This window comes from Vogesella alkaliphila (assembly GCF_014652475.1).
Classification (GTDB): domain Bacteria; phylum Pseudomonadota; class Gammaproteobacteria; order Burkholderiales; family Chromobacteriaceae; genus Vogesella; species Vogesella alkaliphila.
This window is the reverse complement of record NZ_BMYW01000001.1, coordinates 411,986-637,147: the sequence shown is the minus strand read 5'-3', so window position 1 is coordinate 637,147 and position 225,162 is coordinate 411,986. Positions and strand designations below refer to the sequence as shown.

The window sequence follows — 225,162 nt, the reverse complement described above, 5'->3', positions numbered from 1 at the left end:
CTCTTTGGCGACTGCAATGCAGGAGTGTATGTCGCGTGCGGGTGCCAGCACAGAAAAATTCACTGTGGTAGCGAACGTTTCACAAGACGGCCGATTCATGGATATAGCCCACGAACCAAGCACGAATACTGCTGCTTGTTTGGCCACCGCAATGGCATCGTTTCGCGCACCGCCGCCGCCCACTTGCGACTATGGAGTATTGCCCATCGTCATCAATATGTCAGTCAAACCATAACCAGCCGGTTCCCAAGGGGTCTTCACTTTGTTGAACGTACATCTTCCAATCAGGTGACTTCCGTTTTGGGTCGGCTGTCGCCGCAGGGTGCGCTGGCAGCAGCCGGCCAGTTACAGTCGTTCGATAACCACTTTTTTCGAAACAATGCATGTGTAGAACCCTAATAATGACGCTCTGCGGACGGCGCCAGCCTAGCGGAATAACACTCCTCAGAAGCTGAAATTAGGTTTTTGCATTTTTTGATTTTCTCCATGCTTCCCATCGTGCATTGATCTCAACCACCAAACACCATTGGAGCCAGCCAATAAGCCCGGCAACGAAAGTGGCAAAAACAGAACCATTTGGAATAACATGAAAAGAAAAAAGGGCTAAAGGCATACCACTAATAGCCAAGAGGAAATGACCTGCTATTCCATCCCCAAAACCAACTGCACTAAGCACCAGGCAAAACATCACCCAAATGCCATAAGAAAATGCAAATTTTTGGGTCATAGGGTTCATACAATCTTTATTATCCTAATTGTATTTATACGGACAGTGGTGCCAAAATAACATTTGATGTTGATGATAAAAATCATAGCCCTCAACTAGTTAACACACAAAGATATTGTCATGGCAAAGCGGCCCGCCGCAGCAGCAAGTAGCCCGGATAAGCCTAAGCGCATCCGGGGACTTGCCCGCCTCACAAGACCCCATCTCGCGGCGCATTGAGGTCATCGCCTCCGCCCACGTTTTGCCTTGCGGCCAACATTGGTGAATCCCCGGATGCGGCTTCGCCTTATCCGGGCTACGCATGCTCCCCCGTCGGTTTCAAGCGCATAGAACAACCCCAGAAAACAAAGCGCCAACCTTGTCCAGGGTTGGCCGCTTGTTTGGCTGAGTTTTCCGGGGATTGCGCCCTACTCCCCCATCACCACGCCTTCGCGGCGCGGGTCGGCGCCGCCGAAGTAGCCCTCCGCCGTGCGGCCGATGGCCTGCAGGCCGCTGGTCATGTCGGTTTCGCGTACTTCATGCCCGTGCGCCTGCAGCCACTGCACGGTGTCCGCCGGGAAGCGTTTTTCTTCCAGCAGCGTCGGTGCGCCGGTGGCGCCGAAGTTGGGCAGGTTGATCGCCTGCTGCGCGTTCAGCCCCCAGTTGAGCATGCCGTACAGCGTCTTGGCGGTGTAGTGGATGATCAGCGCGCCGCCGGGGCTGCCGCCGCTGATCAGCAGCTGGCCACTGGCCTTGTCGAACACCAGCGTCGGGCTCATCGAGCTGCGCGGACGCTTGCCCGGCTGCACGCGGTTGGCGGTGGGCAGGCCGGCGGCGTCGTTGGGGGCGAAGTTGAAATCGGTCAGCTCGTTGTTGAGCAGGAAGCCGCCAACGCCCTTGCCGGACGGATTCACCATCTGCCGCGCGCCGAACTGCGCCTCGATGGTGGTGGTCATGCTCAGCGCGTGGCCGTCGGCATCGACGATGCTGATGTGGCTGGTGCCGTACTCCGGTTGCGGCGCGGCGATGCCCAGCGCCAAGGCCATGGCACCGGGCTGGCCCGGCTGCGCCGTCTTCATGCTGTTGTCGCCGATCAGCTTCGCGCGCGCCGCCAGGTAGTCGAGCGCCAGCATGGTGTGCCAGCTGCCGCCGGGGGCGGCCACGAAGTCCGGATCGCCGACGTACTTGGCGCGGTCGGCAAACGCCAGCCGCGACGCCTCGGTATACAGGTGCAGCCACTGCGGCGACGGCAGCGGCTTGCCGTCCGCGCCGGCGGACAGCGGCAGGCCGGCGGCGGCGGTGTTGTTCAATATGCCGAGGATCTGGCCGATGGCGATGGCGCCACTGCTCGGTGGCGGGAAGCCGCACAGGCGGTAGTCGCGGCTGGCGGCGCGGTAGTCGCTGCACAGCGCCTCACGCTTCTTCGGCCGGTAGGCGGCGAGATCAGCCAGCGTCAGCTTGCCGGGGTTGGCCGCATGGCCCTGCACCTTGGCGACGATGGCCTGCGCCACCGCGCCCTGCAGCAGCGCCTTGCTGCCGCGTGCGGCGATCTGGCGCAGCACGTCGGCGTAGGGCTGGTTGCGCAGCTGGTGGCCGACCGGATACGGCTCGCCGCTGGCCTGATAGAAGTAGGCGGCGGCCACCGGATCCTGCTTCAGGAAGGCGTCGGACTTGAGCAGCGTATGCAGCCGCGGGCTGATGGCAAAACCCTGCTCGGCGAGGCGGATGGCCGGCTGGAACAGGTCCGCCCACGGCAGCTTGCCCTGCTCGCGGTGCGCCTGTTCCAGCATCGCCACCACGCCGGGCACGCCCACCGAGCGGCCACCGACCACGGCGTCGTTGAACGGCAGCGGTTTGCCGTCGGCGCCGAGGAACAGCGTCTCGTCGGCGGCAGCCGGTGCGGTCTCGCGGCCGTCCCAAGCGCCGACCTGCTTGCCGTCCCAGTACAGCAGGAAGGCGCCGCCGCCGATGCCGCTGCTTTGCGGCTCCACCAGCCCCAGCACCATCTGCACCGCGATGGCGGCATCCAGCGCGCTGCCGCCGGCGGCCAGCACCTGACGGCCAGCGTCGGTGGCCAGCGGGTTGGCGGCGGCCACCGCGTAGTGGCGGGTGGCCCAGCCCGGCTTGTCCTGGTAGCCGGAGGCGGCTTCCGGCTGCGGCGGCAGCGGGCTGTAGGTGAACGATGGCGGCGTGGCGGCACAGGCGGCCAGCAGCAGCGACAGGGCAACGGTGGACAGGCGGGCGCTCATGGTGGGGTCCTTGTCAGGCGGCGGGAACTATAGCCATAGCACATGCCATGCCAAATGGAAAACCGGCGTGCCCGGCGTGGCGGCCAATCGGCGCGGCGTGGCCGCGGCGGCGCTGTTAGAATGCGCGCTTTTGCCGCCGGCCCCGCCCATGCTCACCATCCTCTATCGTGACCCGCACCTGATCGCCATCGACAAGCCGTCCGGCCTGCTGGTGCACCGCAGCGAGATCGACCGCCGCGAAACCCGCTTCGCGGTGCAATTGCTGCGCGACCAGATCGGGCAGCAGGTGTTTCCGGTGCACAGACTGGATCGCGGCACCAGCGGCGTGCTGCTGTTCGCGCTGGACAGCGACACCGCGCGACTGCTGAACCAGGATTTCGCCGCCAAACAACCGGCCAAGACCTACCTCGCGGTGGTGCGCGGCCATCCGGCCGACAGCGGCGACATCGATCACGCCATCACCCGCCAGCCGGACGAGCGCGAGTACGTGCACGGCAACGCGCAGCTGAACGCGCAGCCGGCGTTCACCCGCTACCGCACGCTGGCGCGCTGCTCCCTGCCCTACGCCGTGGACCGCTACCCGCAAAGCCGCTACGCACTGGTCGAACTGCATCCGGAAACCGGCCGCCGCCACCAGCTGCGCCGCCACCTGAAGCACATCGCGCACCCGATCATCGGCGACGCCACCCACGGCAAGGGCGTGCACAACCGCTTCTTCCAGCAGCAATTCAACGTTGGCCGCATGCTGCTGCACGCGGTGGAGCTGAGCATCCGCCATCCGCACAGCGGCGAGGCGCTGACCATCACCGCGCCGCTGGACGGCGACTTTGCGCGGCTGGTGCACGAGCTGGGCTGGGCCGAGGCGCTGCCAGCGGCATGGCTGAAAAAGACGTAAAACAGGACGAATGACAAAGGTTGGCCGCAAGCTTGTAACAGCTTGCGGCCAACCTTTATTTGAGACGGAACAGATTGCGCAGCGCAAGGCCGGCAAGGAAGAGGCTGGCTAGCGAAATGATTTTGTGCAATGCCAGCACAAGCACGGGCACATTATTGTTTTTTAACGTAGCTATCGAATGCAGCTTGTCAAAGCCTGTCAGCGGCAAAGACTGCGCTAAGCTGAACTCCAGCCATGACCATTGCACCTTACAACTAGCATCCAGTGACCCGCAGATGGTCAAATCATGGGTTGATATGCCGTAGTAACCATATGTGAAAGCGAAGGCAACCCAGGCCACGGCGAACAACGCTAAAGGACGCCATAGGTTGAAACCAAAATCGCTGCTCTTTTCGTACAACAAGTACATGAATTTGGCAGAACCAGCCCGCTTTGCCTCCTCCTTCATTTCCAGTCTAAAGAAGCGTTGCTCCTCGCGCAGCGCCTGCTGTTTACTGAAGGCTTGTTTCAGGGTGCGATAGGCACGGGCCGCCGCGTCACTGCCGCTGGCAGACGGGAATTCTGCACCATCAAAAGTGGTGTCCTGATGTAATTCGCAGCCGTGGAATTTCGGGGCTTTGCCAAACAACACATGGCGGCGAGGCTCTGGATCATCTTCCAAAATCAACTCACCATTCTTGCCGAATTTTGCCTGCCCCGATGCATCACGCTGCACCCTTTTTCTTTGATAGTCCGCAGGCAGACAACCAAAGTCGGTTTTGCCGGTAAATTTACGGTTGGAGAAATCGACTTCACCCGCAAAATGCGCACCTGCAAAACTGATCTCCAAGAATGTATCAGGTGCCAGCCCTCTAGCCTCCGCCCATGCTTTTGCTGACTGATAGTGTTCATCATCTTGGTATATGGTGCGGCTCGTCACCCAATTTGCACCTTGGAAATTTGCACCCTTACCCCACTCGGCGCCATAGAAACGGGCTCCGGCACCCCACTGTGCCGCAACAAAACCGGCAGACGCCCCCCACCTTGCATAGCTGAAATTACTCGCGTCGCCCCACTGCGCACCATGTAGATTGGCGAAATCTCCCCACTGTGTCCCGCTGAAGTTGGCAAACCGACCGCACGATGCTCCTTTGAAATCAGCACTATGCCCCCACTGTGCTCCTCTAAAGTCGGCACCATCCCCAAACACGAAGCCCGAAAAATCAACCGGATCACCTCGAAAATCCAGACCCGAAAGATCGGCGTGGTTAACAAAATGGGGAAACGTCCCCGTCACCGGAAACATCTCCCGCCAAGCATTCCACGCATCCTTGCCTAATTTGGCCAGTGCCAGGCAACCGGGTTTGCTGATGTCGGAAGGCATACCATTTTCAGTGTTGTCAAACAGTGCCTGCACTTCGGGCGGAAGCGTAGCAAAACGTTCAACTATGGAAGGCAGTTCAGGCTTGACGGTATCGTTCATGGTGGGCGTTCTGAATTAGGGGCTTGTTAATTCACCCTGCATTGTACAGGCAAGTATTTACCTGCCGGCAGCGCTGCCGGCGGCGTGGCTGGGCGACGCCAGCGCTGGCAGTGACTGACAAGACCAGCGCGCCTTGCGGCCAACCTTGGCCGCAAGGCCGCGGGATCGGCGGCGATTTGCGCTACAATGTGCGGCTATTTTGTCCGAACGACCGCCATGCTTAGCTATCGCCACGCCTTTCACGCCGGCAACCACGCCGACGTGCTGAAACACCTGATCCAGGTGCAGATCATCGACTACCTCGGCCAGAAGGATAAGCCGTTCTGGTACATCGACACCCACGCCGGTGCCGGTGCCTACAGCCTGACCGAGGGCTACGCCACCAAGACCGCCGAATACGTCGATGGCGTGGCGCGGCTGTGGCAGCGCGACGATCTGCCACCGGCGGTGGCGCGCTATCTGGAGGTGGTGCGCAGCATCAACCCGGACGGCGAGCTGCGCCACTATCCCGGCTCGCCGTGGTTCGCCGCCGAGACCATGAACCGCAGCGAGAAGCTGCGCCTGTTCGAGCTGCACCCCAGCGATTTCCAACTGCTGGGCGAGTGCTTCGCCGACGCCGGCCGCCGCATCAAGGTGGAGAAAAGCAACGGCTTCGAGGCGCTGAAGTCCATCCTGCCACCACCGCCGCGTCGCGCGCTGGTACTGATCGACCCGCCATACGAGGACAAGGGCGACTACCAGCGGGTGGTGAACGCGATGCAGGAATCGCTGAAGCGCTTCGCCACCGGCACCTACGCCATCTGGTACCCGCTGCTGCAGCGCCCGGAGATCAAGGACATGGTGGCGCAGCTGAAGGCGCTGCTGTGCCACAGCTGGCTGGACACGACGCTGACGGTGCGCACGCCGTCGAAGGAAGGCTTCGGCATGCACGGCAGCGGCATGTTCATCGTCAACCCGCCGTGGACGCTGCCAGCGACACTGAACGACACCCTGCCGTGGCTGACCGAGGTGCTGGCGGTGGACAAGGGAGCGTGGCACAGCGTGGAATACCGCGAGAACAAATAAGTCCGCGCGATATAAAAAATGGCCCTGCACGCGCAGGGCCATTTGCTTGCGGCCAACCTTTGACGGCCAAGGTTGGCCACAGGGCAAGTCGGCGCGAAGTCAGTCCGGCGCCAGCAACAGCCGGCGTTCGCTGTGGAACTGGCGCGCCTCGCCGCTGACCGGATCGGTGAAGGCGATGCTGCGCGCCAGCAATTGCAGCGGCTGGCTGAAGTCGTCCACCGCCTTGTCCGGCAGCAGCGCCGGATACCACGGATCGTTGACGATGGGGATGCCCAGCGCGGTCAGGTGCGCGCGCAGCTGGTGCTTGCGCCCGGTCAGCGGCGACAGCCGGTAGTGCGCCAGCGCGCCGGCGCGGGCGATCAGCTCGACGCGCGTCTCGCTGTTGGCTTCGCCGGCCACCTCGTGCATGCGGAAGCAGTCGTCGCGCTCCAGCAGGCGGCTGCGGTGTACCAGCGGCAGCGCGAGATCGTCGCGCCACGGCGCGATCGCCTCGTAGGTCTTGCTCACCTCGCGCGTCTGGAACAGGCCCTGGTAGGCGGCGCGGTGCGCGGGGTCGATGCAGAACAGCATCACGCCGGCGGTTTCGCGGTCGAGACGGTGGATAGGCGTCAGCTGCGGCAGATCCAGCTCGCGGCGCAGGCGGCCCAGCAGCGTCTCGCGCAGATGGCGGCCGCCGGGGATGCAGGCGAGAAAATGCGGCTTGTCGGCCACCAGCAAGCGTTCGTCGCGGTACAGCACCGTGGCCGCAAACGGCACCGGCACCTCGTCCGGCACGTCGCGGTAGTACCAGATGCGGCGGTTGGCCGGGTACGGGCTGTCGGGGCGGTGCGGGCGGCCCTGGTGGTCGAACACCTCGCCGCTCTGCAGCCGCGCGCGCCACACCGCGGCGGGGATGTGCGCAAAGCGCTCGATCAGGAAGCTGCACAGGTCCGGCCAGTCGCCGGCCGGCAGCTGCAGGAAGCTCGGCGCCACGCCGGCGCGCTCGGGAATGGGGGAAACGCGTTGATTCATCGCGCGATTGTAAGGCGATGCGCGCCAGTTGGCAGCAGGCGCGTTAAAATGCCGGCTTCACCGCATCGCGAAAGCGCAGAAACATGGCTGTAAAAAAGAAACCGGCCGCCGCCAAGCCGAACAAGGAAGCCAACGCGCAACTGGCCAAGCGCCTGGCGCGGGCCGACGCCACCGTCAACGCGGTGTGGTCGCTGCTGGACAGCCTGCTGGCCGATGACGGCCTCGCCGCGCAGCCGCTGGCCGAGAAATACGCACAGATGGGCGGCGTCTATTTCCGCAAGATCCGCAACGGCCGCGTGCTGAGCCTCACCGATTACGCCATCGCCATCGACCTGTGCACCGCCGCCCGCCGTGCGCTGCGCAGCATGGACGACAGCCTGCAGTTCGCCGGCCACCCGCGCGGCGAAACGCTGCGCAGCGTCGCCGAACAGGCGCACCAGCTGCTGATGGAGCACTACCACCTGTCCACCAAGCCGGGCCGGCCACTGCCGCCCTGACCGCAGCCCTGCGGCCAACGTTGGCCGCACGCCGCCCCCTACCGCTTACCGCCAAGGCCAGACCATGAAATTCAAACCGATGACCGAACAAGACTACCAGCGCCTGGGCGAAACCCTGAGCCGGCTGGCACCACAGGGCGCGATGTCGCTGGAGAAGCTGGACGGCTTTTTCGCGGCGCTGCACGCCGGGCCGGAGGCGATCAAGCCGGTCGACTGCCTGCCGACCATCCTCGGCGCCGCCTTCGACGACGAGGCCGCCTTCCCCTCGCCCAAGGCCTTCGAGAAGTTCGCGACACAGGTGATGGGCCACTGGCTGGAAATCGCGCGCACGCTGGAAAAAGGCGAAGACTTCCACCCATGGCTGGATGCCGACGAGCACGGCGTGGTGCACGGCAACGACTGGGCCGAGGGCTTCAGTGAAGGCATGCAGATCCTGTACGACGACTGGGCGCTGCTGTTCGACGACGCCGAGGCCGCCGGCGCGCTGGCGCCGATCATGGCGCTGGCGTTCGAGCACCATCCCGACCCGGAAATGCGCCCGTTCCTCGACGGCGCCAGCGCCGAGCAGAAGGCGGAATGGCTGGGCGAGATCTCGGCCTCGGTAGCGCAGATCTACCGTTTCTTCGCCACGCTGCGCCAGGAAATGGAAGACGCGGAAAGCGAAGCCAACGACGACTGACCGCGTCCGCCGCAACCCTCCAGGCCGCCGCCGGCATCCGCCGCGGTGGCCTTTTCCGTTTCCGCCGCTGCCGCCGTTGCAGCGCATCATCGCCCCGCCCCGGCCGGCGCGGCCCAGCCAGCCGTCGCCGCCGTGACGGCCGCCGTCCCGCCTTGCGGCCAACCCTGGTCCGACGCCACCCTTTTCGCCCCGCAGCCGGCGCGTTGCCGTCACGTTCGCCACCGCGACGCACCATCCCCCGCAAAAACAACAGCCCGTCAGCCCCCGCCACGCACTATTTTCACGCCTCGCCGCCAGTGGGGAAATAGCAAAAACTCTAACGCAAACTACTGATAAATATCGTTTTTTGCAGTGCAACATCGTTCGGGGTGATTTTTGCTATCAGAATTTGCGATTGGTCAGCCGCCGCCCGCTTTCGTACAGTCTGAAGCCATGACAAGCCCACACTGTTTTCAGGGCCATAACAAGTACGCCACAACAAGTACGACTGATCCGACGCGTCGAACAAACAGCCTCAACCGCTCGACCTCACTCTGCAAAGCAAAAGGAAACCAACGATGTCAGCTATCGAATCCGTGCTCAAAGAAACCCGCAGCTTCCCTCCTTCCGACGCTTTCCGCGCCAAGGCCACCCTGTCCGGCATGGAAGCCTACAACGCCCAAGCCGCACTTGCCGAAGCGGACTACGCCGGCTTCTGGGGCAATCTGGCACGCGAGCTGCTGACCTGGAGCAAGCCGTTCACCACCGTACTGGACGACAGCAATGCGCCGTTCTTCAAGTGGTTTGCCGATGGCGAGCTGAACGTTTCCTACAACTGCATCGACCGTCACCTGGCCACCAAGGCCAACAAGACCGCGATCATCTTCGAAGCCGATGACGGCAAGGTCGAAAACATCAGCTACCAGCAGCTGCACGAGCGCGTGTCGCGCTTCGCCAACGGCCTGAAATCCCTGGGCGTCACCAAGGGCGACCGCGTGGTGGTGTACATGCCGATGGTGGCGGACGCCGTGGTGGCGATGCAGGCCTGCGCCCGTATCGGCGCCATCCACTCGGTGGTGTTCGGCGGCTTCTCCGCCGGCGCCGTGCGCGATCGCATCCAGGATGCCGGTGCCAAGATTGTGATCACCGCCAACGAGAGCGTGCGCGGCGGCAAGCAGATCCCGCTGAAGGCCACCGTCGACGAGGCGCTGACGCTGGGCGGCTGCGAATCGGTAGAGAAAGTGGTGGTCCTGCAGCGCACCAACGGCCAGGTAGCCTGGGGCGAGCGCGATATCTGGTGGCACGAGCTGACCGCCAGCCAGTCCGCCGACTGCCCGCCGGTGACCATGAACGCGGAAGACCCGCTGTTCATCCTCTACACCTCCGGCTCCACCGGCAAACCGAAGGGCATCCAGCACAGCAGCGCCGGCTACCTGCTGGGCGCGCTGAACAGCTACCGCTGGACCTTCGACGCCCGGGACGACGACGTGTTCTGGTGCACCGCCGACGTGGGCTGGATCACCGGCCACAGCTATGTCGCCTACGGCCCGCTGGCCTTCGGCGCCACCCAGATCATCTTTGAAGGCGTGCCGACCTACCCGGATGCCTCGCGCTTCTGGCGCATGATCGAAACCCACAAGGTCAGCATTTTCTACACCGCACCGACCGCGATCCGCTCGCTGATCAAGCTGGGTGCCGACCTGCCGAAACAGTACGACCTGTCCAGCCTGCGCCTCTTGGGCACCGTGGGCGAGCCGATCAACCCCGAGGCATGGATGTGGTACCACGAAGTGGTCGGCGGCGGCCGTTGCCCTATCGTCGACACCTGGTGGCAGACCGAAACCGGCAGCCACATGATCGCGCCGATGCCGGGCGCGGTGGCCACCAAGCCGGGTTCGTGCACCCTGCCGCTGCCGGGCATCATCGCCGACATCGTCGATGAAGCCGGCGGCCCGGTGGAGGCCGGCAAGGGCGGTTTCCTGGTGATCAAGAAGCCGTTCCCGTCGCTGGTACGCACCATCTGGAACGACGCCGACCGCTTCAAGAAGACCTACTTCCCGGAAGAGTTCAACGGCCAGTACTACCTCGCCGGCGACTCCGCCAACCGCGACCAGGACGGCTACTTCTGGATCATGGGCCGCGTGGACGACGTGCTGAACGTGTCCGGCCATCGCTTGGGCACCATGGAGATCGAATCGGCACTGGTGGCCAACCCGCTGGTGGCGGAAGCCGCGGTGGTCGGCAAGCCGCACGAGGTGAAGGGCGAGGCGGTGGTGGCCTTCGTGGTGCTGAAGGGCGAGCGCCCGACCGGCGAGGACGCGAAGAAAGTCGCCGCCGAGCTGAAGGCCTGGGTCGCGCACGAGATCGGCAAGATCGCGCAGCCTGACGACATCCGCTTCGGCGAGAACCTGCCGAAGACCCGCTCCGGCAAGATCATGCGCCGCCTGCTGCGCTCGATCGCCAAGGGCGAGGAAATCACCCAGGACGTGTCGACGCTGGAAAACCCGCAGATTCTGCAACAGCTGCAAGAACCGCAGTAAGCCTCGCACGCTGTGCAGCCTCAGTCGCCCCGGCCCCGCCGGGGCGTTTTTTCGCCAGACGGGAACCGTCCCATGAGCCGTACCGCCAACGCGACACTGGTCAGCGCCACCGTTGAATTCCTGCGCAAGCACTCGCCGTTCGACCGCATGGAAGACGCGGCGCTGGCCTTCCTCGGCCAGCACGCCAAGCTCGCCTACTACCCGAAAGACAGCCTGATCCTGACCCCGGACATGGGGCCGCCGCCGCACTTCTTCGTGGTGCAGCGTGGCAAGGTGCTGTCGCGCGAGGACGGCGAGAGCGCCTCCGGCAACGTGATCATCAGCAGCGGCGAGTGTTTCCCTATCGGCGCCGCCAGCGGCCAGCGTGCCACCATCTGCACCTACAGCGCGGTGGACGACGTGTTCTGCTACCAGCTGGACAACCAGGACTTCCAGCAGCTGCTGCTGATCAGCCCGGTGTTCAACCGCTTCTGTGCCAGCCACATCTCCACCCTGCTCAGCCAGTCGCGCAAGCAGATGCAGGCGCAGTTTTCGCAACGCGCGCTGGAACAGCAGTCGATGGCGACCAAGCTGCACGAGCTGTGCAAGCGGCCGCCGGTCACCGCCCGTGCCGACGACCCGCTGGAGGCGGTGCTGACGCGGATGGGCGAGACCGGCGTCGGCTCCATCGTCATCGTCAACGAGGCCGGCATCGCGCAGGGCATCTTCACCCAGTCCGACGTGCTGAAACGGGTGGTGCTGCCGAAGCTGGCGCTGGACTGCCCGATCTCGCAGGTGATGTCGCGCAAGCCGCACACCTTGCCGCAGGACGCCACCGCCTACGACGCGGCACTGGCAATGGCGATGCACGGCATCCGCCACGTGCTGGCGGTCGACGACGACAATCTGGTACTGGGCGTGATCTCGGAGCGCGACCTGTTCGCCATGCAGCGCGTCGGCCTGCGCCAGCTGCGCTACGCGGTGGAAACCGCCGCCGACATCGACACCCTGCAACAGGTTGGCCGCGACCTGCGCCAGTTCACCATGAACATGCTGGGCCAGGGCGTCGGCGCCGAGCAGCTGACGCAATTCATCTCCGCGCTCAACGACGGCATCACCCGCCGCGTGATCGAGCTGAACCTGCAACGGCACGACCTGTACGGCGTCGACTGGGCGTGGCTGTCGTTCGGCTCCGAGGGGCGCGAGGAGCAGACCTTCAGCACCGATCAGGATAACGGCATCATCTACCTGTGCCCGGAGGCGATGGACAAGGACCAGCTGACCATGCGGCTGCTGGATTTTGCCCGCGACGTGAACGCCGATCTCGACCGCTGCGGCTTCCCGCTGTGCAAGGGCAACATCATGGCCGGCAACCCGGAGTGGTGCCTGACACTGGAAGAGTGGCAGGAGAAGTTCGCGCGCTGGATCCGCACCCCGGACCCGGTGGCGCTGCTCAACGCGTCGATCTTCTTCGATTTCCGCCCGCTGTACGGCAAGCGCTATCTCGCCAACCAGCTGCACAAGCGCCTGCTCGCGCTGAGCCAGGACAACAGCGTGTTCCAGCGCATGCTGGCCGCCAACGCGCTGGCGGTGGCGCCGCCGCTGGGCCTGCTGCGCGACTTCAGCACCGAGGAATACCACGGCCAGGGCGGCTACATCGACCTGAAGAAATCGGCGGCGCGACTGTTCGTCGACGCCGCGCGGGTGCTGGCGCTGGCCAAGGGCATCGCCGCCAGCAGCACCATCAAGCGGCTGGAGCGCGCGGCGAAACAGACCGGCTCGGCGCCGGAGGAAACCGCCGCCATCATCGACGCCTTCAACTTCATCCAGATGCTGCGCCTGCGCCACCAGCACCTGGAAGACGAGCACGGCCGCCCCGGCGACAACCTGATCCAGCCGGACAAGCTGAACCCGCTCGACCGCCGCATCCTGAAGGAGTCGTTCCGCCAGGCGCGCAAGCTGCAGCAGAAACTGAAGGTGATGTACCAACTATGAACTGGCTGAGCGGCTGGCTGGACCGTTTCCGCCCTGACGGCAAACCGCAGCTCAGCGACGAGCAGCTTGAGCGGCTGCGGCGCTGGCAGGCGCTGCCGGCGTACGACTGGCTGCAGGACAGCCGCAGCACGCGCTATCTGGTGGTCGATGTCGAGGCCAGCGGCCTGCGCATACGCCACGACCACCTGATCTCCATCGGCGCGGTGGCGCTGGATCGCGGCGTGATCAACCCCGCCGACGCCTTCGAGACCGTGCTGCGCCAGGACACGGTGTCCTCCACCGAGAACATCCTGATCCACGGCATCAGCGGCTCGGAGCAGCGCGAGGGGCTGGAGCCGGCGGAGGCGCTGCTGCGTTTTCTGGAGTACAGCGGCCACACGCCGCTGGTGGCCTACCACGCCTACTTCGACCAGGCGATGATCGCGCAGGCGATGCGCCGCTTTCTGGGCATCCGCTACCAGCCGAAGTGGCTGGACCTGGCGTGGCTGATGCCGGCGCTGTTTCCGGACCGCTACTGCAACACGGTGGCGCTGGACGAGTGGCTGGACACCTTCGGCATCGAGAACTTCCAGCGCCACAACGCGATCTCGGACTGCCTGGCGACGGCGCAACTGCTGCAGGTGGCGCTGCAACGGGCGGCGGAGCGCGGCATCGACACGCCGCAGGCGCTGGCCGCCAGCGAGAGCCGGCGCCGCCGCGACAGCTGGTAGCGATTCAGTATCCGCTTAGCCAGCGGCTTTCCAGCTGCCGCAGCCGGCCGCTCTTGCGCAGCTGTGCCATGCCCGTGTCGAAGCGGCTGACCAGGCGCTCGACATCCGGGTGCGCCCTGGAGAACGACACGTATACCGGCCCCGGCGCCAGCTTGCCCACCGGTTTCACCCAGCCGTGCAGATCCGGATTCTGCCGCAGCATGTGGTTGACGGTGCCCTCCCACGCCACCACGTAGGGGATGCGCCCCGCCTTCAGCTTGCGGAAGGCGTTGACCTCGCGGGTGGAGTACTCCTTGCGGATCGCGGTATTGGCGTCGAACTCCTTGCCGTAGCCGTAGCTGAGCACCACGCCGACTTCCTGCCCTTCCAGTGCTTTCATGTCCAGATCGCGCTCCGGGCGGTTGCTGCGGCTGTAGATGCTGATCTGGCCTTCCAGCAGCGGCAGCTGCGGGTAGCGGTAGTAAGGCTCGTAGAAGTCGTTGCGCGAGGTGGTGAAGCAGCCGGCGTAGCGGGCGGTGCGCGCCACTTCCATGCAGCGGCTGTAGGACAGCGGCTGGAAGCGCACCACCACACCCGGCTGCTGGTAGATGGCGCGCATGATGTCGACGGTCAGGCCGGCGGCCTGGCCGTCGCGGACGCCGGAATAGGGGTACCAGTCGTCCTCGCTGGCGAACAGCAGTTCGACCGGTGGCGAACCCTTGGCCACGGCCAGGGCGGGCATCCCGGCCAACAAGATGCACAGCGCCACTCGCAATCGAATCATGGCAATGACCTTCTTATTTTTAAGTTTCTATTCAAAGACACTATACAACACATCCCCACCACGGTGACGCCAATCGGCGTGCTCAGCCCTCCACCAGCTCGCTTTCCTGCTGTAGCCGCCACATCTCCGCGTAACGGCCGCCCGCCGCCAGCAGCTGGCGGTGATGACCGCGCTCGATGATGCGACCACCCTCCATCACGATGATGGTGTCGGCATCGGCGATGGTGGACAGCCGGTGCGCGATGATCAGCGTGGTGCGGTTGGCCGCAATGTCGAACAGCTCGGTCTGGATCGCCTTCTCGGTGCGCGAATCCAGCGCGCTGGTGGCCTCGTCGAAGATCAGCACCGGCGGGTTTTTCAGGATGGTGCGCGCGATCGCCACCCGCTGCTTCTCGCCGCCGGACAGCTTCAGGCCGCGCTCGCCGACGGTGGTGTCGTAGCCGTCCGGCAGGCTCATCACGAAGTCGTGGATGTGCGCCGATTTCGCCGCCTCGATCACCTCCTCACGGCTGGCGCCGGGGCGGCCATAGGCGATGTTGTAGTAGATGCTGTCGTTGAACAGCACCGTGTCCTGCGGCACGATGCCGATGTGCGCGCGCAGGCTGTCCTGCGTCAGCTCGCGGATGTCGGTGCCGTTGAAGCGGATCGTGCCGCTGCCGACATCGTAGAAGCGGAACAGCAGCCGCGACAGCGTCGACTTGCCGGCGCCGCTGGCGCCGACCACCGCCACGGTGTGGCCGGCGGGGATGTCGAAGCTGACGTCGTGCAGGATCTGGCGCTTGGCGTCGTAGCCGAAGCCGATGTTGTCGAAGCGGATCGCCACCTGCTTTGCGGCCAACGTTTGCGCCGTGGGATGGTCGTCGACCTCGGCGTCGACGTTCAGCAGCGTGAACATGCGCTCCATGTCGGCCAGCGAGTGCTTGATCTCGCGGTAGACGAAGCCGAGGAAGTGCAGCGGCGCCCACAGCTGGGTGATGAAGGTGGCCACCAGCACCACGTCGCCGACGGTCATCTCGCGGCTGACCACGCCGCGCGCCGCCAGCCACATGATCAGCGTCACGCCGGTGGCGATGATCACGCCCTGCCCGGCGTTGAGCATGGACAGCGACACCTGGTTCTTGATCGCGGAGCGCTCCCACGACGCCAGGTTGCCGTCGTAGCGCTCGGTCTCGTAGCGCTCGTTGCCGAAGTACTTCACCGTCTCGTAGTTGATCAGCGCGTCCACCGCCTTGCTGTTGGCGCGCGAGTCGAGATCGTTCATGGTGCGGCGGAACACGGTGCGCCACTCGGTGATGACCAGCGTGAAGGCGATGTAGATGGCGATGGTGGACAGCGTCACCACCGCGAACCACACGTCGTAACGGTACAGCAGGATGCCCAGCACCAGCGCGATCTCCACCAGCGTCGGCAGGATGTTGAACACGGTGAAGTTCAGCAGGAAGCCGATGCCCTTGGTGCCGCGCTCGATGTCGCGGCTCATGCCGCCGGTCTGGCGCTCCAGGTGGAAGCGCAGCGACAGCCGGAACAGGTGCGCGAACACCGAGCGCGCCACCGAGCGCACCGCGCCCTGGATCACCCGCGCAAAGATCGCGTCGCGCAATTCGCCCAGCACGCTGGACACCAGCCGCGCGAAGCCGTAGCCGACCAGGGCCAGCACCGGCACCGCCAGCACCGTGGCCGGGATCGACAGCTGGTCGACGATGTCCTTCAGGAACAGCGGCGTGATCACGCCGGCGACCTTGGCCAGGACCAGGCAGGACAGCGCGAACAGCACCCGCCACTTGAAGCTCCACAGATAGGGCAGCAGGGTTTTCAGTGTTTTCAGGTCATCCCGGTCGGTCGGGGGCGGGGTCTGGCTATGGGCGGCTGGTCGCATTCGGCTGCTCTTGATCGGGTACAGGGAGTCGGGTACGGGGATGAGGGGGGCTCAGTGCAGGGTGCGCGGCGCGATCAGGTGGAACTCCGCAATCGGCGCCTCGAAGCGCGTGCCGTCGTCGGCCTGCATCTGGTAACTGCCCTGCATGCTGCCGTACGGGGTGCGCAGCGTGGCGCCGCTGGTGTAGCTGTAGCTCTCGCCCGGCTGCAGGTGCGGATGCTCGCCGACCACGCCCATGCCGCGCACTTCCTGCACGTCGTTGTTGGCGTCGGTGATGATCCAGTGCCGCGACAGCAGCTTGGCCGGGTGGCGCCCGGTATTGCGCAGCGTGATGCGGTAGGCAAACACGTACTGGCCGGCGTCGGCGTTCGAGTATTGCTGCTGGTAGAAGGCTTCGGCCTCGACCGTGATCTGGTAGTCGTCGTTCATGGGTGGCGGTTCCGGCATGGTGCAGGGCAACATGCCCGGCAGCAGAGGCCGATTGTAGCGCCGATCCGGCGCACGCGTCGCCGTCCGGCGGGGCAATGTCGTACAATGGCGGGCATTTCCAGCCCCGCCCCGTATAAAGCCATGAGCCAATTCCGTATTGCCCCGTCCCTGCTGTCCGCCGATTTCGCCCGCCTGGGCGAGGAAGTCCGCAACGTGATCGCCGCCGGCGCCGACATCATCCACTTCGACGTGATGGACAACCACTACGTGCCGAACCTGACCATCGGCCCGCTGGTGTGCGAGGCGATCCGTCCGCACACCACCGCCCCGATCGACGTGCACCTGATGGTGACCCCGGTCGACGCGCTGGCCGCCAGCTTCGCCAAGGCCGGCGCCGACATCATCACCTTCCATCCGGAAGCCTCGCACCACATCGACCGCACCCTGGGCCTGATCAAGGACGCCGGCTGCAAGGCCGGTCTGGTGCTGAACCCGGCTACCTCGCTGTCCCACCTCGACCACGTGATGGACAAGCTGGACATGATCCTGCTGATGTCGGTCAACCCGGGCTTCGGCGGCCAGAAGTTCATTCCGCAGACGCTGGACAAGGTGCGCGCGGTGCGCCAGCGCATCGACGAGTACACCGCCAAGCATGGCGGCGAGATCTGGCTGGAGGTGGACGGCGGCGTGAAGGTCGACAACATCGCCGAGATCGCCGCCGCCGGCGCCGACACCTTTGTCGCCGGCAGCGCCATCTACGGCCAGCCGGACTACAAGGCGGTGATCGACGCGATGCGCGCCGAACTGGCCAAGGTTGGCCGCAAGTGAACGGCTACGTCGTCACCGGCGCCTCGCGCGGGCTGGGCGCGGCGCTCACCGCGCAGCTGTTGCGTGACGGGGGCCGCGTGGTCGCCGTCGCGCGCGACTGCGGCGCGCTGCCGGCACACCCGCAGCTGATCACGCTGGACGCCGACCTGACCGACAGCAGCCTGCCGCCGCTAGTCATGGAACGCGCGCTGGCGGCGCTGGGCGACTGCGACAGCCTGACGCTGATCAACAACGCCGGCACGGTGCAGCCGATCGCGCAGGTCGGCGCCTATCCGCCCGGTGCGGCGGAGACGGCCATCGCGCTGAACCTGACCGCGCCGCTACTGCTGTGCGACGCCTTTGTCGCGCACAGCGCCGGCCACGGCGGCGTCCGTCGCGTGCTGAACATATCCTCCGGCGCCGCGGCCAACCCCTACCGCGGCTGGAGCGTGTACTGCGCCACCAAGGCCGGCGTCGACCACTTCACCCGCACCCTGGCCGCCGAGCAGCAAGGCGCCGCCCGGCCGCTGCTGGCGGTGTCGCTGTATCCCGGCGTGATCGATACCGGCATGCAGGGCGAGATCCGCGCCGCCGATCCGGCACAGTTTCCCGGCAAGCCGCGCTTCGACGCGCTGAAGGCCGACGGCCAGCTGACTTCGCCCGCCGACGCCGCGGCGGCGATTGTCGCCTACCTGCACGGCGCGGCGTTTGGCAGCGTGCCGGTGCTGGACATCCGCCAGCTGTAAGCGCTGCCTGGCCGTCATGGCCGCCCAAGGTTGGCCGCAATGCAAAACAGCCCGTCACGATGTGACGGGCTGTTTTGCTGTTGCCGCCTTCTTACTGGGCGCGGGCGACCGGTTTCGGCTTACGCTTCGCCACCGGCTTGGCTTGCTTGGCCTGTTTGGCCTGTTTGGCGGCCTTCGCCGGCTTCTTGGCCACCGGTGCCTCGGCGGCTTCCTCTGCCGCTTGAGCCGCCCACTCGGCCTCGTCCACCGGCTCCGCGGCAAGCGCGTCCTCTACCTCTTCTTCCTCGGCTTCATCGGCCGGGCGCTTGCCGCCCAGCCACGACGGCGGCTGCAACTCGGTGAAGCTGACCACATTGTTTGCCGTCGGCTGCATGCTGAACACCGGCTGCTCATGGTTGCTCAGGCGCACCGTGGACGCCACCGTTACCGCCAGCTCCTTCTCCTTCGGCACCGAGAACTCGCGCAGCTCGCTGACGCCCAGCAGCTTGCCGCTGCGGCTGACCAGCAGGTCGGTCTGCGAGCTGGTCTGCAGCTCTTCCTGCGACGCGTCCAGCAGCGGGCCGACGGCGGTGGCGAACTCCTCCACCTCCTTCTGGTGCTCGCCAGCGTGACGACGCGCCAGCTGCAGCAGTTCCTGCACCGCCTGCTTGCTCATCTTCGCCTCGGCCAGCGGGTCCAGCGTCAGGCGGATGCGATAGCTGGCGCCGGCCTTGCGCGCCGCCTCGTCCAGCGGCTGGAAGGTGTAGGCCTTGCTGTCGACGGCGGCGTAGATGTTCTTCGCCACCTGCGGCAATTCCGCCAGCACCGCGTCTAGCGGCAGCTTCTTCACCTTGTCCTGCGGCGCCTGGAACATCACGTACTTGCCCTTGTGCTCGCCGCGCAGCGCCGGGATCGCCAGATCCAGCACCGAGGCGTCCACCCACAGCGTCAGCGTGTTCAGCTCGGCCAGCATCGGCAGGCGCAGCCAGGTCTCGGCGTTCGGCCGGCTGAAGCGGAAGGTCGGCGTCATCTCGACACGGCTCTTGTCCATGTCCACCGCACCGCGCAGCTCCAGGCTGAACGATTTCGCCACCTCGCCGATCACGTCGCCCTCCACCACGCTTTCCACCTTGCCCGGCAGGCGGATGGCCTTGACGCGCACCTCGCCGTCGAAGTTGTAGCGCGCCAGCCGCGCGTTCTGCTCGATGGTGTGGATCGCCGCCGCGTCGGCGGTCTTGTTGGCCAGTGGCGACGCGCAGCCGCCCAGCAGCAGGCCGGATAGCGTCACGGCAACAGCCAGTGCACGAGGTTTCATGATGTCCTTTCGATGGAAGCCGCCGGCCACGCCGGCACGACAAAACCGCCCATGCTACTGATTTGTCATTTCCACGGCAAGCAAGCCATGGCGGTGGCAGGCGCGGCTTCCGGTATAATCGGCCTCCATCTTCAACCCGTGGCGCCCGCCGTCACGACACCGTCCGCCCACGCCGAATCATGAATCTGACACATATCAAGGCCATCGCCTTCGACCTCGACGGCACCCTGGTCGACTCCATCGCCGACCTCGCCGCCAGCGCCAACGCCATGCGCGCCGAACTGGGCCTTGCCCCGCTGGCCGCCGAACGCATCCAGTCCCACGTCGGCGACGGCGTCGCCAGCCTGGTGCACCGCGCGCTGACCGACGACCGCGACGGCCAAGCCGACGCGGCGCTGTGGGAAAAAGGCTTTACCTTCTTCATCCAGCACTACCACCGCCACCTGACCGTGCACACCCGCATGTACCCCGGCGTCGCCGAGGGCCTCAAGCTGCTGCACGGCTTCGGCCTGCCGCTGGTGGTGGTCACCAACAAGTCCGAACGGCTGGCGGTGCCGCTGCTGGCGCAGCTGGGCATCGACAGCGCCTTCAGCCTGATCCTCGGCGGCGACAGCCTGCCCGAGAAAAAACCGTCGCCGCTGCCGCTGCAGCATGTCGCCGAGGTGCTGGGCATCACGCCGCAGGAGATCGTGATGGTCGGCGATTCCGAGAACGACGTGCTGTGCGCCCGTGCCGCCGGCAGCGCCGCCGTGGCCGTCAGCTACGGTTACCGCGATGCGGCCAACCTGCACGCCGACCTGGTGATCGACAGCCTGGTCGAGCTGTACGCGCTGGTGAAAAAATCCGCCGAAGTGCCGCAAAACCTGCGCGTATAAGCGCGGCCAAGCCTGCTGCCTCTGTACGGCGCAGGCGTTTTTGCGCAAGAATAGCCGTTCCGTTTACCCATCCACACTTGATAAAGCCTGCATCATGAGATTCCAGCCCGATCGTGCCAGTTGGCGATGGCGACGCTAGACGCCGCCCCGCCCCGCTCCTTTTGACCTGACACCCTGGAACGACCATGACACCGCAACAATTCGCCGAACTGGCCAGCGCAGGCTACAACCGCATCCCCGTCACCCTCGAACTGTTCGCCGACCTCGACACCCCGCTGTCGGTGTACCTGAAGCTGGCCAACCAGCCCTACTCCTACCTGCTGGAATCGGTGGTCGGCGGCGAACGCTCCGGCCGCTACTCCTTCATCGGCCTGCCGGCCACCACCCGGTTGCGGGTGCAGGGCATGAGCGTGCAGGTGGAGTACGGCGACAAGGTGATCGAGCGCCACGAAGGCGACCCGCTCGCCTTCATCGAGGCCTTCAGCCAGCGCTTCCACACCCCGCCGATCGCCGGACTGCCGCGCTTCACCGGCGGCCTGGTCGGCTACTTCGGCTACGACACCGTACGCTACGTCGAGAAAAGGTTGGCCGCCACGCAAAAGCCGGACCCGGTCGGCACCCCCGACATCCTGCTGATGCTGTCGGAAGAGCTGGCGGTGGTCGACAACCTGTCCGGCAAGCTGTACCTGGTGGTGTACGCCGATCCGGCGGTGCCGAACGCGCTGCAGAAGGCCAACGCCCGCCTCGGCCAGTTGCGCGCCAAGCTGCGCGAGCCGGTAGCCATCCCGCTGTCGCTGCCGTCGGTCGCCACCGAGGCGGTGTCGGAATACGGCGAGGAAGCGTTCAAGCAGGCGGTCAGCGACGCCAAGAACTACATCCTCGACGGCGACATCATGCAGGTGGTGCTGGCGCAGCGGCTGAGCATGCCGTTCGCCGAATCGCCGCTGGCGCTATACCGCGCGCTGCGCAGCCTGAACCCGTCGCCGTACATGTTCTTCTACCACTTCGACGATTTCCACGTCGTCGGCGCCTCGCCGGAAATCCTGGTGCGCCGCGAGAACGACACCGTCACCGTGCGTCCGATCGCCGGCACCCGCCCGCGCGGCAAGACGCGCGAGGAGGACCTGGCGCTGGCGGAAGACCTGCTGGCCGACCCGAAGGAAATCGCCGAGCACGTGATGCTGATGGACCTCGGCCGCAACGACGTCGGCCGCGTCGCCGACACCGGCAGCGTGGCGATCACCGAGAACATGATCATCGAGCGCTACTCGCACGTGATGCACATCGTGTCCAGCGTCGAGGGCAAGGTGCAGCCCGATGTCTCCAACATCGACATCCTGAAGGCCACCTTCCCCGCCGGCACCCTGTCCGGCGCACCGAAGGTGCGGGCGATGGAGATCATCGACGAGTTCGAGCCGACCAAGCGCGGCGTGTACGGCGGCGCCGTCGGCTACCTCGGCTTTACCGGCGACATGGACCTGGCGATCGCGATCCGCACCGCGGTGATCAAGAACGAGGTGCTGTACGTGCAGTCCGGCGCCGGCGTGGTCGCCGACTCGGTGCCGGAATCGGAATGGCTGGAAACGCAGAACAAGGCGCGCGCGGTGATCCGGGCCGCGGAGCTGGTGCAGCACGGCCTCGACGCCTGAGCCTTACCCGCTAAAAACATTGCGGCCAACCTTGTCACAAGGTTGGCCGCAATGCATTTCAGGGCTGGTGTTGCGGCATGTCCGGCCAGCGGGCGTAGCGTTGCTCGATGCCGCGCCAGTTGCCGTCGCGCTGCAGCTGGTGCATCGCCTGCCGCAGCTGCTTCACCACGCCGGCATCCAGCTTGCGGTTGCAGGCGAGGTACAGCTCGACGCGATTGAAGGCCAGCACCGGCGCGATGCGCGTGTCCAGCTGCCGCTGCAGCAGCAAGCCGTTGGCGGTGAAGCGGTCGCTGGCCCACAGGTCGATGCGCCGCTGCAGCAGCTTGTCGATGTTGTCGCGGTCCTGCGGCGCGGCATCGACCTTCATATTGCGCTGGCGCAGGTAGCTGTCGCGCACGTCGCTGTAATAGGTGCCGATGCGCAGGTGGCGCACGTCGTCGAGGCTGCGAAACGGGATGAAGCGGCCACGCAGCGCGTACAGCGTCCACTCGCTGTGCGTCAGCGGCCCGATCCACTGGAACGACGCCTCGCGCTCCGGCGTGCGCGTGACCGAGAACAGGCAGGACTCCGGCGTCGCCAGCACCGTGTTGTAGGCGCGCTGCCACGGATAGGCGCGCAGCCGGTACGGCAGATTGGCCTGGCGCAGCATCGCGATCACCTTGTCGGCGACAAAACCGCTGACGTGCTGCTCGCGCTCGATCTGGTACGGCGGGAAGTGTTCGGTGGCAATCAGCAGGCTGTCGGCGCTGGCAAGGTTGGCCGCGGCCAGCAGCAGCATCAGGATCAGGCGCATGGCAACCGTCCGGGAAAATGGAATCGGCGGCAAAGATAGCAGAAAGTCTGTCGCAAAAAATTCTTTTTAGAGCAAATACGCTGACATATTCCGGCGCTGTGGCGCCGCCGCCACCGCGCTCAGCTCATCAGCCACTCGCGCAGGTACTCGCGCGCCTGGCGCAGTTGCGGCCCGGCCAGCAGCGTGATGCGCTGCGATTCGGCGCGACCGACCTCGCTCTCGGTCGGCACGTACAGGCTGGCCAGCATCGCCTTGGCGTGCAGGCCACCGAGGCCGGCGACGCTGTTGAGCTTGAACAGGTTCTCCAGGCCCACGCCGCGCTGCTGGAAGCTGGTGGGCGCGGCGGTCTTGCACTCGATCAGGTACAGGTGGTTGTTGCACAGGATCGCCACGTCGTACTCGTTCTCGACATTGTGATGGCTGATCTTGACGCCGACGGCGGCGTCGCTGACCGGCAGGATCTGCGCCAGCTCGGCCACCTGCGACAGCAGCCACACCTCCAGCCAGCCGCCGGCAAGAAAGAAGCGCGCCCGCGCATCGAGACAGCGCATGTGGCCGCTGTCGCGGAACTCCACCATGCCGCTGGCCAGCAGCCAGTCGTACAGCACGTGCTCGCCGCTGGACAGCGGGTGCTGGCTGAACTGCTCTTCGTCCAGGTCGTTGCACAGCCTGTTGAGCAGCGACAACGACTTCGGCCGCAGCGCCGCGTGTTCGGCCAGATCGCGCGCCAGCTGCTCGTGGCGCGGGCTGCGCCGCTCCAGCCGGTAGTGGATGGTAAGGATGCGGCTGCCATAGAGCGCGAAGTACGCCTCCAGCGACAGCCCTTCGGCGATCTCGGTGCCGCTGTGCAGGCGGCTGCTCTCGCCGCCGAGCAGCCAGATCAGGCGGTCGTTGTCGTGCTCGATCGCCATCAGCGGCAGCCGGTATTCGCGCGCCAGATCGTAGGCCAGCGCCGCCTGCACCGGCGACGCGGCGCTGATGTTGAAGCAGACCCCGCCCTGCACCAGCTCCTGCAGCCGCTGCCGCAGCGCCAGCGGCTGGCTGTCCGCCGGCAGCGTCTCCACCGCCGCGTTCAGGTGCAGCTTGTGGCAGACGCCGAGGATGTCGAAGGCAAGATCAAGGTGGCTGCGGTGACACAGCAGCGTCACCCGGTCGATGTCGAAACGCGGGTCCAGCGCCGGGGTAATGATGTCGCTGACGACATGGTCAACAAAGGCGAGCAGGTGCATGACGCGCTCCAGCGGGACAGGGCATGTCTGAATTCTATGCCCAAGCCCGCCGCAAATGCCACGCCGATTGCCGCGCCGCGCGCCTCAGTACAAGTGCTTGCCCGGCAAGGTTGGCCGCCGGCTCAGGCGCAGCGCGACGCCTGCCGCTGCTGGCGGATATCGGCCACCAGCGCGACCAGCTGGGCGAAGCCGTCCTGCCAGCGGGTGTGGCCGGAGGCGACATTGACATGACCGGCGCCGCGCAGCCAGTGCAGCGGGCTTTGCCACAGCGCCGCCATCCGCGCCGAGCGCAGCGGCAGGCTGAACGGGTCGCTGTCGCTGGCCACCACCCGCGCCGGGAACGGCAGCGCCCGCTCCGGCAGCGGTGCGAACGGCTGCAACGCGACCGGGGCGCCGGCGCGCTCGACGTCGGCCGGCGCCACCAGCAGCGCACCGGCCAGCCGGTTGCCGTAGCGCGCCGCGTAGTGCGCCACCGTGGCGCAGCCGAGGCTGTGCGCGATCACGATCACCGGCTGCGTGGCGGCGGCCACCGCCGCGTCCAGCGCCGCCAGCCAGTCGTCCAGCTGCGGCGTCTGCCAGTCGTGGTTGGCCACCCGCGTGGCGGCCAACGTTTGCTGCCAGTGGCTCTGCCAGTGCTCGGGGCCGGAGTTGTTCCAGCCCGGCTGGATGATGTAGTCGAAGCCGGAAAAATCGTGCGCCATGCTGCTGCCCCCAAGGTGTGGAAAGATTCTGCCGTCACCTTAACCGCGCCTTTATATTTCCAAAAATAATCAATTATTGTTTTGTTATTCTTTTTGAAAATATAAAAGCCGGCGGCGTACGGATGCCGATCTGCTAAAATCGCCGACTGCCTTGGTGCTTCGCCGGCGCACGCCGGCAAGTTAAACGGGAAACAGGTGAGACCTGTGCTGCCCCCGCAACGGTGCGTTTCTATGGTCCAGCGGTCCCGCCGCCACGACCGCCCTGCCCATCGCCACTGTGAGTCATCACGGGAAGGCGGGCAGACGGCGAAACCAGCCCGGATACCGGCCACGGCGAACGCGCGCACCGCCCGGCGGTGCGTCCCGACACATGCTGCGGAGGGCGGCATCCGGTCAGATGGCTGATCCGTGCGCCTGACGCCTGCCCCTTCCGCGATACCGATATCGCGCCCATGTCCCACAGCCTGACGCTGGACCGCCCGCTGCGCGGTGCCCTGCGCTTACCCACCCTGCCCCTGTTGACGCTGCTGACCCTGCTCAGCGGCGGCAGCCTGCTGCTGGCCTGCAGCAGCGGCTCCATCGCGCTGGGCGCCGGCGAGCTGTGGCTGGCCGCCAGCGGCCACGGCAGCACGCTTGCCGACACCCTGCTTAGCCTGCGCCTGGAGAGGGCGCTGACCGCCTGGGTCACCGGCGGCTCGCTGGCACTGGCCGGCGTGCTGATGCAGTCACTGCTGCGCAATCCGCTGGCCGATCCTTACGTGATGGGCGTGTCCGGCGGCGCTTCGGTCGGCGCGCTGCTGGCGCTGTGGCTGGGGCTGGCGCTGTGGCAGGTGGACAGCGCCGCGGTCGCCGGCGCGCTGACGCTGTCGGCGCTGCTGTTCCTGCTGGCGCGCCGCGATTTCGCACGCAGCAGCGGCACGGTGCTGCTGCTGCTCACCGGCGTGCTGCTGTCCGCCGCCTGCGGCGCACTGATCTCGCTGCTGCTCACCATCGCGCCGGACGCGCAATTGCGCGGCATGGTGTTCTGGCTGGTCGGCGACATCGCCGGCACGCCGCTGCGGCCGTGGCCGTGGCTGGTGCTGCTGCCGGCCGCGCTCTTGGCGTGGTGGCAGGCGCCGGCGATCAACCTGCTGGCGCTGCACGGCGACCACGCGCTGACGCTGGGCGTGCCGGTGGCCATGCTGCGCCGCCTGCTGCTGGTGCTGGCCGCGCTGCTCACCGCCAGCGCCGTCAGCCAGGGCGGCAGCATCGGCTTCGTCGGCCTGATGGTGCCGCACGCCTGCCGCCTGCTGTGCGGCCCGGACCTGCGCCGGCTGATCCCCGCCGCCGTGCTCAGCGGCGCCGCGTTGCTGGTGCTGGCCGACACCCTAGCGCGCACCATCGTCGCGCCGATGCAGCTGCCGGTCGGCGTGCTGACTGCGCTCCTGGGCGTGCCGGTGCTGTTCTGGCAGCTGCAACGCACCCGCCGGAGGCTAGCCTGATGCTGCACTGTGACCAGCTCACCCTACGCCAGGGCCGCCGCACGCTGCTGCAGCCACTGGATTGGAAAGTTCGCGCCGGCGAATGCTGGTGGATCGCCGGCCGCAACGGCTGCGGCAAGAGCACGCTGCTGGCCACGCTGGCGGCGCTGCGCCACGCCGATGGCGGCCATATCCGCCTGTGCGGCCAACCCTTGCCGCAGCTGACGCCGCGCCAGCGCGCGCAACGCCTCGCACTGCTGCCGCAGGCCAGCCACGACGCCTTCGACTACGCGGTGCAAGATGCCGTCGCCGCCGCGCGTTTCGCCTGGTCGGACAGCGGCGACACCCCGCAGCGCGTCGCCGCCGCGCTGGACGCCTTCGACCTTGGCCGTCTGGCGACGCGGCCGCTGCAGGCCTTGTCCGGCGGCGAGCGCCAGCGCGTGGCGCTGGCCAGCGTGATGGCGCAGGACGCGCCGCTGATCCTGCTCGACGAGCCGTCCAATTCGCTCGACCTCGCCCATCAGGCCGCGCTGCAGCAGCAGATCGGCCGCTGGCGTGCCCAGGGCAAGGCGGTGCTGCTGGTCAGCCACGACCTGCAGCTGGCCCCGGCCTGCGCCAGCCACGCGCTGCTGCTCGACGAGCACGGCGCGCACCGCCAGTACCCGCTGGCCGAACTCGGCGCCGAACACCTTGCCGCCGTGCTCGGCTACCCGCTAACCCGTCTCCACCACGCAGGCCACCCCTGCTTCTTACCCGGACACCCATCATGAGCCACACCGAAGACAACGGCCGCACCGAGCGCCACAACGCGCGCATGGCGCGCAAGAAAGAAATCATGGATGCCAAGATCGCCGCCGCCAGCCAAAACCGCGGCGTGTTCATCGTCAACTGCGGCAATGGCAAGGGCAAAAGCTCCAGCGGCTTCGGCATGGTGATGCGCGGCCTCGGCCACGAGATGCAGGTCGGCGTGGTGCAGTTCATCAAGGGCGCGATGTCCACCGGCGAAGAGCGCTTCCTGCGCCGCTTCCCCGACGAGGTGCAGTTCCACGCCATGGGCGAGGGCTACACCTGGAACACGCAGAACCGCGAGCGCGACGTCGCCCGCGCCGGCGAAGCGTGGGAAAAAGCGCGCCAGATGCTGCAGGATCCGGCCATCGGCCTCGTGCTGCTGGACGAGCTGAACATCGCGCTGAAGTACAAGTACCTCGACGTGGATCAGGTACTGGCCGACATCGCCGCCCGCCCGCCACAGCAGCACGTGATCGTCACCGGCCGCGGCGCACCGCAAGCCGTCATCGACGCCGCCGACACCGTCACCGAGATGACGCTGGTGAAGCACGCCTTCGCCGCCGGCATCGCCGCGCAGCCGGGCGTGGAGTGGTAAACCCGATTTTTTAGCCACAGAATCCACGGAAAACACGGAAATAAAGACGGACCACCACAAGCAAGTCCGTCCCGAAGCGCAGTGTGGATTGCATCGGTTCTGTCTGTGTCTTTCCGTGGGTTCTGTGGCAAAAAGGTTTTCGCGGCACAAAAAAACAACCCCATCCAGAAAGCAACCATGAGCTGCAAAGCCCTTCTCCTCTCCGCCATCGCCTCCGGCCAGGGCAAGACCACCGTCACCGCCGCCCTCGCCCGCAAGCTCGCGCGCGATGGCCAGCGGGTGCGGGTATTCAAGACCGGCCCCGACTTCATCGACCCGCTGCTGCTGGCCGCCGCCAGCGGCAGCAATGTGGACGTGCTGGACCTGTGGATGTGCACCGAGGCGCAGTGCCACGCGCTGCTGGCCGAGGCGGCGCGGGAGTGCGACTACCTGCTGATCGAGGGCGTGATGGGGCTGTACGACGGCATGCCGTCCAGCGCCGACCTGGCCCGCCACTTCGGGGTGCCGGTGCTGGCGGTGCTGGACTGCTCGGCGATGGTCGGCACCGCGCTGGCCATCGCCCGCGGCCTGCGCGACCACGGCCGGCTGCCGTGGGCGGGGATGCTGGCCAACCGCGTCGCCAGCCCCGGCCACGCCGACATGATCCGCGCCTGCGGCACGCCGGAACTGCCGGTGGTCGGCCACCTGCCGCGGCAGGCCGAGTCGCTGCCGGAGCGCCACCTCGGCCTGCACCTGCCGTCCGAGCTGCCGGATCTAGCCGCGCGGCTGGACGCGCTGGCCGACGCGCTGCAACTGGACGACGCGGTGCTGGCCGCGCTGCCCGTGTTTACGCCGCCGGCGATGCCCTTGCCGCCACTCGCCCCGCTACTGGCCGGCAAAACCATCGCCATCGCCCGCGACGCGGCGTTTGCCTTCCTCTATGCGGCCAACCTGCGCACGCTGACCGGCATGGGTGCGACGCTCGCCTTCTTCTCGCCGCTGGCCGACGAGGCCATTCCGGCCGATGCCGATGCGCTGTGGCTGCCCGGCGGCTATCCGGAACTGCACGCGGCGACGCTGGCGGGCAACCGCCGCTGGCAACACAGCGTGCAGGCCTTCGCGGCCAGCGGCAAACCGCTGTGGGCGGAGTGCGGCGGCATGATGGCGCTGACGGAAAGCCTCACCGACACCGACGGCCAAAGCCACGCGATGGCCGGCGTGCTGCCCGGCAGCGTGCGCATGGGCAAGAAACTGGCGGCGCTGGGCAGCCAGGGGTGGCCCACTGCCGCCGGCGAACTGCGCGGCCACACCTTCCACTACTCCAGCTTCGACACGCCGTTGGCACCGCTGGCCCACTGCCAGCGCAAGGACGGCCGGGCCGGCGGCGAGGCGGTGTACCGCCACGGCAGCGTGCAGGCGTCGTACTTCCACGCCTACTTCGCCAGCAATCCGGCCGCCGCCGCTGCGCTGTTCCTGCCGCCATGCTGAGCGTTGCCGCGCTGATGGCAGCCGCGCTGCTGCTCGATCGCCTGCTGGGCGAGCCGCGCCGCTACCACCCGCTGGTCGGCTTCGGTAATGCGGCCAAGCTGCTGGAAAAAACACTCAACGTTGGCCGCAAGCGCCTGCTGCGCGGCGCGCTGGCCTGGGCGCTGCTGGTGCTGCCGCTGCCGCTGGCCCTGTGCTGGCTGCTGGCGCAACTGCCGGTGCCGGCGGCCGCCGCCCTCAGCGTGGCGGTGCTGTACTTCACCCTCGGCCGGCAAAGCCTGCTGGAACATACCCGCCCCATCGGCGCGGCGCTGCTGGCCGGCGACCTGCCGCAGGCGCGCGCGCTGGCCAGCCGCATCGTCAGCCGTGACCTGCGCCACGCCGACGAGGCCGCCGTCACCCGCGCCGCCGCCGAATCGCTGCTGGAAAACGGCCACGACGCGGTGTTCGGCGCGCTGTTCTGGTTTGCCATCGGCGGCGCCCCGGCCACACTGGCATTCCGCCTCGCCAACACCCTGGACGCGATGTGGGGCTACCGCAACCCGCGTTTCGAACGCTTCGGCAAGGTCGCCGCCCGCGCCGACGACGTGCTCGGTTTCGTGCCGGCACGGCTGACCGCGCTGGCCTACGCGCTGGCCGGCCACACCCGCCTCGCACTGCGCTGCTGGCGCACGCAGGCACCGCAGTGGGACAGCCCCAACGCCGGCCCGGTGATGGCCGCCGGTGCCGGCGCGCTGGCGATCCGGCTGGGCGGCGCCGCCAGCTACCACGGCCGGCTGGAAGAGCGACCAACACTGGGCGATGGCGCCACGCCCGCCGCCGCCGACATCGCCCGCGCCGCGCGCCTGCTGGACCGGGCGCTGCTGCTGTGGCTGCTACTGGCCATTCCCCTATGAACACGCTCAAACCCGTGCACGGCGGCAACCTGCACGCCGCCATCGCCACCTACGGCGGCGAGCCGGCCGGCTGGATCGACCTGTCCGCCGCGCTCAACCCGCGGCCCTACCCGGTGCCAGCCGTGCCGAGCGCGCTGTGGCACACGCTGCCGCAGCCGGACGCTGCCTTCCTCGCCGCCGCCTGCACCTATTACGGCGCGGCCAACCTTTTACCCGTCGCCGGCAGCCAGGCGGCGATCCAGGCGCTGCCGCGGCTGCGGCCGCCCGGCAGCGTCGCCGTCGCCCACCCCAGTTACGGTGAACACGGCTGGCGCTGGGCGCGGCACGGCCACGCCGTCAGCCGCCATGCTCACGCCGACCTCGGCGCGCAGGCCGGCCACGTCGACGTGCTGATCCTGTGCAATCCGGACAACCCGTCCGGCCACGCCTACCCGGCGGCCAGCGTGCTGCGGTGGGCGCAGCAACAGGCCGCGCGCGGCGGCTGGCTGCTGGTGGACGAGGCGTTTGCCGATGTCTGCCCCGAGCTGTCGGTCACCGCCCACGCCGGCCAGCTGCCCGGCCTGATCGTGCTGCGCTCGCCGGGCAAGTTCTTCGGTCTCGCCGGCCTGCGCCTGGGCTTTGTCGCCGCCGAGGCCGCCATCCTGCAGCGGCTGGATGAGGAGCTGGGGCCGTGGACCATTCCCGGCGCGGTGCAGCATCTCGCCACCGCCGCGCTGCGCGACTCGCCCTGGCAGCAGCAGGCACGCGCCAATCTCGCCGCGCGCCGCGCCAGGTTGGCCGCACTGCTGGCAGCCAACGCGCTGCCGCACGCCGGCTGCGACCTGTTCGCCGGCGGCGAGTACGCGCCCGCCGCCGCGTTGCAGCGGCATCTGGCGACGCAACACATCTGGTGCCGGCTGTTTACCGAGCCGCAGCCGCGCTTCCGCCTCGGCCTGCCGGCCGAAGAACCCCACTGGCAACGGCTGGCCGCCGCGCTGGCCGGTTTCCGCGACAAGGACACTACTGCATGAAACGACTCCTCCCGCTGCTGGCCTGTCTGCCGGCACTGGCCGCACCGGTCAGCGTCATCGACGATCAGGGCAGCCGCGTCACTCTGCCGGCACCGGCGCAGCGCGTGATCAGTCTGGCGCCACACGTCACCGAGCTGGCCTTTGCCGCCGGCGGCGGCGCGAGCCTGATCGCCGTCGATGAAAACAGCGACTACCCGGCGGCGGCCAAGGCGCTGCCCAAGGCCGGCAGCTTCCGCGCCATCGACCTGGAGCGCATCGTCGCCGCCAAGCCGGACCTGCTCTTGGTCTGGCTGCACGGCCCGTCGGCGCGGCAGCTGGAGCCGCTGCGCCAGCTCGGCATCCCGCTGTTCTACAGCCAGCCGAAGCGCTTTGCCGACATCCCGTCCAACCTGCGCCGCATCGGCCAGCTGCTGGGCAGCAGCGCGCAGGCGGAACAGGCGGCGCGCCGCTTCGAGCAGGATCTGGCCGCGCTGCGCCGGCAGCAGCAGGGCAAGCCCAAACTCAGCGTGTTCTACCAGGTGTGGGACAAGCCGCTATACACCCTCAACGGCCAGCACATCGTCAGCGACGCCATCGCGCTGTGCGGCGGCAACAACGTCTTCGCCAGCCTGCCGGTCACCGCGCCGGTGGTCACCGACGAGGCGGTGATCGCCGCCAACCCGCAGGTGATCCTGTCCGCCGCCATGCGCCAGAACGACGACCTGCTCAGGCGCTGGCAACGCATGCCCGGCATCGCCGCGGTGCAAAACCGCCAGCTGCACCAGGTCAACGGCGACCTGCTCAACCGTCCGACCCCGCGCATGATCGAGGGCACGCGCCAGCTGTGCGCCAAGCTCGACCTCGCCCGCCGCCACCCCTAACCGCCCCGAGTCCGCCATGAGCCACTACCAACGCATTGCCTGCCTGTGCACCGAAGCCGTCGAAACGCTGTACCTGCTCGGCGCCGAACACCTGATCGCCGGCATCTCCGGCTTTACCGTCTACCCGCCCGAGGCGCGCCAGCACAAGCCCAAGATCAGTGGCTTTTCCAGCGGCAAGCTGGAGAAGATCCTCGCCGTCGAGCCCGACCTGGTGGTGGCCTACTCCAGCCTGCAGAGCGACATCGTCAAGGACGTCGCCGACGCCGGCGTCGACGTGCAGCACTTCAACCACCGCGACCTCGCCGGCGTGCTGCGCATGGTGCGGGTGCTGGGCAGCCTGACCGGCAAGGAGCGCGAGGCCGCAACGTTGGCCGCGAGCCTGCAGGCCGCCATCGACACCGCCGCCGCCGAGAGCGCGGCCAACGACGCCGCCGGCCTGCCGCGGCCGCTGGTGTACTTCGAGGAGTGGCCGGACCCGATCATCACCGGCATCGGCTGGGTCGGCGAGCTGATCGAGCTGGCCGGCGGCCGCGACGCCTACGCCGAGCACGCGCCGTTCGTGCGCGCCAAGGAGCGCATCGTCGCCGACCCGCTGACCGTCGCCGCTCGCGCGCCGGACCTGATCGTCGGCAGCTGGTGCGGCAAACGCTTCCGCCCGGAAACGCTGCTGGAGCGTGACGGCTGGCAGCAGGTGCCGGCGGTGCGCAACTTCGCACGCGGCCACGTCATCGAGATCAAGTCCGCCGACATCCTCGCCCCCGGCCCGACCCTGCTCACCCGCGGCCTGCCGCAACTGCAGGCGCTGATCCGGCAGTGGCACGCCGACCGCGCCGCCGGAGCGCTGGCATGAGCGACCCGCACTGGCCCTACCCCACGCTGATGGTGCAGGGCTGCACCTCCGACGCCGGCAAGAGCACCGTCGTTGCCGCGCTGTGCCGGCTGCTGGCCGACCGCGGCCTGCGCGTCGCCCCGTTCAAGCCGCAGAACATGGCGCTCAACAGCGCCGTCACCGTCGACGGCGGCGAGATCGGCCGCGCCCAGGCGCTGCAGGCCGTCGCCGCGCGCGTGGCGCCGCACAGCGACATGAACCCGGTGCTGCTCAAGCCCAGCTCCGACACCGGCGCGCAGGTCATCATCCACGGCCAGGTGCGCGCCGACATGAACGCGCGCGACTACCACCACTACAAGACCACCGCGATGCAGGCGGTGCTGAAGTCCTACGGCCGTCTGTGCCAGCAGTACGACGCGGTGATGGTGGAAGGCGCCGGCAGCCCGGCCGAGATCAACCTGCGCGAGCGCGACATCGCCAACATGGGCTTTGCCGAGGCGGTGGACTGCCCGGTGATCCTCGTCGCCGACATCGACCGCGGCGGCGTGTTCGCCCACCTCACCGGCACGCTGGATTGCCTGAGCCAGTCCGAGCGCGACCGCGTGATCGGCTTCGTCATCAACCGCTTCCGCGGCGACATCAGCCTGCTGCAAGGCGGCCTCGGCTGGCTGGAAGCCAAGACCGGCAAACCGGTGCTGGCGGTGCTGCCCTACCTGCACGGCCTGATGCTGGACGCCGAAGACGCGGTACAGACGCAGCAGCAACAAGGCGACTTCAACATCGTGGTGCCGGTGCTGCCGCGCATCAGCAACCATACCGACTTCGACGCGCTGCGCGCCCACCCCGGCGTCAACCTGCATTTCGTCGGCCCCGACGCGCCGAAGCCGCCGGCCGACCTCGTGATCCTGCCCGGCAGCAAGAACACCCGCGCCGACATGGCCTTTTTGCAGGCGCAAGGTTGGCCGCAATACCTGCAGCGCCACCTGCGCTACGGCGGCAAGCTGCTCGGCATCTGCGGCGGCTACCAGATGCTAGGCCAGGCCATCCACGACCCGCTGGGGGTCGAAGGCCAAGCCGGCAGCAGCACGGGCCTCGGCTATCTCGCCGTCGACACCCTGCTTGCCGCCGCCAAGACCCTCACCCGCCGCGAAGGCCGCTTCGTCAACGCCGACGCGGCGGTGAGCGGCTACGAAATCCACATGGGCGTCAGCCACGGCGCGGATTGTGAGCGGCCGGTGTTCGTGCTCGACGACGGCAGCGTCGACGGCGCCGTCAGCCCCGACGGCCAGATCATGGGCAGCTACCTGCACGGGCTGTTCGACCACCCTGATGCATGTCAAACGCTATTGCATTGGGCTGGCATGGACAATGCCACGGGGGTAGACTTGGCGGCGCTGCGCGAAACCAGCATTGCAAGGCTGGCAGAGGCGAGTGAGGAGCTGGTGCGGAAGTTGACAGAGGTGAATACCCGTCTGAATATGTCTTTGCTAGCAGATGACGCACCAAACTCCTGAAAATAAACGAGAATATCCATGACAATGTGTGGATATACTCATCCACAAATCAGATATACACACCGCTGGTGTGTATATCACACGTTAGATGAGACCAAGCATGGAAAATGATGTGACATTAAGTAAAGAAGCAATTGTCCGCCTTATAAAAGACAGGGTCTCTAACTATCCAGACATAGACAAGCTTTTAAGCGAAGGAAAGCTTAAGTACAAATCTGGCTGGTATGAGGTCAGCGACAAAGCAACTTTTGATGCAGTTTCCCCATATGTGACTTCCTTAAAGAGTTCTAAATCTGGAAAGGCACAAGTGAAACTCTCAAAGCCAACAAAGAAAATGCGTGAATTTGCTGCGCGTCATTGATGCTCTTATCCGTTTCCGCTCCAGCGTAGTTCTAACATTTCATTCGACCGGACGCGCTGACGCGCACCAGTTAATTCACACGTTAGGCTTTTCCCAAACACGCGCCTTTTCTAAGGCGTTCACCTCGCTTCAGAGACCTGTTTGAATGGATGAAATATTTTCTAAGAAACACTACCGAAGAACCTTCTTCTGGATCGTGTCTCTCCTGCTCGTTTTGGCTCTAGTAATTCGATTTTTTGTACTGCCGCACTTTTCTCCCGATCAAGCACTAACGGGATCTGCGCTCTTGGGTTCTTTGCTCGACAACTTTGTCGTGTCTCTTTTTCTTGCAGTCTTTCTTGGAGGCTTTGTTTTCTGGTTAACGCCCGCCATTGTCAAGCGATCAGAAATCGAAGTCATCGCTCCAAAGCAAATCAACCCTCTATTAAAAAGCGTAGCAACTGATACACGTGTTTGGATCTACAAAGGCACATGCGGCCGCTACACCCGCGCGACAACCCTTCCCAAGCTAGCTGACGCCGCTCGAATACAAGGCATTGGGCGGGACATCTCGATTTGTATACTCAACCCCAAAAACGAGGCGCTTTGCGCGGCTTATGCCACCTATCGGAGGAGCCTAAAGTCTGCCAACTCTGGTACGCCATGGAGTCGCCAAGTCGTGCAAGAAGAAATCGTTGCAACGGCGGTAGCGGCGCTAAAGTTTCAGTTTTCTGAACCACTTCTTCGTATTCGAGTCTTCTTTGTCGATCACTTTTCCGCATTTCGCCTAGACATATCGGATCAATGCGTAATCGTCACAAAGGAAGACAAAGAAGCATCTGCGCTGCGCGCAGATGCAGGAACATATTTTTACGATTCCTACAAGGACGATGTGAGACTTACGGAGCGTCAGTCTAAAGAGATGACATGCTGCGGAAAGTTAGAGTTTGGAGAGTCTGTAGATGAAGCTAAGCTGCGAGAAGCAATCAAATGCGCAGAGATATTTGAAGAAAACAAGCTTGAAGACTTGAATGTCACCAGACTTTTATCCCTCATCAATACTCCCAGCGATCCGTACTAACACACATGACCCCATCAATTGAAAAAATCGAAGAGTCTCTTGAGAAAGGCCACATTAGTCTTCATGAATTATTGGTCATTCGTAGCGAACTACATTCCGCATTCAAACTACATCCCCTCGGCTTCATCGCTTGCACGCTTTTAAATGAGGGTGCGCGCAAACTTCGCTTGCATTATTGGCCAACAACTGGCGGCGCTCAGCAGTCACTTGATTGTCAGATTCACGACCATCTTTTCAATTTTAAAAGTTGGGTGCTTGCGGGAGCGGTAGAAAACATTGAGTACGAAGCTTCGACGGCAGGTGCAGAGTACGCCGTCTACCAAGCTAGCTACGAAGCAAATCGGTCTATCCTCAGAAAGACCTGTTCTACGCAAAGACTGATAGAGAATACTAGGTCAATTTTTCCCTCAGGATCCTCGTATTATGTTCAGGCAGGAACCCTTCATGAGACGGTCCGATTCGGCAACTTATCCTCATTTACCGTTTTAATAACAACCGACGTATCTTCCTCGGCACCCTTGGTATTTGGCCCTTTGAATGGAAGTGACCGCTACACCTATGTGAGAGAAGAACTCTCGGAAGAATCTATAGAAAGTAAGCTAATGAGCGACTTCGGGAATTCGTCTGTCAATCCTTAAATACATGGGAAATTCAAGCACGGTAGGTTGGGTTGAGCCTGCGAAACCCAACGTTTACCGCGATTGAATAAGCAAGGTTGGCCGCAAGCCGTCACGGTTTTGCGGCCAACCTTTGTTTTTTCTGCTGATTCCGCTGCGCGGAAGATGATTTACCTTGCCGGTTTCGCCCGGCAGACGAGGAAGGGGGATGCCGCATCCCCCTTTCCAATCCCCGCTCTTCCCGAAGGCGCAAGAATTCCCGTGGAAACCGTCACCATCCCGGCGCCGCCCATACGCTGCGCTCAAAAGAGGGCGGCTTGTTTCCGGGCTGGCGACATTTTCCACGGCTTGTGCCAACGGGAATGGTCACGACGATTCCATGCTGGCTGCCGACTGGCACCTAACTGAGAGCAACCTTGGTTACCAGACCGTAGGTCGGGTTCGCGCAGCGTAACCCGACATGCCTGCGGCCAACGTTGGCCGCAGTGCCATTACCCCCCCTGCCGGCTCTCCCCGGCTCGCCGCGCCATGCCTGCGTAATATCACGTCGCCGCGCGGCAAGCGGTGCGCCACGTCGCACCCCATGTACTAATGTTAAGAATCAGCCGGCCATTCTATGGGGTACAGCCCGCGTGTGGCCGGCAGGCAGGCGATGGCACGGGGAGAGGTCTATGCCGGACGAGCTGAATTTCCAGTACATGATCGACACCTTGCAGGGTGCCTTCATCATGGCGGACAGCGCCGACATGACGGTGATGGCCGCCAACCAGCTGGCGTCGATCCAGCTCGGGCTGCCGCTGCCGGAGCTGCTGGGCCAGCCGCTGGCGCGCTTCGTCAGCAAGCCGCTGCTGGACGACATCCTGCGCGACATCCAGCGCCAGGATCTGGTCTACAACCTCGAAGGTGAGCTGTGTTCGGCGCGCGGCCGCTGCTTCCCGGTGCTGCTGTCGGCGCGGGTGGTGGCGTGGTCGTACCCGACGCTGATCTTCACCTTTTCCGATCACAGCCAGCAGCTGCTGATGAACGAGCTGCTGAAGCGGAAGGACGAGCTGTTCGAGCGGGTGCGGCAGCTGATGCCGGCCAGCGACGAGGGCATGGCGGAAGATCCGGACGACTACATCAGCGGCGTGCTGTCCGCCGGCCAGCTGCTGGAGCGCGCCGGCATCGAGGTCGGCCACGCGCGCCGTTATCACAATCCGCTGGCGGCGCTGCAGGTGCACGCCGAGGTGGTACCGATCCGCAACCGCGAGCCGCTGGGCGCCTACAACCGCGCCCATTTCCGCCGCATGGTGAGCTATCTGTGCGTGCAGAGCAGCCGCGACGGCGACCTGGTCGGCCGCCACGAGAACGGCTCGCTGGTGGTGCTGCTGCGCCAGACCACGCTGCTGGATGCGGTCAAGGTCGCCAAGCGGCTGCAGCAGCGGCTGGGCAGCTTTACCTTCTGGCCGGATGGCGCCAATTGCGAGACCAGCACCTGCATCGGCCTCAGCACCTGGCACGAAAGCGACCAGAACGCCCGCCAGCTGCAGATCCGGCTGGAGGCGGCACTGGCCAAGGCGCGGCTGACCGGGCGCAATACCATCGTCAGCCTGAGCTGAACGCCTGCGGCCAAGCCTGGCCGCGCACTCAGAGCGTGTTCACGGTCTCGCGCGCTAACGCGAGACAAGGCGAAACCGGCTGAGGAAGCGGCGTTTAGCTGGGCATAGACCCGCATGCCGAAGGCGTACTCACCGCGTAACGTTTCACGAAGCGCAGCAGATCGTGAACAGGCTCTCAGCCTTGCCGCGTCACGATCACGTAATACTTTTCCACCGCTTCCAGCACCTCGAACACGCCGCGGAATCCGGCCGGGATCACCGCGGCCTCGCCGGGGCCGAAGGCTTCGGCGTGGCCGTTTTCGTCGATCAGCTGCACCCGCCCGTGGCGGATGCAGAAGAACTCTTCCTTGTTGTCGGCAAAGGCGATGCGCCAGGCGCCGCTCTCGCAGGCCCAGATGCCGACGGCGCACACGCCGTCGCCGCTTTCGTAGGCAGGCCAGGTGCGCCGCTGCGGGTTGCCGCGCACCAGTCGTTGCGGGTTGGGGTAGTCGATCTGGGGGCCGAGGTGCTGCCCGTCCACTCTGACGATCATGTGCTTGCTCCGTGATGGGGTGATGCAAAAGCCGGCGCGGCAATACCGGCCAGGCACAAAGGCGCTATTCAAGCAGAACCGCGGCGCGGACTCCAGCGCCGGCCGATGCCGGTTCGCGCCAAGGTTGGCCGCGGCGCTCACACCTGTACCGACGGCACGCTCTTCATGCAGCGCAGGGTGAAGTGCGAACGGCTGTGGCGGATGCCGGAAATCTTGTACAGCTTCTCGCGCAGGAAGCGTTCGTAACCGGCGGTGCCGTCGACGGCGACCTTGATCAGGTAGTCGTACTCGCCGGACACCAGGTGCGCCTCCAGCACTTCCGGCAGCGCCGCCAGCTCCTCGCCGAAGCGCGCCAGCGTACCCTCCTCGTGCGCGTTGAGGGTGACCTCGATCATCACCGTGTCCGGCAAGCCCATCTTCTGCTGGTTGATCAGCGCGACGTAGCCCTGGATGTAGCCGTCGTTTTCCAGCTGCCGGGTGTGGTTCCAGCACGCAGACGGCGACATGCCGACGCGCTCGGCCAGCTCGGCATTGCTGAGGCGGGCATTCTTCTGCAGCTCGTGCAGAATCTTCCGGTCTTGCGCACTGATGGCACGATTGTTTTCCGACATTTTAATCCTTGAGAAACATTCTTCCGGAAAATGAAAATAGCAAAAATATCCTGCGCAAGATAGCGGTTTGTGATGGTGCTTTCGGAAGCCTGTTCCGCCGGGCGCGGGTTACAGTTTGGTCATGGTTCAAACCAGTGCAGCCTGGCCGCCACAAGCCGCCAGAGACGCCGGTAACACCCGCTGCCGGCACTGCAGACAGGCCGCCCACCCGGCGGCAAGCGCCCTAGGACGGACAAGACCCGTCGCACGGCGACAACTGGCATCAGCGACCAAGGGCCATGCCCAGGGACATAACACGCCGCCGGCGCGGAATCCGGCGGCAGGCTGCGGCCAACCTTTTACATGAAAGGTTGGCCGCACGTCTTTTGGCGCCCTGTCACAAAGCGTCACATAGTCGATACAAAACCGCCGACCACGGTTTTCTGCCGCTGCTTACACTGCAATCACGTAATGCAACAAGGAGAACCACCATGCGCAAATCACTCATCATGACCGGTCTGGCCATTGTGCTGGCAACTGGTGCCGCCACCGCTCATGCCGGTGATCTTGACCATGTTATCGGTGGTGCCGTCGGTGGCGCAGCCGGTGCCGCCATCGGCCAGTCGGTCGGCGGGCGCGACGGCGCCATAGTCGGCGGGGCCATCGGCGCCGCTACCGGCGTGATCCTGACCCAACCGACCCGAGAGCGCGTCGTCGTGCGCCCGGTCGCCCAGCCGGTCTACGTGTACGAGCGCGACTACCGCCCTGCCCGCTACTACAAGTTCAAGCATCACAAGTTCAAGCATCATCGCCACTACCATGACCGCGGCCATGACCACGACCACCGCCGCGACTGGCGCGATTGATCGCCGCACCCTACCCGCGTGTTGGCACACCCTGCCCGGACTCCCCCATCGTCCCGGCAGGGTTTTTCTTGCCTGCCGCACGGCCCGCGCCCGCCCCTGATCTCCCCGGCCTGCGGCCAACGTTGGCCGCGCATTGACAAGCGCCGGCGGCAAGAGGACGATCACCTCCCCCTCAACAAAGGATAGTCCGATGACCGACTCCATCGACTGGGACACCCTGGCCCGCGAAGCCCGTGCCGCCGCGCGCCACGCCTATGTGCCGTACAGCCGCTTTGCCGTGGGCGCGGCGATCCTGACCTCCGACGGCAGGGTCGTGCGTGGCTGCAATGTGGAGAATGCCTCCTTCGGCCTGACCAACTGCGCCGAGCGCACCGCCATCTTCAGCGCCCGCGCCGCTGGCATGGAAGAGGTGCTGGCAGTGTGCATCTACACCCCCACCGACGTGCCGACCCCGCCCTGCGGCGCCTGCCGCCAGGTGCTGAACGAGTTCGGCCCCGACATGGCGGTACGCGCTATCTGCAACGGCCCGGACGTCATCGACACCACGCTGTCGCAGCTGCTGCCGGGCGCCTTCGGCCCGAAAAACCTGCGCGACGCCGGCTGACAAAACAACAGCGCCAGCATCGCTGCTGGCGCTGTGTCATGTGGCGGAAGTGTTCAGTCGCCCGCCGGCCGGCTGACGATCGCCAGCGGCTGCCACTGCGGCCACCAGCCCTCGCCGGCCGCCGCGTGCAGCACCGACACCCCCAGTGACGGCACCGCCAGCAGCTCGCCGGCGTCGTCTTCCAGCAACGGCCAGTCCAGCCGCAGCTGCGGCGGCACGCCGGCCTCCTGGAACACCGTCTTCACCGGCTTGCGGCCAACCTTGAGCGGCAGCTTCTCGCCGCCGGAACGCGGCAGCACGTCCAGCAAGCGGCCCTGCCAGTCGTCCGGCAGGCCGCCCGGCGCGCGGCGCCAGGACAATTCGCCGTGCGGCAAGCGCAGCGTCTCGCCGACGACGCAGCACGGCGGCCACGGCTGCGGCGCCACCCGCGGCAAGGCCAGCAGCCGCTGCCGGTAGCGCAGCAGCACCAGCGACTGGTACTCCAGCAGGGGCTGCGTGGCGGCCGCGGCGCTGCGCACCTGCGCCAGCCAGCTGTACAGCGACTCCGGACTCGGCAACGACAGGCCCAGCTGCGTCAGCCACGCCAGCACCACGTGGCGCTGGCGCGCGTCCGGCAGCGCCAGCAGCGCCGGTACCTCCAGCTCACGGCCACGCTGCACCTGCGCCAGGTCCATCGCCGCCAGGGCGTCGACCATCTCGGCGGCGTCGGCCATGCGCTGTGCCAGTCGCGCCAGCTGCTTGTCCAGCGCCGGCGCGCGCTGGCGCAGCCGGCCCATTACCTCGTGGCGCAGGAAATTGCGCAGGAAGTGATCGGTATCGGCATTGCTGTCGTCCTCCACCCACTGCAACTGGCGCGCCGCGGCATAGGTCGCCAGCGCGCTGCGGCCAACCTTGAGCAGGGGGCGCCACAATTGCTGGCCCTGGTGCTCGCGCAACAGCGGCATCGCCGCCAGCGCCCGCGGCCCGCCGCCGCGCAGCACCTGCAGCAGCACCGTTTCGCTCTGGTCATCGGCGTGATGCGCGAGCGCGATCACCTCGGCGCCCCCTTCGGCAAAGGCCTGATAGCGCACCTTGCGCGCCTCGGCCTCCAGGCTGTCGCCGCCACCGGCCTGCACCGCCACCCGCACCACCCGCAGCGGCACCCGGCGCGCACGGCACCAGTCCTCGCAGGCGCGCACCCAGTCGTCGGCCTGCGCACTGAGGCCGTGATGCACGTGCAGCGCCGAAAACGCCGGCCCGCCGCGCTCGTCACGCCAGCGACACAGCAAATCCAGCAGTACCACCGAATCCATGCCGCCCGACAACGCCAGCTCCAAACGACACTGGCCGGACAAAGCGTCCGGCCAGTGTTGGATCAGCGTGTCGAGCAGGTCAGGCGGCGTCTTCCTTGAAGCGGCCATAGCTCATCAGTCTGTCAAAGCGGGTTTTCAGCAATTCGTCCAGGCCACGGGTGCCGGCTTCCTTCAGCTGCTCCTGCAGCACGCGCTTCAGCGACGACATCATCGCGGCGTGATCGCGGTGGGCGCCGCCCAATGGCTCGTTCACCACGCGGTCGATCAGGCCCAGCGTCTTCAGGCGCGGCGCGGTAATGCCCAGCGCTTCGGCGGCATCGCCGGCGCGCTCTGCGGTCTTCCACAGGATGGAGGCGCAGCCTTCCGGCGAGATCACCGAATAGGTGGAGTACTGCAGCATGTTGACGTAGTCGCCGACCGCAATCGCCAGCGCACCGCCGGAGCCGCCCTCACCGATCACGGTGACGATGACCGGCACCTTCAGGCGCGCCATCTCGTACAGGTTGCGGCCGATAGCCTCGGACTGGCCGCGCTCTTCGGCGCCGATGCCGGGATAGGCACCCGGGGTGTCGACAAAGGTCATCACCGGCAGGCCGAACTTCTCGGCGGTACGCATCAGGCGCAGTGCCTTGCGATAGCCTTCCGGACGCGGCATGCCGAAGTTGCGGGCGATCTTTTCCTTGGTGTCGCGGCCCTTCTGGTGACCGATCACCATCACCGGCTGGCCGTTGAAGCGGGCCAGGCCGCCAACGATGGCCGGATCATCAGCAAACGCGCGGTCGCCGCGCATTTCCTGGAAGTCGGTAAACAGACCGTCGACGTAGTCCAGCGTATAAGGACGCTGTGGATGACGCGCAACAATGGCGATCTGGGAAGGTGTCAACTTGCTATAGAGCGTCTTGGTGAGCTCTTGGCTTTTCTTCTGCAGGCGGGAGATCTCTTCCGAGATATCCAGCACGGAGTCATCCTGAACAAAACGGAGTTCTTCTATCTTGTTCTCGAGCTCGGCAATCGGCTGCTCAAAATCGAGAAAGGTCGGCTTCATTGATACATTTCCGATTCGGGGTAATCCGGCAATGATAGCATGAGGCCGAAGCGATGAGCACACCCTGTCCGACAAAATGCGGGTGTCCTTAGATATGTAAAAACGGCTATTCATTCAAATTTTGCAGACACCCTCTTGCAGCCCCGCCCAAGCTGTGTTTTAATTCGCCTCCTCGCTGAACGACGCAGCAAACACAGCGTCGCAGCAGACAAGATTTCGGGCGTTTAGCTCAGTTGGTAGAGCGTCTGCCTTACAAGCAGAATGTCGGCGGTTCGACTCCGTCAACGCCCACCAAGGTTGGAGCGGTAGTTCAGTTGGTTAGAATACCGGCCTGTCACGCCGGGGGTCGCGGGTTCGAGTCCCGTCCGCTCCGCCAACATACAATTTAGGTTTACCGAACAAGTTTCGGGCGTTTAGCTCAGTTGGTAGAGCGTCTGCCTTACAAGCAGAATGTCGGCGGTTCGACTCCGTCAACGCCCACCAAGGTTGGAGCGGTAGTTCAGTTGGTTAGAATACCGGCCTGTCACGCCGGGGGTCGCGGGTTCGAGTCCCGTCCGCTCCGCCAACATACAATTTAGTGTTACCGAACAAGTTTCGGGCGTTTAGCTCAGTTGGTAGAGCGTCTGCCTTACAAGCAGAATGTCGGCGGTTCGACTCCGTCAACGCCCACCAAGGTTGGAGCGGTAGTTCAGTTGGTTAGAATACCGGCCTGTCACGCCGGGGGTCGCGGGTTCGAGTCCCGTCCGCTCCGCCAACCAGACAAAACCCATTCATGCACGCATGAATGGGTTTTTGTTTTTCCTGCCGACAACAGCACGCATCCGTAAAAACGCCCTGCACCACCGAGGCGCAGGGCAGCCCATCTTACTCGGTAAACGGCAACGGCTTGTTCGCCGCCTGCCGGTCCGACACGCCCATCACCGCCAGCAACTCATCCAGCCCGCCAGCCAGCTGCTGCAGCTGCTCGCCACTGAGGCGCGCCAGCGCTTCCGGCAACCAGCCACGCGGCGCCACCGCCACCTTGCCTATCAGCGCCGCCCCCTGCTCGCTCAATGCCACCTGCACCACGCGCAAATCCTGTTCGCTACGCACCCGCGTCACCAGCCCGGCGCTGACCAGCCGGCTCAGCATATTGCTGAGCGTGGCCGGCTTGATCGCCAGCCGCGCGGCCAACTCCCCGGCCCGCAACGGCCCCGCCTCGTGCAATTCGGCCAGCACCCAGGCCTGGGCGCCGGACACCCCCAGCTGTGCCTCGATATTGGCGGAGTGCTGCTGCGCGGAGCGGAAAACGACGCGAAAGCGCTGCAGGACATCCAACGCCATCACGGGAACTTTGTCGGCCGCTGGCGGCTCACTGGAACAGGACATTTGTTTTTGTGCAAAATAAAATTAAGTGAAGGAGAACCGCATGCTGAGCACAGAATACCAACCCAGCACTGCCGCCACACTGGGCATGGAGCTGGAAATCCAGCTGGTCGACAAACAAACGCTCGACCTTGCGCCACGCGCCGACGAAATATTGCATACGCTACACCAAAGTACAACGGCCAGGCACTTCAAACAGGAAGTCACCTGTTCGATGCTGGAACTCAATAGCGGCATCCACGACAGCAGCGCCACGCTGGAAGCCGAGATGCTGCAACTGGGCGCGCAATTGTGCGCCGCGGCAGCCCCGCTAGGAGTACGCCCCTGCGGTGGCGGCACCCACCCGTTCCAGGACTGGCGCGAACGCCAGATTTCCGACTTTCCGCGCTACCGGCACTTCGCCGAACACTACGGCTATCTGGCGCGGCAATTCACCGTTTTCGGCCAGCACGTGCATGTCGGCTGCCCGGATGGCGATGCCGCGATCTGGCTGACGCATGCGCTGAGCTACTACATTCCGCATTTCCTGGCACTGTCCGCCTCCTCTCCCTACATCCAGAACGAAGACAGCGGCTTTGCCTCGGCACGCAGCAATGTGGTCAGCGCCTTTCCCAACAGTGGCCACCTGCCGCAATTCGTGCGCAACTGGCAGGAATTCCAGGGGCACGCGGCAGAACTGGAACACGCCGGCATCATCGGCAGCCTGAAAGACCTGTACTGGGACATCCGCCCCAAGCCGGAGTACGGCACCGTCGAGGTCCGCATTTTCGACACCCCGCTGGACATCCCGCACAGTGTGGCACTGGCGGCACTGGTGCAGACACTGGCGTGCTACCTGCTGAACGAACGGCCACCGCAACCCGGCCGCGCCGCGCTGTACTGCGTCTACGATTTCAATCGCTTCCAGGCCGCCCGCTTCGGCCTGTCCGCCGACATCCACGACGTGCGCAGCGGCAAGCGCATCGCGCTTAGCGAGGCCATCCTCGAGCTGCTGCAGCAACTACAGCCCTACGCCGCCGACCCGCATGCGCGGGAGTGCCTGGAGCGACTGGCGCTGCGCGCCCACCACCGCCACGGCGACTACAGCCTGCTGCGCGAACACGCCAACAACGGCCTCAGCTGCGCCCAGATCACGCACGAGGCGGCCAACCTGTGGCAAGCACCGGCCGGCTGAACACTACTGACCACGCTGCCGGCGCCGGAAATCCCACGGCGGCACCGGTTCGGCATCGTGCCACAAGCCCTGTCGCTGCTGCTGCGCGGCCTGTTGCGCCTGCTCATAGCGGCTGAACTCCTGCGCCGACTGCCCCTTGCGCGCGTACTGCTGGTAGTGCCAGGCATAGCCGGCACGCAACTGGCCGAGATTGACATCCTCGTCGCCAAGCCAGATGCGGCCAACGTTGCGGCCGTAACGGTCCTGTTCCAGCACCTCGACCCGCACCTGCTGGCGGTACAGCTTGTCGGACAGCACCTGCTTGGCCTTGGTCCCGAACGGCTGCGCCTTTTCAGGAGCGTCGATGAAGGCAAAGCGCACCTTGTGCTGCTGCCGGCTGTCGTCCAGCACGGTGATGGTATCGCCATCGGCGACGCCCACCACCACGCCCTCGATCTGCCCGGCGTCAGCGCGCGAAGCGCTACCCGGCCAGATCGCGCCCGCCAGCGCCCCCAGCAACAGCACGCCGGCCGCAATCTTGCGTGCCGGCGTGGCACCGGAAAACAGGGTCGTCAATGCCCGCAGATGTTGCGCCTGTACTTTCATTCCTTCTCCATCAAATAAAAAAGCGGCCGTCACGGCCGCCCGCTGGCAACAGCCGGTTTCAGTCCTTGCGGCGCGGCTGCCACAACACATCGGCCACCTGCGCCTGCTGGTTCAGGTAGCGCGCCAGGATGAACAGCACGTCCGACAAGCGGTTGAGATACTGCCGCGGCAAACCGCGCAGCGTATCGGCCAGCAGCACCAGCCCACGCTCGGCGCGGCGGCACACCGCCCGCCCCTGATGCGCCACCGCCGCGGCACGGCAGCCGCCCGGCAGGATGAACTCCTTCAGCATCGGCAGCTGCGCATTCCATCGCTCGGCCTGCTGTTCCAGCATCGCCAGCTGCGACTCGTGCAGCGCCTCGTAGCCCGGCACCGCCAGTTCCGAACCGAGATCGAACAGGTCGTGCTGCACCTCGGCAAGAAAGGCGTCCACCTCCGCCGGCAAGGCTTCGCAGCGCAGCAGGCCAACGATGCAGTTCAGCTCGTCGACCTCGCCCAGCGCCATCACCCGCGGCGCGCTCTTGGACAAACGGCTGCCATCGCCCAGCCCGGTCGTACCATCGTCCCCGGTACGCGTCACAATCCGCGACAAGCGGTGCCCCATTACTGCTCTCCCTGTCCGGCTTTCGCCTCGCGTATGGCCTCGCGCAGCGACTCGCGCAGCGCCTCGGCCAGCATCATGTCAAAATCTTCCTTCAGATGCTGCATGACGCCGGACATCAGCTGCCTGGCCTGCATCTCCAGCGCATCCTGCATCCACAGCGTCAGCTCCACCTTCATGCGCGGCAGCACGCGCGCGTACAAGGCATCGATCAGCGCCTCCGAGTCCAGCGGCGGTGCCTCCTCGGCGGCGGCGGTTTCCACCACCGCCGGCGGCTGGCTCACCTCCTTCACCCCCGACAGCTGCATCGCCGTCGCGGCCAACCCTGACTCCTCAGGCACCGCTGCAGCCGGAGACGGCGCGGTCAGCACCTGATGCACCGGCAGGGTCGCATCCTGCGGCGTCAGATCGAAAGGCGGCTCCGCCCCCAGATCGCGCGCCCAGGCCAGCTCCACTTCGCGATCCGGAATCATGTCACCGGCGTTACCGGCATCCAGCTCGGCAACCAGACTGGCCGCCAGACCCAGCCCGCCACCCAGCACCCCGGTCGGCAGACTGTCCAGCGAGATGCTCTCGCCCAGCGGATAGCCGTGCGCCGCCGCGTCGCTTTCGGCCGCGACTGGCGCCGCATCCAGTGCCGCGACGTAGGCGGCCGCCACGCCGGCCGGCGCCTCGCCTTCTGCGGTGGCAAGATCAAAGGCAAATTCGTCGCCGGCTGCGGCGTCTTCATCCGCCGCCGCCACCTCGCCCGACGCCGGCTCCATGACCCCGGCGGCGAGAGGCGCAGCCGCCTCGTCGGACAGCAGCGGCGGCTCAACCGTGACCGCCGCCACCTCCGCGGTGGCATCCCCAGCCGAAGGCACGGCATCGGCCTCCGCCTCGGCCAGCGGCCACTCGACAACGCTGGCCGTCACCTCGTTGCTGGCCGTGACGTCAGCCGCCACGGTAGCAACCGTCTCCTCAGGCGCCGACAGCAACACCTCGACCACGGCAGTGTCCGCTTCGGCTGCCCCCGTCACGAGACCCGGCGACACCTCGCCAAGCACCGGCGGCGCTTCGGATTCCGCCGTCAACTCCGGCACCGACTCCGCCGCCTCGGACCCCAGGTCCACTTCGGTCGCGGCCAACTCCGCAGCCGGCAGCGGCACTTCCCATGGCGCAGTCGTCACCTCGGGCGGCACGTCAACTTGCGGTGCCGCGTCGGGCGGCGCCACCTGGGCTGCCTGATCCAGCCACGCCGCCAGTCCCGCCGCCGCAGCAGCGGCAGTCAGCTCGGTTTCCACCGTGTCCAGCAGCGGCGCATCATCCACGTCCGCCAGACCTGGCTCCGGCACACCGGCGTCGGCCATCCCGTCATCACCGGGCATCACGACCACCTGCGGCGGCACCCCCTCAGCAGGCAAGGACGCTGCGGCCAACGTTTCGGCCTCAAGCGGCCTCTCCTCCAGCGACGGTACGGCCTCAGGCTCTATTTCAGCCAGTGCAGCAGCGGCCATGTCCGTCGGCCACGGAGCATCATCCACCGCTACCGGCGGGACATCGGCAGCCACCTCCGGCATGGCAAAACCGGGCAACACCTCGCCCAGATCCAGGTCGTCCGGCAAAGGCACATCCAGGTCCAGCGACGGCAGGCGTCCGATCAGGGCCTCGGCGTCCAGTGCACCATCGCCGTCGACTACCGTATCCGGCGACTGCTCGCCCGCGGACAGCACCTCGTCCAGCGTCAGGTCCGGCGGAAAGCTCAGCTCGGTGTCCGGCAGCGCGTCGGCCAGCTGCGCCATTTCGGCGCTGAAATCAAAATCGGGAATGTCAAAATCGACCAGCACCGGCACCTCGGCCTGCGGCGGCAGCGCCGCCTCCGGCACCGGGGTGTCGACGACTTCGGTCAGCACCGGCAGGGAATCCCAGTCCGGCACCGGGACTTGTGGCTCAGTCATGGCGGGCATCACTCATATTGTGGTGATGGATTTCGAAACCGCTATCCAGATAACGGCGATAGCGCTGTCTGGCGGTCGCCTTGGAGGCGTCGTCGCTGCCGACCACCTCCAGAATGCGCGGAAAGCGCTGCGGCGAGTCGGGGAAGGCCGGCGACAGGTTGAGCAGCACCAGCCCCTCGGCGGCTGCGGCAAAATCCGTCGCCAGCAGCACCGGCGTTTCCGCCGCCAGCGCATCGCTCGCCGCACAGTGCGGGATGAACTCGGTGTCGCCGTAGGCCCACAGTTGCGCGCTGAAACTGCGCAACGCCGCCTCGTCCGGCAGCACGATCAGCATCCGCTCACCCTTGCGGTAAACGGTGCGCGCCGCCCGGCACGCAAACGGGTACAGGGCGGCGACGTCGGTGTAAAAATCAATCCGCGTCATCTTCAACCACTTCGGACAATTCGCGACGTGGGCGACCACGGCGCACGACATTGCCCAAGGCGATATCCGCACGATCTTGCAGGAACTGTACCAGCAACGGCACCGGGCGGCCGGTGGCGCCCTTGTCCTTGCCGCCGCGCCACGCGGTGCCGGCGATGTCCAGGTGAGCCCAGTCGTAAGCCTTGGCGAAGCGCGACAGGAAGCAGGCGGCGGTGATGCTGCCACCGGCGCGGCCCCCGATATTGGCCATGTCGGCAAACGGGCTCTTCAGCAGCTCCTGGTAGTCATCCCACAGCGGCATGTGCCAGGCGCGGTCGCCGACTTCCTCGCCGGCGGCGATCAGCTCCTTGGCCAGACCGTCCTGGTTGCTGAACAGGCCGGTGGCGATATTGCCCAGCGCCACCACGCAGGCGCCGGTCAGCGTCGCCACGTCCACCACCGTCGCCGGGTTCAGGCGCTCGGCATAGGTCAGCGCGTCGCACAGGATTAGGCGGCCTTCGGCGTCGGTGTTGAGCACCTCGATGGTCTGCCCGGACATCGAGCGCACGATGTCGCCCGGTTTCAGCGCTCGACCGGACGGCATGTTCTCGCAGGTCGGGATCAGCGCCACGATGTTGAGCGGCAGCTTCATCTCCACAGCGGCGCGGAAGGTACCCAGCACCGAGGCGGCACCACCCATGTCGTACTTCATCTCGTCCATGCCTTCACCCGGCTTCAGCGAAATGCCGCCAGAATCAAAGGTGATGCCCTTGCCGATCAGCACCACCGGCCGCTCGGCACGGTCGCGGGCGCCGAAGTGCTTCAGCACGATGAAGCGCGCCGGCTCGTCGCTGCCACGCGCCACGGCGAGGAAGGAGTCCATTTTCAGGGCGGCGATTTCGTCCGGGCCGAGCACCTCGACCTCGCAGCCGAAGTCTGCGGCCAACGTTTGCGCCGTTTGCGCCAGATAGCTAGGCGTGCAGTGGTTGCCCGGGGTGTTGGCCAGGTCCTTGGTCAGCTTCATGCCAGCGGCAATGGCCTGGCCGCGCTGCAGGCCGCGCTCGCCATCGGCGAGGTCGCTGCGGCGCGGCACGGCGAAGGTGAACTTGCGCGGCTCGCGCGCCTCGTCCTGCTTGGACTTGAACTGGTCGAAACGGTAGAAGGCGTCGACGGTGGCGACGGTAGCTTGCTCCACCATCCACTCCACATCGTGCTTTTTGACGTGCAATTCGGACAGATAGCTGACGATCTCGTTGGCCTGGGTCGAGGCCAGCGCCTTGACCGAGGCACGGATCGCCTCGCGGTATTCCTTGGCGCGGAAGTCGCGCTCCTTGCCGAGACCGACCAGCATCACGCGGTCGCACAGCGTGTGCGGCACCGAGTGCAGCACCAGGGTGGAGCCAAGCTTGCCGTCCATGTCGCCACGCTTGAGGACATCGGTCAGGAAGCCGTTGGAAATGCGGTCGAGCAGATCGGCGGCAAAGGACAGCTTGCGGGTTTCGTAGACACCGACCACAACGCAGGCGACGCGCTGTTTTTCCGGGCTTCCGCTTTTAATGTTAAACTCCATTGATAGCTCTCCAATGTGTGTTGGGATCATCAAGGCGCATCCCGTCAAGCTTTTGGCTTGGCTTGAATCAACCGGCCCACCTTGATTTTTGACCGAAAGCCTCTTCGGCTAATATTTCTAATTATCACTACCCTTTTGACGCATTGTCAAAAACAGGCCCGCTTTTATGCTTTTTAAGAAAAGCCTCACGCGCGAACTGACTTATACCAGTATCGGCGTTTTTTTCATTTTGTTGGCGATTTTGCTGACCACCCAATCCATCAACCTGCTCGGCCGCGCGGCGCAAGGGCGCATCGCCAACGAGGCGGTGGCGGCGCTGATCGGCTTCTGGACGCTGGGCTTCTTTCCGGTACTGATGATCCTGACCGTGTTCGTCAGCGTAATGGTGGTGTTCACCCGCATGTGGCGCGAGCACGAGATGGCGGTATGGCTGGCCAGCGGCAAGTCGCTGTCCGACTGGGTCGGCCCGGTGATGCGCTACGCGCTGCCGCTGAGCCTGCTGGTGGCCGTCGGCACGCTGGTGGTCGAGCCGTGGGCGCAGCAGCGCAGCCGCGAGTACGCCGAGATACTGAAGCAGCGCGAGGAGATGACCGCGCTGGCGCCGGGCGTGTTCAAGGAGTCGCGCAGCAATGACCGCGTCTACTTCATCGAGAGCTACTCCGTCGCCACCGGCGCCACCCGCAACGTGTTCGTGCAGAACATCGCCGATGGCGAGGTGTCGTCGGTCTTCGCCAAGGAAGGCCAGCTAGGCCGGGACGAATTCGGCAACCGGACGCTGACCCTGCTCAACGGCCGCCGCTATGTCGGCGAGCCGGGCAGCGGCGCCTTCGAGGTGGTGGAGTTCGACAGCTACCGCATCAAGATCAGTGACAATATCCGCACCGCGGCGCCGCAGATGGACAGCAGCACGCGGCCAACCTTGCAGCTGTTCGGCAGCGACGACCCGAAAGACCGCGCCGAGCTGGCCTGGCGCCTGTCGCTGCCGCTGTGCGCGCTGCTGCTGGCGCTGCTGGCGCTGCCGCTGAGCTACTACAACCCGCGCTCCGGCCACGCCTACAATCTGGTGTTCGCGCTGGGCGCCTATCTTGCCTACCAGAACCTGCTCTGGCTGCTGCGCAACTGGATTGCCAGCGACAAGCTGCCGAGCGCGCTGGCAATCCTGCCGGCGCACCTGCTGATCCTGCTGCTGGCACTGGCCTTGCTTCACTACCGCAACCGTCCTGCCGGCTCGCTGCTGCCGGTGCTGCGCGGCTGGCTGCGAAAGACCCCGTAAATGAAGACCGTACGCAACTACATGATGGCGCGCTTTTTCGGCGCGACCCTGTTCACCCTCGCCTGCCTGCTGGGCCTGTACGGCTTTTTCGACATCATCCGCGAAGTGCCTGACCTCGGCAAAGGCAGCTACCAGACCGGCACCATGCTGGCCTACGTCGCGCTGCAGATCCCTGGCCACGCCTACGAGCTGATGCCGCTGGCAGTGCTGATCGGCGCGCTGGTGGCGATGTCGCAGCTGTCCGGCAGTGCCGAGTACACCGCCATCCGCACCTTCGGCGTCTCGCTGGGGCAGATCGCCCGCTTCAAGCTGATCTTCGGCCTGATCATGGCGCTGTCGGCACTGGCGCTGGGCGAGTTCATCTCGCCACAGTCGGAGCAGATGGCCGAACGGCTGAAACTGCAGTCGACGCGTTCGCTGATCGCACAGGAGTTCCGCTCCGGGCTGTGGGTGAAGGACGACAACAACATGATCAACGTGCGCGAGATGCTGCCGGACAACACCCTGCTCGGCATCCGCATCTACAGCTACGACGACGAGTACCGGCTGATCCGCAGCGAGTTCGCCGAGCGCGCCACCTACCGGGGCGAAGGCAACTGGCAGCTGGAAGGCGTGCGCTCGTCCACGCTGCACGCCGACCACGTCAGCACCTCGCGCCAGCCCGGTCGCCAATGGCAGTCGGTACTGCAGCCGGACATCCTGTCGGTGCTGCTGGTGGTGCCGGAACAGATGTCGGCGCTGGACCTGCTGACCTATATCGAGCACCTGCAGAACAACCACCAGAAAACGCAGCGCTACGAGATCGCGCTGTGGAGCAAGCTGTTCTACCCGCTGGCCTGTATCTCGATGGCGCTGGTGGCGCTGGCGTTCACCCCGGCCCAGCGGCGCCAGAACGACCTCGGCGTCAAGCTGTTCACCGGCATCAGCCTCGGCATCGCCTTCCACTTCTGTAACCGGCTGTTCGGCCATCTCGGCCTGCTGTACGACTGGAACCCGCTGCTTTCGGCCACCATCCCCACCACGCTGTTCCTGATCGCGGGAGGCTGGGCCATACTCCGACTGGAAAAACGATGACGGCAACCGCACAACAGCAGCTCTGCCAGCGCTGGCGCAAGACCCTGCAGGACGGCCGCGCCACCTTGGCCGCACGCTATACCGCCGACCGCAACGGCCGCGCCTATCTGCAGGCACACAGCGCGCTGGTCGACGGCGTGATCCGCTCCGCTTGGGACGTACTGGGACTGGGGCAGCGCGCGGCGCTGGTGGCGGTGGGCGGCTACGGCCGCGGCCAGCTGTTTCCGCACTCCGACATCGACCTGCTGCTGCTACTGCCCTCGGCCACCTGCGACAGCCTCAGCAGCTTCGTGGAGGACTTCATCGGCGCGATGTGGGACATCGGCCTCGATGTCGGCCACAGCGTGCGCACCATAGACGAATGCCTGCAGGAAGCGGCCAAGGACATCACCGTCGCCACCACGCTGCTGGAAAACCGCATGCTGGCCGGCAACATCACCCTGTTCCACCAGCTCAACAGCGCGGTCGAGCGCAACCGTGACCCGCTGCCCTTCCTGGAGGGCAAGCTGCTGGAGCAGCAGCAACGTCACAGCAAGCACTACGGCCTTGGCAGCAACCTGGAGCCGAACATCAAGGAAAGCCCGGGCGGCCTGCGCGACCTGCACACCATCCTGTGGATCAGCAAGGCCATCGGCGTCGGCCAGACCTGGGACAGCCTGATCAGCAACGACATCCTCACCGCCTCCGAGGCGCGGCTGATCAAGTACAGCGAACGCCAGCTGGAACGCATCCGCATCGACCTGCACCTGGCCGCCAAACGCCGCGAAGACCGGCTGATCTTCGACCTGCAGAACACCGTCGCCACCATGTCCGGCCTCAGCGACGACGACGCCCGCCGCGCCAGCGAACAGCTGATGCAGACCTTCTACAAGGCGTCGAAGAACGTCAGCCAGCTCAACGGCATCCTGCTACCCAACCTGCGCGCGCGCTACGTCTGCACCGTGCCGCGGCTGACCCAGGACCTCGACGAGCACTTCTACAGCGTCAACTGCATGCTCGGCATCCGCGATCCGGACATCTTCGAGAAGCAGCCGTCGACCATCCTCAGCGCCTTCCTGCACATCCAGCGCCACGGCCTGCGCGGCATGGCGCCGCGCACCCTGCGTGCGCTGTGGCACGCGCGCCGCCAGATCAACGAGCGCTTCCGCCGCGACCCGCACAACCGCGCGCTGTTCATGCAGTTCTTCAAGGAGCCGGTCGGCCTGACCCGCACCCTGCGCCGCATGAACCTGTACGGCGTGCTGGGCAAGTACCTGCCGGCCTTCGGCAAGATCATCGGCCAGATGCAGCACGACCTGTTCCACGTCTACACCGTCGACGAACACATCCTGATGGTGGTGCGCAACCTGCGCCGCTTCGCGGTGCCGGCGTTCAACCACGAATACCCGCTGCTCAGCCGCCTGATCGACGAGTTCGAGCGCCCGGAAGTGCTGTACATCGCCGGCCTGTTCCACGACATCGCCAAGGGCCGCGGCGGCGACCACTCGCAACTGGGCATGGCCGACATCCGCCAGTTCTGTGAGGCGCACGGCATGTCCGCCGCCGACACCGACCTCGCGGAATGGCTGGTGGCGCAGCACCTGACCATGTCCAGCGTGGCGCAGAAGCAGGACATCTACGACCCGCAGGTGGTGCAGGAGTTTGCGGCCAACGTTGGCGACCTGCGCCATCTGGTGGCGCTGTACATCCTGACCGTCGCCGACATCCGCGGCACCAGCCCCAAGGTGTGGAACGCGTGGAAGGCCAAGCTGCTGGAAGACCTGTTCCAGGCCACGCGGCGCAAGCTGCAGCAAGGCGGCGAGGTCGATCTCGATCTGGAGCTGGCCGAGCGCAAGAAGGCGGCGCAGGCCATCCTGCGCCTGAACGCGGTGCCGGACGGCGCCGAGCAGGCGCTGTGGCAGCACGTCGACAGCATCTACTTCCTGCGCCACGAGGCGCGCGAGATCGCCTGGCACGCGCGGGTACTGAACCGCAGCGTGGACACCCCAACCCCGATCGTGCGGGCGCGGCTGTCGGAGGACAAGGAAGGCATCGAGCTGATCGTCTACGCCGCCGACCAGCCCGACCTGTTCGTGCGCATCTGCGCCTTCCTCGGCGCCGCCAGCTACAGCATCGCCGATGCCAAGATCCACACCACCCGCCACGGCTACGCGCTGGACACCTTCCACGTGTTCCTGCCGGAGCACCACGACGGCGACTATCGCGACCTGATCAACTTCATCGAGTTCGAGCTGGCGGCCAACCTGCAGCGTCAGGACCCGATCCGCATGCCGCCGCCCGGCCGCCTCAGCCGTCACCTGAAGCACTTCCCGATCCAGCCGCAGGTGCTGATCCGCGCCGACGACAAGCAGCGCCACTACGTGCTGTCCATCGTCAGCGGCGACCGCCCCGGCCTGCTGGCCAAGATCGCCAAGGTGCTGTCCGACTATCACGTCAACGTCGACGCCGCCAAGATCATGACGCTGGGCGGCCGGGTGGAGGACTCCTTCCTGCTGTCGCTGCCGTCCGACCACGACGACAAGCTGCTGCTGGCGCTGGAAAACGACCTGATCAACGCACTACGGATCTGACACCATGCTGCACTTCGAAGACCTCACCCCCGGCCGACGCTTCCACACCGCCAGCCACACCCTGACGCTGGACGAGATCCGCGACTTCGCCGGCAGCTTCGACCCGCAGTTTTTCCATCTGGACGAGGTCGCGGCCGAGGACAGCGTGTTCAACGGCCTCGCCGCCAGCGGCTGGCATGTCGCCAGCCTGACCATGCGCCTGGTGGTGGCCAGCGAGCTGAGCCGGGTCGCGGGCGGCCTGGTCGGCATGAAGGTGGACAATATGCGCTGGCCGCGGCCAACCCGCGCCGGCGACACGCTGCAAACCGAGATCGAGGTGCTGGCGCAGCGCGCCTCCGCCAAGCAGCCGCAGTTCGGCATCGTCACGCTGCAGTGGACGACGCGCAACCAGAATGAAGAAATCGCCGTCCAGCTGGAAACGGCGATTTGGGTAAAGCGCAGGGACGGCTAAGGGCTTAGCTCGGCGTCTGCCACTTGCGGTAGTGCAGCGTCAGCCGTTCCAGATCGCCGGCCGCCACTTCCAGTGCCTGCGCGCTGTGTAGCACATTGTTGGCGGTGTCGATGTTCTGCTCGCCCAGCACCGCCAGTTGCTCCACCGACGCCGCCACCTGGTGCACGGTCGAGGAGTCGCTAGCCACCTGGCTCGACAGCTTGCCGGCAAAGTCGTGGGCGCGGTCGGCGATGTCCAGCAACACATCCAGCTGCGACGCCGAGGCGCGGATCTCCGCGCTGACGTGATCCACCTCTTCCACCGAACGGTCCATGTTCAGCGTCACCTTGTCGGTGATCTGCACGATCTGCTGCACCACGTCACCGATGGCGTCGGTCGCCGTCGCGGTCCGCTCGGCCAGCTTGCGCACCTCGTCGGCCACCACGGCAAAGCCGCGGCCGGTTTCGCCGGCACGCGCCGCCTCGATCGCCGCGTTCAGCGCCAGCAGATTGGTCTGCTCGGCGATGCCGTGGATCAGGTTGGTCATGTTGCCGATTTCGGTCATCGACTTGTCCAGCGCCGCCAGTTCTTCCTTGGAGCGGTTGACCACCACCACCGCCTGGGTGGCGGCCTCGGCCGCACGCTGCATCACCTGCTGGCCCTCGGTCGCGGCATTGCGCGTTTCCTGCGCGCCCTGCACGCTGTCCTGCGCCATCGAGGCGACATGGCCGATCGAGCTGCTGATCTGCTCCATACTGATGCTGATCTGCTGCAGACCCTTGCCCTGCTCCTCGGCGCGCGCCACCAGCCCGCCCATTTCCTGGCTGAGCGCGTGCGACTGTTCGTAGGTGCGACCGCCGGCGCTGAGCGAATCCGCCACCATCGCGCGCATGTGCAGGCGCAGGCCTTCCAGACTGTCCATCATCGCGCCGAGCTGGCCGCCAAGTTTGGTCTGAAGCGGCGCCTCCAGCTGGCCTTCCGCCAGATTGAGGAAACCCTGGTGCAGGCGCGTCATCACGCGCCATTCGGAGTAGCGCCACCATGCCGAAGCGCCCGCCAGGGCGCCCAGCGACAGCAGGCTCACCAGCAGCCGCGTGCCGTCGCTCCAGCCCGGCACGCAACCGGCGGCGACCAGGCCGGAGCTGAACAGGCCGGTCAGCACGAAGCCGATCTTGCCGCTATCGCGGCGCTTGGACAGCTGTTTCAGCGTGGATGGCAGGGTGGCCTGCTTGTCGCGCACCTTCTGGTACAGCGCTTCGGCGGCGCTGACTTCGGCGCGGTTGGGCGTGCTGCGTACCGAGACGTAGCCGACGATCTTGCCCATTTCGGTGATCGGCGTGACATGCGCCTCCACCCAGTAGAAGTCGCCGTTCTTGGCGCGGTTTTTCACCAGCCCGCCCCACGGCTTGCCCTGCTTTACCGTTTCCCACAGGTCGGCAAAGGCCTCCGGCGGCATGTCCGGATGACGCACGATATTGTGGTTGTTGCCCAGCAGTTCGGCTTCGCTGAAACCGCTGATGTCGATGAACGCGCGGTTGGCGTAGGTGATGGCGCCCTTGAGATCGGTCTTGGTCACAATCGGACGCAGGGGATCGAGAAACAGCTCGTTGGCTGTCACGGGCATATTTATTTTCATAATCGTGTCTTATTGATGTGTGCGCCAATCGTGCAAGATTATCAAACATTTCTAATCAAGCCTACACAAAGATCGGCAGGCGTGATTGAAAATACCTCTTCCGGCCAGCTTTGCAAACGGGGTGGTACGCGGTACAGTTCAAAAAATATAAATACAAATGATTATCAAATGAATCAAGCGCGCAATACCATCCCGACCGAGCTGCTGCTGGAGGTCATCGAACGGCAACGCATCGGCGCCGAATACCAGCCGATCAAGGCGACCCACAGCCTGCAGACGGTAGGCTACGAGGCGCTGGCAAGGTTCTACGACGCCACGCGCCAGCCGCTGCCACCGCAGGCGGTGTTCGACACGCTGCACGATTCGCCGGTGACGCTGGTGCAGGTTGAGCTGATGAGCAAGCGCTGGCAGATCGAACACGCGCCGCGCGACGGCCTGCTGTTCCTCAACCTCGACCCGCACGCCGTCGCCGGCCTGTCGCTGGCGACACCGGAACACCCGCTGCTCGACCTGCTGCGCCAGCCGCAGCGCACCGTGATCGAGCTGATCGAAAACACCAATGTGCAGGAAGCGGACCACAGCATGCTGCTGGCGGAACTGCTGGCGCAGCGCGGCATCCGCACCGCGCTGGACGACATCGGCGGGCCGGCGACGATGGTGTCGATCCCGATCCTGTGCACGGTGGACATCTACAAGTTCGACCGCCAGTGGCTGCGGCAACTGCAGCAGCCGCGGCAGTTGCGCATGCTGCAGATGCTGCTGGCGTTTGCCCGTGCCGAAGGCAAGCAGACGGTGCTGGAAGGCGTCGAAAGCGAGGCCGACCTGCGCCAGGCGCAGGCGCTGGGCGTCGACTTCGTGCAGGGCTATCTGTTCCGCCCCGAGTTCATCAGCCGGAACGCGCTGTAAAGCAATTTGCCCAAGGTTGGCCGCAGCATTGCGGCCAACCTTGGGCAACGGAGACCAGCCGGCAGGCGGCTCAGGCGCGTTTCAGCTTGAGCTTGCCCGCCAGCCAGGTGTGGTCGTAGCTGACGATTTCGTAGGGATTGCCGAACGGGTCGACGAACGACACCGAGCAGAAGAAGCCGTGGTCGTGTACCGAGTCGCGGGCGATGGTCTGCCCGTCGCGGCTCACCACCCGCTCCACCGCCAGCCGGTCCAGCCACTCCAGAAAATCGTGACCGCTGACACCGAACGCCACCGCGCCGGCCGGCACCACCGCCGCCTCGTCCTGGCTCAGCGCCAGACGCACGCTGGCGCTGGGGTTGGTCAGCATCAATACCCCGTGCGGCCCCTCCTGCAGATGCTTGTAGCGCACGTCCGGCCCCATGCCCAGCACGCGCTGGTACCAGTCCAGCGCCTTGGCGGCGTCATTTACCTTGATGTGCAGATGGTCAATCTTGGCCAGCGTCAGCATGCGTACCCCAAAAAAATAAATTCATGATGTCGTTATGATCGGTTACGGTTTTTTCAGCAAGGGCGCCAGATAGTGCCCGGTGTGGCTGGCCGGGTTGGCCGCCACCTGCTCCGGCGTGCCGCAGGCGATGATCTGGCCGCCGCCGGCGCCGCCTTCCGGCCCCAGGTCGATCAGCCAGTCCGCGGTCTTGATCACGTCCAGATTATGCTCGATCACCACCACAGTATTACCGTTCTCGCGCAAGCGGTACAACACGCTCAGCAATAGCTCGATGTCGTGAAAATGCAGGCCGGTGGTCGGTTCATCCAGAATATACAAGGTGCGGCCGGTATCGCGCTTGGACAATTCCAGCCCCAGCTTCACTCGCTGCGCCTCACCGCCGGACAGCGTGGTGGCGCTCTGCCCCAGGCGGATGTAGCCGAGGCCGACATCCATCAGCGTCTTCAGCTTGCGCGCCACCGTCGGCACCGCGCCGAAGAAGTCCAGCGCCTGCTCCACCGTCATCTCCAGCACTTCGTGGATGCTCTTGCCCTTGTACTGCACTTCCAGCGTCTCGCGGTTGTAGCGCTTGCCGTGGCACACGTCGCAGGGCACGTACACGTCCGGCAGGAAGTGCATCTCCACCTTGATCACGCCGTCGCCCTGGCAGGCCTCACAGCGGCCGCCCTTGACGTTGAAGCTGAAGCGCCCCGGACCGTAGCCGCGCTCGCGCGACAGCGGCACGCCGGCAAACAGCTCGCGGATCGGCGTGAACAGGCCAGTGTAGGTGGCCGGGTTGGAACGCGGCGTGCGGCCGATCGGGCTCTGGTCGACGTTGATCACCTTGTCCAGATGCTCCAGACCGCTGATGTCGCGGTACGGCGACGGCTGCTCGCTGGCGCCGTTCAGGTCGCGCGCGGCGATCTTGTACAGCGTGTCGTTGATCAGCGTGGACTTGCCGGAGCCGGACACGCCGGTGACGCACACCAGCATGCCCAGCGGCAGCGCCAGCGTCACGTCCTTCAGGTTATTGCCGCTGACGCCGGCCAGACGCAGCAGGCGCTCGGGATTGACCTCGCGCCGACTGGCCGGCACCGCGATGCCGCGACGGCCGGACAGGTAGGCGCCGGTCACCGACAGCTCGCTGGCGGCGACCTCGGCCGGCGTGCCGGCCACCAGCACCTCGCCGCCGTGCTCGCCGGCGCCCGGCCCCATGTCGACCAGGTAGTCGGCGGCGCGGATGGCGTCCTCGTCGTGCTCGACCACGATCACGCTGTTGCCGAGGTCGCGCAGCCGCCGCAGCGTCGCCAGCAGGCGGTCGTTGTCGCGCTGGTGCAGGCCGATGGACGGCTCGTCCAGCACGTACATCACGCCGGTGAGGCCGGAGCCGATCTGGCTGGCGAGGCGAATGCGCTGCGCCTCGCCGCCGGACAGGGTGTCGGCGGAGCGCGCCAAGCACAGGTAGTCCAAGCCGACGTTATTGAGGAAGGACACGCGGTCGCTGATTTCCTTGACGATCTTCTCGGCCACCGCCTGCTTCTGGCCGCTGAATTCCAGCCCGGCAAAGAAGTTGGCCGCATCCTTCAGCGCCATCTGGTTGATCTGGTGCAGGGTCTTGCGGCCAACGAAGATGTGCCGCGCCTCCTTGCGCAGGCGCGAACCGCCGCAGCTCGGGCAGCACTGGTTGTTCTGGTACTTGGCCAGCTCCTCGCGCACGGTGCTGGAGTCGGTCTCGCGGTAGCGGCGCTCCAGGTTGGGGATGATGCCCTCGAAGGCGTGCGCGCGCTGGAACTTGGTACCGCGCTCGGACACGTAGGTGAAGCCGATCTCCTCGCGACCGGAGCCGTGCAGCACCACCTTCTGCACCTCGTCCGGCAGGTCCTCGAACGCGGTCTCCAGCGAGAAGCCGTAGTGCTCGGCCAGCGCCAGCAGCATCTGGAAGTAGAACTGGTTGCGCTTGTCCCAGCCCTTGATCGCGCCGGCGGCCAGGGTCAGCTCCGGATGCGCCACCACCCGTGTCGGGTCGAAATAGGTGATCTCGCCCAGGCCGTCGCACTTGGGGCAGGCGCCCATCGGGTTGTTGAACGAGAACAGGCGCGGCTCCAGCTCCGGCAGGCTGTAGCTGCACACCGGGCAGGCAAACTTGGCGGAGAACCAGTGCTCCTTGCCGCTATCCATCTCCACCGCGATGGCGCGGCCTTCGGCGTGGCGCAGCGCGGTCTCGAAGCTTTCCGCCAGCCGCTGCTGCATGTCGGCGCGCACCTTGACGCGGTCGATCACCACCTCGATCGAGTGCTTCTTGTTCTTGTCCAGCTTGGGCACCGCGTCCAGCTCGTACACCTCGCCGTCGACGCGCACGCGCACGAAACCCTGCGCGCGCAGATCCTCGAACAGCTCGACGTTCTCGCCCTTGCGGCCAACGATGACCGGCGCCAGGATCATCATCCGCGTCTCCTCCGGCAGCGCCAGCACGTGGTCCACCATCTGGCTGACGGTCTGCGACGCCAGCGGCACGTCGTGATCCGGGCAGTGCGGATCGCCGACGCGGGCGTACAAGAGGCGCAGGTAGTCGTGGATCTCGGTGACGGTGCCCACGGTGGAGCGCGGGTTGTGGCTGGTGGCCTTCTGCTCGATGGAGATCGCCGGGCTCAGGCCCTCGATCAGGTCCACGTCGGGCTTTTCCATCAGCTGCAGGAACTGCCGCGCGTAGGCCGACAGGCTCTCGACGTAACGGCGCTGCCCCTCGGCATACAGCGTGTCGAAGGCCAGCGACGACTTGCCGGAGCCGGACAAGCCGGTAATCACCACCAGCTGGTGGCGTGGCAGGTCGAGATTGATGTTCTTCAGATTGTGCGTACGTGCGCCGCGAATGCGGATGGAATCCATGCCTGTCTCACCGTCGGTCGGGGAACCTGCTACTATACCGGACTTGCGCGCGGCCGCTCCATAGCACGATGGATTTCCTGACCGGGAAACCCGCTGCCGCTGCCCGCCCACTGTGACGACGCCCCTCCAACACCCGTACCGATGACTGCACTTGAGCTACGCGCCAGCCTTGGCCTGGCCGGAATCTACGCCCTGCGCATGCTGGGCATGTTCCTTATCCTCCCCGTCTTTGCGCTCTACGCCGAAACCCTGCGCGGCGCCGACAACCACACCCTGATCGGCATCGCGCTGGGCAGCTACGGCCTGGTGCAGGCGCTGCTGCAGCTGCCGCTGGGCATGCTCTCCGACAAGGTTGGCCGCAAGAAGATCATCTACGGCGGCCTGCTGCTGTTCGCCGCCGGCAGCTTCATCGCCGCCAGCGCCGACGACATCATGATGCTGACCGTGGGCCGCATCATCCAGGGCTCCGGCGCCATCTCGGCGGTAATCACCGCCCTGCTCGCCGACCTCACCCGTGAAGAAGTGCGCACCCGCGCCATGGCCATCATCGGCATGAGCATCGGCACCACCTTTGCCGTCAGCCTGGTACTGGGACCGCTGCTGGCACGCTATATCGGCGTCGACGGCATCTTCGTGCTCACCGGCGTGCTGTCGCTGCTGGCGCTGCTGGGCGTGTGGCGCGTCATCCCCGACCCGGTGCACTCCAGCTTCCACTCCGACACCGGCACCAACACCGCGCGCCTGCCGGCGGTACTGCGCAACCGCGAGCTGCAGCGGCTCAACTTCGGCATCTTCGCGCTGCACGCGGCGCAGATGGCGATGTTCGTCACCATCCCGTTCGCGCTGACCAGCACCGGCGGCCTCGACAAGTCGCAGCACTGGCAGGTGTACCTGCCCGTCGTCGTGGCCGGTTTCTTCCTGATGGTGCCGGCCATCATCTACGGCGAGAAGAAGGCCAAGCTGAAGCAGGTGTTCGTCGCCGCCATCGCGCTGATGGCCACCGCGCAGATCGGCATGGCGCTGGCGCTGTCCAGCTTCTGGCTGATCGTGCTGTGGCTGGGGCTGTACTTCGTCGCCTTCAACATCCTGGAAGCCACGCTGCCGTCGCTGATCTCGAAAATCGCCCCGGCCGATGCCAAGGGAACCGCGATCGGCGTGTATAATACCGCCCAATCTTTCGGCCTGTTTGCCGGTGCCGTTGCCGGCGGCTGGCTGTACAGCCACCACGGCGCGCTGGGCGTGTTTGCCTTCACCAGCGTACTGATGCTGGCCTGGCTGCTGCTGTCGCTGACCATGACGCCACCCAAGGCGGTGAAGAGCCAGATGTTCCACATCGGCGAGCACTGGCAGGGCGATGCCGACGCGCTGTCGCGGCAGCTGGCCAGCCAGCGCGGCGTCAGCGAAGTGGTGGTATTGCTCGGCGAACGGGTGGCCTACCTGAAGGTCTCCCAGCAAGACTGGGACGAAGCCGCGGTCAAGCAGCTGATCCAGGCAACGTATTGAGCCGCCGCACCGCCGTCACCTCAGCCCGTGACGGCGCCGAATCCCTCCTTGAACTGAAATGAAACGGAGCCCCAATGAACAGCATTACTTTTGATGGCCGTCTGGCCGCCGACGCCGAACTGCGTTACACCCCGAGCGGCGAAGCCGTGCTCAGCTTCCGTGTGGCCAGCGACATCGGCTTTGGCGAGCGCAAGACCACCAACTGGTTTACCTGCCAGGTGTGGGGCAAGCGCGGCGAATCGCTGAAGAACTACCTCGGCAAGGGCCAGCAGGTGACCGTCTACGGCCAGCTGACGCTGCGCGAATGGCAGGACAAGGAAGGCCAGAAGCGCGTATCGCCGGACGTGCGCGTCAATGAGATCAGCCTGCAAGGCGGCAAGCGCGACGGTGGCATGGGCGGCGCGGACGAAGACTACAGCTACGGCGGTGGCGCCCAGCGCTACGACGCCCCGGCCGCAGCACCTGCCGCCGCCCCGGCGGCCCCCCGTCGCATGGAGCCGAAACCGGCCCCGAAAATGGACGACATGGACGACGACATCCCGTTCTAATAGACACGTCGGCGAATCAGCAGGCCCGTAACCCCTGTGGTTACGGGCCTTTTTCTTTACCTTCGCGGCTCACGTCAGCGGAACATCGCCCTCGTGCCGCTACGCGGCCTGCAACGGTTGAACACGGCGACGAAGTCCCAGCAACAGCGCCAGCACGATCAGCACCGCGACCACGGCAAACGTCGTGTGCATGCCGCTGCTGGCGGCCTGCGGGCTGCCTGCCGGCAAGGCGGCGCCCCTGCTCGCGATGGCAAACACCGCGCCCATGGCGGCCGTACCGGTAATCAGCCCCAGATTGCGTGACAGGTTGAGCAGGCCGGACACGAGGCCGCGCTGCTCGGCGCTCACCCCGACCATCACCTGCGTATTGTTGGCGGCCTGGAACAAGGCATAACCGGCGGTGGTGGCCGCGAGGGCCGCCACATAGCCCGGCACGCCGGCGACACTGGTCTGCAGCGCCAGTCCGGCGCTGCCGGCCAGCATCAGCAGCAGACCCAGCAGCGTCATCGGGTGTGCGCCGTAGCGGTCGACCAGCCGACCGGCCGGCACGCCGCTGACGGCGGCCACCAGCGGCCCGACCGACATCACCAGCCCCAGCCGGATGGTGGACAGTCCCAGCGCCTGCGTCAGATAGAACGGGCCGACCACCAGGGTGGCCATCACCACGGCCGTCACCAGCGTGCTCATCGCCATGCCGGCCAGCAGCAGCGGCCTGCCCAGCAACGACAGCTTGACCAGGGGGGCGCTGGCCCGCCGCTGGCTGACGACGAACAGCGTGGCCGCCAGCAGCGCCAGTCCCAGCAAGGCGTTGTTGTGCAGTCCCCAGTCACCGCGGCCAACCGTCATGGCCAGCGCATACGCGGCCAGGGCCAGGCTCAGCAGCACGGTGCCGGTATAGTCAAAGCGGCTGCGCCCCGTCTGGCGTGGCGTGGCGCTCGCCGGCAGATGGCGTTGCAGCAAGAAGAAAGTAACGATGCCGAGCGGAACGTTGGCCGCAAAGACCGACTGCCAGCCAAGCGTGCCGATCAGCAAGCCACCCAGCGACGGCCCCATTGCGGTACCGATGGCCGAGGCGGTGCCCAGCAGCCCCATCGCGCTGCCGGTTCGCTCCCTGGGCACGAGATCGGCGACGTAGGCCATGCTCAAGGCCATCATCAGCGCCGCGCCCAGACCCTGCACGGCCCGGGCGGCGATCAGCACCGGCAGCGACGGGTAGGCGCTCAGCAGCGAGGCCAGGGTGAACAGCCCGACCCCGAACAGCAGCAGCGGGCGGCGGCCGAACAGGTCGCCCAGCCGGCCGGCGCTGACGATCAGGGTGGTGATGGCCAGCAGGTAGGACAGCACGACCCACTGCACCTGCTGGAAGGAGGCCGAGAACACCTCGCTCAGGGTGGGGAGCGCCACGTTGGCAATGCTGGTGCCCAGCGCCGACAGCAGCATCGCCAGGGACAGGCTCAGCAGGGCGCGGCGCTCGCCGGCGGTGGCCGCCGGCACGGATTGTTTATCGGTCTTCATGATGAGTCCTTTCGTTCGGGTTGCCGCGGCTTGCGGCCAAGGTTGGCCGCAAGCCGGTCGTGCACGGCCTCAGCCGCGTGTGGCACGCACCAGGCAGTCGATGGCGTAGCGGGTGCCGTCAGCAGTGTGCACCGGACGTTGCAGTCGCTCGGCGCGCTCGATCCGCAGCTCGGGGGCCAGCAGCGTGGCGACCTGCTCCGCGGTGTAGAGCACCTCGGCGTGCCGTGGCCCGCCATGGCCGTGCGTCAGGTTGTGCGTGTGGTGGGCAATCAGCAGCAGGGTGCCGCCCGGCGCCACGGCGCCTGCCGCGCGCAAGAGGATGGGCGCCAGCTCCGGCCACGGCAGCTGCAGGTAAACCAGGGTGACGAGATCGAAAGCCCGTTCGGCGGGGCGGTAGTGATTGAGGTCCGCCGTCACCAGGCGGATGCGCTCCGCCACCTGGCGCGACTGCGCCAGACGCCGCCCCTTCTCCAGCGCCAGCCTGGCAAAATCGACGGCCTCCACCGACCAGCCCTGGCCGGCCAGCCACACCGCGTTGCGGCACTCGCCGGCCGCCAGATCCAGCGCCCGCCCCGCGGACAGTGACCGCACATGCTGTTCCAGAGAACGGTTGGGGTGCTCGCTCCAGATGAAGTCGTCGTTGGCGTAGCGCCGGTTCCAGTCGTCCATCCGCATGCGCCAGGGTTCGCTCGCGGTGTCGAGCGCCTGCGGGCCACGCGGTGTTGCCTTGTCTTGTCGGGTGTTCATGTCATGGGCTCCTGAAATGGTTTCCCCTAGCTTAGGCCCGGGTATAACATGGCGGAAGACGCATGATTTGCACTTGAAACATGCACCAGACGCAATGATTACCACCACAGGCAGGAGGCCCGCATGAGCACGCCGGACTTGAACCTACTGATGACGCTGGACGTGCTGCTCAGCGAGGGTAGCGTCGCCGGCGCAGCGCGCCGTCTCGGCCTGAGCCCGTCGGCCATGAGCCGCGCCCTGCAGCGGCTGCGCGACTGCACCGGCGACCCGCTGCTGGTGCGCTCGGGCCGCAGCCTGGTGCCGACCCCGCGGGCGGTGGCATTGCGCGAACAGGTGGGCGCCCTGGTGCAGCAGGCGCTGCAGGCGCTGAGCCCCGCCACGATGCCGGACCTTGGCACGGTGAGCCGCACCTTCACCCTGCTGTGCAGCGACGGCTTCGTCGAAAACTTCGGGCCATCGCTGCTGACGCGCCTCGATAGCGAGGCCCCCGGCATTCACCTGAACTTCCTGCCCAAGATCAGGCGCGACGGCAGCCATCTGCGGGATGGCAGCGCCGACCTGGAAACCGGCGTGGTCGGCAAGGGCACGGCTCAGGAACTACACGCCCGCGCCCTGTTCCGCGATCATTTCGTGGGCGTGGCGCGCGAGGGACACCCGCTGCTGAGCGGCGACATCACGCTGGAACGCTACGCCGGCTGCGGCCACGTGGCCGACACGCGGCACGGCCCCGGCCATGATCCGGTCGACGTGGCGCTGGCGGCGCTGGGCACACGCCGCCACATCGTGACCTCGGTGGCCGGCTTTGCCACGGCGCTGGCGCTGGCGCGCCATACCGGGCTGATTGCCACCGTGCCGGAGCGGCATACCCGCTATTTGCGCACCGGCATGGCCACCTTCCCCCTGCCACTCGCCCTGACCGGCATCACGCTGTCCATGCTCTGGCACCCCAGGCTCGATGCGGACCCGGTGCACAAGTGGTTGCGCGCCGTGGTGCACGAGGTCTGCACGCAATAAGCGATGATTGCTCATCACAGTTCAAACAGGACACACCATGAATAACAAGTTGAAAGGCGGCCTGGCACTCGCGGCGGTCGCAGTAAGCGGCTGGTTCTACTACACGCCGTATGCGGCGGTGCACGGCATGCAGGCGGCGGCGCAGGAACGCGATGCGACAAAGTTGGCCGGCTATGTCGACTTTCCAGTCGTCAAGGAAAACCTGAAGGCCGAGTTGAACGGCCGCATGCTGCAGAAGCTGCAAGGGCAGCCGTTTGCCGCCGTGGGCGCCGTTTTTGCCAGCGCCCTGGTCAACGGCATGGTCGATGCGATTGTTTCGCCCCAGGGTCTGGCCATGATGATGCGGGGTGAAAAGCCCCTGGCCGCCGCGACGGCAGAAAGCCCGGATTCCGGCACGCCGGAACAGGCCGGGGAGGCGGACAAGGTCGAGACCAGTATGGGCTACGACGGGCTCAGCCAGTTTACGATCAAGGTCTATCGGCGCGACACGCCGGACCAGGTCATCCATCTGGTCCTGCAGCGCCGCCATCTGGTGTCGTGGCAACTGGCCGAGATCCGCCTGCCCCAATAGCTGCCCCGCCGGGCTGACGCGCGCGACGACACCGCCCCGCGCCCAGACCGCCCGCCATCAACCGCGGCGGTGCCGGGTTTGCGCCCGGGCGCCCCGGCGCGGCACCTTCCACCTTGCATGTGAAGTCTTTTCCAGCCCGCACAACGATAAAACAAGGGTTAACAGCCGCCGGAGAAACGGTAACGCACCAGACCTGCCCCCTGTCCGCTGGAAAACATGACAGTCCGGCCGCGGGATTTGGCCTATTCTTAGGTTGGGCCGGGGCGGTTAATCAGGCAGGAGGCCGCTGCATTTGCCAAAATGCAGCCATGACCGTCTCGAAACAAAGTGATGCATAACCGGGATTTTCTCCAAAATTATGAAATCCGAGCCATCTCCCGACCTTCAGGACCTGCCACCCGAAATGCCGACCCTGATCGCTCGCCTGGCCTGGGGAGGCGGCACGCTGGTCACCCTGCTGGTGCCGCTCATTTTTTTCATCGTCGGCCACCAGAGCGAGGCGGCCCGCCTGGAGTCCGCACTACAGGTCGGCGTCTACAGCAACATCAAGCCATCGGACTCGGCCCCTGGCGCAAGCTGGGGCAGCTTTCATTCCCCCCAGGCGGTGCTGGCGGCACTGGACTGGCTACCGGATGAAACCGGCATCCGCATCACCGATGAAAACCAGCAAGTGCTGGCCGAAAAAAACCAGGAACCGCCGCCCCCGCTCCTGACCCGGAGCAGCACCCTTGAGCTGAATGCCGACGACAGCGCCCAGCTGACGCTGAGCCGCTCCCTGCGCCCGCTGCTGCTCTACAGCCTGCTGATGACCCTCCCCGGGCTGATACTCGGCATCATCACCTTCGTCACGCTGCGCGACCTGCCGATGCGCGTCTTCCGCCGCACCCTGCAGGAGATCGCCATCCGCAAGGTGACCGAGGAGAAACTGGCCAAATCGCTGTCCATCTTCTCCGCCACGCTGGAATCCACCGCCGACGGCATTTTCGTCACCGATGTCTACGGGCGGGAGGTCGTGGCCAACAAGCGCTTCCGTGACATGTGGCACCTGCACCAGTCGGCCAGCCTCTACGCCAACAACAACGAAACCCTGGCCGAGCTGAGCAACAAGCTGCGCGACCCGACCGCTTTTGCCGCCACGATCAAGGACCTGAGCAAGCACATCGACGTCAACCAGGGCAGCACGCTCGAACTGCGCGACGGGCGCCACTTCGAGTGGAACTCGCAGCCGCAGTTCGTCAATGGCCGCGTGGTCGGGCGGGTGACCAGCTTCCGCGACATCAGCGACCGCAAGCAGGCCGAGGCGCTGCTGGCCATCGAGAACGAAGTCCTGGAGATGGTGGTCTGCGGCCAACCCTTGAAGGCCGCGCTGGGCGTGCTGGCCGACCACGTGGAAGTGCTGTCCGGCGAGATGTTCTGCACCATCCTGTTCCGCAAGGACAGCGAAGGCGCCGAGCTGGCCTGCGTCTCCGGCCGCAGCCTGCCAAGCAATGTGGTCGAGCGCCTAATCCATCACGAACAGGTGGTGCTGGGCAAGGTGTTCGCCGCGATCACGCAACAGGAGAACGTGCCGAAGCACGGCCTGTCGGACGAGTACAGCGGCGTGATCGAGAATATCGGCAGCCAGCCGATCTGGACCGACTACTGCAAGCTGATGGCCAGCCACGGCGTGCACGCCTGCTTCGCCGTGGCCGTCCGCTCGGCTGACCGTTCCCTGCTGGGGCTGATCGTCGCGCACTACCGCACCCCGTCAAAACAGCAGCCGCACGACCGCGAACTGATGTGGGTCGCCGCCCACCTGGTCCACATCGCCATGGAGCGGCGGCAGGCCGAAGAACGGCTGCAGGACCTGGCCCACTACGACTCCCTGACCCGCCTGCCCAACCGGGCGCTGTTCCACGACCGCCTGCACCAGGCGATGACCCGGCTGGAAAGGAGCAAGGGGCTGGTGGCGCTGATGTTCATCGACCTGGACCGTTTCAAGACCATCAACGACACGCTGGGCCACGACCTGGGCGACCAGCTGCTGTGCGACACCGCGGCCAGGCTGCTGGCCTGCGTGCGCGACGTGGACACCGTGGCGCGTCTCGGTGGCGACGAGTTCACCATCATCCTGGAGCAGATCAGCAAGGCCGAAGACGCCGCCGGCATCGCCAGCAAGATCATCGAGATGTTCGCGGCCCCCTTCCACCTCGGCCATCAGGAAACCTTCGTCACGCCCAGCATCGGCATCACCATTTTCCCGTCGGACAGCGACAACAGCAGCCACCTGATCAAGTACGCGGACACCGCGATGTACCGGGCCAAGGAAGACGGCGGCAACGGCTACCGCTTCTTCACCAGCGAGATGAACACCCTCGCCTCCGACCGGCTGGAGATGGAAAACGGGCTGCGCCGCGCGCTGGCACGCGGCGAGTTCGAGGTCTACTACCAGCCCAAGCTCAATCTGGCCGACGGCCGCATCATCGGCGCCGAGGCGCTGCTACGCTGGCGACACCCGCAGCGTGGCCTGGTTTCTCCCGGCGAATTCATCCCCATCCTGGAGGAAACCGGCCTGATCGAGCAGGTCGGCAGCTGGGTGCTGCAAGCGGTGTGCCAGCAGATCCGTCTCTGGCAAACGACAAGCGCGCTGCCGCCGCTGGTCATCGCCGTCAACCTCTCCGGGCGGCAACTGCAGCGCAGCAACCTGGCCACCACCATCGCCGACATACTCGAAGAAACCGGCGTCGAGCCGCGCTTCCTGGAGCTGGAAGTGACCGAGAGCATGCTGATGCACGATCCGCAATGCGCGGTCGACGTGCTGATGCAGATCCGTAACAAAGGCATCCTGCACATCGACGTCGACGACTTCGGCACCGGCTACTCCTCGCTCAGCTACCTCAAGCAATTCCCCATCGACTGCCTGAAGCTGGACAAGTCCTTCGTCGACGGCCTGCCGCTGGACGAAGACGACATCGCCATTTCCCAGGCCGTCATCGCGATGGCGCACAGCCTGCGGCTGACCGTCATCGCCGAAGGCGTCGAGCGCGAGGAGCAGCTGGCCTTCCTGCGCGACAACGGCTGCGACATCATCCAGGGCTACATCATCAGCCCGCCGGTGCCGGCGCCCGCCTTTGCCCAGCTGGTGCTGGCGCACTCGCAGCAGCACTCGACCACGCTGCCCTGATAGCCGCCCGCCGCCCCTCACTTGCGGCCAACGTAGGCGACGCTGATCTGCCGCTCGCGCGCGATCAGGCGCATCCGTTTCGCCAGGTTGTGATTGACGTAGTCCAGAATGATCACCATGTGCGCCACGCGGGACGGAAACTCCCGCGTCAGGTCGCTGCGCTTGCGTCCGCTCCAGTGCAGCACGTCCGCATAGCCCGACGCCTGCAGCGCCCGCCGCGTGGTCTCCACCTTGTCACCGCCGATGATCATCGCCCGCATCGCTGGCCCTCCGCCACACCGTTTCGCCCACCTTATCCGGCGCCCGGTCACGGCAGAACCAAGAAAATCGCCACAGCTTATCGCCGCGCCGCTGCAGTCCATATTCCGACCGCGGCAAACACCATGAAAAACCCCGGCACTTGGCCGGGGTTCGTCCGTGCGGCAGCGCGCCTACGCCAGCGCCTGCGCCAGGTCGGCGATCAGCGCCTCGGCCGACTCGATGCCCACCGACAGCCGGATCAGGTTGTCGCTGATGCCCAGCACGGCGCGGCGCTCGGCCGGCACCGAGGCGTGCGTCATCGCCACCGGCACGCACACCAGGCTCTCCACCCCGCCCAGGCTCTCCGCCAGCGTGAACAGCCGGCTCCTGCCCAGCACCGCCTTCACCTCCGCCGCGCCGCCGTCGAGATAGAAGGACACGATGCCGCCGAAGTGGCGCATCTGCTGTTTGGCCAGTTCATGCTGCGGATGGCTCGCCAGCCCTGGGTACAGTACCCGCGTCACGCGCGGATGCTGTTCCAGCCACTGCGCGATGGCCTGCGCGTTGCGGCTGTGCTGCTCGACGCGCAGCGCCAGGGTGCGGATGCCGCGCAGCACCAGAAAGCTGGAGAACGGGTCCAGAATGGCGCCGGTGGCGTTGTGCAGGAAGGCCAGCTGCTCGGCCAGCTGCGGGCGGTCCTTGGACACCACCGCCACGCCGGCGATCACGTCGGAGTGGCCGTTCAGGTACTTGGTGGCCGAGTGCAGCACGATGTCGAAACCGTAGGCCAGCGGCTGCTGGATCACCGGCGAGGCGAAGGTGTTGTCGGCCACCGCGATCAGCCGGTGGCGGCGCGCGATGTCGGCCAGTTGCGCCAGGTCGGCCAGCCGGTTCAGCGGGTTGGATGGCGTTTCCACCCACAGCATGCGGGTATCGGGCCGGATGGCCGCCTCCAGCGCCGCCGGGTCGTCGGACGGTACGTAGCTGATGGACAGCCCGGCCGACTGGCTGCGCACGCGGTCGAACAGGCGCACCGAGCCGCCGTACAGGTCGTCGATGGCGACAATGTGGCTGCCGGCCGGCAGCAGGTCGAGCACGGTGGCGATGGCGGCGAGGCCGGAGCCGAAGGCGTAGCCGCGCACGCCGCCTTCCAGCTCGGCGACGGCGCGCTCCAGCGCCTCGCGCGTCGGGTTCTGGCTGCGCGAGTACTCGTAGCCGCTGTGCTCTCCCGGCGCCTGCTGGCGGTAGGTGGAGGTGGCGTAGATCGGAGGGATCACCGCGCCGAACGGGTCATCGTGCAGGCCGGCGGTCACGGACAGGGTGTGGAAATCGGTGCTCATGCTGTGTCCTTGCAAAAGGTTGGCCGCAACGCGCGGCGGCAGCGGCCGCCGCACCTTGCGGATCAATAGGAATGTCTCAGAGTCTGTTCAAAGTCTCGCGCGCTCACGCGAGACAAGGCGAAAACGACTGGGGAAGCGGAGTTGAGCTGGATATAAACCAGCATTCCGAAGGCGTACTCACCGTGTAACGTTTCACGAAGCGCAGCAGACATTGAACAGGTTCAGGCGGCGCCGACGCGCTGGCGCCAGTAGGTCAGCAGGTCGCTCTGCGTGATCAGGCCCAGGTAGCGCTCGCGCTCGATCACCACCGCGATATGGCCGTTGTTGAACACCAGCAGCAGGTCCTGCAGCGAGGCGCGCGGCGAGATGGTCTCGACATTGCTGCTCATCGCGGTGAACACCGGCTGGTGGAAGTTCTCCGGCTCGCCGTGTACCGACATCAGCAGGTCCCACTCGTCGATCAGGCCGATCACGCGCTCGCCGTCGATCACCGGCAGCTGCGACACGTCGTGCAGGCGCATGCGCTGGTAGACCACGGTCAGCGGCTCGTCCGGGTGGCACACCACGCTGTGGCCGTGGTCGTGGCGGCGCGCGATCAGGTCGGTGATGTTGCCCACCTGCGGCGGCTGGTGCAGGCCCTGGTCGAACAGCCAGAAGTCGTTGTACATCTTGGACAGGTACTTGTTGCCGCTGTCGCAGACGAAGGTCACCACCCGCTTGGGCGTGGTCTGCGCGCGGCAGTACTGCAACGCGGCGGCCAGCAGCGTGCCGGTGGACGAGCCGCCGAGGATGCCCTCGTGGCGCAGCAGCTCGCGCGCGCTGTCGAAGCTTTGCCGGTCGCTGATGCGGTAGCTGCGGCCAACCTTGCCGAAGTCGGCCAGCGGCGGGATGAAGTCCTCGCCGATGCCCTCCACCAGCCAGCTGCCGGCGGCGCCGTGATGGCCGTGCTCGATGTGGTCGGCCAGGATGGAGCCTTGCGGATCGGCCAGCACGAACTCGGTGTGCGGCGACACCCGCCCGAAAAAGCGGCTCAGGCCGGTGAGCGTGCCGCTGGAGCCGACGCCGACCACCACCGCGTCCACCTCCTGCTGCATCTGCGCCCAGATTTCCGGCCCGGTGCCGGTCTCGTGCGCCAGCGGGTTGGCCGCGTTGTTGAACTGGTCGATGTAGAAGGCACCGGGGATGGTGGCGGCCAGCCGTGCGGCGCGGTCCTGGTAGTAGTCCGGATCGCCCTTGCCGACATCGGAGCGGGTCAGGATCACCTGCGCGCCCAGCGCCTGCAGGTGCAGCACCTTTTCGCGGCTCATCTTGTCCGGCACCACCAGGATCAGGCGGTAGCCCTTCTGCGAGGCGACCAGCGCGAGGCCAAGGCCGGTATTGCCGGCGGTGGCCTCGATGATGGTGCCGCCGGGCGCCAGCCGGCCGTCGCGCTCGGCGGCCTCGATCATCGACAGCGCGACGCGGTCCTTGATCGAGCCGGCCGGGTTCTGGTTTTCCAGCTTCAGGTACAGCTCGCAGGGGCCGGTATCGAGATGGCGCACCCGCAGCAGCGGGGTGTTGCCGATCATTTCCAGCACACTACGACTGCGCGGCGGCAGCGACGCGGCCGGCGCCAGCGTCGGGGATGGGACAGTCATGGTCTTTCCTTGGGTTACGTTCCGGCATTCAGTGGTGCCGCCGCGCCTCATGGGCGGGCGCGGTCGGCATGGGACATGCGTTGGGTGACGGCTCAGAACGCCGGCACCACCGCGCCCTGGTACTTGCTTTCAATGAAGCGCTTCGCTTCCGGGCTGTTCAGCGCGGCCGCCAGCTTCTTCACCGCGGCGCTGTCCTTGTTGTCCGGACGCGCCACCAGCAGGTTGGCGTACGGCGAGGTGGTCTCGGTGAACAGGCCGTCCTTCTTCGGGTTCAGCTTGGCTTCCAGCGCATAGTTGGCGTTGATCAGCGCAAGATCCACCTGATTCAGCACCCGCGGCAGGGTGGCGGCTTCCAGTTCCTTGATCTTCAGGTGCTTGGGGTTGGCCGCAATGTCGCGGGTGGTCGGGTAGATGTTGCTGCGGTCCTTCAGCTTGATCACGCCGCCCTGGTCCAGCAGCAGCAAGGCGCGGCCGGCGTTGGTCGGGTCATTGGGGATGGCCACCGTGGCGCCGTCCTTCAGCTCGGCCACGCGCTTCACCTTCAGCGAGTAGGCGGCAAACGGCTCGATGTGTACCGGCTTGCTGGCCACCACCAGATTGGTGCCGCGGTCCTTGTTGAACTTGTCCAGATACGGGATGTGCTGGAAGAAGTTGGCGTCCAGCTGCTTTTCCTGCACCTGGGTGTTGGGCAGCACGTAGTCGTTGAACACCTTCACGTCCAGATCCACGCCCTGTTTGGCGAGGGTCGGTTTCAGCGCCTCCAGCAGCTCGGCGTGCGGCACCGGCGAGGCGGCCACGGTCAGCTTCACGTTCTGCGCCTGGGCGGCAAAGGTGAAACCGGCAAGGCTGAAAGCAAGGGCAAGTTTGGTCAGGCGGGTCATGATTTTTCCTTTTCGAGAGTAAGTCTTCCCCCTGCCCGGGCCGGACGGGCCAGGGCATGCAGGGGTACAGCATGGGAAAGGGTTGCGGGGTTAAGGCCGCGGAGAGTCAGTCAGTCAAAACGACAGCGGCGCACCAGGCGGTCGCCGGCGGACTGCAGCAGCTGCACCAGTAGCAGCAGCAGCGCCACGGTGACGACCATCACCTCGGTCTGGAAGCGCTGGTAACCGTAGCGCACCGCGAGGTCGCCCAGCCCGCCGCCGCCGATGACGCCGGACATGGCGGTGTAGCCGACCAGCGCCACCGCGGTCACCGTCGCCGCGCCGATCAGGCCGGGCAGCGCCTCCGGCAGCAGCACCTTGAGCACGATCTGCGGCAGGCGCGCGCCCATCGCCTGGCTGGCCTCGATCACGCCGCGATCGACCTCGCGCAGCACGTTTTCCACCAGCCGACCGAAGAACGGCACCGCGCCCACCACCAGCGGCACGATGGCGCCGGCGACGCCGATCGAGGTGCCGACCAGCAGCAGCGTCAGCGGAATCAGCACGATCAGCAGGATCACGAACGGCAGCGAGCGCAGCACGTTCACCAGCAAGGACAGCACCGCGTACAGCCGCGGCCGCGCCCGCAGCTGGCCGGGGGCGGTGACGCACAGCAGCACGCCCAGCGGCAGCCCCAGCGCCACCGTCGCCAGCAGCGACACCCCCAGCATGGTCAGCGTATCCAGCGTGGCCTCGCCGATCTCCGGCCAGTCCACGGCCAGCAACAGGTTCCAGTCAAAATCCGTCATCACAGCACCTCGCAACGCACGCCCTCGCGGGCAAAAATGTCCGGCAATGCCGACACCGCGACATCGCTGGCCACCACGCCGGCCAGCAGCTGGCCGAACGGCGTGGCCTTGATTTCCGACAGCGTGCCGGCCAGCAGGTTGACGCGCAGGCCGGCCTCGCGGCCAACCTTGTCCAGCACCGGCTGCAGCGCCGGCTCGCCGACAAAGGTCAGCTTCAGCACCGGCGTGCCGATGCGCTCGCGCCACTGGCCCTGCAGTGCGCCCTGGACCAGGCCGGTCTCCGCCAGCAGGCTCTGCGTCACCGCGTGCTGCGGCTGCAGCAACACGTCGATCACCCGCCCCTGCTCCACCACGCGGCCGTGATCGAGCACCGCCACCTCGTCGCACAGCTGGCGGATCACGCGCATGTCGTGGGTAATCAGCACGATGGTCAGCCGCAGCTGGCGGTTGATGTCGGCCAAGAGCGCCAGTATCGAATCGGTGGTTTCCGGGTCCAGCGCCGAGGTCGCCTCGTCGCACAGCAGCACGTCGGGGCGGTTGGCCAGCGCGCGGGCGATGCCCACCCGCTGCTTCTGGCCGCCGGACAGCTGCGCCGGACGCTTGTGCTGGTGATCCTGCAGCCCGACCAGCGCCAGCAGCTCGTCCACCCGCGCGTCCATCTGCGCGGCGTCCAGCTCGCCGGCCAGCTCCAGCGGGAAGCGGACGTTGGCCGCCACCGTGCGCGAGCGCAGCAGGTTGAAGTGCTGGAACACCATGCCGATGCGCTGGCGGCGCTGTTGCAGCTGGCGTTCGCTATAGGCGGTCAGCGCGTCGTCGCCGATGCGCACCTCGCCGCTATCGGGGCGCTCCAGCAGGTTGAGGCAGCGGATCAGCGTGCTCTTGCCGGCACCGGAGCGGCCGATGATGCCGAAGATGGTGCCCTCGTCGATGCGCAGGCTGACCCGCTCCAGGGCGGCAACGCGGCGGCCGTGGTGGCTGTAGTGTTTGGTCAGGTCTCGTACTTGGATCATGGTGGCTTTCTCGCGGACCCGGCGTGGGCGTTTCGGTAATCAGCCGCGCCTTTTGCGCTGGCAGGAGGCCAGTGTAGTGCGCCGCCTTAAAAACCAAAAACGATATAAATTGATTTTTTCATTACTTTTTGTGATATCAAAGCCGCGACGGCCAGCCGCATGGCCGCGCTGGCCACATCCCCCAAAAGAAAACAGGCGCTGTCGTGTGACAGCGCCTGTTGTGCCCGCCCGCCTGGAACGTATTCACGATCTCGCGCGCTCACGCGAGACAAGGCGAAAAAGGCTGAGGAAGCGGCGTTGAGCTGGATATAAACAAGCATGCCGAAGCCGTACTCACCGTGTAACGTTTCACGAAGCGCAGCAGGTCGTGAACAGCTTCTTACGGCAGCGCCTGCGCCAGCGCGGCGATGTGTTGCGGCGTAATGCCGCAGCAACCGCCGACCACGCTGGCGCCCTTCTCCACCCACAGCGCCGCCCACTGCGCGTAGTTGCGCGGGGTCAGGTCGGCGCGGATGTCGTCGAGCGTGGCATTGGCCTTCGCGTCTTTCGGCGTCGGCGGGAAGGCATTGGCGTAAACGCCCAGCTGCAGGCTGGCCTGCTCGCGGGCGATCACCACGTTGGCCGCATCCAGCGCCGCCGCCATCACCTCCGGCTGGCTGCAATTGAACAGCACCGCCGCCGCGCCCAGCCGGATCGCTTCGGCCACCGCCGCCGCCACCGTTTCCCCGGAGCGCAGGCGGGCGACGCCATCGCCGTCCTCGTCCTGCAGCGTGAATGACAGCCACAGCGGCTGCGGCTGGCCGGCCAGCGCCTGCTTCACCGCGCGCACTTCGGCCAGCGAGCTTTGCGTCTCGGCCAGCCAGAGATCGACATGCGGCGCCAGCGCGGCAACCAGCACCCGCAGGATGGCCAGCGCCTGCGCCTCGTCGAACAGGTCCGGCCGGTACGAGCCCAGTGCCGGCGGCAGCGAGCCGGCCACCCGCACCGGCTGCGCCGCCTTGGCCGCTGCCTTGCGCGCCAGCTCGCCGGACAGTGCGGCCAACCTTGCGCCGTCGCGGGCAAAGCGCTGTTCGCCGATGTGGAACGGCACCACCGCGTAGCTGTTGCTGGTGATCACCTGCGCCCCGGCCTGCACGAACGCGTCGTGCGCCTGCTCGACGAAGTGCGGCGCCTCCCACAGCGCCAGCGCCGACCATTCCGGCTGGCGGAAAGGCGCGCCGATGCGTTTGAGTTCGCGGCCCATGCCGCCGTCCAGAATCACGGTTTTGCTCATCTTGCTTCCTTTTCCGTTGCCTGCCCGGCCGGGCAGGCGGTGAGTTGATTTTGCAATTTATATAACCAAAATGTATAGTTTTGCAATTGATTAATTTCCAAACGATATATAAGATTTGCCACGTCAGCAAAATAACAAAGGGATATCACCGTGAACAAACAATGACTTATCCGCACCACCGCCGCCCTGCTACCCCTGCTGCTGGCCGTCCCCGGCCATGCCGGCACCACGCTGGACCGCGTCAGCAAGAGCGGCGAACTGCGCGGCGTGCTGCTGGAAAGCTACCCGCCGTTTTCCTTCCTCAACAGCAAGAACCAGCTCGACGGCTTCGACGTGGACGTGGCGAAGGCGGTCGCGAAAAAGCTGAACGTGAAGCTGAAGCTGGATACGCCGTCGTGGGAGGTGATCGCCGCCGGCAAGTGGGGCAAGCGCTGGGATATCTGCATCTGCTCGATGACACCGACCAGGGAAGCCGCCCAGGTGCTGGATTTCCCGGTGATCTACTACAAATCGCCGGCGGTGCTGGTGGTCAACGCCAGCGACCGGCATACCCGCAGCATCAAGACACTGGACGGCAAGAGGATCGGCGTGCAGCAAGGCGCCTCCTATGAGCGCTACCTGCAGAAGACGCTGAAGATCGAGGCGCCGGGCGCGGAGCAGCCCAGCTTCCCGTTCGGCAAGGTCAACATTGCCACCTACGACAACGAAGAAATCATCTTCCAGGACCTGGCGCTGGGTACCGGCAAACGGCTGGACGCGCTGGTTTCCAACCTGAACACCGCCAACGAGCGCATCGCCAGGGGCGGCAAGTTCCGCGTCGCCGCCACCCTGTACGCCGAACCGAACTGGGTCGCGGTCGACAAGGGCGATGCGCAGTGGCAGGCACGGGTGAAGCAGGTGATCACCGAGCTGAAGCAGGACGGCACGCTGGCCGCCATTTCCAGAAAATGGATCGGCAGCGACATCACCCAGTAACCCCCGGGTGCCGACCGCCGCCGCGGCCGGCACCCGCCTGACCCGTCATACCGACTCATGAACATGGAAAACCGCTTCCGGCTGCACGTCAGCCTGGTGATCTTGCTGCTGCTGGGCCTGCTGGCCTGGTTTGCCGCCGCCTTCGGGCTGGACTACCGCTTCGCGCTGGAAAAACTGCCGCTGCTGCTGGGGCTGGAGCTCAATCCGGAGGGGCTGCTGCAGGGCGTGCCGCTCACCGTGCTGCTGTGCCTGGTGTCCACCCTGCTGGCGCTGCTGATCGGCCTGGCATCGGCCCTCGGCCGGCTGTCACGCAAGCCGCTGCTGTACGGGCTGGCGACCTTCTACAACTCGTTTTTCAAGGGCACGCCGCTGCTGGTGCAGATCCTGCTGATCTATCTGGGGCTGCCGCAACTGGGCATCGTGCCGGACGCCATTCCGGCCGGGATCACCGCGCTGACGCTGTGCTACGGCGCCTATCTCAGCGAGGTGCTGCGCGCCGCCATCCTGTCCATTCCGCGCGGCCAGTGGGAAGCGGGCAAGGCGCTGGGCATGTCGTCGCGCGCCATCCTGCGCTTTGTCGTGCTGCCGCAGGCGATGCGGGTGGCGGTACCGCCGGCGTTTTCCCTGTTCATTTCCATGCTGAAGGATTCGTCGCTGGTGTCGGTGATGGGGCTGTGGGAAATCATGTTCCTGTCCCAGAGCTATGGCCGCTCGTCGTACCGCTACATGGAAATGCTGCTCTCGGCGGCACTGATCTACTGGGTGCTGTCGGTAGTGCTCGAAATCTTCCAGCACAGACTGGAGACCAGGATGGCCGCTTCCGGCAGAAGCTGACCACTCACCCATAACAACCATGAATGTCAGGAGTTTCCCGTGAACAAACCTAGCCTTCCACAACTTGACCTGTCCGCCTTCCACGCCGGCGGCGCACAACGCGTCGACTTCCTGCGCGAACTGAAAACCGCCGCGCGCGAGGTCGGCTTCTTCTACCTCAAGGGCCACGGCGTGCCCGACAGCCTGCAACAACAGGTGCTGGACGTCTCGCGCCAGTTCTTCGCGCTGCCGGACGCCGCCAAGCAGCGCGTGGCGATGGTCAACTCGCCGCACTTTCGCGGCTATACCCGCGCCGGCGGCGAGCTGACGCTGGGACAGGCCGACTGGCGCGAACAGTTCGACGTGATGCGCGAGACCCCGCTGCGCCGGCTGCACTACGGCGACCAGCCGTGGCTGCGCCTGCACGGCCCCAACCAGTGGCCGGCAGAGCTGCCGCAGATGCGGGACATCGTGCTGCGCTGGCAGGACAGCCTGACCGAGGTCACCCTCACCCTGCTGCGCGCCTTTGCCATCGCGCTGGAGCAGGCGGAAGACGTGTTCGACCACACCGTGGCCGACGGCCCGTTCCAGCACCTGAAGCTGATCCGCTATCCGGGGCGCGACCATACCGACAGCGAGCAAGGCGTCGGCGCGCACAAGGACGCCGGCTACCTGACGCTGGTGCTGCAGGGCGACCAGCCGGGACTGGAGGTGCTGCTGGGCGACGAGTGGGTGCTGGCGACCCCGGTTGCAGGCACCTTCGTGGTGAATATCGGCGAGCTGCTGGAGCTGGCCTCCAACGGCTACCTCAAGGCGACGCTGCATCGCGTGGTCACGCCGCCGGCCGGTATCGACCGGCTGTCCAGCGCCTTCTTCATGGCGGCGCAGCTGGATGCCAACGTGCCCTTGCTGACCCTGCCGGCACACCTGGCCGCCGAAGCCCGCGGCCCGGCCAGCGACCCGCACAACCCGCTGTTCTACCAGGTTGGCCGCAACGTGCTGAAGGGCCGCCTGCGCTCGCACGTGGACGTGGCCAATGCCCACTACGGCGAGCTGGAGCCGGCCCTGTAACGCTACGCACTCCGCCAGCCGGCGCCGCGCCCGCGCGGATCGGTCTCGCCCCGCCGCCGCCCTGCCGGCGGCGTTTTCCTATCCGGAATTCCTGCAAAGCATTGCACCCGGCTACCGGATATTCAAATCAGATTTCCTTGGTTAGTCCCCGGCGGCGGCCACCGTATAGTGGTTCCACCCCGGCAACACGGCTCACCAGGAAATTGTCATGCCAGAGAACCAAACACCCCCTACCCCCGCCGCCAGCGCGCCGGACGTCGCACACCTGCTGACCGCCGCCCGCCAGCGGGCGCAGGCCGCCGGCCTCGCCTACGCCGGCTGCCTGTACCCGCAGGAAGCGTGGTCGCTGGTCGAGGCCGGCGTCGCGCAACTGGTCGACGTGCGCACCGCGGAAGAGCGCAAGTTCGTCGGCCACGTGCCCGGCTCGCTGCACGTGGCGTGGCAGACCGGCACCGCGCTGCTCAAGAACCCGCGCTTCCTGCGCGAGCTGGAAAGCAAGGCCGGCGGCAAGGATACGGTAATCGTGCTGCTGTGCCGCAGCGGCAAGCGCTCGGCCGCCGCCGCCGAGGCGGCAAGCCGCGCCGGCTTCAGCCGGGTGTTCAACGTGCTGGAAGGCTTCGAAGGCGATCTGGACGAGCAGCACCGCCGTGGCGACGTCGGCGGCTGGCGCCATCACCGCCTGCCGTGGCAACAGGATTAATCCGACTTTTCCCGGAGTGGATCACATGAACGACCGAGCAAAAAGCTGGCTCTCCTTCGGCAACCAGCAGCAGAACTGGGATATCGACCAGGTGGTGCGCGAGCTGCGCGGCGCACGCCAGGCCTGGCGCCAGGCCCACGGCCGCACCCGCGAGCTGGGCGGGCGCGAGTTCCCGTCGCGCGAGGCGCTGCGCGACATCGTCGAGGCGCTGTCCGGCGTGCTGTTTCCGATGCGCCTGGGGCCGCCGGACCTGAACGAAAGCAGCGAAGACTTCTACGTCGGCCACACGCTGGCGCAGGCGCTGGACGCGCTGGTGAAACAGCTGCAGCTGGAGCTGAGCTACAGCGCGCGCCTGCAAGGGCTGAGCGACGCCAAAAGCGAGCAGAACGCGGTGACCATCGCCCGCGGCCTGGCCGCCGAGCTGCCCCGGCTGCGCCGCATTCTGGATGCCGACGTGCACGCCGCCTATATCGGCGACCCGGCCGCCCGCAGCGTAGACGAGGTGCTGCTGTGCTACCCCGGCATCAGCGCCATCCTCTACCACCGCCTGGCGCACTACCTGTACCGCGCCGGCGCCACGCTGGTGGCGCGCATCATCGCCGAGATCGCGCACTCGGACACCGGCATCGACATCCACCCTGGCGCGCAGATCGGCAAGGGCTTCTTCATCGACCACGGCACAGGCGTGGTGATCGGCGAAACCGCCGTCATCGGCGAGCGGGTGCGGCTGTACCAGGCGGTGACGCTGGGCGCCAAGCGCTTTGCCAGCGACGCCGACGGCAAGCTGGAAAAAGGCCAGCCGCGCCACCCGATCGTCGAGGACGACGTGGTGATCTACGCCGGTGCCACCCTGCTGGGCCGCATCACCATCGGCCAGGGCGCCACCATCGGCGGCAACGTGTGGCTCACCCGCGACGTGCTGCCCGGCAGCCACATCACCCAGGCCAACAGCCAGAACCTTACCGGCGCGCCGCATCTGCGCTAGCCGCCACCTTTTTCACCACAACCAACGCCACACAAGGAATCACCATGGCCGAACATCAGGATGCCCAACTGGCACTGGGCGACAACGCCGCCCGCCAGCTGGCGAACGCCACCAAGACCGTCCCGCAACTGTCCACCATCAGCCCGCGCTGGCTGGTGCACCTGCTGCAGTGGACGCCGGTCGAGGCCGGCATCTTCCGCCTCAACCGCGTGAAAAACGCCGGCAATATGCGCGTCGCGTGCTCGCAGCGCGACGAAGCCGAGCTGCCGCAAACCTTCGTCGACTACGAAGAGCAGCCGCGCGAGCTGTTCCTCAATGCCGTCACCACGGTGCTGGACGTGCACACCCGCGTGTCCGACCTGTACTCCAGCCCGCACGACCAGATCAAGGAGCAGCTGCGCCTGACCATCGAGACCATCAAGGAGCGCCAGGAGTCCGAGCTGATCAACAACCCGGAATACGGCCTCTTGGCCAATGTCGACGAGGCCCAGCGCATCAGCACCCTCACCGGCGCGCCGACGCCGGACGACTTCGACGAGCTGCTGACCAAGGTGTGGAAGGAACCCGGCTTCTTCCTCGCCCACCCGCTGGCCATCGCCGCCTTCGGCCGCGAGTGCACCCGCCGCGGCGTGCCGCCGCCGACCGTGAGCCTGTTCGGCTCGCAGTTCATCACCTGGCGCGGCGTGCCCATCATCCCGTCGGACAAGCTGCCGATCGACGAGCACGGCAAGACCAAGATCCTGCTCTTGCGCGTCGGCGACAAGCGCCAGGGCGTGGTCGGCCTGTACCAGCCGGGCGTGGCCGGCGAACAGAGCCCGGGGCTGTCGGTGCGCTTCATGGGCATCAACCGCAACGCCATCGCGTCCTACCTGATTTCGCTGTATTGCTCGCTGGCGGTGCTGACCGAGGACGCCCTGGCGGTACTCGAAGACGTGGAGATTGGCAAGTACCATGACTATCCAGACACTTACAAGTAAGCCCGACGGCCTGCCGGACGCGGGCGAGCTGGCGCGGCTGGCCAACGCCTTCTTCAGCAGCCTGCCCGGCCAGACACCGCAGGACAGCGGCACGCTGACTCCACCATCCAGTGCGGCGCAGCCGGCGCTCCAGCCGCTGCCTGTCACGGTTCCAGCCGCACCGGTGGGTAGCGGCCTGCGCGACCCGGCGGCCTACGCCGTGCCGGAAACCTATGCGGCCAAGGTGCCACAGTTGGCCGCAGCGCAGCCGTCGGCGCCGACGGCTGGTGGCGCACCGGCCTCGTCGCCGTACTACTTCGTCACCGAGGCTGGCCGCTACGGCGAACTGGCCGCTAGCGCCCCGGCCGCGCCACTGCCCGCCGTGGACGACCGCGTCACGGCGCAATCGTTCGGCCTGCCCGGCGAGGACGTGCTGCGCGCGCTGCTGGCCGGCGACAGCCGCCAACAGCTTGCGGCACCAGCACCCGCCGCCGCACCCGCCGGCAGCCAGTTCTACTTCCTGGAACCGGCCGTCAAGCTGGACAAGGCGCCGGACTTCGACCGCCACGTCGCCAGCCGCCAGCATGGTTTCGACGTCAATGCGGTGCGCCGGGATTTTCCCATCCTGGCCGAGCGGGTGAACGGCAAGCCGTTGATCTGGCTGGACAATGCCGCCACCACGCACAAGCCGCAATCGGTGATCGACCGCATCGCGTACTTCTATCAGCACGAGAACTCCAACATCCACCGCGCGGCGCACGAGCTGGCCGCACGCGCCACCGACGCCTACGAGGCCGCCCGCAACAAGGTGGCGCGCTTCATCGGCGCCGGCAGCGCCAACGAGATCATCTTCGTGCGCGGCGCCACCGAGGCGATCAACCTGGTGGCCAACACCTGGGGGCGGCAGAACATCGCGGCCGGCGACGAGATCATCGTCTCCAACCTGGAGCACCACGCCAACATCGTGCCCTGGCAACAGCTGGCGGCCAGCGTGGGGGCAAAGATCCACGTGATCCCGGTGGACGACAGCGGCCAGATCCTGCTCGACGAGTACCGCAAGCTGCTGAACAGCCGAACCAGGCTGGTGGCCATCACCCAGGTGTCCAACGCGCTGGGCACGGTCACCCCGGTGGCCGAGGTCATCGTGCTGGCGCATGCCGCCGGCGCACGGGTGCTGGTGGATGGCGCGCAGTCGGTCTCGCACCTACGCGTCAACGTGCAGGCGCTGGACGCGGACTTCTTCGTGTTCTCCGGCCACAAGGTGTTCGCGCCAACCGGCATCGGCGTGGTGTACGGCAAGGCCGAACTGCTGGAGGCCATGCCGCCGTGGCAGGGGGGCGGCAACATGATTGCCGATGTCACCTTCGAGAAGACGCTGTACCAGCCGGCGCCGAACAAGTTCGAGGCCGGCACCGGCAACATCGCCGACGCCGTCGGCCTGGGCGCCGCCATCGACTACGTCGAGCGCATCGGCCTGGACAACATCGCCCGCTACGAGCACGACCTGCTGCTGTACGCCACCCGCGGCCTGCAGAGCGTGCCGGGGCTGCGGCTGATCGGCACCGCCGAACACAAGGCCAGCGTGCTGTCCTTCGTGCTGCCGGGCTACCGCACCGAGGAGGTGGGCCGCGCGCTGAACCAGGAAGGCATCGCGGTACGCTCCGGCCACCACTGCGCCCAGCCCATCCTGCGCCGCTTCGGCCTTGAAGCCACGGTGCGGCCGTCGCTGGCGTTCTACAACACCTGCGAGGAGATCGACACGCTGGTGGCGGTGGTGCAAGGACTGGCCAAACGCTGACGGTGAAGCGGTAGCGCCCAAGGTTGGCCGCAACAGCGTTGCGGCCAACCTTTCTGTTTGTCCGCGGCAAGCCATCGGCATCGACCCGGCCCGGCCGCTGGTGCCGCTACTGGCGACAAGCCGGCACGACGCACGGCCACCCCGCGGTGGCCGTGGCCGCCTACTTGCCGGCGCTCAGCGTGGTGTAGCTGGTGATCAGGTTGCGGTAGTCCGGGATGTGGTTAGAGAACAGCGTGCCCAGGCCCTCGATGTCGTTGCGCCAGTCGCGGTGCAGCTCGCAGGCCACGCCGAACCAGGTCATCAGCTGGGCGCCCGCCTGCGTCATGCGCGCCCAGGCGGCCTGCCGGGTGATGTCGTTGAAGGTGCCCGAGGCGTCGGTGACCACGAACACCTCGAAGCCCTCTTCGAGCGCGGACAGCGCCGGGAAGGCGACGCACACCTCGGTCACCACGCCGGCAATGATCAGCTGCCGCTTGCCGGTGGCCTTGACCGCCTGCACGAAGTCGGCGTTGTCCCAGGCGTTGATCTGGCCGGGACGGGCGATGTACGGCGCATCCGGAAACTGCGCCTTCAGCTCCGGCACCAGCGGGCCGTTGGGGCCGCTCTCGAAGCTGGTGGTCAGGATGGTCGGCAGCTTGAAGTACTGCGCCAGACTGCCCAGCGCCAGCACGTTGTTCTTGAACTTGTCGGGATCGATATCGCGTACCAGCGACAGCAGCCCGGCCTGGTGGTCCACCAGCAGCACGGCAGCGTTGTTCTTGTCCAGACGTTGGTAGGGGGTGGTCATCGCATTCTCCTTCGGGCATCAAAAAAGCGCCGGCCGCTGCCGGCGCGGTGGGAAACACGCGGCGCAGCAGCCGGCCTCCTGTGGCAAGCGGATGCGGGGAATGTCTGTGTTCAGGATAGCCTGCCCTGCCGCAAGCGCCAGCGGGCGGGGCGGCGTAGATCGCGGGGAAAGCCACGCCGGGATGGATTAGGGATGGCTTGCCGCCGGAATGCGTATTAAGGTAGTGCCGGCCCCTGCCCGGCAGTGACGTTAACCCTTGAAAGCCAGTCCCGATGACCGCACCCCCGCCCTTCCTGATGATGACCCTGAATCTTCACGACGACACCCTCACCCAGCGGCTCAACGAGTTGCACGACCGCCTGCTGGAAACGGTGCCGGTGGTCGATCGCATCGCCTGCGCGCTGTACGACGAGAAAGACGACGTGCTGAAGACCTTCATCAACAGCACCCGCGCGGGCGAGGCCATCACCGCCTACGAGTACAAGCTGTCCGACAGTGCGCTGAGCGCGCTGGCGGCCAGCGGCGAATTCCGCGTGCTCGACGACATCGAGCACGCGCTGCAGTCCGACACCGTGCACAACACCTGGCTGCGCGAACAGGGCTACCGCTCGTCGTTCACGGTGCCCTTCTACGATGGCGGCAGCCTCGCCGGTTTCGTGTTCTTCGACTCGATGCAGGCGGCGGCCTTCAGCCCGCAGGTGCAGCGCGACCTGGTGCTGTACACCAACCTGATCAGCATGGCGATTGCGAACGAGCTGTCCGCCGTGCGCTCGGTGCTGGAGGCGACGCGGGTGGCGCGCGAGCTGGCCGAGGTGCGCGACTTCGAGACCGGCGCCCATCTGGAGCGCATGGCGCGCTATTCGCGCGTGATTGCCCGCGCCGTCGCGCCGCGCTACGGGCGCGATGACGAGTTCGTGGAGTGCGTGTACCTGTTCGCGTCGCTGCACGACATCGGCAAGATCGGCATCCCCGACAAGGTGCTGCTCAAGCCGGGCCGGCTCGATCCGACCGAGCGGGCCATCATGGAAACCCACGTCGACAAGGGGATACAGATCATCGACCGCATCGTGGGCACCGGTGCGCAGCAGCGCCTGCCCGACTCCGCCATCCTGCGCAACATCGTGCACTGCCACCACGAATACCTCGACGGCAGCGGCTATCCGCGGCAGCTGCGGCAGGACGCCATCCCGCTGGAGGCGCGCATCGTGACGGTGGCCGACATCTTCGATGCGCTGACGGCGATCCGGCCGTACAAGCCGGTCTGGTCGCCGACCAATGCGCTGGCCGAGCTGGACCGCATGGTTCAGGCCGGCAAGCTGGACGCCGACTGCGTGCAGGCGCTCCACGACCACCTGGACCAGATCATGGCGATCCACGAGCGCTACGCCGATACCGACGCCGTGTCCTGAGCCGCGGGCGCAAAAAAAAGGCCGGGCTGACAAGCCCGGCCAACAAAAGCCCAAGAGGAGAAAATACAGAGACCACGAGTAAAGCCCACAACAAAAAACGGATCAGACCGGCGGCGGGGTCAGGCGCAGATAGGGGCGCAGCGCGCGATAACCCTTGGGAAACTTCTGCCGGATCAGTTCTTCATCCTGCAGCGAAGGCACGATCACCACCTCGTCGCCCTGCTGCCAGTTGGCCGGCGTCGCCACGCTGTGGTATTCGGTCAGCTGCAGCGAATCGATCACCCGCAGCAGCTCGTTGAAATTGCGGCCGGTACTGGCCGGATAGGTCAGCGTCAGGCGGATCTTCTTCTCCGGGTCGATCACGAACACCGAACGCACGGTATGGGTGCTGCTGGCGTTGGGGTGGATCAGGTCGTACAGCTCGGACACCTTGCGGTCGGCATCGGCGATGATCGGGAAGTTCACCGTGGTGCCCTGCGTGTCGTTGATGTCCTTGATCCACTCCAGGTGCGACGCCACCGGATCGACCGACAGCGCGATCACCTTCACGTTGCGGCGGGCAAATTCGTCCTTGAGCTTGGCGGTCAGCCCCAGCTCGGTGGTGCACACCGGGGTAAAGTCGGCCGGGTGCGAGAACAGCACGCCCCAGCTGTTGCCCAGCCAGTCATGAAAACGGATGTTGCCGTCGCTGGACGCCTGTTCGAAGTCGGGGGCGATGTCGCCGAGACGCAATGTCATAAGAAGCTCCTGTCACCAGAGTGGCTGCGTGTCGTCACGCAATGAGATCACTATAGACAAGCCGCCGGTGCCAGCAAACCAAGCAAAAGTGCATTGCTTATCCGGCGCGCGCTGCAATGCATATCAGGCCGGCGCCAGCCGCTGCGTCAGCAGCTGCCCGCTGTAATAGCGGGCCTGCATCTGCCGTGCCATGGTCAGCATGTTGTCGCACACGATTTCCTCCACCCCCAGCGCGAAGCCCTGCTGCACCAGCTGCGGCATCAGCGCCAGCAGCTGGTCGCGCACCTGCGGATACATCACGGCGCGGCGCATGAAGCGCGGCGACAGGCAGACGAAGTCCGGCTCCAGCCGCCACAGCCGCGACAAGTCGTGCCCGCTGTCGCCAAAGCCGCCCTGCCCCAGCAGATGGCCTTGCTCGCGGTAGCGGCGCACCAGCGCCACCCCCAGCTCGGCGGTGGGCTGGTTGATGAACAGCAGGAACATCACCTGCTGGCTGGCCAGCCCCAGCTGTGCCAGCAGCGCCGTGGTGAAGTCGATGATGCGGTCGCTGAAGGCGTGGCAGATGCGCGGATCGAGATCGATGCGCAGCGGCAGCGCGACATCGTTGCGCCCCAGGTGATTGAGCAGGTGCAGCACGCGGATCAGCTTCAGCAGCGACACGGTCTTGCTTTCGCCGTGGTTCAGCGCGAACAGCCAGTTGGCCGGCAGGTTCTGGCCGAAGCGGCCGTGAATGCGCAGCCGCGCCGCGTAGTGCGCCCGCTGCGGCACCGCGTCGCAGAAGCTGGCCACCGGGAAGAACTCGCTGGTCAGCCACCAGCCGTCAAAGCAGGCAAATACCTCGCGCTCGTTCCAGTGCAATTGCGCGGGACAAGGCAAGTCAGCCAGCAATTGCTGACACCAGCGTAATTGTTGCGGGTTAAATCCCGCCGGAAAACCCTTCGACTGCTTGAAGCGTTTCATGGCCAATATTCATCAGTAATAGCAGCATGCACTTTACCCGCCAATTCACCGCCGCCTTATAAATAAAGCCGATATCGCCATCTGCTTTATTCACAACACCGCTGGCCATTTAATAATTTATCGCCTTATTCATTTAATCGATTAATACCGCAACCGGTGATGAATATAAGGTGCGGCTTTTATTGTTTCCCCGCCTGCCGGTTTCTCTTTTTAATGGCGTCATTGCAAACGACTCACCACTGGAGATTGCCATGACCCGCCCCGCCCTCGTTTCCCTGTTCGTTTCGCTGGCCTTTGTTGCCGGTGCCGCCCACGCCGACGACGGCGTCACCATCGCGTTCCAGACCGGCGTCGACCCGTCCAAGGTGGCGCAGGCCGATGGCGACTACGAAAAAGCCACCGGCAAGAAGATCAACTGGCGCAAGTTCGAGAGCGGCGCCGAGGTGATCGCCGCAGTCGCCTCCGGCGATGTGCCGATCGGCAATATCGGCTCCAGCCCGCTGGCCGCCGCCGCCAGCCGCGGCCTGCCGATCCAGACCTTCCTCGTCACCGGCGTGATCGGCGAGTCCGAGGCGCTGGTGGTGCGCAACGGCAGCGGCATCGCCAAGCCGGCCGACCTGGTCGGCAAGAAGATCGCGGTGCCGTACGTGTCCACCACCCACTACAGCCTGCTGGCGGCGCTGAAGCACTGGCAGGTGGATGCCGGCAAGGTCACCATCCTCAACCTGCGCCCCAGCGAGATCGCCGCCGCCTGGCAGCGTGGCGACATCGACGGCGCCTACGTGTGGGAGCCGGCGCTGGGCAAGGTGCGCGCCAGCGGCAAGGTGCTGACCAGCTCGGCCGAAGTCGCCAAGTGGGGCGCGCCGACCTACGACCTGTGGATCGTGCGCCAGGACTTCGCACAGAAGAATCCGGACTTCCTCAAGCAGTTCGTGAGCGTCACCGGCAAGGTGTTCGAGCGCTACAACAAGGACCCGAAAGGCTTCGCCGGCAATGCGGCCAACGTGGCGAAGATCGCCCGCCTCACCGGCAGCAAGCCGGAGGAAGTGGCCGCCCTGCTGCCGGGCAACCGCTACCCGTCGCTGGCCGAGCAGAGCAAGCTGCTGCAACAGCCGCTGGTGAAGGCGGTCGGCGATACCGCCGCCTTCCTCAAGTCGCAGGGCAAGGTCGACAGCCTGCAGCCGAGCTACACGCCCTACGTGACCAACCGCTTCATCAACGCCGCCCTGCGCTAGACGGAGCCGACCATGAGCCTGCTACAAGTCGACAAGCTTGGCGTCACCTACCCCGGCCAGTCGCAGCCGGCGCTGCACCAGGTGTCGCTGAGCCTGGCGCGTGACGAGCTGCTGGTGGCCCTGGGGCCGTCCGGTTGCGGCAAGAGCACACTGCTGGGGGTGCTGGCCGGTTTCATCGCGCCCAGCCAGGGCCGGGTGCTGTTTGCCGGCCAGCCGGTGACGGCGCCGGGGGTGGAGCGCGCGGTGGTGTTCCAGCACGACGCGCTGCTGCCGTGGCTGAACGTGCACGACAACGTCGCCTTCGGCCTCAAGCTGCAGGGTGCCGATGCGGCGGCGCGCGAGCGCATCGTCGCCGACACCCTGCGCCTGGTCGGGCTGGCCGATGTCGCCACCAAGCGCACCTGGCAGCTGTCCGGCGGCATGCGCCAGCGCGTCGGCATCGCCCGTGCGCTGGCCAGCCGCTCGCAGGTGCTGCTGCTGGACGAACCGTTCGGCGCACTGGACGCCTTCACCCGCGAGCAGATGCAGCAACTGCTGCTGCGCGTGTGGCAGCAGTCGCAGCGCGGTGTGTTCCTGATCACCCACGACATCGAGGAGGCGCTGTTCCTCGCCACCGAGCTGGTGCTGATGTCGCCGGGGCCGGGGCGCATCGTGCAGCGCTTGCGGCCAACCTTTAACCAGCGCTACCGCGCCGGCGAGGACGTGCGCGCGATCAAGTCCGATCCGGCATTCATCGCGCTGCGCGAATCGCTGCTGCACAGCCTGTTCCGCCAAGGTCACGAGGAGGCCGCCTGATGTCCACATCCCCAACCACCCTGATCGCGGTGCCCGACAGCCTCGATACCGGTACTCCGCCCGCCCCGGCCGGCCGCCGCTGGCAGCCGCAAGCGACGCACTGGGCCGCGCTCAGCATCGCCGGCCTGCTGCTGTCGTGGTGGGCGCTCACCGCCAGCGGGCTGATTGCGCCGCTGTTCCTGCCGCCGCCGCAAGCGGTGCTGGCCCGGTTCGGCGAGCTGCTGGCCGGCAGCTACATGGACGCCACCCTGCCGCAGCACCTGCTGGCCAGCCTGCAGCGCATGCTGCTGGCGCTGCTGGCGGCGGTCGTCGTCGGCATCCCGCTGGGCATCGTCATCGGCGTGTTTCCGCTGGCGCGGCACCTGCTCGATCCGGTGATCGAGTTCTACCGCCCGCTGCCGCCGCTGGCCTACCTGCCGCTGATCGTGATCTGGTTCGGCATCGGCGAGGCGTCCAAGGTGCTGCTGATCTTCCTCGCCATCCTGGCGCCGGTGCTGATCGCTACCGCCCACGGCGTCGCCAGCGTCAGCCCGCTGCGGCAACAGGCGGCGCTGTCGCTGGGCGCCAGCCGCTGGCAGCTGCTGCGCCACGTGATCCTGCCCGGCGCGCTGCCGGAGATCATCACCGGCGTGCGCATCGGCCTTGGCGCCGGCTGGTCGACGCTGGTGGCGGCGGAGCTGATCGCCGCCACCCGCGGGCTGGGCTTCATGATCCAGTCCGCCGCGCAGTTCCTGGTCACCGACGTGGTGGTGCTCGGCATCATCGTCATCGCGCTGGTCGCCTTCGCGCTGGAGCTGGGCCTGCGCCGGCTGCAGCAGCGCCTTACCCCGTGGCACGGCCAACCCCATTGAAAGGATTACCGTCATGAGTCTGCACTTCACCCGTCTCAGCCCGGCACTGGGCGCCATCGTCAGCGGCATCGACCTCGCGCAGCCGCTGGACCGCGCACGGCAACAGGCGCTCGGCGCCGCGCTGCTGCAACACCAGGTGCTGTTTTTCCGGAACCAGGACATCAGCCCGCAGCAACAGCGTGATTTCGCCGCCTGGTTCGGCGACCTGCACATCCACCCGCTGTACCCCAAGATCGCGGACACGCCGCAGATCATGGTGCTGGACACCGCGCTGAACGACCTGCGCGACAACGCCATCTGGCACACCGACGTCACCTTCATCGACACCCCGCCGCTGGGTTCGGTGCTGGTGGCACGGCAGCTGCCGGAGTACGGCGGCGACACGCTGTGGGCCAGCGGCACCGCCGCCTACGCCGCGCTGTCGCCACGCCTGCAGCAGCTGCTGGACGGGCTGACCGCGACGCACGACTTCACCAAGTCGTTCCCGCTGGAGCGCTTCGGCCAGACACCGGAGGCGCTGGCCAATTACGAGGCCACCCGCCGCAGCACGCCGCCGGTGAACCACCCGGTGATCCGTACCCACCCGGTCAGCGGCGACAAGGCGCTGTTCGTCAGCGACGGCTTCACCACCCGCATCAACGAGCTGCCGCCGGCGGAGAGCGACGCGCTGCTGGCCTTCCTTTTTGCCCACTATGCCAAGCCGGAATTCAGCGTGCGCTGGCGCTGGCAGCCGGGCGACATCGCGTTCTGGGACAACCGCGTCACCCAGCACTACGCGGTGGACGACTACCGCCCGGCGCACCGCATCATGCACCGCGCCACCATCCTCGGCGACCAGCCGTTCTGAACGGCCACGCCGCACGGCACAGGCCGGCCTGCGGGCGCGGCCTGTGCTGTCGCCGCCGGCTGACGTTGGCCGCAGCGGGACAGCCGGCACCAAGCGCCAGCGCTGATTAGCTTGTGAATTTTGCTTGGTCCACCGCCGCCGGCCGCCCCCGGACAATGACAACCACATTCAACGCAGGGGTACCCCCATGAAACTGAAACCACTTGCCGGCGCGCTGCTGTTTGCCAGCCTGCTGAGCCAACCGGCCATGGCCGATGTCAGCCTGCTCAACGTGTCCTACGACCCGACGCGCGAGCTGTACCAGGAGTTCAACGCCGCCTTCGCCAAGCACTGGCAGGCGCAGACCGGCGAAACCGTCAGCGTCAAGCAGTCGCACGGCGGCTCCGGCAAGCAGGCGCGCTCGGTGATCGACGGGCTGGAGGCGGACGTGGTGACGCTGGCGCTGTCCAACGACATCGACGAGCTGAACAAGAACGGCGCGCTGGTGCCGGCCAACTGGCAGAGCCGCCTGCCGCACAACAGCACGCCGTACACCTCCACCATCGTGCTGCTGGTGCGCAAGGGCAATCCGAAGGCCATCCGCGACTGGAACGACCTGGCCCGCCCCGGGGTGGAGGTGATCGCCCCCAACCCGAAAACCGGCGGCGGCGCGCGCTGGAACTACCTGGCGGCGTGGGGCTACGCGCTGCAACAGCCGGGCGGCAACGACGCCAGTGCCCGCGCGCTGGTGCAGAAGATCTACCAGAACGTGAAGGTGCTGGATTCCGGCGCCCGCGGCTCGCTGGTCACCTTCTCGCAGCGCGGCATCGGCGACGTGCTGATCTCGTGGGAAAACGAGGCCTTCCTCGCCAGCAAGGAGCTGGGGCCGGACAAGTTCGACATCGTGGTGCCGTCGGTGTCCATCCTGGCCGAGCCGCCGGTGAGCGTGGTGGACAAGGTGGTCGACAAGCGCGGCACGCGCAAGGTGGCGGAGGCCTACCTGCGCTACCTGTACAGCCCGGCCGGGCAGGAGCTGGCGGCGCAGAACTACTACCGCCCGCGCGACGCCAGGGTGGCCGCCAAGTACGCCGCCCAGTTCAGCAAGGTGAGGCTGTTCACCATCGACCGGGTATTCGGCGGCTGGGCGCGCGCGCAGAAAACCCACTTCGACGACGGCGCGATCTTCGACCAGATCATCAGCCGTTGAGGCCGGCACGGCCAGGGTTGGCCGCAATGCCAACACCGCCCCGGCCGGTAGGCGGGGGCGGTGTTTTCAGCGCAAATTCGGTACGGCGGCGCGCCTGGCTCAGGCAAAGCCGAAGTCGCGCAGCGCCTCCAGATCCTTCAGCACGATATCGCGGCCGCGCACCTCGATCAGGCCCTCGTCCGCCAGCTGGTGCAGCACGCGGGAGAAGGTCTCCGGCGTCAGGTTCAGTCGCGACGCGATCAGGTTCTTGTTGACCGGCAGGTGCACCACCGAGCCGCTGCTGGCGTCATCTTCCACCTGCAACAGGTAGCCGACCACGCGCTGCACCGCGCTCTCCACCGAGTAGCGTTCCACGTCGCGCACCAGGCTGTGCAGGCGCAGCGACAGCCCGGCCAGCATGCGCTGGGCAAAGGCCGGGTCCTGCGCGATGGCGCCAAAGATCACCTCGGCGCTGACGTGCAGCAGCAGGCCGTCCTCGACGAACTGCGCCATCACCGGGCACGGCCGGCGCAGGAACATCACCGCCTCGGCAAAGCTCTGGCTCGGGTGCAGGATTTCCATCACCTTCTCGGTGCCGTTCTGCGCGGTCAGCGCCAGCTTGACCTTGCCGTACACCACCAGATACATGCCGTCACAGGGGTCGCCCTTCTGGAAGATCACCTGCCCCTTCTGGCCGCGCACCTCGCGGGTGCCCGGCACCAAGGCCTCGCGCTGCGCCTCGGACAGCTGCTGGAACAGTGGCTGATGCTGCAAAAAGGTCCGAATATCAATCTGGTTCATTGCTGTTTTCCTGCGGATGTCGCACCCGCCCGTAAGGGATGGCGCAAGGCTACGCGCTGCCGGTGCGCGCCACCATGCGCCAAAAGGCGGTGGCACCCTAGCCGAAAGAGCTAGTCGTGCCCCGCCGCCTGCGGCCAACCCTGGCCGGCGCTAGTGACTGGTGCCTTCCGAACGCGTCACCTTGTTGTACACGTTGTACTTGCCGATCGGCTTCATCATCGGCAGCGCGGCTACCTCCTTGAACGTCGCCGCATCGACCACCACCAGCTCGCCCGGCGTTTCCATGATGCTGACCAGCGCGTAGCGGCCGTCGCGGGTGAATTCGACGTGGGCATTGGTCTTGCCCGGCCGCAGTGTCAGCTGGCGCACCACCTTGAAACTGCGCTTGTCGATGATGGACAGCGTGTCGCGGCGCGGCGACATCATCGCGTCCACCCAGGCGTAGGGCGTGTTTTCGTGGCTGCGCAGGAAGAAGCCCGGCCCCGGCGTGGCGATGTCGGCCGCCACCTGCCAGCGGTCCATGTCGATCACCGTCACGCGGCCGCCCTTCAGGTTCGGCGTCGCCATGTAGTGGTGACCGTCCTGTTCGAAGGTGATGCCGGAGCCGAGGTGCGGCATGCCGTCCAGCGGCAGCGTCGCCACCTTGCTGCGCGCGTCGAGGTTGATCACCTGCGCCTGGCCGTCGCGCGAGGCGGCCATCACGTGGCGGTAGCCGGCATCGAAGAAGAAGTCGTCCAGCACCATGGACAGCGGCGTCACCCGCGGGTTGAGGAAACCGGGCACGGCTAGGCCCTCGCCCATCTGGTAGTCGTGCACCAGGCCGGGATAAATCTTGTCGGCCTGCGGGTTGTAGGAGATTTCCCACAGCTCGGCGGCGTCCTTCAGCGCCACCACGAAGCTCTGCCGCGGCGCGGCGTCGTACACCGCCGACACCCGCGACGCCTTGCCGGCGCGGTCCCGCACCGCGATGGTCTTCACCGGCTTCAGGCCGTTGGCGTCCAGCAGCACCAGCGTCTGCGGCAGCGTGTTGCCGGCCAGCACCCAGCGCCCGTCGCCGGACACCGCCACGTTGCGGGTGTTCAGCCCGACGCGGATCTCGGCCACAGTCTGCAGCGTGTACAGGTCGTACTGCGTCACCCAGCCGTCGCGGCTGGCGAAGTACACGAAGCGCCCGTCGGGCGAGAACTTCGGCCCGCCGTGCAGCGCGAAGCGGCTCTTGAAGCGGGTGATCGGGGTGAAGCGGTCGCCGTCCAGCACCGTGACATGGTGATCGCCGGCCTCCACCACCACGAACAGGTTGTGCGGATCGACGTTGGCCGCAAAGCCTGGCCGCGGCGGCAGCCTGGCCGGATCGCGGTACTGGATGCGCGAGGCGGCGGTGTCCGCCTCGCGCCACACCGGCGGCGTCGCCGGCGGCGTGGCCAGCCAGGCGGCCAGCTCGCCGATGTCGGCGTCGGACAGGCGGCCGGCGAAACCGGCCATCTGCGTGGCGGCGCGCCCGTCGCGGATCACCGCCAGCACCTCGGACGGCTTGATGCGTTCCAGGCTCTGCGGCAGCAGCGCCGGCGCCATCGCGCCCATGCGCTGCGCGCCGTGGCAGCTCAGGCAGTGCTGCTGGTAGAGGTCGGCGGGATGGGCGGCGGCGGCCGCCAGCGGCAGGCTGGCGATGGCGGCCAGTAACAGGCTGGCGAGTCTCATCGGCGGCCCTCCGCCTGCGGCACGATGCGCTGCCACGGCGTCAGCTGCGGCAACGGATAGGCGCCGTCCGCCACGCCGATCTCGGCGTCGCTGAGGTAGCAGGCCGGATCGGACGCCCAGAAGTCGTCGCTCAGCTGCCACGCCCGCACCCGGGTGTTGCCGTTGCAGATCGCCAGGTGCGCGCAGGCGGCGCAGCGGCCGTGCACCGGGCGCGGCCGCTGCTTGAGGCCGGCCATCAGCGGGTGCGACACGTCCGGCCAGATGGCGGAAAACGGCCGCTCGCGCACATTGCCCAGCGTCACCTGCCACCACATGGTGTCCGGGTGCACGTTGCCGAGGTTGTCGATATTGGCGACGTTGACGCCGCTGGCGTTGCCGCCCCACTGCGTCAGGCGCCGGCGCAGCGCATCCACTTGTTCCGGGTAGTGCCGCGCCGCCCACTGCAGCAGGTAGACGCCGTCGGCGTCGTTGTTGCCGGTGACGAATTCCTTGGCCGTGCCGGCCCGGATGTGGGCAAGACAGGATTCGATCAGCAGGTCCATCGCCCAGCGCGTGCGCGCGTGGCGGGCGTCGCTGTCGCGGTGCTTGTTGCCGCGGCCGGCGTAGTTGAGGTGCGAGAAGTAGAACTTGTCGATGCCCTCGTCGCTCACCAGCTGCAGCAGCGCCGGCAGGTCGTGGGCGTTGTCCTCGGTCATGGTGTAGCGCACGCCGACCTTGATGCCGGCGTCGCGCGCCAGGCGGATGCCGTTCAGCGCCAGCCCGAAGCCGCCGTCCAGGCGGCGGAAACGGTCGTGGGTGGCGCCGATGCCGTCGAGGCTGACGCCGACGTAGTCGAAGCCGACCTCGGCGATGCGGCCAACGTTGGCCGCGTCGATCAGCGTGCCGTTGCTGGACAGGCCGACGTAGAAGCCCATCTGCTTGGCGCGGCGGCCGATGTCGTAGATGTCCGGGCGCAGCAGCGGCTCGCCGCCGGACAGGATCAGCACCGGCACGCCGAAGGCCTTCAGGTCGTCCATCACCGTGAACACCTCGGCGGTGCTCAGCTCACCGGCGAAGTCCTTGTCGGCGGAGATCGAGTAGCAGTGCTGGCAGGTCAGGTTGCAGCGGCGGATCAGGTTCCAGATCAGCACCGGGCCGCGCGGCGGGCGCGGCGGTGCGACGGGGGCGGGGTGCAGCAGGCTTTGCAGATAGGGGGTGAGGCGCAGCATGACAGCCTCCGGCAATGACGATGGCGTCATCGTCGGACTTGTCCCGCCCGCGCTCCTTGACCGCAGTCAAGGCTTGCCGGTCCGGCCGGCTGCGCCGCTCAGAACGTGTTCACGATCTCGCGAGCTAGCGCGAGACAAGGCAAAAACGGCTGAGGAAGCGGAGTTGACATGGGGTCAATGAGCATTCCGAAGCCGTTTTTAACGCCGTATCGCCGACGCGCAGCAGATCGTGAACAGGTTCTCAGTGCCAGTGTAGCGGGTGCTCGTGCAGCCACTGTTTCAGGTAGTGGCCGCCGCGCGCGATGCCGATCACGATGCCGGCGCCGGCCAGCGCCGCCAGCAGCAATAGCGGCAGCCACGGCTGCGACATGAACAGCACCAGCACGAAGATGGCCGTGAACAGGTAGGCGCCGTTGTACCAGCCACGCTGCTTGTGCAAGGAAGTCATGATGCGCTCCTCCTCGGCCCACCCGCCGTCCGATGGCGGCGGCAGGCCGTTACCGTTTCGCGCCCTGCGGCGCTTACTTCATTGTAGTGCCTGCCGCGCCATGCGCTGGCACCCGCCGTTCCCAAGCGGCGTGCCATCGCCTATCATCGCCCCCCGTCCCGACATTGCAGAGCCACACCATGCGTCACCTGATCATCGTTACCGTCCTGTGGGCGTTTTCCTTCAGCCTGATCGGCGAATACCTGGCCGGCAAGGTCGACAGCGACTTCGCCGTGCTGCTGCGCGTGCTGATCGCCGCCGCGGTGTTCCTGCCGTTTACCGTCTGGCGCGGACTGCCATCGCGGCTGGTGGCCGGCTTCTGGCTGGCCGGCGCGCTGCAGTTCGGCGTCACCTACCTGTGCCTGTACCGCAGCTTCAGCGTGCTGACGGTGCCGGAGGTGCTGCTGTTCACGGTGCTGACGCCGATCTACGTCACCCTGCTCGACGACGCGCTGGCGCGCCGTCTCAACCGCTGGGCGCTGCTGGCGGCCGCGGTGGCGGTCGGCGGCGGCGTCATCATCCGCTTCCAGCCGCTGGAGGGTGAATACCTGACCGGCTTCCTGCTGCTGCAGCTGGCCAACCTCACCTTCGCCGCCGGCCAGGTGCTGTGCCGCCGCCTGTTGCAGCAGCATCCGGTATCGCAGCCGCTGCACCGCTTCTTCGGCCATTTCTTCCTCGGCGCGCTGCTGCTGGCGCTGCCGTCCTACCTGGTCTTCGGCAACCCGGCGCGCCTGCCGCACACCGCGATGCAGTGGGGCGTGCTGGTGTACATGGGGCTGTTCGCCACCGCGCTGGGCATGTACTGGTGGGTGAAGGGCAGCACCCGCGTCAGCGCCGGCACGCTGGCGATCATGAACGAGCTGCACGTGCCGGCCGGCCTGCTGGTCAACGTGCTGATCTGGAACCGCGACGCCGACCTGCCGCGCCTGGCGCTGGGCGGCGCGGTGATCCTCGCCTCGCTGTGGATCAACCGCCTGGGCCGGTCGCGGCTGCAGCTACAAGCCGCCGCCTGAGCGGGCCATGACAACGTTGGCCGCAGGCGCCGGGTGCCTGCGGCCAACGTTTTGTCTGGCAGAGAGAGAGCGGCGTCGGGGCGCTTACGCCGGCTGCGGCGCGCAACCGCCGTCACCGGACAGGGAGTGATCCTGCGGCGGCAGGCAGGGCTCGCCGCCCTTCTTCGCCCGGTACATCGCGTCGTCGGCGTGGCGCAGCAGCGCCTGCGCGGTATCGCCGTGCTCCGGGTACAGCGCGACGCCGATGCTGGGCAGGATGCGCAGGCTGTGGCCGTCGATGGTCAGCGGCTGGTCCAGCGCCCCGCGCAGCTTGTCGGCGGCCGGCTGCGCGTGTTCCGGCTGCTGCAGGCTCTCCAGCAGCACCACGAACTCGTCGCCGCCGATGCGCGCCACGGTGTCGGCCTCGCGCACGCACTGCTGCAGCCGCCTGGCGACCGCGCGCAGCAGCTGGTCGCCCACCGCGTGGCCGTGGGTGTCGTTGACCTGCTTGAACTTGTCGAGATCGAGGTACAGCAGCGCCAGCTGCCCCTGCTCGCGCCGCGCCCGCGCCAGCGCGGTGTGCAGACGGTCGAACAGCAGGCCGCGGTTGGGCAGCCCGGTCAGCTCGTCGTACTGCGCCATGTAGCGCAGCCGCGCGTGCAGCTGGTGGCGCTCGATGGCGGTGGCGATCTGGTTGGAGACGAACTGCAGCAGCTCCTTGTCCTTTTCGCCGTAGCGCACGCCGCCGGAGTAGCTTTTCAGCACCAGCGCGCCGATGGTGCCGCGGGAGGAGTTGAGCGGCACCCCCAGCCAGCACAGCGACTTGCGGCCAACGATCTGGCGCAGGTGCGCCGGGAGGTCGGCCAGCGTCCCCGGGGTCAGCAGCAGCGGCTGGCCGCTGCGGATCACCTCGGCGCAGAGCGTGCCGGCGGCCGGCTTGCGCACCACCGGCGACGGCTCCTGCACGTCGACGTGGTAGGGAAAGCTCAACTGGTCGTGCACCGCGTCGTACAGCGCCACCGAGAAATTGTCTGCCGGCAGCAGCTCGCCGATGATGCGGTGTATGCGCCGGAACAGCGCCATCATGTCCTCCGCCGCGTGCGCCGCCTCGGAAATCGCGTACAGCGCCGCCTGCATCGAGGCCGCCTGCTTCAGCTCGGTCACGTCGCGCGCCACCGCCACGCGCACCTGTTCGCGCTCCGACCAGCGCGCCGACCACATGATGTGCACCACCTGCCCGTCCTTGCGCACGTAGCGGTTCTCGAAGTGGGGCTTGGGCTGGCCGGCCATGATCTGCTTGGCCGCCTGCAGCGTGCGCGGCCGGTCTTCCGGCAACACCAGGTCGATCATCGGCTTGCCGATCATCTCCTCCGGCGCGTAGCCGAAAATGCGTTCGCAGGCGGCGCTGACGAACACGAAGCGACCCTCGGCGTCGACAACGCAGATGGCGTCGAGCATCAGGTCGATGAAATTGCCCAGCGGCGCGCAGGTCTTGGTTTCCATATCGGCAAGCATACCGGCAATTGATATTGACGGGCAGTGCCTGCAGACCGTTCGTGTATCTGTACTGGCACTGGCTGAAGTGTTGGCGATAGCCGTGACAATTTCCAGTGCCGCCGCGAAAAAACGGCGCGGTTCAGATGCGCAGCCCGCTCTTTTTCAGCATGCGGGTGGAGAACAGCACCTCGTGGCCGCGGCAGGCGGCGCCCAGCAGCTGGCGGATGGCGGACACCTGCTGCATCACCTCGTCGCGGCTGCTGCCGTGGCACATCGCGAACAGGCTGTACGGCCACTGCGGCAGCCGGCGCAGGCGCCGGTAGCAGTGGCTGACATACGGCAGGCCGCCGATGCGCTCGCCCAGCGCGTCGATCTGCGCGTCGTCGACATCGAACACTGCCATGCCGTTGGCCGCGTAGCCGATGGCGTAGTGATTGGGCACCGCGCCGATGCGGCGGATGACGCCGTTTTGCAGCATGCGTCCCAGCCGCCGGCAGACCTCGTCTTCCGGCATCGCCAGCGCGTCGCCCAGATGCCGGTACGGCTGCGCCAGCAGCGGCAGCCCGCCCTGGGTGGCGCGGATCAGCTGCCGGTCCCGCTCGTCCAGTTCCACCTCGTGATTGCCCTCGCTGCTGTCCGGCAGCGTGCCGACCGGCGCCTGGCCGCCGACGGTAAAACGCATGCCAACGTAGTACTCGCGCAGCTTGGGGAAGTCGTACACGCGCAGGCCGGTGGCGGTCTCGATGTCGATGATGGCGTCGGCGATGCCGCCGGGGGTGGCGGTGGCCAGCACGAACCACATATTGAAGCGGTGCTCGCGGCGGTAGTTGTGCGCCACCGCCGGCAAGGCGTTCACCTGCGCCGCCACCGCGTCGAAACGCGCCTCCGGCACCGCCAGCGCCGCCAGCACGAAGGCGCCGCCCATGCGCTCGATCTGGTACATCGGCCCGAAACGGGTCAGCACCCGGCCGGCCAGCAGCCGTTGCAGCCGCTTCAGCAGCACCGCCTCGGTAAGGCCGATGCTGTCGGCGACGGCGGCGTACGGCCGCGGCAGCAGCGGAAAGCCGCCCTGCAGCGTGTCGATGATCAGGCTGTCCAGCGCGTCCAGCGCCGCATCCGGCACGTCGGCCGCGGGCGGGGTGTCGGCGGCTGGCATGGCGTGGGGCATGGCGTGGGACAGTGGCGCGTTCATGGCAGGACTCCGGTCAGTAACGGGCGCCGCGCTGGGTGTAGCGGCGGGTGGAAATCAGCAGCGCCTGCGGCAGCGCGGCGAGGCCGTGGCTTGCGGCCAACCTTTGTGCCTCAGAGCGGGCGCTGGCGGCATCGCGGGCGTGGATCATGCAGAACAGGTTGTACGGCCAGTGCGCGCCCTGCGCCGGCCGCGCGTAGCACAGCGTCACCGCCGGGTCGCCGGCCAGCGCCGCGCCGATGGCGTCGCGCGCCGCCGGCGGCACCTGCCACACGCACATCGCGTTGGCGCGAAAGCCCAGCTCGTGGTGGCGCAGCACGAAGCCGAAGCGACGGATCACGCCGCTGGCCACCCAGCATTGCAGCCGTTGCAGCACCCCGTCCTCGGCAAGACCGCAGGCGTCGGCCAGCAGCGCGAACGGGAGCGGCTGCAGCGCGATGCCCCCGTTCAGCGCCGCGATCAGGCGACGGTCGCCGTCGTCCAGCCGCGGTGCGGGCGGACTCAGGGTTGGCCGCCGCGACGGGCCGCCGGTGCCCAGCGCGAAGCCGAGGTCGATGTGGTATTCGCGCTCCAGCGGCAGGTCCAGCGGCGCAAGGCCGGTGTCGGCGGCGATCTGCGCCAGCGCGGCGTCGATGCCGGCGCGATCCGGGGCCGTCAGCACGAACCACAGGTTGTAGCGGTGTTCGCGCGCGTAGTTGTGGTTGACCTCGCGCAGGCGGCTGACCCGCGCCGCCACCTCGTCCAGCCGCGGCGGCGGCACCGCCAGCGCCGCCAGCGTGCTCACGCCGACGGTATTGGGCGCGAACACCGCGCCCACGCGGCCGAGCAGGCCGTCGGCACGCGCCTGCGCCAGCGATGCCAGCAAGTCGTGCTCGCTCATGCCCGCCTGCGCCGCCAGCAGGCGGAACGGCTGCGGCTGCAGCGGAAAATCGCGCTGGTAGCGGTCCAGCAGCGCCAGCAGCGGCGAGCCGGGTTCTTGCGGCGCGCCCATCACATGCCCATCCGGCCGGCACGCCAGCTGAAGAAGATGCCGGAAGGGTTGGCCGCCGGCAGTTCGCGCCGCGTCTGGAAGGTGGCGGTGTCGATCACCACCAGCTTGTCGTCGTCGCGGCTGGACAGCCACACCGCGTCGCCACGGGCGGTGAATTCCATGTGCAGGATGGCACGCCCCGGTTTCAGCGTCCGGATCACCTGCATCGTCGGCACGTCGATCACCTGCACCGTGTCGTTGTGCGGAAAGGCGAAGTTCACCCACACCCGCCGTCCGGACGGCTCCGCCATCACGAACACCGGCTGGCCGTACACCGGCACCCGCGCCGCTTCCTGCCAGCTGCGGCGGTCGGCGACCAGTACCTCGTGATGGCCGATCGCCGGCAGGAAGGCGTAGTCGCCGGCCAGGCTCCAGCCGCGCAGGTGCGGCATCTTGTACACCGGCTGCGGCTCGCGGCCGTGACCGTAACCGCCCAGGATGCGGCGCACGCCGGCCTGCGGCTGCCAGGTGTCCAGCAGGGCCAGGCCGTCGTCGCCGTACAGGCCGGCGATGTAGTAGCGGCCGTCGCTGCTGGCGAGGCCGTCGTAGGGGTTGCGGCCAACGTTGCGGTATTTGGTGACTTGCGGCGCGCGCGGCTCGGCGGCATCCAGCACCCAGATCTCGCCGGCCTCGAACAGGCTGAAGGCGAAGCGGTTGCCCGGCAGGTCGGCAAGACCCACCACCTTGGACGGCTGACCGTTGTCGTCCAGCGCCGGGATATCGGCCAGCAACGCCAGCGTGTCGGCGTCGAACAGCTTGACCCCGCCCGGGCTGTAGTTCTGCGCCGCCACGATGCGGCCGTCGCTGGAGATGGCGCCGCCGATGCTGTTGCCGGCCTGCAGCACCCGCGCCACCAGCTTGCCGGCGAGGATGTCGACCTTGCTGATGCCGCCGTCGCGGCCAAACACGTACACGTAGCGCGCGTCGCGGCTGTACACCAGCGAGGCGTGCGACAGGTCGCCCAGGCCGACGACGCGCGCCAGCGTGGTATTGCTGCTGTTGCTGACCACCTGCACGCTGCCGGCGGCGCGCTCGATCACCACGCCGAGATCGCCGCTGCCGCGCAGCGCCGGCGCGGCGCAGCCGGCCAGCAGTACGATCGCCCCCGCCGCCATTGCGGCCAACCTTGTACGCGCGGTCATGGTGTCACTCCCTGCTGCAACTGCCGGATCAGCCACTGCGCCTCGGCCTCGCTCATGAACGGCCGCCACGGCGGCATCGCGCTGCCGGGACGGCCATCGAGCAGGGTGGCGACCAGGCTGTCGCCCGGTTTGCCGGCCAGCGCGGCGGCGGTCAGCGGGCTGCCGAGGCCGCCGTTGAGGGTCAGCCCGTGACAGGCTCCGCAGTCCTCGCGCAGCAGGTGGCGCAGCTCGGCGACGCGTTGCGGCGCGGGCGAGACGATGGCGCTGTCGGCATGGACGGCTTCGGTGATGAACAAGGCGGCGCAACAGGCCAGCAGCAGGCACTTGGCGCTCAGCGTACGGCAACAGGCAGGCAGTTTCATGGCGGGATTCCGGTCAGGCTTTCACGGCAGCAGGCGGTGCCTGCTGCGATCAAAGTCCGTGCCGCGGCCGGCCCAAGGACCTGTTCAAGGTCTCGCGAGCTAGAGCGAGACAAGGCGAAAACGGCTGAGGAAGCGGAATTTACAAGTGGTAAATGAGCATTCCGAAGGCGTTTTCAACGCTGTATCGCCGAAGTGCAGCAGACATTGAACAGGTTATAAGGCGGGCCGGCGCGCGGCAAGAAGCGGGGCTTACTGGGCCAGCACCCACTTCACCAGCAGCTTGATGTCGGCATCCGGCACCTGCGGGTTGGGCGACATCGGGATCGGGCCGAAGCTGCCGGCGCCGCCCTTCTTCACCTTCTCTTCCAGCTTGGCCTGCATGTTCTGGCCCTTGTACTTGCTGCCGATGTCCTTGAACGCCGGGCCGACCACCTTCTTGTCCATGCCGTGACAGACGAAACAGTTGTACTTCTTCGCCAGTTCCGGCGAGGCGTGGGCTGCGGATGCCAGCAGCAGGCCGCCACTGAGCAGCAGCGCGGTAAGCAGGGATGTTTTCATGATGATCTCCGTGGCGGGCCGGGTCGTGGCCCGCGCTGAGGGTTAGTAAACGTCGTGCTGGGTGTTGTAGACGTTGAACTTGCCGGTCGGGGTGATCAGGCGCTTGTCCTTGATCACCGCCTTGCAGCTGCGGGTCTTGTCGTCGACCACCACGATGGCCGATTCCTTGTTCTTGGCGCTCCACACCGAGAACCACACCTCGTCGCCGGCCTTGTTGTACTCCGGCTGCACCACGCGCTTGGCACCGTCGTCAGCCAGCTTGGCGCAGGCGGCCACGTCGATCACCTGCGGCCCCTTGGCCAGGTTGTTGATGTCGTACACCGCCACGCTCTGGCTGACCTTGGCATCCGGGTTCAGCGGGGTGTCCACCCACAGGTTCTTCGATTTCGGATGGGTCTTGATGAACAGCGAACCGCCGCCCTGGCCCTTGAAGGTGGCGACCGCCTTCCACGCGTACTGCGGATGTTTCACCGGATCGGTACCGATCAGCGTCACGTCCTCGCTGCCCAGGTGCGAGGTGCTCCACACCGGACCGTATTTCGGATGCACGAAGTTGGCGCCGCGGCCCGGGTGCGGGATCTTGCCGACATCGACCAGTGCCGCCAGCTTGTCTTCCTTGGTGTCGACCACCGCGATCTTGTTGGAGGCGTTGGCCGCCACCAGGAAGTAGCGCCCGCTGCTGTCGAAGCCGCCGTCGTGCAGGAACTTGGCGGAGTCGATGGTGGTGGTTTTCAGGTTATTCAGGTCGGAATAATCGACCATCATGATCTTGCCGGTTTCCTTGGCGTTGATCACGAATTCCGGCTTGTAGTGGCTGCCGACGATGGAGGCCACGCGTGGCTCCGGGTGGTACTCGTTGTCCACGGTCATGCCGCGGGTGGACACCACCTTGCGCGGCTTCAGCGTGTCGCCGTCCATGATCACGAACTGCGGCGGCCAGTAGGTACCGGCGACGGCGATCTTGTCTTCGAAGCCCTTGAACTTGGAAGTCTCCACCGAGCGCGCCTCGAGGCCAACCTTGACCTCGGCCACGTTGTCCGGCTTCGGCAGCCACAGGTCGATCAGGTTGAGACGGGCGTCACGGCCGATCACGTACAGGTAGCGTCCGGACTTGGACAGCCGCGAGATGTGCACCGCGTAGCCGGTCTTGATGATGTTGATGATCTGCTTGCTGTCGCCGTCGATCAGCGCCACTTCGCCGCTGTCGCGCAGGGTGACGGAGAACAGGTTGTCCAGGTTGTAGCTGTTCATCTTCCTGGTCGGGCGCTTTTCTACCGGCAGGTAGATCTTGCGCGACTTCTCGATGTCGGCCAGCGAGAATTCCGGCGGCGTCGGCGGCTCCTGCTGGATGTAGCGCGCCATCAGGTCCACGTCCTGCTCGCTCATCTCGCCCGAGGTCTGCCAGTTCGGCATCCCGGCCGGGCTGCCGTAGGCGATGAACACCTTCAGGTAGTCGGTGCCCTTGCCCAGCGTGATGTCCGGCGTCAGCGGCTTGCCGGTGGCACCCTTGCGCAGCACGCCGTGACAGCCGGCGCAGCGCTCGAAGTAGATCTGCTTGGCGCGCTCGAATTCGACCTTGGTGATCGGCGGCGCCTTGGGGTCACTGTTCTTGTGCATCTCCTGCTGAGACTGGGCCGCCGGACTGCCGGCGGCGTCCGCCAGCGCCAGAGATGCAGCGAACGGCAAGGTTGCCAGTAATACGCCCTGTGCAAGTGCACTTATCCTGAAGCTTTTCATGATGCTCTCCACCACGCTATGAGGGAATTCATGCGCGCATCATCCGCCGGTGGTGACATTGGCATCATTGATTCGAATCAACGGATCGGAATCCGGTGCAAGACGGCGTGAACTTGCCGCAGCGCACAAAAAATCGCGCCGCCAGCGCCGTCCCGCCTTGTGGCCGCAGGCCGGCAGCGCCTATGATGTCGGGCTGGCCTATCCCTCGCCCCCGCTTGCCATCATGATCATCCACTCCCGTCACAACTGGTTCGAGCTGCTGTTCGTCTGGCGCGGCTCGGTACTGCCGCGCATCCTGCCCCGGCTCTGCCTGGTGTTCCTCATCTCGCTGCTGTCCGCCTTCGCCACCAACTGGTGGATCAGCCAGCACGCGCAGTCGTCGCTGAACATCTACATCTTCACGCTGATGGGGGTGTCGCTGGCGATCTTCCTCAGCTTCCGCAACTCGGTCAGCTACGAGCGCTTCTGGGAGGCGCGCAAGCTGTGGGGCACGCTGCTGATCGTGGCGCGCACGCTGGCCGGCAAGCTGCTGGCGGTCGCCGACGCGCGGCCGGAGTCGCGACAGATGCTGCACGGCATCTGCGCGCTGGCCTATGCGCTGAAAGGCCAGCTGCGCCAGGACGACGTCGCCGCCCACCTGCAGCGACTGCTGCCGGCGGAGCAGTGGCAGGCGATCGCCGACGCGCCCGGCAAGCCGGGGCTGATCCTGCTCTACCTGCACCGCCTCAATGCCGGCCTGCGCGACAGCGGCAGCATCGACCAGTGGCAGTGGCAGAGCGTCGACCGCAACCTGGACGCGCTGTCCGACGTGGTCGGCGGCTGCGAGCGCATCCGCAGCACGCCGATCCCGTTCACCTACCGCGTGCTGCTCAACCGCACCGTCACCATCTACTGCATGCTGCTGCCGATCGGGCTGACCACCAGCATCGGCTGGCTGACGCCGATGATCGCGGTGTTCATCGCCTACACCTATATGGCGCTGGACGTGCTGGGCGAGGAGCTGGAAGAGCCGTTCGGCAAGGAAGGCAACGACCTGCCGCTGACCGCGCTGTGCCACGGCATCGAGTCCGCGGTGTGCGACATGCTGCGCCAGCCGGTGCCGGTGCCGGCGCCGCAGCCGGACGGCGTCTACCTGTACTGAGCCGCACGCCGGCGCATCAACAAAAAAGGTTGGCCGCAACGTTGCGGCCAACCTTTTTTACTGGTGGCGACGGGTCAGGCGGTCAGGCTGGCGTACAGGCCGGTCAGCACCTGCGGCAGGCGCCGCGCGTCGTGCACCACGCTGTAGCCGCGGCGGCCGAACAGGTGCGGCAGGTACTCGCCGGCCTCCTTGTCCACCGTGACGCAGAACGGGATCAGCCCCGCCCGCTTCGCCTCCAGCACCGCCTGGCGGGTGTCCTCCACGCCGTAGCGGCCTTCGTAGTGATCAAGATCGTTGGGCTTGCCGTCGGACACGATCAGCAGCAGGCGGCGCTGCGCCGGCTGCTCCAGCAGGATGCGGGTGGACTGGCGGATCGCCGCGCCCATGCGCGTGTAGTAGCCGGGGCGCAGTGCCAGGATGCGGCCGCGGGTGGTGTCGTCGTAGCGCTCGGCAAAATCCTTCAGCAGCAGGTAGCGCACCTCGTCGCGGCGGATCGAGGAGAAGCCGTACAGGCCGAAGTCGTCGCCGCAGGCGGACAGCGCCTCGGCGAACAGCAGCAGGCTGTCGCGGATCACCCCGATCACCTGCCCGGCTTCGCCGAGCCAGCTTTCGGTGGACAGCGACAGGTCGGCCAGCAGCAGGCAGGCCATGTTGCGCCCGCCCGGCGGCCACGCCTGGTACAGCGGCGGCTCGGCCACCGCCACGCCGCTGCGCTTCTCGGCGAGGAAGCGGATCAGACGGTCGAGGTCGATGTCCGGGCCGCTGGCCTCGCCGCTCTTGCGGGTGCGCTCCGGCGACAGCGCCTGGAACTGGCGGCGCAGGCGCCGCGCCAGCGGCTGCAGCTTGTCCGGCAGCGGCGCCGGGGTGGCGTCGCGCGGCAGCATCGGCTTCAGGCAGCAGTGCTCGGCCACCAGCCGTTGCCGCCGGTAGTCCCACTCCGGCAGCAGGATGCCGCTGCCCAGCGGCGTGTCGTCGTAGGCGGCGGCCGGCAGGTCGAGGTCGAACTTCAGCCGGCTGGCGCGGCGGCGGTTGTCGCGGCTGATGGTCAGCGTGTTCATGTCCTCGGCGGCGGCGCCGGCGTCGTCCATGTCGTCATCGTCGGTGTGACGGTTGACGCGCACGTACTCGTCCCAGGTGAAGATGCTCTCGGCGCGGAACACCAGCAGCATGCCGTTCTTGCGCTCGTCGGCCGTGTCGCGCCGCGCGCGGTAGCGGCGCTTTTTCTTCGTTTCCTTGCTGTCGCTGTCTTCCATCTCCGGCGTCTGCTTGTCGTCGGCGCCGGCGGTCGGCGCGGTCGGTGGCGTCGGGTGCAGCCACAGCAGCACCGGCTGTGGCGGGGTGCGGCACGGCGGCAATGCAATGGCGGCTTCAGGCTGTTGCAGTGCGGCGCGGATCGCCGCCTCCTGCGCCGCAGCGGCGGCGTCGCGCGGCGTGTCACGCAGCGGCAGCAGCGCCGTCACCAGCCGCCGGTACAGCGCGGCGAGGCCGGGCATCGCGGCGAGGCAGGCGGCACTGGCGCGGCGGTTGCGCGTCAGCCAGTCGCCATCGTCGCTATGCTGCGGCTGCGCCGCCAGCGCCATCAGCCAGAAGTACAGCTCGCGGTTGCGCGCCGCGTCGGGGAACAGGTCGATCTTCTCCGGCAGGTACAGCGACTGGCCGTCGCGCCACGCCAGCTCGACCTGCTCGCCGGTGCCGGCGATGCGTTCCAGCAGCCGGCGCCGCGCGCCGTGGGCGGTGCCGACGGCGGTGCGCAGGGTCAGCGCCGGGTCGCCGCCCATGGCGCGGAAGAACAGCGGCGCCTGCTTCTCGATGTCCGCCAGCGCCACCGCCGCCTGCGGATAGCCGCGGTAGGCGGTGCGGCGGATCAGCTTGTCCCACCAGCCGCCAACAAGGTCTTCCATGTCAGGCTCCGAACTGGGTGTCCACCACCGCCATCAGCGCCGCCAGGGTGTCGGCTTCGTCCGACAGCGGCTCCACCAGCGCGGTGCGGCAGGCCAGGCGTACGCCCATGCCGCTGGCGATCAGCTTGGCGCAGTACACCAGCAGGCGGGTGCTGACCGCCTCGTCCAGATCGTAGCCGGTGAGGCGACGGATCTGGCCGGCCAGCGTCACCAGCTGTGCGGCCAACCTTTCGTCCACCCCGCCCTCGTGCTGCACCACCGCGCGTTCCACTTCCGGCAGCGGGAAATCGAAGCTCAGCGCCACGAAGCGCTGGCGGGTGGATGGCTTCAGCGTCTTCAGCACGTGCTGGTAGCCGGGGTTGAACGACACCACCAGCATGAAGCCGGGCGGCGCCTGCAATTCTTCGCCGGTGCGCTCGATCGGCAGGATGCGGCGGTCGTCGGTGAGCGGGTGCAGCACCACGGTGGTGTCCTTGCGCGCCTCCACCACTTCGTCGAGATAGCAGATGCCGCCCTCGCGCACCGCACGGGTCAGCGGGCCGTCGCACCAGCGGGTATCGCCGCCGGCGATCAGGTGGCGGCCGACCAGATCGGCGGCGGACAGGTCGTCGTGGCAGGACACGGTGAACAGCGGCAGGCCCAGCTTCGCCGCCATGTGCGCGACGAAACGGGTCTTGCCGCAGCCGGTGGGGCCCTTGATCAGCACCGGCAGCTGCTGGCGCCAGGCGGTTTCGAACACCGTGCATTCATCGGCGACCGGCTGGTAGAACGGAAGCTGGCTTGCCAGCTTGGCATGGACGGGTGCATTCATGGGGGTGGGTTCCTAGGCAAAGCTGATCAGCAGCCCCCCGCACACCAGCAGCAGCCAGCCGTGGACGATGCCGCGCAGCCACAGCGGCGCATGGCGCAGCGCCATCAGCGACTCGACGATGGCGACGCCCTTGAGCCAGGCACCGCCCAGCGCCAGCGTCGCCAGCAGCGTGCTGCCGTGCCATTCGCTCAGCAGCGCCAGCAGCAGGGTCAGCGCGGTCAGCCACAGCCAGACCGGCCACACAGGCGGGGAGAGACGGGAGGAATTCATGGCTGCATCATGCCGCAACGCCGCTGCGGCCAACCTTGATGACAGATAAGGAAAGCCCGCCGCTGAGAGGGCGGCGGGCGACGGTCTCAGCCGGCGTGGGCGGCGGCCACCGGCTGCGGTCTGACGCGCAGCGCCGACAGCACGCCGGCAACCAGCAGAACGATGCCGAGCAGGGTCAGCGGTGCCGGCCACTCGCCGCGCAGCAGGAAGGCGTAGCCCAGCGCCGCCAGCGTCTCGAACACGATCAGCTGCCCCACCAGCGCGGTCGGCAGCCGCTGGCTGGCCTCGTTCCAGCACAGCGTGCCCAGCCACGAGGCGAACAGGCCGATCACCGCCATCAGGCCGAGGAAGACCAGCGGCCTCGGCCCGAACGGCATCGCGAACGGGCTGTCGGCGACGGCCATGCCCCCCCACAGCAGCGCGTAGCCCAGCAGCGCCAGCGGCAGCGTCGCCACGCCCTGCGCGGTGGCCCAGCTGCGCGGACTGCGATCGGGGTGATGGCGCAGCCAGTCGGCGTTGCGCAGCGGGTACCAGGTCCAGCACGCCACCGCCACCGTCGCCAGCAGCGCGCCGCCGAGGTAGCGGCCGAGGTCGCCGCCCGCCTCGCGCTGCAGCGCCGCCAGCTCGACACTGTTGACGCAGCCGATGCCGACGCCGATCAGCAGCAGCGACGGCCACAGCTGCCGCCACGGCAGGCGGCCGTCGCGGCGATGGTCGCGCAGGTTGGCGCTCACCGCGATCACCACCGGCAGCGTGCCGATGATCATGGTCGGCAACGGCGCGCCGGCGCGCTGGATGGCGCTGGCCAGGCACAGGTAGTACAGCAGGTTGCCGACGGCGGCCAGTTTCAGCGCTTCCAGCCAGTCGCCGCGCGTCAGCTCGCGCAGCCGCACCCGGTCCAGCCACGCCAGCGGCAGCGCGATCAGGCCAAAGGCGAGGTAGCGCCCCACCGACTGCAGCGCCGCCGGATATTCCGGCAGCAGCAAGGGGCCGACGAACACCAGCCCCCACATCAGCCCCGCCGCCAGTGCGTACAACATCCCCGTTCCCATCGCCCTGCCCTCCGCCAAATAGGCACACGGTAGCCGGCGGCGCAGGCGGCGTCTTGTACCAGATTGCGGCCAACCTTGAACCAAGGGACAGTCAGGCGCGCACCTGTTTCTGGTAGCGCGCCGGGGTCACGCCGTAGCGGCGCACGAAGGCGCGCGTCAGGTGCGCCTGGTCGGCCAGCCCGGTGGCGGCCGCCACCTGCGCCGGCGCGACGCCGGCCGTCAGCAGCCGCTTGGCCTCGAACAGGCGCAGCGCCATCAGCATCTGCTGCGGCGTGACGTGGTATTGCGCCTGGAAACGGCGCAGAAAATGGAAGGGGCTGAGGCCAGCCACCGCCGCCAGCTGTGGCAGCGTCAGCTTGTCGGCCAGATGCGCGCGCAGGTAGTCCAGCACCGGCGCGAAGCGGTGCGCCGCCTCGGCCGGTGCCGGCTGCGGCACCCGCGCGTGGCGACGGAACTCGGCCAGTAGCCGGAACAGCAGGCTGTCGAAGGCCAGCGGCTCGTGCGCCTGCCACAGCGCGGCCAGCAGCTGGCTGACACGCTGCGCGCCGGCGACATCGTGGCGCACCGCCTCGTCGAACCACCAGCCGTCCTCGCCGCTGACGCGCGCCAGCACTGCCGGATCGAGATACAGCATGCGGTAGCGCCAGCCGTGCTCCGTCTCGGCGCGGCCGGTGTGCAGCTCGTCCGGGTTCATCAGCACGATGGAACCGGGCGGCGCCAGGTGCTCGCCACCGCCGTAACGGAAACGCTCCACCCCGGCCTCGATCGCGCCCAGCCCGAACGCCTCATGGGTGTGCGGCTCGAAGGCGTGGCGCACGATATGGGCGCGGTACAGCTCCACCCCCGGCGCCGGCAGGCAGAATTCGGCGTGGTCGGTGGTGTGTTCGAACACCTCCGGCACCCCGGCCAGCGGCAGCGGGACGGTGATGGCAGAAACGGCGGCAACAGTCATGGCGGGATAGCGGATCGGCGGTCACGGGCGGCAAGCCTAGAGTATGCACCCCGCGCCGTGATCGCGGAAGGCGGGTACTTGCCACCTCGAAGCAGAGCAGTGAGGGGGGGCGTTACCGGATGATGCAGAACATGAACCGGCATGCTGGCAGCCGGAACAAGGCGCCGATGGCCCGGTAGATCCGCAGCCTGAAGACGGCGTGGGCGCCGAAAAGGATGTGGGGAGCGGCCTGATGGCCGGCGACACCGGGCAGCGACCGCACGACACGAACGATGGCCAGCCGCCTGCGATCAGGAAAGCACGACGTCACTCACTGCCCGGAGTTTGGTGAGCACTACCCCCGCATCAGCACGCGGGGGCGCTGTCGTGGTGACGACTCAGGCCAACGCCGGCTGCAGGCTAGGCGCCGGCTCGCTGGCGGCGATGACGCGGTTGCGGCCCTGTTGCTTGGCGGCGTACATGCGCTGGTCGGCGATCTCGATCAGCTGGCGCCAGTCGTTGCAGCCCTCCTCCAGCATGTCGGCAACGCCGATGCTGGCGGTCAGCGGCGTCTGGTCCGGGCGCAGGCCGAAGCCGTTGCGGCGCAGGCGTTGCAAGGCGCTCATCGCCTGGCGGCAGTCGATGTTCGGCAGCAGCAGCAGGAATTCCTCGCCGCCCCAGCGCACCAGTACGTCGCCCTTGCGCAGGCCGTGGGTCAGCGTCTGCGCAAACTGCTTGAGCATGACATCGCCCTGCTGGTGGCCGAACTGGTCGTTGATCGCCTTGAAGTGGTCGATGTCGATGAAGGCCACCGAGAACGGGCTGCCGCTGCGGCTGGCCAGGATGAACTGCAACTCCAGCACCTCCTCGCCGCTGCGGCGCGAAAAGGCACCGGTCAGCGGATCGCGCACCGCCTGCTGCACCAGCGCGATCATGAACGCCAGCTGACAGACGCCGGCCAGCGCCGCCACGCCGGCGATCAGCCCCTGCAGCCAGAACGCACCCCAGAATGACGGCCAGTCCACCACCGGAAACTGGAAGTAACCGGCCGCCACGTGGGCAATCAGGATCGGGGAGGCGAAAGCGGCGCTCTCCAGCAACGTCAGCGGGAAGATGGCGAAACCGGCCAGCAGGATGAACGGCAGGAAGGCGTAACCGGTACCGACCGCGGCCGAGGCGCCTGTGAGCTGGTAGTGCGTCAGCAGCACATAGGAAATCACGTAGAACAGCGTGGGGATGGCAAACAGCATCGCCATGCCGCGCCAGGCGTTGAACAGCGTCACCTCCGGCCGGTAGCAGTAGACGATGAAGGCAAAACAGCCGGTGGCACCCAGCCGCAGCAGCGCCAGTTGCCACGCCAGCGGATTGGGCAGCACCAGCAGATCGACGAACATCCACAGCGGAGTCAGCACGGCAAACAGGCTGGCAAACAGGCGCACCCGGTTCAGGATCATCTGCGCGCGACGATTGCTCATCAGCGGCATGTGATGCCGCGGGGTCACCAGCCAGCTGGCTTCGTTCGGGTTCAGCTCGCCGGGCAGCAGGCCCAGCAGTTTGACCCAGGTGGTGGAATGGAAAATGGTCATGGGCTCCGCAAGCAGGCAGAAGACGTCGAGAAGCCATTATCATGACACAGGCCGCACCCTCGTTTGCCAAATATCAAGCCGCAGCCAGATTTCAGTTACATTTCTCGACATGGCCAGCCGCAAAAATGCCCGGCACGAGGCCGGGCATTTCAGGGGCAGGCGCCATGGCGGCGCGTTCAGTCCCGATACTGCAGGTGCGCGCGTTTCACGTTGCACAGCAGCTCGTAGCTGATGGTGCCGGCGTGGGCGGCCACGGCGTTGACGCTGACCTGTTCGCCCCACAGCTCCACCTCGCTGCCGATGCCGGCCTGCGGCAGGTCGGTCAGGTCGATGGTGATCATGTCCATCGACACGCGGCCGATGATGCGGCTGAGCTGGCCGTCGACCGCCACCGGGCTGCCGGTGGAGGCGAGGCGCGGATAGCCGTCGGCATAACCGCCGGCGATCAGGCCGACGCGGGTCGGCCGCGTGGTGACGAAACTGGCGCCGTAGCCGACCGGCTCGCCGGCAGGCAACTCGCGCACGCCGAACACGCGGCTGGCGAGCCGCATCACCGGCTTGAGGTCGACGTTGGCCGCATGGCCGTCCGGCAGCGGCGTCGAGCCGTACAGCATGATGCCGGGGCGACCCCAGTCGCGGTGCGCGTGCGGGTGGATCATGATGCCGGCGGAGTTGGCGACGCTGCTGTCGCCGGCCAGGCCGGCGGTGGCGGCATCGAAGGCGGCCAGCTGCAGCGCGGTGGCGTCGCAGCCCGGTTCGTCGGCGCGGGCGAAGTGCGTCATCTTGACGATGGCGTCGGCCTTGCCGCTGGCGGCCAGGCGCTGGTAGGCGGCGGCGTAGTCGGCCGGGAAGAAACCGGCGCGATGCATGCCGGAGTCCATCTTCAGCCACACGCGGTACGGCCGCTCGGCCGGCGTCGCCAGCAGCATGTCCAGCTGCTCGCGGTTCTGCACCACCAGCCACAGGCCGTGCGCCTGCACCTCGGCCAGCTCGGCCGCCTCGAACACGCCTTCCAGCAGCAGGATCGGGGCGGTGATGCCGGCGGCGCGCAGCTGCAGCGCCTCTTCCAGGCAGGCCACGGCGAAACCGTCGGCGACGTCGGCCACCGCCTGCGCGCAGCGCACCGCGCCGTGACCGTAGGCATTGGCCTTCACCACCGCCAGCGCGCGACCGCCGTGCTGCCGACGGGCCAGCAGGTAGTTATGGCGGAAATGATCGAGACGAATAGTTGCAATCAACGGACGCATGATGATCCTTACACGTTGGCCGCAAGCGGGCGCGCCATCGGTACCACCAGCGTCTCGCCGCCCTTGGCGTAACGCTGCATCGACAGGCCGTCGATCAGGATTTCCGGCTGCGTGCCGGTGATCAGGTCGGCCAGCACCTTGCCGGAGCCGGCGCTCATGGTCCAGCCCAGCGTGCCGTGGCCGGTGTTCAGCGACAGGTTGGCAAAGCGGGTGCCGCCGATGATGGGCGTGCCGTCCGGGGTCATCGGGCGCAGGCCGGTCCAGAATTCGGCGCGGGACACGTCGCCGCCGTCCGGGTACAGGTCGGTGACCACCATTTCCAACGTGGCACGGCGTTTCGGGTTCAGGCTCAGGTCGAAACCGGCCAGCTCGGCCATGCCGCCGACGCGGATGCGGTCGTCAAAGCGGGTGATGGCGATCTTGTAGGTCTCGTCCAGCACGGTGGACACCGGCGCGCCCTTGGCGTTGGTGATCGGCACCGTCAGCGAGTAGCCCTTCACCGGGTACACCGGGATGTCGATGCCCAGCGACTTCACCATCTCGCGCGAGTAGCTGCCGGTGGCCACCACGTAGTGGTCGGCGGTCAGGCGCTCGCCGTCGACGCGCACGGCGGTGATCTTGTCGCCGTAGTGCTCGATGGCCTCGATGCTCTTGCCCCACAGGAACTTGACGCCGATCGCCGCCGCCATCTCCGCCAGGTGCGAGGTGAACAGCTGGCAATCGCCGGTGTCGTCGTTCGGCAGGCGCAGGCCTCCCTTCAGCTTGTGCTTGGTCTTGGCCAATGCCGGCTCGACACGGGCACAGCCGTCGGCGTCCAGCACCTGGTACTCCACGCCGCACTCCTTCAGCACCTCGATGTCCTTGCCCATCGCGTCCACCTGCTGCTGGCTGCGGAACAGCTGCAGCGTGCCGCCGGTGCGGCCTTCGAAGTTGAGGCCGGTCTCGGCCGTCAGCTCGCGGATCTTGTCGCGGCTGTACTCGGCCAGGCGCATCATGCGGCCCTTGTTGATGTTGTAGTCCTGGTAGTTGCAGTTGGCGAACATGCGCGCCATCCACTCCCACTGGTAGGTGCTGCCGTCGACGCGGATCGCCAGCGGCGCGTGCTTCTGGAACAGCCACTTGGCCGCCTTCAGCGGAATGCCCGGCGCCGCCCACGGTGCGGCGTAGCCCGGAGAGATCTGACCGGCGTTGGCAAAGCTGGTCTCCAGCGCCGGGCCGGGCTGACGCTCGATCACCGTCACCTCCACACCGGCCTTGGCCAGATACCACGCGGTCGAAATACCGATAACGCCGCCACCAAGCACGATTACTTTCATGATCTCTCCTGCCAGTTATGCTGTCTTGTCCAGGCCGGAGCCTGTTTTTCCGGGGTTCGAAAGCGCATTTGCACTTTCAGTGAATTTGCGTAGTATATTGATTGCAAGGCAGTTTTTTCAACTTAGTTACAGCTAAACGGCAGTTAACTTACCTATTAATCGGTGGTTATTTAGTGAAAACGCAGCGCAGCAATTTGAACCTGTCCCGCCAGCTGGACCGCATCGATCGCAAGATCCTGTTGCACCTGCAGGAAAACGGCCGCATCGCCATGACCGAGCTGGCGGAAAAAGTCGGCCTCTCCACCACGCCGTGCACCGAGCGCGTGCGCCGGCTGGAGCGCGAGGGGGTAATTGAAGGCTATCACGCGAAACTGAACCCGCAAGCGCTGGGCGCCAGCCTGCTGGTATTCGTCGAGATCAAGCTGTCGGCCAAGTCCGGCGACATTTTCGACGCCTTCCGCCGCGAGGTGCAGAAGCTGCCGGACGTGCTGGAGTGCCACCTGGTGTCCGGCGAGTACGACTACCTGCTGAAGGTGCGGCTGCCGGACATGTCGATGTACCGCAACATCCTCGGCGACATCCTGCTGAAGCTGCCGCAGGCCAACGAGTCGCGCAGCTACGTGGTGATGGAAGAAGTGAAGGAAACCGGCATCCTGTCGATCACGCCCTGACGCCCGGCGCCGGCCGCAAGGTTGGCCGCAATAAAAAAGGCCGCAGCACCCGCTGCGGCCAACCCTAACAACGACCCACTCAAAAAATCAGCGTACTTCGTCCTCCAGCGCGCGGGCGATCACCAGCTTCTGCACGTCGGAAGTGCCTTCGTAGATCTGCGCCACGCGCACGTCGCGGTAGATGCGCTCCAGCGGATAGTCGGACAGGTAGCCGTATCCGCCCAGGGTCTGGATCGCCGCCGAGCACACCGCCTCGGCCATCTCGGAGGCCACCAGCTTGGCCATGCTCGACTCCTTCAGGCAGGGCTTGCCGGCGTCCTTCAGCGCCGCCGCGTGCCGCACCAGCTGTCGCGCCGCTTCCAGCTTTGCCGCCGCCTCCGCCAGGCGGAAACCCACCGCCTGGTGGCGGATGATGGCCTGGCCGAAGGTCTCGCGCTCGGTGGCGTAGCGGGTGGCAAACTCCAGCGCCGCGCGCGCCATGCCCAGACACTGCGCGGCGATGCCGATGCGACCGGATTCCAGATTGGCCAGCGCGATGCGGTAGCCCTCGCCTTCCCTGCCCAAGAGGTGGCTGGCCGGCACGCGCACGTTGTCGAACACCACCTGGCAGGTGTCGGAGGCGTGCTGCCCCATCTTGTCTTCCACCTTGGCCACGCTGTAGCCGGCGGCGCGGGTCGGCACCAGGAAGGCGCTGATGCCCTTCTTGCCGGCGGCCGGATCGGTGACCGCGAACACGATGGCGACATCTGCGTGCTTGCCGTTGGTGATGAACTGCTTGACGCCGTTGATCACCCAGTCGTCGCCGTCGCGCAGCGCCCGGGTCCTGAGGTTGGCCGCATCGGAGCCGGCGTCCGGCTCGGTGAGGCAGAACGCCGAGATCCACTCGCCGCGCGCGATCGGGCGCAGGAAGGTGTCCTTCTGCCAGTCGTTGCCGAAGCGCTCGATCGGGCCGCAGCCTACCGAGTTGATGACCGAGATGATGGTGGACAGCGCGCCGTCACCGGCGGCGATCTCCTCGATCACCGCGGCCAGGGTGACATAATCGAAACCGGCGCCGTCCCACTGCGGCGCCACGGTCAGGCCGAAGCAGCCCAGCTCGCCCAGGCCGCGCAGCGCCTGGCGCGGGAAGGCATGCGTCTTGTCCCACTCGGCGGCGTGCGGCGCGATTTCGCCCTGTACGAAGTCGCGCACCGCATCGACCACCTGTTCCTGTTCTGTCGTCAGCAGCATGGTCGCCCCTTACACCAGTTCCACCGCCAGCGCGGTCGCTTCGCCGCCGCCAATGCACAGGCTGGCGACGCCGCGCTTGAGACCACGCGCCTGCAGTGCCGCGATCAGCGTCACCACGATGCGCGCACCGCTGGCGCCGATCGGGTGCCCCAGCGCGCAGGCGCCGCCGTTGACGTTGACCTTGGCGTGCGGCAGGCCCAGGTCGTGCATCGCCGCCATGGTCACTACCGCGAAGGCCTCGTTGATTTCGAACAGGTCGACGTCGTCCACCGTCCAGCCGGTCTTGGCCAGCAGCTTCTGCATCGCACCCACCGGCGCGGTGGAGAACCACGCCGGCTCGTGCGCGTGGGTGCTGTGGCCCACGATGCGCGCCAGCGGTGTCAGGCCGCGGGCGCTAGCTTCGCTCTCGCGCATCAGCACCAGCGCGGCGGCGCCGTCGGAAATGGAACTGGCGTTGGCCGGGGTGACGGTGCCATCTTTCTTGAACGCCGGTTTCAGCGTCGGAATCTTGTCCAGATTGGCCTTCAGCGGCTGCTCGTCCTCGGCCACCACTTCCTCGCCCTTGCGGCCAACCACGGTCACCGCCGCGATCTCGCCCTTGAACGCGCCGCTGGTGATCGCGTGCTGGGCACGGGTCAGCGAGGCGATCGCGTACTCGTCCTGCGCCGCGCGGCTGAAGCCGTACTTCTCCGCGCACAGCTCGGCGAACACGCCCATCAGCTTGCCCTTGTCGTAGGCGTCTTCCAGCCCGTCGAGGAACATGTGATCCTTCAGCTCGCCGTGGCCCAGACGCAGGCCGCCGCGCGCCTTCGGGATGATGTAGGGCGCGTTGCTCATGCTTTCCATGCCGCCGGCCACCATCACCGTGTTGCTGCCCGCCTTGAGCAGGTCGTGCGCCAGCATCAGCGCCTTCATGCCGGAGCCGCACATCTTGTTGATGGTGGTGGCGCCCGCCGCCAGCGCCAGCCCACCCTTGATCGCCGCCTGGCGCGCCGGGGCCTGGCCCTGGCCGGCCGGCAGCACGCAACCCATGATCACTTCTTCCACCGCTTCCGGCGCCACCCCGGCGCGCTCCACCGCGGCCCGGATCGCCACCGCGCCCAGCTCGCTGGCGCTCTGGCCGGACAGGCTGCCCTGGAAACCGCCCATCGCGGTGCGCGCCATTCCGACAATCACAATTGCATCGTTCTGCATCATCCGGTTCCTCTGCGGTGAAATATACGTTTACGTTAACGTAAACTAACCACAAAAAACAAGCCGCATCGCAGCGGCTGTGGCACAAACACAAAAACCGGCCGGCGCCGGCTTACAGATCGGGCAGACCGCCGGTGCGCTTTTCCATCCACTGCTCGCACTGGCCGCGCAGCTGGCCGATTTCCTTCAGCACCAGCTGGATGTCGTCCAGCTGCTGCAACAGCTGCCGCTCGCGCCGCGACAGGATGTCGACGAATTTCATCAGCTGCGGCTCGTCGGTGTTGGCCGCGTCGTACAGCTCGAACAGCTCACGGATTTCCTGCAGCGACAGGCCGATGCGCTTGCCGCGCAGCGTCAGCATCAGCCGCACGCGGTCGCGCCGCGAATAGATGCGGCGCTGACCCTTGCGCTCTGGCGTCAGCAGGCCCTCGGCCTCGTAAAACCGGATCGCCCGGGTGGTGACGTCGAACTCCTGCGCCAACTCGGAAATGCTGAATGTACGATCAGCAGAGACAACCACGGCAACCCCCTTGCTTGAACTGTCCAGATACTCGGCTCTTGTCGGCCACCCGCAATTGTAATACGGGCGGCCCCTTGCCGGACATCCGGCAAGGCCCGGCGCCGGCAACAAAACGCGCAGCCGGCACCACAATCCGGTGCCCTTGCTATCACTTTAGTTGACGTTAACGTAAACTGGAAATAATTTTAGTGCACCCCAACAGGAGAACCGCTATGGAATTCAAGCAGATTGGCGTGATCGGCGCCGGCACCATGGGCAACGGCATCGCCCAGGTCTTTGCCCAGGCCGGCTTTAGCGTGGTGATGGCCGACGTCAGCGACGCCGCGGTGGCGCGCGGCCTCGCCAGCATCGGCAGCAGCCTCGCGCGGCTGGTGAAGAAAGGCGTGCAGACCGAAGCCGGCGCCGGCGAGGTCCTGGCCCGCATCCACGGCCGCACCGGCCTCGCCGCGCTGGCCGACTGCCAGCTGGTGATCGAGGCCGCCACCGAGAACGCCGCCATCAAGGAGCAGATCTTCCGCGAGCTGGCCGGCATCGTCGGCCCCGATTGCATCCTCGCCAGCAACACCTCGTCGATCTCGCTGACCACCATCGCCGCCTGGGTACCGCAGCCGCAGCGGGTGATCGGCATGCACTTCATGAACCCGGTGCCGGTGATGCAGCTGGTGGAGATCATCCGCGCACTGCAAACCGACGACGCCACCCACGCCGCCATCCACGCGCTGAGCCTGCAGCTGGGCAAGACGCCGGTGACGGTGAAGGACGGCCCCGGCTTCGTGTCCAACCGCGTGCTGATGCCGATGATCAACGAGGCGGCCTTCGTGCTGTACGAGAACCTGGCCACCGCCGAGGACATCGACACCGTGATGAAGCTGGGCATGAACCACCCGATCGGCCCGCTGGCGCTGGCCGACCTGATCGGACTGGACACCTGCCTGTCCATCATGGACATCCTGCACCGCGAGTTCCGCGACTCGAAATACCGCGCCTGCCCGCTGCTGGTGCAGCTGGTCGCCGCCGGCCGGCTCGGCCGCAAATCCGGCAAGGGCTTCTACGAGTACTGAGCCGATTTCCTAGCCAGATCAGATACTTCCGTCACGGCAGCGCCCGCCGCTGTGACGGAAGCACAACATGACGCAACGCAGTAAACCCGCCGTTCATAAAAACCCTTTGCATAAAACCGAGCGCTTGCTTTAGCTTAGTCACACCAAGTTGACGTTTACGTCAACGCAAAGGCCACAAGCCTTCCGCATTCCCACTGGCCACAAGCCTGTCTGATTTTACCCGGCATCACCCCCGCCCGTTCCGGGCCACGCACCACCCGTGGCAGCCTGCTGCCGCCCAAAAAAACACAAGAGGAGACACGAGAATGGCCAAGCCTGAAACTGTCCGCCCCGCCATCGCGCATGGCTATCCGGCAGACACGTTCCCCAAGCTGCTGCTGGCCCACGCCCAGCAACGTGGCGCGCGCCCGGCGATGCGTGAGAAAGACCTCGGCATCTGGCAGACCTGGAGCTGGCAGGAGGTGGCGACCGAAGTGCGCGCCCTCGCCCTCGGCCTTGCCAGCAAGGGCTTCCAGCGCGGCGACCGTCTGGCCGTGATCGGCGACAACCGCCCGCGCCTGTACATGGCGATCATGGCGGCGCAGTGTCTGGGCGGCGTGCCGGTGCCGCTGTACCAGGACTCGGCGGCCGAGGAGATGGTGTTCGTGCTGTCCGACGCCGAAGTGGTGATGGCGGTGGTCGAGGACCAGGAACAGGTCGACAAGCTGCTGGAAATCCGCGACCGCCTGCCGACGCTGCAGGCCATCGTCTACGACGACGCGCGCGGCCTGCGCCACTACCAGCAGGCAGGCCTCTACGACATCGCCGAAATCCTGGGCTTGGGGCGCGTGCAGCACGACGAGCACCCGCAGCTGTTCCAGAACATGGTCGACCTCGGCCGCGGCGGCGATCCGGCCATCATGCTGTACACCTCCGGCACCACCGGCAATCCCAAGGGCGTGCTGCACACCAACGACAGCATGATCATCACCGCGCGCAATGCGGCCAACCTTGAGGGTCTCACCGAGCACGAGGAAGTGCTGGCCTACCTGCCGATGGCGTGGGTCGGCGACAACCTGTTCTCCTACGCGCAATCGCTGGTCACCGGCTTCTGCGTGTCCTGCCCCGAGTCCAGCGACACGGTGATGACCGACATGCGCGAGATCGGGCCGACCTACTACTTCGCCCCGCCGCGCGTGTACGAGAACCTGCTGACCCAGGTGATGATCCGCATGGAGGACGCCGGCCGCCTCAAGTACAAGATGTTCCACTACTTCATGGACCACGCCCGCCGCGTCGGCACCGCCATCCTGGAGGGCAAGCCGGTCGGCTTCTGGGACCGCGTCGGCTACAAGCTGGGCGAGATGCTGGTCTACGGCCCGGTGAAGAACGTGCTCGGCTTCACCCGCTTGAAGCTCGCCTACACCGCCGGCGAGGCCATCGGCCCCGAGCTGTTCGACTTCTACCGCGCCATCGGCGTCAACATCAAGCAGCTGTACGGCCAGACCGAGGCCTACGTGATGGTGTGCGTGCACCCCAACGACAAGGTCAAGCCGGACACCGTCGGCGTGCCGGTACCGGGGGTGGAGGTGAAGATCGCCGACAGCGGCGAGGTGCTGTTCCGCGGCCCCGGCACCTTCCACAGCTACTGGAAGCGCGACGACGCCACTGCCGAGACGCGCAACAGCGAAGGCTGGGTGCACAGCGGCGACGCCGGCTTCTTCGACGAGGACGGCCACCTCAAGATCATCGACCGCGCCAAGGACGTTGGCCGCATGAACGGCGGCAGCCTGTTCGCACCGAAATACCTGGAAAACAAGCTGAAATTCTTCCAGCAGATCAAGGAAGTGGTCGCCTTCGGCGACGGCTGCGACTACGCCACCGCCTTCATCAACATCGACCTGATCGCGGTCGGCAACTGGGCGGAAAAACGCGGCCTCGCCTACACCGGCTACACCGATCTCGCCGGCCAGGAGCCGGTGTACGAGCTGATCCGCGAGTGCATCGAGAAGATGAACGCCGACCTCGCCACCGACCCGCGGCTGGCCGGCAGCCAGATCCGGCGCTTCCTGATCCTGCACAAGGAGCTGGACGCCGACGACGGCGAGCTGACCCGCACCCGCAAGGTGCGCCGCAAGTTCATCGCCGAGCGCTACGCCCCGCTGATCGCCGCCCTCAACAGCGACGCGCGCGACTGCACCATCGACGCGCAGGTCAAGTTCGAGGACGGCCGCAGCGGCAACATCCGCGCCACGGTGAAAATCCGCGACGCCAAAACCTTCCCCGCCACCGCCAAGGAGGCCGCATGAACCCGCACCGCAAAATCGGCGACGTCATCCTGCAAGCCGAAGCCATCTCGCTGTCCTTCGGCGGCGTGAAAGCGCTGACCAACATCAGCCTGGAAGTGCGCGAGCACGAAGTGCTGTCCATCATCGGCCCCAACGGCGCCGGCAAGAGCTCGATGCTGAACGTGATCAACGGCGTCTACCACCCGCAGCAGGGCCGCGTGATCTACCGCGGCGAGGCGCGCAGCAAGATGCGGCCGCACGAGGCGGCGCGCCAGGGCATCGCGCGCACCTTCCAGAACATCGCGCTGTTCAAGGGCATGAGCGTGCTGGACAACATCATGACCGGCCGCAACCTGAAGATGCGTTCCAACTTCATCCAGCAGGCGCTGTACTGGGGCCGCACCCAGCGCGAGGAAATCGCCAACCGCGAACAGGTGGAAAAGATCATCGACTTCCTCGAGATCCAGCACATCCGCAAGACCCCGGTCGGGCGCCTGCCCTACGGCCTGCAAAAGCGCGTCGAGCTGGCGCGGGCGCTGGCCGCCGAGCCGACGCTGCTGCTCTTGGACGAGCCGATGGCCGGCATGAACGTGGAGGAAAAGCAGGACATGTGCCGCTTCATCCTCGACGTCAACGACGAGTTCGGCACCACCATCGTACTGATCGAGCACGACATGGGCGTGGTGATGGACATCTCCGACCGCGTGGTGGTGCTCGACTACGGCAAGAAGATCGGCGACGGCACCCCGGACGAGATCCGCGGCAATGCCGACGTGATCGCCGCCTACCTCGGCACCTCCCACTAATCGCCGTTAGGGCACTTCGAAAAACCGTCGCGAGCCCGTCGAGTGCAAGGCGCAGCGCCCGCAGCGACCGAGATAGTACAAGGCGTACAGCGAGGGAGCGAGGACGATGCAACGCAGCAATCGGCTGGCGCAGCAGGTTTTTCGAGGTGCCCGTTAACGCCGGTTGCGGCCAACGTTGGCCGCAACGCCAGGCAAGGAGCAAGACATGGAATGGCAGTTTTTCCTTGAGGTGCTGGTGGGCGGTCTGCTCGCCGGCGTGATGTATTCGCTGGTGGCGCTGGGCTTCGTGCTGATCTACAAGGCCTCCGGCGTGTTCAACTTTGCGCAGGGCGCGATGGTGCTGTTTGCCGCGCTGTCCTTCGTCTCCATCCAGGCGATGGGCGTGCCGTTCTGGATCGCGCTGCTGCTGACGCTGGCGCTGATGGTGCTGCTCGGCGTCGGCATCGAGCGGGTGGTGCTGCGGCCGCTGGTCAACCAGCCGCCGATCACGCTGTTCATGGCCACCATCGGCCTGTCCTTCTTCCTCGAAGGGCTGGCGCAGATGGTGTGGGGCACCGACGTGCACGGCCTGGAGCTGGGCATCGCCGACGAGCCGTTCGACGTCGGCGGCGTGTTCATCTCCAAGTTCGACCTGTTCGCCGCCGCGGTCGGCGGCACGCTGGTGGCGGCGCTCGCGCTGTTCTTCAGCAAGACCAAGCTGGGGCGCGCGCTGCGCGCGGTGGCCGACGACCACCAGGCGGCGATGTCGGTCGGCATTCCGCTGAAGCACATCTGGGCCATCGTGTGGGGCGTCGCCGGTTTCGTGGCGCTGGTCGCCGGCCTGCTGTGGGGCTCGCGCCTCGGCGTGCAGTTCGCGCTGACGCTGGTGGTGCTGAAGGCGCTGCCGGTGCTGATCCTCGGCGGCTTCACCTCGGTGCCTGGCGCCATCATCGGCGGCCTGATCATCGGCGCCGGCGAGAAGCTGGCCGAGGTCTACCTGGGGCCGTTCGTCGGCGGCGGCATCGAGAACTGGTTCCCTTACATGCTGGCGCTGCTGTTCCTGCTGGTGCGTCCGGAAGGCCTGTTCGGCGAAAAACATATCGAGAGGGTGTAAACCATGTTCTACCGTGAATCGGGTCAGTTCAAGAGTTCCTACGCGGCGGATTCCGCCATCCTCACCATAGCCCAGGACCGGCTGTTCATCGCCGCCCTGCTCGCGCTCGCCTTCGTGGTGCTGCCGGGGCTGGGCAGCGACTACCTGCTGTCCGGCATCCTGATCCCCTTCCTGATCCTGTCGCTGGCGGCACTGGGGCTGAACATCCTCACCGGCTACGCCGGGCAGCTGTCGCTGGGCTCGGCGGCGTTCATGGCGGTGGGCGCGTTTGCCACCTACAACTTCATGCTGCGCCTGCCGGGCATGCCGCTGCTGCTCGCCATCTTCCTCGGCGGCCTGTCGGCGGCGCTGGTCGGCGTCGCCTTCGGCCTGCCGTCCCTGCGCATCAAGGGCTTCTACCTGGCGGTGGCGACGCTGGCGGCGCAGTTCTTCATCGAGTGGGTGTTCACCAAGTTCGGCTGGTTCACCAATTACAGCAGCTCCGGCGTGATCACGGCGCCACCGATGCAGGTGTTCGGCATCGCCATCGACACCCCGGCCAGCAAGTACCTGCTGACGCTGTCCATCGTGGCGCTGATGGCGCTGGCGGCGAAGAACATGGCCCGCGCCAGCATCGGCCGCGCCTGGATGGCGATCCGCGACATGGACGTCGCCGCCGAGGTGATCGGCATCCCGATGCTGCGCACCAAGCTGCTCGCCTTCGCCATCAGCTCGTTCTACTGCGGTGTGGCCGGCGCACTGTACGCCTTCGTGCTGCTGGGCACCGTCGACGCGCAGGCCTTCGACCTGCACCGCTCCTTCCAGGTGCTGTTCATGATCATCGTCGGCGGTGTCGGCAGCATCCTCGGCTCCTTCCTCGGCGCCGCCTTCATCGTGCTGCTGCCGATCTGCCTGAACCTGCTCGGCCAGGCCTTCCACGGCGCGATCAGCACCCAGTTCCTCGCCAACCTGGAAATGATGCTGTTCGGCGGCCTGATCATCTTCTTCCTGATCGTCGAGCCGCACGGCCTCGCCCGGCTGTGGCAGATCGCCAAGGAAAAACTGCGCGTGTGGCCGTTCCCGCACTGACGCACCAGGCAATGACCTAAAGGTTGGCCGCAAGGTCGCGGCCAGCCGATGCATGACCCCAAGCAGCACCACAACAGAGAAAGACCAGGAGACATCACCATGAAGAAATCCGCTGTTGCCGTATCGCTCGCCCTGTTGACCGTTGCCGGTGTGGCCCAGGCCGCCGACCAGTTCATCCCCATCCCCAGCTACCGTGTCGGCGCCTACGCCTCCGGCGGGGCCAAGTTCTACGGCGGCATGATCGACTACCTCAACTACGTCAACCTGAAGGAAGGCGGCGTCGGCGGCGTCAGGCTCACCTACGAGGAGTGCGAGACCGAGTACAAGAACGACCGCGGCGTGGAGTGCTACGAACGCCTGAAGGCGAAGAACGGCGGTGCCTCGGCGTTCAACTTCATGTCCACCGGCATCACCTACGCCACCATGGACCGCGCCGAGAAGGACAAGATTCCGCTGATGACCATGGGCTTCGGCCGCGCCGATGCGCAGGACGGCCGCGCCTTCAAGTACGTGTTCCCGCTGATCACCAGCTACTGGAGCCAGGCCACCGCCAAGGTGCAGTTCCTCGGCCAGCGCGTCGGCGGCATGGACAAGCTCAAGGGCAAGAAGATCGTCAACCTGTACCACGGCTCCGCCTACGGCAAGGAAACCATCCCGGTGCTGGACGCGATGGCGAAGAAGTACGGCTTCGAACTGCAGCACGTGGAAGTGCCGGCTCCCGGCACCGAGCAGCAGTCGCAGTGGCTGGAAATCCGCCGCGCGCGTCCCGACTTCGTGCTGCTGCGCAGCTGGGGGGTGATGACGCCGGCGGCGCTGAAATCGGCGCAGAAGGTCGGCTTCCCGCGTGAAAACATCGTCGCCAACTGGTGGGGCGGCTCGGAAGAGGACGCCGTCGCCGCCGGCGACGCCGCCAAGGGTTATATCGCCGGCAGCTTCGCGCTGGACGGCAAGCAGTTCCCGCTGATCCAGAACATCGAGAAGACCGTGTACGGCGCCGGCAAGGGCAACCTGTCCGACAAGGGCTTCATCGGCACCGTCAACTACAACCGCGGCGTGGTCAGCGGCATCCTGATGGTGGAGGCGATCCGCGCCGCGCAGAAGAAATACGGCGCCAAGACGCTCAACGGCGACCAGATCCGCTGGGGCATGGAAAACCTCAACATCGACGCCAAGCGGCAGCAGGACCTGGGCGTGACCGACATGTTCCCGCAGGTGAAAACCAGCTGCCAGAACCACGAAGGCAGCGGCTACACCCGCTTCATGCAGTGGGACGGCAAGGACTGGAAACCGGTTTCCGGCTGGATCAAGGCCGACACCGGCGTCACCCTGCCGCTGATCAAGGCCTCGGTCGACAAGTACAGCCAGGAAAAGAGCATGAAGCTGCGTGACTGCGCGGCCGAGAAGTAATGCCGCCGGCACCGGCCGCGCCGTCTCGGCGCGCGCCGGCGCCTGCCGACCTCACTGCTGACCCGGCCGGGGCTCCGCCCCGGCCCTCACGGAGCCTACGCCATGCAAGCCACCGCAACGCCTTACCTGCTGTCGGTCAACAACATCGAAGTGATCTACAACCACGTCATTCTGGTGCTCAAGGGCGTGTCGCTGGACGTGCCGGAAGGCCAGATCGTCGCCCTGCTCGGCGCCAACGGCGCCGGCAAGAGCACCACGCTGAAGGCGATCTCCAGCCTGCTGCGCTCCGAGCGCGGCGACATCACCAAGGGCACCATCGAATACCGCGGCCAGCGTATCGACCACGGCACCCCGGACCAGCTGGTGAAACAGGGCGTGATCCAGGTGATGGAAGGCCGCCACTGCTTCGGCCACCTCACCGTCGAGGAAAACCTGCTCACCGGCGCCTACACCCGCGCCATCAGCCGCAGCGAGATCAAGCTGGCGCTGGAGCGCATCTACCACTACTTCCCGCGGCTGAAGACGCGGCGCCAGAGCCAGGCCGGCTACACCAGCGGCGGCGAGCAGCAGATGGTGGCCATCGGCCGCGCGATGATGGCCGACCCAAAGATGATCCTGCTCGACGAGCCGTCGATGGGGCTGGCACCGCAGATCGTCGAGGAGATCTTCGAGATCGTGCGCGAACTGAACCAGCAGGAAAACGTCAGCTTCCTGCTGGCGGAACAGAACACCAGCGTCGCGCTGCGCTACGCCCACTACGGCTACATCCTGGAAAACGGCCGCGTGGTGATGGACGGCAGCGCCGACGAGCTGCGCAGCAACGAGGACGTGAAGGAGTTCTACCTCGGCCTCGGCGGCGAAGGCCGCAAGAGCTTCCGCGAGGTGAAGCACTACCGCCGCCGCAAACGCTGGCTGGCGTGAGGTTTTTGCCAACACAAGACGCTAAAACCCTTTTTGCCACGGAATCCACGGAAGAACACAGACAACAACACCAGGCCCGATACCCGCAGAACGCGACAAACACTCGCGATGCTTGCGACTTGATTCACCGTTTTTGTTTTCTTCCGTGTTTTCCGTGGGTTCTGTGGCAAAAAATCCTTTGCCTTTTGTAGCGAAAACCGACCCCTGGCTCATCACAGGAATACCGCTCATGCCCTATCTCGACGCACTGGAAACCCGCGCTCCCGCCGCAAGGTTGGCCGCACAGCTGGCCGCGCTGCCGGCGCAGATTGCCCACGCCAAGGCGCACAGCGCCGCCTACGCCGCGCTGCTGGCCGACATCGATCCGGCCGCCATCACCTCCCTGCAGGCACTGGCCGGCCTGCCGCTGACGCGCAAGTCGGCGCTGATCGCCGCGCAGCAGGCGGCACCACCGTTCGGCGGCTTCGCCGCGCTGGCGCCGGGGCAGGCGGCGCGGCTGTTCGCCTCGCCCGGCCCGATCTACGAGCCGCAGGGCCACGGCGACGACTTCTGGCGTCTCAGCCGCGCGCTGTACGCCGCCGGCGTGCGTGCCGGCGAACTGGTGCACAACGCCTTTTCCTACCACTTCACCCCCGGCGGCTTCATGCTCGACGCCGGCGCCCGCGCGCTGGGCTGCGCGGTGTTCCCCGCCGGCCCCGGCCAGACCGAACTGCAGGTGGCGGCGCTGCGCGATCTCGGCGCCAGCGTCTACACCGGCACGCCGTCGTTCCTGAAGCTGATTCTGGAAAAGGCCGACCAGCTCGGCGTCGCGCTGCCGCGTCTCAACAAGGCGCTGGTCAGCGGCGAGGCGCTGCCGGCCAGCCTGCGCGCCTGGTTCGCCGCGCGCGGCATCAGCGTACTGCAGTGCTACGCCACCGCCGACCTCGGCCTGATCGCCTACGAAACCGCGCCGGACCAGGGCATGGTCATCGACGAGGGCGTGCTGCTGGAAATCGTGCGTCCCGGCAGCGGCGAGCCGGTGCCGACCGGCGAGATCGGCGAGGTGGTGGTCACCAGCTTCAACCGCGACTATCCGCTGCTGCGCTTTGCCACCGGCGACCTGTCGGCGCTGATCGACACCCCGTCGCCGTGCGGGCGCAGCAACCAGCGCATCAGGGGCTGGCTCGGCCGCGCCGACCAGAGCACCAAGGTCAAGGGCATGTTCGTGCACCCGGAACAGGTGCACGCGGTGACGCAGCGCCACCCGGCGGTGCAGCGCGCGCGGCTGGTGGTGACGCAGCACGAGCAGCTCGACGTGATGACGCTGCACGCCGAGGTCGGCGACCAGCACGACCACAGCCTTGCGGCCAACCTTGCCGCCAGCCTGCGCGAGGTGTGCAAGCTGCGCGGCGAGGTGGTGCTGTGCCCGCCCGGCAGCCTGCCCGCCGACGGCAAGGTCATCGCCGACGAGCGCAGCCTGGCCTGAACGCCGCACCGGCGGCCGCACTTTCGCCGCCGGCGATGGTCTATTGAGACAGATGACAGGCACGACGAAGCGCCGCCTGTACCCGCCACGCAACAGCCTGGCAGCACGGTTTGCCCTTGTCGCCATGCGCCCACAAAAAAACCAAGCGCTTGCTCTAAATTGAGATTAAATTGACGTTTACGTCAACGTGCACTAAATATCCAACACCACGGCCGCTCGCGCCCCGCCGCCCGCAAAGGAGAAACACCATGTCGCACCTGCCCACCGTCAAGCTGCTGATCAACGGCGAATTCGTCGAATCGACCACCAGCGAATGGCGTGACGTGATCAACCCGGCCACCCAAGAGGTGCTGGCCCGGGTACCGATGGCCACCGCCGCCGAGGTGGACGCCGCCGTCGCCGCCGGCAAGGCCGCGTTCAAGAGCTGGAAGAAAACCCCGATCGGCACCCGCGCCCGCATCTTCCTCAAGCTGCAGCAGCTGATCCGCGAACACATGAAGGAGCTGGCCGCCATCCTCACCGCCGAACAGGGCAAGACGCTGCTTGACGCCGAAGGCGACGTGTTCCGCGGCCTGGAAGTGGTCGAGCACGCGGCCAACATCGGCAGCCTGCAGCTGGGCGACTACGCCGAGAACGTCGCCGGCGGTGTCGACACCTACAGCGTGATGCAGCCGCTGGGCGTCTGCGCCGGCATCACCCCGTTCAACTTCCCGGCGATGATCCCGCTGTGGATGTTCCCGATGGCGATCGCCACCGGCAACACCTTCGTGCTGAAGCCGTCGGAGCAGGACCCGATGGTGACCATGCGCCTGGTCGAGCTGGCGCTGGAGGCCGGCGTGCCGCCCGGCGTGCTCAACGTGGTGCACGGCGGGCCGGAAGTGGTGAACGCGATCTGCGACCATCCGGACATCAAGGCGATCTCCTTCGTCGGCTCCAGCAAGGTCGGCACCCACGTCTACAACCGCGCCAGCCTCAACGGCAAGCGCGTGCAGTGCATGATGGGCGCCAAGAACCACGCCATCGTGCTGCCGGACGCCAACAAAGAACAGGCGCTGAACCAGCTCACCGGCGCCGCCTTCGGTGCCGCCGGCCAGCGCTGCATGGCGCTGACGGTGGCGGTACTGGTCGGCGACGCGCAAGCGTGGATCCCCGATCTGGTGACCAAGGCCAAAACACTGCAGGTCGGCCCCGGCCACAGCAATCCCGACATCGGCCCGCTGATTTCCTGCACCGCCAAGGACCGCGTTGCCACGCTGATTGCCAAGGGCGTCGAGCAAGGCGCCACGCTGGAGCTGGACGGTCGCAGCGTCAGCGTCGCCGGCTTCGAGCACGGCAACTTCATCGGCCCCACCATCTTCAGCGGCGTCAAGCCGGGGATGGCGATCTATGACCAGGAAATCTTCGGCCCGGTGCTGTGCCTGATGGCCGCCGACAGCCTCGACGAGGCCATCGACATCATCAATGCCAACCCCAACGGCAACGGCACTGCCATCTTCACCCAGAGCGGTGCCGCGGCGCGCCACTTCCAGGAGGAGATCGACGTCGGCCAGGTCGGCATCAACGTACCGATCCCGGTGCCGGTACCGCTGTTCTCGTTCACCGGCTCGCGCGCGTCCAAGCTGGGCGACCTCGGCCCCTACGGTAAGCAGGTGGTGCTGTTCTATACCCAGACCAAGACCGTCACCAGCCGCTGGTTCGACGACGACGCCAGCAGCGGCAAGGTGCACACCACCATCCAGCTGAAGTAAGGGCAACGTTGGCCGCAGCCACCCAGTAGGGTCTGCGGCCATCCCGGCCATCCCGGCCAGTCGGCGCCACAAGCGCCGCGGCCGGCGAAGCAGAATAAAGGAACAAGACATGGACTTCGCACTCAGCGACGAACAGATCGCCTTTCGTGACAGCGCGCGCGCCTTCGCCGATAACGAGCTGGCGCCGCACGCCGCGCACTGGGACGAGGCGGAAATCTTCCCGGTGGACGCCATCCGCCGCGCCGGCGAGATGGGCTTCTGCGGCCTGTACACGCCGGAGCAGTACGGCGGGCTGGGCCTGACGCGCCAGGATGCCGCCATCGTGTTCGAGGCGCTGGCCGGCGGCTGCACCTCCACCACCGCCTACCTCACCATCCACAACATGGTCAGCTGGATGATAGGCAGCTTCGCCCGCCCGGAAGTGGCGGCGCAGTGGGTGCCGCAGCTGGCGAGCGGCGAGCTGCTCGGCAGCTACTGCCTGACCGAGCCGGGCGCCGGCTCCGATGCGGCCAACCTGCGCACCCGCGCCGAGCGCGACGGTGACAGCTATATTCTCAACGGCAGCAAGGCCTTCATCTCCGGCGCCGGCAGCAGCGACGTGCTGGTGGTAATGGCGCGCACCGGCGGCGCCGGCCCCAAGGGCATTTCCGCCTTTGTGGTGCCGGCCGACCTGCCCGGCATCGTCTACGGCAAGAAGGAAAAGAAGATGGGCTGGAACAGCCAGCCCACGCGCGCCATCACCTTTGACAACGTGGTGGTGCCCGCGGCCAACCTGCTGGGCGAGGAAGGCCAGGGCTTCGGCTTCGCGATGAAGGGGCTGGACGGCGGCCGCATCAACATCGCCACCTGCTCGGTCGGCACCGCGCAGACGGCGCTGGATGCCGCCACCCGCTACGTGCAGGAACGGCAGCAGTTCGGCCAGCCGCTGGCCGAATTCCAGAGCGTGCAGTTCCGTCTCGCCGACATGGTCACCGAACTGGTCGCCGCACGGCAGATGGTGCGCCTCGCCGCCTGGAAGCTGGACAACGCCAGCGCGGACGCCAGCGCCTACTGCGCGATGGCGAAACGCTTCGCCACCGATACCGGCTTCAAGGTCGCCAACGAGGCGCTGCAGCTGTTCGGCGGCTACGGTTACATCAAGGAGTACCCGCTGGAGCGCTACGTGCGCGACAACCGCGTGCACCAGATACTGGAAGGCACCAACGAAATCATGCGCGTGATCATCGCCCGCCGCCTGTTGCAGGACGGCGCGCTGGACACGCTGCGCTGATCGAAATACTGATTCGCCACGGACGTACACGGAAAACACGGAAGAAAACAGCGGCTCCAGCTGACCGCTCTCTTTTCGTGGGGTTTCTTGGCAAGAGAATTCCGTGTCTTTCCGTGTGCTTCCGTGGCAAAAACAAAGGATTTTTTAACATGCACTACACCAACCTGAACCTCGAAAAAATCGGCCACACCGCCCTCGTCACCCTCGCCAACCCGCCGGCCAACACCTGGACCTACGACAGCCTGCAGGCGCTGAAGCGGCTGGTAGCCGACCTCAACGCCGACCGCGACATCTACGCGCTGGTGATTACCGGTGAAGGCGAGAAGTTCTTCTCCGCCGGCGCCGACCTCAAGCTGTTCGCCGACGGCGACAAGGGCGTCGCCGCCAGCATGACCATCCTGTTCGGCGAGGCGTTCGAGGCGCTGTCCGCGTTCCGCGGCGTCAGCATCGCCGCCATCAACGGCTACGCGATGGGCGGCGGGCTGGAGTGCGCGCTGGCCTGCGACATCCGCATCGCCGAGGAACAGGTGCAGATGGCGTTGCCGGAAGCCGCCGTCGGCCTGCTGCCCTGCGCCGGCGGCACGCAGAACCTGCCGCACCTGGTCGGTGAAGGCTGGGCCAAGCGCATGATCCTGTGCGGCGAGCGCGTCGACGCCGCCACCGCGCTGCGCATCGGACTGGTGGAAGAGGTGGTATCGAAAGGTGCCGCCCGCGACGCGGCGCTGGCGCTGGCGGAAAAGGTTGGCCGCCAGTCGCCCTGCTCCGTCACCGCCTGCAAGACGCTGGTCCAGGCCGCGCGCCACGCGCCGCCTGCGGCCAACCTGATCCACGAGCGCGAACTGTTCATCAAGCTGTTCGATACGGAAGACCAGCGCGAAGGGGTGCAGGCCTTCCTGCAGAAGCGCACACCACAGTGGCAAAACCGCTAACCGCGCCAGGCACGAACACCACGCTGGCAGCGTGACCAGCCCAAGTAAGGGAGCAGCATGAACGACGTCGTACTGTTTGAAGAAATCGTTACCGCCAGCGGCCACCGCCTCGGTGTGGCCACACTGAACGCGGAAAAGGCGCTCAACGCGCTCAACGGCGACATGATCCGCCTGCTCGACGCGCGGCTGTCGATCTGGGCTCAGGATGACGGCATCGCTGCCGTGCTGCTGCGCGGTGCCGGCGACAAGGCCTTCTGCGCCGGCGGCGACGTGCGCGCGCTGCGCGACGCGCTGGTGGGTGACCCCGAGCAGCGGTGGCCCAATCCGCAGGCCGAGGCGTTCTTCACCGCCGAATACACGCTGGATTACCGCATCCACACCTACGCCAAGCCCATCCTGTTGTGGGGCAGCGGCATCGTGATGGGCGGTGGCCTCGGCCTGATGGCCGGCGCCAGCCACCGCGTCGCCACCGCCAGCACCCGCATCGCGATGCCGGAGATCAGCATCGGCCTGTATCCCGACGTCGCCGGCAGCTGGTTCCTGCAACGGATGCCGGCCAGGGCCGGCCTGTTCCTCGGCCTCACCGGCGCGCCGCTGAACGCGCGCGACGCGCTGCTGTGCAATCTCGCCGACCACATCCTGCCGCAGGACGGCTGGCCGCAGCTGCTGGCCACCCTGACCGCCAGCGGCTGGCACGCCGACAGCACAGCCAACCATGGCCAGCTCACCGCGCTGCTGGGCGAGCTGGAGGCCGGCAACGGCGACACACTGGCCGACAGCAATGTTTCGCGCTGCCTGCCGCTGATCCACCAGCTGATGAACAAGGGCTCGCTGGCGGCGGTGGACCAGGCGCTGCGCCACACCGCCTTCGAGGACGCGTGGCTGGCCGCGGCCGCCAGGAGCTACGCCGCCGGCAGCCCGAGCAGCGCCGCCGTCACCTGGGAGGTTTTCCGCCGCGCCAGACACCTGTCGCTGGCCGAGGCGCTGCGCATGGAGCTGGTGCTGTCGCTGAATTTCTGCGCCGCGCCGGACTTCCGCGAAGGCGTGCGCGCGCTGCTGGTCGACAAGGACCGCAACCCGCAGTGGTCGCGCCCGACGCTGGCCGCGGTTGACCAACCCTGGGTGGCGCAGCACTTCCGCTCGCCGTGGCGCGAGCAGGATCACCCGCTGGCCGCCCTGCACTGACACTCGAGAAGAGGAGCAACACATGCAACACATAGCCTTTATCGGCCTGGGCAACATGGGCGGCCCAATGGCCATCAATCTGGTGCGCGCCGGCTTCAGCGTCAGCGGGGTCGACCTATCCGCCGAGGCGCTGCAACACTTCAGCGAAAATGGCGGCAAGGCGGCCGCCAGCGTCGCCGAGGCGATACAGGGCGCCGACGCGGTGATCTCGATGCTGCCGGCCGGGCGCCATGTCGAGGGGCTCTACCTCGGTGACGACGGCCTGATCGCGCGCCTGCCCGCCGGTACGCTGGTGCTCGATTGCAGCACCATCGCCGCGCACACCGCGCGCGGCGTCGGCCGTGCCGCCAGCGACGCCGGCCTGCGCTTTCTCGACGCGCCGGTATCCGGCGGCACCGCCGGCGCCGCCGCCGGCACCCTCACCTTCATGGTCGGCGGCGATGCGGCCAACGTTGAGGCAGCACGGCCGCTGCTGGCGGCGATGGGCAAGAACATCTTCCACGCCGGCGACATCGGCGCCGGCCAAACCGCCAAGGTGTGCAACAACATGCTGCTCGGCATCCTGATGGCCGGCACCGCCGAGGCGCTGGCGCTGGGCGTGAAAAACGGCCTCGATCCGGCGGTGCTGTCCGAGATCATGAGCAAAAGCTCCGGCCGCAACTGGGCGCTGGAGCTGTACAACCCGTGGCCGGGGGTGATGGAGAACAGTCCGGCCAGCCGCGGCTACAGCGGCGGCTTCATGTCGGAGCTGATGCTGAAGGATCTCGGCCTCGCCGAGGAAACCGCGCTGCAAAGCCACGCCGCCAACCCGCTGGGCGCGCTGGCGCGCAACCTGTACGAAAGCCACGTCGCCGAGGGCAACGGCAAGCTGGACTTCTCCAGCATCGTGAACCACTTCCGCCACTAGGGTGCCGGACGGGGTGTTGCAATGCAGCACCCCACCCCATCCCGGCCGCATACCGGCAATTTATTGTCAATGATTCGCTGCACAACGGCGGCAATCGGAGTACACTAGCGAATCGCGTGCCACCAATCACCGCGACCTTTTCTTCAGACCCGCACTCTCCCGCCGGGTCCTCCATTGAAAACACTATTTTTGTCCGCCCGGATTGGTATTGTCTTTGCAATGGGCAGACATCCTGATTGCACAATAAATGTCCGAACTGACTTTTGCCGCCCTGGGCCTTGCCGAGCCACTGTTGCGTGCCGTAGCCGATACCGGCTACACCCAGCCTACCCCTATCCAGGCGCAGGCCATTCCTCAAGTATTGCAAGGCGGCGACCTGCTGGCCGCCGCGCAGACCGGTACCGGTAAGACCGCCGGCTTCACCCTGCCGCTGCTGCACCGCCTGATGGACCAGCCGTCCAAGCAGAAAGGCCGTCCGCGCGCACTGGTGCTGACCCCGACCCGCGAACTGGCCGCCCAGGTAGAAGAATCCGTACGCGAGTACGGCAAATACCTGCCGTTGAAATCGATGGTGATGTTCGGCGGCGTCGGCATCAATCCGCAGATCGCCCAGCTGAAGAAGCCGGTCGACATCCTGGTGGCGACACCGGGCCGCCTGCTGGACCACGCCGGTCAGAAGACCGTCGACCTGTCCGGCGTCGAGATCCTGGTGCTGGACGAAGCCGACCGCATGCTGGACATGGGCTTCATCCACGACATCAAGAAAGTGCTGGCCCTGCTGCCGAAGGAGCGCCAGACGCTGCTGTTCTCGGCCACCTTCTCCAGCGAGATCAAGACCCTGGCCGACAAGCTGCTGAACCAGCCCAAGCTGGTGGAAGTGGCGCGTCCAAACCAGACCAACGCCCAGATCACCCAGAAGGTGCATCTGGTCGACCGCGACCGCAAGACCGAGCTGCTGATCGAGATGATCAAAGGCGGCGACTGGCACCAGGTACTGGTGTTCACCCGCACCAAGCACGGCGCCAACCGCCTGGCCGAGAAGCTGGAAAAAGCCGGCATCGCCTCTATGGCGATCCACGGCAACAAGAGCCAGGGCGCGCGCACCAAGGCGCTGGCCGGCTTCAAGGACGGCAGCCTGCCGGTCCTGGTTGCCACCGACATCGCCGCCCGCGGCCTGGACATCGAAGAACTGCCGCACGTGGTCAACTACGAGCTGCCGAACGTGCCGGAAGACTACGTGCACCGCATCGGCCGTACCGGCCGCGCCGGCTGTGTCGGCGAGGCGATCTCGCTGGTTTGCGTCGACGAGCTGGGCTTCCTGCGCGACATCGAAAAGCTGACCAAGCAGACCGTGGACCGCTTCACCGTGCCCGGCTTCGAGGCCAACCCCAACGAAACGCCGCAGGCCATCGAAATCGGCCTTGGCCGCTACATCCACGGCGCGCTGACCCCGACCGCCACGCCGCCGAAAGGCAGCAGCAAGCGCCGCGAAGGCAGCGCTGGCAACAACCAGCGCCGCCAGCCGGCGGCACAAGGCAAACCGCGCCAGGGCGACAGCAACGGCCGCCGCAACGAGCCGCGCGATGACGCCGCCCGCAGCAACGGCAAGCCCGCCGCCGCCAAAGCAGCCAACGGCAGCGCCAAGCCGGCAGCCGGCAAGCCGCGCCAGCCGCAGGCCGAGCCGCGTCGCAACGAGCCGCGCAACAACGCGCCCAAGCGCAATCCGCAGCAGGAACCGAACGGCAACTACTTCCACGACGACGGCCCGCGCCAGCCAACGCTGACGCTGCACGCGCTGGGTATTTCGCCGACCGACGACGCCCCGCTGCGCAAGCCGGCAGGCGGCCAGCCGCGCAACGGTGGCAACGGCAAGCCACGCCAGGGCGGCAGCGGCAAGCCGCGCCAGACCTCGGCGCTGTTCAGCCCGCCGAAGCGCTAAGCGCCAAGGTTGGCCGCAAACAAAAAACCACCGCATTGCGGTGGTTTTTTTCGTTTCTCGACGGTCGACAGCCTCAGCGCGACCACGCCGCCAGGTGTAGCGCCAGCCGCCGCAACATCGCCGCCGTGGCGCCCCAGATGAAGTAGTCGCCGTAACTGATCGCGTAGTAGTGACCGCTGAAGCCGTCGCGCTGCACTACGTGGCGCTGGTAGGCGGCGACATCCATCAGGTGCGCCAGCGGCACGAAGAACACCTCGTCGACCTCGTCCGGCGCCGGCACCGGCTGGAACGGCTGCGCCAGCAGGCCCAGCACCGGCGTCACCTCGTAACCGGTAATGGTGACGTAGGGCGGCATCACCCCGGCCAGCTGCACCAGCGCCGGCGGCAGGCCGACCTCCTCCTCCGCCTCGCGCAAGGCGGCGCTGGCCGCATCCTCGTCCTGCGGCTCCAGCTTGCCGCCGGGCAGGCTGATCTGGCCGCCATGACTGCGCAGGTGTGCGGTACGCCGCGTCAGCAACACGCTGGGCTCATCCTGCTGCCAGACGATGGCCAGCAATACCGCCGCCTGGCTGCGCGCCTGCGGCCGCGGCAACAGCCCCTCGTCGTCCGCCGCCACCGGCATCTGCGCCAGCGCCTCGGCAAACCACGCGTGGGCACGCTCGAATTCGGCAGGCCACATCAGTTATCCCGTCCTTTCCGCTGCGTTGCCAGCTTGGGCAGCGACAGCTCGCCCCAGTGCGCCAGCAGGCGCAACGCCACGCCGGCGACGAATACCAGTTGCACCGCCAGCAGATGGTCCCAGCCGAAGCGGCTGAGCACGAACAGCAGCGCCGCCACCACGATAGACACCGTGCCGTAGAAATCCTTGTGCAGGATGAACGGCACGTCGTTGACCATCATGTCGCGCACGATGCCGCCCCCGACCGCGGTGACGAAACCGAGCAGGATCACGCCGAAGGCATTGAGGTGGAACTCCACCCCCAGCTTGGCCCCGGCCAGGCTGAACGCCACCAGACCGATGGAGTCGGCGATGATGAACAGCGTGGTCAGCACCTCGTTCTCGCGCTTGTGCAGCCGCACCAGCCACGCCAGCAGCACGGTCAGCGCGATCACCACCAGGTTGGTGTTATCGAGGAACACCATCGGCATGCGGCCAACCAGCATGTCGCGGATGATGCCGCCACCGATTGCGGTCAGCAGCGTGACGATCACCACGCCCAGCAGGTCGAGGTGCTTGCGCACGCCCAGCAGGTAGCCGGAGACCGCAAACGCCACCGTGCCGATGATCGAGTAGCCGTCCAGATCCAGCAGTAAATCCATCCAGTTCATTATTTCGCTTCTGCAAAGAAAAACGCCAGGCAAACCTGGCGTTTGAACAGTCATGCCTGGCGTCTCAGCGACGCATCGAATCAAAGAAAGCCAGGTTGGTCTTGGTGGCCTTGATCTTGCCCAGCAAGAACTCCATCGCCTCCAGATCGTCCATCGGGTACAGCAGCTTGCGCAGCACCCAGATGCGCTGCAGCTGGTCCTGCTGGATCAGCAGCTCTTCGCGGCGGGTGCCGGAACGGTTGATGTTGATCGCCGGGAAGGTGCGCTTCTCCGCCATGCGGCGGTCGAGGTGCAGCTCCATGTTACCGGTACCCTTGAACTCCTCGAAGATCACGTCGTCCATGCGCGAACCGGTATCGACCAGCGCGGTGGCGATGATGGTCAGCGAACCGCCTTCCTCGATATTGCGCGCCGCGCCGAAGAAACGCTTCGGGCGTTGCAGCGCGTTGGCGTCGACACCACCGGTCAGCACCTTGCCGGAGGACGGGATCACGGTGTTGTAGGCGCGCGCCAGACGGGTGATGGAGTCCAGCAGGATCACCACGTCCTTCTTGTGCTCGACCAGACGCTTGGCCTTCTCGATCACCATCTCGGCAACCTGCACGTGACGGGTGGCCGGCTCGTCGAAGGTTGACGACACCACTTCGCCCTTCACCGAACGCTGCATCTCGGTCACTTCTTCCGGACGCTCGTCGATGAGCAGCACGATCATTTCCACTTCCGGATGGTTGGCGGTGATGGCGTGCGCGATGTGGGTCAGCATCACGGTCTTGCCCGACTTGGGCGGCGCCACCAGCAAGGCACGCTGGCCTTTGCCGATCGGCGCGATCAGGTCGATGATGCGGCTGGTGATGTTCTCTTCGGCCTTGATGTCGCGTTCCAGCACCAGGCGCTCGGTCGGGAACAGCGGCGTCAGGTTCTCGAACAGGATCTTGTGCTTGGCCGCTTCCGGTGGACCTCCGTTGACCTTGTCGACCTTGACCAGCGCAAAGTAACGCTCGCCCTCTTTCGGGGTGCGGATCTCGCCTTCGATGGTATCGCCGGTATGCAGGTTGAAACGGCGGATCTGCGACGGGCTGACGTAGATGTCGTCAGGACCGGCCAGATAGGACGCTTCCGGGCTGCGCAGAAAGCCGAATCCGTCGGGCAGCACTTCCAGGGTGCCTTCGCCGAAAATGCTTTCGCCTTTTTTGGCCTGATGCTTCAGGATGGCAAAGATGAGATCCTGCTTGCGCAGGCGGTTGGCACCGTCGATCTCGTTGGCGATGGCCATTTCTACGAGTTCGCTGACGTGCTGATGCTTGAGATCGGATAAATGCATGGTATGTGTGGCGTCGACCGGTAACGGGACAAAAAACGGGATGTGCTGCTAATGGGTACGGCGGAAACCGGATGAGAATCGAGCGACCGTGTCAGGTCGCTCGACTTTTGAAGATCTGGCTTGAAGATAGCCGATCAGTACAGGCGTGTCAATTCAATCAGGCCAGGTTATTGTTCAGGAATTCAACCAGTTGCGTTTTGGACAAAGCGCCAACCTTGGTTGCGGCCACTTCGCCGCCCTTGAACAGCATCAGCGTCGGGATACCACGGATGCCGAACTTCGGCGGGGTGGCTTCGTTCTGGTCGATGTTCAGCTTGGCAACAGTCAGACGGCCCTGATATTCCTTGGCAACATCGTCCAGGATCGGTGCAATCATCTTGCAGGGACCGCACCACTCGGCCCAGTAATCCACCAGCACCGGCTGCTCGGACTTAAGTACTTCTTGTTCGAAAGAATCATCAGTCACATGCAGGATCAGGTCGCTCATCGTCTTCCTCTCGAAGTCTGTCAATTTCAGGTTTGATGGCCGATGGTAGCAATACCCGGCACGGGCAGCAAGCCTTGACAGGGGCTGTTTCAACACAGCCTGCACGACAAGCGCAGAGAGAACAAACACTGTCGGACAATAGGCGGTTATAATGCGCGCTTGCTTGAAAATAACGAAGGATTCAACATGGGTTTCTTGCAGGGTAAAAAGATCCTGATTACCGGCATGATTTCTAACCGGTCGATTGCCTACGGTATCGCGCAGGCCTGTCACCGCGAGGGCGCGGAACTGGCGTTCACTTATGTCGTCGACAAACTGGAAGACCGCGTCCGCGAAATGGCCGCCGACTTCGGCAGCACGCAGGTATTCCGCTGCGACGTACAGAACGATCAGGAAATCGATCAGCTGTTTGCTGACCTTGGCAAGGAATGGGACGGTCTCGATGGCCTGGTGCACGCCATTGCATTCGCCCCGCGCGAATCGCTGGAAGGCGACTTCCTCGACGCGCTGACCCGCGAGGCATTCCAGACCGCGCACGACGTGTCGGCCTACAGCTTCCCGGCACTGGCCAAGGCTGCCCGTCCGATGATGCAGGGCCGCAACGGCGCGCTGCTGACCCTGTCCTACCTCGGCGCGGTGCGCGCGATCCCGAACTACAACGTGATGGGTCTGGCCAAGGCCAGCCTGGAAGCTTCGGTCCGCTTCATGGCGGCCAGCCTGGGCAAGGACGGCATCCGCGTGAACGCCATTTCCGCCGGCCCGATCAAGACCCTGGCCGCAGCCGGCATCTCCGGTTTCGGAAAGCTGCTGTCGATGGCGGCCAACCAGTCCTGCCTGCGCCGCAACGTGACCACCGAGGAAGTCGGCAACACCGCCGCCTTCATGCTGTCCGACCTGGCGTCGGGCATCACCGGTGAGATCACTTATGTTGACGGCGGTTTCAGCATCAACTCGCTGAACGTACCGGACGCGTAAGCACTCGCCGGCCGCAGGGCATCACGCCCGGCAAGAGCGCCAGCGAAATACAGGAGGCATCGACTACCCAGGTAGTGATGCCTCTTGTTGCATCCAGCCCACGTTGGCCGCATCGTCCAACCTGGCTCCGCCTGACGATGACAGTGGCAACAACGGCCACCGGCCTGCGCCATGACTGCCATCGTAAAAAAACCGGCACAGAAACCTGTGCCGGTTTTTTGTCCTGCCAGCCGAAGACTTACTGGGCAGCGGAAGCAGCAGGTGCAGCGGCAGCGCCGGCGCCACCCACGGTTTCCATGACTTTCCACTCGCCGCCTTCAACCTTGTACACGGTGATGCCACCGTCTTTCAGGTCGCCGTTCTGGTCGTAGGACCAGGCAGCGGAAGTCACGCCGGAGTAGTTGATCGCGGCCAGTTTCGGCAGGTAGTCAGCCGGCTTGGTCGAATCCGCTTCTTTCATCGCCGCGATGATCACGCGGGTCGCGTCGTAGCCGTATGGCGAGTAGGTTGCCACGTCAGCGTTGAAGCGGGCCTTGTAGCGGGTGGCGTAGTCGCCGCCTTTAGGCATTTTTTCCAGCGGCAGGCCGGCCAGCGAGGCGATGGTGCCTTCCGCTTCCTTGCCAGCCAGCTTCAGGAAGGTCGGGGTCTTGGTCATTTCGCCGGACACCAGCGGTGCCTTCAGGCCCAGACGCTTCATCTGCTTGGCCATCGGGGCGGACTGCGCATCGGCGCCACCGAAGAACACCACGTCAGGTGCAGTGCCCTTGATCGAGGTGATGATGGCGGCAAAGTCGGTCGCCTTGTCGTTGGTGAATTCGCGCTTCACCACTTCGCCACCGGCGGCCTTGACGGCTTTTTCGAATTCGTCAGCCAGGCCCTGGCCGTAAGCGGTGCGGTCGTCAACGATGACGATCTTCTTGGCGGCCAGCTTCTCGACCACGAACTTGCCCATAACCGAACCCTGCTGGGTGTCGGAAGTCATGGAGCGGAAAGTGGTCTTGTAACCTTGCTGGGTGAAAGCCGGGGCAGTCGCCATGGCCACTTGTGGCAGGCCTGCGTCGGAGTAGATCTTCGAAGCCGGGATTGAGGTGCCGGAGTTGAAGTGACCAACAATGCCGCTTACCTGGTTGTCGACGAATTTCTGCGCCAGCTGGGTCGCAGTTTTCGGGTCGGCCTGGTCGTCTTCCGCTACCAGTTCGAAGGTCACCGGCTTGCCGCCGATGGTTGGCTTCTCGGCGTTGGCGTCTTCGATCGCCAGGGTCACGCCGTTCTTGTACTCTTCGCCGTAGTGCGACTGCGGGCCGGTCAGCGGCGCGGCAAAGCCGAGCTTCACGACTTCGCCGGCAGGAGCGCCGGACTGGGCGGCGGAGGCGTCGGCCGGGGCTTCTTCTTTATTGCCGCAGGCAGCCAAAGTCAGCGCAGCAGCAACAGCGAGGGAAAGACGGGTCATTTTGGTCAGTTGCATGTTTCTCTTCTCTAGTTATGTCAGGGAAAGACATCGGAACGATTGTGCCGCTCCAAGGCAAAATGCCAAGGTTGGCCGCATTATTCCAATGCGGCCAACCTCAGGCAAGTCTGATTAATCACCAATGCTCATCAGGCTGGCATTACCGCCCGCGGCTGTGGTGTTTACGCTCACTGCACGCTCCACGACCAGGCGGTGCAGGTTGTAGCCGTCCTCATCCGCGATCAGCAGCGGAATCAGCGCACCGTCGCGCTGGGCCAGGGTCTGGCGCAGACGGTCGGCGGCATCGCCCTCGTACAGCACGGCGGTCACGTCGGCGGTGGCGACATCGCCGCCCTTGGCCACGAAGAAGCCGGCCAGCGTCGCCGGCAAGGCCGCGGTCAGCGCGCCGTCCAGCAGCACCGCGCTGTTGCCGGTGGCAAAGACCGCCACCAGTTGCTGCAGCAGGCCTTCCAGCGTCTGCGCGAGGCAGCCGACGCGGCCGCGTGCGGCGAAGTGCAGGCTGTTGCGCTCGCCGGTCGGGCCGGGCAGCGTCACCATATTCGCCAGCGGCGTGTGGCGACGGGCGTAGGCGATGGCTTCGCGCAAGCGGGTCTGGGCGGTCGCATCCGGCAGCAACTGCGCCAGCACGCTCTGCAGGCGGTCCAGCTCGGACAGCGCCGGCACCACCGGGTTGGCCGCCAGTTCAGGATTCCAGCTGGCGCCGCTGAGGCGGTAGACGTAGAACGGGCCGCCGGCCTTCGGACCGGTACCGGACTTGCCTTCGCCACCGAACGGCTGCACACCGACCACGGCGCCGACGATGTTGCGGTTGACGTAGACGTTGCCGACCTTGATGCGGGCGACGATGTTGTCGATGGACTCGTCGATACGGCTGTGGATGCCGTGGGTCAGGCCGTAGCCGGTGGCATTGATCTCATCCACCACGCGGTCGATATCCTGCGCGGCGAAGCGGATCACGTGCAGCACCGGGCCGAACACCTCGCGCTGCAGCAGGCTGACGCTGTCGATCTCGAACAGGGTCGGCGCCACGTAGGTACCGTCGGCACACTCCGGCGTCAGCCGCGCCTGGTAGCAGTCGCGCGCCTTGGTTTTCATGCTGTCGATGTGACGCAGCAGCCCCTGCTGCGCCTCGGCGTCGATCACCGGGCCGATGTCGGTTTCCAGCAGCGCCGGGTTGCCGACACGCAGCTCGTCCATCGCGCCCTTGATCATGGTGATGACCTTGTCGGCGATGTCCTGCTGCAGGTACAGCACACGCAGTGCCGAGCAGCGCTGGCCGGCGGAGTCGAAGGCGGACGACATCACGTCGGCCACCACCTGCTCCGGCAGCGCCGAGCTGTCGACGATCATCGCGTTCTGGCCGCCGGTTTCGGCTACCAGCGGCACTTCGCCGCTGCGCTTGGCCAGGGTACGGTTGATCAGCTGCGCCACCTCGGTGGAACCGGTGAAGATCACGCCCTTGACGCGCTCGTCGCGGGTCAGCGCGGCGCCGACCACTTCGCCACGGCCCGGCAGGAACTGCAGCGCACCGGCCGGCACGCCGGCCTGATGCAGCAGCTGTACGGCAAAGCCGGCGATCAGCGCGGTCTGCTCGGCCGGCTTGGCCAGCACCACGTTGCCGGCGGCCAGCGAGGCCACCACCTCGCCGATGAAGATCGCCAGCGGGAAGTTCCACGGGCTGATGCACACCACCGGGCCCAGTGCCGGGTGGGTCTGGTTGTCGAATTCGCGACGCACCTGTGCCGCGTAGTAACGGCAGAAGTCGACCGCCTCGCGCACCTCGGCGATGGCGTTGGCAAAGGTCTTGCCCGCCTCGCGCACGGCCAGCCCCATCAGGGTGGCCATGTGCTGTTCCATCAGGTCGGCCATGCGTTCCAGGCAGGCGGCACGCTCTGCCGGCGCGGTGGCGGCCCATTGCGGCGCGGCGAGTACCGCCTGCTGCAAGGCCAGCTCGACATCGGCGGCACTGGCTTCCTGGATGGTGCCGACCACGTCCTGCAGGTTGGCCGGGTTCAGCACGTTCTGCGCCACGCCTTCGCTCAACGGGCCTGCGGCCAACATCGGCTTCAGGTGCAGGCTCTGCGCGGCACCGGCATTCAGCGCGTCGTTCAACTGCTGCAGCACATGCTCGTTGGACAGGTCCATGCCCAGCGAGTTGAGGCGTTCGGCACCGTACAGGGTACGCGGCAGCGCGATCTTGCGATGCGGCTCGCCGCCCTGGCGCAGCGCTTCGGCGACCGGGTCTTCCACCAGATCGTCGATGGACACGCTCTCGTCAACGATGCGGTTCACGAACGAGGAGTTGGCGCCGTTTTCCAGCAGGCGGCGCACCAGATAGGCGAGCAGGGTTTCGTGCGAGCCGACCGGCGCGTAGATGCGGCACGGCTTGTCGAGGTTGTCGGCACCGACCACCTGGTCGTACAGGCTCTCGCCCATGCCGTGCAGGCACTGGAATTCGTAGTCCTTGCCGGCGGCAAGGTGGTACACCGCGGACAGGGTGTAGGCGTTGTGCGAGGCGAACTGCGGGTAGATCGCATCCTGTGCCGCCAGCAGGCGCTTGGCGCAGGCGAGGTAGGACACGTCGGTGTAGACCTTGCGGGTGTACACCGGGTAGCCGTCGAGGCCGTCGACCTGGGCGCGCTTGATCTCGGCGTCCCAGTAGGCGCCCTTCACCAGCCGCACCATGAAGCGGTGCTTGCTGCGACGGGCGAGGTCGATCAGGTAGTCGATCACGTACGGGCAGCGCTTCTGGTAGGCCTGCACCACGATGCCGATGCCCTCGAAACCGGCCAGATCCGGATCATTGGCCAGCGCCTCGATCAGGTCGAGCGAGATTTCCAGACGATCGGCTTCTTCGGCGTCGATATTGAGGCCGATGTCGTACTGCTTGGCCAGCAGGAACAGCTGTTTCAGACGCGGCAGCAGCTCCGCCATCATGCGTTCGTGCTTCATGCGCGCGTAACGCGGGTGGATCGCCGACAGCTTCACCGAGATGCCGGGGCCCTGGTAAATGCCGCGGCCGTTGGATTCCTTGCCGATGGCGTGGATGGCGACTTCGTAGTCACGCAGGTAGCGCTGTGCGTCGGCCTCGGTCATCGCCGCCTCGCCCAGCATGTCGTAGCTGAAGCGGTAGCCACGGGCTTCGCGCTCGCGGCCGTTGGCCAGCGCCTCGTCGATGGTTTCGCCGGTCACGAACTGCTTGCCCAGCATGCGCATCGCCAGATCGACCCCCTTGCGGATCAGCGGCTCGCCGCCCTTGGCAATCAGGCGGGTCAGGGCCGAAGACAGGCCGTGCGCACTGTGCGACGACACCAGCTTGCCGGTGACCAGCAGGCCCCAGGCGGCGGCGTTGACGAACAGCGAGGAACTGTTGCCCAAGTGGGACTTCCAGTCGCCGCCGGAAATCTTGTCGCGGATCAGGCGATCGGCGGTGGCCCGGTCCGGGATGCGTAGCAGCGCTTCGGCCAGGCACATCAGCGCCACGCCTTCCTGGCTGGAGAGGGAGAACTCGTGCATCAGCGCGTCGACACCACTGGATTTGGTGCGCTCGCTGCGCACTTTCGAAACCAGTTTGGCGGCCAGCGTCTTGACCGAGCTCACCTGCTCGGGCGACATCTGCGCCTCGGCGGTCAGTGTCTTGACACAAGCCTGCTCGTCACGGCGATAGGCTGCCGTAATGGCGTCACGGAGTGCGGTTTGTTTGCGCGCGAATGCCTGAAACTGCATGAGAACTCACCTCTATCGATTTTATTTGCCAACTTGCCTATTGTATACAATCTAAAATTAACTTGTTGGACAATATAAAATATAACGCAAGAAGGTTTACGCCTGCGATCGAAACGCAACAAAAATATAGACCACCGTTCCGCGACCGCAACAGCAACGCAACCCCACCTTTCCCGCCCTTGCGCCTTCACGGCGACCTCCACGCCCCACCACCCGCCCGGAAAGCCATCAGGAACAGCGCCTGCCGCGATGTCACCCCACCACTCGGCCGCCCGCCCGACCTCGCCCGCACCGGTTTCGGCCCGCGCCTGGCACCGAAGCGCCAGGCCGGCCTCGTCCGCCGCCGCCAAAACTGCGACAATCACGATCCCGCATTTACACCGCAAAACCGTCATGGTCCTGTCGCCCTACCTGCTGTCACCGCTGCTGCTGATCCTGTCCAACATCTTCATGACCTTCGCCTGGTACGCGCACTTGCGCGACATGGCCGCCAAGCCGTGGTATCTGGCGGCCTTCCTCAGCTGGGGCATCGCGTTGTGCGAATACCTGCTCCAGGTACCAGCCAACCGCATCGGTTTCAGCGTGATGAGCGTGGCACAGCTGAAAATCATCCAGGAGGTGATCTCGCTGTCGGTATTCGTGCCGTTTGCCATCTTCTATATGAACCAGCCGTTCAAGTGGGACTTTGTCTGGGCCGGCCTGTGCATGGTCGGCGCGGTCTACTTCATGTTCCGCGGCTGACGCGTATCCGTCGCTTGCGNGGGTTGCCCGCAAGCTCCCGACCCTTAACCAGCCGAGGCTGCATGTCCTTCACCCTGCAACACGCGGTCCATAGCGAGATCGAGATCAAGAAAAGCCGCTTCCTCGGCTGTGTCGAGCCGATGGCGGACCGCGAAAGCGCACTGGCGCGCATCGCGGCGCTGAAAGCGGCACATCCGGCGGCGGCGCACGTGTGCTGGGCACTGATGGCCGGCGGCCACTCCGCGGCCAACGACGACGGCGAACCGTCCGGCACCGCCGGCCGGCCGATGCTGGAAGTGCTGCGCCACCAGCAACTGGAAGGCGTGCTGGCCAGCGTGGTGCGCTACTACGGCGGCGTGAAGCTCGGCGCCGGCGGCCTGGTACGCGCCTACACCGACAGCGTCGCCAGCGCGCTGGAACAGGCGGTGCGCCTGCCGCTGATCCGCCAGCGCCAGCTGCGGTGTCTCGTCCCCTACCCGCTGGAAGGCAGGCTGCGCCGTCTGTTGCAGGCGGCGGACGCGCAATTACTGACGGTGGAGCACGGCACGGCGGTGCTGTTCAGCTTCAGCCTTGCCGAAACGCAGTGCGCGGCGCTGGTCGCCAGCCTCAACGAGGCCTGTCACGGCCAGCTACAGTGGCCGGACAGCGACCGATAAAGAAAAGGCCCGCAGCAGCGGGCCAAATTGCGACAGGATTGCAGGGACTATCAGCGAAACAGGATGCAACGACGCCAGCTTAGCCCCGCAAGGTTAATGTTCCGTGACAACCGCTGACGGCGCATTGTGCGCGACGGCCCGCTGGCCACGGGCGTAGATCATTTCCAGCAGCTTGCTGCGCGAGGCGATGTGGTGATCCAGGTGCCACTCGCGGATCAGCTGCAGCGCGGTATCGAAATACGGCTCGCCCAGATCATGCAACGGCTGCAACTGGAACGGTTTGCCGGTCTGCAGGCTGTACGCCAGCTGCAGCAGGATTTCGACCTGGGCCGTGTCCTGCCCGGACTGCAGGTAATGCCGGATTTTCTTTGCTGCGTTCATCTTGCTCCTCGCCACCGCCATGACCGTCCGCGCCAGCCGTGCCGACGCAACATGAACCGTCATTTATCCTGAACGAATAGCACATCAATATGAAACAAAGTGCCAGCACTTGCAACCGTGGCGCACGCATCTATCGATAAAACAGCAACGCACGCTTACGGGCGGCCAAGTACACTGAGTATTGTCCACCACCCATCGAGGGAGACACCGATGCCCAAATATCTGCTCCCGCTGCTGCTACTGACAGCCCTGCTCAGTGGCTGCGCCAGCCTGTCGCGGCCACAGCCGGAAGTGCAGCTGGCCGACATCCAGCCCACCGACAAGGCCACGCTGTTCGAGCAGGAGTTCGAGGTCACGCTGCGCATCAGCAACCCGGACCGGCAGCCGCTGAGTGCGCAGGGGCTGCGCTTCAGTGTCAGCCTGGACGGCGACAGCTTTGCCCGCGGCACCACCAGCCAGCCGTTCAGCATCCCGGCGCTGGGCAACGATACCGTCAAGGTACTGCTGCATACCTCGCTCTCCGGCTGGCTGAAACAGCTGGGCAAGCTGGCGGGCGGCAAGACGGCGCTCACCTACCAGATCGACGGCACCCTGTTCGGCGTCGGCGCGCTGGGCGACATGCCGTTCCGCAGCAAGGGCGACTGGCAGCTGCCGGGGCCGTAGCGCAAACGCGAAAAAGCCAGCTGCAAGCAGCTGGCTTTTTCAATACTGGCGGAGAGGGGGGGATTCGAACCCCCGTTAGGGTATTACCCTAAACACGCTTTCCAGGCGTGCGACTTAAACCACTCATCCACCTCTCCGTGAGGTGTACTGCAATATCGTGCCGCGCTAGCGACACAATGGAAATCTGGCGGAGAGGGGGGGATTCGAACCCCCGTTAGGGTATTACCCTAAACACGCTTTCCAGGCGTGCGACTTAAACCACTCATCCACCTCTCCAGATGGCTTTGCCGCCGGCGTTTCCGCTCAAGCAACAGAGGAGGCGCATTGTATAAGCGAGTCGGCCGTTGCGCAAGTTTTTTATGCGGTGCGGGCGAGACAACGCTAAAATCGGCCGATCGATTCTCTACTGGTGGTTCTCCCGATGCGCATTGCACTTGCCCAGTTCAACCCGGTTGTCGGCGACATTGCCGGCAACACCCGCAAAATCCTCGAGCTGGCCAGGACGGCCATGGCGCAGGGTGCCGACGTGCTGGTCACGCCGGAGCTGGCGCTGACCGGCTACAGCCCGGAAGACCTGCTGCTGCGCGACCACTTCTACCGCGCCATCTACGCCGGCCTCGACGAACTGGAAATGCTGGACGGCATCACGCTGGTGATCGGCCACCCTGCCCGCCTCGGCAATGAGCGCTTCAACGCCGCCACCGTGCTGCGCGACGGCAACAGATTGGGCCAGTACCACAAGATGCTGCTGCCCAATAACGAAGTGTTCGACGAGTGCCGCTACTTCACCCCCGGTGCCGCGCCACTGGTGTTCGAGCAGAACGGTGTCAAGGTCGGCATCATCATCTGCGAGGACGGCTGGTCCGTGGAGCCGGCCGCCGAAGCCGCCGATGCCGGCGCCGAGGTGATCGTGTCGCTGAACGCGTCGCCGTTCCACCGCAACAAGATCGCCACCCGTCACGAGGTGATGCGCTACCGGGTGCAGGAGACCGGCCTGCCGATGGCCTACGTCAACCTCACCGGCGGCCAGGACGAATTGGTGTTCGACGGCGCCTCGTTCGCGCTGAACAAGGCCGGCGAAGTGGTGGCGCAGGCCGCCGCCTACGACGACGAACTGCTGCTGCTCGATATCGTCGACGGCGACATCGTTGCGGCCAACCTTGCCGCGCTGCCGGACGAACTGGAAAGCGCGTACCGCGCGCTGGTGGTCGGCGTGCGTGACTACATCGGCAAGAACGGCTTCCCCGGCGTGCTGCTGGGCCTGTCCGGCGGCATCGACTCCGCGCTGACGCTGGCCATCGCGGTCGACGCGCTGGGCGCCGACAAGGTGCACGCGGTGATGATGCCGTCACGCTACACCGCCGACATCAGCGTCGACGACAGCCGCGACATGGTGCAGCGCGTCGGCGTGAAATACGACGAGATCGAGATCTGGCCGATGTACGAAAGCTTCATGAGCGCGCTGGCGCCGTCGTTTGCCGGCCTCCCCGCCGACACCACCGAGGAAAACCTGCAGGCGCGCATCCGCGGCACGCTGCTGATGGCGCTGTCCAACAAGTCCGGCAAGCTGGTGCTGACCACCGGCAACAAGTCGGAGATGACCACCGGCTACTGCACGCTGTACGGCGACATGGCCGGCGGCTTCGCGGTGCTGAAGGACGTGGCCAAGACGCTGGTGTTCGCGCTGTGCCGCTGGCGCAACACCCAGGGCGAGATCATCCCCGAGCGCATCATCACCCGGCCGCCGTCGGCGGAACTTCGCCCGGACCAGAAAGACCAAGACAGTCTGCCGCCGTACGACGTGCTGGACGCGATCATGGAACGCTACGTCGAGCACAACCAGTCCGCCGCCGACATCGTCAAGGCCGGCTATGCCGAGGCCGACGTCAACCGCGTGGTGCGCCTGCTGAAGATCAACGAGTACAAGCGCCGCCAGGCGCCGGTCGGCCCGCGCATCACCCATCGCGGCTTCGGCAAGGACTGGCGCTACCCGATTACCAACCGCTTCAGCTGAACGCGGCCCCCGCGGGCGGGTCATAGCCACAGGGAAACCGCCCGCGCCAGTTTAAGGAAACGCATGAAACAAGCCCTACTCGGCCTGCTGCTGGCCGCCACGCTGCCGGTGCACGCCGCTGCACTGCCACAGTTCAAGGCCTTTATCGCCGGCACCAGGACCCTGGCCGCCGACTTCACCCAGACGGTGAGCGGCAAGCAGCGCCAGGAAACCGCGCACGGCACCATGCAGATCCAGCGCCCCGGCAAGCTGCGCTGGACCTACGCCCAGCCGTTCGAGCAGCTGATCGTCGGCGACGGCAAGACGCTGTGGCTGTACGACAAGGAACTGGCCCAGGTCACCCGCCGCGACCAGACCGGCGCGCTGGGCAATTCGCCGGCGGCGCTGCTGGCCGGCAGCAACGCCATCGAGCGCGACTACCAGCTGCGCGAAGTCGGCAAGACCGGCAAGGTGGAATGGCTGGCCGCCAGCCCGAAGAAGACCGACAACACGTTTGAGTCGATCAAGATGGGCTTCACCGCCAACCAGCTGGTGGAAATGGAACTGGCCGACAGCTTCGGCAACATCACCCGCATCCAGTTCAAGAACCTGCAGCGCAACGTCAAGGTCAACCCGGCGCAGTTCCGCTTTAGCCCGCCCGCCGGCGTCGACGTGGTCGGCGAGTAAGACAGCAAGCGCAAAAAGCCAGCCCCGCGGGGCTGGCTTTTTTGCGTCTGCGGCCAACGTTGGCCGCAACGGTGCCGATTACAGCAGCGGCGTCGCCGACAGCAGCAGCCCGTCCTCGTCGACATACAGCCAGTGGCCGGGCACGAACTCCACCGCACCGAAGGCCAGCACCAGATCGCGCTGCCCTTCGTTGCGCTTCACCGATTTTTTCGGCGTGGTGTCCAGCGCACGCACACCGATGTCCAGCGCGTTGATGGCGACCGAATCGCGGATGCAGCCGTAGATCACCACGCCCTCCCAGCCGTTCTTCACCGCCAGCTCGGCGATCTGGTCGCCCAGCAACGCGCAGCGCCTGGAGCCGCCGCCATCGACCACCAGGATCCTGCCCTGCCCCGGCTCGGCCAGCACCTCGCGCACGCGGGTATTGTCCTCGTACACCTTCAGCGTCACCACCTGGCCGGCAAAGCGGGCGCGGCCGCCGTAGGCGCGGAACATCGGCTCCACCACCGCCACGCGGCCCTCGTTGGCGTCGTAGAGGTCGGTTGTCAGAAAACTCATCATTTCTCCTTTTCTCGCTTGTGTTCAGACAATAAAAAGCCGCCTCTGCGGGCGGCTTGGTTCGAACGGATCACGACGGCAATCAGGCCGGCTGTACCGGCGTCAGCGACGCCAGCTCGGTCATCTGGTTGCGCTCGTCGACGAACACCAGCTTCGGCGTGTGATTGGCCAGCTCGCTGTCTTCGTAGGCGGCGAACGAGGCGATGATCAGCAGATCGCCGGGCGCGGCGCGACGCGCGGCGGAGCCGTTGACCGAGATCACGCCGGAGCCGCGCTCGGCACGAATGGCGTAGGTGGCAAAACGCTCGCCGTTGGTCACGTTCCAGATCTGCACCTCTTCGTATTCCTTGATGTCGGCCGCTTCCAGCAGGTTTTCATCGATGGCGCAGGAGCCGATGTAGTGCAGTTCGGCGTGGGTGGTGGTGACGCGGTGAAGCTTGGATTTCAGCATGGAACGCTGCATGGTTCGGTCTTCCTGTTGTTGCTTGCGGCGCGGATCAGCGCGCCACTTCGATATTGTCGATCAGCCGGGTACGGCCCAGACGCGCCGCCGCCAGCACCACCAGCCGCGCCTCGCCGACGTGGGCGATCTCCAGCGTGTCGGCCTGGCGGATCTCGACGTAGTCCACGCGCCAGCCGTGGCCGTTCAGCTCGTCGCAGGCGGCCTTCTCCAGCGCCGCATAGTTGCTGTCGCCGGCCTGCAGCGCCGCGCGGATGGCGGACAGCTGGCGGTACAGCCGTGGCGCCTCGGCACGCTCTTCGGCGCTGAGGTAGCCGTTGCGCGACGACAGCGCCAGGCCGTCGTCGGCACGGCCGGTATCGACCGGCACGATCTCGATCGGCATGTTGAGGTCGTCGACCATGGCCCGGATCACGTGCAGCTGCTGGAAGTCCTTCTTGCCGAAGCAGGCGACGTCCGGCTGCACGATGTTGAACAGCTTGGCGACCACGGTGGCCACGCCGCGGAAGTGGCCGGGACGGAAGGCGCCGCACAGCTCGTTCTGAATATGCGGCGGCTCGACGTTGAAGTCCTGCTTGATGCGTGGATACAGCTCGCGCTCGTCCGGGAAGAACAGCACCGCGACGCCGGCGGCACGCAGCTTGTCACCGTCGGCCTCGAAGGTGCGCGGGTAGGCGTCGAAATCCTCGCCCTGGCCGAACTGCAGGCGGTTGACGAAGATGCTGACCACCACCTGTTCCGCCTGCTGTCGCGCGGCGGCAACCAGCGCCAGATGGCCTTCGTGCAGATTGCCCATGGTCGGGATGAAGGCGACACGGCCCGCGGTTTTGCGCCAAGCACGCAGCTCGGCGATGCTACGGATGATTTGCATGCTGACCTCAGAAACAGTGTTCAGGCGCCGGGAAGGAACCATCCTTCACCGCGCTGATATAGCCGGCAACCGCACCCTGGATGCTTTGCGCCTCGGCCATGAAATTCTTCACGAAACGGGCTTTCTTGCCCGGGTACACGCCGAGCACGTCGTACAGCACCAGCACCTGGCCGGAGACATCGCGGCCGGCGCCGATACCGATGGTCGGCACGCCGCACTCCTGGCTGATGCGTGCGGCCAACGTTGCCGGTACGCACTCCATCAGCACCAGCGTGGCACCGGCTTCGGCCAGCACGCGGGCGTCGTCCAGCAGGCGCTCGGCATCGCTCTCGCTCTTGCCCTGTACCTTGTAACCGCCAAAGGTGTTCACGAACTGCGGGGTGAGGCCGATGTGCGCGCACACCGGCACGCCGCGCTGCACCAGGAAACGCACGGTTTCCGCCATGAAGGCGCCGCCTTCGATCTTGACCATGTGCGCGCCGGCCTGCATCAGGCGCGCGGCATTGGCAAACGCCTGGGCCGGGCTTTCCTGGTAGCTGCCGAACGGCATGTCGGCCAGCACCATGGCGCGCTTGGCGCCGCGTGCCACGCAACGGGTGTGATACTCCATTTCCGGCATGGACACCGGCAGGGTCGAGTCCTCACCCTGCATCACCATGCCCAGCGAATCCCCCACCAGCAGGATATCGACCCCGGCTTCGTCCAGCAGGGTGGCGAAGCTCGCGTCGTAGCAGGTCAGCATGCCGATCTTCTGACCCTCGGCGGCCATGGCCTGCAAAGTATTAACGGTTATTTTCATATTCTGTCTTTCCTCGTTGCGTGCAGCTGCGACCGGGGTGCGGGTGACCACCCGGATGCGCAGGGATGGCCGCGGCGCGGAGCTGATGGCTCCGCCTTCCGGCCTGGCAGGGTTCAGATACCCTTGTTGAAGTAACTGCGTTGGCCTCGCATCTCGCTGATGCAGCGCAACAATAGCCCGAAATCATCATCACCTTCAACCAAATCAAGATGATCGGTATTGACGATCAGCAGCGGCGCGCCCTCGTAGGCGTGGAAAAACGTGCTGTAGGCAGCGTGTACGCGCTGGACATAGCCTGTCGGCAGCGGAGACATCGCACCGCTGGCCACCGCCTGCTCCAGCCGCTGCTGCACCGTTTCCGGCGACGCCTGCAGATAGATCACCAGGTCCGGCACCGGGTGCGCGCGCAACACCGCCGGCGCGATACGGCGGTACAGCGCCAGCTCGTCGTCTTCCAGCGTCAGCTCGGCGAACAGCGCGTCCTTCTCGAACAGGAAGTCGGCCACCAGCGGTGCCGCCAGCAAGTCGCCGTTGAGCATGTCATGGGCGGCATCGGCACGCTGCAGCAGGAAGGACAGCTGAGTAGCGAGGCCGTGATGCGGGGGATTGCGGTAGAAACGTTCGAGAAACGGATTCTGCTCCGCGGCTTCCGTCAGCAGGCGCACCGCCCAGTGCTCCGCCAGCCGGCGCGCCAGGGCGGCCTTGCCGGAAGCGATGGGGCCTTCCACCACGACATAGCGCAGTTGCGTCATCAAGGTACTCCTCGGAGGGGCAGCCGCTGCTGCCGGGGTTAGTGACTGCGCGGCAGGCGGCTGACACCGCTGCCGTCGAGCGCGGCCGCGATGTCGCCGACCCGGCCCTGCGGCAACTGCCGCTCGGGGGCCATTTCCGCCAGCGGCAGCATCACGAAGGCGCGTTCGTGCATGCGCGGGTGCGGCAGCGTCAAAAACTCGCTGTCGCGCGTGACGCCGTCCATCAGCAGCAGGTCGAGATCCAGCACCCGCGGCGCGTTGCGGAAGCTGCGCACGCGGCCGAAGTCCTGCTCCAGTTGCAGCAGTTGCGCCAGCAGCGCTTCGGCGTCCAGTTCGGTGTCCACCTCGCACACCGCGTTGATGAAGTCGGGTTGCTCGGCGTAGCCGACCGGCGCGGTGCGGTAGCAGGCGGAACGGCGCACCAGGCGCGTACCTGGCAATGCGGCCAACCTTTGCAGCGCCGCTTCCACCTGGTGCACCGGATTTTCCAGATTGCTGCCCAGCGCAATCACCGCGAGGGTCACGCCGGCTCCCCGCCACCGGCGGCGGCAGCAGGCTTGCGACGGCGACGGCGCTTCTTGCGTTCCGGGTTGGCGGCTTCGCCACCGCTGTTGCGCGCGTCGTCGACCAGCTGCTGGCGCTCGGCGGTATCGCCGTTCTGGAAGTCTTCCCACCACTGCTGCAGCTCGCGCGGCACCTCGCCGGCATCGGCGCGCAGGCAGAAGAAGTCATAGGCGGCGCGGAAGCGCGGCTGCTCGACGAAGCGGAACGGGCGCTGCCCGGCACGGCTCTCGAAGCGTGGCTGCAGGAACCAGATCTCGCGCATGGTGGCGGAGAAGCGCTTCGGAATGGCAAAGTCGTTGTCCTGCAGCGTTTCCACCTCCGCCATCGCCTCGACCAGTGCCGCGATGTCGCGCTCGCCCTGCTGCAGGCGCTGCTGCCAGCGGTTGCGCACCTGCGCCCACAGCATCGCCGCCAGCATGAAGCCAACCGACACCGGCTTGTCGGCGCGCACGCGCTCGTCGGTATTGGCCAGCGCGTTCTTGAGGAAGGTTTCGCCGCCCGGCTCGTCCATCACCGCGTCCAGCAGCGGGAAGGTGCCGCGCGACAGGCCTTCGTCGCGCAGCATCTTCAGGCAGGCGTAGGCGTGGCCGGAGTGCAGCAGCTTCAGCAGCTCGTCGAACAGGCGCGCCGGCGGCTCGTTGCGCAGCAGCGCAGCGTTGGCCGCAATCGGCTTGCGGGTATGCTCGTCGATGGTGAAATCCAGCTTGGCGGCCAGACGGACCGCACGCAGCATGCGTACCGGGTCTTCCTGGTAGCGGCGCGCCGGCTGGCCGATCATCACCAGCTTCCGCGCGCGCAGGTCCTTCACGCCGTGGTGATAGTCGATGATGGTTTCGTCGGTTGGGTTGTAAAACAACGCATTGACGGTGAAGTCGCGACGCAGCGCGTCCTCGATCTGGTTGCCGTAGGTGTTGTCCGCCATCACGCGACCGGTTTCGTTCTTGTTGGCGACTTCGCCGCCGCGGAAGGTGGTCACCTCGATGGTTTCCGGACCCATCATCACGTGCACGATGCGGAAGCGGCGGCCGATGATGCGCGAGCGGCGGAACAGGTGGTGCACCTGCTCCGGCGTGGCATTGGTGGCCACGTCGAAATCCTTGGGCGTGACGCCCAGCAGCAGGTCCCGCACAGCACCACCGACGACAAAGGCGGAGAAACCGGCGTCCTGCAGCCGCGAGACCACGCGCAGCGCGGCATGGCTGAGTGCGTCACGGCGTACGCCGTGCTGGGCCAGGGCAAGCACACGCGGCTTGCTCTTGTTGCCGGCCAGGCTGGCAGGCAAGTCGAAGATTCGACTGATGAGTTTACGGATCATCGGGGCTACACAGAAAAAGAAAAAAAGGACACAAAGTCCGCGTTCAGGCGGCGGATTATAGCGCGATTCGCAAAACTGGCTCCAGCGGCCTGCCAATACCGCCGGCGGCCGCACGCCGCAGCGGCTTGACAAGCGCCGCCGCCTTGCCGTAACGTTGCCCCTGCGCCGATTTGATATCAGCTTGCGGGCGCGTTACAAATGCCAGCTAAAGCGTCAGATCAAGCGATCCGCTGCAGCCACTGGCCAGCGGATTTTTTGTTTTCTGCTGCCGCAAAGCCGTACCCCGCGTGAAAACGCATGGCGCCGAGTTAATCGACAACTTGCAGGGCGCCGTTAAACCAACTCTGCTAAAGCGTCGCTCGGGTAGTCCGGGCGACCGACAAGGAAGACCGAGACCATGTACGACTGCGAACAAGACCGTTACACCGAGTTTGCCACCTCCCCTGCCCGTTCCACCCCGGCGCTACGCGGCGAGCTGCGCGCCATCCACCTCGGCGACCCTGCCGGCGCCCGCCAGCTGACCACGCTGCTGGCCTGGGCCAGCGAACGCGGCCTGGCCGCCAGCCTGCAACAGGGCAAGCTGCTGCTGCAGGATGTCGATGTCGACCAGGCGCTGCAGATCAACCGCCTGTTCGGCAACGCGCTGATCATCAGCTGCCACCTGCGCCGCCCCGGCGCCGCCTGAGCCCGCTGCGCGACGCGGGCGCCGCGCACCCGATCCGGCTATAATCGGCGGTTTGCTCCCGAGCTGGATTCACATGCTGTTTCACCTTGACCGGGCCGGCTGGCCGCGCCTCCGCGAAGAAACCCGCACCCTGAGCCATCTGGCGCTGCCGATGATGGTGGCGCAGATCGCCCAGGTCGCGACCGGTTTTGTCGACACGGTGATGGCGGGCCGCGTCAGCACCGACGACCTGGCAGCGGTGTCGCTGGGCGCCAGCATCTTCGTCACCGCCTATGTCACGCTGATGGGTGTCGTCAGCGCGCTGAACCCCATCCTGTCGCACCAGTTCGGCGCCGGCGAGACCCGCGGCATCGGCGAAACCGCACGCCAGGGCCTGTGGTTCGGGCTGCTGCTCGGCTGCCTCGGCGCGCTGCTGATGCTGGCGATCCAGCCGCTGCTACGCCAGTGGCTGAGCCTGCCGGACACGGTGGAAGACAAGGTGATGCTCTACATCGACGGCGCCGCCTTCGGCATGCCGGCGGCGATGATGCACCGTGCGCTGCACGCCTTTGCCTCCAGCCTCAACCGCCCGCGCCCGATCATGGTGGTGAGCCTGATCGCGCTGCTGCTGAACATTCCGCTCAACTACATGCTGATCCACGGCCTGTTCGGCCTGCCGCAACTGGGCGGCGCCGGCTGCGGCTGGGCCACCGGCGTGGTGATGTGGTTCAACGCCATCACCCTGTTCGTCTACCTCGCCCGCAACCGGGCGCTGGCCGGCTACGGCCTGACGCAGCAATTCAGCTGGCCACAATGGTCGCGCTTTCCGGCGATGCTGAGGCTGGGGCTGCCAATCGGGCTGTCGTTCTTCGTCGAGGTCAGCCTGTTTTCCTTCATTGCGCTGCTGATCGCGCAACTGGGCACCCTGGTGGTGGCCAGCCACCAGGCGGTACTGAACTTCTCCAGCCTGATCTACATGATCCCGCAGAGCATCGCCACCGCGCTGACCATCCGCGTCGGCCAGAGCATCGGTAGCGGCGACTACCAGCAGGCGCGGCTGATCAGCGGCCTCGGCATTGCCCTCAGCATCGCCGCCGCGCTGCTGACCATGCTGCTGGTGCTGCTGTTCCGCCACCAGATCATCGCCATGTACAGCCAGGATCCGGCGGTAGTGGCGCTGGGCAGCACGCTGATGCTGTTCGCCGCCTTTTACCAGCTGACCGACGCGATGCAGACGGTCGCCTCCGGCGCACTGCGCGGCTACAAGATCACCACCCTGCCGATGGTGATCCATATCGTGTCGTTCTGGGGCCTCGGCCTCGGGCTGGGCATGGTGCTGGGGCTGACCGACTGGCTACTGCCGCGCCTCGGCGTGCACGGCTTCTGGGCGGCACTGGTGGTCAGCCTCAGCGTGGCGGGGCTGACCCTGGTCGGCTACCTTTCCCATATCAGCAGGCAGCGCCTGCATCGTCAAACCTTGTGAGGCCCGCTTCGTGACCATCACCTTCCAGCAGCACGTTTCGCTGCAAGCGTTCAACACCTTCGGCATTGCCGCCAGCGCCCGCCGCTACACCGAGCTGCAGCAACTGGACCAGCTGCCGGCCCTGCTGGCCGAGCTGGACGGCCCGGTGCTGTGGCTGGGCGGCGGCAGCAACCTGCTGCTGCGCGAAGACTACCCCGGCACCGTGGTGCGCATCCTGCTCAAAGGCATCCGCCTGCTGGCCGACGACGGCGACAGCGTGATCGTCGAGGCCGCCGCCGGCGAAAACTGGCACGACTTCGTCTGCCACACCCTGCAGCAGGGCTGGTGCGGGCTGGAAAACCTCAGCCTGATCCCCGGCACCGTCGGCGCCAGCCCGATCCAGAACATCGGCGCCTACGGCGTGGAAGTGAAGGACTGCATCACGGAAGTGGTGTGCGCCGACCTGCAGCATGGCGGCGCACCGGTGACGCTGGCCAATGCCGACTGCCACTTTGCCTACCGCGACAGCGTGTTCAAGCAGCACGCCGGCCGCTATCTGGTGACCGCGGTACGCTTCCGCCTGTCGCGTCACGTGCTCAGCAAGACCGGCTACGGCGACATCGCGCAGCAACTGCAGGCGATGGGCATCAGCGGCACGCCGACCGCGCAGGACGTCAGCCGCGCGGTGATCGCCATCCGCCAGAGCAAGCTGCCGGACCCGGCGCAGCTGGGCAACGCCGGCAGCTTCTTCAAGAACCCGATCGTCGACAGCGAGCAGGCCGCCGCGCTGCTGGCGCGCTTCCCGGCGCTGCCGCACTACCCGGCCGGCGAAGGCAAGGTGAAGCTGGCGGCCGGCTGGCTGATCGACCAGGCCGGACTGAAGGGCTACCGCGACGGCGACGCCGGCGTGCACGCCAGGCAGGCGCTGGTGCTGGTCAACTACGGCCACGCCAGCGGCCGGCAGATCGCCGCGCTGGCGGCCAAGGTGCAGGACACGGTGCTGGCGCGCTACGGCGTGGCGCTGGAAGCCGAACCGGTCATGCTGTAAAGGAACAGCCAGGCACCAATGCCATGCGGCCAACCTTGCCCAAGGTTGGCCGCATGGCGTTTGGGCAACGGCGTCACAGCAAATGCGCCGCCGCCAGGAACAGGTACACCACCGCGCCAAAGCCCGCCGTCCAGCACAGCGAGCGCGGCGTGGCCCAGTCCGCGACATAGCACACGCCGTAGCCGAGGCGCGCCACGATGAACACCGCGGCCGCCGCATCCAGCTGCTGCGGCGTCACCATCATCAGGTAGGCGACGATGACGGAGGCGGCAAACGGCGCGAACGCCTCCCAGGAATTCTGCTGCGCCCACTGCGCGCGCTGGCGCCAACCGTGCAGGCCGGCGAGATAAAGCCGCGGCTGGTGATTGTCGAAACCCGGCCCGCTTTTGGCCAGCACCGCCCACAGCAGCGGCATCGCCGCGGCCAGCAGGATGGCCCAGAACGCAAACTGCATCACACTCTCCTTTCAGTCAGCGCGCCAGATAGCGCGCGTCATCGAAACTGCGTACCCACTGCGGCCGGTACACCACCATGATCGACAGCACCAGCCCGCTGGTAAACGCCTCCGACCACGACAGCAGGAAATAGAACGGCAGCGCGTTGTCCAGCAGGTAGGGCCAGTCGTACACCCCCAGCAACCACAGCAGCGCCATGCCGCTGGCGGCGGCGACAACGAGGCTCAGCCCGCCGGCGAGAAAGGCGTTGACGAAGACATAGACGAACAGGTGCGCCGGCAGATAACGCTGCGCCAGGCGCAGCGCCAGTGCGGTCACCGCTACCGCCGGCAACAGCGTGACGCAGAAATTCAGCCCCAGCGCCAGCCAGTCGAGCTGCCCCGCCGCCACCTGCAACAGCAGCACCAGCGCCAGTGCCAGCAGCGCCAGCGCCGGCCCCATCAGCAGGGTGAAGATCGCCGCGCCCAGCAGGTGAAACGACAGCCCCGGCTGCAGGCCGGCCTTGACCAGCCACATCGCGGCCAGCAGCACGCAGGCCGCCGACCAGGCGCTGACCGCGCCGTGCGGCAGCGTACGCCACGGCACCCGCCACGCCGCCAGCGACAGCAGCAGCAACATCAGGCCGGTGGCGGCCCACAACAGCGGCGGGGAAAAAAGCGTCTCGGGAAAATTCATCGGCGGATCAGGACGGGCGACAGAACTGCATCATAGCAGAGCGCCCCACCGCCACGCCAAAGCGGGGTAAAATCGCGCTCTTTGCCCCGGACCCAGACCATCATGCCGACCTTGCCCGCCCAGCACCTGATCGCCCACTCCGTCAGTCTTGCCCTAGCCGAAGACATCGGCGACAAGGACTGGACCGCCGCCCTGTGCCCGAACCTGCCGGGCGAGGCGCGCATCGTGGCGCGCGAAACGGCGGTGCTGTGCGGCCAGGCGTGGCTGGACGAGTGCTATCGCCAGATCGACGCGCGCTGCAAGGTGCAATGGCACGTCGCCGAAGGTGCCGGCGTCGCCAGCGGCGACGTGGTGTGCACCATCAGCGGCCCGGCGCAGGCGCTGCTCACCGCCGAGCGCAGCGGCCTGAACTTCCTGCAGACGCTGTCCGGCGTCGCCACCGAAACGCGCCGCTACGTCGATGCCGTCGCCGGCACCCGTGCCGTGATCCACGACACCCGCAAGACGGTGCCCGGCCTGCGCCTGGCGCAGAAGTACGCCGTCACCGTCGGCGGTGGCGCCAACCAGCGCGTCGGCCTCTACGATGGCATCCTGATCAAGGAAAACCACATCATCGCCAACGGCAGCATCACCGCAGCGCTCAAAGCCGCGCGCGCCATCGCCCCGCCGCACGTGACGCTGCAGGTGGAAGTGGAAAACCTGGCCGAGCTGGACGAGGCACTGGCCGCCGCCTGCCCGCTGATCCTGCTCGACAACATGTCGCTGGACGAGATGCGCGAAGCCGTGCGCCGCAATGCCGGCCGTGCCCAGCTGGAAGCCTCCGGCGGCGTCGACCTGGACAGCGTGCGCGCCATCGCCGAGACCGGGGTCGACCGCATTTCCGTCGGCAAGCTGACCAAGGACGTGCGCGCCATCGACTTCTCGATGCGCTTCGTCAACTAGGCACTGGCGCCATACGCCACAATGACAAAAGGTTGGCCGCAGGCAGTGATGCTTGCGGCCAACCTTTTGTCTTGTTGCGGTACTTGATTACGGATGAATGAAGCCGTCCTCGCGGCATCCGTCCCGGCAGCGCCGGCTGTTAGCCTGCTGCCACGGCAGCAGCTAGCCCGCCGGCTTGTCGCGCACCTCGTAGCCCTTGGCCAGCAGCGCCTTGCGCCACTCGCCCAGCGCGATCGCCACCAGCGCCGGCTGGCCGCTGAAGCCAAACTCGATGTGCATCTGCGGGATGGCGTCGGTGCCGAAGTTGGGCAGACTGGAGAAGCGCAGCGTCGGGTAACGCGCTACGAATTCCTGCATCAGCGTGATCAGGTCGCCCTCGCGCGCATCGATGGCGATGCAGCCCTGCTCCACGTCCGGATGATCGGAAAACAGGGCGCGGTACTGCGTGTCCAGCACCCACGCCACCATCGGCCACGCCATATTCGGGAAGCCCGGCACGAAGTGCACGTCACCACAGGAAAAGCCCGGCATCTGGTTGACCGGATTGGGGATCAGCCGTGCGCTGGCCGGCAGCGTGCCCATGTTGATGCGGTGCGGATAGGCGTCGGCGCCAAAGCGGCCCTCGATCAACACCTTGGCCTCGGGATGCACCTGCAGCGGCTCATCCAGCGCACGTGCGGCGCAGGCGCGGGTATGGTCGTCCGGCGTGGCGCCGATGCCGCCGAAGCTGAACACCAGATCGCCGCTGGCGAAGGCGCGCCGCAGCGCCGCCTCGATGCGCGCCGGATCGTCGCCCAGATACTCGACCCAGGCCAGTTTCATGCCGCGTTCCGCCAGCAGGCGGATCAGCGCCGGCATGTGCTTGTCCTGGCGTTTGCCGGATAACAGTTCGTCTCCGATGATCAGCGCGCCGGTATTCATGTCGTCAATCCTGTGATGAGGGAACGCAAGTGATAATACAGCAGCCCCAGCCATTCGCGCTCCGCCTGATACACCTCCTGCATCGCGCGCCCGCTCGGCAGCCAGTGCTGCAGCCAGATGCCGTCATAACGACTATAGCCGGTCGGCGCCGCCACTACCTGCAAGCCGGCGGCACGGAACGACACCAACGCGCGCGGCATGTGCCAGGCCTGCGTCACCAGCGTGATGCGGCCAACCTTGGCCCCGCGCAGCAACGCGGCAGACAGGCGCGCGTTGTCGGCGGTGGTTTCCGCGGCGGCTTCCACCCAGCGCGCGGTGATGCCGTAATCCTGCTGCAGCACGCGCGCCATCACCACCGCCTCGGCCTCGCCGCCGTTGGGTGCGCCGCCGGTCAGCAGCAACGGCAGACCGCTGGCCCGCGCCAGATGGGCGCCATAGCGCAAGCGCGCCAGGCTGTCGCCGGACGGCACGTTGGCCGCATACTCCGGTGCCGGCCGCTGGCCGCCGCCGAGCACCACAATGGCGCCGGTGGTCCGCACCTGCGCCAGCGTGGCCGGCGCAGACGATTCCAGCGCACCGTTAAGCCGCATCGCCAGCCACGGCGTCGCCTGCAGATAGCTCAAGAACAGCGCCAGCAGCAACAGCAAGCGACCAGCCGCCGGCGCCCGTCGCTGCCAGTAGAGGCCGGCCAGCAACAGCAGCAGCCCGTTGAGCGGCGGAAAAAACAAAGCCCCGAGTGCCTGGCGGAGCAGGACATCGGGGCTGAGGGTGTCAAGCATGGTTATTGTTCTCGCGACACGGCGGGCAATGCCGCCTTTGGCAAGCGCACACGGGGCGACCGGCTGGCCGCACCCGTGGCCGGGCGGAATTAACCGCCGAGGTAGGCGTTACGCACGCGCTCGTCGTCCAGCAGTTCCTTCGCCGGGCCGCTCATGCTGATCTTGCCGCTTTCCATCACGTAGCCGCGCTGCGATACCTGCAGCGCCAGCTTGGCGTTCTGCTCCACCAGCAGCATGGTCACGCCCTCGGCGGCCACCATCTGGATGATCTCGAAGATCTTTTCCACGATCAGCGGCGCCAGGCCCATCGACGGCTCGTCCAGCAACAGCAGCTTCGGCTGCGAGATGATCGCGCGTGCCATCGCCACCATCTGCTGCTCGCCACCGGACAGGGTGCCGGCCAGCTGCTTCTGGCGCTCCTTCAGGCGCGGGAACAGCTCGTAGCCGCGCTCGATGTCGCGCTGGATGCCGTCCTTGTCGTTGCGATGGAAACCGCCCATTTGCAGGTTTTCTTCCACCGTCAGCTTGCCGAAGATGCCGCGGCCTTCCGGCACCATCACCAGACCGTTACGCACGAAATCGTGGGTGGCGATACTGGTGGTGTCCTTGCCGTCGAAGTTGATGCTGCCGCCGGCGATCTTGACCATGCCGACCAGGGTTTTCAGCGTGGTGGTCTTGCCGGCGCCGTTGGCACCGATCAGGGTCACCAGCTCGCCCTTGTTGATGTGGAAGTCGATGCCCTTGACGGCCTGAATGCCACCGTAGGAAACCTGCAGGTTCTTGACGTCTAGAATGCTCATTCGTGTGCCACTCCCAGATAAGCCTCGATCACTTTCGGATCTTTACGTACCACTTCGGGCACACCTTCCGCAATTTTCTTGCCATAGTCGAGCACGGCGATGCGATCGCACAGGCCCATCATCAGCTTCACGTCGTGCTCGATCAGCAGCACGGTGACGCCACCGTCGCGGATCTTCTCCATCAACGCCTTCAGCGATTCGGTCTCGCTCGGGTTCATGCCGGCGGCCGGTTCGTCCAGTGCCAGCAGCTTCGGCTCGGTGGCCAGCGCACGGGCGATTTCCAGACGACGCTGGTGACCGTAGGACAGGTTCTTGGCACGCTCGTAGGCGACATCCTCGATGCCGACGTAGCGCAGCAGTTCCCAGGCCTTGGCCTCGATCGCGGCTTCCTCGTCGCGGGTGGCCTTGTTGCGCAGCACCGCACCCAGCGCATTGGCTTTGGAGCGGATGTGACGGCCGACCATCACGTTTTCCAGCGCCGTCATCTCGTGGAACAGACGGATGTTCTGGAAGGTACGGGCGATACCACTCTTCACCACCACGTGCGGTGGCGCGCGGAACAGATCGTTGCCGTCAAAGGTGAAGCTGCCTTCGTCCGGGGTGTACAGGCCGGTCAGCACGTTGAACATGGTGGTCTTGCCGGCGCCGTTAGGACCGATCAGGCCGTAAATCTCGCCCTTGTTGATGTGCAGGCTGACATTACTCAGTGCGTGAAGGCCGCCAAAGCGCTTGTTGATGCCTTCGATTTTCAGCAAAACTTCGGACATGGCTTAACCTTTCTTCGCATCTTTGAATTCGGCCGCACGACGCTTGGACGGCCACATACCTTCAGGGCGGACCAGCATCATGATCACCATCGCTGCGCCGAACAGCAGCATGCGTGCGTTTTCAGGGTCAACCAGCATCTTGCCAAACGCCTTCATCTGCAGCGGGCCGATCACGTCACGCAGGATCTCCGGCGCGATGGTCAGCACCACGGCCCCCAGGATCACGCCCGGGATGTGGCCCATGCCGCCCAGCACCACCATGGCCAGGATCATGATCGATTCCAGCAGACCGAACGATTCCGGCGAGATGAAGCCCTGGAAGGTCGAGAACAGGCCACCGGCAACGCCACCGGACAGCGCGCCCAGCGCAAAGGCCAGCAGCTTGATGTTGCGGATGTTGAGGCCCATCGCCGCCGCGGCGATCGAGTCTTCACGCATCGCCACCCAGGCACGACCGATACGGGAGTGCTGCAGGCGGTAAACCATGATCACCACCATCACGGTCAGGAACAGGAACACGTAGTAGTACAGGTGCACCGGATTCAGGGTAAAACCGAACACCTCGACAGCCTTGCCCAGCGACAGGCCGCCGATCTGGATCGGATCGATCAGGTTGATACCCTGCGGCCCGTTGGTAATGTTCACCGGGGCGTTCAGGTTGTTCATGAAGATACGGATGATTTCACCGAAGCCCAGCGTCACGATCGCCAGGTAGTCGCCCTTCAGTTTCAGTACCGGAGTACCCAGCAGCAGGCCGAACATCGCGGCCAGACCGGCGCCCAGCGGGATCGAGATGTAGAACGGCAGGTGAATATCGAAGTGCGGCGAGCCCAGCAGCGCGAAGGTGTAGGCACCGACGGCGTAGAAGGCGATGAAGCCCAGGTCCAGCAGACCGGCAAAGCCGACCACGATGTTCAGACCCAGCGCCAGCATTACGTACAGCAGTGCGAAGTCGATGGTGCGCACCCAGGAGTTGCCCAGGGTATTGCCGACCACGAATGGCAGCACGGCCAGCACGATGGCGGAGGCAATAAACACCGCCAGTTTTTTGTTGGTATCCATAGTCATGCTCACTTGTCTCTCCCTGTTAGGCGCGATCGGCCATTTTCTCGCCCAGCAGGCCAGAAGGACGGAAGATCAGAACGACGATCAGCACAGCGAAGGCAAAGATGTCCTGATAGTGCGAACCCAGGAAACCGCCGGTCAGGTCACCAATATAGCCGGCGCCCAGACTTTCGATAATGCCCAGCAGGATGCCACCGGCCACGGCACCACCCAGATTGCCGATACCGCCCAGCACCGCGGCGGTAAACGCCTTCAGGCCGATCATGAAGCCCATGTAGTAGTGAGCCTGGTCATAGTTGGTGGCGACCATCACACCGGCGATGGCACCCAGCGCCGAACCCATCACGAAGGTCGCGGAGATGATGGTGTTGACGTTGACGCCCATCAGGCTGGCAACGGCCGGGTTCTGGCTGGTGGCGCGCATCGCGCGGCCCAGCTTGGTCTTCTCGACCACGACCAGCAGGCCGACCATCAGCAGCAGGCACAGGGCGACGATACCCAGTTGCAGCTTGGTGATGGTGGCGCCGAAGATCTCGATGGTTTCGTGATCCAGGATGGCCGGGAACGGGATGTAGTTACGACCCCAGATCAGGATCGCAACCTGCTGCAGCACGATGGACAGGCCGATCGCGGTGATCAGCGGTGCCAGCTTGGGCGCGTTACGCAGCGGGCGATAGGCCACGCGTTCGATGGTGTAGCCCAGCAGCATGCAGGCGGGGATGGCGACCAGCAGGCCGATCAGCACCAGCATCGGGCCCGGCAGACCGACACCGGCATTCATCAGGGTAGTAACGACGGTGATGGTAACCATGGCGCCAAACATCACGACTTCGCCGTGGGCGAAGTTGATGAGGCCCATGATCCCGTACACCATGGTGTAACCAAGTGCGATCAGGGCATAAATGCTGCCCAGCACGAGGCCGTTCAGGATCTGTTGCAGAAAAATGTCCACGGTGGGATCTCCTAAGGATGATTGTCCCGACGATTTATACGGGGTTTACCCTCTTTTACCGTCTTCTGTGCAAAGGTCGGCAGTTGGGTTTCTGTCCGACAAGCCGAGCGGATTATGATAGCGTATCCAATCGACTGTCAATCTGAAAAACTTGAGAAATTCAGGTTTTTTCACTATTTTTATTACACAAGACAAGTTATTGATTTTATTGAAAAAAACGGCAAAAAAAATTACCGGCAACGCTATGTTGCGTTGCAACCAAAGGCTTTTTTTGATGTTCTTTTCCGCGCGCATTCTTTTTGAAAATTTTCCTTTCTTTTCGCAAACGAACTGCTTTTGTTTCAATTCGAATCGCAAATCCGCCCCCAATGCACCAAATCCGCGCAAAAGCAAAAAACCGACAATGGATACAATCGATTTTATTTGTTTTTGCGCTCACACAACAAAAAAGCCACCTGCGACATGATCGCAGATGGCCTGTATGCTGATGAGTTTTCCAGATGGGTTTGATTACACCATTTGGAAAGGATACACCGAGCCTAGCGCCAGGATGCCGCTCAGTTCGTCCAGTGCGGTACGGCACTCGACGAGCAGTTGCGGGTCGGCCAGATCGCCCGGCGACAGGCGGTCGCGATAATGACGGTCTACCCAAGCATTAAGCGTGCCAAATAATGCATCGCTCATCATTACATTCGGATTGACTGCATCGATCTCCGCCGCCGACAGTGCCACGCGCAGACGCAGGCAGGCCGGGCCGCCGCCATTCTGCATGCTCTGCTTCAGGTCGAACACGCGCACCTCGTCGATCGGGCCGCCCGAGCTGCTCATCTTCTGCAGGTAGGTCCACACGCGCTCGATGTTGCGGCACTCTTCCGGTACCACGATGATCATCTTGCCGTCCGGCTTGGACAGCAGCTGGCTGTTAAACAGGTAGCTCTTCACCGCCTCCTCGACGCTGACTTCCGCCTGCGGCACCTCGATGGCGATGAAGCTGCCGCCGGCCGCGGCCAGCTTGCGGTCCAGCTCGGCCAGCACCTCGGCCTGATGCAGGAAGGACTTCTCGTGGTGGAACAGCACGTTGCGGTTACCGACCGAGATCACGTCGTTGTGGAACACGCCGGCGTCGATGGTGTCCGGATCCTGCTGCGCGTAGACCACGCCCTCTTCCTTCAGACCGTGCAGGCGGGCCACCGCCTGGCAGGCTTCCAGCGTCTGCCGTGCCGGGAAACGCGCCGGTTTCGAATAGCGGTTGTCGAAGGCGGCGGCACCGAACACGAAGAACTCCACCCCTGCCCCGTCGTACTCATGGCAGAAGCGGGTATGGTTGGCCGCACCTTCGTCGCCGAAGTGCATCTGCGCCGGCAGCGCCGGGTGCACCGCGAAGCGCGATTCGTCGGCAAACATCGCCTGCAGGATGCGGCGGGTGGTCGGATGCTCGATGGAACGGTGGAACTTGTTGTTCAGGTTGGCCGGCGTGAAGTGCACGCGACCGTCGGCGGTGTCGCCGGACGGGCTGACGGTGGCCGCGTTGGCGGTCCACATGCACGACGCCGAGGTGGCGGCCGCCAGGATGGCCGGCGCTTCCTTCGCGGCGCGGGCGATCACCTGCGCGTCGGTCCCGCCAAAGCCCAGCAGGCGCAGCGAGGCCACGTCTGGGCGCTCGTGCGGCGCCAGCACGCCCTGCTTGAAGCCCAGGTCGTGCAGCGCCTTCATCTTGGCCAGGCCCTGCTTGGCGGCCAGTTTCGGGTTGGAGGCGGCATTCTGGTTGCCGGTGGAAGCGACGTTGCCGTAGGACAGGCCGCTGTAGTTGTGCGTCGGGCCTACCAGGCCGTCGAAGTTCACTTCAAAAGCGTTGCTCACAGTACGATCCCCGGAGAAAGTTGAGACGGAACGGTCAGGCTGTCGCATTCCAGCGACGCGACCGGCCACGCGCAGTAGTCGGCGGCGTAGTAGGCACTAGGACGGTGATTGCCGGAGGCGCCGATGCCACCAAATGGTGCAGCACTGGACGCGCCGGTCAGCGGCTTGTTCCAGTTCACCACCCCGGCACGGCTTTCCAGCAGGTACTGCTCGTACTGGCCGCGATCGTCGGACAGCACGCCGCCGGCGAGGCCGAAGCGGGTGTCGTTGGCCAGCGCTATGGCCTGGTCGAAATCGCGGTAGCGGATGATCTGCAGCAGCGGGCCGAAGAACTCCTCGTCCGGACGCTGCGCACGGGTGGTGTCGATGATGCCCGGCGACAGGATGGCGCCGACCTCGGACAAGCGCTTCATCTCCAGCAGCACCTTGCCGCCGCTTGCGGCCAACGTGGCCTGCGCCTGCAGCAGCGCGTCGGCAGCCGCAGTGGAAATCACCGAACCCATGAACGGCTGCGGCTCATCGTTGTACAGACCGACCTTGAGGTTGGCCGCAACCTGGACCAGGCGCGCGATGAAGGCATCGCCGGCGGCGCCCTCCGCCACCAGCAGGCGGCGCGCGCAGGTGCAGCGCTGGCCGGCGGAGACGAAGGCGGACTGGATCACGTGATGCACGGCGGCGTCGACATCGGCAACATTGCCGACGATCAGCGGATTGTTGCCGCCCATTTCCAGCGCCAGGATCTTCTCCGGACGGCCGGCGAAATTCTTGTGCAGCAGGTTGCCGGTGCCGGAGCTGCCGGTAAAGAACAGGCCGTCGAGGCCGTCGTGGTTGGCCAGCGCGATGCCGGTGTCGCGGGCGCCCTGGGTCAGGTTGATCACCCCTGCCGGCAGGCCGGCCTCGTGCCACAGGCGCACGGTTTCCTGCGCGGTCCACGGCGTCAGCTCGGACGGCTTGAAGATCACGGTATTGCCCGCGATCAGCGCCGGCACGATGTGGCCGTTCGGCAGGTGCCCCGGGAAGTTGTACGGGCCGAACACCGCCACCACGCCGTGCGGCTTGTGGCGCAGTACCGCCTGCGCGTCGCCCATCGCCGCGGCGCGTTCGCCGGTGCGCTCGTTATAGGCTTTGATCGAGATCTCGACCTTGTTCACCATGGTGGTGACCTCGGTCTGCGCTTCCCACATCGGCTTGCCGGTTTCCTTGGCGATGATCTCCGCCAGCGCCGCCTTGTTGCTGTTCAGCAGTTCGCCGAAGCGGCGGATCACGGCCAGACGCTCGTCCAGCGCGGTGCGCGCCCAGCCCTTGAATGCGGCGCGTGCGGCGCGCACGGCGGCGTCGACCTGCTGCGCATCGGCGGCCTGGCCTTGCCAGATCAGGATGCCGGTGGCCGGGTTGCTCTTCTCCAGCTGCTCGCCGTTACCGGACAACCAGCTGCCGTTGATGAATTGCGTTGCCATTTATGCAGCCTCCTTTGGCGACAGTGCCACCACGCGCACCACGTCGCCCTGCTTGATATTCAGTGTTGCCGCCTGTTCCGCGCTCAGCGTGACGCTGTCCGCCCCCGGCGCCAGTTCGGCCAGCAGCACGCGGAAGCCGTCGAAGCCGGTGTTGGACACCAGATAGAAGCCGGTCGCGCCGGTCGCGCTGTCGCCAACGTTGGCCGCAAGCAGGCGGCTGTCGCGCACCGCGCGGATGTCGCGGGTGTAGGCCTGTACCGTCGGGCCGGCGTCGAAGATGTCGACGTAGCCTTCGTAGCGGAAGCCCTCGCTGTGCAGCATCGCCACCGCCGGGCGGGTGTTGTCGTGGGTCTGGCCGATCACCGCCTGCGCTTCCTGCGGCAGGAAGTCGATGTAGACCGGGAATTTCGGCATCAGCTCGGCGACGAAGGCCTTCTGACCGACGCCGGTCAGGTAGTCGGCCTGCGCGAACTCCATCGAGAAGAAGTGGCGGCCGAGCGCTTCCCAGAACGGCGAGTTGCCGGCGGCGTCGGACACGCCGCGCATCTCCGCCACCACCACCTTGCCGAACATTTCCGGGAACTGCGCCAGGAACAGGAAGCGGCTCTTGGACAGCAGGCCGCCGTTCTTGTTGACGCGGAAATCCGGGTGCAGGAACAGCGTGCACAGCTCGGAGTAGCCGGTGTGGTCGTTGGACAGGAACAGCGTTTCGTGACGGGTGTAGACGTCCAGCTCTTCCGAGGCGTGGACGATGGTGCCGACACGGTAGTTGTACCAGGGCTCCTTCAGGCCGACCGCCGCTTCCAGCGCGCAGATGCCGCCGACACGGCCGCTGGCGGTGTCCTCCAGCACGAACACGTAACCGCGCTCGGCCAGATCGGCCTCGCCGCTGAAGCTCTTCTCGGAACGGGCGATACGGGCGCTGAGGCGCTCTTCGTTCACCGGCAACGAGGTCAGACCCACGCCGGCGCTGCGCGCCAGCTCCATCAGGCCGTCCAGGTCGGACGCCTTGACCGGGCGAATCACCATCATGCTGCAACCCTCCCTTGTTCTGCTTGCAATAGTGGCGCGACACAGGCGATCTGGCCGCTGACGAGCGACAGCGCGCGCGCGGTATCCGGCGTGATGAACAGCACGTCGTCCACCAGGCTGGCGTGCGCCTGCGCCAGGGCGAACTGGTCGCTGCGATGGTTGGAGATCACCATCTCTTCGGCACCTTCCGGCAGCACCGGCGCCACCTCGACCTGCGCCCGCTGCTGGTGGCGCAGGCTGAACAGCTGGTCGACCTCGGCGGTCAGCACCGCGCCGCCGTCAAAGATGTCGATGTAGTTGTCGGCCTCGAAACCTTCGCGGCTGAGAATATTGAACGGACGCTCGAAATCGGGGTGGATCTGGCCGATGGCGTTCTGCGCCTGATCCGGCAGCAGCGGCACGTAGATCGGGTAGGTCGGCATCAGTTCGGCGATAAAGGTCTTGCTGCGCTGGGCGAAGGCCTGCTCCACCTGCGGGAAGTCCATATTGAAGAAGCGGCGGCCGATGGCGTCCCAGAACGGCGACTGCGCGTTGGCGTCGAGGATGCCCTGCATCTCGACCAGGATGCGGCGGCCGAAACGTTCGCGCGCGGCCGCCATATAGAGGAGTCGGGCGCGCGACAGCAATTCCAGCGCGCGCAGCGACAGGTTGGGCCGGCAGTAGAAGCCGAGCAGCTGCACCATGCCGGTCAGGTCGTGACACATGTTCAGCACGTGGATGCGATTGTTCACCTTCAGTGCGCGCGAGGCGTGCACCATGGTTTCACTGCGGTAGCTGTAGAACGGCTCTTCAAAACCGGCGGAGGCGCTGATCGACGCGGTGCCGACCACCTGGCCGTCGTCTTCCAGCACGAACATATAGTATTCGCGGCCGGTGCCGGCCACCGCCTCGTGCTCGAAGGCGCCGAGCGAGGTCTGGATTTTTTCGTAGAGCTTTTCCCGATTGTTCGGCAAGCTGGTGACGCCAATCCCGCTGTCCACCGCCATTGTTTCAATGACGGGCAGATCGGAAATGCGTACTGGACGCACGATCAACATGGTTACTTCTCCCTCGTGGCGTTCCGGAACCGGGCGCAGCAAGCCCCGCTCCGCTGCCATAGCGGCAGCGGAGTTCCCCAGAATGCGGATTTAATTAGGTTCCGGAAACGGAAATCAGGTGCGGTTGGCGGCAACCAGTTCGGCGATGGCGGCATCGAAACGTGCCAGACCCTCGTCGATGTCTTTGTCTTCGATCACCAGCGACGGGGCGAAGCGCACCACCGACAGACCGGCGACCAGCACCATCAGCTGATGGGCTTCGGCGGCTTTCAGGAATTCGCGGGCGCGGCCGGCGAACTCGTCGGACACCACGGCGCCGATCAGCAGGCCCATGCCGCGGATTTCCTTGAACACGTTGTACTTGGCGTTGATCGCGTTCAGGCCGTCGACGAAACGCTGATGCTTGGCGCGCACGCCGGCCAGCACTTCCGGACGGCTGACGATCTCGATCACCTTCTTGGCCACCGCCGACGCCAGCGGGTTGCCGCCGTAGGTGGTGCCGTGGGTGCCGACGCCAAAGCTCTTGGCGATCTCGCTGGTGGTCAGGATCGCGCCCACCGGGAAGCCGCCGCCCAGGCCCTTGGCCGAGGACAGGATGTCCGGGGTCACGTTGTATTCCTGGTAGGCGTACAGCGAGCCGGTACGGCCGACGCCGGTCTGCACTTCGTCGAACACCAGCAGCGCATTGTGCTGGTTGCACAGCTCGCGCGCCGCGTCCAGGTAGGCCTGGGTGGCCGGCAGCACGCCGCCTTCACCCTGTACCGGCTCGATCACCACCGCGCAGGTCTTGTCGGAGATGGCGGCCTTCAGCGCGTCGATGTCGTTGAACGGCACGTGGGTGATACCGGCCGGGTTCGGGCCGAAGCCTTCGGTGTACTTCGGCTGGCCGCCGACGTTGACGGTGAACACGGTACGGCCGTGGAAGGAGTTGGTGCAGGAGATGATCTCGTGCTTGTCGGCGCCGTAGTGGTCGGCGGCGTATTTGCGCGCCAGCTTGAACGCGGCCTCGTTGGCCTCGGCGCCGGAATTGCACAGGAACACGCGCTCGGCAAAGGTGGTTTCGGTCAGCAGCGTGGCCAGTTCCAGCGCCGGCTCGTTGGTGAACACGTTGGACAGGTGCCAGACCTTGTTCGCCTGCTCGGTCAGCGTGGCGACCAGCTCCGGATGGCAGTGCCCCAGGGAATTAACCGCAATACCGCCAGCAAAATCGATGAACTCACGGCCTTGCTGATCCCACACGCGGGAGCCGGCAGCCTTGACCGGGATGAAGCCGGCCGGTGCGTAGTTCGGGACCATGACCTGATCAAAGGTATCGCGGGTAACGTTGGTGCTCATTGATAGTTCCTTATTGCAATCTGTACTGGATTTATTGTGTGAACAGCGTCTGTTACCGATTCTAATCCAATCATGGAAACAGGCCATATCCTCTTTGCGACATCCACTTACACATTTCCCTGAAATGTCCAACAATGTGCAATCACAATAAAATTCTATAAAATCAGATGGTTAGAAATATTTTTATAGATAGGCGCCGGATTTGTCCGGAATTTCGCCGCTTCCCGCCGCCGGCGCCGATCTGCCGGCGCGGCCTGCGCGCTTGATTCGCGTCATTGGCAGGGGCGTCAAGATTACCGACACTCGTGCTTTGCACCAAGCCAGGATATCCCGCATGTCGCCCCTCCCCGTCTTACAAAGGTTGGCCGCCACCCCTCATCGCGCGGCATTCTTGCCCGGCCTCTTCGCCGCCCTGCTGCTGCTGGCGGTCTGGAGCAGCGAACTGCTGCTGCGCCAGCAGGGCGCCAGCCTGCACCGCGAGCTCAGCCCGCTGCAGGCGCACGCGGCGCTGATGCTGTACGGCCTATTTCCGTTTTTCATGACCGGCTTCATCCTCACCGCCGCGCCGCGCTGGCTGAACGCCGCCTCGCCGGCGCGCTGGCGCTGCGTGCTGATCCCGCTGCTGCTGTTTGCCGCCCTGCTCTGCGCGCTGGCGGCACTGCCCGGCTCGCACTACTGGCTGGCCGCCGCCGCGCTGCTGTGGCTGGCGGCGCTGGCGCTGCTGGCGCAGACCATGCAGCAGCTGCTGCGCCAGAGCAGCGTCAGCGACCGCCTGCACGCACAGGCGGTGCTCGCCGCGCTGCTGGCCGGCTGCGGCGGCCTGCTGGCGATGCTGTACTGGCTGCTGGCGGATGTGGCGGCGGCGTGGTGGTGGATGCGCAATCTGGCGCTGTGGGGCTTCCTGCTGCCGGTGTTCCTCGCCGTCAGCCACCGCATGCTGCCGTTTTTCACCCAGAGCGTGATTGCACCCTATCAGGTGTGGCGACCGCGCTGGCTGCTGCTGACGCTGGTGGGCGGCAGCTGGCTGTACGGCGTGCTCGCCATTGCCCAGCTGCCGCTGTGGCCGGCCAGTCTGCTGCTGTGCGGCCTCGGCGCCGCCTGCCTCTATCGCTGGCAGTCGTGGCGCAGCCGCAGCGTCCCCCTGCTGGCCATGCTGCACCTCGCCTTCGCCTGGCTGCCGCTGGCCTTCCTGCTGCTGACGCTGGCGGATTTCGGCCTGGTGTCGCCCTTGGCCGGGCTGCACGCGGTGACGGTCGGTTTTTTCATCACCATGCTGGTCGGCTTCGCCTCGCGGGTGATGCTGGGCCATGCCGGTCATCCGCTGCAGGCCAGCCGCGGCCTGTGGTGGCTATACCTGCTGCTGCACGGCGTGGCGCTGCTGCGCGTCAGCGCCGACCTGCTGCCGGCCTTCGCGCTGCGCGGCTATGTGCTGGCGGCGCTGAGCCTGCTGCTGGGCCTGCTCGGCTGGACCTGGTTCGGCCTGCCGCTGCTGGCGCGCAAGCGCGCCGACGGCAAGCCGGGCTGAGCCGGCAGCCTATTCGCACCATAAAAAAGGTTGGCCGCAAGCATGAAGCTTGCGGCCAACCTTTTGTGCGGGCGGCGTGCCGCGTCAGGCGACGCGGTTCATGCCCGCGCTCACACGTTCAGATACGACGACTGCTTCAGGCCGCGGCAGAACTCGGCGAAGTAGCTGGAGCGCTCTTCCGCGCTCAGGCCGGCGGTACGCGCCTTGGCTTCGTAGCAGTTGAGGATTTCCTCCGGCGACAGGTGCACGTAGCGCAGCATGTCCTCGATGGTGTCGTGCTCTTCCACGCCCTCGTACGACAGGCGGCCGCCTTCGCGCACGTAGACGTTGACCGAGTCCGTATCGCCGAACAGGTTGTGCATGTCGCCCAGGATTTCTTGGTAGGCACCGACCAGGAACACCGCGATCAGGTACTCCTCGCCCGGCTTCACCTCGTGCACCGGCATGCTGGACTCGATGCTCTGCTCGTCCACGTACTGCTTGACCTTGCCGTCGGAGTCGCAGGTCAAATCCTGCAGCACGGCGCGCCGCGTCGGCTGCTCGTCCAGACGGTGGATAGGCATGATCGGCAGCACCTGGTCGATGGCCCAGGTATCCGGCAGGCTCTGGAACACCGAGAAGTTGCAGAAGTACTTGTCGGCCAGACGGTCGGTCAGGTCGTCAAACACCTGGCGCTGCGAACGCTGGCTGGCGGTCAGCTGCGACAGCAGACGGCGGCACAGCGCGGCGTGCAGTTGCTCGGCGACGGCCTTTTCCTTCAGCGTCAGGCGGCCTTCGGCGTACATGTCCGACACTTCCGACGCCAGGTGGCTGGCACGGTAGTAGGTCTCGGTCACCATTTCGGCGTCGGTGAGGCTCATCAGCTCGTACAGCTTGGCCACCGGCTTGGCCAGCAGGCTGGCGTCGTCGATCTGCGGCATGGTGTCCGGCAGGCGCTCGACGTCGGTGACGTTCATCATCAGCACCGCGTGGTGCGCGGTCATCGCGCGGCCGGACTCGGACAGGATGCGCGGATGCGGGATGTCGTTCTCGGCGCAGAATTCGTGCAGCATCGACACGATCACCTGCGCGTACTCGTCCATGTCGTAGTTGATGGAGCTGGCGTTGCGCGAGTGGGTGCCGTCGTAGTCGACGCCCAGGCCGCCGCCGACGTCGACGTGATCGACCGGCAGGCCCAGCGCGCGCAGCTCGGCGAAGTAGCGGATCGCCTCGCGGAAGCCGGCACGGTAGTCGGCGATGTTGGCGATCTGCGAGCCCATGTGGAAGTGCATCAGGCGCACGGTGTCGCCGTGGCCGGCGGCCACCAGCTTGTCCACCGCCGAGATCAGCTGGCCGGCAGAGAGGCCGAACTTGCCCTTGTCGCCACCGGTATCCGCCCATTTGCTGGACGCCAGCGAGGACAGGCGCACGCGCAGGCCGATATTGGCCTTCACGCCCAGCTTCTGGCTTTCCTCGATCAGCAGGTCGACCTCGGACTCCTTCTCGATCACCAGAAACACCTGGTGGCCCAGACGCTGGCCGATCAGCGCCAGGCGGATGTAGTCGCGGTCCTTGTAGCCGTTGCAGATGATGGTGCAACCCTTGGGCGCCAGCGCCAGTACCGCCATCAGTTCCGGCTTGGAGCCGGCTTCGAGGCCGATGGACACGTCCGGGGTGGCGATGATGCTCTTGACCACCGCCTCCTGCTGGTTGACCTTGATTGGGTAGATCGCGGTGTACTTATTGTCGTAGCCGATGCCGGCGATGGCGCTGTCGAAGGCGCGGCACAGGCGGGTGACGCGGTCTTGCAGGATGTCCGGGAAACGCACCAGCAGCGGCATGTCCAGACCCTTGTCCGACAGCGTGTGCGCCAGTTCGTACAGATTGATTTCGCGCTGCTGGTTGGCGTTAGGACGCACCTTGACGCAACCGCTCTCGCCGACGTTGAAATAGCCAGCCCCCCAATGCCGGATGCCGTAGAGGCTCCGGCTATCTGCCACAGTCCAAGCCATGAAAGGATTTCCTGCTGAAAATTTGGAAAAACTGCTCCTTAGTGCGCGGCTTTCGGGCTAAGAAAGCTTCATGTGGGCCTGGGATGTCGGAGCGCGCAATAAACGGCTGATCGCCGCAAAATGAGCGCGGATTTTAGCAACATCACGCGCTGTGACAAGCACAATTTTGGGCCGTCCATTTTAATCGACACGACGCCGGCCACCCCTGCGGCCAACACCCCAGTGTAGCGGCGTCATGTGAATGTTTTTTAACCGTTCCGCCACCGTGCGACCGCCGCCGCGAGCGACCGCCGCGTCCATGATATTCAACACCGCGGCCGCAGGTTGATGTCGCACCGCAACATGCAGCAAAACGTCGACGCCGCTGCACCGTTGCGTGCCACGCCCGGGCGGTGGCACGGCAGCAAAGCGTCATGGCCTCACTATAGCCGTGCCCGGGCACACCGGCTCAGAGGCGATCCTGCAGCCGGTACCAGGCCATGCCCAGCACCAGCGCCGGGGTGCGCAGCAGTTCGCCGCCGGGGAAGCGGCGGTGGCGCAGCCGCTCGAACAGCTTCAGGCGGCTGTCGTCGCCGCTGATCGCCTCCGCCAAGACCTTGCCGGCCAGCCCGGTGATGGCCACGCCGTGACCGGAGAAGCCCTGCGCGTAGTAAACGTTGGCCGCAAGGCGACCGAAGTCCGGCGCCCGGTTCATGGTGATGTCGCAGAAGCCGCCCCAGGCGTAGTCGATCCGCGCGTCGGCCAGCTGCGGGAACACGCGCAGCATGTCGGCGCGCATGCTGCCGGCCAGATCGCGCGGCTCGCGCCCGGAGTAGCTGACCTTGCCGCCGAACAGCAGGCGGTGGTCGGCGGACAGGCGGTAGTAGTCGAGCACGAAATTGGTATCGCACACCGCCATATTGTTGGCGATCAGGCCGCGCGCGCGCGCCTCGCCCAGCGGCTCGGTGGCGATGACATAGGTGCCGACCGGCATGATGCGGCGGTTGAGCGTCGGCGCCAGCTGGCCGACGAAGGCATTGCAGGCCAGCACCAGCTGCCGGCAATGCACCTCTCCCTGCGCGGTGCGCACCCGCGGCCGCTCGCCACCCTCGACACTGGTGACCGGCGAGTTTTCATGCAGCACCGCGCCGGCCGCGCGCGCGGCGCCGGCCAACCCCAGCAGGTAGTTCAGCGGATGGATATGCCCGGCCAGCGGATCGAACAGCCCGCCCTGGTAGCGCCCGGAGGCGAGCTTTGCGGCCAACGTTTCCCTGTCCCACAGCGTGTAGTGACGGTAGCCGTAGAAGCTTTCCGCCTCGTGCTGCCAGGCCAGCAGGTCGTCCAGGTGCGCCGGTTTCACCGCCGCGGTGCAGTAGCCGCGCGTCCAGTCACAGGCGATGCCGTGCCGCTGCACCCGCTGCTCGATGATGTCGATCGCCTCCAGCGACATCTGCCAGAACGCCTTGGCCAGTTCGTCGCCCAGCTGCTGGCGGATGGTGTCCATTTCGCAGGCGTAGCCGGCGATCACCTGGCCGCCGTTGCGGCCGGAGGCGCCGAAGCCGATCGGCGAGCCTTCCAGCAGCACCACGCGCAGCCCGCGCTCGGCCAGGTTCAGCGCGGCGGACACCCCGGTCAGACCGCCGCCGATCACGCACACGTCGCAGTCCACCCGCCCTTGCAGGGCGGCTCCCGGCTCCCACGGCACGGCGGTGGCGGCGTAATAGGATGGGGCGTGCGGCTGGTGGGCGTAATTGAGCATAGAGTCCTCGTCGGTGGTCAGGAAAACGGCAGGGCAAACGGCAAGATCCATCCCTTTTTGGCAAGAAATCACCCGTAACGGGCAAGAAAAACGGCGGAGCCTCGCAACTCCGCCGTCCGGGGGCGCCGGGCGGCGCCCGTCAGCGTCAGCCGGCGCTGCTTTCTCGCATCGCCGCCGCCATCGCTCGTTCGCGCTTGCGCTGCGAATTCAGCATCAGGTAGTTGGCGACGATCACCAGCACGCCGACCACCAGCACGGTAATCGAGGCCAGCGCGTTGATTTCCGGGTTCAGGCCGAGGCGCACCTTGGAGAAGATCACCTGCGGCAGCGTGGTGGAACCGGGGCCGGACAGGAAGGCGGTCATCACCAGGTCGTCCAGCGACAGCGTCACCGACAGCAGGAAGCCGGAGGCGATCGCCTGCGCCACCAGCGGCAGCGTGATCACGAAGAAGATCTTCAGCGGGCGCGCGCCCAGATCCATCGCCGCATCTTCCAGCGACTGGTCGATTTCCAGCAGCCGGGAGCGCACCACCACCGCGACGTAGGCCATGCACAGCGTGGTATGGCCGACCCAGATGGTGAAGAAGCCGCGCTCGGCCGGCACCCCGATCAGCTGCTGCATGGAGATGAACAGCAGCAGCATCGACAGGCCGGTAATCACCTCCGGCATCACCATCGGCGCCGTCATCATGCCGGCGAACAGCGAGCTGCCCGGGAAGCGCTTGAAGCGCGCCAGCACGAAGCCGGCGATGGTGCCCAGCGTCACCGCCGCGGTGGCGCTGGCCAGCGCGATCTGCACCGACAGCTCCACCGCCGAGATGATCTGCTCGTTCTGGAACAGCGATGCGTACCACTTGGTGGAGAAGCCGCCCCATACTGTCACCAGCTTGGAGTCGTTGAACGAGTACACGATCAGGCTGACGATGGGGATGTACAGGAACAGCAGCCCCAGCAGCAGCATGCCCTTGAGGAAGGGAGACAGTTGTTGATTATTCATTGCCTTTTCCTTCCAGCTGGCGGGTTTCGAAGCGGTGCAGGAACGCGATCGGCACGATCAGCAGCAGCACCATCACCGTCGCCACCGCGGCGGCCATCGGCCAGTTGTTGTTGTCGAAGAACTCGTTCCACAGCACCTTGCCGATCATCAGCGTATCCGGGCCACCGACCAGCTCCGGAATCACGAATTCGCCGACCGCCGGGATGAACACCATCATCGAGCCGGCGATGATGCCGTTCTTGGACAACGGCAGCGTGATGGTGAAGAAGGCCTTGATCGGGCCGGCGCCGAGGTCGCTGGCCGCTTCCAGCAGGCGGCCGTCCATCTTCACCAGGTGCGAGAACAGCGGCAGGATCATGAACGGCAGGTAGGCGTACACCATCACCAGATACAGCGAGAAGTCGTTGTGGAACAGCATCAACGGCTCGTTGATGACGCCGATCGCCAGCAGGAAGCTGTTGATGAGGCCGTTTTCGTTGAGCAGGCCCATCCAGGCGTAGACGCGCAGCAGGAACGAGGTCCAGAACGGCAGCATCACCAGCATCAGCAGCACGTTGCGGCGCGCCGGATCGGTACGCGCAATGGCGTAGGCGATCGGGTAGCCCAGCAGCAGGCACATCAGCGTGGTGAACAGTGCTGTCTGCAACGAGGATAAATAAGTCTTGGCGTAGAAATCGTCGCTGAGGATGAAGTCGAAGTTGCCGAGATTGAGCGTAAGGTGCAGCAGCCCGCCCTCCTCCAGGTTCATCAGGCTGGTGAACGGGGGAATGGCGAGATCCTGCTCGGCGAAGCTGATCTTCAGCACGATGAAGAACGGCACCAGGAAAAACAGCAGCAGCCAGAAGTACGGGATCGAGATCACCGCACCGCGACCGGGCTTGAGGCGCTTGAAGAGGCGCTGGATATTCATGTCACAGCTCCTTAACGGGTGAGCACAACCGGCATGTCGGCGCGCCAGCTGACGTAGACCTGATCGCCCCAGGTCGGCGGCTCCAGGTTGGCCTCGTGCCAGCGGTTGACCGGCACCATCGCCTTCAGCACCTTGCCGCTGCCAAGCTTGACGTGATAGACGGAATAGCTGCCGAAGTAGGCGATCTCCGCTACCGAACCCTTGGCGGCGTTGGGGCCGGCAGCCACCGGATCACGGTCGACGCGCACGTCTTCCGGCCGGATGCTGGCCCACACCTGCATGCCTTTCGGGCCGGTGATGCCGTGGTCGATCCAGATGCGGCCGCCCAGCTCGGCGGCCTCGATCTCGACACGGTCCGGCTCGTCGACCACCACCGGGCCGGTGAACAGGTTGGTGTCGCCGATGAATTCGGCGGTAAAGCGGCAGTTCGGGTAGTCGTAGATTTCCGCCGGGGTGCCCACCTGCAGCAGCTGGCCCTCGCTCATGATGCCGATGCGGGTGGCCATGGTCATCGCCTCTTCCTGGTCATGGGTCACCATGATGCAGGTCACGCCCACGCTCTCCAGGGTGTTGACCAGCTCCAGCTGCGTCTGCTGGCGCAGCTTCTTGTCCAGCGCGCCCAGCGGCTCGTCCAGCAGCAGCAGCTTCGGGCGCTTGGCCAGGCTGCGCGCCAGCGCGACACGCTGCTGCTGGCCACCGGACAGCTGGTAGGGCTTGCGGTTGGCGTACTTGCGCATCTGCACCAGATCCAGCATCTCCGCCACGCGGGCGTCGATCTCGCCCTTGGGCATCTTGTCCTGCTTCAGACCGAAGGCGATGTTGTCCGCCACCGACATGTGCGGGAACAACGCGTAGCTCTGGAACATCATGTTGATCGGGCGGTCGTACGGCGCCAGCTTGGTGATGTCCTGGCCATCGAGAATGATCTGGCCGGAAGTGGGCCGCTCCATGCCCGCCAGCATGCGCAGCAGGGTGGATTTGCCGCAGCCGGAGCTGCCGAGCAGGGCAAAGATTTCCTTGCGCTGGATGTCCAGTGTCACACCGTCGACGGCGGTGGTGTCCCCGAATTTCTTGACGATATTGGCAATCGACAAATAAGGCTTTTCGCTAGCAGACTGCTTTGCAGCATCAACCATGATTGTTTCCCCTGAAGGACGTGGTTCGTCCCTGTGATATTTTCGTACGTCTTCGTCATCGTGACGCGGTGGACGTAGCGCCGTTCAACATAAACCGACACCCTACTTGCGGCCAACCTTGCAGGCAATATCCGCAGCCACTGGCATTTGCCGGCAAGCACCGCCAAACCGGGAGTTTTGCGCCCGCTGCGGCGCCGTTTACGGCCTGACACCTGCCGTCTGCCGCCGCGACCGGCACACCGCCCGCCACCACACGGCACACCACAGGCGAGCGTCACCCGCCACGCTGTACGCACAAACGCCGCCACCCGTCGAAAAAAGAGTAGCGCACGTTTAATAAAATTGACAAGGAGAAACGGGAGCGGACCAGGAAAAACGGCGAAACAAAAAACGGACGTGAATCATGGACTTAGCTGTCACGTTCATGCTGCCATGCAGCATGAACGTCGGCAACAACCGCAACAAGAGCAGAAACTGTTTAATTCCTCAAACGGCCAGCGCCGTTGGCCGCACCAAAACGGGGAATTCGCGCGCCTCGACAAACAGGCTGCTACCCTCCTGTTTTTTCGCCATTTTTTTGGCCTGCGTCGCCGCCGCTGCCACTTCGTAGTGCGACAGGAAGCGACCGGGCAAGACCGGCAGCACCCCGATGGACACGCTGGTCAGCGGGAAGAACTGCATCTGCCCGCTGCGGTCGGCGATGTGATAGCCACCGGCATGGCGCGCTGCGGCACAAAAGAACGCCTGCACCCGCTGATCGAACGACCGGATGATGTCCTGCAGCCGACGCCGCCAGTTGCAACTCTGCAACAACAACACGAAGTCATCGCCGCCGATATGGCCGGCAAAATCCATCGTCATGTCCAGCTGCGACAGCAGAATCCGCCCCAGCTCGCGGATCAGGTCGTCGCCGGCGCCGTAGCCGTAGTGATCGTTGAACGGCTTGAAGTGGTCGAGATCGACATAGGCCACCACGAACGGGCGCTCGCCCTCCAGCAGCCGCTGCACCTCCTCGCCGATCGGCACGTTGCCCGGCAACCCGGTCAGCGGATTGGCGTAACGCGCCGCCGACAGCTGCATCTCGCTGATCAGGCGCATCAGGTCGTAGCCGGTGCCCATGCCGAGGTAGGCACCGTCCTCGACGATGATGAAACCGTCGACCAGGTAGCGCTGCTCCGCCTCCACCACCCGCCCGGACAGCGACTGGATGTCCATCTCCGCCGACACCAGCAGCGGCCTGGCGTCGGCCAGCGCCATGCACGGCTTCTTGGCGAACAGCTCGCGGTTGAACGGTTTGGCGAAGGTTTCCAGCACATGGTGCCGGGTCAGCAAGCCCACCGGACGCCGCTCGTGCAGCACCGGAATGGCAAAACGCTGCAGCGAGGCGGCAAACATCTGGTAGGCCTGCTCGCAGCTGTGCGCGGTGCTCAGGTAGGGCACCTCCTGCAGCAGGTCGCGCGCCACCGGCCGGCGCCGGTTGCCGGCGTGCTGCGGCGCGCGCGGCAACGGGTAGTGCTGCGCGAGCGCCGGCTCGGCCTGCGGCCGCGCGATCAGGTAGCCCTGCCCCATCGCCACCCCCAGCTCGCGCAGCACGCGCAACTCTTCCGCCTGCTCCACCCCCTCGGCCACCAGCAGCGCACCGGAGGCGCGCGCCATGTCCACCAGCGAGCGCACGAACTGCGCCTTCAGCGGGTCGGCGTGGATGTTCTGCACGAAGTACTTGTCCAGCTTGACCACGTCCGGGCGCAGTTCCGACCACAGCCGCAGATTGGAGAAGCCCTCGCCCAGGTCGTCCAGCGCCAGCCGCAGACCGCTGCGGCGCAGCTCGTCCGCCACCTGGCGCAGCACCGGGTAGCCGGCATTGGGACGGGTTTCGGTCAGCTCCAGTACCACCCGCTGCGGCGGCACGCCGTTCAGCTGCAGCAGGCCCAGCAGCGCCTCGACCGAGACATCGGCGCTGAGCAGGGTATCGGGAATGACATTGATGAACAGGATGCCGGGCAGCTGGCGCAGTGCAAACTGGCGCAGGATCGCGGCGATGCAGACCTGGTCCAGCACTCCGGACAGGCCGGCGCGCGCCGCCTGCTCGAACAGCATCACCGGCGAATGCAGGATGGAATCGGATGGCCCGCGTACCAGCGCCTCGTAACCGTACAGCTCGCCGTCCGCCAGCTGTACGATGGGCTGGAACACCACCTGCACACTCCCCTGACGAATGATCTGTTCCAGCAGCGCCTGATGCGCCAAGCCCGGCGCGACGCTGATCGTGACGGTTTCCAGCATGGTTTCCATTGCACAAGTCCGTTTCCAAGAGCGGCAAGGCTAGCGCAACAATATGACAAATCGGCGATGACGGCGGCGAGCGCTATTGCGGGCCGGCGCCTCCTGCACCACACTGACATTAACCGCACCCGACAAGGAAGACGCCATGCCCATGCTGCAGCACGATGGACGCCAGTTGTATTACGAGGTCAGCGGCCACGGCGAACAGCCGCTCTTGCTGTTCAACGGCCTGACCATGAGCACCGCCGCCTGGACGCTGATGGCGCCGCTGCTGGAGCCGCGCTTCAGGCTGATCCGTCTCGATTTCCAAGGCCAGGGCCAGAGCGAGCGGCGGGTGCAGGACAGCTACCCGCTGACGCAACAGGCCGACGACGCCGCCGCGCTGCTCGACCACCTCGGCGTCAAACAGTGCTACCTCGCCGGCCTGTCCTACGGCGGCATGGTGGCACTGCACTTCGCCCGCCGCCATCCGGCGCGGCTGTCGCGGCTGCTGCTGGCCTCGACGCTGGCGTGGTCGGATGCGGCCAACGTTTACATCGCGCAGAGCTGGAGCGCGGCGCAACAGGCCGGCGGCCCCGGGCTGCGCTTCGACATCAGCCTGCCGTGGCTGTTTTCCAGCCGCTTCTTCGTCAGCAGTGCACAGATGCTGCCGGACCTGCGCACCATCGCCGCCACCGTGGACTGGCCGGGGGTGGAGCGCATCCTGGCCGGCATCCGCGAGCACGACGCGCGCAGCTGGCTGGACGAGATCAGGGTGCCGACCCACATCATCGTCGGCAGCGAAGACCGCCTCACCCCGCTGTACCAGTCGGAACTGCTGCACCAGGGCATCGCCGGCTCGACGCTGACGGTGCTGCCCGGCGCCGGCCACGCCATCCACATCGAGGCGCCGGCCGCCTTCGCGCAGCAGATCAGCCGCTTCGCCGACGCCTGAGACTGCGAATGTCCGGTTTGCGCCATATACGGACAAGGCGGTGACAGCCGCGTTGGCGCAGGCCGGCATTTGATTAGAATGGGGCAACACCACAAGCACAGGACACCCCATGACGCCGTTCGCTCCCGCCCGTGATTTTCTGCACGCCACGCTGGAGGGCCGCTTTGCCGGCCCCCGCCAGTGGCAGACCGCGACCCTGAGCCTGCAGTGGCTGGCCGAAGGCGTGCTGGCGCTGGCGCCGCTGGACGCCGCCGACGCGCTGGACCACGTGCTGCTGTCCACCGGCATCCACGGCAACGAGACCGCCCCGATCGAGGTGGTCAACAGCATCGTCAACGACCTGCTCGCCGGCGCCATGCCGCTGCGCTGCCGGCTACTGGTGATGCTGGGCAATCCGGTGGCGATGCGCAGCGGCGCGCGCTTTACCGACTACGACATGAACCGCCTGTTCAACGGCGCCCACATCAGCCAGCCGCAGGCGCAGGAAGCGCGCCGCGCCGCCGAGCTGGAACAGCTGGCCGCCGACTTCTTCCGCGCCGCGCCGGCCGGCGTGCAGCGCCTACACTACGACCTGCACACCGCCATCCGCGGCTCGGTGTTCGAGAAGTTCGCCATCTACCCGTACACCGACGGCCGGCCGCACAAGCGCGAACAGCTGCTGTGGCTGGAAAGCGCCGACGTCAGCACCCTGCTGCTGCACAGCAAGCCAGCGGCCACCTTCAGCTACTACACCAGCCACCACTTCCACGCCGACGCGCTGACGCTGGAGCTGGGCAAGGCGCGGCCGTTCGGCGACAACGACCTCGCCCGCTTCGCCGGCATCGACCGCGCGCTGCGACACCTGGTCTCCGGCAGCACCCCGCCGCTGCCGGCCTACGACGCCAGCCGCTTCGCGGTGTTCCACGCCAAGTACGACCTGGTGAAGCACAGCGAGCAGTTCAAGCTGCACCTGGCCGACAGCGTGGAGAACTTCACCGCCCTTCCACACGGCATGACAATTGCCGAAGATGGCGACATCCGTTACGTCGCCGACGGCGGCGAGGAACGCATCCTGTTCCCCAATCCCAAGGTCGGGGTCGGCCTGCGCGCCGGCATCGTGATCAGCCCCTGCCAGCTGGATTAGACGCTTATCCACAGCGAAACAGGGAAAAAGCTGTGGATAAGCTGTTGAAAGCCAAAAAAAACAGCGCGGCGTCAGCAGTTTGCTGACGCCGCGCATTTTTCGGGCATCGTCTGCTTCTTACACCAGCTTGCCCGGGTTCATAATGCCATCCGGATCAAAAAGCGATTTCATCGCTTTCATCAGCCGGATTTCGGCATGACTGCGGCTTACGTCAAGATAGTCGTGCTTGAGCAGGCCGACGCCGTGCTCGGCCGACATGCTGCCCTTGAAGTCGCGCACCAGCTCGAACACGTGCTTGTTGACCTGTTCGCAGGCGCGGCGGAAGTCGTCGATGGCCAGCGCCTCCGGCTTCAGCACGTTGATGTGCAGGTTGCCGTCGCCGATGTGGCCGAACCACACCACCTCGAACTGCGGGTACTCGCGCGCCAGGATCTCGTCCAGCTGCGCGACAAAGGCCGGCACCTTGCTGACCACCACCGCGATGTCGTTCTTGTACGGCTTGTACGGGGTGATGGACTCGCTGATGTCCTCGCGCAGGCGCCACAGCTCCGCCGCCTGCTGCTGCGACTGCGACAGCACGCCGTCGACCAGCCAGCCCTGCTCGGCGCAGTATTCGAACAGCGCCAGCGCCTGCGTCTCGGTGTCCGGCGCGATCTTCTCGAACTCCAGCAGCACGTAGTAGTCGGCCGCCTCGTCGAACGGCCGCTGCACCGCACCGCGCGCCAGCACGTGGCGCAGCGCCTGCTCGGAGAAGAACTCGAACGCGGTCAGGTCCAGCTTGTCGCGGTAGGCGTTGAAAATATTCATGATGTCGGCAAGATTCGGCACCGCCAGCACCATCACCGCCAGCTCCGCTGGCGGCCGCGCCAGCCGCAGCGTGGCCTCGACGATGAAGCCCAGCGTGCCCTCCGAGCCGATGAACAGGTGGCGGAAGTCGTAGCCGGTATTGTTCTTGGCCAGGCCGTGGTTCAGCTCCAGCACCTCGCCCTCGCCGGTGACCACCTTCAGCCCGACCACCCATTCGCGGGTCATGCCGTAGCGCACGACCTTGATGCCGCCGGCGTTGGTGGCGATATTGCCGCCGATCTGGCTGCTGCCGCTGGAGGCGAAATCCACCGGGTAGTACAGGCCGTTGGCCAGCGCGAATTCCTGCAGCGTCTTGGTGATCACCCCCGCCTGGCAGCGCACGGTGCGGCCAACCTTGTCCAGCTCCAGGATCGCGTTCATGCGCTCGAACGACACCACCAGCTCGCCGTTGCGCGCCACCGCGCCGCCGGACAGGCCGGTACGGCCGCCGGACGGCACCAGCGCGAACTGCTCGCGCTGCGCCCAGCGCACCAGCGCCACCACCTCGTCCACCGTCTTCGGGAACAGCACCGCGGCGGCATCGGGCGTGAAATAGCGCGTCCAGTCCAGGCCGTAGCGCGTCAGGGTATCGGTATCGGTGGCCACGCGGTCGGCGGCCAGCAGGCGGCCCAGCTCGGCCAGCTGTTGCGGTGCAAGCATTTGCGCTCTCTCTAGTCAAAAAACGGCAACAAGGGTCATAATACCCGAGAAATTTAGTCAACAAAGGGCCATTCGTATCATGCAAACCGTATCGCTCGCCAAGGACAAGATCAAGGTATTGCTGCTGGAAGGCGTGCACCAGAGTGCCGTCGACACCTTCCGTGACAATGGTTACCACAACATCGAGTATCACAAGAAGGCGCTGCCGGACAGCGAACTGAAGGAGCGCATCGCCGATGCCCACATCGTCGGCATCCGCTCGCGCAGCCAGCTCAGCGACGAGGTGCTGGAGGCGGCGAAAAAGCTGATCACCGTCGGCTGCTTCTGCATCGGCACCAACCAGGTCGACCTCGCCGCCGCCACCCGCCGCGGCATCCCGGTGTTCAACGCGCCGTTCTCCAACACCCGCTCGGTGGCCGAACTGGTGATCGCCGAGACCATCATGCTGCTGCGCGGCATCCCGGAAAAGAACGCCCTCGCCCATCGCGGCGGCTGGCTGAAGTCGGCAGAAGGCAGCTTCGAGGTGCGCGGCAAGACACTGGGCATCGTCGGCTACGGCCACATCGGCACCCAGGTCGGGGTGCTGGCGGAAAGCCTCGGGCTGAAGGTGGTGTTCTACGACATCGAGAACAAGCTGCCGCTGGGCAACGCGCGCCAGATCGGCAAGCTGCACGAGCTGCTGGCCGAGTCCGACGTGGTCACCCTGCACGTGCCGGAAACGGCGCAGACCCGGGACATGTTCGGCGCCGCCGAGCTGGCGGCGATGAAGGCCGGCAGCCACCTGATCAACGCCTCGCGTGGCACGGTGGTGGTAATCGAGGCGCTGGCCGCGGCCCTGGCCAGCAAGCACCTGGCCGGCGCCGCCATCGACGTGTTTCCGGTAGAGCCGGAGGGCAACGGCGAGGAGTTCCTGTCGCCGCTGCGCGAATTCGACAACGTGATCCTGACGCCGCACATCGGCGGCAGCACGCTGGAGGCACAGGCCAACATCGGCGGCGAAGTGGCCGCCAAGCTGGTGAAGTACAGCGACAACGGCTCGACGCTGACCGCGGTCAACTTCCCCGAGGCCTCGCTGCCGGCCCACCCCGGCAAGTGCCGCCTGCTGCACATCCACAAGAACCAGCCCGGCGTGCTGGCGCGCATCAACGACGCCTTCTCCAGCCTGGGCATCAACATCGCCGCACAGTACCTGCAGACCAGCGACGAGATCGGCTACGTGGTGATCGAAACCGACAGCGCCGCCAGCCAGCCGGCGCTGGAGGCGCTGCAGCAGATCCCCGGCACCCTGCGCTGCCGCGTGCTGTACTAGGGTCGGTACCTGCGGCCAACGTTGGCCGCCAATGCAAAAACGCCACGGCAAGCCGTGGCGTTTTGTCTGGCAACCGCGACGATCAGGCGCTGAGCGGCTGCGCTTCCTTCATCAGCATCGCCACCAGCGTCGCCACGCGCAGCTTCAGCTCGCGGCGGTCGACGATCATGTCCAGCGCGCCCTTCTCGATCAGGAACTCCGAGCGCTGGAAGCCTTCCGGCAGCGTCTCGCGCACGGTCTGCTCGATCACGCGCGGGCCGGCAAAGCCGATCAGCGCGCCCGGCTCGCCGATCACCACGTCGCCGAGGAAGGCGAAGGAGGCGGACACGCCGCCCATGGTCGGGTCGGTGAGGATGGAGATGAACGGCAGCTGGTAGTCGGACAGCAGCTGCAGCGCGGCCGAGGTCTTGGCCATCTGCATCAGCGAGTTCAGACCTTCCTGCATGCGCGCGCCACCGGAGGCGGCGACGCAGATGAACGGCGCGCGTGCTTCCACCGCCGCCTGCACGCCGCGCACGAAGCGCTCGCCGACCACCGAACCCATCGAGCCGCCGATGAAGCGGAACTCGAAGGCGGCAACCACCGCCGGCATGTTGTGGATGCTGCCCTGCATCACCACCAGCGCGTCGTCCTCACCGGTGCTTTCTGCCGCGGCGACCAGACGGTCGGGGTACTTCTTGCTGTCCTTGAACTTCAGGATGTCGATCGGCTTGACCTCGGCGCCGATCTCGCGACGGCCTTCCGCATCCAGCAGCATGTCCAGCCGCTCGCGGGCGGTCAGCGAGTGATGATGGTCACACTTGGGACATACCTGCAGATTGGCCTGCAGGTCGGTGTGGTACAGCACCGCCTCACACGCGGGGCACTTGCTCCACAAACCTTCCGGTACCGCCGACGCCTTGCTCGTGCGCGGATCGCGCTTGATCTTAGGCGGCAGGAGTTTATTCAACCAGCTCATTGCTGACTCCTTGAATCAATACGTTGCGGCCAACGGTAAGGTTGGCCGCAGGGTGCTGGCACGGGTGACCAGCATTGTTCTAACGGATGGCATCCTTCAGCGATGCCACCAGACGGGTAAGCTGCTCTTTGGCAGTTTCAGGGGTTGCCGCTTCGATTTCCTGCACCAGACGGCTACCGACCACCACCGCATCCGCGGCGGTGGAGATGGCGCGCGCCGTTTCGGCATCGCGGATTCCGAAGCCGACACCGATCGGCACATCAATAAATTCTCTAAGGGCGGCAATTTTACGCGCTACGTCGTCAATGTCCAGATTTCCGGCACCGGTCACGCCTTTAAGTGACACATAGTAGACATAACCGCGCGCCAGAGCGGCGATTTGCTTGACCCGCGCCATCGGCGTGGTCGGCGCAATCAGGAATACCGGATCGAGCCTGGCGGCAGTCAGCGCCGCCGACAGCTCGGCCGCCTCTTCCGGCGGGCAGTCCACGGTCAGCACGCCGTCGACGCCGGCGGCGGCGGCTTCCTTGGCGAATACCTCGTAGCCCAGCACGTGCACCGGGTTGAGGTAGCCCATCAGCACCACCGGGGTCTGCTGGTTGCTGCGGCGAAATTCGCGCACCATGTCCAGCACGTTGCGCAGGCCGACCTTGTGCGCCAGTGCACGCTCGCTGGCGCGCTGGATCACCGGGCCGTCGGCCATCGGGTCGGAGAACGGAACGCCCAGTTCGATCACGTCGGCACCGCCCTCCACCAGACCGTGCATCAGGCTGACGGTCAGGCCGGGATCGGGATCGCCGGCGGTGATGAACGGGATCAGGGCTTTTTCGCCGGCGGCTTGCAGGCGGGTAAAGGTTTCAGCAATACGGCTCATCACGCGTTTCCTTGCAGCCGGCCCGCGCAGCGCGCCGGCCGGTATCATCGGGGAGCGGCAAAGGTTGGCCGCACGTTGCGGCCAACCCTGGCCACATTACAGGGTCAGGCCCATCAGGCTGGCGACGGTGTTGATGTCCTTGTCGCCACGGCCGGACAGGTTGACCAGAATGATCTGATCACGGCCCATGGTCGGCGCGACCTTGGCGGCGTGCGCCAGCGCGTGGCTGGATTCCAGCGCCGGGATGATGCCTTCCAGATGGCAGCAGTCCTCGAACGCGCGCAAAGCCTCGTCGTCGTTGATGGCCACGTATTCGGCGCGACCGATGTCCTTCAGCAGGCTGTGTTCCGGACCGACGCCCGGGTAGTCGAGGCCGGCGGACACCGAGTGGGTCTCGATGATCTGGCCGTTCTCGTCCTGCATCAGGTAGCTGCGGAAGCCGTGCAGCACGCCCGGCTTGCCGGCCGTCAGCGGCGCCGCGTGGCGACCGGTGGCCACCCCGTCACCGCCGGCCTCGACGCCCACCAGGCGCACGCCCTCCACCTCCACGTAAGGATGGAAGATACCGATGGCGTTGGAGCCGCCACCGACGCAGGCCACCACCATGTCCGGCTGGCGGCCGACCATCTCCTGCATCTGCTCCTTGGCCTCGATGCCGATGATGCGCTGGAAGTCGCGCACCAGCATCGGGTACGGATGCGGGCCGGCGGCGGTGCCGAGGATGTAGAAGGTGCTGTCGATATTGGTGACCCAGTCGCGCATCGCCTCGTTCAGCGCGTCCTTCAGCGTCTTGGAGCCGGACTCCACCGGCACCACGGTGGCGCCAAGCAGCTTCATGCGGAACACGTTCGGCGCCTGACGCTTCACGTCTTCCGCGCCCATGTACACCACGCACTCCATGCCGTAGCGGGCGGCGACGGTGGCCGAGGCCACGCCGTGCTGGCCGGCACCGGTTTCGGCGATCACGCGCTTCTTGCCCATGCGCCGCGCCAGCAGCGCCTGGCCGATGGTGTTGTTGACCTTGTGCGCGCCGGTGTGGTTGAGGTCTTCGCGCTTGAAGTAGATCTGCGCGCCGCCGAGCTGTTCCGACCAGCGCTTGGCGTGGTAGACCGGGCTCGGCCGGCCGACAAAGTGTTTCAGCTCGTAGTGATATTCCTGCCAGAAAGCCGGATCAGCCTTGGCACGGGCATACTCGGCATTCAGCTCGTCCAGGGCTGCCATCAATGTTTCCGCTACATAGACACCGCCGTACGGGCCGAAGTGACCGCGTGCATCGGGGAAGTCATAACTGCTCATGGAATGCTCCTGATGGTTTGATGATGGTGGCGGCACGCCGTGGCGCGCCGTGTTAATTCTGTGCCGCCCGCACCGCGGCGACGAAATCCGCCACCCGCTGCGGGCTCTTGATGCCCTTGCCGGCCTCGACGCCGCTGGACACGTCGACCGCCGCCGGGCGCACGCGACGCACCGCATCGGCGACATTGTGCTCGTCCAGCCCGCCGGACAGGATCAGCGGCAAGGGCAGCTGCGCCGGGAGCAGCGTCCAGTCGAAGGTCTTGCCGGTGCCGCCGTGCGCGCCCTCGACAAAGGCATCGGTCAGCAGGCCGCGCGTGTCGTGATACCGTGCGGCCAACGTTTGCAGGTCGGTACCCGGCTGCACCCGCACCGCCTTCAGGTACGGCCGGTGGAAGCTGCGGCAGAACTCGGGCGACTCTTCACCGTGGAACTGCAGCACGTCGATGGCGCACTGCGCCAGCACGTTTTCCACTTCTTCACGGCTGGCGTTGACGAACAGCGCCACCACGCTCACGAACGGCGGCAGCGCGGCGATGATGGCCTGCGCCTGCGCGATACCGACGTGGCGCGGGCTCTTGTCGTAGAACACCAGGCCGATGGCGTCGATGCCGAGCCTGGCCGCCGCCACCGCGTCCTCGACACGGGTAAAGCCACAGACTTTGATGCGAACGCTCATCTTATCTCCACAAGGTCAGGCGCGCGGCCTGGGCCTGCGACGGCAGGTCGAACTGCGCCGGGTAGCCGACCCCGGTCAGGTACAGCCCGTCCGGCATGAAGGTCGGCGGCGCCTTGGTACGATCACCGGCCGCCAGCAGCGCGGCCATGCCGGCAGCATCGAGGCGACCGGTACCGACATACAGCAGCGCACCGACGATATTGCGCACCATGTGGTGCAGGAAGGCGTCGGCGGTGAGGTCGAAGCGCAGCAGGCCGTCCACCTCGCTGATGTCCAGCTGCTGCAGGTCTTTCAGCGGCGACTTGGCCTGGCACTCGGCCGCGCGGAAGCTGGAAAAATCGTGCCGTCCCAGCAGCACCGCCGTCGCCGCGCGCATCGCGTCCACGTCCAGCGGCTGGTGGTACCAGCCGACGCGGCCGGCGGTCAGCCCGGGGCGCACCGGGTGCGTCAGCAGGAAATAACGATACGAGCGGGAAAACGCGGAAAAGCGCGCATGAAATTCGTCACTGACCTCCCGCGCCCACACCACGGCGATCTCGGGCGGCAGATGGGCATTGACGCCGCGTACCCAGGCGTTGAGCGGGCGGACGGCATCGGTATCGAAGTGCACCACCTGCATCAGCGCGTGCACGCCGGCATCGGTACGGCCGGCGGCGAGGGTGGTCACCGGGTGACCGGCGATGCGCGACAGCGCCTGGTTCAGCTTGTCCTGCACGGTGTTACCACCGGGTTGCGTCTGCCAGCCGGAAAACGCACGGCCGTCATACTCCACACCCAACGCAACTCTCATTGTCCCACTTTCACGAGTAAGCCGGACAACAGCAACAGTAGCAACAAGGCCAACGTGTCACGCATGGTCCACGGCGAAAAGCCTAACTTTACCTCATCCGCCGGGGCTTGTGTCAGTTGCGCCGCCAGCGCCGCGCGCCACGCGGCCAGGCTCAGCGCCGGCGGATGCTGCAACCAGTACTCGGCGTAAAACAGCGTCAGCCCCAGCCGCAGCAGCACGCGCTCCAGCGGCAGGCCGAGCAGCGCCAGCGGCTGCAGCAGCCACGCCAGCGCCTGCAGCATGCCCTGCTGCCCCAGTTGCAGCCAGACGCAGCGCAGGCTGGCCATCAGCAACAGCAGCCGCAACTGCTGCTGCAGCGCCAGCGCCAGCCCCTGCCGCGACGGCGACCACGCGGCGGCGAACAGCGCGTCACCCGGCACCGACCAGGCGGTCACCAGCAGCAGGGTCAGCAGCAGCCAGCGCATGCGCCGCAGCGCCAAGCACAGCTGCCGCCACAACAGGGGAACACAGCACAGGAACAACAGGAAAAGCGCCGGCCAGGACCAGGCTTGCAGCACCAGCGCCAGCAGCAACCACGCCACCAGCGCCAGCGCGGGATGGACGCGCACGATCAGGAACCGTCCACCGCTTCTTTGGGCGCTTCCAGCAGCCCGGCGTCGCGCAGCAGGGTATCGGCCATCTCGCTGTCGCCCATCTCGCGGTAGAGCTGTGCCAGCTCGGCAATCGCCGCCTGCTCCGACAGCTCGCCCGCCACCGACACCGGCTGCCGGTCATTGGCGGCGAAGTCGGCGGCGCGTCGTTTCTCGAGCGGTTCCGGCACGGATTCAGGGGCTGGCTCCGGCGCAGGCTCAGGCGTTGATTCCGGCATCGACAGCAATACGTCCTCAGCCACCGGCAACGGCGCCTCGGGCACCTCGTCCACGGCCGGTGCCGACGCCAGCATCACCGCCTCGCCCATCGGTCGCTCGATGGCACGATACAGCGGGTTGTCCGCGTCCAGCGTGGCGCCCAGCTGCTGCACCCGTGTCCACAGGCCGCTCAGCGGTCCGAATACCGCCAGCACGTCCAGCGCCACCGCCTCGAATTCGCCGCGATTGCCTTGCGCGGCGATCAGGTCGAGCAACTTGATGCGCAGATCCTCGCGCTCAGGCTCGGCACGCAGGGCGTTACGCAGCAGGCTCTCGGCCGCCTCGCTTCGGCCGTACGCCAGCAGCACTTCCGCCTCGGCCAGTACGTCGACGGCATCGAGCCTGACCTCGTCGGCCGGCGCGGGCGGCACAGGTACTGACGCTGCCGCATCCGGCGGCGTCGCGGCCGGCGTCGGGACTGCTTGCGCTGCGCTGACCGCCGGTTTCTGTTTACGGCGCCGCAGCAGCATCCACGCCAGCAGGCTGGCCACGGAAATGCCGCCGACCCCGGTCAGCACCCACTCCGTCAAGCGGCCATCAAGAAACGCCGCCTCACTGTCCGACAAGGGCGGCATCGCGGGCGCGGCACTGGCCGTTGGCGCTGGCGCAGCCTCCAACCGGCTGATTTCCGCTTCCAGCCACTTCATGCGCTGCTGCGCCGCCTTCAACTGCTGGTCGATCCGATCGGACGGCACCGGCGCCGCGGCGGACGGTGCCGAGGCAACCGGCACCGGCGGTACGACTGAAGCCGGCGCCTTGGCCGGCGCGACCGCCGATGCGCCCTTGCTGGCAGCGGGCGCCGGCTTGCCCCCGGGCAGCGCCAGCCAGGCACCGGCGAACAGCAGGTCGCGGTCACCGCCGGCAAAGGCCTGCGGGTTGCGTGCCAGCACTTCCGCCATCCATGCCTGCCGCGCGGCCGGGGCGTAGCGTTGCGCCAGCCGGTTCAGGGTGTCCCCCGCCTTGACGCGGTAACCGTCCACCGGCAGCGCCTGCGCCGACGGGGCCACGTGCTTGCGATAGCGCTGGCCGGCCCTGGGCACGGCGACACTGAAACGGCGCACCACCTCGGCCTCGCCCAGCCGGGCCTGCAACTCAAAACCGATGCGGCGGCTGCTCACCGGCTGCGGATGATGCAGCCGCAAGAACAGGCGCCCGGCGCGGCTGCGCAGCGCGAAGCGTGTCGCTTGTGCCTCGCCCAGCCCCTGCAGCGCCGCCAGCTGGAACAGTCCGGCGCGATCGGCCGCCGGCCAGTCGCCCAGCAGCTCGACCTCCATGCGCAGCGGTAGCCCGCGTACCGACAGCACCCGCCCGACACCGAAGGCGGGCGGGGTCGCGCCGGTGATGAAGGTCGGCTTTTCCGCCGGCAGGGCACTGTGCGGCGAAGGCTTCTTGTCGGGCGCCAACGGCCACGGCCCGGACGCCGGCAGGTGATACTCGCGGATGGCACGGCCGGAAGGCCATGACAGTTCAAGGGCAAAATGCAAATCCTGCTCCCGGGACAGCACCGGCCCCGACAAGATGATCAGGTAGCGGCCGGGCGACACCTCGCTGGTGCGGATCGCCAGCTGGCGTACCGCTTCCGCGTAGGGCCCCAGCATCGGATAACGCTCCAGCGACGCCAGCGACGCCGTCGGCGCGCTGAGTCCGGCCTCCGGCTCGACCGCCACCTCGGCATAAAACGCCTCGTCGGCCGCCGACAGCACCCGCAGCGCGCCGAGACCGGCCCAAGCCGGCAGCACCGCGCAGGCGGTCAGCAGGCCGGCCAGCACCGGGCGCAGGGCAAAGCTCGGGTGACTAGCGCTCGTTTTCATCGGCGGCGGCCAGTGCGGGGATCAAAGTGAGGACAGCAGGTTGGCGGCTTCCTGCTTCAGCAAGCCGCCGGCCTCGGCCACCAGCTCTTCCAGCACTTCGCGCGCGCCATCCTTGTCGCCCATGTCCAGATAGACGCGGGCCAGATCCAGCTTGGTCGACAGCGGATCGTCCGACACCGACAGGCCTTCGGTGCTGACCGCCGGCGTCTCCGCCCCCAGGCTGTCCAGGTCGAAGTCGAAATCGACGCTGTTGGCATCCGGCTCGGCTGCGGCCAACGTTTCCAGCGGACTGGCGATGCTCACCGGTTCGTCCAGCTGGAAATCGAAGTCCAGCATGTGCTTGTTCTCTTCCGGCGCCGGCTCGACCGGTGCCGGTTCCGCCACCACCTGTTCGGCACTGGCCAGCAGGCTTTCGATATCCAGCTCCGGTGCCAGCGCCTTGGGCGGGGTATCCACGGCAAACTGATCGTCGCCGAGCAGCGCGGCACGCAGCGGATCATCGTCCACGGCCGGCGCGACCGGCTCCGGCGCCACAGCGGCGGCCGGCACACTGCCCATCAGTTCGTTGTCGAGGTCGATGTCCATCGGCGACGCCGTGAAGGCGCTGTCGGCCACCGCCTCAGCGGCGACGGCAACCCCGCCATACAGCGCATTGGCAGGATCGATGCCGCGTCCCAGCTTGGCGATCTTGTCCCACAGCGTGCCCTGCCCGTCCAGCGCGTCATGCAGCGATCTGGCGTGCGGTTCGAAGGCGGCACGATCCTGACGCGAGGCGTAGATCTCCAGCAGCTTGGCGCGCACCTCGTGCAGGGTCGGGTCTTTCGCCAGGGCGTCTTTCAGGATTTCCTCGGCCTGCTGGTCGCGACCGTAAGCAAGGTAGACCTCGGCTTCGGCGATCGGGTCGACCTCTCCGGCCTCGGCGCCGCCGGTGTCGCTACGGGTGAAGTCGGTGAGGAAGGTATTGCCGGCGGTCATCGGTTCGGTATGCGGCTGGTGCAGCGACGACTTGCGCAGGGTGCTGGCCGCGCCAGCGTGGCCGGCACCCGCGGCACGACGGCGGCGCAGCATGATGATGGCCGCCAGCCCCAGCAATACCGCGGCCAGCGCGCCACCTATCAGCGGCAGGTAGGCCATTACCCGGTCCAGCAACGGCTCGCCCGCCTCCTCGGCGGCCGGTGCCGCCTGTGGTGTCGCCGCTGCCTGCAGCGCGTTGAGCCGTTTTTCCAGTTCGGTGATTTTCTGCTGCGCCTGCTGCAACTGCAGCGCCTGATCGGAGACCACGGCGGAGGCGTCCACCGCAGGCGCCGAGGCCGGAACGGTAACCGGCTCCAGCTTCACCAGCTGTTCCGCGGCGGCAGCCGGCTTGGCCGGGGCCGGTGCCGGTGTGGCGGCAACCGGTGCTGCCGCGGCGGCCTGCGGGGCACGACCGGCGGCGAGTATGCTGTTGCTGCGTTCGCGCCCCAGGGCACGGATTTGTGACAGCGGCGGCACCCTCAGGCGTGCGCCTGCGCGCAACTGGTCGGGATTGCCGGCGACGAAGGCCTGCGGATTGGCCTCCAGCAGCGCGGCCATCACCTGGCGCAGCGAAACACCCGGCAGCGCCAGCGACGCCGCCAGCTGGTGCAGGGTCTGCCCCGGACGCACACTGATACGGTCCGGTGCGGCGCGATTGACCACCTCGCGCTCGGCACGCAGCGGAGCCGGCCGCCTTGGCGCAGGGGCAGGCGCCAGCCGCTCGCCCTGCGGCCGAACAACGACCGGTGCCGGGTTGGACGGCAGCGCATAGTCGACCGGGTCCAGCAGCACGGTATATTCGCGCACCGAACGGCTGCTCGGCATTTTGGCTTCCACCACAAAGCGCAGATAGGGCTCGCTGATCGGCGCCAGCGACGTGACCCGGATATACGGCCGGCCGTTGGCGCGCTGGGCCAGCGTGAAGCGCAGGCTGCTCAGCAGCGGCGCGTAATCGACTTTCAACTCGCGAAAGGTATCCAGGGTGGCCAGGCCAACCCGCTGCACCTCGCCATCCGAGCCGCTCAGCTCGATTTCGGCGCGCAACGGTTCGCCAAGATTGGACTTGACGACTACCCCCCCCAAACCCGCCCAGGCTGCAGAAGAAAATGCCACTGACAGCATTAATACGCTCAGTTTTTTCTTGGCCAGCATTCTTTTTTGCTACCTTTCGGTGTGTTGTTTTGCTCTAGCGCCGCTACCGCTCATTTATCCACCATTTGCATAAGCGTGATCCTGGCCGATTTTCAAATCGGCCTGATAGATGTTGCAAGCGGATGGCCAGATCAGTATAGCGACATACTACCTTGAGATTCCGGCTCAGGCAAAATAGCCACGCTTCATCAGGGCTGCAGCCAGCGCCACGCAAGGCTCTGCGGCGCCGGCGCGGACATTGTCGGCCGCCAGCCAGAACGACACGGTACCGCCCGCGGTCTGCCGCACGCGGCTGACCCAGACCGCCTCGTTGCCGGACGCTTCCAGTGGCGTGACATAAGGCAGTTCGCCACGCGGATCGTCGACGATTTGCAGACCGCCGGCGGCCAGCAGCTCGCGCGCCTTGTCCGCAGTCAGCGGATCGCGGGTCTGCAGCGTCACCGCCCAGCCGTGGCCGAAGAAGACCGGCACCCGCACGCAGCTGGCCTCGATGCGCAGCTGCGGATCGGCCAGCACCTTGTGCAGCTCGTCAACCAGCGACTGCTCTTCTTCGCTGATGCCCTGCTCGTCCACGTCGCCGATCAGCGGCAGCACGTTGAACGAGATGCGCTTCGGGTAGACCTCCAGCTCGACGTCACGCGCGCCAAACAGCGCGGTGGTCTGGTTGGCCAGCTCTTCCAGCGCGGCGCGACCGGTGCCGGACACCGACTGGTAGGTGGCGACGGTGACCCGCTCCAGGCCGCAGGCCTGCAGCGCGGCCAGGGCCCTGGCCACCGGCGTCACCGTGCAGTTCGGCACCGCCAGCAGCAGGCCTTCGCCGAGATCGTCCAGCGCGGCGTCGTTGATGCCCGGCACCACCAGCGGCACGTCCTCGGACAGCCGGTACACGGCGCTGAAGTCGATCACGGCGCAACCGGCGTTACGTGCTTCCGGCACGAAGCGGCGCGACAGTTCGCTGCCGCCGACAAAGATCGCCAGCGAGGCATTGGCAAAGTCAAAGTCCTCCACCGACGCCACATCCAGCTCGACATTGCCCAGCGACACGGTCTCGCCGTCCTTTTCCGCCACATCCAGCGCAAACACGCGGCCGATAGGCAGCGCGCGTTCGGCCAGCAATTCAAGCACGGCCTCGCCGACCAGCGAGGTGGCACCAACAACAGCAATACGCAGGGTTTCAGACATTCATTTATCCAGTTCTAGAAAACAGAAAGGGCGCCGCTGGCGCCCTTGGCTAACAGTATCGCACTATTTTAGCGTTCAATCAGGATCCGCAACATACGGCGCAGCGGTTCGGCCGCGCCCCACAGCAGCTGGTCGCCGATCACGAAGGCCGACAGGTACTCGCCGCCCATGTTCAGCTTGCGCACGCGGCCGACGCCGATCTGCAGACCGCCGGTGATGGCGGCCGGGGTCAGTTCCTTGACGGTGATGTCGCGGTCGTTCGGCACCCACTTCACCCAGTCATTGCCGGACTTGATGATGGCCTCGATCTCGTCCAGCGGCAGGTCTTTTTTCAGCTTCACGGTCAGCGCCAGGCTGTGGCAGCGCATGGCGCCGATGCGCACGCACAGGCCGTCGACCGGGATGGTCGCAGCGGTGCCCAGAATCTTGTTGACCTCGGCCTGGCCCTTCCACTCTTCCTTGGACTGGCCGTTGTCGAGCTGCTTGTCGATCCACGGGATCAGGCCGCCGGCCAGTGGCGCGCCGAAGAATTCGGTCGGCACGTCTTCACGGATGGTGGCGGCGACCTTGCGGTCGATGTCGAGAATGGCGGACGACGGCGTGGCCAGTTCGTCGGCGACCGCGGCGTGTACCACGCCCATGCCCTTCAGCAGTTCGCGCATGTGGTTGGCGCCGCCACCGGAGGCCGCCTGGTAGGTCATCGAGGACACCCACTCCACCAGGCCCTCGCGGAACAGGCCGCCCATGCCCATCAGCATGATGGAGTTGGTGCAGTTGCCGCCGATGAAGTCCTTGACGCCGTTGGCGAGGCCCGCTTCGATCACGTTGCTGTTGACCGGGTCGAGCACGATGATGGCGTTGTCTTCCATGCGCAGCGTGGAGGCAGCGTCGATCCAGTAGCCGTTCCAGCCGGCGGCGCGCAGCTTGGCGTACACCTCGGTGGTGTAGTCGCCGCCCTGGCAGGTGACGATGGCGTCCATCGCCTTCAGCTCGTCGATGTTGCGCGCATCTTTCAGCGGCGGCACGTCGCGGTCAACGTTGGGCGCGGCGCCACCGACATTGGAGGTCGTGAAGAACACCGGTTCGTCGATAACGGCAAAATCATTCTCTTCCAGCATGCGCTGCATCAGCACGGAACCGACCATGCCGCGCCAGCCAACAAAACCTACTCGCACGATAATTCTCCTGAATGTCTTGGGTGTTTGAAACTGTGTCGCCAGTCATCTCTTGACAGACCGGCTTTATGTAGTGATCAGCCCCATTGTGCAGGGCAACAGCGGCACGCACAATGGGGCTGACGTTTTTTATTCAAAAGACATTAAAGATGCGAATTACAAGGCTGCCACCACCGCGTCGCCCATGCCGGAACAGCTGACTTTCTCGCAACCGGCCTCGAAGATATCGGCGGTGCGATAGCCCTGCGCCAGCACCGTTTTCACCGCGTTCTCCACGCGCTGGGCGGCGGCTTCCTGGTTGAAGGTGTAGCGCAGCATCATCGCCGCCGACAGGATGGTAGCCAGTGGATTGGCCAGGTCCTTGCCGGCGATGTCCGGTGCAGAGCCGTGGCTAGGCTCGTACAGGCCCTTGTTGTTCTGGTCCAGCGACGCCGACGGCAGCATGCCGATGGAGCCTGTCAGCATCGAGGCTTCGTCGGACAGGATGTCGCCGAAGATGTTGCCGGTCACCATCACGTCGAACTGTTTCGGGTTGCGCACCAGCTGCATCGCGGCGTTGTCGACGTACATGTGGCTCAGCTCCACCTGCGGGTACTCGCGCGCCACGTCGATCATGATCTCCTTCCAGAACTCGGTGGTTTCCAGCACGTTGGCCTTGTCCACCGAACACAGCTTCTTGTTGCGTTTCATCGCGATGCCGAAGGCGACGTGGGCGATGCGGCGGATTTCGCCCTCGCTGTAACGCATGGTGTTGTACGCCTCGCGCTCGCCCAGCTCGTTGACGGCGATGCCGCGCGGCTGGCCGAAGTAGATGTCGCCGGTCAGCTCGCGCACAATCATGATGTCGAGACCGGATACCACTTCCGGCTTCAGCGTCGACGCGTTGGCCAGCTCCGGATACAGGATGGCCGGGCGCAGGTTGGCGAACAGGTTCAGGTCCTTGCGGATCGCCAGCAGGCCGCGCTCCGGACGCAGCGCGCGCTCCAGGTTGTCGTACTGCGGGCCGCCGACGGCGCCGAGCAGCACCGCGTCGGCGTCGCGACACAGGTTCTGCGTGAACGACGGGTAGGGATGACCGAACTCGTCGTAGGCGGCGCCACCCAGCGGCGCCTGCTCCATCTCGATCGGCAGGCCGTCGCTGCGCAACACTTCCAGCACGCGCTGCGCCTGGGCAATGATTTCCGGACCGATGCCGTCACCCGGCAAGACTGCGATTTTCATGATCTTTATCCCGTAGCGTGGAGGACAAGGTTGGCCGCAGTGCGGCCAACCTTTGAGGGTGGGTTCAGGCAAACAGCCACGGCTGTGCCGCGCGGTGCTTGCTCTCGAAGGCCTTGATCTCGGCTTCGTGCTTCAGCGTCAGGCCGATCTCGTCCAGGCCGCCGAGCAGGCAGTGCTTGCGGTGCTCGGTGATGTCGAAGGCGAACACCTTGCCGGACGGCGTGCTGATGGTCTGCGCCGCCAGGTCCACGTTCAGCGTGTAGCCTTCATTGGCCTCGCACTCGCGGAACAGCTGGTCGACCACCTCGGCCGGCTGCACGATGGGCAGCAGGCCGTTCTTGAAGCAGTTGTTGAAGAAGATGTCGGCGAACGACGGCGCGATGATGACGCGGAAGCCCTGGTCTTCCAGTGCCCACGGCGCGTGTTCACGCGAAGAGCCGCAGCCGAAGTTCTCGCGCGCCAGCAGCACCTGTGCGCCGGCGTAGCGCGGGAAGTTCAGCACGAAGTCAGGGTTCAGCGGACGCTGGCTGTTGTCCATGCCCGGCTCGCCGTGGTCCAGGTAGCGCCATTCGTCGAACAGGTTGGGACCGAAGCCGGAACGCTTGATGGACTTCAGGAATTGCTTGGGGATGATCGCGTCGGTATCGACGTTGGCGCGATCCAGCGGGCACACGAGGCCGTCAAGAGTGGTAAATGCCTTCATTGTGCTGCCCTTTCGATGGCGGAACCTGCGTTTCTGAGATCCTGGCCGACACCGGCCACGGTATTGCATCCGGTGACGGCGACCAGCAAGGCCAGCGCAGTCAGAAGTCGCATTGTCATGTCTGTATCTCCTAGCTGTGGCCCGCTTACAGCGCGCGAATGTCGACGAAGTGACCGGCCACCGCGGCGGCGGCGGCCATCGCCGGGCTGACCAGGTGGGTGCGACCGCCCTGACCCTGACGGCCTTCGAAGTTGCGGTTGGAGGTGGACGCGCAACGCTCGCCCGGCTGCAGGCGGTCGGCGTTCATCGCCAGACACATGGAGCAGCCCGGCTCGCGCCACTCGAAACCGGCGGCCACGAACACCTTGTCCAGCCCCTCCTGCTCCGCCTGCGCCTTCACCAGACCGGAGCCCGGCACCACCAGCACCTGCTTGACGTTGGCCGCCTTCTTGCGGCCCTTGGCCACCGCGGCGGCTTCACGCAGGTCTTCGATGCGGCTGTTGGTACAGGAGCCGATGAACACGATGTCCACCGGAATCTCGTTGATCGGGGTATTGGCCTGCAGGCCCATATAGGCCAGCGCGCGCTCGATGGAGCCCTTCTTCACCGGGTCGCTTTCCTGCGCCGGGTCCGGCACGCGGCCGTTGATGTCGGTCACCATTTCCGGCGAGGTGCCCCAGGTCACCTGTGGCTGGATCTCGGCGGCATCCAGCGTTACCACGGCGTCGAAGTGCGCGCCGTCATCGGAGTGCAGGGTGTTCCAGTAGGCCACGGCGGCGTCCCACTGCTCGGCCTTCGGCGCGAACGGACGGCCCTTCACGTAGTCGATGGTTTTCTGGTCCACCGCCACCAGGCCGGAACGGGCACCCGCTTCGATCGCCATATTGCACAGGCTCATGCGGCCTTCCATCGACAGCTCGCGGATCGCTTCGCCGCCGAACTCGATGGCGTAGCCGGTACCGCCGGCGGTGCCGATCTTGCCGATGATCGCCAGCGCCACGTCCTTGCCGGTAATGCCGGCCGGCAGCTTGCCATCGACCCGCACCAGCATGTTCTTGGATTTCTTCGCCACCAGGGTCTGGGTGGCCATCACGTGCTCGACCTCGGAGGTGCCGATGCCGTGCGCCAGCGCGCCGAAGGCGCCGTGGGTGGAGGTGTGGCTGTCGCCACAGACCACGGTCATGCCCGGCAGGGTGGCGCCCTGCTCCGGCCCCATCACGTGCACGATGCCCTGGCCCTTGTCCTTGAACGGGAAGTAGGCCAGCGCGCCGAAGGCCTTGATGTTGGCGTCCAGCGTTTCCACCTGCTGGCGCGAGATCGGGTCCTTGATGCCCTCGTCCCAGTGGTCGGTCGGGGTGTTGTGGTCGGCGGTCGACACCACCGAGTCCACGCGCCACAGCTTGCGACCGGCCAGTTTCAGCCCTTCGAAGGCCTGCGGGCTGGTCACTTCGTGGACCAGATGACGGTCAATATAGAGCAATACGGTGCCGTCTGCTTCTTCGTGCACCACGTGGCTGCTCCACAGCTTGTCGTAGAGGGTCTGTGCGGTCATGGTTCTGCTTTCTCGATGAGTTTGCCGACAACATTCCGGCAGTGGATCCGGTCATTCTGTCACGTCCGCCCGAGGCGGAACAAGCCGCTGCGGCCAAGCTTGGACCGGCCGCAGGCCGTGCGTAGTGGCCCTATCATTGACCAAGCCGGTTCCTAGTACAAGATAAGCATTTATACTAGTAGTCACACTACCAAGATAAGCCGCCCACACCATGAACGACGAGCGCACCACCAGCCCGCTGGGCGACTTCATCCGCAGCCACCGCGAGCGCGTATCGCCGCAGCAGGCCGGCCTGCCCGCCGGCAGCCGCCGCCGCGCCAAGGGCCTGCGCCGCGAGGAAGTCGCCGCGCTGTGCGGCATCAGCCCCACCTGGCTGACCTGGATCGAGCAGGGCCGCACGCAGTCGGTATCGGCCGCCACGCTGGCACGGCTGGCCGACGCGCTGCTGCTGAGCCGCGCCGAACGCGACTACCTGTTCAACCTCGCCGGGCAGAAGAATCCGGACGACGCCCACCTCGCCAGCGATCCGGAGGCACAACAGGCGCTGGCGCTGGCGGTCGGCAAAATCGCCGGCCCGGCCTATGTACTGGACGGGCTATGGTTCGTGCCGGCGTGGAACGCGCAGGCCGCCACCCTGTTTTGCGGCTGGCTGGACCAGCCGGAGCCGCGCCACAACCTGCTGCACTTCATGTTCCTGCACCCGCTGGCGCCGCAGCTGGTGGACGACTGGCCGACGCGGGCGCGGCGCATGGTGGCGGAATTCCGCGCCGAGATCAGCGCCCGCCGCGATGACGGTGAAGTCGGCGCCCTGCTCGATGGCCTGCGCCGGCAGAGCGGCGACTTCGACAGCCTGTGGCGGCAGCAGGACGTGCAGGGGCGAGAAGGCGGCGAGCGCGCGTTCAACCACGCGCAACTGGGACAGGTCAGTTACCAGCAACTGACGCTGCGACTGGCCAACGCGCCGGGACTGAAGCTGGTGATGCTGCTGTCGAGCTGAGGGCGGTGCTGCGGCCAACCTTTGGCCTCAACCGTGCACCGGCGGCGGCGTGCGCAGCCAGCGCCAGCACACCAGCACGCCGATGAAGGTCACCACCGCAGACACGGCAAAGGTCAGCGTCACCCCGCCATACGGCCACAGCACGCCACCAAGCAGGCCGCCGGCACTGCCGCCGATGCCGAAGGAAGCAATCACGTACAGGCCCTGGCCGCGCGCCTGGTGCTGCTCGGCAAAGTAGCGGTGGATCAGCCCCACCGCCGCCGCGTGATGTACACCGAAGGTGAAGGCGTGCAGCGTCTGCGCGAACACCGCCACCGCTGGCTGCGCCAGCAGCAGCGCGATCAGCACGAAGCGCAGCGCGGTCACCAGCAAGGATGCCAGCATCAGCTGCTCCAGCGTGAAGCGCGCCATCAGCCGCGGCATCAGCAGGAAGACGCTGATCTCGCAGATCACCCCCACCGACCACAGCCAGCCGATGGCGCTCTTGCCGTAGCCGGCCTGTTGCAGGCCGATCGAATAGAAGGTGTAGTAAGGCCCCATGCCGAAGGCGAGCAGGAAGCAGCAGGCGAACAGCGCCAGCACCTGCGGCCGGCGCAGGGTAGCGGCGATGGGTTGACGCGACGGACTGCGCGGCGCGGCCTGCACCTCCGGCACGAACCAGGCGGCCAGCGCGATCAGCAGCAACAGCGCCAGCACCGCCCACGGCAGGTTGCGAAGCCCGATCAGCTCCAGCAAGGCGCCGCCGACCAGCGACAGCGTGACAAAGCCGATCGAGCCCCACACCCGCACCCGGCTGTAGCGCCCCGGCGTGGCGCGCGTCAGGTGCGCGGTGCTGGCCTCGACCAGCGGCAGCGCCGCCGCCCAGAAGAAGTGCGATACCGCCAGGCTGACGAACACCCACCAGAAGCCGTTGTCCAGCCCGACGAAGGCGAACGCCAGCGCCGACAGCAGCGAGGTCGACAGGATAATGCTGCGCCGCCGGCCACGCCGGTCGGCCAGCCAGCCCCACAAGCCCGGCGCCACGATGCGCGCCAGCGTCGACAGCGCCATCAGCACCGAGATCTGCACCGTGCTGAACGCCAGCGACTCCAGATACAGCCCCCAGAACGGGCCGAACAGCCCCTGGAAGGCGAAATAGCTGAAGTAGAACGCGGCGAACGGACGCAGATCGGCAACGGGGGGCATGGCGGATTTTCTTTCAGGCAAGGGCAAAAACAGGCGCGGGGCGGCATGATAGCGCCATTGCCGGCCCCCGCCTACCGCTCACCAGCTGTCCTTGAAACGGGAGATGTCGCGGCGCGCCTTTTTCGTCGGCCGGCCGTCACCGTGCGGATAGCTGGCGTGTTCGGCCTTTTGCAGCGCGATCTGGTGTTCGCGCGCGGTCACCGACGCCTCGCTCTCGCTGTACAGCAGCTGCGCTTCCCTGGCCGGCCGTCGTTGTGTCGCCAGCGCCAGGATGGTGACCTTGTACTCCAGCCGCTCGATGCGGATCAACAGCTCGTCGCCCTCCTTCGCCACCCGCGAGCCCTTGACCCGCTCGCCGCCGACCAGCACCCGGCCCAGCTCCAGCGCCTCGTGCGCCAGCTGCCGCGTCTTGTAAAAGCGCGCCGCCCACAGCCACTTGTCCAGCCTTACCTTGTCGTCATCCGCCGTTGCGGCCAACCTTGCCTTGCTCATCGCGCCACCTGCCACTCGGCCTGCAGCAACCCCGGCAGCGCCAGCTGCAGACGATCGCCCCCCTTCAGTCGCCCCACCCCTTCCGGCGTGCCGGTAAACACCAGGTCGCCGGCGCGCAGGCCGTAGACGCGCGACAGGTAGCTGACGATGGTCGCCACCGGAAACTGCATCAGCGCGGTGTCGCCGTGCTGGCGCGGCTCGCCGTTGACGTGCAGATCGAACTGCAGCCGCGCCGGATCGGCGACCAGGTTGGCCGCAACGAAATCCGACACGCAGGCGGCGCCGCGAAAGCCCTTGGCCTTGGTCCACGGCAAGCCCTTGGCCTTCACCTCCGACTGCACGTCGCGCGCGGTCAGGTCCAGGCCGAGGCCGTAGCCGGCGATGCAGGACAGCGCCGCGGCCTCGTCGACGTGGTCGGCGTCCTTGCCGATCAGCAACACCAGCTCGCACTCGTAGTGCACCTCCTGCGAGTAGTCCGGCAGCACGATGGGGCTGCCCTCGCGCAGCAGCGCCGCATTCGGCTTCAGGAACACCACCGGCTCGCTCTCCACCGCGTTGCCCAGCTCGGCGGCATGGGCAGCGTAATTGCGCCCGATGCAGAACACCGTATTCACCCGCTGCGCGGTCCCCGACAGCTGCACGTACATGAATGTTTCCTTTTCTTGAAGTGATTGGGCCGGACTGGAGACAGGCAAAGCGCGGCCACTGCCGCAGTATGATTTTCCAGCCGCCGCAGGGCAACCTTGCCGCCGTCACCGCTACCGGCATCCGGGCATCGCCGACAGAAATTGATGCATCGCAACATACCAAAAGCATGAAGCAGGTTATACTGCCGCCATCATCCGCATCCCCGCCCCGACGGCCATCGCCCATGCGCTGGCATGGCGTTTGCGAGCCCGCAACGATATTCCTGCGCTGCAACAATAAGGCGCTGTGTTTTGTCATAAAGCGGTGGTACAGTCGTAAGCAACTACCGACAGCACCCGCAAGAAAACAGCCTGCATGCAGGGCGGGATGGTGCTGATCGTCTTTCCACTTTCGAAGGAGAACCCATGAGCCAGGAAACCCCCAACCCGCTGGACAGCTTTTTTGCCAACCTGTCCGAGGCCAATCAAAAGTGGATGCAGCAGTTCGTCAACTCCATGAGCAGCGGCCTGACGCCGCAAGATGCCGCCAACCCGATGGCCGGCGCCTGGAACCAGATGGTCAATAACGCCACCCAGTTCATCGCGATGCAGAACAGCCTGTACCAGCAGCAGATGAACCTGTGGATTCAGTTCCTGGGCCAGAACGGCGCCGCCGCTGCCCCGACGGCCAGCACTGACCGCCGCTTCTCGGCACCGGAATGGAACGATCATCCCTTCTACAGCTTCATCAAGCAAAGCTACCTGCTGACCTCGAAATGGATGACCGACCTCGCCGACCAGACCCATCTGGAAGGCGAAGACAAGGAACGACTGGCCTTCGTCACCCGCCAGTACATCGACGCCATGGCGCCGACCAACTTCATGCTGACCAATCCGGAAGTGATCAAGCAGGCCATCGAGACCAAGGGCGAGAGCCTGGTCGAAGGCATGAAGAACATGATGGAAGACATCCAGAAGGGTCACATCTCGATGTCGGACGAGACCAAGTTCGAGATCGGCAAGAACATTGCCTGCACCCCGGGCGAAGTGGTGTTCCGCAACGAGCTGATCGAGCTGATCCAGTACACCCCGACCACCGGCGAAGTCTACGAAAAGCCGCTGCTGATCGTGCCGCCCTGCGTCAACAAGTACTACCTGATGGACCTGCAGCCGGACAACTCCATGGTGCGCCACTTCGTCGCCCAGGGTTACCGCGTGTTCCTGGTCAGCTGGAAGTCCGCGACGCCGGAGATGAGGCTGTACCAGTGGGACAACTACATCGAGGAAGGCGTGATCGCCGCCGCCGAAGCGGTGCGCAAGATCACCAAGCAGCCTAGCATGAACGCGCTGGGCTTCTGCATCGGCGGCGTGATCCTCACCACCGCTCTGTGCGTGATGGAAGCGCGCGGCCTGAACTACATCGATTCCGCCACCTTCATGACCTCGCTGATCGACCACACCGATCCGGGCGAGATCAAGGTCTTCCTCGATGACAACTTCTTCAAGGGTCGCGAGGCCAAGCTGGCCGCCGGCAACGGCGGCATCGTCAGCGGCAAGGAGCTGGGCCGCACCTTTGCCAGCCTGCGCGCCAACGACCTGGTGTGGAACTACGTGGTCAACAACTACCTGCTGGGCAAAACGCCGCCACCGTTCGACCTCTTGTACTGGAACAACGACGCGGTGGACCTGCCGATGCCGATGCACACCTTCTTCCTGCGCGAGTACTACGACCGCAACGCGCTGACCAAGCCGGACAGCATCACCCTGTGCGGCGTGAAGATCGACATCCGCAAGATCAAGGTGCCGGTGTACATCTTCGCCGCGCGTGAAGACCACATCGTGCCGTGGAAATCGGCCTTCGACGGCGTCAAGTTCCTGGAAGGCGCCGCCTCGCGCCGCTTCGTGCTCGGCGCCTCCGGCCACATCGCCGGCTCCATCAACCCGGTGACCAAGGACAAGCGCAACTACTGGGTCAACGACACGTTGGCCGCCGACGCCGACACCTGGCTGGAAACCGCACAGAGCATGCCCGGCAGCTGGTGGAAGGACTGGGACGGCTGGCTGGCGCCGCAGTCCGGCAAGAAAGTGGCCGCGCCGAAGGCGATGGGCAGCAAGGAATTGCCGCCGCTGTGCCCGGCACCGGGTCTGTACGTGCAGGCCAAGGCCATGCCGCAACTGGCGGCCATGCAGTAAACAACCCGTCTCATGGATTGTGCTACAGTGCCCCTTGTGCGTCGCACAACAGCACTGTAGCCAATAACAAGCAAACACACTCGTGGAGAAACTCTCATGCAAGATATCGTGATCGTTGCCGCCCTGCGTACCGCTGTCGGCAGCTTTGGTGGCTCGCTGTCCAAAATCCCGGCTCCGGAGCTGGGTGCAACCGTGATCAAGGGTTTGCTGGAGAAGACCGGCGTGAAGCCGGAAGCGGTGAGCGAAGTGATCCTCGGTCAGGTGCTGACCGCCGGCGCCGGCCAGAACCCGGCGCGCCAGGCGCTGATCAAGGCCGGCCTGCCGGTGTCGACCCCGGCCTCCACCCTCAACGTGGTATGCGGCTCCGGCCTGCGCGCCGTGCACCTGGGTGCCCAGGCCATCGCCAACGGCGACGCCGAGATCGTGATCGCCGGCGGCCAGGAAAGCATGTCGCTGTCGCCGCACATCCTGCCGGGCTCGCGTGACGGCTTCCGCATGGGCAACGCCCAGCTGGTGGACACCATGGTTGCCGACGGCCTGACCGATGTCTACAACCAGTACCACATGGGCATCACCGCCGAAAACGTGGCCGCCAAGTACGAGATCAGCCGCGACGAGCAGGATGCGCTGGCACTGGCCTCGCAGAACCGCGCCGAAGCCGCGCAGAAAGCCGGCAAGTTCGTCGACGAGATCGTGCCGGTGCTGGTACCGCAGCGCAAGGGCGACCCTGTTGCCTTCGCCAGCGACGAGTACATCAAGGTGGGCACCACCACCGAAACCCTGGCCAAGCTGCGCCCGGCGTTCAAGAAAGACGGTTCCGTGACCGCCGGTAACGCCTCCGGCATCAACGACGGCGCCGCCGCGGTGATGCTGATGACCGCCGCCAAGGCCGCCGAACTGGGCCTGACGCCGCTGGCCACCATCAAGTCCTACGCGCTGACCGGCTGCGCACCGGAAATCATGGGCATCGGCCCGGTAGCCGCCACCCGCAAGGCGCTGGACAAGGCCGGCTGGAAGGTGGAAGACCTCGACCTGGTGGAAGCCAACGAAGCCTTCGCCGCACAGGCACTGGGCGTGGCGAAAGAGCTGGGCTGGAGCGCGGACAAGGTTAACGTCAACGGTGGCGCCATTGCACTGGGTCACCCGATCGGCGCTTCCGGCTGCCGCGTGCTGGTGACCCTGCTGCACGAAATGCAGCGTCGCGACGCCAAGAAAGGCCTGGCGACACTGTGCATCGGTGGCGGCATGGGCGTGGCGCTGGCGGTAGAACGCAAGTAAGCCTGTAGTCCGAAAAACCAAGCCGGAGCCTGCTCCGGCTTTTTTCATGCCCTATTCATTTATAGAAAGACAGACTATTGCGCCAATTGGCAAAATAATTTGCACAAAACACCCCGCCATCGCAGAATGCATACAATCTCCCACCGAGAAGTACGATGACGCACACCATCCCGACCCGCCTGGCCGCACTGCGCCGCCACATGCAGCAGCAAGGCATCGCCGCCTGCCTGATTCCGTCCTCCGATCCACACCTGTCCGAGTACCTGCCGCCCCACTGGCAGGGCCGGCGCTGGCTGTCCGGCTTTCACGGCTCGGTCGGCACCCTGATCGTCACCGCCGATTTTGCCGGCCTGTGGGCCGACAGCCGCTACTGGGTGCAGGCGGAACAGGAGCTGGCCGGCAGCGGCATCGCACTGATGAAGATCCAGACCGTGGCCCAGCCGCTGCACCTGGACTGGCTTGCGGCCAACCTTGGTGCCGGCGACGTGCTGGCGGTAGACGGCGACGTGCTGGCCCTGGCCAGCGCCCGCGCGCTGCAGGACAAACTCCTCGCCGCCGGCATCACGCTGCGCAGTGACGACCTGCTGCAGGCGGTGTGGCCGGATCGCTCGCCGCTGCCGGGCCAGCCGGTGTACGAACACCTGCCGCCCTACGCCGCCACCAGCCGCGCCGACAAGCTGGCCGCGGTGCGCGACGCGATGCGGCAGCACGGCGCCAGCCACCACTTCCTCTCCACGCTGGACGACATCGCCTGGCTGCTGAACCTGCGCGGCAGCGACGTCAGTTACAACCCGGTGTTCGTCAGCCACCTGCTGCTGGACGGCAGCGGCGGCACCCTGTTCGTCGGCGACGGCAAGATCGACACCGCGCTGGCGCAAAGGTTGGCCGCAGACGGCATCGCCGTCGCCGCTTACGGTCAGGCCAAGGTCGCGCTGGCGGCCCTGGCGGCGGACAGCCGCCTGCTGCTGGACCCCCGCCGCGTCACCCTCGGCCTGCGCGAGGCCATCGCGGCCAACGTTGCCGTGGTCGAGACCATCAACCCCTCCACCCTGCTCAAGTCGCGCAAGAGCGAGGCCGAGGCGCAGCACGTGCGCGACACCATGGTGCAGGACGGCGTGGCGCTGGCCGAGTTCTTTGCCTGGTTCGAGGGCGCGGTCAACCGCGAGACCATCACCGAGCTGACCATCACCGAGCTGACCATCGACGAGCAGATCACCGCCGCGCGCGCCCGCCGCCCCGGCTTCGTGTCGCCCAGCTTCGCCACCATCGCCGGCTTCAACGCCAACGGCGCGCTGCCGCACTACCGCGCCACCGCGGCACACCACGCGGCGATCGAGGGCGACGGCCTGCTGCTGATCGACTCCGGCGGCCAGTACCTGGGCGGCACCACCGACATCACCCGCGTGGTGGCGGTGGGCCAGCCCAGCGCCGAACAGAAGCGCGACTTCACGCTGGTGCTGAAGGGTATGATCGCCCTGTCGCGCGCGCAGTTTCCGCAGGGCACGCTGTCGCCGATGCTGGACGCGCTGGCGCGGGCGCCGATCTGGCAGCACGGCATCGACTTCGGCCACGGCGTCGGCCACGGTGTCGGCTATTTCCTCAACGTGCACGAAGGCCCGCAGAGCATCTCGCGCTCGCAGCCGGAAGCGACCATGGCGATGCAACCGGGCATGATCACCTCCAACGAGCCGGGCATCTACCGCCCCGGCCAGTGGGGCGTGCGCATCGAGAACCTGCTGCTGAACGTGGCCGCCGACAGCAACGCGTTCGGCGACTTCCTCAAGTTCGAAACGCTGACGCTGTGCCCGATCGACCTGCGCTGCATCGAACCCGCGCTGCTGAACCAGGAGGAAACCGACTGGCTCAACGACTACCACCGCCACGTGCGCGAACGGCTAGCACCTCAGCTGGACGGCGTGGCGCTGGCCTGGCTGCAGCAGCACACCCGCGCGCTGTAAGCCCGCCCCCTCCCTGCCGAACAAGGTTGGCCGCAACACTGCGGCCAACCTTGTTTTTTTGGCACGCCCCGCGACGCCATCGCCGGCTGTAGTAAACTGGCGGCCCAGTCCGTCGGGATATTCATATGCGATACCCTTTCCTTGTCCTGCTCCTGCTGCTGACCGGCTACAGCCAGCCGGGACGCGCACTGGCGATCTACACCGAAGACTGGCCGCCGCTCAGCTTCCGCAACAAGCAGGATGCCGCCGCCGGCATGGCGGTGGAAGTGGTGCAGGCGCTGCAAAAGCGCACCGGCAACCGCGACACCATCCAGGTACAACCGTGGGCGCGCGCCTACCAGCACCTGCTGAGCGAACCAGACGTGCTGCTGTTTACCGTGGGCCGCAATGCCGAGCGCGAAGGCAAGATGACGCTGCTGGGACCGGTGGCGACCTCCAGCACCGACGTGTTCGCGCTGCGCGAACAGGCGCAGCAGCTGCGCGACATGGGCGACGTGCGGCGGCGGTTGCCGACCGCGGCCTATCGCGGCAGCATTTTCGAGAGCACCGCGCGGACGCACGGTTACAACGTCACCGCCACCACCGACCCGCAGCACTCGGCCAGGATGCTGCTGGCCGGCCGCGTGCGGCTGTGGGCGGAGGGCAATATCGTGGTGCCGCAGGTGCTGCAGCGGCTGGGGATCGCCGACAACGCGGTGGAGCGCATCGCGACGCTGGAGTCGCTGGCGCTGTACCTCGCCTTCTCTAGGGGCACGTCGCGGCAACAGGTGCTGGCCTGGGAGCAGGCGCTGCGCGACATGAAGCGTGACGGCAGCTTCCAGGCCATCCACAAGCGCTGGTTCCCGCTCAGCGCGCCACCGCTGGAGGTGCTGCGCGTCGGGCTGGAGCCGTAAGCCCCGCCACGCAACGGCCATGAAAAAACCCCGCTGTCAGACAGCGGGGTTTTTCGTGGTGAAGCCGGCCGGATCGATCAGGCCTTGACCACCTTGGCAATCGCTTCGGCCACGTAGCCGATGTTCTTGCTGTTCAGTGCCGCCAGGCAGATACGGCCGGTGGACACCGCGTAGATGCCGAACTCTTCCTTCAGGCGCTCGACCTGGGCCACGGTCAGGCCGGTGTAGGAGAACATGCCGCGCTGCTTGATCACGAAGCTGAAGTCCTGCGCCACGCCCTGGGCCTGGATCGCTTCCACCAGTGCCACGCGCATGGCGCGGATGCGATCGCGCATGCCTGCCAGTTCGTCTTCCCACTGCTGGCGCAGTTCCGGGCTGGACAGTACCGCCGCCACCACCGCACCGCCGTGGATAGGCGGGTTGGAGTAGTTGGTACGGATCACGCGCTTGAGCTGCGACAGCACGCGCGCGGACTCTTCCTTGCTCTCGGTCACGATGGACAGCGCGCCGACGCGTTCGCCGTACAGCGAGAAGCTCTTGGAGAAGGAGCTGGACACGAAAAACTGCAGGCCGGAGGCGGAGAACAGGCGCACCGCCACCGCATCGGCCTCGATGCCGTCGGCAAAGCCCTGGTAGGCCATGTCGAGGAACGGCACCAGACCGCGGCTGCGGCAGGCGTCCACCACTTCCGCCCACTGGGCGTCGGACAGGTCGGCGCCGGTCGGGTTGTGGCAGCAGGCGTGCAGCACGATCACGGAACCAGCGTCCAGGCCCAGCAGGAAGGCCTTCATCGCCTCGAAGTTCACGCCACGGGTCGCTTCGTCGTAGTACGGGTAGTTTTCAACGGTGAAGCCGGCGGACTCGAACAGCGCGCGGTGGTTTTCCCACGACGGGTTGCTGATGTAGACCTTGGCGTCAGCATTCAGGCGCTTCAGGAAGTCGGCACCGATCTTCAGGGCGCCGGTACCACCCAGCGCTTCGGCGGTCACCACGCGACCGGCGGCGGTCAGCGCGCTGTCGGCGCCGAACAGCAGGTTCTGCACCGCCAAGGTGTAGGTGGCCGGGCCTTCGATCGGCTGGTAGCCGCGCGGCGGCATCGCTTCCAGACGCACCTTTTCGGCGGCCTTCACGGCGGCCAGCAGCGGGATCTTGCCGTTGTCGTCGTAATAAACGCCGACACCCAGGTTGACTTTTGTCGGACGGGTATCGGCGTTGAAGGCTTCGTTCAGGCCAAGAATCGGGTCGCGCGGCGCCATTTCCACGGCGGCGAAGATCGAAGAGGACATGCGGGGCTCCAAAGTGTTGAATGACTTGCTGCCGGCAGCATACGGGTCGCTACCGGCCGGCAGACAGGGTGACAAAATCCGGACACAGAAGTCTATCACGAGGCATCGCGCCGCGCTGCGGCAAGCAGCTTGACGTTTGTGCCGCAGGCTTGCGCCGATAAGCGACATGGCGGCACATCCTGCCATGCCGGCGGCCATGGCTACGGGCCGCGCGCCGCCGGCTGTCCCAGCGGGGCAGCTTTGTGTCAATTCCGCCCGCCAGGGGTTGCGGCCAGGCTTGCGCGCCGGCACCCTGCCCGCTGCGACCGGCACCGGCCGCGTGCTACCATCGCGCTTTCCCTGTCCGGCCCCGACCCTCATGCACATCGTCCGCTTTGCCGACTGCCCGCCCAGCCCGTGGAAAAACGGCGGCGGCATCACCCGCCAGCTGCTGATCCGCCCCGCTGCGGCCAACCTTGACGACTTTGCGCTGCGCGTCAGCGTCGCCGATGTCGACAGCGACGGCCCGTTCTCGCGCTTCGACGGCATCGACCGCACCCTGACGCTGCTGGAAGGCGGCGGCCTGCAGTTGCAGCGCGACGGTGCGCCACTGGCCACGCTGCAAACGGACAGCCCGCTGCTGCACTTTGCCGGCGAATGGCCGATCAGCAGCCGGCGCCTAGCCGGCAAGGTGCGCGACTTCAACATCATGACCCGCCGCAGCCGCTGCCGGCACCGCGCCGAACGGCTGTCGCTCGACGGCAGCCTGACGCTGGCGCACGACGGCCCGCTGCTGCTGTTCCTGGCACAGGGCGACGCGGTGACGGTGAATGGTGGCGAAGTCAGCGACAGGCTGCGGCCGTTCGACCTGCTATGGCGGGAGCAGGCCGGCACGCTGCAGCTGCACAGCGACAACGCCTGCCAACTACTGCTGGCGCATGTCGTGTTTGGGGATGCGGGGACCGACGGCGATGACTGAGGACATCGCCTCGCCCTGCGTCAAGCAATGCCGGCTCGATGCCAGCGGCCGCTACTGCACCGGCTGCCTGCGCACGCTGGCGGAGATCAGCGGCTGGGGCTCGGCCAGCAAGGCGGAGAAACAGGCGGCGTTGCAGCGCATCGCCAGCCTGCGCCAGCCCTTGCCGCTGCGCGAACTGAACTGCGGCCGTTGCGGCCAACCTTTCCACTGCGGCACAGGCGGCGACAAGGGGGGCTGCTGGTGCATGGCCCTGCCGCCGCTGGCCAGCGCCGACAGCGGCGGCGACTGCCTGTGCCCGGCCTGTCTGCAACAGTTGGCCGCAACGCGCTGACCGCTTAGCGCCACTAACAAAACCCCTGCTCCTGCGTTGCGCCGCCTTGCCGTACGACTTGTACTGTCTGCGTCGGCGCGCCTTGGCTCAGGTGCGCTGCGAGGTTTTGTTCGCGGCGCTTACTTCAGCATGTCGTAGGCCAGCTTCAGGATCAGCACGCTGACCAGCAGCAGGAACAGGATGCGCACGAAGCCGGCGCCCTTGCGCATCGCGATGTGCGAGCCGACCATGGCGCCGGCGACATTGCACACCGCCATCGGCAGCGCGTAGCCGAACAGCACGTTGCCGGTCGGGATGAAGAAGCTCAGCGCCGCGATATTGGTCGACAGGTTGACCACCTTGGCCGAGGCCGAGGCGTGCAGGAAGTCGAAGGCGAAAAAGCGCACGAACAAGAACATCAGGAAGCTGCCGGTGCCCGGCCCGAACAGGCCGTCGTAAAAGCCGATGGCGCCGCCGATCAGCAGGCCGACCACCAGCTCGCGGCGGCCGATCGCCACCGGCGCATGCACCGCGCCGAGGGTCTTCTTGCGGAAGGTGTACACCGCCATCACGATCAGCAGCACCAGCACCAGCGGCCGCATCACCGTCGCCGGGATCAGGCTCACCGCCGCCGCGCCGGCGAACGACATCACGAACGCCGCCGCCGCCGCCGGCAGTACCAGCCGCCACGGGATGGTGACCTGACGCAGGTAGGAACGGGCCGCCGACAGCGTGCCCATCGCCGAGGCCATCTTGTTGGTCCCGAACAGCGCCGGCACCGAGGCATTCGGCAGCGCATTGAACAGCGCCGGGATCTGGATCAGGCCGCCACCGCCGACGGCGGCGTCGATCAGACCGGCAAGAAACGCAAACGCGCACAAAAACGACAAAGTCAACATCAATAGCATTCCGGACGAGGCAAGCCGCGCATTGTACGCCTTGCTGCCGGTGCCGCAACAGAACAGCCTGTTCCGGATATGCTATGGTGATATGGCGCTTCGCTTCCAACGGCCGCTGCCGCAGAATGGACGGCAGCCTTCACTCACCGTCTGACCTCTCCGGTAGCACGCCATGGACACCACGCAACTTGGCTATCTCGCCGCCCTGCTCACCACCGGCAGCCTCTTGCCGCAGGTGCTACACACCCTGCGCACCCGCGACACGCACAGTATTTCATTGTCGATGTACCTGATGTTGGTGTGCGGCACCGGCACCTGGCTGCTGTACGGCCTCTCCATCGCGGCGCTGCCGGTGGTGCTGGCCAACGCGCTGTCGATGCTGCTGTCGTCGGTGATCCTGGTCATGAAGCTGCGCGAGGTCTTGCGCACGCGCACAGCAAAAAGCGCGCCGTAGCGCGCCCTGTCATCCGCTTGCGGCCAAGCTTTAGCGCCGCACCGCCAGCAGCGGCTCCAGCAGGCCGCTGAGCCCCATCCAGATGATCTGCACCCCCAGGCACAGCAGGATGAAGGCGGTCAGGCGCAGGAACACCACCGAACCGGTCTGCCCCAGATAGCGGAACAGCTTGTCGGCATTGCGCAGGCACACCCAGATCGCGAGGCAAATGGTGGCCACCGCCGCCAGGCTCGCCACCGGCGCGATGGTGTAGCGCGCCAGCGCGGAACCGGTGCCGGTCAGCGAGGCGCCGATGGTGATCGCCACCGAGATCGAGCCCGGCCCCACCGTCAGCGGAAAGGTCAGCGGATAGAAGGCGCGCTGCTTCAGCGCCTCACGGTGCTCGCCCTGCGCCAGCTGCGGCGACGCCTCCGCCGGCGCGTCGTTGAGCATGCGCCAGGCGGCGATGGTGATCAGCAGGCCGCCGGACACCTGCACCACCGGCAGCGACACGCCGAAGAATTCCAGCACCACGCCGCCGATATACATGCTGCCCAGCAGCAACAGGAAGCAGTAGATCGCGATCCGCCGCGCCAGGAAGGCGCGCTGCGCATTGCTGTTGTGCGAGGTCAGCGAGATGAAGAACGGCACCAGCCCGGGCGGATTGATGATGGGCAGCAGCGCCGCCAGCACGAACAGGTACTTGCTCACAAACAGGGACAACATCGGGGTCATGGCCGGAAAACTCGCAGGGTGGGGGGACGGTCGCCGGATTCTAGCACTGCTTGCCGGCCGCCATGCCAGCTGCGTGCATGGCCACGCGATCGGCGCGGCACAAATACCGGTTTGCACGTAAAATCAGCGCATGAACGACCTGTTTGCCAAAGAACCCCACAAGCCGCTGGCCGAAGCGCTGCGCCCGAGTTCGCTCGACGACGTCATCGGCCAGCAACACCTGATCGGCCCCGGCAAGCCGCTGCGCATGGCGATCGAGGCGCAGGTGCCGCACTCGATGATCCTGTGGGGGCCGCCCGGCGTCGGCAAGACCACGCTGGCGCGCATCCTCGCCGGCGCCTTCGACGCCGACTTCATCCCGCTGTCGGCGGTGCTGTCCGGCGTCAAGGACATCCGCGAGGCGGTGGAACGCGCGCACGCCACGCTGCAGCGCAGCGGCCGCCGCACCATCCTGTTCGTCGACGAGGTGCACCGCTTCAACAAGAGCCAGCAGGACGCCTTCCTGCCCTTCGTCGAATCCGGGCTGCTCACCTTCATCGGCGCCACCACCGAAAACCCGTCCTTCGAGGTCAACGCCGCGCTGCTGTCGCGGGCGCAGGTGTACGTGCTGCAATCCTTGAACAAGGACGAGCTGCTGGCGCTGTTCAAGCGTGCCGAGGCGAGCGGCGCACTGGACGGACTGACATTTGACGACGGCGCCCGCGACGCGCTGGCCGGCTACGCCGACGGCGACGCACGCCGTTTCCTCAACCTGCTGGAGCAGACCCGCACCGCGGCGCTGGCGCGCAAGGTTGGCCGCATCGACAGCGCCTTCCTCGGCGAGGTGCTCAGCGTCAACGCGCGCCGCTTCGACAAGGGCGGCGACGCGTTCTACGACCAGATCTCCGCGCTGCACAAGTCGGTGCGCGGCTCCAATCCCGACGCCGCGCTGTACTGGCTCGCCCGCATGCTGGACGGCGGCGCCGACCCGCGCTACCTGGCGCGACGCATCGTGCGCATGGCGTGGGAAGACATCGGCCTCGCCGATCCGCGCGCGATGCAGATCGCGAACGACGCCGCCCTCACCTACGAGCGGCTGGGCAGCCCGGAGGGCGAGCTGGCGCTGGGACAGGCGGTGATCTATCTCGCCATCGCCGCCAAGAGCAATGCCGGCTACAAGGCGTATAATGCCGCCCGCGCCTTCGTGGCAGGCGACAACTCGCGCCCGGTGCCAGTACACTTGCGTAATGCGCCGACCCGGCTGATGAAAGAGCTGGGCTACGGCCACGACTACCGCTACGCCCACGACGAGCCGCACGCCTATGCGGCGGGCGAAACCTATATGCCGGAAGGCCTGGAAGACGTGCGCTGGTATGAGCCGGTGCCGCGCGGGCTGGAGGGCAAGATTGCCGACAAGCTGGCGTTTTTACGCCAGCTGGATGAACAAGCCAATATAAAGAAACAGGACTGAAACATGCTGGACATTCAACTGCTGCGCAGCAATATCGATGAAGTGGCGGCCCGCCTGGCCGCCCGTGGTTACACACTGGAAGTAGACGCTTTCAACCGCCTGGAAGCCGAACGCAAGTCCCTGCAAACCCGCATGCAGGAGCTGCAGTCGCAGCGCAACAGCACCTCCAAGCAGATCGGCATCGCCAAGAAGAATGGCGAGGACGTGTCCGCCATCATGGCGCAGGTCGCCACCCTGGGTGACGAGCTGAAAGCCGCCGAGGACGCCTTCGCCGCGGTGCAGAGCCACCTCGACAACTGGCTGCTGACCATCCCCAACCTGCCGCACGAATCGGTGCCGGCCGGCGCCGACGAGTCGGGCAACGTGGAAGCCCGCCGCTGGGGCACGCCGCGCGAATTCGACTTCGAAGTGAAGGATCACGTCGATATCGGCAGCCCGCTGGGCCTCGACTTCGAGACCGGCGCCAAGCTGTCCGGCGCCCGCTTTACCGTGCTGCGCGGCCAGATCGCGCAGCTGCACCGTGCGCTGGCGCAGTTCATGCTGAACACCCACACCGACAAGCACGGCTACAGCGAGACCTACACCCCGTACATCGTCAACAGCGACGTGCTGTACGGCACCGGCCAGCTGCCGAAATTCGCCGAGGACATGTTCCGCGTCGAGCGCGGTGGCGAGGCAGCCGCCCAGGCGCAGTACCTGATTTCCACCTCGGAAATCACCATGACCAATATGGTGCGCGAGTCGGTGCTGAAGCACGACGAACTGCCGCTGAAGTTCACCGCCCACTCGCCGTGCTTCCGCTCCGAAGCCGGCGCCTACGGTCGCGACACCCGCGGCCTGATCCGCCAGCACCAGTTCGACAAGGTGGAGATGGTGCAGATCGCGCATCCGGACCACTCCTTCGCCGCACTGGAAGAGATGGTCGGCCACGCCGAGGTGATCCTGCAGGCGCTGGAGCTGCCGTACCGCGTGGTGACGCTGTGCACGGGCGACATGGGCTTCGGCTCGCACAAGACCTACGACCTGGAAGTGTGGCTGCCGGCGCAGAACACCTATCGCGAGATCAGCTCCTGCTCGAACATGGGCGACTTCCAGGCGCGTCGCATGATGGCGCGCTTCAAGGACGCCGACGGCAAGAACCGCTACGTGCACACGCTGAACGGCTCCGGCCTGGCGGTGGGCCGCACGCTGGTGGCGGTGCTGGAGAACTACCAGAACGCCGACGGCTCGGTCACCATTCCGGCGGTACTGCGCCCGTACATGGGCGGCAAGGACAAGATCGGCGCCTGACGTCGAGCACAAGGTTGGCCGCAAGCGTTGCGGCCAACCTTGCAGCAAAAGCCGACGCGTCGCGTCGGCTTTTTTGCGTCCGGCTCCGGCATCAGCCGGGGACGGTCAGCACAGCAGGTGCTGGAAATCGGCGGCGGTCTGCGGCTTGCCGAACAGGTAGCCCTGCGCCTGGTGACAGCCCTGCTCGATCAGGAACGCGCGGTGGGCCGGCGTTTCCACGCCCTCGGCCACGATGGACAGCCCCAGGCTGCGGCCCAGCGAGATCACCGCCGAGGCGATGGCGGCATCGTCCTTGTCGCGATCCAGGTCCTTGATGAAGGAGCGGTCGATCTTCAGCACCTGCACCGGCAGGCGCTTGAGGTAGGCCAGCGAGGAATAGCCGGTGCCGAAATCGTCGATCGCCAGCGTGATGCCCATCGCGCGCAGCCCTTCCAGCGCTTTCATCACCTCGCCGTCGCTGTCCATCGCTGTGCTTTCGGTGATCTCCAGCTCCAGCTGCGACGGCGGCAGGCCGGTCTGCTGCAGCACCTGCGCCACCGTTTCCACGATGTTGCCGAACTTGATCTGGCGACCGGACAGGTTGACCGCCACCCGGCCGCCAAAGCCGCAACGGTCGGCCCACAGCTTGGCCTGGCGGCAGGCTTCCTGCAGCACCCAGGCGCCGATCGGCACGATCAGCGCACACTCCTCGGCCACCGGGATGAACTCCACCGGCGGCACAAAACCCATCTCCGGATGCTGCCAGCGGATCAGCGCCTCCATGCCCACCAGCGCGCCGCTGGCGAGATCGACCTTGGGCTGGTACCAGACCTGGAACTCGTCCTTGATCAGTGCGCGGTGCAGGCTGTACTCCAGCTTCAGCCGCGCCATGGCGCTGGCATTCATGTCGGCGGTGTAGAACTGGAAGGTGTTCTTGCCGCGGTTCTTGGCGCGGTACATCGCGGCATCGGCGTTGACCAGCAGGCTGTCGGCGGTGCGGCCGTCGTCGGGAAACACCGCGATGCCGAGGCTGGCGGAGACAAACACCTTGCTGTTGCCGCCCAGCACCAGCTCGCCGGTGATACCGTCCAGCATGTCCTGCGCCATGCTGGCCAGCGTGGTCAGGCTGCCGGTATTGGGCAGCAGGATGGTGAACTCGTCACCGGCCAGGCGCGCCACGGTGCTGCTGCCCGGCGCCTCTTCCTGCAGCCGCTGCGAGATTTTCACCAGCAGCTCGTCGCCGGCCTGGTGTCCCAGCGTGTCGTTGATCAGCTTGAAGCGGTCCAGATCGATGAACATCAGCGCGAAGCGCTGCTGCTGCTCGCGCGCCAGCTCCACCGCAGCCTGCAGCTTTTCCGCAAACAGGGTGCGGTTGGGCAGCCCGGTCAGTGCGTCGTGGTTGGCGAGGAAGTGCAGCCGCTCCTCCGCCTGCTTGCGCTGGGTGATGTCGGCGAATACCGCGACGTAGTGCTGGGTCACGCCCTGATCGTCGCCGATGGCGGTGATGGTCAGGTGTTCGGTATAGAGCAGGCCGTTCTTGCGGCGGTTGACCACCTCGCCCTGCCAGAAGCCGTCGCTCTTCAGCTGCCGCCACATGTGCTCGTAGAAATCGGCCGACTGGCGCCCGGACTTGAGCAGGGCCGGGGTCTGGCCGATCGCCTCGTCGCGCGAGTAGCCGG

207 protein-coding genes, 8 tRNA genes, 1 pseudogene and 1 riboswitch (1 of these 217 running past the window's edge) are annotated in these 225,162 nt (G+C 66.2%); of the genes and pseudogenes, 97 read left to right on the top strand and 119 right to left on the bottom strand.

Features of this window, described 5'->3' with window-relative positions:
• Positions 1–457 precede the first annotated feature (457 nt).
• Positions 458–736, bottom strand: coding sequence for a hypothetical protein (locus tag IE100_RS03025; RefSeq protein WP_189372656.1), 279 nt, complete (start codon positions 734–736; stop codon positions 458–460).
• A 398-nt stretch (positions 737–1,134) separates the two neighbouring features.
• Positions 1,135–2,955 (bottom strand): gamma-glutamyltransferase family protein, encoded by a 1,821-nt coding sequence (locus tag IE100_RS03020; RefSeq protein WP_189372655.1) that lies wholly within the window; start codon positions 2,953–2,955, stop codon positions 1,135–1,137.
• A gap of 148 nt (positions 2,956–3,103) precedes the next feature.
• On the opposite strand from IE100_RS03020, the gene IE100_RS03015 reads away from it, so the two are divergent.
• Positions 3,104–3,850, top strand: a complete 747-nt coding sequence (locus IE100_RS03015) for a pseudouridine synthase (RefSeq protein ID WP_189372654.1) — start codon at positions 3,104–3,106, stop codon at positions 3,848–3,850.
• A 55-nt stretch (positions 3,851–3,905) separates the two neighbouring features.
• On the opposite strand, the gene IE100_RS03010 is transcribed toward IE100_RS03015, so the two are convergent.
• Positions 3,906–5,312 (bottom strand): pentapeptide repeat-containing protein, encoded by a 1,407-nt coding sequence (locus tag IE100_RS03010; protein ID WP_189372653.1) that lies wholly within the window; start codon positions 5,310–5,312, stop codon positions 3,906–3,908.
• A 216-nt stretch (positions 5,313–5,528) separates the two neighbouring features.
• Here IE100_RS03010 and IE100_RS03005 point away from each other — a divergent pair, with 216 nt between their 5' ends.
• Positions 5,529–6,377: a 23S rRNA (adenine(2030)-N(6))-methyltransferase RlmJ gene (locus IE100_RS03005; protein ID WP_189372652.1), complete on the top strand. Its 849-nt coding sequence runs from the start codon at positions 5,529–5,531 to the stop codon at positions 6,375–6,377.
• A 99-nt stretch (positions 6,378–6,476) separates the two neighbouring features.
• On the opposite strand, the gene IE100_RS03000 is transcribed toward IE100_RS03005, so the two are convergent.
• Positions 6,477–7,388, bottom strand: a complete 912-nt coding sequence (locus IE100_RS03000; protein ID WP_189372651.1) for a pseudouridine synthase — start codon at positions 7,386–7,388, stop codon at positions 6,477–6,479.
• A gap of 83 nt (positions 7,389–7,471) precedes the next feature.
• On the opposite strand from IE100_RS03000, the gene IE100_RS02995 reads away from it, so the two are divergent.
• The 5 genes from IE100_RS02995 (at position 7,472) to IE100_RS02975 (ending at position 13,767) form a co-directional block, all read left to right on the top strand.
• Positions 7,472–7,885: a hypothetical protein gene (locus IE100_RS02995; protein WP_189372650.1), complete on the top strand. Its 414-nt coding sequence runs from the start codon at positions 7,472–7,474 to the stop codon at positions 7,883–7,885.
• A 64-nt stretch (positions 7,886–7,949) separates the two neighbouring features.
• Positions 7,950–8,564, top strand: coding sequence for a UPF0149 family protein (locus IE100_RS02990; RefSeq protein ID WP_189372649.1), 615 nt, complete (start codon positions 7,950–7,952; stop codon positions 8,562–8,564).
• Between the two features lie 557 nt (positions 8,565–9,121).
• Positions 9,122–11,083 (top strand): acetate--CoA ligase, encoded by a 1,962-nt coding sequence (acs, locus tag IE100_RS02985; protein WP_189372648.1) that lies wholly within the window; start codon positions 9,122–9,124, stop codon positions 11,081–11,083.
• A 72-nt stretch (positions 11,084–11,155) separates the two neighbouring features.
• Positions 11,156–13,057 carry a DUF294 nucleotidyltransferase-like domain-containing protein gene (locus IE100_RS02980; RefSeq protein ID WP_189372647.1) on the top strand — a complete coding sequence of 634 codons (1,902 nt, stop codon included), beginning with the start codon at positions 11,156–11,158 and terminating at the stop codon, positions 13,055–13,057.
• Entirely contained in the window at positions 13,054–13,767 is a 714-nt protein-coding gene (locus IE100_RS02975) for a 3'-5' exonuclease (RefSeq protein ID WP_189372646.1), read from the top strand. The genes IE100_RS02980 and IE100_RS02975 overlap by 4 nt, the downstream gene beginning before the upstream one ends.
• A gap of 4 nt (positions 13,768–13,771) precedes the next feature.
• Here the strand turns inward: IE100_RS02975 and IE100_RS02970 are convergent, their stop codons facing one another.
• The 3 genes from IE100_RS02970 to apaG all read right to left on the bottom strand — a co-directional run bounded on the left by IE100_RS02970 (position 13,772) and on the right by apaG (position 16,835).
• Complete coding sequence (locus tag IE100_RS02970; protein WP_189372645.1) at positions 13,772–14,530, bottom strand: substrate-binding periplasmic protein; 759 nt, start codon at positions 14,528–14,530, stop codon at positions 13,772–13,774.
• 82 nt (positions 14,531–14,612) lie between these two features.
• Complete coding sequence (locus IE100_RS02965; protein WP_189372644.1) at positions 14,613–16,406, bottom strand: ABCB family ABC transporter ATP-binding protein/permease; 1,794 nt, start codon at positions 16,404–16,406, stop codon at positions 14,613–14,615.
• A gap of 51 nt (positions 16,407–16,457) precedes the next feature.
• Positions 16,458–16,835, bottom strand: coding sequence for a Co2+/Mg2+ efflux facilitator ApaG/CorD (gene apaG, locus IE100_RS02960; protein ID WP_189372643.1), 378 nt, complete (start codon positions 16,833–16,835; stop codon positions 16,458–16,460).
• Between the two features lie 141 nt (positions 16,836–16,976).
• On the opposite strand from apaG, the gene rpe reads away from it, so the two are divergent.
• Positions 16,977–17,663, top strand: coding sequence for a ribulose-phosphate 3-epimerase (gene rpe / locus IE100_RS02955; RefSeq protein ID WP_189372642.1), 687 nt, complete (start codon positions 16,977–16,979; stop codon positions 17,661–17,663).
• Positions 17,660–18,388: an SDR family NAD(P)-dependent oxidoreductase gene (locus IE100_RS02950; RefSeq protein ID WP_189372641.1), complete on the top strand. Its 729-nt coding sequence runs from the start codon at positions 17,660–17,662 to the stop codon at positions 18,386–18,388. The genes rpe and IE100_RS02950 overlap by 4 nt, the downstream gene beginning before the upstream one ends.
• 91 nt (positions 18,389–18,479) lie before the next feature.
• Here IE100_RS02950 and IE100_RS02945 read toward each other — a convergent pair whose 3' ends face one another.
• Positions 18,480–19,682: a hypothetical protein gene (locus IE100_RS02945; protein WP_189372640.1), complete on the bottom strand. Its 1,203-nt coding sequence runs from the start codon at positions 19,680–19,682 to the stop codon at positions 18,480–18,482.
• Positions 19,683–19,861: 179 nt separating this feature from the next.
• Here IE100_RS02945 and IE100_RS02940 point away from each other — a divergent pair, with 179 nt between their 5' ends.
• Positions 19,862–20,557, top strand: a complete 696-nt coding sequence (locus tag IE100_RS02940) for a phosphoglycolate phosphatase (protein WP_189372639.1) — start codon at positions 19,862–19,864, stop codon at positions 20,555–20,557.
• A gap of 185 nt (positions 20,558–20,742) precedes the next feature.
• Positions 20,743–22,206 (top strand): anthranilate synthase component I, encoded by a 1,464-nt coding sequence (gene trpE / locus IE100_RS02935; protein WP_189372638.1) that lies wholly within the window; start codon positions 20,743–20,745, stop codon positions 22,204–22,206.
• 58 nt (positions 22,207–22,264) lie between these two features.
• Here trpE and IE100_RS02930 read toward each other — a convergent pair whose 3' ends face one another.
• The 3 genes from IE100_RS02930 to IE100_RS02920 form a co-directional block, all read right to left on the bottom strand.
• Complete coding sequence (locus IE100_RS02930; RefSeq protein WP_189372637.1) at positions 22,265–22,999, bottom strand: substrate-binding periplasmic protein; 735 nt, start codon at positions 22,997–22,999, stop codon at positions 22,265–22,267.
• A gap of 119 nt (positions 23,000–23,118) precedes the next feature.
• Positions 23,119–24,228, bottom strand: coding sequence for a Card1-like endonuclease domain-containing protein (locus IE100_RS02925; protein WP_189372636.1), 1,110 nt, complete (start codon positions 24,226–24,228; stop codon positions 23,119–23,121).
• A gap of 122 nt (positions 24,229–24,350) precedes the next feature.
• A complete protein-coding gene (locus tag IE100_RS02920; protein WP_189372635.1) occupies positions 24,351–24,929 on the bottom strand; it encodes an RBBP9/YdeN family alpha/beta hydrolase in 579 nt (192 codons plus the stop codon).
• Positions 24,930–25,064: 135 nt separating this feature from the next.
• Positions 25,065–25,276: riboswitch (cobalamin riboswitch) on the top strand.
• Between the two features lie 105 nt (positions 25,277–25,381).
• On the opposite strand from IE100_RS02920, the gene IE100_RS02915 reads away from it, so the two are divergent.
• From IE100_RS02915 to IE100_RS02855, 13 genes are all read left to right on the top strand, one after another.
• Complete coding sequence (locus tag IE100_RS02915) at positions 25,382–26,410, top strand: FecCD family ABC transporter permease (protein ID WP_189372634.1); 1,029 nt, start codon at positions 25,382–25,384, stop codon at positions 26,408–26,410.
• Positions 26,410–27,159 (top strand): ABC transporter ATP-binding protein, encoded by a 750-nt coding sequence (locus tag IE100_RS02910; protein ID WP_189372633.1) that lies wholly within the window; start codon positions 26,410–26,412, stop codon positions 27,157–27,159. The genes IE100_RS02915 and IE100_RS02910 overlap by 1 nt, the downstream gene beginning before the upstream one ends.
• Positions 27,156–27,773 carry a cob(I)yrinic acid a,c-diamide adenosyltransferase gene (gene cobO / locus IE100_RS02905; RefSeq protein WP_189372632.1) on the top strand — a complete coding sequence of 206 codons (618 nt, stop codon included), beginning with the start codon at positions 27,156–27,158 and terminating at the stop codon, positions 27,771–27,773. The genes IE100_RS02910 and cobO overlap by 4 nt, the downstream gene beginning before the upstream one ends.
• 177 nt (positions 27,774–27,950) lie before the next feature.
• Positions 27,951–29,240: a cobyrinic acid a,c-diamide synthase CobB gene (locus tag IE100_RS02900; RefSeq protein ID WP_189372631.1), complete on the top strand. Its 1,290-nt coding sequence runs from the start codon at positions 27,951–27,953 to the stop codon at positions 29,238–29,240.
• Positions 29,234–30,133: an adenosylcobinamide-phosphate synthase CbiB gene (gene cbiB / locus IE100_RS02895; RefSeq protein ID WP_189372630.1), complete on the top strand. Its 900-nt coding sequence runs from the start codon at positions 29,234–29,236 to the stop codon at positions 30,131–30,133. The genes IE100_RS02900 and cbiB overlap by 7 nt, the downstream gene beginning before the upstream one ends.
• Positions 30,130–31,143, top strand: coding sequence for a threonine-phosphate decarboxylase CobD (cobD, locus tag IE100_RS02890; RefSeq protein WP_189372629.1), 1,014 nt, complete (start codon positions 30,130–30,132; stop codon positions 31,141–31,143). Before cbiB ends, cobD begins: the two co-directional genes overlap by 4 nt.
• Positions 31,140–32,003 (top strand): cobalamin-binding protein, encoded by an 864-nt coding sequence (locus IE100_RS02885; RefSeq protein ID WP_189372628.1) that lies wholly within the window; start codon positions 31,140–31,142, stop codon positions 32,001–32,003. The genes cobD and IE100_RS02885 overlap by 4 nt, the downstream gene beginning before the upstream one ends.
• Positions 32,004–32,019: 16 nt before the next feature.
• Entirely contained in the window at positions 32,020–32,853 is an 834-nt protein-coding gene (locus IE100_RS02880; protein WP_189372627.1) for an ABC transporter substrate-binding protein, read from the top strand.
• The gene (locus IE100_RS02875) at positions 32,850–34,346 is read left to right on the top strand and encodes a cobyric acid synthase (protein WP_189372626.1); all 1,497 of its coding nucleotides are present in this window, start codon (positions 32,850–32,852) and stop codon (positions 34,344–34,346) included. Before IE100_RS02880 ends, IE100_RS02875 begins: the two co-directional genes overlap by 4 nt.
• A 100-nt stretch (positions 34,347–34,446) precedes the next feature.
• Positions 34,447–34,707, top strand: coding sequence for a hypothetical protein (locus IE100_RS02870; protein ID WP_189372625.1), 261 nt, complete (start codon positions 34,447–34,449; stop codon positions 34,705–34,707).
• Between the two features lie 145 nt (positions 34,708–34,852).
• Entirely contained in the window at positions 34,853–35,767 is a 915-nt protein-coding gene (locus IE100_RS02865) for a hypothetical protein (protein WP_189372624.1), read from the top strand.
• Positions 35,768–35,772: 5 nt separating this feature from the next.
• Positions 35,773–36,405 (top strand): hypothetical protein, encoded by a 633-nt coding sequence (locus IE100_RS02860; RefSeq protein WP_189372623.1) that lies wholly within the window; start codon positions 35,773–35,775, stop codon positions 36,403–36,405.
• Between the two features lie 650 nt (positions 36,406–37,055).
• Positions 37,056–37,982 carry a GGDEF domain-containing protein gene (locus IE100_RS02855; protein ID WP_189372622.1) on the top strand — a complete coding sequence of 309 codons (927 nt, stop codon included), beginning with the start codon at positions 37,056–37,058 and terminating at the stop codon, positions 37,980–37,982.
• Positions 37,983–38,157: 175 nt separating this feature from the next.
• On the opposite strand, the gene IE100_RS02850 is transcribed toward IE100_RS02855, so the two are convergent.
• Both IE100_RS02850 and IE100_RS02845 read right to left on the bottom strand, forming a co-directional pair.
• Entirely contained in the window at positions 38,158–38,514 is a 357-nt protein-coding gene (locus IE100_RS02850; RefSeq protein WP_189372621.1) for a cupin domain-containing protein, read from the bottom strand.
• Positions 38,515–38,651: 137 nt separating this feature from the next.
• Positions 38,652–39,125: an Lrp/AsnC family transcriptional regulator gene (locus tag IE100_RS02845; protein ID WP_189372620.1), complete on the bottom strand. Its 474-nt coding sequence runs from the start codon at positions 39,123–39,125 to the stop codon at positions 38,652–38,654.
• Positions 39,126–39,595: 470 nt separating this feature from the next.
• On the opposite strand from IE100_RS02845, the gene IE100_RS02840 reads away from it, so the two are divergent.
• Entirely contained in the window at positions 39,596–39,970 is a 375-nt protein-coding gene (locus IE100_RS02840) for a YMGG-like glycine zipper-containing protein (protein ID WP_189372619.1), read from the top strand.
• Positions 39,971–40,160: 190 nt separating this feature from the next.
• On the top strand, positions 40,161–40,574 hold the full coding sequence (locus IE100_RS02835; RefSeq protein WP_189372618.1) for a cytidine deaminase: 414 nt from the start codon (positions 40,161–40,163) through the stop codon (positions 40,572–40,574).
• A 53-nt stretch (positions 40,575–40,627) separates the two neighbouring features.
• Here IE100_RS02835 and tilS read toward each other — a convergent pair whose 3' ends face one another.
• Positions 40,628–41,974, bottom strand: a complete 1,347-nt coding sequence (tilS, locus tag IE100_RS02830; RefSeq protein ID WP_189372617.1) for a tRNA lysidine(34) synthetase TilS — start codon at positions 41,972–41,974, stop codon at positions 40,628–40,630.
• Positions 41,946–42,911 (bottom strand): acetyl-CoA carboxylase carboxyltransferase subunit alpha, encoded by a 966-nt coding sequence (locus tag IE100_RS02825; RefSeq protein WP_189372616.1) that lies wholly within the window; start codon positions 42,909–42,911, stop codon positions 41,946–41,948. The genes tilS and IE100_RS02825 overlap by 29 nt, the downstream gene beginning before the upstream one ends.
• 218 nt (positions 42,912–43,129) lie before the next feature.
• Here IE100_RS02825 and IE100_RS02820 point away from each other — a divergent pair.
• From IE100_RS02820 to IE100_RS02795, 6 genes are all read left to right on the top strand, one after another.
• Positions 43,130–43,205 (top strand) — tRNA-Val (locus IE100_RS02820).
• A 5-nt stretch (positions 43,206–43,210) separates the two neighbouring features.
• Positions 43,211–43,287 (top strand) — tRNA-Asp (locus tag IE100_RS02815).
• A gap of 31 nt (positions 43,288–43,318) precedes the next feature.
• A tRNA-Val gene (locus IE100_RS02810) sits at positions 43,319–43,394 on the top strand.
• A 5-nt stretch (positions 43,395–43,399) separates the two neighbouring features.
• Positions 43,400–43,476: transfer RNA gene (locus tag IE100_RS02805), tRNA-Asp, on the top strand.
• Between the two features lie 31 nt (positions 43,477–43,507).
• Positions 43,508–43,583: transfer RNA gene (locus IE100_RS02800), tRNA-Val, on the top strand.
• 5 nt (positions 43,584–43,588) lie between these two features.
• A tRNA-Asp gene (locus IE100_RS02795) sits at positions 43,589–43,665 on the top strand.
• Positions 43,666–43,775: 110 nt separating this feature from the next.
• Here the strand turns inward: IE100_RS02795 and IE100_RS02790 are convergent.
• A complete protein-coding gene (locus tag IE100_RS02790) occupies positions 43,776–44,234 on the bottom strand; it encodes a MarR family winged helix-turn-helix transcriptional regulator (protein ID WP_229800194.1) in 459 nt (152 codons plus the stop codon).
• Positions 44,235–44,319: 85 nt separating this feature from the next.
• On the opposite strand from IE100_RS02790, the gene IE100_RS02785 reads away from it, so the two are divergent.
• Positions 44,320–45,450 (top strand): YbdK family carboxylate-amine ligase, encoded by a 1,131-nt coding sequence (locus IE100_RS02785; RefSeq protein ID WP_189372614.1) that lies wholly within the window; start codon positions 44,320–44,322, stop codon positions 45,448–45,450.
• A gap of 3 nt (positions 45,451–45,453) precedes the next feature.
• Here the strand turns inward: IE100_RS02785 and IE100_RS02780 are convergent, their stop codons facing one another.
• From IE100_RS02780 to IE100_RS02760, 5 genes are read right to left on the bottom strand one after another with little or no spacing between them, the layout of a single operon-like run.
• A complete protein-coding gene (locus tag IE100_RS02780; RefSeq protein ID WP_189372613.1) occupies positions 45,454–46,035 on the bottom strand; it encodes a thermonuclease family protein in 582 nt (193 codons plus the stop codon).
• Positions 46,036–46,093: 58 nt separating this feature from the next.
• The gene (locus IE100_RS02775) at positions 46,094–46,639 is read right to left on the bottom strand and encodes a cob(I)yrinic acid a,c-diamide adenosyltransferase (protein WP_189372612.1); all 546 of its coding nucleotides are present in this window, start codon (positions 46,637–46,639) and stop codon (positions 46,094–46,096) included.
• Complete coding sequence (locus IE100_RS02770; RefSeq protein ID WP_189372611.1) at positions 46,639–48,573, bottom strand: hypothetical protein; 1,935 nt, start codon at positions 48,571–48,573, stop codon at positions 46,639–46,641. Before IE100_RS02770 ends, IE100_RS02775 begins: the two co-directional genes overlap by 1 nt.
• The gene (locus IE100_RS02765) at positions 48,566–48,997 is read right to left on the bottom strand and encodes a DNA polymerase III subunit chi (RefSeq protein WP_189372610.1); all 432 of its coding nucleotides are present in this window, start codon (positions 48,995–48,997) and stop codon (positions 48,566–48,568) included. The genes IE100_RS02770 and IE100_RS02765 overlap by 8 nt, the downstream gene beginning before the upstream one ends.
• Positions 48,984–50,546, bottom strand: a complete 1,563-nt coding sequence (locus tag IE100_RS02760; protein ID WP_189372609.1) for a leucyl aminopeptidase — start codon at positions 50,544–50,546, stop codon at positions 48,984–48,986. Before IE100_RS02760 ends, IE100_RS02765 begins: the two co-directional genes overlap by 14 nt.
• 166 nt (positions 50,547–50,712) lie before the next feature.
• On the opposite strand from IE100_RS02760, the gene lptF reads away from it, so the two are divergent.
• Genes lptF through IE100_RS02740 form a run of 4 tightly spaced genes read left to right on the top strand, consistent with a single transcriptional unit; the run spans position 50,713 to position 55,914 of the window.
• Entirely contained in the window at positions 50,713–51,819 is a 1,107-nt protein-coding gene (gene lptF, locus IE100_RS02755) for an LPS export ABC transporter permease LptF (RefSeq protein WP_189372608.1), read from the top strand.
• Entirely contained in the window at positions 51,820–52,893 is a 1,074-nt protein-coding gene (gene lptG, locus IE100_RS02750) for an LPS export ABC transporter permease LptG (RefSeq protein ID WP_189353118.1), read from the top strand.
• Positions 52,890–55,463, top strand: a complete 2,574-nt coding sequence (locus IE100_RS02745) for a [protein-PII] uridylyltransferase (protein WP_189372607.1) — start codon at positions 52,890–52,892, stop codon at positions 55,461–55,463. The genes lptG and IE100_RS02745 overlap by 4 nt, the downstream gene beginning before the upstream one ends.
• A gap of 4 nt (positions 55,464–55,467) precedes the next feature.
• The gene (locus IE100_RS02740; protein WP_189372606.1) at positions 55,468–55,914 is read left to right on the top strand and encodes a MaoC family dehydratase; all 447 of its coding nucleotides are present in this window, start codon (positions 55,468–55,470) and stop codon (positions 55,912–55,914) included.
• Positions 55,915–55,918: 4 nt separating this feature from the next.
• Here the strand turns inward: IE100_RS02740 and IE100_RS02735 are convergent, their stop codons facing one another.
• Positions 55,919–57,517 carry a methyl-accepting chemotaxis protein gene (locus IE100_RS02735; RefSeq protein WP_229800193.1) on the bottom strand — a complete coding sequence of 533 codons (1,599 nt, stop codon included), beginning with the start codon at positions 57,515–57,517 and terminating at the stop codon, positions 55,919–55,921.
• Positions 57,518–57,697: 180 nt separating this feature from the next.
• Between IE100_RS02735 and IE100_RS02730 the strand changes: the two genes are divergently transcribed.
• A complete protein-coding gene (locus IE100_RS02730) occupies positions 57,698–58,435 on the top strand; it encodes an EAL domain-containing protein (RefSeq protein WP_189372604.1) in 738 nt (245 codons plus the stop codon).
• A gap of 70 nt (positions 58,436–58,505) precedes the next feature.
• Here the strand turns inward: IE100_RS02730 and IE100_RS02725 are convergent, their stop codons facing one another.
• Positions 58,506–58,943, bottom strand: a complete 438-nt coding sequence (locus IE100_RS02725) for a VOC family protein (RefSeq protein ID WP_189372603.1) — start codon at positions 58,941–58,943, stop codon at positions 58,506–58,508.
• Between the two features lie 42 nt (positions 58,944–58,985).
• The gene (gene uvrA, locus IE100_RS02720) at positions 58,986–61,808 is read right to left on the bottom strand and encodes an excinuclease ABC subunit UvrA (protein WP_189372602.1); all 2,823 of its coding nucleotides are present in this window, start codon (positions 61,806–61,808) and stop codon (positions 58,986–58,988) included.
• Between the two features lie 141 nt (positions 61,809–61,949).
• Between uvrA and IE100_RS02715 the strand changes: the two genes are divergently transcribed.
• Positions 61,950–63,311, top strand: coding sequence for an MFS transporter (locus IE100_RS02715; protein WP_189372601.1), 1,362 nt, complete (start codon positions 61,950–61,952; stop codon positions 63,309–63,311).
• A 74-nt stretch (positions 63,312–63,385) separates the two neighbouring features.
• On the top strand, positions 63,386–63,859 hold the full coding sequence (locus tag IE100_RS02710) for a single-stranded DNA-binding protein (protein WP_189372600.1): 474 nt from the start codon (positions 63,386–63,388) through the stop codon (positions 63,857–63,859).
• Positions 63,860–63,958: 99 nt separating this feature from the next.
• Here IE100_RS02710 and IE100_RS02705 read toward each other — a convergent pair whose 3' ends face one another.
• Positions 63,959–65,374 carry an MFS transporter gene (locus tag IE100_RS02705; RefSeq protein WP_229800192.1) on the bottom strand — a complete coding sequence of 472 codons (1,416 nt, stop codon included), beginning with the start codon at positions 65,372–65,374 and terminating at the stop codon, positions 63,959–63,961.
• A 69-nt stretch (positions 65,375–65,443) separates the two neighbouring features.
• Entirely contained in the window at positions 65,444–66,121 is a 678-nt protein-coding gene (locus tag IE100_RS02700; protein ID WP_229800191.1) for a class I SAM-dependent methyltransferase, read from the bottom strand.
• A 123-nt stretch (positions 66,122–66,244) separates the two neighbouring features.
• Between IE100_RS02700 and IE100_RS02695 the strand changes: the two genes are divergently transcribed.
• The 3 genes from IE100_RS02695 to IE100_RS02685 all read left to right on the top strand — a co-directional run bounded on the left by IE100_RS02695 (position 66,245) and on the right by IE100_RS02685 (position 70,869).
• Positions 66,245–67,135, top strand: coding sequence for a LysR family transcriptional regulator (locus IE100_RS02695; RefSeq protein ID WP_189372599.1), 891 nt, complete (start codon positions 66,245–66,247; stop codon positions 67,133–67,135).
• Between the two features lie 37 nt (positions 67,136–67,172).
• Positions 67,173–67,706, top strand: coding sequence for a DUF2939 domain-containing protein (locus IE100_RS02690; RefSeq protein WP_189372598.1), 534 nt, complete (start codon positions 67,173–67,175; stop codon positions 67,704–67,706).
• A gap of 403 nt (positions 67,707–68,109) precedes the next feature.
• The gene (locus IE100_RS02685; protein WP_189372597.1) at positions 68,110–70,869 is read left to right on the top strand and encodes a sensor domain-containing protein; all 2,760 of its coding nucleotides are present in this window, start codon (positions 68,110–68,112) and stop codon (positions 70,867–70,869) included.
• 17 nt (positions 70,870–70,886) lie between these two features.
• Here the strand turns inward: IE100_RS02685 and IE100_RS02680 are convergent, their stop codons facing one another.
• The 9 genes and pseudogenes from IE100_RS02680 to IE100_RS02645 all read right to left on the bottom strand — a co-directional run bounded on the left by IE100_RS02680 (position 70,887) and on the right by IE100_RS02645 (position 78,038).
• The gene (locus tag IE100_RS02680) at positions 70,887–71,129 is read right to left on the bottom strand and encodes a DUF2325 domain-containing protein (RefSeq protein WP_189372596.1); all 243 of its coding nucleotides are present in this window, start codon (positions 71,127–71,129) and stop codon (positions 70,887–70,889) included.
• Positions 71,130–71,300: 171 nt separating this feature from the next.
• The gene (locus tag IE100_RS02675; protein WP_189372595.1) at positions 71,301–72,449 is read right to left on the bottom strand and encodes a trans-sulfuration enzyme family protein; all 1,149 of its coding nucleotides are present in this window, start codon (positions 72,447–72,449) and stop codon (positions 71,301–71,303) included.
• Between the two features lie 221 nt (positions 72,450–72,670).
• The gene (locus tag IE100_RS02670; protein WP_229800190.1) at positions 72,671–74,086 is read right to left on the bottom strand and encodes a pyridoxal-phosphate dependent enzyme; all 1,416 of its coding nucleotides are present in this window, start codon (positions 74,084–74,086) and stop codon (positions 72,671–72,673) included.
• Positions 74,087–74,178: 92 nt separating this feature from the next.
• Complete coding sequence (locus tag IE100_RS02665) at positions 74,179–74,967, bottom strand: MetQ/NlpA family ABC transporter substrate-binding protein (RefSeq protein WP_189372594.1); 789 nt, start codon at positions 74,965–74,967, stop codon at positions 74,179–74,181.
• 110 nt (positions 74,968–75,077) lie between these two features.
• The gene (locus IE100_RS02660; protein WP_189372593.1) at positions 75,078–75,755 is read right to left on the bottom strand and encodes a methionine ABC transporter permease; all 678 of its coding nucleotides are present in this window, start codon (positions 75,753–75,755) and stop codon (positions 75,078–75,080) included.
• A complete protein-coding gene (locus tag IE100_RS16635) occupies positions 75,755–75,976 on the bottom strand; it encodes an NIL domain-containing protein (RefSeq protein WP_444545881.1) in 222 nt (73 codons plus the stop codon). The genes IE100_RS02660 and IE100_RS16635 overlap by 1 nt, the downstream gene beginning before the upstream one ends.
• A gap of 57 nt (positions 75,977–76,033) precedes the next feature.
• Positions 76,034–76,765: pseudogene (locus tag IE100_RS02655) on the bottom strand (methionine ABC transporter ATP-binding protein); the annotation flags it as partial.
• Between the two features lie 86 nt (positions 76,766–76,851).
• Complete coding sequence (locus tag IE100_RS02650) at positions 76,852–77,085, bottom strand: hypothetical protein (RefSeq protein WP_189372591.1); 234 nt, start codon at positions 77,083–77,085, stop codon at positions 76,852–76,854.
• Between the two features lie 59 nt (positions 77,086–77,144).
• Positions 77,145–78,038: a homocysteine S-methyltransferase family protein gene (locus IE100_RS02645; protein WP_189372590.1), complete on the bottom strand. Its 894-nt coding sequence runs from the start codon at positions 78,036–78,038 to the stop codon at positions 77,145–77,147.
• A 267-nt stretch (positions 78,039–78,305) separates the two neighbouring features.
• On the opposite strand from IE100_RS02645, the gene IE100_RS02640 reads away from it, so the two are divergent.
• The 7 genes from IE100_RS02640 (at position 78,306) to IE100_RS02610 (ending at position 85,336) form a co-directional block, all read left to right on the top strand.
• Positions 78,306–79,013 (top strand): transporter substrate-binding domain-containing protein, encoded by a 708-nt coding sequence (locus IE100_RS02640; RefSeq protein ID WP_229800189.1) that lies wholly within the window; start codon positions 78,306–78,308, stop codon positions 79,011–79,013.
• A gap of 63 nt (positions 79,014–79,076) precedes the next feature.
• Positions 79,077–79,847 carry an amino acid ABC transporter permease gene (locus IE100_RS02635; protein WP_229800188.1) on the top strand — a complete coding sequence of 257 codons (771 nt, stop codon included), beginning with the start codon at positions 79,077–79,079 and terminating at the stop codon, positions 79,845–79,847.
• A gap of 39 nt (positions 79,848–79,886) precedes the next feature.
• On the top strand, positions 79,887–80,897 hold the full coding sequence (locus IE100_RS02630; protein WP_189372588.1) for an isopenicillin N synthase family dioxygenase: 1,011 nt from the start codon (positions 79,887–79,889) through the stop codon (positions 80,895–80,897).
• Positions 80,898–81,105: 208 nt separating this feature from the next.
• On the top strand, positions 81,106–81,597 hold the full coding sequence (locus IE100_RS02625) for a rhodanese-like domain-containing protein (RefSeq protein ID WP_189372587.1): 492 nt from the start codon (positions 81,106–81,108) through the stop codon (positions 81,595–81,597).
• Positions 81,598–81,622: 25 nt separating this feature from the next.
• A complete protein-coding gene (gene epsC / locus IE100_RS02620; RefSeq protein WP_189372586.1) occupies positions 81,623–82,582 on the top strand; it encodes a serine O-acetyltransferase EpsC in 960 nt (319 codons plus the stop codon).
• A 44-nt stretch (positions 82,583–82,626) separates the two neighbouring features.
• Positions 82,627–83,559, top strand: a complete 933-nt coding sequence (locus IE100_RS02615; protein ID WP_189372585.1) for a family 2A encapsulin nanocompartment shell protein — start codon at positions 82,627–82,629, stop codon at positions 83,557–83,559.
• Entirely contained in the window at positions 83,534–85,336 is a 1,803-nt protein-coding gene (locus IE100_RS02610; RefSeq protein ID WP_189372584.1) for a family 2A encapsulin nanocompartment cargo protein cysteine desulfurase, read from the top strand. Before IE100_RS02615 ends, IE100_RS02610 begins: the two co-directional genes overlap by 26 nt.
• A gap of 160 nt (positions 85,337–85,496) precedes the next feature.
• Here IE100_RS02610 and ycaC read toward each other — a convergent pair whose 3' ends face one another.
• On the bottom strand, positions 85,497–86,123 hold the full coding sequence (gene ycaC / locus IE100_RS02605) for an isochorismate family cysteine hydrolase YcaC (protein ID WP_189372583.1): 627 nt from the start codon (positions 86,121–86,123) through the stop codon (positions 85,497–85,499).
• Positions 86,124–86,395: 272 nt separating this feature from the next.
• Here ycaC and IE100_RS02600 point away from each other — a divergent pair, with 272 nt between their 5' ends.
• Positions 86,396–87,532: an HD domain-containing phosphohydrolase gene (locus IE100_RS02600; RefSeq protein ID WP_229800187.1), complete on the top strand. Its 1,137-nt coding sequence runs from the start codon at positions 86,396–86,398 to the stop codon at positions 87,530–87,532.
• Positions 87,533–87,634: 102 nt separating this feature from the next.
• On the opposite strand, the gene IE100_RS02595 is transcribed toward IE100_RS02600, so the two are convergent.
• From IE100_RS02595 to IE100_RS02585, 3 genes are all read right to left on the bottom strand, one after another.
• Entirely contained in the window at positions 87,635–88,270 is a 636-nt protein-coding gene (locus IE100_RS02595; protein WP_189372582.1) for a peroxiredoxin, read from the bottom strand.
• A gap of 123 nt (positions 88,271–88,393) precedes the next feature.
• Positions 88,394–89,230 (bottom strand): EAL domain-containing protein, encoded by an 837-nt coding sequence (locus tag IE100_RS02590; protein WP_189372581.1) that lies wholly within the window; start codon positions 89,228–89,230, stop codon positions 88,394–88,396.
• Entirely contained in the window at positions 89,187–89,339 is a 153-nt protein-coding gene (locus IE100_RS02585; protein ID WP_189372580.1) for a hypothetical protein, read from the bottom strand. Before IE100_RS02585 ends, IE100_RS02590 begins: the two co-directional genes overlap by 44 nt.
• 142 nt (positions 89,340–89,481) lie before the next feature.
• Between IE100_RS02585 and tauA the strand changes: the two genes are divergently transcribed.
• The 5 genes from tauA (at position 89,482) to IE100_RS02560 (ending at position 94,144) form a co-directional block, all read left to right on the top strand.
• Positions 89,482–90,465 carry a taurine ABC transporter substrate-binding protein gene (gene tauA, locus IE100_RS02580; protein WP_189372579.1) on the top strand — a complete coding sequence of 328 codons (984 nt, stop codon included), beginning with the start codon at positions 89,482–89,484 and terminating at the stop codon, positions 90,463–90,465.
• A gap of 12 nt (positions 90,466–90,477) precedes the next feature.
• Positions 90,478–91,260: a taurine ABC transporter ATP-binding subunit gene (gene tauB, locus IE100_RS02575; protein WP_189372578.1), complete on the top strand. Its 783-nt coding sequence runs from the start codon at positions 90,478–90,480 to the stop codon at positions 91,258–91,260.
• A complete protein-coding gene (gene tauC / locus IE100_RS02570; RefSeq protein WP_189372577.1) occupies positions 91,260–92,111 on the top strand; it encodes a taurine ABC transporter permease TauC in 852 nt (283 codons plus the stop codon). Before tauB ends, tauC begins: the two co-directional genes overlap by 1 nt.
• A 13-nt stretch (positions 92,112–92,124) precedes the next feature.
• A complete protein-coding gene (gene tauD, locus IE100_RS02565; RefSeq protein WP_189372576.1) occupies positions 92,125–92,958 on the top strand; it encodes a taurine dioxygenase in 834 nt (277 codons plus the stop codon).
• A gap of 187 nt (positions 92,959–93,145) precedes the next feature.
• The gene (locus IE100_RS02560) at positions 93,146–94,144 is read left to right on the top strand and encodes a sulfate ABC transporter substrate-binding protein (protein ID WP_189372575.1); all 999 of its coding nucleotides are present in this window, start codon (positions 93,146–93,148) and stop codon (positions 94,142–94,144) included.
• 99 nt (positions 94,145–94,243) lie between these two features.
• Here IE100_RS02560 and IE100_RS02555 read toward each other — a convergent pair whose 3' ends face one another.
• The 4 genes from IE100_RS02555 to IE100_RS02540 form a co-directional block, all read right to left on the bottom strand.
• On the bottom strand, positions 94,244–94,924 hold the full coding sequence (locus IE100_RS02555; RefSeq protein WP_047967256.1) for a Crp/Fnr family transcriptional regulator: 681 nt from the start codon (positions 94,922–94,924) through the stop codon (positions 94,244–94,246).
• 150 nt (positions 94,925–95,074) lie between these two features.
• Positions 95,075–96,622: a nitrite reductase gene (locus IE100_RS02550; protein WP_189372574.1), complete on the bottom strand. Its 1,548-nt coding sequence runs from the start codon at positions 96,620–96,622 to the stop codon at positions 95,075–95,077.
• Positions 96,619–97,830, bottom strand: coding sequence for a heme d1 biosynthesis radical SAM protein NirJ (gene nirJ / locus IE100_RS02545; RefSeq protein ID WP_189372573.1), 1,212 nt, complete (start codon positions 97,828–97,830; stop codon positions 96,619–96,621). The genes IE100_RS02550 and nirJ overlap by 4 nt, the downstream gene beginning before the upstream one ends.
• A gap of 241 nt (positions 97,831–98,071) precedes the next feature.
• Positions 98,072–98,278 carry a hypothetical protein gene (locus tag IE100_RS02540; protein ID WP_189372572.1) on the bottom strand — a complete coding sequence of 69 codons (207 nt, stop codon included), beginning with the start codon at positions 98,276–98,278 and terminating at the stop codon, positions 98,072–98,074.
• A gap of 179 nt (positions 98,279–98,457) precedes the next feature.
• Here IE100_RS02540 and IE100_RS02535 point away from each other — a divergent pair, with 179 nt between their 5' ends.
• A complete protein-coding gene (locus IE100_RS02535; protein ID WP_189372571.1) occupies positions 98,458–99,330 on the top strand; it encodes an EamA family transporter in 873 nt (290 codons plus the stop codon).
• Between the two features lie 84 nt (positions 99,331–99,414).
• On the opposite strand, the gene IE100_RS02530 is transcribed toward IE100_RS02535, so the two are convergent.
• The 7 genes from IE100_RS02530 to IE100_RS02500 form a co-directional block, all read right to left on the bottom strand.
• A complete protein-coding gene (locus IE100_RS02530) occupies positions 99,415–100,812 on the bottom strand; it encodes a GGDEF domain-containing protein (protein ID WP_189372570.1) in 1,398 nt (465 codons plus the stop codon).
• 133 nt (positions 100,813–100,945) lie between these two features.
• Positions 100,946–101,998, bottom strand: a complete 1,053-nt coding sequence (gene ahbB / locus IE100_RS02525; RefSeq protein ID WP_229800186.1) for a siroheme decarboxylase subunit beta — start codon at positions 101,996–101,998, stop codon at positions 100,946–100,948.
• Between the two features lie 13 nt (positions 101,999–102,011).
• Complete coding sequence (ahbB, locus tag IE100_RS02520) at positions 102,012–102,986, bottom strand: siroheme decarboxylase subunit beta (RefSeq protein ID WP_189372569.1); 975 nt, start codon at positions 102,984–102,986, stop codon at positions 102,012–102,014.
• Positions 102,986–104,167 (bottom strand): cytochrome D1 domain-containing protein, encoded by a 1,182-nt coding sequence (locus IE100_RS02515; protein ID WP_189372568.1) that lies wholly within the window; start codon positions 104,165–104,167, stop codon positions 102,986–102,988. Before IE100_RS02515 ends, ahbB (IE100_RS02520) begins: the two co-directional genes overlap by 1 nt.
• Positions 104,164–104,529, bottom strand: coding sequence for a c-type cytochrome (locus IE100_RS02510; RefSeq protein WP_189372567.1), 366 nt, complete (start codon positions 104,527–104,529; stop codon positions 104,164–104,166). Before IE100_RS02510 ends, IE100_RS02515 begins: the two co-directional genes overlap by 4 nt.
• Before the next feature lie 249 nt (positions 104,530–104,778).
• Complete coding sequence (locus IE100_RS02505; protein ID WP_189372566.1) at positions 104,779–105,087, bottom strand: c-type cytochrome; 309 nt, start codon at positions 105,085–105,087, stop codon at positions 104,779–104,781.
• A gap of 42 nt (positions 105,088–105,129) precedes the next feature.
• Positions 105,130–106,824 (bottom strand): nitrite reductase, encoded by a 1,695-nt coding sequence (locus IE100_RS02500; protein WP_189372565.1) that lies wholly within the window; start codon positions 106,822–106,824, stop codon positions 105,130–105,132.
• Between the two features lie 223 nt (positions 106,825–107,047).
• Between IE100_RS02500 and IE100_RS02495 the strand changes: the two genes are divergently transcribed.
• Positions 107,048–107,965, top strand: a complete 918-nt coding sequence (locus IE100_RS02495; protein ID WP_189372564.1) for a bestrophin family protein — start codon at positions 107,048–107,050, stop codon at positions 107,963–107,965.
• 74 nt (positions 107,966–108,039) lie between these two features.
• Here IE100_RS02495 and IE100_RS02490 read toward each other — a convergent pair whose 3' ends face one another.
• The 8 genes from IE100_RS02490 to IE100_RS02455 all read right to left on the bottom strand — a co-directional run bounded on the left by IE100_RS02490 (position 108,040) and on the right by IE100_RS02455 (position 117,079).
• The gene (locus tag IE100_RS02490; protein WP_189372563.1) at positions 108,040–109,866 is read right to left on the bottom strand and encodes a nitric oxide reductase activation protein NorD; all 1,827 of its coding nucleotides are present in this window, start codon (positions 109,864–109,866) and stop codon (positions 108,040–108,042) included.
• Position 109,867: 1 nt separating this feature from the next.
• A complete protein-coding gene (locus tag IE100_RS02485) occupies positions 109,868–110,677 on the bottom strand; it encodes a CbbQ/NirQ/NorQ/GpvN family protein (RefSeq protein ID WP_189372562.1) in 810 nt (269 codons plus the stop codon).
• Between the two features lie 12 nt (positions 110,678–110,689).
• Positions 110,690–110,947, bottom strand: coding sequence for a hypothetical protein (locus tag IE100_RS02480; RefSeq protein WP_189372561.1), 258 nt, complete (start codon positions 110,945–110,947; stop codon positions 110,690–110,692).
• A gap of 86 nt (positions 110,948–111,033) precedes the next feature.
• A complete protein-coding gene (locus IE100_RS02475) occupies positions 111,034–111,987 on the bottom strand; it encodes a DMT family transporter (RefSeq protein ID WP_229800185.1) in 954 nt (317 codons plus the stop codon).
• A gap of 103 nt (positions 111,988–112,090) precedes the next feature.
• Positions 112,091–112,951 (bottom strand): AraC family transcriptional regulator, encoded by an 861-nt coding sequence (locus IE100_RS02470; RefSeq protein ID WP_189372559.1) that lies wholly within the window; start codon positions 112,949–112,951, stop codon positions 112,091–112,093.
• 377 nt (positions 112,952–113,328) lie between these two features.
• Entirely contained in the window at positions 113,329–114,516 is a 1,188-nt protein-coding gene (locus IE100_RS02465) for a GGDEF domain-containing protein (protein WP_189372558.1), read from the bottom strand.
• Between the two features lie 176 nt (positions 114,517–114,692).
• Positions 114,693–115,763, bottom strand: a complete 1,071-nt coding sequence (gene alr, locus IE100_RS02460) for an alanine racemase (RefSeq protein ID WP_189372557.1) — start codon at positions 115,761–115,763, stop codon at positions 114,693–114,695.
• 8 nt (positions 115,764–115,771) lie between these two features.
• Positions 115,772–117,079 (bottom strand): D-amino acid dehydrogenase, encoded by a 1,308-nt coding sequence (locus IE100_RS02455; RefSeq protein WP_189372556.1) that lies wholly within the window; start codon positions 117,077–117,079, stop codon positions 115,772–115,774.
• Positions 117,080–117,273: 194 nt separating this feature from the next.
• Here IE100_RS02455 and IE100_RS02450 point away from each other — a divergent pair, with 194 nt between their 5' ends.
• On the top strand, positions 117,274–117,750 hold the full coding sequence (locus tag IE100_RS02450) for an Lrp/AsnC ligand binding domain-containing protein (RefSeq protein ID WP_189352752.1): 477 nt from the start codon (positions 117,274–117,276) through the stop codon (positions 117,748–117,750).
• A gap of 87 nt (positions 117,751–117,837) precedes the next feature.
• Here the strand turns inward: IE100_RS02450 and IE100_RS02445 are convergent, their stop codons facing one another.
• From IE100_RS02445 to IE100_RS02435, 3 genes are all read right to left on the bottom strand, one after another.
• On the bottom strand, positions 117,838–118,980 hold the full coding sequence (locus IE100_RS02445; protein ID WP_189372555.1) for an acyl-CoA dehydrogenase family protein: 1,143 nt from the start codon (positions 118,978–118,980) through the stop codon (positions 117,838–117,840).
• Positions 118,981–118,989: 9 nt separating this feature from the next.
• Positions 118,990–120,177, bottom strand: coding sequence for an acetyl-CoA C-acyltransferase (locus tag IE100_RS02440; protein WP_444545880.1), 1,188 nt, complete (start codon positions 120,175–120,177; stop codon positions 118,990–118,992).
• A 109-nt stretch (positions 120,178–120,286) separates the two neighbouring features.
• Positions 120,287–120,694, bottom strand: coding sequence for a MerR family transcriptional regulator (locus IE100_RS02435; protein ID WP_189352731.1), 408 nt, complete (start codon positions 120,692–120,694; stop codon positions 120,287–120,289).
• Positions 120,695–120,906: 212 nt separating this feature from the next.
• Here IE100_RS02435 and IE100_RS02430 point away from each other — a divergent pair, with 212 nt between their 5' ends.
• From IE100_RS02430 to IE100_RS02400, 7 genes are all read left to right on the top strand, one after another.
• Positions 120,907–121,755, top strand: coding sequence for a 3-hydroxybutyryl-CoA dehydrogenase (locus tag IE100_RS02430; protein WP_189372554.1), 849 nt, complete (start codon positions 120,907–120,909; stop codon positions 121,753–121,755).
• Positions 121,756–122,060: 305 nt separating this feature from the next.
• Positions 122,061–124,043 carry an AMP-binding protein gene (locus tag IE100_RS02425; protein ID WP_189372553.1) on the top strand — a complete coding sequence of 661 codons (1,983 nt, stop codon included), beginning with the start codon at positions 122,061–122,063 and terminating at the stop codon, positions 124,041–124,043.
• Entirely contained in the window at positions 124,040–124,828 is a 789-nt protein-coding gene (locus IE100_RS02420; protein WP_047965980.1) for an ABC transporter ATP-binding protein, read from the top strand. Before IE100_RS02425 ends, IE100_RS02420 begins: the two co-directional genes overlap by 4 nt.
• Positions 124,829–125,033: 205 nt before the next feature.
• Positions 125,034–125,921 carry a branched-chain amino acid ABC transporter permease gene (locus IE100_RS02415; RefSeq protein WP_189372552.1) on the top strand — a complete coding sequence of 296 codons (888 nt, stop codon included), beginning with the start codon at positions 125,034–125,036 and terminating at the stop codon, positions 125,919–125,921.
• Positions 125,922–125,924: 3 nt separating this feature from the next.
• Positions 125,925–126,989: a branched-chain amino acid ABC transporter permease gene (locus IE100_RS02410; protein WP_189372551.1), complete on the top strand. Its 1,065-nt coding sequence runs from the start codon at positions 125,925–125,927 to the stop codon at positions 126,987–126,989.
• Between the two features lie 99 nt (positions 126,990–127,088).
• The gene (locus IE100_RS02405) at positions 127,089–128,396 is read left to right on the top strand and encodes an ABC transporter substrate-binding protein (RefSeq protein ID WP_189372550.1); all 1,308 of its coding nucleotides are present in this window, start codon (positions 127,089–127,091) and stop codon (positions 128,394–128,396) included.
• Between the two features lie 102 nt (positions 128,397–128,498).
• Positions 128,499–129,317 carry an ABC transporter ATP-binding protein gene (locus IE100_RS02400; protein WP_189372549.1) on the top strand — a complete coding sequence of 273 codons (819 nt, stop codon included), beginning with the start codon at positions 128,499–128,501 and terminating at the stop codon, positions 129,315–129,317.
• 21 nt (positions 129,318–129,338) lie between these two features.
• Here IE100_RS02400 and IE100_RS02395 read toward each other — a convergent pair whose 3' ends face one another.
• Positions 129,339–129,548, bottom strand: a complete 210-nt coding sequence (locus tag IE100_RS02395; protein WP_189372548.1) for a hypothetical protein — start codon at positions 129,546–129,548, stop codon at positions 129,339–129,341.
• Between IE100_RS02395 and IE100_RS02390 the strand changes: the two genes are divergently transcribed.
• The 7 genes from IE100_RS02390 to IE100_RS02360 all read left to right on the top strand — a co-directional run bounded on the left by IE100_RS02390 (position 129,547) and on the right by IE100_RS02360 (position 138,760).
• Positions 129,547–130,782 carry a phenylacetate--CoA ligase family protein gene (locus tag IE100_RS02390; RefSeq protein ID WP_189372547.1) on the top strand — a complete coding sequence of 412 codons (1,236 nt, stop codon included), beginning with the start codon at positions 129,547–129,549 and terminating at the stop codon, positions 130,780–130,782. The genes IE100_RS02395 and IE100_RS02390 overlap by 2 nt on opposite strands.
• Positions 130,783–131,030: 248 nt before the next feature.
• A complete protein-coding gene (locus tag IE100_RS02385; RefSeq protein WP_189372546.1) occupies positions 131,031–132,530 on the top strand; it encodes a CoA-acylating methylmalonate-semialdehyde dehydrogenase in 1,500 nt (499 codons plus the stop codon).
• Between the two features lie 109 nt (positions 132,531–132,639).
• Positions 132,640–133,800: an acyl-CoA dehydrogenase family protein gene (locus IE100_RS02380; protein ID WP_189372545.1), complete on the top strand. Its 1,161-nt coding sequence runs from the start codon at positions 132,640–132,642 to the stop codon at positions 133,798–133,800.
• Between the two features lie 149 nt (positions 133,801–133,949).
• Positions 133,950–134,729 (top strand): enoyl-CoA hydratase, encoded by a 780-nt coding sequence (locus IE100_RS02375; RefSeq protein ID WP_189372544.1) that lies wholly within the window; start codon positions 133,950–133,952, stop codon positions 134,727–134,729.
• Positions 134,730–134,786: 57 nt separating this feature from the next.
• The gene (locus tag IE100_RS02370) at positions 134,787–135,914 is read left to right on the top strand and encodes an enoyl-CoA hydratase/isomerase family protein (RefSeq protein ID WP_189372543.1); all 1,128 of its coding nucleotides are present in this window, start codon (positions 134,787–134,789) and stop codon (positions 135,912–135,914) included.
• Between the two features lie 22 nt (positions 135,915–135,936).
• Complete coding sequence (gene mmsB, locus IE100_RS02365; RefSeq protein WP_189372542.1) at positions 135,937–136,821, top strand: 3-hydroxyisobutyrate dehydrogenase; 885 nt, start codon at positions 135,937–135,939, stop codon at positions 136,819–136,821.
• 247 nt (positions 136,822–137,068) lie between these two features.
• The gene (locus tag IE100_RS02360; RefSeq protein WP_189372541.1) at positions 137,069–138,760 is read left to right on the top strand and encodes a DEAD/DEAH box helicase; all 1,692 of its coding nucleotides are present in this window, start codon (positions 137,069–137,071) and stop codon (positions 138,758–138,760) included.
• A 73-nt stretch (positions 138,761–138,833) separates the two neighbouring features.
• Here the strand turns inward: IE100_RS02360 and IE100_RS02355 are convergent, their stop codons facing one another.
• From IE100_RS02355 to trxA, 4 genes are all read right to left on the bottom strand, one after another.
• A complete protein-coding gene (locus IE100_RS02355; protein WP_189372540.1) occupies positions 138,834–139,439 on the bottom strand; it encodes a CoA pyrophosphatase in 606 nt (201 codons plus the stop codon).
• Complete coding sequence (locus tag IE100_RS02350) at positions 139,439–140,089, bottom strand: trimeric intracellular cation channel family protein (RefSeq protein ID WP_189372539.1); 651 nt, start codon at positions 140,087–140,089, stop codon at positions 139,439–139,441. The genes IE100_RS02355 and IE100_RS02350 overlap by 1 nt, the downstream gene beginning before the upstream one ends.
• Before the next feature lie 64 nt (positions 140,090–140,153).
• Positions 140,154–141,410: a transcription termination factor Rho gene (gene rho / locus IE100_RS02345; RefSeq protein ID WP_189372538.1), complete on the bottom strand. Its 1,257-nt coding sequence runs from the start codon at positions 141,408–141,410 to the stop codon at positions 140,154–140,156.
• Positions 141,411–141,567: 157 nt separating this feature from the next.
• Complete coding sequence (gene trxA, locus IE100_RS02340; protein WP_047967082.1) at positions 141,568–141,897, bottom strand: thioredoxin TrxA; 330 nt, start codon at positions 141,895–141,897, stop codon at positions 141,568–141,570.
• Positions 141,898–142,083: 186 nt separating this feature from the next.
• On the opposite strand from trxA, the gene fabI reads away from it, so the two are divergent.
• Positions 142,084–142,872: an enoyl-ACP reductase FabI gene (gene fabI / locus IE100_RS02335; protein ID WP_189372537.1), complete on the top strand. Its 789-nt coding sequence runs from the start codon at positions 142,084–142,086 to the stop codon at positions 142,870–142,872.
• 238 nt (positions 142,873–143,110) lie between these two features.
• On the opposite strand, the gene IE100_RS02330 is transcribed toward fabI, so the two are convergent.
• Positions 143,111–144,337, bottom strand: a complete 1,227-nt coding sequence (locus IE100_RS02330; protein WP_189372536.1) for a branched-chain amino acid ABC transporter substrate-binding protein — start codon at positions 144,335–144,337, stop codon at positions 143,111–143,113.
• A 114-nt stretch (positions 144,338–144,451) separates the two neighbouring features.
• On the bottom strand, positions 144,452–148,066 hold the full coding sequence (gene putA / locus IE100_RS02325) for a trifunctional transcriptional regulator/proline dehydrogenase/L-glutamate gamma-semialdehyde dehydrogenase (protein WP_189372535.1): 3,615 nt from the start codon (positions 148,064–148,066) through the stop codon (positions 144,452–144,454).
• 393 nt (positions 148,067–148,459) lie between these two features.
• On the opposite strand from putA, the gene IE100_RS02320 reads away from it, so the two are divergent.
• Positions 148,460–148,807: a DMT family protein gene (locus IE100_RS02320; protein ID WP_189372534.1), complete on the top strand. Its 348-nt coding sequence runs from the start codon at positions 148,460–148,462 to the stop codon at positions 148,805–148,807.
• A 62-nt stretch (positions 148,808–148,869) separates the two neighbouring features.
• Complete coding sequence (locus IE100_RS02315) at positions 148,870–149,463, top strand: IMPACT family protein (protein WP_189372533.1); 594 nt, start codon at positions 148,870–148,872, stop codon at positions 149,461–149,463.
• Between the two features lie 93 nt (positions 149,464–149,556).
• Here the strand turns inward: IE100_RS02315 and IE100_RS02310 are convergent, their stop codons facing one another.
• Positions 149,557–149,907: a hypothetical protein gene (locus tag IE100_RS02310; protein WP_189372532.1), complete on the bottom strand. Its 351-nt coding sequence runs from the start codon at positions 149,905–149,907 to the stop codon at positions 149,557–149,559.
• 147 nt (positions 149,908–150,054) lie between these two features.
• Between IE100_RS02310 and IE100_RS02305 the strand changes: the two genes are divergently transcribed.
• Positions 150,055–150,507 (top strand): LEA/WHy family protein, encoded by a 453-nt coding sequence (locus IE100_RS02305; RefSeq protein ID WP_189372531.1) that lies wholly within the window; start codon positions 150,055–150,057, stop codon positions 150,505–150,507.
• Positions 150,508–150,553: 46 nt separating this feature from the next.
• Here IE100_RS02305 and IE100_RS02300 read toward each other — a convergent pair.
• Together IE100_RS02300 and IE100_RS02295 are read right to left on the bottom strand one after the other, a co-directional pair.
• Positions 150,554–150,644 (bottom strand) — tRNA-Ser (locus IE100_RS02300).
• A 48-nt stretch (positions 150,645–150,692) separates the two neighbouring features.
• Positions 150,693–150,783 (bottom strand) — tRNA-Ser (locus IE100_RS02295).
• Between the two features lie 145 nt (positions 150,784–150,928).
• Between IE100_RS02295 and IE100_RS02290 the strand changes: the two genes are divergently transcribed.
• Both IE100_RS02290 and lolA read left to right on the top strand, forming a co-directional pair.
• Complete coding sequence (locus IE100_RS02290) at positions 150,929–152,521, top strand: NAD+ synthase (protein WP_189372530.1); 1,593 nt, start codon at positions 150,929–150,931, stop codon at positions 152,519–152,521.
• Positions 152,522–152,584: 63 nt separating this feature from the next.
• Positions 152,585–153,187 carry an outer membrane lipoprotein periplasmic chaperone LolA gene (gene lolA, locus IE100_RS02285; protein ID WP_189372529.1) on the top strand — a complete coding sequence of 201 codons (603 nt, stop codon included), beginning with the start codon at positions 152,585–152,587 and terminating at the stop codon, positions 153,185–153,187.
• A gap of 78 nt (positions 153,188–153,265) precedes the next feature.
• Here lolA and rraA read toward each other — a convergent pair whose 3' ends face one another.
• The 7 genes from rraA to pcnB all read right to left on the bottom strand — a co-directional run bounded on the left by rraA (position 153,266) and on the right by pcnB (position 158,506).
• Positions 153,266–153,745, bottom strand: coding sequence for a ribonuclease E activity regulator RraA (rraA, locus tag IE100_RS02280; protein ID WP_189372528.1), 480 nt, complete (start codon positions 153,743–153,745; stop codon positions 153,266–153,268).
• 82 nt (positions 153,746–153,827) lie between these two features.
• Positions 153,828–154,208, bottom strand: a complete 381-nt coding sequence (gene panD / locus IE100_RS02275; RefSeq protein WP_120811143.1) for an aspartate 1-decarboxylase — start codon at positions 154,206–154,208, stop codon at positions 153,828–153,830.
• 34 nt (positions 154,209–154,242) lie between these two features.
• Entirely contained in the window at positions 154,243–155,076 is an 834-nt protein-coding gene (gene panC / locus IE100_RS02270) for a pantoate--beta-alanine ligase (protein WP_189372527.1), read from the bottom strand.
• Positions 155,077–155,083: 7 nt separating this feature from the next.
• Positions 155,084–155,875: a 3-methyl-2-oxobutanoate hydroxymethyltransferase gene (gene panB / locus IE100_RS02265; protein WP_189372526.1), complete on the bottom strand. Its 792-nt coding sequence runs from the start codon at positions 155,873–155,875 to the stop codon at positions 155,084–155,086.
• Positions 155,876–155,988: 113 nt separating this feature from the next.
• Complete coding sequence (locus tag IE100_RS02260) at positions 155,989–156,627, bottom strand: deoxynucleoside kinase (protein WP_189372525.1); 639 nt, start codon at positions 156,625–156,627, stop codon at positions 155,989–155,991.
• 38 nt (positions 156,628–156,665) lie between these two features.
• Complete coding sequence (gene folK / locus IE100_RS02255; protein ID WP_189372524.1) at positions 156,666–157,151, bottom strand: 2-amino-4-hydroxy-6-hydroxymethyldihydropteridine diphosphokinase; 486 nt, start codon at positions 157,149–157,151, stop codon at positions 156,666–156,668.
• Positions 157,148–158,506 carry a polynucleotide adenylyltransferase PcnB gene (pcnB, locus tag IE100_RS02250; protein WP_189372523.1) on the bottom strand — a complete coding sequence of 453 codons (1,359 nt, stop codon included), beginning with the start codon at positions 158,504–158,506 and terminating at the stop codon, positions 157,148–157,150. The genes folK and pcnB overlap by 4 nt, the downstream gene beginning before the upstream one ends.
• Before the next feature lie 397 nt (positions 158,507–158,903).
• Here pcnB and IE100_RS02245 point away from each other — a divergent pair, with 397 nt between their 5' ends.
• From IE100_RS02245 to murB, 3 genes are all read left to right on the top strand, one after another.
• On the top strand, positions 158,904–159,191 hold the full coding sequence (locus IE100_RS02245) for a hypothetical protein (protein ID WP_189372522.1): 288 nt from the start codon (positions 158,904–158,906) through the stop codon (positions 159,189–159,191).
• 73 nt (positions 159,192–159,264) lie between these two features.
• Positions 159,265–160,653, top strand: a complete 1,389-nt coding sequence (locus tag IE100_RS02240; RefSeq protein WP_189372521.1) for an MATE family efflux transporter — start codon at positions 159,265–159,267, stop codon at positions 160,651–160,653.
• Positions 160,654–160,669: 16 nt separating this feature from the next.
• Positions 160,670–161,680, top strand: coding sequence for a UDP-N-acetylmuramate dehydrogenase (murB, locus tag IE100_RS02235; protein ID WP_229800200.1), 1,011 nt, complete (start codon positions 160,670–160,672; stop codon positions 161,678–161,680).
• A 73-nt stretch (positions 161,681–161,753) separates the two neighbouring features.
• Here the strand turns inward: murB and IE100_RS02230 are convergent, their stop codons facing one another.
• Both IE100_RS02230 and IE100_RS02225 read right to left on the bottom strand, forming a co-directional pair.
• A complete protein-coding gene (locus tag IE100_RS02230) occupies positions 161,754–162,134 on the bottom strand; it encodes an MAPEG family protein (protein WP_189372519.1) in 381 nt (126 codons plus the stop codon).
• Between the two features lie 16 nt (positions 162,135–162,150).
• A complete protein-coding gene (locus IE100_RS02225) occupies positions 162,151–162,810 on the bottom strand; it encodes an energy-coupling factor ABC transporter permease (RefSeq protein ID WP_189372518.1) in 660 nt (219 codons plus the stop codon).
• A 102-nt stretch (positions 162,811–162,912) separates the two neighbouring features.
• Between IE100_RS02225 and nadC the strand changes: the two genes are divergently transcribed.
• Positions 162,913–163,752: a carboxylating nicotinate-nucleotide diphosphorylase gene (nadC, locus tag IE100_RS02220; RefSeq protein WP_189372517.1), complete on the top strand. Its 840-nt coding sequence runs from the start codon at positions 162,913–162,915 to the stop codon at positions 163,750–163,752.
• Between the two features lie 162 nt (positions 163,753–163,914).
• Here the strand turns inward: nadC and IE100_RS02215 are convergent, their stop codons facing one another.
• The 11 genes from IE100_RS02215 to IE100_RS02165 form a co-directional block, all read right to left on the bottom strand.
• Positions 163,915–164,673 (bottom strand): competence/damage-inducible protein A, encoded by a 759-nt coding sequence (locus tag IE100_RS02215; protein ID WP_189372516.1) that lies wholly within the window; start codon positions 164,671–164,673, stop codon positions 163,915–163,917.
• Positions 164,670–165,452: a YdcF family protein gene (locus tag IE100_RS02210; RefSeq protein WP_189372515.1), complete on the bottom strand. Its 783-nt coding sequence runs from the start codon at positions 165,450–165,452 to the stop codon at positions 164,670–164,672. The genes IE100_RS02215 and IE100_RS02210 overlap by 4 nt, the downstream gene beginning before the upstream one ends.
• 89 nt (positions 165,453–165,541) lie before the next feature.
• Positions 165,542–166,252 (bottom strand): ABC transporter ATP-binding protein, encoded by a 711-nt coding sequence (locus tag IE100_RS02205; protein ID WP_047967104.1) that lies wholly within the window; start codon positions 166,250–166,252, stop codon positions 165,542–165,544.
• A complete protein-coding gene (locus tag IE100_RS02200; protein ID WP_189372514.1) occupies positions 166,249–167,019 on the bottom strand; it encodes an ABC transporter ATP-binding protein in 771 nt (256 codons plus the stop codon). The genes IE100_RS02205 and IE100_RS02200 overlap by 4 nt, the downstream gene beginning before the upstream one ends.
• Before the next feature lie 3 nt (positions 167,020–167,022).
• Positions 167,023–168,087 (bottom strand): ABC transporter permease subunit, encoded by a 1,065-nt coding sequence (locus IE100_RS02195; protein WP_229800184.1) that lies wholly within the window; start codon positions 168,085–168,087, stop codon positions 167,023–167,025.
• 19 nt (positions 168,088–168,106) lie between these two features.
• The gene (locus IE100_RS02190) at positions 168,107–169,036 is read right to left on the bottom strand and encodes a branched-chain amino acid ABC transporter permease (RefSeq protein WP_189372513.1); all 930 of its coding nucleotides are present in this window, start codon (positions 169,034–169,036) and stop codon (positions 168,107–168,109) included.
• 510 nt (positions 169,037–169,546) lie between these two features.
• Complete coding sequence (astB, locus tag IE100_RS02185) at positions 169,547–170,896, bottom strand: N-succinylarginine dihydrolase (RefSeq protein WP_229800183.1); 1,350 nt, start codon at positions 170,894–170,896, stop codon at positions 169,547–169,549.
• Entirely contained in the window at positions 170,893–172,353 is a 1,461-nt protein-coding gene (gene astD / locus IE100_RS02180; RefSeq protein ID WP_189372511.1) for a succinylglutamate-semialdehyde dehydrogenase, read from the bottom strand. The genes astB and astD overlap by 4 nt, the downstream gene beginning before the upstream one ends.
• On the bottom strand, positions 172,354–173,385 hold the full coding sequence (gene astA / locus IE100_RS02175) for an arginine N-succinyltransferase (RefSeq protein WP_189372510.1): 1,032 nt from the start codon (positions 173,383–173,385) through the stop codon (positions 172,354–172,356).
• Entirely contained in the window at positions 173,382–174,422 is a 1,041-nt protein-coding gene (gene astA / locus IE100_RS02170) for an arginine N-succinyltransferase (RefSeq protein WP_189372509.1), read from the bottom strand. Before astA (IE100_RS02170) ends, astA (IE100_RS02175) begins: the two co-directional genes overlap by 4 nt.
• Before the next feature lie 114 nt (positions 174,423–174,536).
• Positions 174,537–175,757: an aspartate aminotransferase family protein gene (locus IE100_RS02165; protein WP_189372508.1), complete on the bottom strand. Its 1,221-nt coding sequence runs from the start codon at positions 175,755–175,757 to the stop codon at positions 174,537–174,539.
• 334 nt (positions 175,758–176,091) lie between these two features.
• Between IE100_RS02165 and IE100_RS02160 the strand changes: the two genes are divergently transcribed.
• The gene (locus IE100_RS02160) at positions 176,092–177,282 is read left to right on the top strand and encodes an NnrS family protein (RefSeq protein ID WP_189372507.1); all 1,191 of its coding nucleotides are present in this window, start codon (positions 176,092–176,094) and stop codon (positions 177,280–177,282) included.
• A 110-nt stretch (positions 177,283–177,392) separates the two neighbouring features.
• Here IE100_RS02160 and speA read toward each other — a convergent pair whose 3' ends face one another.
• The 6 genes from speA to IE100_RS02130 form a co-directional block, all read right to left on the bottom strand.
• The gene (gene speA / locus IE100_RS02155) at positions 177,393–179,273 is read right to left on the bottom strand and encodes an arginine decarboxylase (RefSeq protein ID WP_189372506.1); all 1,881 of its coding nucleotides are present in this window, start codon (positions 179,271–179,273) and stop codon (positions 177,393–177,395) included.
• A 448-nt stretch (positions 179,274–179,721) separates the two neighbouring features.
• Positions 179,722–181,011 (bottom strand): NAD(P)/FAD-dependent oxidoreductase, encoded by a 1,290-nt coding sequence (locus tag IE100_RS02150; RefSeq protein WP_189372505.1) that lies wholly within the window; start codon positions 181,009–181,011, stop codon positions 179,722–179,724.
• 145 nt (positions 181,012–181,156) lie between these two features.
• Positions 181,157–182,008: an ABC transporter permease subunit gene (locus IE100_RS02145; protein ID WP_189372504.1), complete on the bottom strand. Its 852-nt coding sequence runs from the start codon at positions 182,006–182,008 to the stop codon at positions 181,157–181,159.
• Positions 182,001–182,918 (bottom strand): ABC transporter permease subunit, encoded by a 918-nt coding sequence (locus IE100_RS02140; protein ID WP_189372503.1) that lies wholly within the window; start codon positions 182,916–182,918, stop codon positions 182,001–182,003. The genes IE100_RS02145 and IE100_RS02140 overlap by 8 nt, the downstream gene beginning before the upstream one ends.
• Before the next feature lie 11 nt (positions 182,919–182,929).
• Positions 182,930–184,054, bottom strand: coding sequence for an ABC transporter ATP-binding protein (locus tag IE100_RS02135; RefSeq protein ID WP_189372502.1), 1,125 nt, complete (start codon positions 184,052–184,054; stop codon positions 182,930–182,932).
• 486 nt (positions 184,055–184,540) lie between these two features.
• The gene (locus IE100_RS02130) at positions 184,541–186,346 is read right to left on the bottom strand and encodes a GGDEF domain-containing protein (protein ID WP_189372501.1); all 1,806 of its coding nucleotides are present in this window, start codon (positions 186,344–186,346) and stop codon (positions 184,541–184,543) included.
• A gap of 136 nt (positions 186,347–186,482) precedes the next feature.
• Here IE100_RS02130 and IE100_RS02125 point away from each other — a divergent pair, with 136 nt between their 5' ends.
• On the top strand, positions 186,483–187,271 hold the full coding sequence (locus IE100_RS02125) for an alpha/beta fold hydrolase (RefSeq protein WP_189372500.1): 789 nt from the start codon (positions 186,483–186,485) through the stop codon (positions 187,269–187,271).
• Between the two features lie 109 nt (positions 187,272–187,380).
• Positions 187,381–188,394, top strand: coding sequence for a succinylglutamate desuccinylase (gene astE, locus IE100_RS02120; RefSeq protein ID WP_189372499.1), 1,014 nt, complete (start codon positions 187,381–187,383; stop codon positions 188,392–188,394).
• A 117-nt stretch (positions 188,395–188,511) separates the two neighbouring features.
• Here the strand turns inward: astE and IE100_RS02115 are convergent, their stop codons facing one another.
• On the bottom strand, positions 188,512–189,900 hold the full coding sequence (locus IE100_RS02115; RefSeq protein WP_189372498.1) for a D-2-hydroxyglutarate dehydrogenase: 1,389 nt from the start codon (positions 189,898–189,900) through the stop codon (positions 188,512–188,514).
• Positions 189,901–189,979: 79 nt separating this feature from the next.
• On the opposite strand from IE100_RS02115, the gene serA reads away from it, so the two are divergent.
• On the top strand, positions 189,980–191,209 hold the full coding sequence (serA, locus tag IE100_RS02110; protein WP_189372497.1) for a phosphoglycerate dehydrogenase: 1,230 nt from the start codon (positions 189,980–189,982) through the stop codon (positions 191,207–191,209).
• Positions 191,210–191,291: 82 nt separating this feature from the next.
• Here the strand turns inward: serA and accD are convergent, their stop codons facing one another.
• The 14 genes from accD to leuC all read right to left on the bottom strand — a co-directional run bounded on the left by accD (position 191,292) and on the right by leuC (position 206,521).
• Positions 191,292–192,167 carry an acetyl-CoA carboxylase, carboxyltransferase subunit beta gene (gene accD / locus IE100_RS02105; protein ID WP_189372496.1) on the bottom strand — a complete coding sequence of 292 codons (876 nt, stop codon included), beginning with the start codon at positions 192,165–192,167 and terminating at the stop codon, positions 191,292–191,294.
• A 79-nt stretch (positions 192,168–192,246) separates the two neighbouring features.
• Positions 192,247–193,041, bottom strand: a complete 795-nt coding sequence (gene trpA, locus IE100_RS02100; protein ID WP_189372495.1) for a tryptophan synthase subunit alpha — start codon at positions 193,039–193,041, stop codon at positions 192,247–192,249.
• A 96-nt stretch (positions 193,042–193,137) separates the two neighbouring features.
• Entirely contained in the window at positions 193,138–194,337 is a 1,200-nt protein-coding gene (gene trpB / locus IE100_RS02095; protein WP_189372494.1) for a tryptophan synthase subunit beta, read from the bottom strand.
• A gap of 52 nt (positions 194,338–194,389) precedes the next feature.
• Entirely contained in the window at positions 194,390–195,013 is a 624-nt protein-coding gene (locus tag IE100_RS02090) for a phosphoribosylanthranilate isomerase (protein ID WP_189372493.1), read from the bottom strand.
• Position 195,014: 1 nt separating this feature from the next.
• Complete coding sequence (truA, locus tag IE100_RS02085) at positions 195,015–195,803, bottom strand: tRNA pseudouridine(38-40) synthase TruA (protein WP_189372492.1); 789 nt, start codon at positions 195,801–195,803, stop codon at positions 195,015–195,017.
• Complete coding sequence (locus tag IE100_RS02080; protein WP_189372491.1) at positions 195,800–196,411, bottom strand: hypothetical protein; 612 nt, start codon at positions 196,409–196,411, stop codon at positions 195,800–195,802. The genes truA and IE100_RS02080 overlap by 4 nt, the downstream gene beginning before the upstream one ends.
• A 2-nt stretch (positions 196,412–196,413) precedes the next feature.
• Positions 196,414–198,522, bottom strand: coding sequence for a type IV pilus assembly protein FimV (locus IE100_RS02075; protein ID WP_189372490.1), 2,109 nt, complete (start codon positions 198,520–198,522; stop codon positions 196,414–196,416).
• A gap of 21 nt (positions 198,523–198,543) precedes the next feature.
• Positions 198,544–200,658, bottom strand: coding sequence for a motility hub landmark protein FimV (locus IE100_RS02070; protein WP_189372489.1), 2,115 nt, complete (start codon positions 200,656–200,658; stop codon positions 198,544–198,546).
• A gap of 195 nt (positions 200,659–200,853) precedes the next feature.
• A complete protein-coding gene (locus IE100_RS02065; RefSeq protein ID WP_189372488.1) occupies positions 200,854–201,870 on the bottom strand; it encodes an aspartate-semialdehyde dehydrogenase in 1,017 nt (338 codons plus the stop codon).
• A gap of 68 nt (positions 201,871–201,938) precedes the next feature.
• Positions 201,939–203,045: an aspartate-semialdehyde dehydrogenase gene (gene asd, locus IE100_RS02060; protein WP_229800182.1), complete on the bottom strand. Its 1,107-nt coding sequence runs from the start codon at positions 203,043–203,045 to the stop codon at positions 201,939–201,941.
• Between the two features lie 156 nt (positions 203,046–203,201).
• Complete coding sequence (gene leuB, locus IE100_RS02055) at positions 203,202–204,266, bottom strand: 3-isopropylmalate dehydrogenase (RefSeq protein WP_189372487.1); 1,065 nt, start codon at positions 204,264–204,266, stop codon at positions 203,202–203,204.
• Positions 204,267–204,330: 64 nt separating this feature from the next.
• Complete coding sequence (leuD, locus tag IE100_RS02050; RefSeq protein WP_189372486.1) at positions 204,331–204,969, bottom strand: 3-isopropylmalate dehydratase small subunit; 639 nt, start codon at positions 204,967–204,969, stop codon at positions 204,331–204,333.
• The gene (locus tag IE100_RS02045; protein WP_189372693.1) at positions 204,966–205,082 is read right to left on the bottom strand and encodes an entericidin A/B family lipoprotein; all 117 of its coding nucleotides are present in this window, start codon (positions 205,080–205,082) and stop codon (positions 204,966–204,968) included. The genes leuD and IE100_RS02045 overlap by 4 nt, the downstream gene beginning before the upstream one ends.
• A gap of 32 nt (positions 205,083–205,114) precedes the next feature.
• Positions 205,115–206,521: a 3-isopropylmalate dehydratase large subunit gene (gene leuC, locus IE100_RS02040; protein WP_189372485.1), complete on the bottom strand. Its 1,407-nt coding sequence runs from the start codon at positions 206,519–206,521 to the stop codon at positions 205,115–205,117.
• 211 nt (positions 206,522–206,732) lie between these two features.
• Between leuC and IE100_RS02035 the strand changes: the two genes are divergently transcribed.
• Positions 206,733–207,518 (top strand): helix-turn-helix transcriptional regulator, encoded by a 786-nt coding sequence (locus IE100_RS02035; protein WP_189372484.1) that lies wholly within the window; start codon positions 206,733–206,735, stop codon positions 207,516–207,518.
• A gap of 27 nt (positions 207,519–207,545) precedes the next feature.
• Here the strand turns inward: IE100_RS02035 and IE100_RS02030 are convergent, their stop codons facing one another.
• The 3 genes from IE100_RS02030 to IE100_RS02020 form a co-directional block, all read right to left on the bottom strand.
• Positions 207,546–208,703: an MFS transporter gene (locus tag IE100_RS02030; RefSeq protein ID WP_189372483.1), complete on the bottom strand. Its 1,158-nt coding sequence runs from the start codon at positions 208,701–208,703 to the stop codon at positions 207,546–207,548.
• Between the two features lie 78 nt (positions 208,704–208,781).
• The gene (locus IE100_RS02025; RefSeq protein ID WP_189372482.1) at positions 208,782–209,195 is read right to left on the bottom strand and encodes an RNA-binding S4 domain-containing protein; all 414 of its coding nucleotides are present in this window, start codon (positions 209,193–209,195) and stop codon (positions 208,782–208,784) included.
• A complete protein-coding gene (locus IE100_RS02020; RefSeq protein ID WP_189372481.1) occupies positions 209,192–209,842 on the bottom strand; it encodes a fumarylacetoacetate hydrolase family protein in 651 nt (216 codons plus the stop codon). The genes IE100_RS02025 and IE100_RS02020 overlap by 4 nt, the downstream gene beginning before the upstream one ends.
• Positions 209,843–210,247: 405 nt before the next feature.
• On the opposite strand from IE100_RS02020, the gene IE100_RS02015 reads away from it, so the two are divergent.
• The 4 genes from IE100_RS02015 to IE100_RS02000 all read left to right on the top strand — a co-directional run bounded on the left by IE100_RS02015 (position 210,248) and on the right by IE100_RS02000 (position 216,143).
• Positions 210,248–212,014: a PHA/PHB synthase family protein gene (locus IE100_RS02015; RefSeq protein WP_189372480.1), complete on the top strand. Its 1,767-nt coding sequence runs from the start codon at positions 210,248–210,250 to the stop codon at positions 212,012–212,014.
• Positions 212,015–212,110: 96 nt separating this feature from the next.
• Complete coding sequence (locus tag IE100_RS02010; RefSeq protein WP_189372479.1) at positions 212,111–213,292, top strand: acetyl-CoA C-acetyltransferase; 1,182 nt, start codon at positions 212,111–212,113, stop codon at positions 213,290–213,292.
• Between the two features lie 155 nt (positions 213,293–213,447).
• On the top strand, positions 213,448–215,250 hold the full coding sequence (locus IE100_RS02005; RefSeq protein ID WP_189372478.1) for an aminopeptidase P family protein: 1,803 nt from the start codon (positions 213,448–213,450) through the stop codon (positions 215,248–215,250).
• A gap of 125 nt (positions 215,251–215,375) precedes the next feature.
• Positions 215,376–216,143 carry a substrate-binding periplasmic protein gene (locus IE100_RS02000; protein WP_189372477.1) on the top strand — a complete coding sequence of 256 codons (768 nt, stop codon included), beginning with the start codon at positions 215,376–215,378 and terminating at the stop codon, positions 216,141–216,143.
• Positions 216,144–216,220: 77 nt separating this feature from the next.
• On the opposite strand, the gene IE100_RS01995 is transcribed toward IE100_RS02000, so the two are convergent.
• Positions 216,221–217,429 carry an amino acid aminotransferase gene (locus tag IE100_RS01995; protein WP_189372476.1) on the bottom strand — a complete coding sequence of 403 codons (1,209 nt, stop codon included), beginning with the start codon at positions 217,427–217,429 and terminating at the stop codon, positions 216,221–216,223.
• Positions 217,430–217,787: 358 nt separating this feature from the next.
• Between IE100_RS01995 and IE100_RS01990 the strand changes: the two genes are divergently transcribed.
• A complete protein-coding gene (locus tag IE100_RS01990; RefSeq protein WP_189372475.1) occupies positions 217,788–218,387 on the top strand; it encodes a HutD/Ves family protein in 600 nt (199 codons plus the stop codon).
• Positions 218,380–218,718 carry a cysteine-rich CWC family protein gene (locus IE100_RS01985; protein ID WP_189372474.1) on the top strand — a complete coding sequence of 113 codons (339 nt, stop codon included), beginning with the start codon at positions 218,380–218,382 and terminating at the stop codon, positions 218,716–218,718. Before IE100_RS01990 ends, IE100_RS01985 begins: the two co-directional genes overlap by 8 nt.
• 119 nt (positions 218,719–218,837) lie before the next feature.
• Here the strand turns inward: IE100_RS01985 and IE100_RS01980 are convergent, their stop codons facing one another.
• A complete protein-coding gene (locus tag IE100_RS01980; protein ID WP_189372473.1) occupies positions 218,838–219,596 on the bottom strand; it encodes a sulfite exporter TauE/SafE family protein in 759 nt (252 codons plus the stop codon).
• Positions 219,597–219,768: 172 nt separating this feature from the next.
• Here IE100_RS01980 and IE100_RS01975 point away from each other — a divergent pair, with 172 nt between their 5' ends.
• Positions 219,769–220,050, top strand: coding sequence for a SemiSWEET transporter (locus tag IE100_RS01975; protein WP_189372472.1), 282 nt, complete (start codon positions 219,769–219,771; stop codon positions 220,048–220,050).
• Between the two features lie 30 nt (positions 220,051–220,080).
• Here IE100_RS01975 and IE100_RS01970 read toward each other — a convergent pair whose 3' ends face one another.
• Positions 220,081–220,755: a MarC family protein gene (locus IE100_RS01970; protein WP_053068126.1), complete on the bottom strand. Its 675-nt coding sequence runs from the start codon at positions 220,753–220,755 to the stop codon at positions 220,081–220,083.
• Between the two features lie 139 nt (positions 220,756–220,894).
• Between IE100_RS01970 and IE100_RS01965 the strand changes: the two genes are divergently transcribed.
• Positions 220,895–222,214 (top strand): replication-associated recombination protein A, encoded by a 1,320-nt coding sequence (locus IE100_RS01965; RefSeq protein WP_189372471.1) that lies wholly within the window; start codon positions 220,895–220,897, stop codon positions 222,212–222,214.
• 3 nt (positions 222,215–222,217) lie between these two features.
• A complete protein-coding gene (serS, locus tag IE100_RS01960; RefSeq protein WP_189372470.1) occupies positions 222,218–223,504 on the top strand; it encodes a serine--tRNA ligase in 1,287 nt (428 codons plus the stop codon).
• Between the two features lie 105 nt (positions 223,505–223,609).
• Here serS and IE100_RS01955 read toward each other — a convergent pair whose 3' ends face one another.
• Positions 223,610–225,162: the 3' portion of an EAL domain-containing protein gene (locus IE100_RS01955; protein WP_189372469.1), read on the bottom strand. Its footprint extends 940 nt past the window's final position; only the last 1,553 of its 2,493 coding nucleotides appear in the window; its start codon lies beyond the right edge, outside the window — the gene reads right to left on this strand; it ends in the stop codon at positions 223,610–223,612.

Excerpts from the sequence above, each read along its gene's own strand:
- IE100_RS03025 (WP_189372656.1), bottom strand. The coding sequence starts at position 736 with ATGAACCCTATGACCCAAAAATTTGCATTTTCTTATGGCATTTGGGTG.
- IE100_RS03020 (WP_189372655.1), bottom strand. The coding sequence starts at position 2,955 with ATGAGCGCCCGCCTGTCCACCGTTGCCCTGTCGCTGCTGCTGGCCGCC.
- IE100_RS03015 (WP_189372654.1), top strand. The coding sequence starts at position 3,104 with ATGCTCACCATCCTCTATCGTGACCCGCACCTGATCGCCATCGACAAG.
- IE100_RS03010 (WP_189372653.1), bottom strand. The coding sequence starts at position 5,312 with ATGAACGATACCGTCAAGCCTGAACTGCCTTCCATAGTTGAACGTTTT.
- IE100_RS03005 (WP_189372652.1), top strand. The coding sequence starts at position 5,529 with ATGCTTAGCTATCGCCACGCCTTTCACGCCGGCAACCACGCCGACGTG.
- IE100_RS03000 (WP_189372651.1), bottom strand. The coding sequence starts at position 7,388 with ATGAATCAACGCGTTTCCCCCATTCCCGAGCGCGCCGGCGTGGCGCCG.
- IE100_RS02995 (WP_189372650.1), top strand. The coding sequence starts at position 7,472 with ATGGCTGTAAAAAAGAAACCGGCCGCCGCCAAGCCGAACAAGGAAGCC.
- IE100_RS02990 (WP_189372649.1), top strand. The coding sequence starts at position 7,950 with ATGAAATTCAAACCGATGACCGAACAAGACTACCAGCGCCTGGGCGAA.
- acs (WP_189372648.1), top strand. The coding sequence starts at position 9,122 with ATGTCAGCTATCGAATCCGTGCTCAAAGAAACCCGCAGCTTCCCTCCT.
- IE100_RS02980 (WP_189372647.1), top strand. The coding sequence starts at position 11,156 with ATGAGCCGTACCGCCAACGCGACACTGGTCAGCGCCACCGTTGAATTC.
- IE100_RS02975 (WP_189372646.1), top strand. The coding sequence starts at position 13,054 with ATGAACTGGCTGAGCGGCTGGCTGGACCGTTTCCGCCCTGACGGCAAA.
- IE100_RS02970 (WP_189372645.1), bottom strand. The coding sequence starts at position 14,530 with ATGATTCGATTGCGAGTGGCGCTGTGCATCTTGTTGGCCGGGATGCCC.
- IE100_RS02965 (WP_189372644.1), bottom strand. The coding sequence starts at position 16,406 with ATGCGACCAGCCGCCCATAGCCAGACCCCGCCCCCGACCGACCGGGAT.
- apaG (WP_189372643.1), bottom strand. The coding sequence starts at position 16,835 with ATGAACGACGACTACCAGATCACGGTCGAGGCCGAAGCCTTCTACCAG.
- rpe (WP_189372642.1), top strand. The coding sequence starts at position 16,977 with ATGAGCCAATTCCGTATTGCCCCGTCCCTGCTGTCCGCCGATTTCGCC.
- IE100_RS02945 (WP_189372640.1), bottom strand. The coding sequence starts at position 19,682 with ATGAAACCTCGTGCACTGGCTGTTGCCGTGACGCTATCCGGCCTGCTG.
- IE100_RS02940 (WP_189372639.1), top strand. The coding sequence starts at position 19,862 with ATGAATCTGACACATATCAAGGCCATCGCCTTCGACCTCGACGGCACC.
- trpE (WP_189372638.1), top strand. The coding sequence starts at position 20,743 with ATGACACCGCAACAATTCGCCGAACTGGCCAGCGCAGGCTACAACCGC.
- IE100_RS02930 (WP_189372637.1), bottom strand. The coding sequence starts at position 22,999 with ATGCGCCTGATCCTGATGCTGCTGCTGGCCGCGGCCAACCTTGCCAGC.
- IE100_RS02925 (WP_189372636.1), bottom strand. The coding sequence starts at position 24,228 with ATGCACCTGCTCGCCTTTGTTGACCATGTCGTCAGCGACATCATTACC.
- IE100_RS02920 (WP_189372635.1), bottom strand. The coding sequence starts at position 24,929 with ATGGCGCACGATTTTTCCGGCTTCGACTACATCATCCAGCCGGGCTGG.
- IE100_RS02915 (WP_189372634.1), top strand. The coding sequence starts at position 25,382 with ATGTCCCACAGCCTGACGCTGGACCGCCCGCTGCGCGGTGCCCTGCGC.
- IE100_RS02910 (WP_189372633.1), top strand. The coding sequence starts at position 26,410 with ATGCTGCACTGTGACCAGCTCACCCTACGCCAGGGCCGCCGCACGCTG.
- cobO (WP_189372632.1), top strand. The coding sequence starts at position 27,156 with ATGAGCCACACCGAAGACAACGGCCGCACCGAGCGCCACAACGCGCGC.
- IE100_RS02900 (WP_189372631.1), top strand. The coding sequence starts at position 27,951 with ATGAGCTGCAAAGCCCTTCTCCTCTCCGCCATCGCCTCCGGCCAGGGC.
- cbiB (WP_189372630.1), top strand. The coding sequence starts at position 29,234 with ATGCTGAGCGTTGCCGCGCTGATGGCAGCCGCGCTGCTGCTCGATCGC.
- cobD (WP_189372629.1), top strand. The coding sequence starts at position 30,130 with ATGAACACGCTCAAACCCGTGCACGGCGGCAACCTGCACGCCGCCATC.
- IE100_RS02885 (WP_189372628.1), top strand. The coding sequence starts at position 31,140 with ATGAAACGACTCCTCCCGCTGCTGGCCTGTCTGCCGGCACTGGCCGCA.
- IE100_RS02880 (WP_189372627.1), top strand. The coding sequence starts at position 32,020 with ATGAGCCACTACCAACGCATTGCCTGCCTGTGCACCGAAGCCGTCGAA.
- IE100_RS02875 (WP_189372626.1), top strand. The coding sequence starts at position 32,850 with ATGAGCGACCCGCACTGGCCCTACCCCACGCTGATGGTGCAGGGCTGC.
- IE100_RS02870 (WP_189372625.1), top strand. The coding sequence starts at position 34,447 with ATGGAAAATGATGTGACATTAAGTAAAGAAGCAATTGTCCGCCTTATA.
- IE100_RS02865 (WP_189372624.1), top strand. The coding sequence starts at position 34,853 with ATGGATGAAATATTTTCTAAGAAACACTACCGAAGAACCTTCTTCTGG.
- IE100_RS02860 (WP_189372623.1), top strand. The coding sequence starts at position 35,773 with ATGACCCCATCAATTGAAAAAATCGAAGAGTCTCTTGAGAAAGGCCAC.
- IE100_RS02855 (WP_189372622.1), top strand. The coding sequence starts at position 37,056 with ATGCCGGACGAGCTGAATTTCCAGTACATGATCGACACCTTGCAGGGT.
- IE100_RS02850 (WP_189372621.1), bottom strand. The coding sequence starts at position 38,514 with ATGATCGTCAGAGTGGACGGGCAGCACCTCGGCCCCCAGATCGACTAC.
- IE100_RS02845 (WP_189372620.1), bottom strand. The coding sequence starts at position 39,125 with ATGTCGGAAAACAATCGTGCCATCAGTGCGCAAGACCGGAAGATTCTG.
- IE100_RS02840 (WP_189372619.1), top strand. The coding sequence starts at position 39,596 with ATGCGCAAATCACTCATCATGACCGGTCTGGCCATTGTGCTGGCAACT.
- IE100_RS02835 (WP_189372618.1), top strand. The coding sequence starts at position 40,161 with ATGACCGACTCCATCGACTGGGACACCCTGGCCCGCGAAGCCCGTGCC.
- tilS (WP_189372617.1), bottom strand. The coding sequence starts at position 41,974 with ATGGCCGCTTCAAGGAAGACGCCGCCTGACCTGCTCGACACGCTGATC.
- IE100_RS02825 (WP_189372616.1), bottom strand. The coding sequence starts at position 42,911 with ATGAAGCCGACCTTTCTCGATTTTGAGCAGCCGATTGCCGAGCTCGAG.
- IE100_RS02790 (WP_229800194.1), bottom strand. The coding sequence starts at position 44,234 with ATGGCGTTGGATGTCCTGCAGCGCTTTCGCGTCGTTTTCCGCTCCGCG.
- IE100_RS02785 (WP_189372614.1), top strand. The coding sequence starts at position 44,320 with ATGCTGAGCACAGAATACCAACCCAGCACTGCCGCCACACTGGGCATG.
- IE100_RS02780 (WP_189372613.1), bottom strand. The coding sequence starts at position 46,035 with ATGAAAGTACAGGCGCAACATCTGCGGGCATTGACGACCCTGTTTTCC.
- IE100_RS02775 (WP_189372612.1), bottom strand. The coding sequence starts at position 46,639 with ATGGGGCACCGCTTGTCGCGGATTGTGACGCGTACCGGGGACGATGGT.
- IE100_RS02770 (WP_189372611.1), bottom strand. The coding sequence starts at position 48,573 with ATGACTGAGCCACAAGTCCCGGTGCCGGACTGGGATTCCCTGCCGGTG.
- IE100_RS02765 (WP_189372610.1), bottom strand. The coding sequence starts at position 48,997 with ATGACGCGGATTGATTTTTACACCGACGTCGCCGCCCTGTACCCGTTT.
- IE100_RS02760 (WP_189372609.1), bottom strand. The coding sequence starts at position 50,546 with ATGGAGTTTAACATTAAAAGCGGAAGCCCGGAAAAACAGCGCGTCGCC.
- lptF (WP_189372608.1), top strand. The coding sequence starts at position 50,713 with ATGCTTTTTAAGAAAAGCCTCACGCGCGAACTGACTTATACCAGTATC.
- lptG (WP_189353118.1), top strand. The coding sequence starts at position 51,820 with ATGAAGACCGTACGCAACTACATGATGGCGCGCTTTTTCGGCGCGACC.
- IE100_RS02745 (WP_189372607.1), top strand. The coding sequence starts at position 52,890 with ATGACGGCAACCGCACAACAGCAGCTCTGCCAGCGCTGGCGCAAGACC.
- IE100_RS02740 (WP_189372606.1), top strand. The coding sequence starts at position 55,468 with ATGCTGCACTTCGAAGACCTCACCCCCGGCCGACGCTTCCACACCGCC.
- IE100_RS02735 (WP_229800193.1), bottom strand. The coding sequence starts at position 57,517 with ATGCCCGTGACAGCCAACGAGCTGTTTCTCGATCCCCTGCGTCCGATT.
- IE100_RS02730 (WP_189372604.1), top strand. The coding sequence starts at position 57,698 with ATGAATCAAGCGCGCAATACCATCCCGACCGAGCTGCTGCTGGAGGTC.
- IE100_RS02725 (WP_189372603.1), bottom strand. The coding sequence starts at position 58,943 with ATGCTGACGCTGGCCAAGATTGACCATCTGCACATCAAGGTAAATGAC.
- uvrA (WP_189372602.1), bottom strand. The coding sequence starts at position 61,808 with ATGGATTCCATCCGCATTCGCGGCGCACGTACGCACAATCTGAAGAAC.
- IE100_RS02715 (WP_189372601.1), top strand. The coding sequence starts at position 61,950 with ATGACTGCACTTGAGCTACGCGCCAGCCTTGGCCTGGCCGGAATCTAC.
- IE100_RS02710 (WP_189372600.1), top strand. The coding sequence starts at position 63,386 with ATGAACAGCATTACTTTTGATGGCCGTCTGGCCGCCGACGCCGAACTG.
- IE100_RS02705 (WP_229800192.1), bottom strand. The coding sequence starts at position 65,374 with ATGAAGACCGATAAACAATCCGTGCCGGCGGCCACCGCCGGCGAGCGC.
- IE100_RS02700 (WP_229800191.1), bottom strand. The coding sequence starts at position 66,121 with ATGAACACCCGACAAGACAAGGCAACACCGCGTGGCCCGCAGGCGCTC.
- IE100_RS02695 (WP_189372599.1), top strand. The coding sequence starts at position 66,245 with ATGAGCACGCCGGACTTGAACCTACTGATGACGCTGGACGTGCTGCTC.
- IE100_RS02690 (WP_189372598.1), top strand. The coding sequence starts at position 67,173 with ATGAATAACAAGTTGAAAGGCGGCCTGGCACTCGCGGCGGTCGCAGTA.
- IE100_RS02685 (WP_189372597.1), top strand. The coding sequence starts at position 68,110 with ATGCCGACCCTGATCGCTCGCCTGGCCTGGGGAGGCGGCACGCTGGTC.
- IE100_RS02680 (WP_189372596.1), bottom strand. The coding sequence starts at position 71,129 with ATGCGGGCGATGATCATCGGCGGTGACAAGGTGGAGACCACGCGGCGG.
- IE100_RS02675 (WP_189372595.1), bottom strand. The coding sequence starts at position 72,449 with ATGAGCACCGATTTCCACACCCTGTCCGTGACCGCCGGCCTGCACGAT.
- IE100_RS02670 (WP_229800190.1), bottom strand. The coding sequence starts at position 74,086 with ATGACTGTCCCATCCCCGACGCTGGCGCCGGCCGCGTCGCTGCCGCCG.
- IE100_RS02665 (WP_189372594.1), bottom strand. The coding sequence starts at position 74,967 with ATGACCCGCCTGACCAAACTTGCCCTTGCTTTCAGCCTTGCCGGTTTC.
- IE100_RS02660 (WP_189372593.1), bottom strand. The coding sequence starts at position 75,755 with ATGACGGATTTTGACTGGAACCTGTTGCTGGCCGTGGACTGGCCGGAG.
- IE100_RS02650 (WP_189372591.1), bottom strand. The coding sequence starts at position 77,085 with ATGCTTGTTTATATCCAGCTCAACGCCGCTTCCTCAGCCTTTTTCGCC.
- IE100_RS02645 (WP_189372590.1), bottom strand. The coding sequence starts at position 78,038 with ATGAGCAAAACCGTGATTCTGGACGGCGGCATGGGCCGCGAACTCAAA.
- IE100_RS02635 (WP_229800188.1), top strand. The coding sequence starts at position 79,077 with ATGGAAAACCGCTTCCGGCTGCACGTCAGCCTGGTGATCTTGCTGCTG.
- IE100_RS02625 (WP_189372587.1), top strand. The coding sequence starts at position 81,106 with ATGCCAGAGAACCAAACACCCCCTACCCCCGCCGCCAGCGCGCCGGAC.
- epsC (WP_189372586.1), top strand. The coding sequence starts at position 81,623 with ATGAACGACCGAGCAAAAAGCTGGCTCTCCTTCGGCAACCAGCAGCAG.
- IE100_RS02615 (WP_189372585.1), top strand. The coding sequence starts at position 82,627 with ATGGCCGAACATCAGGATGCCCAACTGGCACTGGGCGACAACGCCGCC.
- IE100_RS02610 (WP_189372584.1), top strand. The coding sequence starts at position 83,534 with ATGACTATCCAGACACTTACAAGTAAGCCCGACGGCCTGCCGGACGCG.
- ycaC (WP_189372583.1), bottom strand. The coding sequence starts at position 86,123 with ATGACCACCCCCTACCAACGTCTGGACAAGAACAACGCTGCCGTGCTG.
- IE100_RS02600 (WP_229800187.1), top strand. The coding sequence starts at position 86,396 with ATGACCGCACCCCCGCCCTTCCTGATGATGACCCTGAATCTTCACGAC.
- IE100_RS02595 (WP_189372582.1), bottom strand. The coding sequence starts at position 88,270 with ATGACATTGCGTCTCGGCGACATCGCCCCCGACTTCGAACAGGCGTCC.
- IE100_RS02590 (WP_189372581.1), bottom strand. The coding sequence starts at position 89,230 with ATGAAACGCTTCAAGCAGTCGAAGGGTTTTCCGGCGGGATTTAACCCG.
- IE100_RS02585 (WP_189372580.1), bottom strand. The coding sequence starts at position 89,339 with ATGGCCAGCGGTGTTGTGAATAAAGCAGATGGCGATATCGGCTTTATT.
- tauA (WP_189372579.1), top strand. The coding sequence starts at position 89,482 with ATGACCCGCCCCGCCCTCGTTTCCCTGTTCGTTTCGCTGGCCTTTGTT.
- tauB (WP_189372578.1), top strand. The coding sequence starts at position 90,478 with ATGAGCCTGCTACAAGTCGACAAGCTTGGCGTCACCTACCCCGGCCAG.
- tauC (WP_189372577.1), top strand. The coding sequence starts at position 91,260 with ATGTCCACATCCCCAACCACCCTGATCGCGGTGCCCGACAGCCTCGAT.
- tauD (WP_189372576.1), top strand. The coding sequence starts at position 92,125 with ATGAGTCTGCACTTCACCCGTCTCAGCCCGGCACTGGGCGCCATCGTC.
- IE100_RS02560 (WP_189372575.1), top strand. The coding sequence starts at position 93,146 with ATGAAACTGAAACCACTTGCCGGCGCGCTGCTGTTTGCCAGCCTGCTG.
- IE100_RS02555 (WP_047967256.1), bottom strand. The coding sequence starts at position 94,924 with ATGAACCAGATTGATATTCGGACCTTTTTGCAGCATCAGCCACTGTTC.
- IE100_RS02550 (WP_189372574.1), bottom strand. The coding sequence starts at position 96,622 with ATGAGACTCGCCAGCCTGTTACTGGCCGCCATCGCCAGCCTGCCGCTG.
- nirJ (WP_189372573.1), bottom strand. The coding sequence starts at position 97,830 with ATGCTGCGCCTCACCCCCTATCTGCAAAGCCTGCTGCACCCCGCCCCC.
- IE100_RS02540 (WP_189372572.1), bottom strand. The coding sequence starts at position 98,278 with ATGACTTCCTTGCACAAGCAGCGTGGCTGGTACAACGGCGCCTACCTG.
- IE100_RS02535 (WP_189372571.1), top strand. The coding sequence starts at position 98,458 with ATGCGTCACCTGATCATCGTTACCGTCCTGTGGGCGTTTTCCTTCAGC.
- IE100_RS02530 (WP_189372570.1), bottom strand. The coding sequence starts at position 100,812 with ATGGAAACCAAGACCTGCGCGCCGCTGGGCAATTTCATCGACCTGATG.
- ahbB (WP_229800186.1), bottom strand. The coding sequence starts at position 101,998 with ATGAACGCGCCACTGTCCCACGCCATGCCCCACGCCATGCCAGCCGCC.
- ahbB (WP_189372569.1), bottom strand. The coding sequence starts at position 102,986 with ATGGGCGCGCCGCAAGAACCCGGCTCGCCGCTGCTGGCGCTGCTGGAC.
- IE100_RS02515 (WP_189372568.1), bottom strand. The coding sequence starts at position 104,167 with ATGACCGCGCGTACAAGGTTGGCCGCAATGGCGGCGGGGGCGATCGTA.
- IE100_RS02510 (WP_189372567.1), bottom strand. The coding sequence starts at position 104,529 with ATGAAACTGCCTGCCTGTTGCCGTACGCTGAGCGCCAAGTGCCTGCTG.
- IE100_RS02505 (WP_189372566.1), bottom strand. The coding sequence starts at position 105,087 with ATGAAAACATCCCTGCTTACCGCGCTGCTGCTCAGTGGCGGCCTGCTG.
- IE100_RS02500 (WP_189372565.1), bottom strand. The coding sequence starts at position 106,824 with ATGAAAAGCTTCAGGATAAGTGCACTTGCACAGGGCGTATTACTGGCA.
- IE100_RS02495 (WP_189372564.1), top strand. The coding sequence starts at position 107,048 with ATGATCATCCACTCCCGTCACAACTGGTTCGAGCTGCTGTTCGTCTGG.
- IE100_RS02490 (WP_189372563.1), bottom strand. The coding sequence starts at position 109,866 with ATGGAAGACCTTGTTGGCGGCTGGTGGGACAAGCTGATCCGCCGCACC.
- IE100_RS02485 (WP_189372562.1), bottom strand. The coding sequence starts at position 110,677 with ATGAATGCACCCGTCCATGCCAAGCTGGCAAGCCAGCTTCCGTTCTAC.
- IE100_RS02480 (WP_189372561.1), bottom strand. The coding sequence starts at position 110,947 with ATGAATTCCTCCCGTCTCTCCCCGCCTGTGTGGCCGGTCTGGCTGTGG.
- IE100_RS02475 (WP_229800185.1), bottom strand. The coding sequence starts at position 111,987 with ATGTTGTACGCACTGGCGGCGGGGCTGATGTGGGGGCTGGTGTTCGTC.
- IE100_RS02470 (WP_189372559.1), bottom strand. The coding sequence starts at position 112,951 with ATGACTGTTGCCGCCGTTTCTGCCATCACCGTCCCGCTGCCGCTGGCC.
- IE100_RS02465 (WP_189372558.1), bottom strand. The coding sequence starts at position 114,516 with ATGACCATTTTCCATTCCACCACCTGGGTCAAACTGCTGGGCCTGCTG.
- alr (WP_189372557.1), bottom strand. The coding sequence starts at position 115,763 with ATGCGTCCGTTGATTGCAACTATTCGTCTCGATCATTTCCGCCATAAC.
- IE100_RS02455 (WP_189372556.1), bottom strand. The coding sequence starts at position 117,079 with ATGAAAGTAATCGTGCTTGGTGGCGGCGTTATCGGTATTTCGACCGCG.
- IE100_RS02445 (WP_189372555.1), bottom strand. The coding sequence starts at position 118,980 with ATGCTGCTGACGACAGAACAGGAACAGGTGGTCGATGCGGTGCGCGAC.
- IE100_RS02440 (WP_444545880.1), bottom strand. The coding sequence starts at position 120,177 with ATGATGCAGAACGATGCAATTGTGATTGTCGGAATGGCGCGCACCGCG.
- IE100_RS02430 (WP_189372554.1), top strand. The coding sequence starts at position 120,907 with ATGGAATTCAAGCAGATTGGCGTGATCGGCGCCGGCACCATGGGCAAC.
- IE100_RS02425 (WP_189372553.1), top strand. The coding sequence starts at position 122,061 with ATGGCCAAGCCTGAAACTGTCCGCCCCGCCATCGCGCATGGCTATCCG.
- IE100_RS02420 (WP_047965980.1), top strand. The coding sequence starts at position 124,040 with ATGAACCCGCACCGCAAAATCGGCGACGTCATCCTGCAAGCCGAAGCC.
- IE100_RS02415 (WP_189372552.1), top strand. The coding sequence starts at position 125,034 with ATGGAATGGCAGTTTTTCCTTGAGGTGCTGGTGGGCGGTCTGCTCGCC.
- IE100_RS02410 (WP_189372551.1), top strand. The coding sequence starts at position 125,925 with ATGTTCTACCGTGAATCGGGTCAGTTCAAGAGTTCCTACGCGGCGGAT.
- IE100_RS02405 (WP_189372550.1), top strand. The coding sequence starts at position 127,089 with ATGAAGAAATCCGCTGTTGCCGTATCGCTCGCCCTGTTGACCGTTGCC.
- IE100_RS02400 (WP_189372549.1), top strand. The coding sequence starts at position 128,499 with ATGCAAGCCACCGCAACGCCTTACCTGCTGTCGGTCAACAACATCGAA.
- IE100_RS02390 (WP_189372547.1), top strand. The coding sequence starts at position 129,547 with ATGCCCTATCTCGACGCACTGGAAACCCGCGCTCCCGCCGCAAGGTTG.
- IE100_RS02395 (WP_189372548.1), bottom strand. The coding sequence starts at position 129,548 with ATGAGCGGTATTCCTGTGATGAGCCAGGGGTCGGTTTTCGCTACAAAA.
- IE100_RS02385 (WP_189372546.1), top strand. The coding sequence starts at position 131,031 with ATGTCGCACCTGCCCACCGTCAAGCTGCTGATCAACGGCGAATTCGTC.
- IE100_RS02380 (WP_189372545.1), top strand. The coding sequence starts at position 132,640 with ATGGACTTCGCACTCAGCGACGAACAGATCGCCTTTCGTGACAGCGCG.
- IE100_RS02375 (WP_189372544.1), top strand. The coding sequence starts at position 133,950 with ATGCACTACACCAACCTGAACCTCGAAAAAATCGGCCACACCGCCCTC.
- IE100_RS02370 (WP_189372543.1), top strand. The coding sequence starts at position 134,787 with ATGAACGACGTCGTACTGTTTGAAGAAATCGTTACCGCCAGCGGCCAC.
- mmsB (WP_189372542.1), top strand. The coding sequence starts at position 135,937 with ATGCAACACATAGCCTTTATCGGCCTGGGCAACATGGGCGGCCCAATG.
- IE100_RS02360 (WP_189372541.1), top strand. The coding sequence starts at position 137,069 with ATGTCCGAACTGACTTTTGCCGCCCTGGGCCTTGCCGAGCCACTGTTG.
- IE100_RS02355 (WP_189372540.1), bottom strand. The coding sequence starts at position 139,439 with ATGTGGCCTGCCGAATTCGAGCGTGCCCACGCGTGGTTTGCCGAGGCG.
- IE100_RS02350 (WP_189372539.1), bottom strand. The coding sequence starts at position 140,089 with ATGAACTGGATGGATTTACTGCTGGATCTGGACGGCTACTCGATCATC.
- rho (WP_189372538.1), bottom strand. The coding sequence starts at position 141,410 with ATGCATTTATCCGATCTCAAGCATCAGCACGTCAGCGAACTCGTAGAA.
- trxA (WP_047967082.1), bottom strand. The coding sequence starts at position 141,897 with ATGAGCGACCTGATCCTGCATGTGACTGATGATTCTTTCGAACAAGAA.
- fabI (WP_189372537.1), top strand. The coding sequence starts at position 142,084 with ATGGGTTTCTTGCAGGGTAAAAAGATCCTGATTACCGGCATGATTTCT.
- IE100_RS02330 (WP_189372536.1), bottom strand. The coding sequence starts at position 144,337 with ATGCAACTGACCAAAATGACCCGTCTTTCCCTCGCTGTTGCTGCTGCG.
- putA (WP_189372535.1), bottom strand. The coding sequence starts at position 148,066 with ATGCAGTTTCAGGCATTCGCGCGCAAACAAACCGCACTCCGTGACGCC.
- IE100_RS02320 (WP_189372534.1), top strand. The coding sequence starts at position 148,460 with ATGGTCCTGTCGCCCTACCTGCTGTCACCGCTGCTGCTGATCCTGTCC.
- IE100_RS02315 (WP_189372533.1), top strand. The coding sequence starts at position 148,870 with ATGTCCTTCACCCTGCAACACGCGGTCCATAGCGAGATCGAGATCAAG.
- IE100_RS02310 (WP_189372532.1), bottom strand. The coding sequence starts at position 149,907 with ATGACGGTTCATGTTGCGTCGGCACGGCTGGCGCGGACGGTCATGGCG.
- IE100_RS02305 (WP_189372531.1), top strand. The coding sequence starts at position 150,055 with ATGCCCAAATATCTGCTCCCGCTGCTGCTACTGACAGCCCTGCTCAGT.
- IE100_RS02290 (WP_189372530.1), top strand. The coding sequence starts at position 150,929 with ATGCGCATTGCACTTGCCCAGTTCAACCCGGTTGTCGGCGACATTGCC.
- lolA (WP_189372529.1), top strand. The coding sequence starts at position 152,585 with ATGAAACAAGCCCTACTCGGCCTGCTGCTGGCCGCCACGCTGCCGGTG.
- rraA (WP_189372528.1), bottom strand. The coding sequence starts at position 153,745 with ATGAGTTTTCTGACAACCGACCTCTACGACGCCAACGAGGGCCGCGTG.
- panD (WP_120811143.1), bottom strand. The coding sequence starts at position 154,208 with ATGCAGCGTTCCATGCTGAAATCCAAGCTTCACCGCGTCACCACCACC.
- panC (WP_189372527.1), bottom strand. The coding sequence starts at position 155,076 with ATGCAAATCATCCGTAGCATCGCCGAGCTGCGTGCTTGGCGCAAAACC.
- panB (WP_189372526.1), bottom strand. The coding sequence starts at position 155,875 with ATGAAAATAACCGTTAATACTTTGCAGGCCATGGCCGCCGAGGGTCAG.
- IE100_RS02260 (WP_189372525.1), bottom strand. The coding sequence starts at position 156,627 with ATGACGCAACTGCGCTATGTCGTGGTGGAAGGCCCCATCGCTTCCGGC.
- pcnB (WP_189372523.1), bottom strand. The coding sequence starts at position 158,506 with ATGATCCGTAAACTCATCAGTCGAATCTTCGACTTGCCTGCCAGCCTG.
- IE100_RS02245 (WP_189372522.1), top strand. The coding sequence starts at position 158,904 with ATGTACGACTGCGAACAAGACCGTTACACCGAGTTTGCCACCTCCCCT.
- IE100_RS02240 (WP_189372521.1), top strand. The coding sequence starts at position 159,265 with ATGCTGTTTCACCTTGACCGGGCCGGCTGGCCGCGCCTCCGCGAAGAA.
- IE100_RS02230 (WP_189372519.1), bottom strand. The coding sequence starts at position 162,134 with ATGCAGTTTGCGTTCTGGGCCATCCTGCTGGCCGCGGCGATGCCGCTG.
- IE100_RS02225 (WP_189372518.1), bottom strand. The coding sequence starts at position 162,810 with ATGAATTTTCCCGAGACGCTTTTTTCCCCGCCGCTGTTGTGGGCCGCC.
- nadC (WP_189372517.1), top strand. The coding sequence starts at position 162,913 with ATGCCGACCTTGCCCGCCCAGCACCTGATCGCCCACTCCGTCAGTCTT.
- IE100_RS02215 (WP_189372516.1), bottom strand. The coding sequence starts at position 164,673 with ATGAATACCGGCGCGCTGATCATCGGAGACGAACTGTTATCCGGCAAA.
- IE100_RS02210 (WP_189372515.1), bottom strand. The coding sequence starts at position 165,452 with ATGCTTGACACCCTCAGCCCCGATGTCCTGCTCCGCCAGGCACTCGGG.
- IE100_RS02205 (WP_047967104.1), bottom strand. The coding sequence starts at position 166,252 with ATGAGCATTCTAGACGTCAAGAACCTGCAGGTTTCCTACGGTGGCATT.
- IE100_RS02200 (WP_189372514.1), bottom strand. The coding sequence starts at position 167,019 with ATGTCCGAAGTTTTGCTGAAAATCGAAGGCATCAACAAGCGCTTTGGC.
- IE100_RS02195 (WP_229800184.1), bottom strand. The coding sequence starts at position 168,087 with ATGACTATGGATACCAACAAAAAACTGGCGGTGTTTATTGCCTCCGCC.
- astD (WP_189372511.1), bottom strand. The coding sequence starts at position 172,353 with ATGGCAACGCAATTCATCAACGGCAGCTGGTTGTCCGGTAACGGCGAG.
- astA (WP_189372510.1), bottom strand. The coding sequence starts at position 173,385 with ATGATGGTGATTCGCCCGGTCAAGGCGTCCGACCTGGACGGCCTGATG.
- astA (WP_189372509.1), bottom strand. The coding sequence starts at position 174,422 with ATGTTGATCGTGCGTCCAGTACGCATTTCCGATCTGCCCGTCATTGAA.
- IE100_RS02165 (WP_189372508.1), bottom strand. The coding sequence starts at position 175,757 with ATGAGCACCAACGTTACCCGCGATACCTTTGATCAGGTCATGGTCCCG.
- IE100_RS02160 (WP_189372507.1), top strand. The coding sequence starts at position 176,092 with ATGTCGCCCCTCCCCGTCTTACAAAGGTTGGCCGCCACCCCTCATCGC.
- speA (WP_189372506.1), bottom strand. The coding sequence starts at position 179,273 with ATGGCTTGGACTGTGGCAGATAGCCGGAGCCTCTACGGCATCCGGCAT.
- IE100_RS02150 (WP_189372505.1), bottom strand. The coding sequence starts at position 181,011 with ATGCTCAATTACGCCCACCAGCCGCACGCCCCATCCTATTACGCCGCC.
- IE100_RS02145 (WP_189372504.1), bottom strand. The coding sequence starts at position 182,008 with ATGAATAATCAACAACTGTCTCCCTTCCTCAAGGGCATGCTGCTGCTG.
- IE100_RS02140 (WP_189372503.1), bottom strand. The coding sequence starts at position 182,918 with ATGAATATCCAGCGCCTCTTCAAGCGCCTCAAGCCCGGTCGCGGTGCG.
- IE100_RS02135 (WP_189372502.1), bottom strand. The coding sequence starts at position 184,054 with ATGGTTGATGCTGCAAAGCAGTCTGCTAGCGAAAAGCCTTATTTGTCG.
- IE100_RS02130 (WP_189372501.1), bottom strand. The coding sequence starts at position 186,346 with ATGGAAACCATGCTGGAAACCGTCACGATCAGCGTCGCGCCGGGCTTG.
- IE100_RS02125 (WP_189372500.1), top strand. The coding sequence starts at position 186,483 with ATGCCCATGCTGCAGCACGATGGACGCCAGTTGTATTACGAGGTCAGC.
- astE (WP_189372499.1), top strand. The coding sequence starts at position 187,381 with ATGACGCCGTTCGCTCCCGCCCGTGATTTTCTGCACGCCACGCTGGAG.
- IE100_RS02115 (WP_189372498.1), bottom strand. The coding sequence starts at position 189,900 with ATGCTTGCACCGCAACAGCTGGCCGAGCTGGGCCGCCTGCTGGCCGCC.
- serA (WP_189372497.1), top strand. The coding sequence starts at position 189,980 with ATGCAAACCGTATCGCTCGCCAAGGACAAGATCAAGGTATTGCTGCTG.
- accD (WP_189372496.1), bottom strand. The coding sequence starts at position 192,167 with ATGAGCTGGTTGAATAAACTCCTGCCGCCTAAGATCAAGCGCGATCCG.
- trpA (WP_189372495.1), bottom strand. The coding sequence starts at position 193,041 with ATGAGCCGTATTGCTGAAACCTTTACCCGCCTGCAAGCCGCCGGCGAA.
- trpB (WP_189372494.1), bottom strand. The coding sequence starts at position 194,337 with ATGAGCAGTTATGACTTCCCCGATGCACGCGGTCACTTCGGCCCGTAC.
- IE100_RS02090 (WP_189372493.1), bottom strand. The coding sequence starts at position 195,013 with ATGAGCGTTCGCATCAAAGTCTGTGGCTTTACCCGTGTCGAGGACGCG.
- truA (WP_189372492.1), bottom strand. The coding sequence starts at position 195,803 with ATGAGAGTTGCGTTGGGTGTGGAGTATGACGGCCGTGCGTTTTCCGGC.
- IE100_RS02075 (WP_189372490.1), bottom strand. The coding sequence starts at position 198,522 with ATGAAAACGAGCGCTAGTCACCCGAGCTTTGCCCTGCGCCCGGTGCTG.
- IE100_RS02070 (WP_189372489.1), bottom strand. The coding sequence starts at position 200,658 with ATGCTGTCAGTGGCATTTTCTTCTGCAGCCTGGGCGGGTTTGGGGGGG.
- IE100_RS02065 (WP_189372488.1), bottom strand. The coding sequence starts at position 201,870 with ATGTCTGAAACCCTGCGTATTGCTGTTGTTGGTGCCACCTCGCTGGTC.
- leuB (WP_189372487.1), bottom strand. The coding sequence starts at position 204,266 with ATGAAAATCGCAGTCTTGCCGGGTGACGGCATCGGTCCGGAAATCATT.
- leuD (WP_189372486.1), bottom strand. The coding sequence starts at position 204,969 with ATGAAGGCATTTACCACTCTTGACGGCCTCGTGTGCCCGCTGGATCGC.
- IE100_RS02045 (WP_189372693.1), bottom strand. The coding sequence starts at position 205,082 with ATGCGACTTCTGACTGCGCTGGCCTTGCTGGTCGCCGTCACCGGATGC.
- leuC (WP_189372485.1), bottom strand. The coding sequence starts at position 206,521 with ATGACCGCACAGACCCTCTACGACAAGCTGTGGAGCAGCCACGTGGTG.
- IE100_RS02035 (WP_189372484.1), top strand. The coding sequence starts at position 206,733 with ATGAACGACGAGCGCACCACCAGCCCGCTGGGCGACTTCATCCGCAGC.
- IE100_RS02030 (WP_189372483.1), bottom strand. The coding sequence starts at position 208,703 with ATGCCCCCCGTTGCCGATCTGCGTCCGTTCGCCGCGTTCTACTTCAGC.
- IE100_RS02025 (WP_189372482.1), bottom strand. The coding sequence starts at position 209,195 with ATGAGCAAGGCAAGGTTGGCCGCAACGGCGGATGACGACAAGGTAAGG.
- IE100_RS02020 (WP_189372481.1), bottom strand. The coding sequence starts at position 209,842 with ATGTACGTGCAGCTGTCGGGGACCGCGCAGCGGGTGAATACGGTGTTC.
- IE100_RS02015 (WP_189372480.1), top strand. The coding sequence starts at position 210,248 with ATGAGCCAGGAAACCCCCAACCCGCTGGACAGCTTTTTTGCCAACCTG.
- IE100_RS02010 (WP_189372479.1), top strand. The coding sequence starts at position 212,111 with ATGCAAGATATCGTGATCGTTGCCGCCCTGCGTACCGCTGTCGGCAGC.
- IE100_RS02005 (WP_189372478.1), top strand. The coding sequence starts at position 213,448 with ATGACGCACACCATCCCGACCCGCCTGGCCGCACTGCGCCGCCACATG.
- IE100_RS02000 (WP_189372477.1), top strand. The coding sequence starts at position 215,376 with ATGCGATACCCTTTCCTTGTCCTGCTCCTGCTGCTGACCGGCTACAGC.
- IE100_RS01995 (WP_189372476.1), bottom strand. The coding sequence starts at position 217,429 with ATGTCCTCTTCGATCTTCGCCGCCGTGGAAATGGCGCCGCGCGACCCG.
- IE100_RS01990 (WP_189372475.1), top strand. The coding sequence starts at position 217,788 with ATGCACATCGTCCGCTTTGCCGACTGCCCGCCCAGCCCGTGGAAAAAC.
- IE100_RS01985 (WP_189372474.1), top strand. The coding sequence starts at position 218,380 with ATGACTGAGGACATCGCCTCGCCCTGCGTCAAGCAATGCCGGCTCGAT.
- IE100_RS01980 (WP_189372473.1), bottom strand. The coding sequence starts at position 219,596 with ATGTTGACTTTGTCGTTTTTGTGCGCGTTTGCGTTTCTTGCCGGTCTG.
- IE100_RS01975 (WP_189372472.1), top strand. The coding sequence starts at position 219,769 with ATGGACACCACGCAACTTGGCTATCTCGCCGCCCTGCTCACCACCGGC.
- IE100_RS01970 (WP_053068126.1), bottom strand. The coding sequence starts at position 220,755 with ATGTTGTCCCTGTTTGTGAGCAAGTACCTGTTCGTGCTGGCGGCGCTG.
- IE100_RS01965 (WP_189372471.1), top strand. The coding sequence starts at position 220,895 with ATGAACGACCTGTTTGCCAAAGAACCCCACAAGCCGCTGGCCGAAGCG.
- serS (WP_189372470.1), top strand. The coding sequence starts at position 222,218 with ATGCTGGACATTCAACTGCTGCGCAGCAATATCGATGAAGTGGCGGCC.